This window comes from Microbacterium sp. 2FI (genome assembly GCF_005502885.1).
In the GTDB taxonomy this organism is placed as follows: domain Bacteria; phylum Actinomycetota; class Actinomycetes; order Actinomycetales; family Microbacteriaceae; genus Microbacterium.
The window spans coordinates 113,369-335,445 of record NZ_SCMR01000002.1; the positions used below are offsets into that span (position 1 = coordinate 113,369).

Annotated in this window: 197 protein-coding genes, 7 tRNA genes, 1 other RNA gene and 1 pseudogene (1 of these 206 cut by a window edge); 124 read left to right on the top strand and 82 right to left on the bottom strand. The window is 69.7% G+C overall.

Annotated features, from left to right (window positions below):
• Positions 1 to 1,489 carry the 5' portion of a DUF262 domain-containing protein gene (locus tag FFS15_RS02925; protein WP_137843510.1) on the bottom strand. Its footprint begins 515 nt before the window's first position, so the window shows 1,489 of its 2,004 coding nt (coding positions 1-1,489); its start codon is at positions 1,487 to 1,489; its stop codon lies off the left edge, out of view.
• Between the two features lie 158 nt (positions 1,490 to 1,647).
• Here FFS15_RS02925 and FFS15_RS02930 point away from each other — a divergent pair, with 158 nt between their 5' ends.
• Both FFS15_RS02930 and FFS15_RS02935 read left to right on the top strand, forming a co-directional pair.
• Positions 1,648 to 2,421 (top strand): hypothetical protein, encoded by a 774-nt coding sequence (locus tag FFS15_RS02930; RefSeq protein WP_137843511.1) that lies wholly within the window; start codon positions 1,648 to 1,650, stop codon positions 2,419 to 2,421.
• Positions 2,422 to 2,609: 188 nt separating this feature from the next.
• On the top strand, positions 2,610 to 3,113 hold the full coding sequence (locus FFS15_RS02935) for a DUF3145 domain-containing protein (RefSeq protein ID WP_137843512.1): 504 nt from the start codon (positions 2,610 to 2,612) through the stop codon (positions 3,111 to 3,113).
• A 154-nt stretch (positions 3,114 to 3,267) separates the two neighbouring features.
• Here FFS15_RS02935 and FFS15_RS02940 read toward each other — a convergent pair whose 3' ends face one another.
• The 6 genes from FFS15_RS02940 to aceE form a co-directional block, all read right to left on the bottom strand.
• The gene (locus FFS15_RS02940) at positions 3,268 to 4,506 is read right to left on the bottom strand and encodes a beta-ketoacyl-[acyl-carrier-protein] synthase II (protein WP_137843513.1); all 1,239 of its coding nucleotides are present in this window, start codon (positions 4,504 to 4,506) and stop codon (positions 3,268 to 3,270) included.
• A gap of 103 nt (positions 4,507 to 4,609) precedes the next feature.
• The gene (locus FFS15_RS02945) at positions 4,610 to 4,858 is read right to left on the bottom strand and encodes an acyl carrier protein (RefSeq protein ID WP_137843514.1); all 249 of its coding nucleotides are present in this window, start codon (positions 4,856 to 4,858) and stop codon (positions 4,610 to 4,612) included.
• A gap of 75 nt (positions 4,859 to 4,933) precedes the next feature.
• Positions 4,934 to 5,935, bottom strand: a complete 1,002-nt coding sequence (locus FFS15_RS02950; RefSeq protein ID WP_137843515.1) for a beta-ketoacyl-ACP synthase III — start codon at positions 5,933 to 5,935, stop codon at positions 4,934 to 4,936.
• Complete coding sequence (locus FFS15_RS02955; protein WP_137843516.1) at positions 5,932 to 6,870, bottom strand: ACP S-malonyltransferase; 939 nt, start codon at positions 6,868 to 6,870, stop codon at positions 5,932 to 5,934. The genes FFS15_RS02950 and FFS15_RS02955 overlap by 4 nt, the downstream gene beginning before the upstream one ends.
• An 84-nt stretch (positions 6,871 to 6,954) precedes the next feature.
• Positions 6,955 to 8,172: a helix-turn-helix domain-containing protein gene (locus tag FFS15_RS02960; protein WP_137843517.1), complete on the bottom strand. Its 1,218-nt coding sequence runs from the start codon at positions 8,170 to 8,172 to the stop codon at positions 6,955 to 6,957.
• 8 nt (positions 8,173 to 8,180) lie between these two features.
• A complete protein-coding gene (aceE, locus tag FFS15_RS02965; protein WP_137843518.1) occupies positions 8,181 to 10,910 on the bottom strand; it encodes a pyruvate dehydrogenase (acetyl-transferring), homodimeric type in 2,730 nt (909 codons plus the stop codon).
• 142 nt (positions 10,911 to 11,052) lie between these two features.
• Between aceE and FFS15_RS02970 the strand changes: the two genes are divergently transcribed.
• The 3 genes from FFS15_RS02970 (at position 11,053) to FFS15_RS02980 (ending at position 13,661) form a co-directional block, all read left to right on the top strand.
• Positions 11,053 to 11,129 (top strand) — tRNA-Val (locus tag FFS15_RS02970).
• A gap of 29 nt (positions 11,130 to 11,158) precedes the next feature.
• Positions 11,159 to 11,890: a C4-type zinc ribbon domain-containing protein gene (locus tag FFS15_RS02975; RefSeq protein ID WP_137843519.1), complete on the top strand. Its 732-nt coding sequence runs from the start codon at positions 11,159 to 11,161 to the stop codon at positions 11,888 to 11,890.
• Complete coding sequence (locus tag FFS15_RS02980; protein ID WP_171013062.1) at positions 11,871 to 13,661, top strand: bifunctional 3'-5' exonuclease/DNA polymerase; 1,791 nt, start codon at positions 11,871 to 11,873, stop codon at positions 13,659 to 13,661. Before FFS15_RS02975 ends, FFS15_RS02980 begins: the two co-directional genes overlap by 20 nt.
• Positions 13,662 to 13,668: 7 nt before the next feature.
• On the opposite strand, the gene FFS15_RS02985 is transcribed toward FFS15_RS02980, so the two are convergent.
• Positions 13,669 to 23,643, bottom strand: a complete 9,975-nt coding sequence (locus FFS15_RS02985) for a calcium-binding protein (protein WP_137843520.1) — start codon at positions 23,641 to 23,643, stop codon at positions 13,669 to 13,671.
• 178 nt (positions 23,644 to 23,821) lie between these two features.
• On the opposite strand from FFS15_RS02985, the gene rnpB reads away from it, so the two are divergent.
• An RNA gene (gene rnpB, locus FFS15_RS02990) (RNase P RNA component class A) lies at positions 23,822 to 24,191 on the top strand.
• 26 nt (positions 24,192 to 24,217) lie between these two features.
• Here the strand turns inward: rnpB and ppgK are convergent.
• Positions 24,218 to 24,979, bottom strand: coding sequence for a polyphosphate--glucose phosphotransferase (gene ppgK, locus FFS15_RS02995; protein ID WP_137843521.1), 762 nt, complete (start codon positions 24,977 to 24,979; stop codon positions 24,218 to 24,220).
• Positions 24,980 to 25,071: 92 nt separating this feature from the next.
• Between ppgK and FFS15_RS03000 the strand changes: the two genes are divergently transcribed.
• From FFS15_RS03000 to FFS15_RS03010, 3 genes are all read left to right on the top strand, one after another.
• Positions 25,072 to 25,257, top strand: a complete 186-nt coding sequence (locus FFS15_RS03000) for an SPOR domain-containing protein (RefSeq protein WP_137843522.1) — start codon at positions 25,072 to 25,074, stop codon at positions 25,255 to 25,257.
• A gap of 113 nt (positions 25,258 to 25,370) precedes the next feature.
• Positions 25,371 to 26,708 carry a glutamine synthetase family protein gene (locus FFS15_RS03005; RefSeq protein ID WP_137843523.1) on the top strand — a complete coding sequence of 446 codons (1,338 nt, stop codon included), beginning with the start codon at positions 25,371 to 25,373 and terminating at the stop codon, positions 26,706 to 26,708.
• Between the two features lie 16 nt (positions 26,709 to 26,724).
• Complete coding sequence (locus FFS15_RS03010; protein ID WP_137843524.1) at positions 26,725 to 29,727, top strand: bifunctional [glutamine synthetase] adenylyltransferase/[glutamine synthetase]-adenylyl-L-tyrosine phosphorylase; 3,003 nt, start codon at positions 26,725 to 26,727, stop codon at positions 29,725 to 29,727.
• Here FFS15_RS03010 and FFS15_RS03015 read toward each other — a convergent pair.
• Together FFS15_RS03015 and glnA are read right to left on the bottom strand one after the other, a co-directional pair.
• Positions 29,718 to 30,965 (bottom strand): hypothetical protein, encoded by a 1,248-nt coding sequence (locus FFS15_RS03015; RefSeq protein WP_137843525.1) that lies wholly within the window; start codon positions 30,963 to 30,965, stop codon positions 29,718 to 29,720. The genes FFS15_RS03010 and FFS15_RS03015 overlap by 10 nt on opposite strands.
• A gap of 79 nt (positions 30,966 to 31,044) precedes the next feature.
• A complete protein-coding gene (glnA, locus tag FFS15_RS03020; RefSeq protein ID WP_137843526.1) occupies positions 31,045 to 32,469 on the bottom strand; it encodes a type I glutamate--ammonia ligase in 1,425 nt (474 codons plus the stop codon).
• Between the two features lie 127 nt (positions 32,470 to 32,596).
• Here glnA and FFS15_RS03025 point away from each other — a divergent pair, with 127 nt between their 5' ends.
• Positions 32,597 to 32,998, top strand: coding sequence for an RDD family protein (locus tag FFS15_RS03025; protein WP_137843527.1), 402 nt, complete (start codon positions 32,597 to 32,599; stop codon positions 32,996 to 32,998).
• An 11-nt stretch (positions 32,999 to 33,009) separates the two neighbouring features.
• Here the strand turns inward: FFS15_RS03025 and FFS15_RS03030 are convergent, their stop codons facing one another.
• Positions 33,010 to 33,720 (bottom strand): DUF4191 domain-containing protein, encoded by a 711-nt coding sequence (locus tag FFS15_RS03030; protein ID WP_137843528.1) that lies wholly within the window; start codon positions 33,718 to 33,720, stop codon positions 33,010 to 33,012.
• Positions 33,721 to 33,841: 121 nt separating this feature from the next.
• On the opposite strand from FFS15_RS03030, the gene FFS15_RS03035 reads away from it, so the two are divergent.
• Positions 33,842 to 35,143: a hypothetical protein gene (locus FFS15_RS03035; protein ID WP_137843529.1), complete on the top strand. Its 1,302-nt coding sequence runs from the start codon at positions 33,842 to 33,844 to the stop codon at positions 35,141 to 35,143.
• 6 nt (positions 35,144 to 35,149) lie between these two features.
• Here the strand turns inward: FFS15_RS03035 and sucB are convergent, their stop codons facing one another.
• From sucB to FFS15_RS03050, 3 genes are all read right to left on the bottom strand, one after another.
• Positions 35,150 to 36,847, bottom strand: coding sequence for a 2-oxoglutarate dehydrogenase, E2 component, dihydrolipoamide succinyltransferase (gene sucB / locus FFS15_RS03040; protein WP_137843530.1), 1,698 nt, complete (start codon positions 36,845 to 36,847; stop codon positions 35,150 to 35,152).
• Positions 36,848 to 36,909: 62 nt separating this feature from the next.
• Complete coding sequence (lpdA, locus tag FFS15_RS03045; RefSeq protein ID WP_137843531.1) at positions 36,910 to 38,283, bottom strand: dihydrolipoyl dehydrogenase; 1,374 nt, start codon at positions 38,281 to 38,283, stop codon at positions 36,910 to 36,912.
• On the bottom strand, positions 38,280 to 39,758 hold the full coding sequence (locus tag FFS15_RS03050; protein WP_137843532.1) for a leucyl aminopeptidase: 1,479 nt from the start codon (positions 39,756 to 39,758) through the stop codon (positions 38,280 to 38,282). The genes lpdA and FFS15_RS03050 overlap by 4 nt, the downstream gene beginning before the upstream one ends.
• A gap of 86 nt (positions 39,759 to 39,844) precedes the next feature.
• Here FFS15_RS03050 and FFS15_RS03055 point away from each other — a divergent pair, with 86 nt between their 5' ends.
• The 3 genes from FFS15_RS03055 (at position 39,845) to FFS15_RS03065 (ending at position 43,069) form a co-directional block, all read left to right on the top strand.
• Entirely contained in the window at positions 39,845 to 40,768 is a 924-nt protein-coding gene (locus FFS15_RS03055; protein ID WP_137843533.1) for a PAC2 family protein, read from the top strand.
• 223 nt (positions 40,769 to 40,991) lie between these two features.
• Positions 40,992 to 42,377, top strand: coding sequence for an RNA polymerase sigma factor (locus FFS15_RS03060; protein WP_137843534.1), 1,386 nt, complete (start codon positions 40,992 to 40,994; stop codon positions 42,375 to 42,377).
• Positions 42,374 to 43,069: a coenzyme F420-0:L-glutamate ligase gene (locus FFS15_RS03065; RefSeq protein ID WP_137843535.1), complete on the top strand. Its 696-nt coding sequence runs from the start codon at positions 42,374 to 42,376 to the stop codon at positions 43,067 to 43,069. Before FFS15_RS03060 ends, FFS15_RS03065 begins: the two co-directional genes overlap by 4 nt.
• Here FFS15_RS03065 and FFS15_RS03070 read toward each other — a convergent pair whose 3' ends face one another.
• Positions 43,070 to 44,092 (bottom strand): sugar-transfer associated ATP-grasp domain-containing protein, encoded by a 1,023-nt coding sequence (locus tag FFS15_RS03070; protein WP_137843536.1) that lies wholly within the window; start codon positions 44,090 to 44,092, stop codon positions 43,070 to 43,072.
• A 45-nt stretch (positions 44,093 to 44,137) separates the two neighbouring features.
• On the opposite strand from FFS15_RS03070, the gene FFS15_RS03075 reads away from it, so the two are divergent.
• Positions 44,138 to 44,881, top strand: a complete 744-nt coding sequence (locus tag FFS15_RS03075) for an alanine racemase C-terminal domain-containing protein (protein WP_137843537.1) — start codon at positions 44,138 to 44,140, stop codon at positions 44,879 to 44,881.
• Positions 44,878 to 45,927, top strand: a complete 1,050-nt coding sequence (locus FFS15_RS03080; RefSeq protein ID WP_137843538.1) for an alanine racemase — start codon at positions 44,878 to 44,880, stop codon at positions 45,925 to 45,927. The genes FFS15_RS03075 and FFS15_RS03080 overlap by 4 nt, the downstream gene beginning before the upstream one ends.
• 9 nt (positions 45,928 to 45,936) lie before the next feature.
• On the opposite strand, the gene FFS15_RS03085 is transcribed toward FFS15_RS03080, so the two are convergent.
• Entirely contained in the window at positions 45,937 to 46,158 is a 222-nt protein-coding gene (locus FFS15_RS03085; RefSeq protein WP_137843539.1) for a hypothetical protein, read from the bottom strand.
• A gap of 165 nt (positions 46,159 to 46,323) precedes the next feature.
• Between FFS15_RS03085 and FFS15_RS03090 the strand changes: the two genes are divergently transcribed.
• The gene (locus FFS15_RS03090) at positions 46,324 to 48,396 is read left to right on the top strand and encodes a DNA topoisomerase IV subunit B (RefSeq protein ID WP_137843694.1); all 2,073 of its coding nucleotides are present in this window, start codon (positions 46,324 to 46,326) and stop codon (positions 48,394 to 48,396) included.
• Positions 48,397 to 48,420: 24 nt separating this feature from the next.
• Here FFS15_RS03090 and FFS15_RS03095 read toward each other — a convergent pair whose 3' ends face one another.
• Complete coding sequence (locus FFS15_RS03095; protein WP_137843540.1) at positions 48,421 to 50,883, bottom strand: DNA topoisomerase (ATP-hydrolyzing); 2,463 nt, start codon at positions 50,881 to 50,883, stop codon at positions 48,421 to 48,423.
• A gap of 63 nt (positions 50,884 to 50,946) precedes the next feature.
• On the opposite strand from FFS15_RS03095, the gene FFS15_RS03100 reads away from it, so the two are divergent.
• A complete protein-coding gene (locus FFS15_RS03100; RefSeq protein WP_137843541.1) occupies positions 50,947 to 52,062 on the top strand; it encodes a nucleotide pyrophosphatase/phosphodiesterase family protein in 1,116 nt (371 codons plus the stop codon).
• A 13-nt stretch (positions 52,063 to 52,075) separates the two neighbouring features.
• Here FFS15_RS03100 and sepH read toward each other — a convergent pair whose 3' ends face one another.
• Positions 52,076 to 53,116, bottom strand: coding sequence for a septation protein SepH (gene sepH, locus FFS15_RS03105; RefSeq protein WP_137843542.1), 1,041 nt, complete (start codon positions 53,114 to 53,116; stop codon positions 52,076 to 52,078).
• Between the two features lie 211 nt (positions 53,117 to 53,327).
• Here sepH and FFS15_RS03110 point away from each other — a divergent pair, with 211 nt between their 5' ends.
• Positions 53,328 to 53,621 carry a DUF4193 domain-containing protein gene (locus tag FFS15_RS03110; RefSeq protein WP_137843543.1) on the top strand — a complete coding sequence of 98 codons (294 nt, stop codon included), beginning with the start codon at positions 53,328 to 53,330 and terminating at the stop codon, positions 53,619 to 53,621.
• Here FFS15_RS03110 and FFS15_RS03115 read toward each other — a convergent pair.
• A complete protein-coding gene (locus tag FFS15_RS03115) occupies positions 53,596 to 54,084 on the bottom strand; it encodes a DUF3093 domain-containing protein (protein ID WP_137843544.1) in 489 nt (162 codons plus the stop codon). The genes FFS15_RS03110 and FFS15_RS03115 overlap by 26 nt on opposite strands.
• Positions 54,085 to 54,096: 12 nt before the next feature.
• Here FFS15_RS03115 and dut point away from each other — a divergent pair, with 12 nt between their 5' ends.
• From dut to dxs, 5 genes are all read left to right on the top strand, one after another.
• Positions 54,097 to 54,546 (top strand): dUTP diphosphatase, encoded by a 450-nt coding sequence (gene dut / locus FFS15_RS03120; RefSeq protein WP_171013064.1) that lies wholly within the window; start codon positions 54,097 to 54,099, stop codon positions 54,544 to 54,546.
• Positions 54,543 to 55,142: a DUF3710 domain-containing protein gene (locus tag FFS15_RS03125; protein ID WP_137843545.1), complete on the top strand. Its 600-nt coding sequence runs from the start codon at positions 54,543 to 54,545 to the stop codon at positions 55,140 to 55,142. The genes dut and FFS15_RS03125 overlap by 4 nt, the downstream gene beginning before the upstream one ends.
• A complete protein-coding gene (locus tag FFS15_RS03130; protein WP_137843546.1) occupies positions 55,139 to 55,900 on the top strand; it encodes a DUF3159 domain-containing protein in 762 nt (253 codons plus the stop codon). Before FFS15_RS03125 ends, FFS15_RS03130 begins: the two co-directional genes overlap by 4 nt.
• Before the next feature lie 139 nt (positions 55,901 to 56,039).
• Entirely contained in the window at positions 56,040 to 58,874 is a 2,835-nt protein-coding gene (locus FFS15_RS03135; RefSeq protein ID WP_137843547.1) for an aconitate hydratase, read from the top strand.
• A 94-nt stretch (positions 58,875 to 58,968) separates the two neighbouring features.
• Positions 58,969 to 60,927 carry a 1-deoxy-D-xylulose-5-phosphate synthase gene (dxs, locus tag FFS15_RS03140; RefSeq protein ID WP_137843548.1) on the top strand — a complete coding sequence of 653 codons (1,959 nt, stop codon included), beginning with the start codon at positions 58,969 to 58,971 and terminating at the stop codon, positions 60,925 to 60,927.
• 5 nt (positions 60,928 to 60,932) lie between these two features.
• On the opposite strand, the gene FFS15_RS03145 is transcribed toward dxs, so the two are convergent.
• From FFS15_RS03145 to FFS15_RS03165, 5 genes are all read right to left on the bottom strand, one after another.
• Positions 60,933 to 61,649: a hypothetical protein gene (locus FFS15_RS03145; protein ID WP_212743104.1), complete on the bottom strand. Its 717-nt coding sequence runs from the start codon at positions 61,647 to 61,649 to the stop codon at positions 60,933 to 60,935.
• A 204-nt stretch (positions 61,650 to 61,853) separates the two neighbouring features.
• Positions 61,854 to 63,998 carry a 3-hydroxyacyl-CoA dehydrogenase NAD-binding domain-containing protein gene (locus FFS15_RS03150; RefSeq protein ID WP_137843549.1) on the bottom strand — a complete coding sequence of 715 codons (2,145 nt, stop codon included), beginning with the start codon at positions 63,996 to 63,998 and terminating at the stop codon, positions 61,854 to 61,856.
• Positions 63,999 to 64,007: 9 nt separating this feature from the next.
• Positions 64,008 to 65,210: a thiolase family protein gene (locus FFS15_RS03155; protein WP_137843550.1), complete on the bottom strand. Its 1,203-nt coding sequence runs from the start codon at positions 65,208 to 65,210 to the stop codon at positions 64,008 to 64,010.
• A gap of 73 nt (positions 65,211 to 65,283) precedes the next feature.
• Positions 65,284 to 66,483, bottom strand: a complete 1,200-nt coding sequence (locus FFS15_RS03160; protein ID WP_137843551.1) for a ribonuclease D — start codon at positions 66,481 to 66,483, stop codon at positions 65,284 to 65,286.
• Positions 66,476 to 67,066: a DUF3000 domain-containing protein gene (locus tag FFS15_RS03165; protein ID WP_137843552.1), complete on the bottom strand. Its 591-nt coding sequence runs from the start codon at positions 67,064 to 67,066 to the stop codon at positions 66,476 to 66,478. Before FFS15_RS03165 ends, FFS15_RS03160 begins: the two co-directional genes overlap by 8 nt.
• Before the next feature lie 25 nt (positions 67,067 to 67,091).
• Here FFS15_RS03165 and FFS15_RS03170 point away from each other — a divergent pair, with 25 nt between their 5' ends.
• Entirely contained in the window at positions 67,092 to 68,303 is a 1,212-nt protein-coding gene (locus tag FFS15_RS03170) for an alpha/beta fold hydrolase (RefSeq protein ID WP_137843553.1), read from the top strand.
• 6 nt (positions 68,304 to 68,309) lie between these two features.
• Here FFS15_RS03170 and FFS15_RS03175 read toward each other — a convergent pair whose 3' ends face one another.
• On the bottom strand, positions 68,310 to 68,747 hold the full coding sequence (locus FFS15_RS03175; protein ID WP_137843554.1) for a SufE family protein: 438 nt from the start codon (positions 68,745 to 68,747) through the stop codon (positions 68,310 to 68,312).
• Between the two features lie 35 nt (positions 68,748 to 68,782).
• Positions 68,783 to 69,688 (bottom strand): sulfurtransferase, encoded by a 906-nt coding sequence (locus FFS15_RS03180; protein WP_137843555.1) that lies wholly within the window; start codon positions 69,686 to 69,688, stop codon positions 68,783 to 68,785.
• A gap of 120 nt (positions 69,689 to 69,808) precedes the next feature.
• On the opposite strand from FFS15_RS03180, the gene zapE reads away from it, so the two are divergent.
• The 3 genes from zapE (at position 69,809) to FFS15_RS03195 (ending at position 72,896) form a co-directional block, all read left to right on the top strand.
• Entirely contained in the window at positions 69,809 to 70,843 is a 1,035-nt protein-coding gene (gene zapE, locus FFS15_RS03185) for a cell division protein ZapE (RefSeq protein WP_137843556.1), read from the top strand.
• A gap of 213 nt (positions 70,844 to 71,056) precedes the next feature.
• Positions 71,057 to 72,280, top strand: coding sequence for an ammonium transporter (locus FFS15_RS03190; RefSeq protein WP_137843557.1), 1,224 nt, complete (start codon positions 71,057 to 71,059; stop codon positions 72,278 to 72,280).
• A gap of 79 nt (positions 72,281 to 72,359) precedes the next feature.
• The gene (locus FFS15_RS03195; protein WP_249353673.1) at positions 72,360 to 72,896 is read left to right on the top strand and encodes a type II toxin-antitoxin system PemK/MazF family toxin; all 537 of its coding nucleotides are present in this window, start codon (positions 72,360 to 72,362) and stop codon (positions 72,894 to 72,896) included.
• A 36-nt stretch (positions 72,897 to 72,932) separates the two neighbouring features.
• On the opposite strand, the gene FFS15_RS03200 is transcribed toward FFS15_RS03195, so the two are convergent.
• A tRNA-Val gene (locus tag FFS15_RS03200) sits at positions 72,933 to 73,008 on the bottom strand.
• Between the two features lie 156 nt (positions 73,009 to 73,164).
• Here FFS15_RS03200 and FFS15_RS03205 point away from each other — a divergent pair.
• The 4 genes from FFS15_RS03205 (at position 73,165) to FFS15_RS03220 (ending at position 74,030) form a co-directional block, all read left to right on the top strand.
• A tRNA-Gly gene (locus FFS15_RS03205) sits at positions 73,165 to 73,237 on the top strand.
• Positions 73,238 to 73,293: 56 nt separating this feature from the next.
• Positions 73,294 to 73,367, top strand: a tRNA-Cys gene (locus FFS15_RS03210).
• 25 nt (positions 73,368 to 73,392) lie between these two features.
• Positions 73,393 to 73,467, top strand: a tRNA-Val gene (locus tag FFS15_RS03215).
• Positions 73,468 to 73,520: 53 nt separating this feature from the next.
• Positions 73,521 to 74,030, top strand: coding sequence for an ACT domain-containing protein (locus FFS15_RS03220; protein WP_137843558.1), 510 nt, complete (start codon positions 73,521 to 73,523; stop codon positions 74,028 to 74,030).
• Positions 74,031 to 74,033: 3 nt separating this feature from the next.
• On the opposite strand, the gene FFS15_RS03225 is transcribed toward FFS15_RS03220, so the two are convergent.
• Positions 74,034 to 75,080 (bottom strand): alpha/beta fold hydrolase, encoded by a 1,047-nt coding sequence (locus FFS15_RS03225; RefSeq protein WP_137843559.1) that lies wholly within the window; start codon positions 75,078 to 75,080, stop codon positions 74,034 to 74,036.
• Positions 75,077 to 77,467: a GMC family oxidoreductase gene (locus tag FFS15_RS03230; protein ID WP_137843560.1), complete on the bottom strand. Its 2,391-nt coding sequence runs from the start codon at positions 77,465 to 77,467 to the stop codon at positions 75,077 to 75,079. The genes FFS15_RS03225 and FFS15_RS03230 overlap by 4 nt, the downstream gene beginning before the upstream one ends.
• A 256-nt stretch (positions 77,468 to 77,723) precedes the next feature.
• Between FFS15_RS03230 and FFS15_RS03235 the strand changes: the two genes are divergently transcribed.
• Genes FFS15_RS03235 through FFS15_RS03255 form a run of 5 tightly spaced genes read left to right on the top strand, consistent with a single transcriptional unit; the run spans position 77,724 to position 83,116 of the window.
• The gene (locus FFS15_RS03235) at positions 77,724 to 79,535 is read left to right on the top strand and encodes a peroxidase family protein (protein WP_212743105.1); all 1,812 of its coding nucleotides are present in this window, start codon (positions 77,724 to 77,726) and stop codon (positions 79,533 to 79,535) included.
• Positions 79,532 to 79,996 (top strand): nuclear transport factor 2 family protein, encoded by a 465-nt coding sequence (locus FFS15_RS03240; protein ID WP_137843562.1) that lies wholly within the window; start codon positions 79,532 to 79,534, stop codon positions 79,994 to 79,996. The genes FFS15_RS03235 and FFS15_RS03240 overlap by 4 nt, the downstream gene beginning before the upstream one ends.
• A 1-nt stretch (position 79,997) precedes the next feature.
• The gene (locus tag FFS15_RS03245) at positions 79,998 to 81,344 is read left to right on the top strand and encodes a cytochrome P450 (RefSeq protein ID WP_137843563.1); all 1,347 of its coding nucleotides are present in this window, start codon (positions 79,998 to 80,000) and stop codon (positions 81,342 to 81,344) included.
• 4 nt (positions 81,345 to 81,348) lie between these two features.
• Positions 81,349 to 82,236 carry an alpha/beta fold hydrolase gene (locus FFS15_RS03250; RefSeq protein ID WP_171013065.1) on the top strand — a complete coding sequence of 296 codons (888 nt, stop codon included), beginning with the start codon at positions 81,349 to 81,351 and terminating at the stop codon, positions 82,234 to 82,236.
• 13 nt (positions 82,237 to 82,249) lie between these two features.
• Positions 82,250 to 83,116 carry an alpha/beta fold hydrolase gene (locus tag FFS15_RS03255; protein WP_212743106.1) on the top strand — a complete coding sequence of 289 codons (867 nt, stop codon included), beginning with the start codon at positions 82,250 to 82,252 and terminating at the stop codon, positions 83,114 to 83,116.
• 13 nt (positions 83,117 to 83,129) lie between these two features.
• Here the strand turns inward: FFS15_RS03255 and FFS15_RS03260 are convergent, their stop codons facing one another.
• Together FFS15_RS03260 and FFS15_RS03265 are read right to left on the bottom strand one after the other, a co-directional pair.
• On the bottom strand, positions 83,130 to 84,563 hold the full coding sequence (locus FFS15_RS03260) for a hypothetical protein (RefSeq protein WP_137843565.1): 1,434 nt from the start codon (positions 84,561 to 84,563) through the stop codon (positions 83,130 to 83,132).
• Between the two features lie 28 nt (positions 84,564 to 84,591).
• A complete protein-coding gene (locus FFS15_RS03265) occupies positions 84,592 to 85,671 on the bottom strand; it encodes an alpha/beta fold hydrolase (RefSeq protein ID WP_137843566.1) in 1,080 nt (359 codons plus the stop codon).
• Between the two features lie 204 nt (positions 85,672 to 85,875).
• Between FFS15_RS03265 and thrS the strand changes: the two genes are divergently transcribed.
• Together thrS and FFS15_RS03275 are read left to right on the top strand one after the other, a co-directional pair.
• Positions 85,876 to 87,885 carry a threonine--tRNA ligase gene (gene thrS, locus FFS15_RS03270; protein WP_137843567.1) on the top strand — a complete coding sequence of 670 codons (2,010 nt, stop codon included), beginning with the start codon at positions 85,876 to 85,878 and terminating at the stop codon, positions 87,883 to 87,885.
• Entirely contained in the window at positions 87,882 to 88,430 is a 549-nt protein-coding gene (locus FFS15_RS03275; protein ID WP_137843568.1) for an HIT domain-containing protein, read from the top strand. Before thrS ends, FFS15_RS03275 begins: the two co-directional genes overlap by 4 nt.
• Before the next feature lie 7 nt (positions 88,431 to 88,437).
• On the opposite strand, the gene pdxY is transcribed toward FFS15_RS03275, so the two are convergent.
• Entirely contained in the window at positions 88,438 to 89,289 is an 852-nt protein-coding gene (gene pdxY, locus FFS15_RS03280) for a pyridoxal kinase PdxY (protein ID WP_137843569.1), read from the bottom strand.
• Complete coding sequence (locus FFS15_RS03285) at positions 89,286 to 90,632, bottom strand: aminotransferase class I/II-fold pyridoxal phosphate-dependent enzyme (RefSeq protein WP_137843698.1); 1,347 nt, start codon at positions 90,630 to 90,632, stop codon at positions 89,286 to 89,288. Before FFS15_RS03285 ends, pdxY begins: the two co-directional genes overlap by 4 nt.
• Positions 90,633 to 90,704: 72 nt before the next feature.
• Between FFS15_RS03285 and pdxS the strand changes: the two genes are divergently transcribed.
• The 11 genes from pdxS (at position 90,705) to FFS15_RS03340 (ending at position 101,510) form a co-directional block, all read left to right on the top strand.
• Positions 90,705 to 91,595 (top strand): pyridoxal 5'-phosphate synthase lyase subunit PdxS, encoded by an 891-nt coding sequence (gene pdxS / locus FFS15_RS03290; protein ID WP_137843570.1) that lies wholly within the window; start codon positions 90,705 to 90,707, stop codon positions 91,593 to 91,595.
• Entirely contained in the window at positions 91,546 to 92,229 is a 684-nt protein-coding gene (pdxT, locus tag FFS15_RS03295) for a pyridoxal 5'-phosphate synthase glutaminase subunit PdxT (protein WP_137843571.1), read from the top strand. The genes pdxS and pdxT overlap by 50 nt, the downstream gene beginning before the upstream one ends.
• Complete coding sequence (locus tag FFS15_RS03300; RefSeq protein ID WP_137843572.1) at positions 92,226 to 92,747, top strand: hypothetical protein; 522 nt, start codon at positions 92,226 to 92,228, stop codon at positions 92,745 to 92,747. The genes pdxT and FFS15_RS03300 overlap by 4 nt, the downstream gene beginning before the upstream one ends.
• 63 nt (positions 92,748 to 92,810) lie before the next feature.
• Positions 92,811 to 93,569: a YebC/PmpR family DNA-binding transcriptional regulator gene (locus FFS15_RS03305; RefSeq protein WP_137843573.1), complete on the top strand. Its 759-nt coding sequence runs from the start codon at positions 92,811 to 92,813 to the stop codon at positions 93,567 to 93,569.
• Between the two features lie 68 nt (positions 93,570 to 93,637).
• Positions 93,638 to 94,216: a crossover junction endodeoxyribonuclease RuvC gene (ruvC, locus tag FFS15_RS03310; RefSeq protein WP_137843574.1), complete on the top strand. Its 579-nt coding sequence runs from the start codon at positions 93,638 to 93,640 to the stop codon at positions 94,214 to 94,216.
• A gap of 46 nt (positions 94,217 to 94,262) precedes the next feature.
• Positions 94,263 to 94,883, top strand: a complete 621-nt coding sequence (gene ruvA / locus FFS15_RS03315) for a Holliday junction branch migration protein RuvA (protein WP_137843575.1) — start codon at positions 94,263 to 94,265, stop codon at positions 94,881 to 94,883.
• A gap of 22 nt (positions 94,884 to 94,905) precedes the next feature.
• Positions 94,906 to 95,904 (top strand): Holliday junction branch migration DNA helicase RuvB, encoded by a 999-nt coding sequence (gene ruvB / locus FFS15_RS03320; protein ID WP_137843699.1) that lies wholly within the window; start codon positions 94,906 to 94,908, stop codon positions 95,902 to 95,904.
• A 78-nt stretch (positions 95,905 to 95,982) separates the two neighbouring features.
• A complete protein-coding gene (locus tag FFS15_RS03325; RefSeq protein ID WP_137843576.1) occupies positions 95,983 to 96,441 on the top strand; it encodes a preprotein translocase subunit YajC in 459 nt (152 codons plus the stop codon).
• A gap of 39 nt (positions 96,442 to 96,480) precedes the next feature.
• On the top strand, positions 96,481 to 98,217 hold the full coding sequence (gene secD, locus FFS15_RS03330) for a protein translocase subunit SecD (protein WP_137843577.1): 1,737 nt from the start codon (positions 96,481 to 96,483) through the stop codon (positions 98,215 to 98,217).
• A complete protein-coding gene (secF, locus tag FFS15_RS03335; protein ID WP_137843578.1) occupies positions 98,217 to 99,206 on the top strand; it encodes a protein translocase subunit SecF in 990 nt (329 codons plus the stop codon). Before secD ends, secF begins: the two co-directional genes overlap by 1 nt.
• 54 nt (positions 99,207 to 99,260) lie before the next feature.
• Positions 99,261 to 101,510 carry a bifunctional (p)ppGpp synthetase/guanosine-3',5'-bis(diphosphate) 3'-pyrophosphohydrolase gene (locus tag FFS15_RS03340; RefSeq protein ID WP_137843579.1) on the top strand — a complete coding sequence of 750 codons (2,250 nt, stop codon included), beginning with the start codon at positions 99,261 to 99,263 and terminating at the stop codon, positions 101,508 to 101,510.
• On the opposite strand, the gene FFS15_RS03345 is transcribed toward FFS15_RS03340, so the two are convergent.
• From FFS15_RS03345 to FFS15_RS03355, 3 genes are all read right to left on the bottom strand, one after another.
• On the bottom strand, positions 101,497 to 102,063 hold the full coding sequence (locus tag FFS15_RS03345) for a type IV toxin-antitoxin system AbiEi family antitoxin (RefSeq protein ID WP_137843580.1): 567 nt from the start codon (positions 102,061 to 102,063) through the stop codon (positions 101,497 to 101,499). The two genes, FFS15_RS03340 and FFS15_RS03345, sit on opposite strands and share 14 nt — an antisense overlap.
• Before the next feature lie 67 nt (positions 102,064 to 102,130).
• Complete coding sequence (locus FFS15_RS03350) at positions 102,131 to 103,393, bottom strand: DUF349 domain-containing protein (protein WP_137843581.1); 1,263 nt, start codon at positions 103,391 to 103,393, stop codon at positions 102,131 to 102,133.
• Between the two features lie 99 nt (positions 103,394 to 103,492).
• The gene (locus FFS15_RS03355) at positions 103,493 to 103,798 is read right to left on the bottom strand and encodes a dioxygenase (protein WP_137843582.1); all 306 of its coding nucleotides are present in this window, start codon (positions 103,796 to 103,798) and stop codon (positions 103,493 to 103,495) included.
• A 113-nt stretch (positions 103,799 to 103,911) separates the two neighbouring features.
• On the opposite strand from FFS15_RS03355, the gene FFS15_RS03360 reads away from it, so the two are divergent.
• From FFS15_RS03360 to FFS15_RS03440, 17 genes are all read left to right on the top strand, one after another.
• A complete protein-coding gene (locus tag FFS15_RS03360; protein ID WP_249353675.1) occupies positions 103,912 to 105,255 on the top strand; it encodes a replication-associated recombination protein A in 1,344 nt (447 codons plus the stop codon).
• A gap of 118 nt (positions 105,256 to 105,373) precedes the next feature.
• Positions 105,374 to 106,267 carry a hypothetical protein gene (locus FFS15_RS03365; protein WP_137843583.1) on the top strand — a complete coding sequence of 298 codons (894 nt, stop codon included), beginning with the start codon at positions 105,374 to 105,376 and terminating at the stop codon, positions 106,265 to 106,267.
• Positions 106,268 to 106,372: 105 nt separating this feature from the next.
• The gene (locus FFS15_RS03370) at positions 106,373 to 107,302 is read left to right on the top strand and encodes a hypothetical protein (RefSeq protein ID WP_137843584.1); all 930 of its coding nucleotides are present in this window, start codon (positions 106,373 to 106,375) and stop codon (positions 107,300 to 107,302) included.
• Positions 107,303 to 107,498: 196 nt separating this feature from the next.
• Entirely contained in the window at positions 107,499 to 108,128 is a 630-nt protein-coding gene (gene rpsD / locus FFS15_RS03375; RefSeq protein WP_137843585.1) for a 30S ribosomal protein S4, read from the top strand.
• Between the two features lie 112 nt (positions 108,129 to 108,240).
• Entirely contained in the window at positions 108,241 to 108,525 is a 285-nt protein-coding gene (locus FFS15_RS03380; RefSeq protein WP_137843586.1) for an ATPase, read from the top strand.
• A 64-nt stretch (positions 108,526 to 108,589) separates the two neighbouring features.
• Positions 108,590 to 111,247 (top strand): alanine--tRNA ligase, encoded by a 2,658-nt coding sequence (alaS, locus tag FFS15_RS03385; protein ID WP_137843587.1) that lies wholly within the window; start codon positions 108,590 to 108,592, stop codon positions 111,245 to 111,247.
• Entirely contained in the window at positions 111,244 to 111,711 is a 468-nt protein-coding gene (gene ruvX / locus FFS15_RS03390) for a Holliday junction resolvase RuvX (RefSeq protein WP_137843588.1), read from the top strand. Before alaS ends, ruvX begins: the two co-directional genes overlap by 4 nt.
• A 1-nt stretch (position 111,712) precedes the next feature.
• Positions 111,713 to 113,320 (top strand): endolytic transglycosylase MltG, encoded by a 1,608-nt coding sequence (gene mltG / locus FFS15_RS03395; RefSeq protein WP_137843589.1) that lies wholly within the window; start codon positions 111,713 to 111,715, stop codon positions 113,318 to 113,320.
• Positions 113,287 to 114,162: a shikimate dehydrogenase gene (locus FFS15_RS03400; protein WP_137843701.1), complete on the top strand. Its 876-nt coding sequence runs from the start codon at positions 113,287 to 113,289 to the stop codon at positions 114,160 to 114,162. Before mltG ends, FFS15_RS03400 begins: the two co-directional genes overlap by 34 nt.
• A gap of 30 nt (positions 114,163 to 114,192) precedes the next feature.
• A complete protein-coding gene (gene aroC, locus FFS15_RS03405; RefSeq protein WP_137843590.1) occupies positions 114,193 to 115,407 on the top strand; it encodes a chorismate synthase in 1,215 nt (404 codons plus the stop codon).
• Positions 115,404 to 115,928: a shikimate kinase gene (locus FFS15_RS03410; RefSeq protein ID WP_137843591.1), complete on the top strand. Its 525-nt coding sequence runs from the start codon at positions 115,404 to 115,406 to the stop codon at positions 115,926 to 115,928. Before aroC ends, FFS15_RS03410 begins: the two co-directional genes overlap by 4 nt.
• On the top strand, positions 115,925 to 117,001 hold the full coding sequence (aroB, locus tag FFS15_RS03415) for a 3-dehydroquinate synthase (protein ID WP_137843592.1): 1,077 nt from the start codon (positions 115,925 to 115,927) through the stop codon (positions 116,999 to 117,001). The genes FFS15_RS03410 and aroB overlap by 4 nt, the downstream gene beginning before the upstream one ends.
• Before the next feature lie 10 nt (positions 117,002 to 117,011).
• Positions 117,012 to 117,470, top strand: a complete 459-nt coding sequence (locus tag FFS15_RS03420; protein ID WP_137843593.1) for a type II 3-dehydroquinate dehydratase — start codon at positions 117,012 to 117,014, stop codon at positions 117,468 to 117,470.
• A gap of 87 nt (positions 117,471 to 117,557) precedes the next feature.
• On the top strand, positions 117,558 to 118,118 hold the full coding sequence (efp, locus tag FFS15_RS03425) for an elongation factor P (protein WP_137843594.1): 561 nt from the start codon (positions 117,558 to 117,560) through the stop codon (positions 118,116 to 118,118).
• A gap of 4 nt (positions 118,119 to 118,122) precedes the next feature.
• The gene (gene nusB / locus FFS15_RS03430; protein WP_137843595.1) at positions 118,123 to 118,533 is read left to right on the top strand and encodes a transcription antitermination factor NusB; all 411 of its coding nucleotides are present in this window, start codon (positions 118,123 to 118,125) and stop codon (positions 118,531 to 118,533) included.
• Positions 118,534 to 118,550: 17 nt separating this feature from the next.
• Positions 118,551 to 121,502 carry a DEAD/DEAH box helicase gene (locus FFS15_RS03435; protein ID WP_249353676.1) on the top strand — a complete coding sequence of 984 codons (2,952 nt, stop codon included), beginning with the start codon at positions 118,551 to 118,553 and terminating at the stop codon, positions 121,500 to 121,502.
• Positions 121,503 to 121,583: 81 nt separating this feature from the next.
• Positions 121,584 to 123,158, top strand: coding sequence for a Rieske 2Fe-2S domain-containing protein (locus FFS15_RS03440; RefSeq protein WP_137843596.1), 1,575 nt, complete (start codon positions 121,584 to 121,586; stop codon positions 123,156 to 123,158).
• Between the two features lie 17 nt (positions 123,159 to 123,175).
• Here the strand turns inward: FFS15_RS03440 and FFS15_RS03445 are convergent, their stop codons facing one another.
• Complete coding sequence (locus tag FFS15_RS03445; RefSeq protein ID WP_137843597.1) at positions 123,176 to 124,183, bottom strand: radical SAM protein; 1,008 nt, start codon at positions 124,181 to 124,183, stop codon at positions 123,176 to 123,178.
• Positions 124,184 to 124,207: 24 nt separating this feature from the next.
• Entirely contained in the window at positions 124,208 to 124,531 is a 324-nt protein-coding gene (locus FFS15_RS03450; RefSeq protein WP_137843598.1) for a hypothetical protein, read from the bottom strand.
• A gap of 251 nt (positions 124,532 to 124,782) precedes the next feature.
• Between FFS15_RS03450 and FFS15_RS03455 the strand changes: the two genes are divergently transcribed.
• The 14 genes from FFS15_RS03455 (at position 124,783) to FFS15_RS03520 (ending at position 140,879) form a co-directional block, all read left to right on the top strand.
• Positions 124,783 to 125,319 carry a DoxX family protein gene (locus tag FFS15_RS03455; RefSeq protein ID WP_137843599.1) on the top strand — a complete coding sequence of 179 codons (537 nt, stop codon included), beginning with the start codon at positions 124,783 to 124,785 and terminating at the stop codon, positions 125,317 to 125,319.
• Positions 125,320 to 125,449: 130 nt separating this feature from the next.
• The gene (pyrR, locus tag FFS15_RS03460; RefSeq protein ID WP_137843600.1) at positions 125,450 to 125,980 is read left to right on the top strand and encodes a bifunctional pyr operon transcriptional regulator/uracil phosphoribosyltransferase PyrR; all 531 of its coding nucleotides are present in this window, start codon (positions 125,450 to 125,452) and stop codon (positions 125,978 to 125,980) included.
• The gene (locus FFS15_RS03465; protein ID WP_137843601.1) at positions 125,977 to 126,960 is read left to right on the top strand and encodes an aspartate carbamoyltransferase catalytic subunit; all 984 of its coding nucleotides are present in this window, start codon (positions 125,977 to 125,979) and stop codon (positions 126,958 to 126,960) included. Before pyrR ends, FFS15_RS03465 begins: the two co-directional genes overlap by 4 nt.
• The gene (locus FFS15_RS03470; protein WP_137843602.1) at positions 126,957 to 128,285 is read left to right on the top strand and encodes a dihydroorotase; all 1,329 of its coding nucleotides are present in this window, start codon (positions 126,957 to 126,959) and stop codon (positions 128,283 to 128,285) included. Before FFS15_RS03465 ends, FFS15_RS03470 begins: the two co-directional genes overlap by 4 nt.
• A complete protein-coding gene (locus FFS15_RS03475; protein ID WP_137843603.1) occupies positions 128,282 to 128,791 on the top strand; it encodes a hypothetical protein in 510 nt (169 codons plus the stop codon). Before FFS15_RS03470 ends, FFS15_RS03475 begins: the two co-directional genes overlap by 4 nt.
• Entirely contained in the window at positions 128,788 to 129,942 is a 1,155-nt protein-coding gene (gene carA, locus FFS15_RS03480) for a glutamine-hydrolyzing carbamoyl-phosphate synthase small subunit (protein ID WP_137843604.1), read from the top strand. Before FFS15_RS03475 ends, carA begins: the two co-directional genes overlap by 4 nt.
• Positions 129,935 to 133,222 carry a carbamoyl-phosphate synthase large subunit gene (gene carB / locus FFS15_RS03485; RefSeq protein ID WP_137843605.1) on the top strand — a complete coding sequence of 1,096 codons (3,288 nt, stop codon included), beginning with the start codon at positions 129,935 to 129,937 and terminating at the stop codon, positions 133,220 to 133,222. The genes carA and carB overlap by 8 nt, the downstream gene beginning before the upstream one ends.
• Positions 133,219 to 134,079, top strand: a complete 861-nt coding sequence (pyrF, locus tag FFS15_RS03490; protein WP_137843606.1) for an orotidine-5'-phosphate decarboxylase — start codon at positions 133,219 to 133,221, stop codon at positions 134,077 to 134,079. Before carB ends, pyrF begins: the two co-directional genes overlap by 4 nt.
• Positions 134,072 to 134,968, top strand: a complete 897-nt coding sequence (gene gmk, locus FFS15_RS03495) for a guanylate kinase (RefSeq protein ID WP_137843607.1) — start codon at positions 134,072 to 134,074, stop codon at positions 134,966 to 134,968. The genes pyrF and gmk overlap by 8 nt, the downstream gene beginning before the upstream one ends.
• A gap of 91 nt (positions 134,969 to 135,059) precedes the next feature.
• Complete coding sequence (gene rpoZ, locus FFS15_RS03500) at positions 135,060 to 135,314, top strand: DNA-directed RNA polymerase subunit omega (RefSeq protein ID WP_137843608.1); 255 nt, start codon at positions 135,060 to 135,062, stop codon at positions 135,312 to 135,314.
• Positions 135,315 to 135,399: 85 nt separating this feature from the next.
• Positions 135,400 to 136,593, top strand: a complete 1,194-nt coding sequence (metK, locus tag FFS15_RS03505; protein WP_137843609.1) for a methionine adenosyltransferase — start codon at positions 135,400 to 135,402, stop codon at positions 136,591 to 136,593.
• Between the two features lies 1 nt (position 136,594).
• Entirely contained in the window at positions 136,595 to 138,580 is a 1,986-nt protein-coding gene (locus tag FFS15_RS03510) for a primosomal protein N' (protein WP_137843610.1), read from the top strand.
• Positions 138,581 to 138,588: 8 nt separating this feature from the next.
• Positions 138,589 to 139,512, top strand: coding sequence for a methionyl-tRNA formyltransferase (gene fmt / locus FFS15_RS03515; protein ID WP_137843611.1), 924 nt, complete (start codon positions 138,589 to 138,591; stop codon positions 139,510 to 139,512).
• Complete coding sequence (locus FFS15_RS03520) at positions 139,509 to 140,879, top strand: transcription antitermination factor NusB (protein ID WP_137843612.1); 1,371 nt, start codon at positions 139,509 to 139,511, stop codon at positions 140,877 to 140,879. The genes fmt and FFS15_RS03520 overlap by 4 nt, the downstream gene beginning before the upstream one ends.
• Positions 140,880 to 140,897: 18 nt before the next feature.
• Here the strand turns inward: FFS15_RS03520 and glsA are convergent, their stop codons facing one another.
• Positions 140,898 to 142,070 carry a glutaminase A gene (gene glsA, locus FFS15_RS03525; RefSeq protein WP_137843613.1) on the bottom strand — a complete coding sequence of 391 codons (1,173 nt, stop codon included), beginning with the start codon at positions 142,068 to 142,070 and terminating at the stop codon, positions 140,898 to 140,900.
• A 20-nt stretch (positions 142,071 to 142,090) separates the two neighbouring features.
• Between glsA and rpe the strand changes: the two genes are divergently transcribed.
• From rpe to FFS15_RS03600, 15 genes are all read left to right on the top strand, one after another.
• Entirely contained in the window at positions 142,091 to 142,789 is a 699-nt protein-coding gene (rpe, locus tag FFS15_RS03530) for a ribulose-phosphate 3-epimerase (protein WP_283205745.1), read from the top strand.
• A 41-nt stretch (positions 142,790 to 142,830) separates the two neighbouring features.
• Positions 142,831 to 143,094, top strand: a complete 264-nt coding sequence (locus FFS15_RS03535) for a phosphoribosyl-ATP diphosphatase (protein WP_137843614.1) — start codon at positions 142,831 to 142,833, stop codon at positions 143,092 to 143,094.
• A 41-nt stretch (positions 143,095 to 143,135) separates the two neighbouring features.
• A complete protein-coding gene (gene hisG / locus FFS15_RS03540; protein ID WP_137843615.1) occupies positions 143,136 to 143,978 on the top strand; it encodes an ATP phosphoribosyltransferase in 843 nt (280 codons plus the stop codon).
• A complete protein-coding gene (gene hisF / locus FFS15_RS03545) occupies positions 143,978 to 144,784 on the top strand; it encodes an imidazole glycerol phosphate synthase subunit HisF (protein WP_137843616.1) in 807 nt (268 codons plus the stop codon). Before hisG ends, hisF begins: the two co-directional genes overlap by 1 nt.
• Positions 144,781 to 145,164, top strand: coding sequence for a phosphoribosyl-AMP cyclohydrolase (hisI, locus tag FFS15_RS03550; protein WP_249353678.1), 384 nt, complete (start codon positions 144,781 to 144,783; stop codon positions 145,162 to 145,164). The genes hisF and hisI overlap by 4 nt, the downstream gene beginning before the upstream one ends.
• On the top strand, positions 145,161 to 145,799 hold the full coding sequence (locus FFS15_RS03555; RefSeq protein ID WP_137843618.1) for a Trp biosynthesis-associated membrane protein: 639 nt from the start codon (positions 145,161 to 145,163) through the stop codon (positions 145,797 to 145,799). The genes hisI and FFS15_RS03555 overlap by 4 nt, the downstream gene beginning before the upstream one ends.
• 30 nt (positions 145,800 to 145,829) lie before the next feature.
• A complete protein-coding gene (locus tag FFS15_RS03560) occupies positions 145,830 to 146,060 on the top strand; it encodes a DUF6704 family protein (protein ID WP_137843619.1) in 231 nt (76 codons plus the stop codon).
• A gap of 1 nt (position 146,061) precedes the next feature.
• Positions 146,062 to 146,865, top strand: a complete 804-nt coding sequence (gene trpC, locus FFS15_RS03565) for an indole-3-glycerol phosphate synthase TrpC (RefSeq protein WP_137843620.1) — start codon at positions 146,062 to 146,064, stop codon at positions 146,863 to 146,865.
• A complete protein-coding gene (trpB, locus tag FFS15_RS03570; RefSeq protein WP_137843621.1) occupies positions 146,862 to 148,070 on the top strand; it encodes a tryptophan synthase subunit beta in 1,209 nt (402 codons plus the stop codon). Before trpC ends, trpB begins: the two co-directional genes overlap by 4 nt.
• On the top strand, positions 148,067 to 148,861 hold the full coding sequence (trpA, locus tag FFS15_RS03575; RefSeq protein WP_137843622.1) for a tryptophan synthase subunit alpha: 795 nt from the start codon (positions 148,067 to 148,069) through the stop codon (positions 148,859 to 148,861). The genes trpB and trpA overlap by 4 nt, the downstream gene beginning before the upstream one ends.
• Positions 148,862 to 148,915: 54 nt before the next feature.
• Positions 148,916 to 149,887 (top strand): prolipoprotein diacylglyceryl transferase, encoded by a 972-nt coding sequence (lgt, locus tag FFS15_RS03580; RefSeq protein ID WP_137843623.1) that lies wholly within the window; start codon positions 148,916 to 148,918, stop codon positions 149,885 to 149,887.
• Positions 149,888 to 149,972: 85 nt separating this feature from the next.
• Positions 149,973 to 154,553, top strand: a complete 4,581-nt coding sequence (gene gltB, locus FFS15_RS03585) for a glutamate synthase large subunit (protein WP_137843624.1) — start codon at positions 149,973 to 149,975, stop codon at positions 154,551 to 154,553.
• Positions 154,546 to 156,012 carry a glutamate synthase subunit beta gene (locus FFS15_RS03590; protein ID WP_137843625.1) on the top strand — a complete coding sequence of 489 codons (1,467 nt, stop codon included), beginning with the start codon at positions 154,546 to 154,548 and terminating at the stop codon, positions 156,010 to 156,012. The genes gltB and FFS15_RS03590 overlap by 8 nt, the downstream gene beginning before the upstream one ends.
• Before the next feature lie 47 nt (positions 156,013 to 156,059).
• Complete coding sequence (gene pyk, locus FFS15_RS03595) at positions 156,060 to 157,511, top strand: pyruvate kinase (protein WP_137843626.1); 1,452 nt, start codon at positions 156,060 to 156,062, stop codon at positions 157,509 to 157,511.
• A gap of 82 nt (positions 157,512 to 157,593) precedes the next feature.
• On the top strand, positions 157,594 to 157,980 hold the full coding sequence (locus FFS15_RS03600; protein WP_137843627.1) for an SHOCT domain-containing protein: 387 nt from the start codon (positions 157,594 to 157,596) through the stop codon (positions 157,978 to 157,980).
• Between the two features lie 65 nt (positions 157,981 to 158,045).
• Here the strand turns inward: FFS15_RS03600 and FFS15_RS03605 are convergent.
• Positions 158,046 to 158,128 (bottom strand) — tRNA-Leu (locus FFS15_RS03605).
• A gap of 49 nt (positions 158,129 to 158,177) precedes the next feature.
• On the opposite strand from FFS15_RS03605, the gene FFS15_RS03610 reads away from it, so the two are divergent.
• A complete protein-coding gene (locus FFS15_RS03610) occupies positions 158,178 to 158,798 on the top strand; it encodes a response regulator (protein ID WP_171013066.1) in 621 nt (206 codons plus the stop codon).
• 121 nt (positions 158,799 to 158,919) lie between these two features.
• Here FFS15_RS03610 and FFS15_RS03615 read toward each other — a convergent pair whose 3' ends face one another.
• Positions 158,920 to 159,345 (bottom strand): hotdog fold thioesterase, encoded by a 426-nt coding sequence (locus FFS15_RS03615; RefSeq protein WP_137843629.1) that lies wholly within the window; start codon positions 159,343 to 159,345, stop codon positions 158,920 to 158,922.
• 53 nt (positions 159,346 to 159,398) lie between these two features.
• On the opposite strand from FFS15_RS03615, the gene polA reads away from it, so the two are divergent.
• Positions 159,399 to 162,038: a DNA polymerase I gene (gene polA / locus FFS15_RS03620; protein WP_137843630.1), complete on the top strand. Its 2,640-nt coding sequence runs from the start codon at positions 159,399 to 159,401 to the stop codon at positions 162,036 to 162,038.
• Between the two features lie 45 nt (positions 162,039 to 162,083).
• The gene (locus FFS15_RS03625) at positions 162,084 to 163,781 is read left to right on the top strand and encodes a DUF885 domain-containing protein (protein WP_137843631.1); all 1,698 of its coding nucleotides are present in this window, start codon (positions 162,084 to 162,086) and stop codon (positions 163,779 to 163,781) included.
• A gap of 15 nt (positions 163,782 to 163,796) precedes the next feature.
• Here FFS15_RS03625 and FFS15_RS03630 read toward each other — a convergent pair whose 3' ends face one another.
• A complete protein-coding gene (locus FFS15_RS03630; RefSeq protein ID WP_137843632.1) occupies positions 163,797 to 164,423 on the bottom strand; it encodes a phosphoribosyltransferase family protein in 627 nt (208 codons plus the stop codon).
• A gap of 106 nt (positions 164,424 to 164,529) precedes the next feature.
• On the opposite strand from FFS15_RS03630, the gene FFS15_RS03635 reads away from it, so the two are divergent.
• The 3 genes from FFS15_RS03635 to FFS15_RS03645 are packed head-to-tail and all read left to right on the top strand — an operon-like array spanning position 164,530 to position 167,740.
• Positions 164,530 to 165,567, top strand: a complete 1,038-nt coding sequence (locus FFS15_RS03635) for an LLM class flavin-dependent oxidoreductase (protein ID WP_137843633.1) — start codon at positions 164,530 to 164,532, stop codon at positions 165,565 to 165,567.
• 36 nt (positions 165,568 to 165,603) lie between these two features.
• Positions 165,604 to 166,959: an MFS transporter gene (locus FFS15_RS03640; protein ID WP_137843634.1), complete on the top strand. Its 1,356-nt coding sequence runs from the start codon at positions 165,604 to 165,606 to the stop codon at positions 166,957 to 166,959.
• Positions 166,960 to 166,978: 19 nt separating this feature from the next.
• Positions 166,979 to 167,740: an SGNH/GDSL hydrolase family protein gene (locus tag FFS15_RS03645; protein WP_171013067.1), complete on the top strand. Its 762-nt coding sequence runs from the start codon at positions 166,979 to 166,981 to the stop codon at positions 167,738 to 167,740.
• 22 nt (positions 167,741 to 167,762) lie between these two features.
• On the opposite strand, the gene FFS15_RS03650 is transcribed toward FFS15_RS03645, so the two are convergent.
• Both FFS15_RS03650 and FFS15_RS03655 read right to left on the bottom strand, forming a co-directional pair.
• Positions 167,763 to 168,260, bottom strand: coding sequence for a DUF2087 domain-containing protein (locus FFS15_RS03650; RefSeq protein WP_249353680.1), 498 nt, complete (start codon positions 168,258 to 168,260; stop codon positions 167,763 to 167,765).
• Positions 168,257 to 168,817, bottom strand: coding sequence for a dihydrofolate reductase family protein (locus FFS15_RS03655; RefSeq protein WP_137843635.1), 561 nt, complete (start codon positions 168,815 to 168,817; stop codon positions 168,257 to 168,259). The genes FFS15_RS03650 and FFS15_RS03655 overlap by 4 nt, the downstream gene beginning before the upstream one ends.
• Before the next feature lie 93 nt (positions 168,818 to 168,910).
• Here FFS15_RS03655 and FFS15_RS03660 point away from each other — a divergent pair, with 93 nt between their 5' ends.
• Together FFS15_RS03660 and FFS15_RS03665 are read left to right on the top strand one after the other, a co-directional pair.
• Positions 168,911 to 169,291, top strand: a complete 381-nt coding sequence (locus FFS15_RS03660; RefSeq protein WP_137843636.1) for a metalloregulator ArsR/SmtB family transcription factor — start codon at positions 168,911 to 168,913, stop codon at positions 169,289 to 169,291.
• Entirely contained in the window at positions 169,284 to 169,730 is a 447-nt protein-coding gene (locus FFS15_RS03665) for an SRPBCC domain-containing protein (protein ID WP_137843637.1), read from the top strand. Before FFS15_RS03660 ends, FFS15_RS03665 begins: the two co-directional genes overlap by 8 nt.
• A gap of 16 nt (positions 169,731 to 169,746) precedes the next feature.
• Here the strand turns inward: FFS15_RS03665 and FFS15_RS03670 are convergent, their stop codons facing one another.
• On the bottom strand, positions 169,747 to 170,595 hold the full coding sequence (locus FFS15_RS03670) for a PfkB family carbohydrate kinase (protein ID WP_137843638.1): 849 nt from the start codon (positions 170,593 to 170,595) through the stop codon (positions 169,747 to 169,749).
• Positions 170,595 to 171,512 carry a pseudouridine-5'-phosphate glycosidase gene (locus FFS15_RS03675; RefSeq protein WP_349290446.1) on the bottom strand — a complete coding sequence of 306 codons (918 nt, stop codon included), beginning with the start codon at positions 171,510 to 171,512 and terminating at the stop codon, positions 170,595 to 170,597. Before FFS15_RS03675 ends, FFS15_RS03670 begins: the two co-directional genes overlap by 1 nt.
• 170 nt (positions 171,513 to 171,682) lie before the next feature.
• Between FFS15_RS03675 and FFS15_RS03680 the strand changes: the two genes are divergently transcribed.
• From FFS15_RS03680 to FFS15_RS18820, 3 genes are all read left to right on the top strand, one after another.
• A complete protein-coding gene (locus FFS15_RS03680) occupies positions 171,683 to 171,946 on the top strand; it encodes a DUF6458 family protein (RefSeq protein ID WP_137843639.1) in 264 nt (87 codons plus the stop codon).
• Between the two features lie 194 nt (positions 171,947 to 172,140).
• Positions 172,141 to 172,629, top strand: a complete 489-nt coding sequence (locus FFS15_RS18815) for an AEC family transporter (protein ID WP_249353682.1) — start codon at positions 172,141 to 172,143, stop codon at positions 172,627 to 172,629.
• 8 nt (positions 172,630 to 172,637) lie between these two features.
• Positions 172,638 to 173,063: an AEC family transporter gene (locus FFS15_RS18820; protein ID WP_249353684.1), complete on the top strand. Its 426-nt coding sequence runs from the start codon at positions 172,638 to 172,640 to the stop codon at positions 173,061 to 173,063.
• Here FFS15_RS18820 and FFS15_RS03690 read toward each other — a convergent pair.
• The 3 genes from FFS15_RS03690 to FFS15_RS03700 are packed head-to-tail and all read right to left on the bottom strand — an operon-like array spanning position 173,044 to position 174,652.
• Positions 173,044 to 173,340 carry a DUF6510 family protein gene (locus FFS15_RS03690; RefSeq protein ID WP_249353686.1) on the bottom strand — a complete coding sequence of 99 codons (297 nt, stop codon included), beginning with the start codon at positions 173,338 to 173,340 and terminating at the stop codon, positions 173,044 to 173,046. The genes FFS15_RS18820 and FFS15_RS03690 overlap by 20 nt on opposite strands.
• Complete coding sequence (locus tag FFS15_RS03695; protein WP_137843641.1) at positions 173,337 to 174,062, bottom strand: FAD-binding oxidoreductase; 726 nt, start codon at positions 174,060 to 174,062, stop codon at positions 173,337 to 173,339. Before FFS15_RS03695 ends, FFS15_RS03690 begins: the two co-directional genes overlap by 4 nt.
• A complete protein-coding gene (locus FFS15_RS03700) occupies positions 174,059 to 174,652 on the bottom strand; it encodes a sulfite oxidase-like oxidoreductase (protein ID WP_137843642.1) in 594 nt (197 codons plus the stop codon). Before FFS15_RS03700 ends, FFS15_RS03695 begins: the two co-directional genes overlap by 4 nt.
• A gap of 122 nt (positions 174,653 to 174,774) precedes the next feature.
• On the opposite strand from FFS15_RS03700, the gene FFS15_RS03705 reads away from it, so the two are divergent.
• Entirely contained in the window at positions 174,775 to 175,332 is a 558-nt protein-coding gene (locus tag FFS15_RS03705; protein ID WP_137843643.1) for a DUF308 domain-containing protein, read from the top strand.
• Between the two features lie 69 nt (positions 175,333 to 175,401).
• On the opposite strand, the gene FFS15_RS03710 is transcribed toward FFS15_RS03705, so the two are convergent.
• The gene (locus FFS15_RS03710) at positions 175,402 to 177,387 is read right to left on the bottom strand and encodes a S9 family peptidase (protein ID WP_137843644.1); all 1,986 of its coding nucleotides are present in this window, start codon (positions 177,385 to 177,387) and stop codon (positions 175,402 to 175,404) included.
• Between the two features lie 3 nt (positions 177,388 to 177,390).
• Complete coding sequence (locus tag FFS15_RS03715) at positions 177,391 to 178,155, bottom strand: SDR family oxidoreductase (RefSeq protein ID WP_137843645.1); 765 nt, start codon at positions 178,153 to 178,155, stop codon at positions 177,391 to 177,393.
• Positions 178,156 to 178,229: 74 nt separating this feature from the next.
• Here FFS15_RS03715 and FFS15_RS03720 point away from each other — a divergent pair, with 74 nt between their 5' ends.
• The 4 genes from FFS15_RS03720 (at position 178,230) to FFS15_RS03735 (ending at position 181,124) form a co-directional block, all read left to right on the top strand.
• The gene (locus FFS15_RS03720) at positions 178,230 to 178,733 is read left to right on the top strand and encodes an NfeD family protein (protein ID WP_137843646.1); all 504 of its coding nucleotides are present in this window, start codon (positions 178,230 to 178,232) and stop codon (positions 178,731 to 178,733) included.
• Positions 178,726 to 179,799, top strand: coding sequence for an SPFH domain-containing protein (locus tag FFS15_RS03725; protein WP_137843647.1), 1,074 nt, complete (start codon positions 178,726 to 178,728; stop codon positions 179,797 to 179,799). The genes FFS15_RS03720 and FFS15_RS03725 overlap by 8 nt, the downstream gene beginning before the upstream one ends.
• 32 nt (positions 179,800 to 179,831) lie before the next feature.
• Entirely contained in the window at positions 179,832 to 180,608 is a 777-nt protein-coding gene (locus tag FFS15_RS03730; protein ID WP_137843648.1) for a glycerophosphodiester phosphodiesterase family protein, read from the top strand.
• A gap of 132 nt (positions 180,609 to 180,740) precedes the next feature.
• Positions 180,741 to 181,124, top strand: a complete 384-nt coding sequence (locus FFS15_RS03735; RefSeq protein WP_137843649.1) for an RNA polymerase-binding protein RbpA — start codon at positions 180,741 to 180,743, stop codon at positions 181,122 to 181,124.
• Positions 181,125 to 181,133: 9 nt separating this feature from the next.
• On the opposite strand, the gene lnt is transcribed toward FFS15_RS03735, so the two are convergent.
• The 9 genes from lnt to FFS15_RS03780 all read right to left on the bottom strand — a co-directional run bounded on the left by lnt (position 181,134) and on the right by FFS15_RS03780 (position 191,119).
• Complete coding sequence (lnt, locus tag FFS15_RS03740; protein WP_137843650.1) at positions 181,134 to 182,711, bottom strand: apolipoprotein N-acyltransferase; 1,578 nt, start codon at positions 182,709 to 182,711, stop codon at positions 181,134 to 181,136.
• Positions 182,712 to 182,743: 32 nt separating this feature from the next.
• On the bottom strand, positions 182,744 to 185,242 hold the full coding sequence (locus FFS15_RS03745) for a DEAD/DEAH box helicase (RefSeq protein ID WP_137843651.1): 2,499 nt from the start codon (positions 185,240 to 185,242) through the stop codon (positions 182,744 to 182,746).
• Positions 185,239 to 186,000: a twin-arginine translocase subunit TatC gene (tatC, locus tag FFS15_RS03750; RefSeq protein ID WP_137843707.1), complete on the bottom strand. Its 762-nt coding sequence runs from the start codon at positions 185,998 to 186,000 to the stop codon at positions 185,239 to 185,241. The genes FFS15_RS03745 and tatC overlap by 4 nt, the downstream gene beginning before the upstream one ends.
• Positions 186,001 to 186,066: 66 nt before the next feature.
• On the bottom strand, positions 186,067 to 186,321 hold the full coding sequence (tatA, locus tag FFS15_RS03755) for a Sec-independent protein translocase subunit TatA (RefSeq protein ID WP_137843652.1): 255 nt from the start codon (positions 186,319 to 186,321) through the stop codon (positions 186,067 to 186,069).
• 88 nt (positions 186,322 to 186,409) lie between these two features.
• On the bottom strand, positions 186,410 to 187,372 hold the full coding sequence (locus FFS15_RS03760; RefSeq protein ID WP_137843653.1) for a WYL domain-containing protein: 963 nt from the start codon (positions 187,370 to 187,372) through the stop codon (positions 186,410 to 186,412).
• Positions 187,369 to 188,364 (bottom strand): WYL domain-containing protein, encoded by a 996-nt coding sequence (locus tag FFS15_RS03765; RefSeq protein ID WP_137843654.1) that lies wholly within the window; start codon positions 188,362 to 188,364, stop codon positions 187,369 to 187,371. The genes FFS15_RS03760 and FFS15_RS03765 overlap by 4 nt, the downstream gene beginning before the upstream one ends.
• 48 nt (positions 188,365 to 188,412) lie before the next feature.
• A complete protein-coding gene (locus tag FFS15_RS03770; RefSeq protein ID WP_137843655.1) occupies positions 188,413 to 189,375 on the bottom strand; it encodes an FKBP-type peptidyl-prolyl cis-trans isomerase in 963 nt (320 codons plus the stop codon).
• Positions 189,376 to 189,413: 38 nt separating this feature from the next.
• A complete protein-coding gene (locus tag FFS15_RS03775) occupies positions 189,414 to 190,421 on the bottom strand; it encodes a tRNA (adenine-N1)-methyltransferase (protein WP_137843656.1) in 1,008 nt (335 codons plus the stop codon).
• Positions 190,418 to 191,119 (bottom strand): HAD family hydrolase, encoded by a 702-nt coding sequence (locus FFS15_RS03780; protein WP_137843657.1) that lies wholly within the window; start codon positions 191,117 to 191,119, stop codon positions 190,418 to 190,420. Before FFS15_RS03780 ends, FFS15_RS03775 begins: the two co-directional genes overlap by 4 nt.
• 69 nt (positions 191,120 to 191,188) lie before the next feature.
• Here FFS15_RS03780 and FFS15_RS03785 point away from each other — a divergent pair, with 69 nt between their 5' ends.
• The gene (locus tag FFS15_RS03785; RefSeq protein ID WP_137843658.1) at positions 191,189 to 192,058 is read left to right on the top strand and encodes a PAC2 family protein; all 870 of its coding nucleotides are present in this window, start codon (positions 191,189 to 191,191) and stop codon (positions 192,056 to 192,058) included.
• Between the two features lie 29 nt (positions 192,059 to 192,087).
• Here the strand turns inward: FFS15_RS03785 and FFS15_RS03790 are convergent, their stop codons facing one another.
• The 6 genes from FFS15_RS03790 to FFS15_RS03815 all read right to left on the bottom strand — a co-directional run bounded on the left by FFS15_RS03790 (position 192,088) and on the right by FFS15_RS03815 (position 198,056).
• Positions 192,088 to 192,912 carry an undecaprenyl-diphosphate phosphatase gene (locus FFS15_RS03790; RefSeq protein ID WP_137843659.1) on the bottom strand — a complete coding sequence of 275 codons (825 nt, stop codon included), beginning with the start codon at positions 192,910 to 192,912 and terminating at the stop codon, positions 192,088 to 192,090.
• Between the two features lie 50 nt (positions 192,913 to 192,962).
• Complete coding sequence (locus FFS15_RS03795; RefSeq protein WP_137843660.1) at positions 192,963 to 194,264, bottom strand: M20/M25/M40 family metallo-hydrolase; 1,302 nt, start codon at positions 194,262 to 194,264, stop codon at positions 192,963 to 192,965.
• A 72-nt stretch (positions 194,265 to 194,336) separates the two neighbouring features.
• Positions 194,337 to 194,421 (bottom strand) — tRNA-Leu (locus FFS15_RS03800).
• 70 nt (positions 194,422 to 194,491) lie between these two features.
• A complete protein-coding gene (locus FFS15_RS03805; RefSeq protein ID WP_137843661.1) occupies positions 194,492 to 195,580 on the bottom strand; it encodes a VIT1/CCC1 family protein in 1,089 nt (362 codons plus the stop codon).
• Positions 195,581 to 195,687: 107 nt separating this feature from the next.
• On the bottom strand, positions 195,688 to 196,161 hold the full coding sequence (locus FFS15_RS03810) for a hypothetical protein (protein ID WP_137843662.1): 474 nt from the start codon (positions 196,159 to 196,161) through the stop codon (positions 195,688 to 195,690).
• A gap of 32 nt (positions 196,162 to 196,193) precedes the next feature.
• Positions 196,194 to 198,056 carry a DEAD/DEAH box helicase gene (locus FFS15_RS03815; RefSeq protein ID WP_137843663.1) on the bottom strand — a complete coding sequence of 621 codons (1,863 nt, stop codon included), beginning with the start codon at positions 198,054 to 198,056 and terminating at the stop codon, positions 196,194 to 196,196.
• A 111-nt stretch (positions 198,057 to 198,167) separates the two neighbouring features.
• Between FFS15_RS03815 and FFS15_RS03820 the strand changes: the two genes are divergently transcribed.
• Positions 198,168 to 199,061 carry an SGNH/GDSL hydrolase family protein gene (locus FFS15_RS03820; protein ID WP_137843664.1) on the top strand — a complete coding sequence of 298 codons (894 nt, stop codon included), beginning with the start codon at positions 198,168 to 198,170 and terminating at the stop codon, positions 199,059 to 199,061.
• On the opposite strand, the gene FFS15_RS03825 is transcribed toward FFS15_RS03820, so the two are convergent.
• Positions 199,058 to 199,864 carry an RNA methyltransferase gene (locus FFS15_RS03825; protein ID WP_137843665.1) on the bottom strand — a complete coding sequence of 269 codons (807 nt, stop codon included), beginning with the start codon at positions 199,862 to 199,864 and terminating at the stop codon, positions 199,058 to 199,060. The two genes, FFS15_RS03820 and FFS15_RS03825, sit on opposite strands and share 4 nt — an antisense overlap.
• A gap of 74 nt (positions 199,865 to 199,938) precedes the next feature.
• Here FFS15_RS03825 and FFS15_RS03830 point away from each other — a divergent pair, with 74 nt between their 5' ends.
• From FFS15_RS03830 to FFS15_RS03840, 3 genes are read left to right on the top strand one after another with little or no spacing between them, the layout of a single operon-like run.
• Positions 199,939 to 200,790, top strand: a complete 852-nt coding sequence (locus tag FFS15_RS03830; protein ID WP_137843666.1) for a Sir2 family NAD-dependent protein deacetylase — start codon at positions 199,939 to 199,941, stop codon at positions 200,788 to 200,790.
• A 17-nt stretch (positions 200,791 to 200,807) separates the two neighbouring features.
• A complete protein-coding gene (locus FFS15_RS03835) occupies positions 200,808 to 201,413 on the top strand; it encodes a histidine phosphatase family protein (RefSeq protein ID WP_137843667.1) in 606 nt (201 codons plus the stop codon).
• 9 nt (positions 201,414 to 201,422) lie between these two features.
• Entirely contained in the window at positions 201,423 to 201,800 is a 378-nt protein-coding gene (locus FFS15_RS03840) for a DUF1801 domain-containing protein (RefSeq protein ID WP_137843668.1), read from the top strand.
• Positions 201,801 to 201,827: 27 nt separating this feature from the next.
• Here the strand turns inward: FFS15_RS03840 and FFS15_RS03845 are convergent, their stop codons facing one another.
• Genes FFS15_RS03845 through FFS15_RS03865 form a run of 5 tightly spaced genes read right to left on the bottom strand, consistent with a single transcriptional unit; the run spans position 201,828 to position 207,900 of the window.
• Positions 201,828 to 202,640: a CoA ester lyase gene (locus FFS15_RS03845; RefSeq protein WP_171013068.1), complete on the bottom strand. Its 813-nt coding sequence runs from the start codon at positions 202,638 to 202,640 to the stop codon at positions 201,828 to 201,830.
• Positions 202,637 to 203,134: a MaoC family dehydratase gene (locus FFS15_RS03850; RefSeq protein ID WP_137843708.1), complete on the bottom strand. Its 498-nt coding sequence runs from the start codon at positions 203,132 to 203,134 to the stop codon at positions 202,637 to 202,639. The genes FFS15_RS03845 and FFS15_RS03850 overlap by 4 nt, the downstream gene beginning before the upstream one ends.
• A 25-nt stretch (positions 203,135 to 203,159) precedes the next feature.
• Positions 203,160 to 204,314 (bottom strand): acyl-CoA dehydrogenase family protein, encoded by a 1,155-nt coding sequence (locus FFS15_RS03855; protein ID WP_137843670.1) that lies wholly within the window; start codon positions 204,312 to 204,314, stop codon positions 203,160 to 203,162.
• A gap of 17 nt (positions 204,315 to 204,331) precedes the next feature.
• A complete protein-coding gene (locus FFS15_RS03860) occupies positions 204,332 to 206,290 on the bottom strand; it encodes a biotin carboxylase N-terminal domain-containing protein (RefSeq protein WP_137843671.1) in 1,959 nt (652 codons plus the stop codon).
• Positions 206,291 to 206,295: 5 nt separating this feature from the next.
• Positions 206,296 to 207,900 carry a carboxyl transferase domain-containing protein gene (locus tag FFS15_RS03865; protein ID WP_137843672.1) on the bottom strand — a complete coding sequence of 535 codons (1,605 nt, stop codon included), beginning with the start codon at positions 207,898 to 207,900 and terminating at the stop codon, positions 206,296 to 206,298.
• Between the two features lie 104 nt (positions 207,901 to 208,004).
• Here FFS15_RS03865 and FFS15_RS03870 point away from each other — a divergent pair, with 104 nt between their 5' ends.
• Entirely contained in the window at positions 208,005 to 208,601 is a 597-nt protein-coding gene (locus FFS15_RS03870; RefSeq protein ID WP_137843673.1) for a TetR/AcrR family transcriptional regulator, read from the top strand.
• 58 nt (positions 208,602 to 208,659) lie between these two features.
• On the opposite strand, the gene FFS15_RS03875 is transcribed toward FFS15_RS03870, so the two are convergent.
• The 3 genes from FFS15_RS03875 to pdhA are packed head-to-tail and all read right to left on the bottom strand — an operon-like array spanning position 208,660 to position 212,229.
• Positions 208,660 to 210,051 (bottom strand): dihydrolipoamide acetyltransferase family protein, encoded by a 1,392-nt coding sequence (locus tag FFS15_RS03875; RefSeq protein ID WP_137843674.1) that lies wholly within the window; start codon positions 210,049 to 210,051, stop codon positions 208,660 to 208,662.
• Positions 210,052 to 210,097: 46 nt separating this feature from the next.
• Positions 210,098 to 211,108 carry an alpha-ketoacid dehydrogenase subunit beta gene (locus FFS15_RS03880; RefSeq protein ID WP_137843675.1) on the bottom strand — a complete coding sequence of 337 codons (1,011 nt, stop codon included), beginning with the start codon at positions 211,106 to 211,108 and terminating at the stop codon, positions 210,098 to 210,100.
• Positions 211,105 to 212,229, bottom strand: coding sequence for a pyruvate dehydrogenase (acetyl-transferring) E1 component subunit alpha (pdhA, locus tag FFS15_RS03885; RefSeq protein ID WP_137843676.1), 1,125 nt, complete (start codon positions 212,227 to 212,229; stop codon positions 211,105 to 211,107). Before pdhA ends, FFS15_RS03880 begins: the two co-directional genes overlap by 4 nt.
• Positions 212,230 to 212,402: 173 nt before the next feature.
• Between pdhA and FFS15_RS03890 the strand changes: the two genes are divergently transcribed.
• On the top strand, positions 212,403 to 212,873 hold the full coding sequence (locus FFS15_RS03890) for an Lrp/AsnC family transcriptional regulator (protein ID WP_137843677.1): 471 nt from the start codon (positions 212,403 to 212,405) through the stop codon (positions 212,871 to 212,873).
• Here the strand turns inward: FFS15_RS03890 and FFS15_RS03895 are convergent.
• The gene (locus FFS15_RS03895) at positions 212,848 to 213,825 is read right to left on the bottom strand and encodes a DMT family transporter (protein WP_137843678.1); all 978 of its coding nucleotides are present in this window, start codon (positions 213,823 to 213,825) and stop codon (positions 212,848 to 212,850) included. The two genes, FFS15_RS03890 and FFS15_RS03895, sit on opposite strands and share 26 nt — an antisense overlap.
• A 74-nt stretch (positions 213,826 to 213,899) precedes the next feature.
• Here FFS15_RS03895 and FFS15_RS03900 point away from each other — a divergent pair, with 74 nt between their 5' ends.
• Complete coding sequence (locus tag FFS15_RS03900) at positions 213,900 to 214,454, top strand: CGNR zinc finger domain-containing protein (protein ID WP_137843679.1); 555 nt, start codon at positions 213,900 to 213,902, stop codon at positions 214,452 to 214,454.
• Here FFS15_RS03900 and FFS15_RS03905 read toward each other — a convergent pair.
• Entirely contained in the window at positions 214,414 to 215,313 is a 900-nt protein-coding gene (locus tag FFS15_RS03905) for an alpha/beta hydrolase (RefSeq protein WP_137843680.1), read from the bottom strand. The genes FFS15_RS03900 and FFS15_RS03905 overlap by 41 nt on opposite strands.
• A gap of 59 nt (positions 215,314 to 215,372) precedes the next feature.
• On the opposite strand from FFS15_RS03905, the pseudogene FFS15_RS03910 reads away from it, so the two are divergent.
• Positions 215,373 to 216,094: pseudogene (locus FFS15_RS03910) on the top strand (exonuclease domain-containing protein).
• Between the two features lie 66 nt (positions 216,095 to 216,160).
• On the opposite strand, the gene FFS15_RS03915 reads toward FFS15_RS03910, so the two are convergent.
• The 3 genes from FFS15_RS03915 to glgA all read right to left on the bottom strand — a co-directional run bounded on the left by FFS15_RS03915 (position 216,161) and on the right by glgA (position 218,484).
• A complete protein-coding gene (locus tag FFS15_RS03915; RefSeq protein WP_137843681.1) occupies positions 216,161 to 216,412 on the bottom strand; it encodes a type B 50S ribosomal protein L31 in 252 nt (83 codons plus the stop codon).
• A gap of 83 nt (positions 216,413 to 216,495) precedes the next feature.
• Positions 216,496 to 217,281, bottom strand: a complete 786-nt coding sequence (locus FFS15_RS03920; RefSeq protein WP_137843682.1) for an ABC transporter ATP-binding protein — start codon at positions 217,279 to 217,281, stop codon at positions 216,496 to 216,498.
• A gap of 9 nt (positions 217,282 to 217,290) precedes the next feature.
• On the bottom strand, positions 217,291 to 218,484 hold the full coding sequence (glgA, locus tag FFS15_RS03925) for a glycogen synthase (RefSeq protein ID WP_137843683.1): 1,194 nt from the start codon (positions 218,482 to 218,484) through the stop codon (positions 217,291 to 217,293).
• A gap of 45 nt (positions 218,485 to 218,529) precedes the next feature.
• On the opposite strand from glgA, the gene FFS15_RS03930 reads away from it, so the two are divergent.
• The 3 genes from FFS15_RS03930 to FFS15_RS03940 are packed head-to-tail and all read left to right on the top strand — an operon-like array spanning position 218,530 to position 221,203.
• Positions 218,530 to 219,774 carry a glucose-1-phosphate adenylyltransferase gene (locus FFS15_RS03930; RefSeq protein WP_137843684.1) on the top strand — a complete coding sequence of 415 codons (1,245 nt, stop codon included), beginning with the start codon at positions 218,530 to 218,532 and terminating at the stop codon, positions 219,772 to 219,774.
• A 43-nt stretch (positions 219,775 to 219,817) separates the two neighbouring features.
• Positions 219,818 to 220,456: a phosphoserine phosphatase SerB gene (gene serB, locus FFS15_RS03935; protein ID WP_137843685.1), complete on the top strand. Its 639-nt coding sequence runs from the start codon at positions 219,818 to 219,820 to the stop codon at positions 220,454 to 220,456.
• Between the two features lie 39 nt (positions 220,457 to 220,495).
• The gene (locus FFS15_RS03940; protein ID WP_137843686.1) at positions 220,496 to 221,203 is read left to right on the top strand and encodes an alpha/beta hydrolase; all 708 of its coding nucleotides are present in this window, start codon (positions 220,496 to 220,498) and stop codon (positions 221,201 to 221,203) included.
• Positions 221,204 to 221,220: 17 nt separating this feature from the next.
• On the opposite strand, the gene fabG is transcribed toward FFS15_RS03940, so the two are convergent.
• Complete coding sequence (gene fabG, locus FFS15_RS03945; RefSeq protein ID WP_137843687.1) at positions 221,221 to 221,931, bottom strand: 3-oxoacyl-ACP reductase FabG; 711 nt, start codon at positions 221,929 to 221,931, stop codon at positions 221,221 to 221,223.
• Positions 221,932 to 222,077 lie beyond the last annotated feature (146 nt).

A 222,077-nucleotide genomic window follows, 5' to 3' on the forward strand; every position in this document is an offset into this window, starting at 1 on the left:
CATACAGGGTGCGCTTGCCGGGGAACGATCGGTCGAATGCCTGCGACGCGAGATCGGATTCGAGCAGCGCGAGATTGCCGAGCGTCTGCGCCAGGGCACGGTGGCTGTTCTGCTCGTCCTCCGAGTAGTCGGCCCACGCCCGCACGCCGTCACCGCTCCACGCGTCGCCGGGAGCGAGGGGGAAGATGTGCTCGACGTCGAGGTCGGCCCCGTCCGCGTCCGCGAGACGCCCGAGGACGTAGCGCGCGTGGGGGAGAGGCGTGTACTTCAGAGCCACTCGCACACGCTTGTCCGACGGAGTGATGCGAGAGATCGCCAGCACGAGCGCGTCGATGCCGTCGTCGCGCGCGCGGCACAGCCGTGCGACAAGTCGTTCCGTGGGAACGCCGACGACGGTGCGGCGCACGAGAAGCGCCTGGACCTGCTCCAGGGTCTCGATGAGCTCGCCCTTTGTGATCAGAGCATCCTGGTACTCGCGATAGGCCCTCATCACGAGCGGATACAGCGCCGTTCCGAACGTGTTCACGTACCGCAGCTGACGCGCGATCTCGGGATCCGATTCGTGCGCGGGTTCCAACAGGATGCGGTAGATCTCGGAGAACTGCCGCCATGTCGCGGCGTGCTCGCGCAGGTCGTCGTACTCCAGACGCGGGAACACGTGACGGAACGCGTCATATACGCCGCGACCGTCCGCGAGGGTGACCTCGCGACCCGTGACCATCACGAGGTACTGACGCCAGAACGCCGCGATCGACGCGCCCGTGTTCCGCTCGATGGGCAGCCAGTATGCCTCTTCGACCGCGCTCTGCTCGGCGTGGCTGAGTCCCATGAGCACGTAGTTGTGGATCAGCTCGTGGTCGCGCAACGGCTCGCCGGTCGAGTTGAGGCTCTCGAAGATCTGCTGCGCGTTCGCTCCGGCGCCGATGGTGATGGCGACGTGCTCGAGCTTCTGCAGCCCCCGCCAGATGCGCGGCGCTTCGTCCGGGCTGATCTGACTGCGGAAGAAGGCGTAGTTGTCGTCGAAGCGGGAGTCCCGAACGGCCGTCGCCGAGTCGGCACGGTCGAGGACGACGCGTTCGAAGACGTCGGCCCATGCGCGGTGCGGGCGCAGCTTCGTCCGCACCGGATCGGTCGCCGCGACCAGAACGCGTTCGAGCTGCCGTGCGAGTTCCGGATCGACGTCTCGCACCGTGTGATGCAGCGCCGCGACCAGCAGCATGAGTGTCGTGATGCGCTGTTGACCGTCGATCAGCACGAGTTCCGGGGACGCGGCATCGTGGCTGACCGACGACAGGATCGACCCGATGAAGTGCATGTGCCGATCGCCGAGATCGGCGACGGCGCGGATGTCGGAGAGCAGCTGCTCGCAGCCGCCGATGTCCCAGCGATACTGACGCTGGTAGACGGGCACGACGATCGTCCAGTCGCCGGCGGCGAGCCAGCGGAGGGTGTTGACCGCGGTCGCGTCGACATTGGTGGCGTTGACCATAGCCTGTCGAGCCTACTCGACGGGTATCGGATGCCGAGGCCGCGGCATCCGATATTCACGGCGCCGGCGCCGGGGGCGGCACAGGGCACCGGGGTAGGCTTGCCTAAGTTGGGCTTGTTGAAACGTGCTGGCCCGCCTACCGAAAGGCATGATCCGTCATGGGTTACATCAAGTGCGCCGCTCTCGAAGAGACCGGCTACGTCGTCCTCGACCGATACAACCAGGAGCTCGACCCCCAGGAGTGGCTCGACATCGAGTACAACGACTGGAAGTCCTCGGGCGACACCCGCTTCGCGCCCCTTGCCAGCGCCTTCGGCGACATCGAGTGCAACGGCTTCTGGAACCACAAGCCGCCGCGCACCGACAAGGACGGCGTCTGGATCGAATCGCAGGTCCAGAAGGCTCCGAACCTCGCGCGGCGCGCGCAGGAGCCCGGCGCGAACGTCGGCCGCTGCCGCGTGATCGAACTGCAGCCGACGCCGTACGGCGACTGCCTCTACAACCTGCACCAGGACGACAACAATCGCCTCAACCCCGACGGCACCGGCTGGGTCGTGCGCGGATTCTTCAATCTGACGGACGACAAGGACAGCTTCTTCGTCCTTCGCGAGAACCGCACCGATCCCGAAGGCGAGACGCGGATCGCGCTTCCCGCCGGCGCGCAGCTGATCATCGACACGCAGCGCCTCTGGCACGCCGCGACCCACGTCGGCACCGAGCCGCGCTACAACCTCATCACGTCGTGGACCTCGGGCCCCGAGCTCGACGCCTACATCGAGAAGTACAACGGCGTGAACCGGGTCGACAGCTTCGAGGTCGATCAGGACATCCTCGACGCCGGCTACCTCGAGCAGGCGCGCAAGGACGCCGCGCGCGCGGCCTACTACGCAGCCAAGGGTCAGGCCGCCGTGAACGTCATGAGCGAGGCCTGAGCACGGCTTCCCTCAGCAGAGAGCCCCGGTCCTCGCGACCGGGGCTCTCTCATACGCCGCGACACGGTAATCACAGCCTTGTCATTTGCTCGTCGGGTGGGCGATAATGGCCCCAGCACAATCGAACAGAACGCCACGGATCCGTGTCAGGTCGTTGGGGAAGACGCACCTGATGAAACGGAGAGATGATGGCGACACCACAGGCGCGTGGAGTGATCTTCATTCACTCTGCGCCACGGGCATTGTGCCCCCACTTGGAGTGGGCGGTCGGTCGAGCCCTCGGGCGAGCCGTCAGCTTCGAATGGGCAGAGCAGCCGGTGCTCGCAGGCAGCCGGCGGGCTGAATTCTACTGGGACGGCACGGCCGGAACCGGCGCGGCTCTGGCCACGGCGATCCGCGGGTGGGAGCACCTGCGCTTCGAAGTCACCGAGGATCCGACGCCGCGCAGTGACGGCGGCCGCTGGCTGCACACTCCCGGGCTCGGCATCCACTATGCGCAGACCGATACCGCGGGCAATGTCGTGATCGGCGAAGACCGCATCCGGTACGCCCTGGAGGTGGCCGGCGGCGATGCGGCGGAACTCCACCGCGAGCTTCAGATCGCACTGGGTGCGGCGTGGGACGAGGAACTCGAGCCGTTCCGTCACGCGAGCGACGACGCCCGCGTGGTGTGGCTGCACAAGGTCGGCTGAACCACCCACAGACTCAGGCGGGCCGAGGCGTCACTACCGAGGCTCGGAGGCCCCATGATCCCGGGCCGCGGGAACGCGAATCACCGCCTGACACGATAGACGCCCCCGGCGCCTCGACGGATCGAGAGCGACCGAGGGCGTCTGTCGTATGCGCCTACACCGAGGCGAATGCCGCGACGGCGTTGTGGCCGCCGAACCCGAACGAGTTGCTGATCGCGAGCTGGTCACCCGCGTCGAGCGGTGTCGGCGAACCCGAGAGGCGGAAGGGGACCTCGGGATCCTGCGTCGTGAGGTTGATGGTGGGCGGCGCCTGACGATCGCGGATCGCGAGGATCGTGAAGATCGCCTCGAGTGCCCCGGTGCCGCCGAGAAGGTGGCCGGTCGAGGCCTTCGTAGCCGACACGGGGATGTCGTCGACACGCGTGCCGAAGACGGCCCGCAGCGCCTGGTACTCGTTGGGGTCGCCCACGGGCGTCGACGTCGCGTGCGCGTTGATGTGGGTCACGTCGTCGGGAGAGGCGCCCGCCATCTCCAGCGCCATGCGCACGGCACGGGCGGCGCCCAGACCCTCGGGGTCGTTGGCGGTGATGTGGTACGAGTCGGCGGTGACGCCGCCGCCCACGACGGCTGCGTAGATCTTGGCACCGCGCGCACGCGCGTGCTCCTCGGTCTCGAGGATCAGCACCCCAGCGCCCTCGCCCATGACGAAGCCGTCGCGGTCGATGCTGCCGGGTCGCGATGCGGTGGCGGGGTCGTCGTTGCGTCGCGAGAGCGCCTGCATCGACGCGAAGGCCGCGATCGTGACCGGATGGATCACCGCCTCGGTGCCGCCGGCGATCACCACGTCGGCGAGGCCGGCGCGCAGGTGCTCGACCGCGTTGACGATCGACTCGGTGCTCGACGCGCAGGCGCTGGCGACCGTGCGAGCGTACGCGCGGGCGTTGAAGTGCAGCGACAGATTGCCGGCTGCCGCATTCGGCATGAGCATCGGCACCGTCATCGGCATGACACGACGCGGTCCCTTCTCGCGGAGAGTGTCCGCTGCGTCCAGCAGCGTCCAGAGCCCGCCGATGCCGGTCGCGAAGTCGACGCCCAGTCGCTCGGGGTCGACATCGGGGCTGCCGGCGTCCGCCCACGCCTCCTTGGCAGCGACGAGCGCGAACTGCGCTGAGGGGTCGAGCCGCTTGGCGATCGGCCGCTCGAGAACCGTGTCGGGGCGCACCTTCGCCTGCGCGGCGAAAGTGACCGGGAGCTGATTCTGCTCCACCCAGTCGTACTCGAGCGTGGCGGCGCCCGAGACGCCGTCGAGCAGCGCCGACCAGCTCTCGGGGGCGGTGCCACCCAGGGGTGACGACGCGCCGATGCCGGTGACGACGATGCGGGAGTTGCTCATGCGGTGACGATCCTCGTGAAGTCTGCCGGTGGGGGCTCACAGCCCCCACCGGGGGTGGTGCACATCAGCACACCGGGGGTATGGGGCGGAGCCCCATCGATTGCTACGCCTGGTTCGACGTGATGAAGCTGACGGCGTCACCGACGGTCTTGAGGTTCTTGACCTCGTCGTCGGGAATGGTGACGCCGAACTTCTCCTCGGCGTTGACGACGATCGTCATCATCGAGATCGAGTCGATGTCGAGGTCGTCGGTGAACGACTTCTCGAGCGCGACCTCGTCGGCCGAGATGCCGGTCTCGTCGGTGATGAGCTCGGCGAGTCCGGCGAGGACCTCGTCGGTGGTGAATGCCATGGGTGTCTCCTGTTTCTTCGGGGTTCGCGGACCGGTTGCGGGCCGGGTCTCAGTCTAGGGTCGGGGCTTCGCCGCTCACGGGAGCACGACGACCTGGGCGCCGAACACCAGTCCGGCGCCGAAGCCGATCTGAAGGGCGAGCCCGCCACTGAGTTCGGGGTGCTCTTCCAGCAGTCGGTGGGTAGCGAGCGGGATGGATGCCGCGGAGGTGTTCCCGGTCGTCTCGATGTCCCGACCGACGATGACGGTGTCGGGAAGCCCGAGCTGCTTGGCGAACTCGTCGATGATGCGCATGTTCGCCTGGTGCGGCACGAAGGCGGCGAGATCGGCGGCTTCGATACCGGCCGCCTCGAGAGCCTGCCGCGCGACCTTCACCATCTCCCACACCGCCCACCGGAAGACCGTCGGGCCCTCCTGGCGCAGGGTCGGCCACGCCACCTTGCCGTCGCGGAAGTCGGTGAGCGTGCCGTTCATCCCGACGGCCTCTGCCTTGGACCCGTCGGATCCCCACACGGTCGGTCCGATGCCGGGGGTTTCGCTCGGCCCGATGACGACCGCACCCGCCCCGTCGCCGAGGAGGAACGAGATACTGCGGTCGGCGGGGTCGACGACGTCGCTGAGCTTCTCCGTGCCGATCACGAGAGCGTAGTGCGAGGCTCCGGCGCGGATGAGTGCGTCGGCCTGAGCGACGCCGTAGGCGAAGCCCGCGCACGCGGCGTTGAGATCGTAGGCTGCGGCGGGGTTCGCCCCGACGCGGTCGGCGACGATAGCCGACACCGAGGGCGTCTGCTTCGGGTTGCTGATCGTCGCGACGATGACAGCGTCGATCAGCTCCGGGTCGACGCCCGAACGCTCGATGGCCTCACGCGCCGCATCGGTGGCGAGGTCGATCGCGTCGGTTTCGGCGACCGCGCGCGTGCGCGTGACGATCCCGGTGCGCTGGCGGATCCACTCGTCGCTCGAGTCGATGGGCCCGACGAGGTCGTCGTTGGGGACGGCGATCTCACCGCGCGCGGCGCCGTACGCGTAGATGCGCGTATGGGCGACGCCGGTGGGCTGGATGAGGGTGCGGGTCATGCGGAGGCCTCCGGTCGGACGTCGGCGGCGCCGAGCAGCGCCGCGGCGGCCTCGAGGTCGTCGGGGGTCTTCACAGCCACCGCGGGGACGCCGCGCAGCGCGCGCTTGGCGAGCCCGACGAGCGTACCAGCGGGAGTGAGCTCGATGAGGGCGGAGACGTCGGCGCTCGCGAACGAGGTCATGCAGAGGTCCCAGCGAACGGGCGAGGCGACCTGGGCGACGAGCATCTCGACGAACACCTCACCCGACGAGACGGGCTCGCCGTCGCGGTTGCTCCAGATCATGAGCGCAGGATCGGATGCCGTCACTTCCGCGGCGGCACGGCGGAGTGTCTCGACGGCGGGAGCCATGTACCGGGTGTGGAAAGCACCCGCGACCTGCAGAGCGATCACGCGTGTGCCGGCTGGGGGCTCCGCCGCCAGCCCCTGCAGCGCCTCGAGCGAGCCTGCGGCGACGAGCTGACCTCCGCCGTTGTAGTTGGCGGGCGTCAGCCCGAGCTGCTCGAGGCGTGCCACGACCGCTGTCTGGTCACCGCCGATGACAGCGCTCATGCCGGTCTGCTCGACGGCTGCGGCATCCGCCATGGCCCGTCCGCGAATGCCGACGAGACGCATCGCATCCTCCTCGGACAGGATGCCTGCGGCTGCGGCTGCGGCGAACTCGCCGACCGAGTGACCCGCGACGCCGCCGATCTTCGTGCGAGCTTCGGCGTCGAGGGCGCCCCACGACAGCAGACTCGCGGCGACGATGAGGGGCTGGGCGACCTGCGTGTCGCGGATGCGATCGGCGTCCCACTCCGTGCCGGCGGCGACGAGGTCGACGCCCGACCATTCAGAGTATGCGGCGAGACGGTCGGAGGCGCCGTCGAGCGCGAGCCACGGAAGCAGGAACCCGGGGGACTGGGACCCCTGACCAGGGAAAACGGCGATCATCACCTCTCCATCCTGCCAAGGATCATGGCGCGCCCTCTGGCGATCCCGGCACAAGAATGCCGGAAGGCTTTGTGCGGGTCGTACAGCTCAGGGGCGCGTTCGCCGGGTCGACGGCGGCCGACGCCGGGTGGCGTCGGTTCCGATCGAGCCGAGGATCAGCGCAGTCTGGAGGATGAGCGCCTCGCGCGGACCGGTGGCATCCCACCCGATCACCTCGGAGACGCGCTTGAGCCGATAGCGCACTGTGTTCGGATGCACGAACAGCTCGCGCGCAGTCGCCTCGAGCGAGCGGCCGTTGTCGAGATAGCTCCACAGCGTCGCAACGAGATCCGCGCTGTGCGCCTGGAGGGGCCGGTAGATGCGATCGACCAGGGTGTGCTTGGCGAGGGGATCGCCGGCCAGCGCGCGCTCCGGGAGCAGGTCGTCGGCCTCGACCGGACGCGGCGCATGCCGCCAGGCGCGCGCGACGGCGAAACCGGCAAGCGCAGCACGGGCGCTCTGGCCGGCATCCACGAGCGCTGGCACCGTCGGTCCGAGCACGAGGTACCCGGTGCCGAATCCCGGCTCGAGGCGCTTCGCGATCTCGGTGAACGGCAGGGTCGGGGTCATCTCCTCGCTGCCGGCGGGAGGTTCGGCCCTGCCCACGACGAGCACGAGCCGCGAGCCCTGCACGCCGATGAGCACGTCGACGCCGAGCTTTCGAGCGGTGCGACGCAGCTGATCGATGTCGAACTGCGGCGGCGTCGTACCCACGAGCACCGCCACCTCGCCGTGACCGTGCCAGCCGAGCGCCGCGATGCGGCTGGGCAGCTCCTCATCGGCCTCGCCCGTGAGGATCGAGTCCACGACGAGCGCCTCCAGGCGCGCGTCCCACAGGCCCCGGGCCTCGGCGGCCCGCGCATACACATCGGCGGCGGCGAACGCGACCTCGCGCGAGTAGAGGAGGATTCCCTCCCGCAGATGCTCGCCCTTGCCGGCGACCCGCTCCTCGGTGACTTCGACGGTGACACGGATCAGCTGCAGCGTCTGCTGCAGGCTGACACTTCGCAGCAGCTCACGCGGAGCCGCTGCGAAGATGTCGGCCGCGATCCACGGCGTCGATGTGGGGTCCTCGTACCACTGGATGAACGCGGTGATGCCCGCCTGCGCGACCAGCCCGACCGCCGAGCGCCGCGCCGGCGGCATCTCGGCATACCAGGGGAGAGTGTCCTCCAGTCGCTTGATCGTCACCGTCGCGAGGTCGCCCGAGATCCGTCGCAGCCAGGCGAGGGTGTCGGACTTGTCCATCGAGGCGGGGCCGGACATCGGTCGTGTCAGCTCTCGCCGCCCGCGTTCCCGCTGGTGCCGGCCGAAACGTCGTGCAGACGGTACTTCTCGATCGCCTGAGCGGCGAGACCGCGATCCACGGTGCCGTCCTCGGCCAGCGCCTGAAGCGTGCGCACGACGACCGACGGTCCGTCGATCTTGAAGTAGCGCCGAGCAGCAGGACGCGTGTCGGAGAACCCGAACCCGTCTGCACCGAGGGTGACGAAGCGGTTCGGCACCCACGGGCGGATCTGGTCCTGCACTGCGTGCATGAAGTCGCTCACGGCGACCACGGGGCCTTCGGCAGCCCGCAGCTTCTCGCTGACGTAGGCCGTGCGGGGCTCAGCATCCGGGTGGAGGAAGTTGTGCTCGTCGGCGGCGAGGCCGTCACGGCGCAGCTCGTTCCACGAGGTCACCGACCACACGTCGGCCTGCACGCCCCAGTCGTCGCGCAGCAGCTGCTGCGCCTCGAGCGCCCACGGCACGCCCACGCCCGAAGCGAGGATCTGCGCGCGGGGTCCGTCGCCCTCGGGCGAGGAGATGCGGTGGATGCCGCGCACGATGCCGTCGACGTCGACACCCTCGGGCTCCACCGGCTGCACGTAGGGCTCGTTGTAGACCGTCATGTAGTACATGACGTTGGGGTCGGGGTGCTCGCCGCCGTACATGCGCTCGATGCCCGAGCGGACGATGTGCGCGATCTCGTACCCGTAGGCGGGGTCGTAGGCGACCGTGGCGGGGTTCGTGGACGCCAGCAGGTGCGAGTGTCCGTCGGCGTGCTGGAGCCCTTCGCCCGTGAGCGTCGTGCGTCCGGCGGTGGCGCCGATGATGAACCCGCGGGCCATCTGGTCGCCGGCTGCCCACTGCGCGTCGCCGGTGCGCTGGAATCCGAACATCGAGTAGAAGACGTAGACCGGGATGAGCGGCTCACCGTGCGTCGCGTACGACGTGCCCGTCGCGGTGAACGCGGCCAGGGCGCCCGCCTCGTTGATCCCGACGTGAAGGATCTGGCCCTGCGGGCTCTCCTTGTACGCCAGCAGCAGCTCACGGTCGACCGAGGTGTAGTTCTGGCCGTTCGGGTTGTAGATCTTCGCCGTCGGGAAGTACGCGTCCATGCCGAACGTGCGGGCCTCGTCGGGGATGATCGGCACGATGCGGTGGCCGAAGTCCTTCGCGCGCAGCAGGTCCTTCAGCAGTCGCACGAACGCCATCGTGGTGGCGATCTCCTGCGTGCCGGAGCCCTTCTTGGGAAGCGCGTAGGCCTGGTCGCCGGGCAGCTCGAGACCGACGTGGTGCGTGCGCCGCTCCGGCAGGAAGCCGCCGAGCTCGCGCCGGCGCTCGAGCATGTACTGGATCGTCTCGTCCTGCGCGCCGGGGTTGTAGTACGGCGGCAGATACGGATTCTCCTCGAGCTGCGCGTCGGAGATCGGGATGCGCATCGAGTCGCGGAAGTGCTTGAGGTCTTCCAGCGTCATCTTCTTCATCTGGTGGGTCGCGTTGCGGCCCTCGAAGTGGTGGCCGAGCCCGTAGCCCTTGATGGTCTTCGCGAGGATCACGGTGGGCTGGCCCTTGTGCTCGACGGCGGCCTTGTAGGCGCCGTAGACCTTGCGGTAGTCGAGCCCGCCGCGGCGGAGCTTGCCCCAGATATCCTCGTCGGACCAGTCCTTCACGAGCGCGGCCGTGCGCTCGTCGCGCCCGAAGAAGTGCTCGCGGATGAAGGCGCCGTCCTCAGCGCGGTAGGTCTGGAAGTCGCCGTCCGGCGTCGTGTTCATCAGGCGCACGAGGGCGCCGTCGGTGTCGTTGGCGAGCAGCTCGTCCCAGCCGCTGCCCCACACCACCTTGATGACATTCCAGCCGGCACCCCGGAAGAAGCTCTCCAGCTCCTGGATGATCTTGCCGTTGCCGCGCACCGGGCCGTCGAGTCGCTGAAGGTTGCAGTTGACGACGAATGTGAGGTTGTCCAGGCCCTCGTTCGCCGCGACCTGCAGCTGGCCGCGGCTTTCGACCTCGTCCATCTCGCCGTCGCCGAGGAACGCCCACACGTGCGAGTTCGAGAGGTCCTTTACGCCGCGGTTGGTGAGGTACTTGTTCGACATCGCCTGGTAGATGGCGTTGATGGGCCCGAGTCCCATCGACACCGTCGGGAACTGCCAGTAGTCCGGCATGAGGCGCGGGTGCGGGTACGAGGGGATGCCGTCGGCGCCCTTCGACTTCTCCTGGCGGAACCCGTCGAGCTGTTCCTGGGTGAGGCGTCCTTCGAGGAAGGATCGCGCGTAGATGCCGGGGGAGGCGTGCCCCTGGATGAAGACCTGGTCGCCGCCGGACGGATCGTCGAGGCCGTGGAAGAAGTGGTTGAACCCGACTTCGTAGAGCGAGGCCGACGACGCGTAGGTCGAGATGTGCCCGCCGACGCCGATGCCCGGTCGCTGCGCGCGATGCACGGTGACCGCGGCGTTCCAGCGGATCCAGCGGCGATAGCGGCGCTCGAGCTCTTCGTCGCCGGGGAAGTCCGGCTCGTTGTCGGGCGAGATGGTGTTGATGTAGTCGGTCGTCGGCACCTGCGGCACATTGAGCTGCAGGTCGTGCGAGGACTGGAGGAGGCTCAGCATGATCTCGCGTCCGCGCCCACGCCCCTTGGCCTGCACGAGCTGCTGGAGGGACTCCTGCCACTCGGCGGTCTCGTCGGGGTCGCTGTCGAGGGGGCCCTGGGAGTACGGATCCTGATCGTTGACAGTCACAGATGACCTTTCGTCGTCTGGCAGATCGTGCCAGGGAATCGCAACAGGAGCGCCGCATGCTTTGTCAGTCATGCACAACGCACCGAGTGTCAGCCTACCGAGTCGGAGAGCACCAGGAGCACCTCGTAGACTTGAGCGTCACGGGCCTATAGCTCAGTTGGTCAGAGCACCTCGCTTACACCGAGGGAGTCGGGAGTTCGAGTCTCTCTGGGCCCACCACTTCACGATCGGGCGACTAGGTTGGAGGCGTGAACTCCAGCCCTGCCGACCAGCGTCGCCTCGTCGAGGTCGCCGAGCTCGATGCCCGTATCCGCGCCGCCGACCACGCGCGCAAGAATCCGCCCCAGGCCGCGCGCGTCCAGGAGCTGCTGGCGCGCCGCCAGGAGCTCTCGCAGGAGCTGACCGCGCGCCTCGGAGCACGCGATGACCTCCGCACCGAATTGTCACGTATCGAGTCGGATGTCGCGGTCGTCGATGCGCGCAGCGCCCGCGACGCCGACCGGCTCGCGACGTCGACGAACCCGAAGCAGGCGCAGGGCTTCGAGAGCGAGCTCGCGGCCCTCGCACGGCGCAAGAGCGATCTCGAGGATGCCGAGCTCGAGGTCATGGAACGGCTCGAGCGGGCCGATGCAGCCGTCGCCGAGCAGGAGGCGCTCATCGCGCAGACCAACGCCGACGGCGCCGAGCTGAGCGCCGAGGGCAAGCGCGTCGTCGCCGAGGCATCCGCCGCCTTCGACGCTGCGACCCGTGACCGCGCCGCCGTCGCCGGCGGTGTGCCCGCAGACCTCCTCGCGCTCTACGACAAGGTCGCCCAGCGCAGCGCAGGCGCGGCCATGCTCGCGCAGCGTACCTGCGGCGGGTGTCGCATGGTGCTCGCGGGGACCGATCTGCAGGTGATCCGCCGGGCAGCCGACGACGACGTGGTGACCTGCCCCGAGTGCGGCTGCATCCTCGTGCGCGATGGAGAGAGCGGTCTCTGACGGCGAGACCCGCCGTGAGGCGGTGACCGCAGGCGGGGCGGTGGCTCAGCCGGCGTGGATCGTCATGGGGCGGGACAGCTCGGGGATCATTGCCGCGGATCTCGACGGCGATGGCCTCGAGGTCGCGCGGACCCGTGTTCCGGCCGGCGAGCTGGACGCCTGGGTTGCGGCTCGCGAGGCCGCGTCGGGTCCCCGCTGGGTGTGGCACGACACGCCGCAGTGGTACACGGCTCTGCTCGACGGCGGGGTCCGCGTCGCGCGGTGTCACGACCTGCGGCTGTGCCACGCGATCCTGCGCGGGTCGGCGCTGGTGACGCCTACCGCATCGGTACGTGACGCGGTGCGCTGGGATGCCGCGACTCCGATCGCAGCCGAGTCGTCGGGTGCCCCGGCGCCGACGCTGTTCGACCTCGACGGCGGCACCGCGAGCGCGGGTCCTCCCGACGACCTCGACGAGGCGCTGCGCGAGTTCTCACGTCAACGTGCCGCCATCGCGGGCTCCGAAGCCCCGTCCCGGCTGCGACTGCTCACCGCCGCAGAGTCGGCCGGCGCCCTCATCGCCGTCGAGCTGCGCTGCGCGGGGCTGCCGTGGGACGCGGCGGCCCACGACCGCATCCTGACCGACGCACTGGGGGAGCGCCCGGCAGGCGGTGGCCAGCCCGCCCGCCTCGCGGCCGCCGCGGCGCAGGTGCGAGCGGCACTCGGCGACCCGGCGGCGAGCCTCGACTCGCAGCCGAAGCTGCTGCGCTCGCTCCACCGCGTCGGCGTGCTGGTCGAGTCGACGAGCCGGTGGGAACTCGCCGAGCAGCGGCATCCGGTGGTCGAACCGCTCTTGGAGTACAAGAAGCTCTCGCGCCTGCTCTCGGCCAACGGCTGGGCATGGCTCGCGGAATGGGTGCACGACGGCCGCTTCCGGCCGGTCTACGTGCCCGCGGGCGTCGTCACCGGGCGGTGGGCATCATCGGGCGGGGGAGCACTGCAGCTGCCGCGCCAGCTGCGCGAGGCGGTGCGAGCGGACCCGGGATGGAAGCTCGTCGTCGCAGACGTCGCCCAGCTCGAGCCGCGCGTGCTCGCGGCGATGGCGAGCGATACCGCGCTCTCGGAGGCCGCGCGGGGTCGCGACCTCTATGCCGGGATCGTCGACACGGGTGCCGTGGCGACCCGCGCCGAAGCGAAGGTCGCGATCCTCGGCGCGATGTACGGGGCGACCACCGGCGAATCCGGGCGTCTCGTGCCGCGTCTGCGCCGCGCGTATCCCCGCGCGATGGGGCTGGTCGATGACGCCGCCCGCATCGGCGAGGACGGCGGGTCGGTCACCACCTGGCTCGGCCGCACATCGCCGCCTCCGTCCGGCGTGTGGGCGACGGCGCAATCGCAGGCGACCGAGGCCGAGGCGTCGGAGGCCGATCAGACCCGCGCACGCCGGTGGGCACGCGACAGAGGCCGATTCACCCGCAACTTCGTGGTCCAGGGCACCGCGGCGGAGTGGGCGCTGGCCTGGCTCGCCGACCTGCGGACGCGCCTCGCCGACATGCCGCCGGTGACGACCGCGGATGCCGCGCCACGATCGGGCCGCGTCTTCGCCACGCGTCCGCATCTCGCGCTCTTCCTCCACGACGAGGTCATCGTGCACACGCCAGCCGCCTACGCCGACGAGGCGGCGCAGGCGGTGGCGGATGCCGCAGCGAGCGCGGCCCGGCTGCTCTTCGGCGGGTTCCCGATCGACTTCCCCCTCGAGGTGCGTGTCGTCGACTCCGCCGCGAAGGCGTGATCTCCCCTCAGTCGCTCGTGCAGATGAAGTCCTGGAAGTGGCCCGGCGTGCCCGAGAAGGCCTTGCCGGTGTTGTTCTTGACGTCCTTCGTGTAGACGATGGCGACTTCGCGGTAGGCGGACCCGTTCGAGGCCTGCACGTCGGCGAGCGTCGGCGCACCGTCGAAGTCCGTCCGGGCACCCGTCACGTAGGCGAGCTTCTCGAGGCCCGCCAGGTTGTTCGGGTCGGGCTTGCGCACGTCGTTCCAGCCGCCGTACGCGGAGTTGCAGTGCGTGTACAGGTTGTAGGCACCGCTCCAGTCGAGCAGCTTGTCGCCGTCGTTCGGGCCATTCGCCGCCACGTCGCCCTGGAGCACGTCGCGGTCCCAGCCGCCGTAGATCCAGTCTGTGCCGTGGTGGTGCTGACGCGTCTCCGCTCCGGTGTTCTCCGGCGCTGTGTCTGCGTACGGTGAGACCAGGGTGAACCACGCCGGAGCGTCGATGCCGGCACGCGGCTGGTAGTCGAGGATGTCGGCCCCGGCCTCCGTCGCATTCAGTCCGCGACCACCGAAGAGGACGTCGATCCACTGGCCGTCGCTGCCCGGATCGTTGCGGCTCGGAAGATCCGGCACGGTGAGCGTGGGGTTGCCGCGGCCGCCCCACATCGCGTCAGCCCCGTCGTCGCCGTAAACATAGTCGCCGCCGGAGTCGCCGTTCATGAGGTCCGCGCCCTCCCCGCCGTGCAGGGAGTCATGCCCGGGTCCGCCGCGCATCCGGTCGGCGCCGCCGGCATCGTGCCCGTTGAGCGTGAGCACCGAGCCGTCGCGGTCATGGCTGAGGGACGTGCCGCGGTACAGCGGGTGCGCCTCGAACGGATGCAGCACGGCATCCTGGGCTCCACTGTCGGGGCCGCCGAGGTTGATCCCCGGAGGGCCCTGGCTGGTGTGCGTCACGATGTCGGGATCGCCCGCATCACTGCCGTCGATCTCCACGAAGCGCGTCTGCACGCCACCGCGGTCGCCGACCATCGCGTCCTCACCGTCGCCGCCCCACATCGTGTCGGCGCCGAGTTCGCCGTACTGGTCGTCGTCGCCGTCCTCCCCGAAGAGCCGATCGTCGCCGTCCTGGCCCCACTGGCTGTCGTCGCCGTCGCCCGCGTCCGCCGAGATCAGCGGGTTCGTGCCGTTGCCGCCGAAGATGAGGTCGGCGCCCCAGACCCCCGCTCCCGCGGACGCGCCGACGTCGTATCGGACCACCTCGCGCTCGATGACGCCGCTCCCGTCGGCGGGTGCTTCGTTGCCCGGGTAGCGCTCCTCGTAGACCGCGTACGCGCCGTCCTCGACGGTGCGGTTCAGCTCGCCGTTGTCGCCGAGCTGGAAGTCAGCCTCGCCGTCGCCGAAGAGCCAGTCGCCGGAATCACGGTGGCCTGCCAGGTTCGATCCGCCGAACTGGTCGTCCTGCCCGTCCGGCTGCGGCGTGCCGACCAGTTCGACCCCCATGCTCGGCACTCCGGGCAGCCCTGCCGGCAGCGTCGGCAGCGCCGGCAGCGTGCCGCCCACCTCGGGCGGCAGCAGGATGCCGGCGTAGTCGGTGTACGGCCGGTCGCCGACGACGACATCCGCGCCTCCGTTGCCGTGCTGGAAGTCCGCCCCGCTGTCGCCGAAGAGGAAGTCCGAAGCGTCCTGGCCGAACTCGGCGTCGACGGCGGAACCGCCGTTGAGCACGTCCATGCCGAATTCGCTCGAGACCGGTCCGTCGAGGTCGTGGTAGATCAGTCCACGCGGTGTCTGGACGCCCAGCTGACTCGTCACGTAGTGGAAGTCGCTCGGCGCCGGTGTGTCGAGCGCGGGGCACGACTCCGGCTCGAAATCGACGCCGGGGACGTCGCGCACGATGCACGCGTTGTCACCCGCCAGCACGTCGGCTCCGCCGCCACCCCAGAGCACATCGCCCGAGTCGCGCTGGTCCGGGAACGACGAGCCGCCGATGAGGTCGTCCTCGTTGCCGTTGCCCTCCAGCCAGTCGCCGCCCTGGTTGCCCTCGACGAGGTCGTCTCCCGCGTTGCCCTTCACGAGGTCGTTGCCGCCCTCGCCGAACATCCGGTCGGGATCGCCGTTGCCGACCATGAAGTCACCGCCCGAGACGAGTGCGAGCAGGACGTCGGCCTTCTCGGTGTCGAGCAGCGTCACCTCGCGGAGCACGCCGCCCGTCACCGGGTCGACCGCCCACTCGTCGCCATCCGCCACGCGCGTGAGCACGGCGTTGTCGCCGGTCATGACGTCGTCGTCGCCATTGCCCTGCATCTCGACCTCGCCGGCGTCGGGGGCGAGGTTCGCGCCGTCAGGGTTCGCGAGCGGATTCACCGGCGAGGATCCGCCGATGAGGTCGTCCGCGCCGTCGGTCGCGTTCGTCGAATCCTCGTCGAACCCGAAGATGCGGTCCTGGCCGGCGTTGCCCTCAAGGTGGTCGTCGTGTGCCCCACCGCGGAGCGTGTCGGTTCCCTGCCCGCCGAAGCCTCGGTCGTCGCCGCCGGCGGGCCACGGGGCATCCGCCGTATCGAAGTCGCCCCAGATCAGGTCTTCCCCGCCAAGCCCAGGCGCAACCAGCTGGATCACGGTGTCGGGGGAGCCCGCGGGCGTGCCGGGGAGCCAGCCGCCCGAGGGCGTGGCCACGACGCGAGCCGCCGGAGCGATCGTGCCCTGGTCGCCGACCAGGTCATCGGGTCCGGCGCCGCCGATGAGGCGGTCGTCCCCGAGCTCACCGAACACCTGGTCGTAGTCCTCGGCGCCGTAGAGGAGGTCGTCGCCGTCCTGTCCGTGCACCTCATCACGTCCGGTGCCGCCGTCGGCGACATCGTCGCCGTAGGTCGACACATCGTTCGACGGCTCGATCGAAACCGCATCGAGAGCGTCGAGCTGTCCGTTCAGGCCGATCGCGACCGTGACGTCGTCGCCGAACGCCCGGTCGTGGTCGGGACCGCCGTACATTTCGTCGCCGGTGTCGGCGCCGCTCGTCGACAGATTGCCGCCGACCACGAGGTCGATGCCCTCCTGGCCGTGAAGCACATCGTTCGCGGCGTTGCCCAGGACGACGTCGTCACCGGTGCCGCCGAACCCGAGGTCGGCATCCGCATCGCCCCACACCTCGTCGTCGCCGGTCTCGCCGTGCAGTTCGTCCGTACCGCCGTTGCCGTGCACGAGGTCGTCGCCACCGCCGCCGTAGGCGAAGTCGTCACCGCCCTCGCCGTAGATGCGGTCTGCACCCTCGCCGCCGCCGAGCGACGGGTCGCCGACGCCGTCGGTCTCGCTCGGCGCCGGGACCCGGGCCCCCGGTGAGCCTCCGATCGTGCCGTCATCGCCGAGGACGATGTCGTCGCCGCTGCCGCCGTCGGCGGTGTCGGCACCGGTGGTGCCCGCGCCGGCCGCGCCGTCGCCGTCGCCGATCAGCTCGTCAGCACCATCGTCGCCGAACAGCGCATCGGCGCCCCCGCCGCCCCACAGCTGATCGCTGCCGGGGCCGCCCCGCACCTCGGGGTCGTCACCGGATTGACCGTGGCCGTCGTCGTCGCCGTCATCGCCCCAGATCCTGTCGGCGTCCGGACCGCCCCAGAGATCGTCGTCGCCGCCGGAGCCGTACAGCCGGTCATTGCCGGTGTTGCCCTGCAGGTGGTCGGGCGAATCGTCGACGCCTGCGACCGCGAGTTTGAAGCCGCCGTGGATCTCGTCCTCGCCACCGCCGCCGAAGATCGTGTCGGAGCCGCCGGAGCCCTCGATCAGATCATTGGCGTCGCCGGCCGCGGCAGCCGGAGACTCGTCGGAGATCGCCGTGCCGTCGGCATACTGCTGGTCGCCGTAGATCCGATCGTCGCCGGACCCGCCGACGAGCGTGTCGAAGTCGGCGCCGCCGACGATCAGGTCGCCCACGTCGAGCCGGTTCGTGGCTGCGGCGTTGTCGGGCGCGTCCTCGCCGGCCGGGACCACGAGGTGGTCGTCTCCGCCGGACACCTTGTCGTTGCCGGCCTCGCCGAAGAGTTCGTCGGCACCGAGGCCGCCGTCGATCGTGTCGCCCGACGGGCCACCCCAGATCTTGTCGACGTCGTCACCGCCCGCGAGCGCGTCGATGCCGTCGCCGCCCCCGTCGCGCTGGTCGCCCCAGCCCTGGTTCGCGCCATCACCGAGGTTGATGACATCGGAGCCGCCGTCTCCGGCGACGAGGTCGTCCCCGCTGCCCGCGATGAGGGTGTCGTCACCCGTGCCGAGATTCGCGTCGATGGGCGCCGTGAACGGCCACGCGTTCCCGCCGTCGGTGCCACTTTGCATCTGAGCGCCGTCGCCGCCGCCGAGGAAGGCGAACGAGTCATCGTCGCCTGCAGCGTTCTCGATCACGATGCGCTTGCCGGTCTCCTCCTCGGTGTAGCCGAAGGCCGAGATGCTGAACCGATGGTTCCCGTCACCGTCTGGCACCGCGGTCAGCTGCCTGACCACGTAGGCCTCGGCGGTGATCTCGGTGAGACTGCCGCGGTGCACGGCTCGACTGCCGACGTTCAGCTTGACGGCATCGCCGTCCGGGGTTGCGAGGTCCGGCGGTGACGTGTCGCACGACGACGAGAACTCGAAGAGCGTGACTTCGGCGAGGCGCCACGTGTCGGAATAGCAGAACGGGCACACTCCGAACCGCGCCCACACCTCGAGGAAGGCGATGAGCTTGCCCTCGATGACAAAGAGGCAGATCGGCGTGTTGATCTTCGCGATGATCTCATCGATGTACATGCGCCCGTCCGCCTGCGGACGGTCGTCCAGGTTCAGCCCGAACGTGGCTGTGATGCCGCCGTCGACGCCGGCTGCGACGATCAGGGCATCGAACTTCGCGCCCGCCTTGATCGTGCCCGAGACGGTGAACTCCGGCACGTCCTTCTGCTCCCGATCGAGGTCGGTCAGGTACAGGCTCTGCACGAACAGTTTGCCGACCGATCCCGCGTCGAAGTCGCTGGTGCCGTCCTCGAGCAGCTGCTCGCCGAGCAGGCGGATGCCGCGCGTCGAGACGCCCGCACCGACCTGGGCCTTCGCGTCGAGCTCGCCGCCGATCGTGAGGTAGAGGACCCCGAAGAACGGCCCGAAGCTCATCGAGTACTCCATGTGCACGTTCAGCAGGTCCGGACGCCACTCGACGATCGCGCAGTCGTTGCCCAGGAGCACTTCGACCAGGCACCCGGGGTTCTCGAACACCGGGTAGGTGAAGTCGGAGGCGCCGTCACCGGCGGACCCCTCGCCGAGACCCTCCCAGGCCTCCGACGGCGAGTCACCGGCTGCCAGCGGCGCGGGTGCCGCCGCGTCGATCGCCTGGCCGACCTCGTCCATCAGGTCGAGGTTCGGATCGACCGGGTCGGTCCCTCCCCACAGCTCCGATACCTGGTCGGGCGTCTTCGGCGGGCCCTGTGCGGCAGCCGGATCGAAGAGGAGTTCGTCGACGAGCACGATCTCGCCCGTCGTCGAGAGGTCGCGCACGGTGTCGAGGAAGTCGAGGAGCGTGTCGAGGTCCTTCAGCAGCTCGACGTCGACGAAGCCCGCGAGCTTCGCGAGATCGACCATCGTCACCGGCGGACCGTCGAAGAACTCGGAGAGGTCGCTGATCACCGGGATCGGCGAGAAGAGGAACTCGCGCACCGGCTTGGTGGGCTCGAGTATCGGCGTGAGCTCGTCGAGCACCTTGCCGAACATGCGCTCGAAGATCTGCCCCGGCGCGACGCTGATGTCGCGGAGCGCGATGACCGGATCGCCGAAGCCGGCGTCGGTGAAGCCCCACGCGAACGAGAAGTCGGCGGTGAAGGTCGGAAGCGTCTTGTTCACCGCGCTGCCGGAAGCGATCCCGGTCGTGATGCCGACGCCGAGCGTGATATCGCCGGAGAGTCGCGGTGACGCGACGAACCGCGACGGGTCGCCCGTCAGCAGGTCGGTCAGCAGGATCCGGCTCGTGCAGTAGGTGCCGACGAGTCCGAGCGTGTAGGGATCGGCCATCGTGTCACAGGTGGCCGGCGCGTCGAGGCCGAGCTGCGCGATCAGGCGTGCACCGCTGGCGTTGCCGTTCGGCATCTGGTCGGTCGCCTCCATCGCGATGAACCCGATGTGGCCGCTGATCGGCTCGGTGCCCATCGACGCACCGACGTTGACCCGGATCTCCTCCGGGCCGTTGCCCGGCTCGGCGTCCGGCACGCCGGTGCCCGGCACCGGGTTGTCGAGCAGGTAGAAGCCGTCCTCGCGCGAGAGGCCGAAGCCGAGCTCGATGGTCCAGCCCGCCTGCGCGACGACATTTCCGTCGAGGCTGATCGGCAGGCCCGGAAGGCCGAGGTCGAACGGAATCTCCACTGTTCCCGGGCACTCGGTGCCCTCGCCCGCGGCGCAGGTGCCTGCGGCGCCGAGGCCTCGGGCGCCCTGGCCGAGCTCGAGCTCGACAGTGAGGTCGTCGAGGTCGGTGAGAAGCGCTCCCGCCGGGCAGACGACGCCGTTGCAGACCGCGACGATGCGGATGTCGGTGGCGTTCGGCGTCGTGTCGCCGGCGGGGTCGCCGCCCCACGTGCCGACCGCCGCGTAGTCGCTGTCGCGGAGGATGCCGATGCCTGACAGCTCGGCGGCGAGCTGGTCGCGCAGGCCGTTCGGGCCGAACACGGCCGAGTCGACCGTCGCCCCGGGCATGCCGTCGAGCGGCGGGTTCTCGAGGTACGCCTTGAACTGCTCGAGGCCGTCGGCGAGTTGAGCGAGGTCTTCGCCGATGAGCGGCAGATGGCCGCCCGCCGTCGAGGCGGCGATCGCCGCATCGAGGATCTGCGCGAGCGAGGAGAATCCGTCGGTGAGACCGTCGAACGCGAACTCCAGGCCCTGGATGATCGCGTCGAGGTTCGCCGGGGCCGTGATGTCGGGAGCTGCGAGGTCGTCGACCTTCACCTGAAGGTAGTCGCCCGCATCCGGCGTCGCGGGGTCGTTGCCGCCGATGGTCTTGAGCCCCGTGCCGAGGTCGGCGAGCACGGGCATCGCCGCGCAGCCGTAGGTCCCGACAACGGGGGCGAGGCCCGCGATCCCGGGGTCGCACGTGAACGATCCGCCGTCGGCCGACGAGCCGAGTGCGAGGTCGAGGCCGGTGTCGAAGTAGTCGGAGAGGGCGAGCGGCTCCTCGGCGTCGTCTCCGGGCGCGGGTGCGCCGGTGCGGCCGAGCCCGAGCTCGACGCCGAGCGCGATGCGCCCCGTGGCGTTGTCGGCGTCGCCGAGCTGAGCCGAGAACGGTCCGAGGTTGACGGCGAGCTCGGCGGCACCCGGGCTGGACTCCGCGATGCCGGCGCTGATCGCGATGCGGCTGGAGTCGAGGATCTGGGGGGCGACGTCCGCGTTGCCGGGCGCGAGCCCGACGAGGACGCCGAGGTCGAGCTGGGCGGCGAGGTCGGCGAGGATGCCGCCGCCGCTCGTGGAGATCGCCGGGATCGATGCATCGTCGAGCGCCAGCGGCACCTCGACGGATCGCTCCCTGCCACCGGAGAGACGAAGGATGAGCCCGCCCGCGACGTCGGGGCCGGCATCCGTGTCGACGAGCTCGAAGCGCACGTCGAACGTCGCGTCGGGTGTCTCGCCCGGGATCTGCGCGAAAGCCGCCTCAAGACCGGACTCGAGGCCCGCGAGGTCGACCGGCGTCGGTCCGCCGCGGAACTCGTCGTACCGCGCCTGCAGGTCGACGACGTCTTCCAGCAGGCGCTGCGCGCCCTTGTTGAGGAACGGCACGACGGGGTTGTCGAGGCCGGCGGCGGCGAGACCGCCGTCGAGCGCACCGATGCTGTCGGTGACCTCGCCCATCGAGTCGATGACCCGGCCGAGCAGGCGGGTCGGCTCCGACGTGTCGACGTCGAGCGCGCGCAACAGTTCGGCCTCGTCGTTGGTCGCACCCGCGGTAAAGGTCGACGGGTCGAATCCGGTGCCGTCGACGGCGAACGTGCCGGGCGAATCCGTGAGCGTTTCCGCGGGATCCACGCCGTGTCCGTCGACCTCGAGGTCGACGTCGACCACGGCGTGCCGGGCGGCCACGGCGACGGGATGCGTCGGGGGCTGACCCTCCTGCTCGTAGATGCCGCCCAGGAGGTCGGTGATCCGCGGCGTCGAGGTGGCTCCCGACGCCGGATCGACGTCGGCGGCCGTGGTCGGATCGGAGCCGTCCTGCAGCAGCTGGAAGTGTCCGCCGATCGACACCGGCACGATGCCGATCTGACCGGCCGCATCGACACCGGCGTCGACGAGGTGTGTCACCTCGAGCTCGGCGGCGTCGGTGAGCTCCGTGCGGAACCGCTCGAACACCATGGGCGCCTCGAACTCGATGACAGGCGTCGTGAGATCGTCGCTGGCGGGCACAGCCTCGGCGAGGTCGATCAGGACGGGCAGGTCGATGTCGTACGCGACGTCGACCTGCGGCTGCACCGGCGGCGTTCCGCCGGGCTTCGCCACCGAGCGGAGCCCTGTCTGATCGAGGAGCTGGTCGCCGAACGCGAGCTGAGCGACCTCCGAGCCGTCGCCGAGCACCGGTTCGATCGCGGCGAGTCCGTCGAGGCCGCGAGTGACCTCGAGGTCGAGCCGCACCTCCTGCGTGGCGGGGTTGTACACCGGTGTGATCGCGCCGACGCCCGTGATCTGGTCATCGAGCTTGTCGGCGAGGTCGCCGACGGTCGTGATGCCGACGACCACCACATCGGGCACGGTCTCATCCGTCGGGTCCGCGTCGGCGTCGATCTTCTCGATGGTGATGAGGCTGTCGGCGAGCGCGTTGAACTCGGAGCTGAGGTCGTACAGGTCCGAGAGCCGGCCACCCGTGAGCGGGAGCACCTCGTCGACGTTCGGGTGCTTCTGCAGCGACCGGAGCAGCGTTCCGTACTGCACGATGCCCGAGACGAGGTCGACCGGGGTGATGCGGGTGAACGCGGCGAGATCCTCGAGATCGTCTGCCGCGCCGGTGAGCTCTGCGACGAGATCGGGCGCCGTCGCGAGGTCGGCGTCGAGGGCGAGCGCCGGTGACGGAGAAGTACCGAGCCCGACGAGGGCGGAGCCGAATCGGACGTCGGCTACCGCGGAACCTGTCGGTACGAAGGCGGTCAGCTGGTCGGCGGGCATGGTGAGTTCGCCCGGGGTGTTTCCGCCGCCGCCGAGCACGGGCTCGACCATAGCCAGGCGTCCGTCGTCGTTCGTGTCGTCGACGACGCCGTTCCACGAGGCGTCGAGGTCGACGGTGCTTCCCGTGAGAACCTCGACATCGGCCACGCCGATGGCCGCGGTCCCGCTCGGGAACGTGAACGGTCCGCCGTGGTCGAGGGTGGCGGTGAGTCCGACTTCGGGTTCACCGGCCGTCGTGTCGAGCCAGAAGAGCGCACCGTCGGCGCTCGTGCGCAACGATGCGGTGAACGTGAAGGCGAGGTCGAACGGCGCGGTGGCGACGAGGCGGACGGGCACGCCGCCCGGCCCGCTGGGGTCTGTCACCGCGATCGCGCCGTCGAGCGTGCGCGAGACTTCGATCGCGAGGTCGAAGCCGCTCACGTCGTCGTCGGACACGATCGCCGTCGCCTCGACGGCGAGCTCGGAGTCGCCGACGGTTCCGTCGAGTTCGGTGTCGACCTGGGCGACGAACTCCTCGAGCGTCGCCGTCGTACCCTGCTGCGCGAGCAGTTTGTCGGTGATGCCGACCTTCAGCACTCCGGCCAGATCGAGCGCGTCGCCGGGCCGCAGCGGATCGGCCCCGGGGGAGGTGTCGCTCAGGGGGACGGGATCGGCGAGCGGGCCGACCTCCTCATACTCGCCCACGAACACCTCGGCCAGTGCGCCGAGATTCGCTCGCAGCGACACGACGTCGTTCGGCTCGTCCACGAGCGCCTGCGCGGCGGCGGGCGCGAGCGCGGTGCTGACCAGCAGCCACGCCGTGACCGCGCTGATGATCGCGGCGGTACGGCGCTTCGGGACATGGTTCTGAGTCGCTTCGGCACGCATGTGATCTCCCCTGTCGCGTCGCCTTGCCCTGGCGCCTACCCCTGACGCCGCACCTGCTCTTTTTACTCCTCCTGGGTGTTGCCTGACAAGAGGTGCTGCGATCTTGAGGTATGATGCCTCGCTCCGTTCGCACAGCGAGGAGTCGTCCCAGGGATCGGACTAGACTCACGAACGCGAATGGGTCGGCTGGACGGTCGCGTCGCTGGCGGTTCGCCGCACAGCGCCGAGGAACGTCCGGGCTCCACAGGGCAGGGCGGTGGGTAACACCCACCCGGAGTGATCCGCGAGACAGTGCCACAGAGAACAGACCGCCACGGCTTCGGCCGCGGTAAGGGTGAAACGGCGGTGTAAGAGACCACCGGGGTCGCGGTGACGCGACCTGCTAGGTAAACCTCGCCCGGAGCAAGGCCAGACAGAGGATGCTGACGCGGCTCGCCGAGTCCTCGGGTAGGCCGCTGGAGCGGCACGGCAACGTGTCGCCGAGAGAGATGACCGTCCACGGGGCTCGCGCCCCCGGACAGAACCCGGCGTACAGGCCGACCCATTCGCCCCCTCTCGCTACGCGCACACGGTTCTACGCGAGAGCGAGCGCCGCAGCCCCGATGATCCCCGCATTGTTCCGATGCACCGCGGGCACGATCGGCGTCTTGAGGTTCAGCAGCGGCAGGAACTGATCGGCGTGCTTCGACACGCCGCCGCCCACGATGAACAGGTCGGGGCTGAAGAGGAACTCGATGTGGCTGTAGTACCACTGCAACCGCTTCGCCCAGTCCGACCACGACAGCTGCTCCCGCTCCATCGCCGAGTACGCGGCGTAAGCCTCGGCATCGCGCTCGTGTTTGGCCCGCTGCACGTGACCGAGCTCGGAGTTGGGCACCAGCGCGCCCTCGTACAGGAGTGCGGACCCGATGCCGGTGCCGAGAGTGGTGAGGATCGTGAGCCCCGGCTGACCCTTGGCCGCGCCGTAGCGCAGTTCGGCGACGCCGGCGACATCGGCGTCGTTGGCGAAGTGGATGTCGCGGCCGAGTCCGTCCTCGAAGAACTTCTCGGCTTCGAATCCGATCCACTTGTCGGAGACGTTCGCGGCCGAGAGCGTCCGCCCGCGCTTGACGATCGCCGGGAAGGCGACGCCCAGCGGCACATCCGGATCGTCCACCCCGAGGACGGTCAGCACTTCGGTCACCGCTGCCAGCACGTCGGGCGGCTCAGCGCCCGACGGGGTGGCGACCTTGACGCGATCGCTGATGAGTCGGCCGGCCTCAAGGTCGACGATCCCTGCCTTGATGCCGGTTCCCCCGATATCGACGCCCACTGCCCGTGTCACCTCAGCTGCCATGCCCGCCAGCCTATCCAGCCCGCCCCGTGCGTGAGCGGCTTCAGTAGGATCGTGCCGAACGACCACGGACAGACCGAACGCGGAGGCCGGCGATGTCGAACGACAGCGAGAAGTACTGGTACAACCTCAAGACGGGCGCGGTCGAGAAGGGCTTCGAGTCGCCGTCGGTCGACCGCGCCGGCCCCTTCGACACGCCGGAAGAAGCCGCGAAGGCGCCCGACGTGCTGCGCGAGCGCTCGCGCGCCTGGGCCGAAGACGACGCGCGCAACGACGCGTAGGGCGGGTCGGGCGTGTCGGGGGAGTCGGGCGACGCCCACTAGTCTGGCTTCTGCCGCCCCGCGCGCAGACGCGTAGAGAGCACCGGAGCGGATCGGGCACCGGAGAGGATGCGATGGACAAGCAGCGGGACTTCGTTCTGAGGACGATCGAGGAGCGGGGCGTCAAGTTCGTCCGGCTGTGGTTCACGGATGTCATCGGGACGCTGAAGTCGGTGGCGATCGCCCCGGCCGAGGTCGAGGGCGCGTTCGCCGAAGGACTCGGGTTCGACGGCTCGGCCATCGAAGGCCTCACGCGATCCTACGAGTCCGACCTGCTGGCCCATCCGGATCCGACGACCTTCCAGACCCTGCCCTGGCGCGGCGAGATCGACCCGACCGCCCGCATGTTCTGCGACATCACGACCCCCGACGGCCAGCCTGCCGTCGCCGATCCCCGCCACGTGCTCAAGCGCGCGCTCGCCAAGGCCGCCGACGCCGGCTTCACCTTCTACACGCACCCCGAGATCGAGTTCTACCTGCTGAAGTCCTCGTCGTTCGGCGCCGACGGGCCGGAGCCCGTCGACTCGGCGGGCTACTTCGACAACGTCCCCGGCGGCACCGCCCACGACTTCCGCAGGCGCTCGGTGCGGATGCTGGAGGACCTCGGCATCTCGGTCGAGTTCAGCCACCACGAGGGTGGGCCGGGTCAGAACGAGATCGATCTGCGCTACGCCGACGCGCTCGCGACGGCCGACAACATCATGACGTTCCGCACCGTGATCAAAGAGGTCGCGATCGAGCAGGGCGTCTACGCGACGTTCATGCCGAAGCCCCTCAGCGGCAAGCCGGGCAGCGGCATGCACACGCACATGTCGCTGTTCGAAGGCGACGTCAATGCCTTCTACGAAGAGGGCGCGCAGTACCAGCTCTCCAAGATCGGTCGGCAGTTCATCGCCGGGCTTCTCCGCCATGCGAACGAGATCTCGGCCGTCACCAACCAGTTCGTGAACTCCTACAAGCGCCTGTGGGGCGGTGACGAGGCGCCGAGCTTCATCTGCTGGGGCCACAACAACCGGTCCGCGCTCGTGCGCGTGCCCCTCTACAAGCCCAGCAAAGGCCAGTCCTCGCGGGTCGAGTACCGCGCGCTGGATTCGGCGGCGAACCCCTACCTGTCGTACGCGCTCATGCTCGCGGCCGGACTGAAGGGCATCGAAGAGGAGTACGAACTCCCGCCCGAGGCCGAGGACAACGTGTGGTCGCTCACCGACGCCGAGCGACGCGCGCTCGGCTATGCACCGCTGCCGGCCAGCCTCGACCATGCGCTGGAGTACATGGAGGAGTCCGAGCTCGTCGCCGAGACCCTCGGCGAGCAGGTCTTCAACTACGTGCTGCTCAACAAGCGACGCGAGTGGCAGGAGTACCGGTCACAGGTCACGCAGTTCGAGCTGAAGAGCAACCTCGAGATGCTCTGAGCCGTCGGGACGTCGCATGTCAGCCAGCGAACGCTCCAGCTCGCTCACGCAGCTCGCGCGACTCGGCTTCAGCCGCCTGGGTGAGACCGACGCACTGCTCGATGAGATCGAGTCCGAGACCGGCGTCTCGCGTGCCGACCTCGCGGCCGGGGCAGCGAGCTCGGCCGACCCCGACGAGGCACTGGAAGCGCTGGCGCGCATCGCGCGGCGGGATGCCGGAGCGGTGGCAGCGCTTCGCGACGACGATCACGGCTGGCGGGCGCTGTGGGCGCTCCTGGGCGCATCGACGGGGTTCGCCGACTTCTTCCTGCGGCAGCCGTCGGAGCTGACCCATCTCGCCGGAGCAGGCGTCTCGCTGCCGTCGGGCGACGAGCTGCGGACCACGCTGCTCGAGGCCGTCGACGTCGACGGCGGGTTCGCCGCAGACGGCTCCGAATCGGCGTGGGTGGCTCTGCGGGTGCGCTATCGGCGCCAGCTCGCCCGGATCGCCGCGTATGACCTCCTGCATCCGTCGCCCGTCGATGTCGTGCCGCACGTGGCAGCACGGCTGGCCGATGCCGCGGGTGCGGCGCTGGAGGCATCCCTCGCCGTCGCGCGCACGCGCGTCTCAGGCGGAGCCGCCGGCGCCGGGCTCTTCCCCCGCGACCAGGTGGCCGCGGTCGGGCTCGCGATCATCGGGATGGGCAAGACGGGCGCGCGCGAGCTGAACTACGTCAGCGACGTCGACGTGATCTTCGTCGGAGGAGCCGACGACGACGCGCGCGAGTCGCTCGGTGACAGCCGCGTCATCGACATCGCGACCCGTCTCGCCGTCCAGACGATGCGGGGCATCTCGAGCATCGAGATCGAGCCTCCACTGTGGGAGGTCGATGCGAATCTGCGACCCGAGGGCAAGCAGGGTGCGCTCGTGCGCACGCTCGACTCGCACATGTCCTACTACGACCGATGGGCCAAGAGCTGGGAGTTCCAGGCCCTGCTGAAGGCCCGTCCGATCGCGGGCGACCCCGACCTCGGCGCCGCCTACGTCCGGGCCGTGCAGCCGAAGGTGTGGACGAGCGCAGCCCGCGAGAACTTCGTCGACAGCGTCCAGCGCATGCGCGAGCGCGTGACCGAGCACATCCCGCCGGCCGACGTCCCGTATCAGCTGAAGCTCGGGCCCGGCGGCATCCGCGACATCGAGTTCACGGTGCAGCTGCTGCAGCTGGTGCACGGTCTGTCGGACGACCGCATCCGCCAGCGGGGGACGCTCGAGGCCCTCGACGCGCTGGTCGCCGAGGGCTACATCGGTCGCACAGAGGCCGCCGCGTTCTCGCACGACTACAGGATCCTGCGCCTTCTCGAGCACCGCGCCCAGCTGCGCAACCTCCGTCGCACCCACCTCATGCCGGCGCGCCCCGAAGACCTGCGCGTGCTCGCGCGGGCGACCCGCCTCGCCGAGACGGGCGAGCAGGTATGGGCGCTGTGGGAGTCGGTCAAGCGCGAGGTGCGTGACATCCACGTGCGCCTGTTCTACCGCCCGCTGCTCTCCGCGGTCGCAGCGCTGCCTGCCGAGGAGCGTGCGCTCTCGACCGCGCAGGCGCACGACCGCCTCGCCGCGATCGGCTTCGCCGACCCCGCGGGCGCCTTGCGGCACATCGCGGCGCTGACGAGCGGCCTCAGTCGCAAATCCACCATCCAGCGACACCTCATGCCCGTGATGATCCGATGGTTCGCCGACGGGGTCGACCCGGACTACGGCCTCCTGGCCTTCCGACGCCTGAGCGAGCGCCTCGGCAACACGCATTGGTTCCTGCGGATGCTGCGCGACTCGTCCGGTGCCGCCGAGAGCCTCTCGCGAGTGCTCTCCGGGTCGCGCTACGTGGGCGAGCTCATGGAGTGGATTCCGGAGGCGGCGGCCTGGCTCGATGACCCCGAGCTGCTCCGACCGCGCGGGGGACTGGCGCTTCAGCAGGAGGCGCGCGCGATCCAGACGCGGCACGACAACGTCGCCGACGCGATGCGCGCAGTGCGGTCGCTGCGCCGGCGTGAGCTTCTGCGAACGGCGATGGGCGCGATGGTGGGCACCGTCACCATCGAGGAGGTGGCGCTGTCGCTCACCACCATCACCGAAGTGACGATCCAGGCGACACTGCGCGCCGTGCGTCGCGAGGTCGTGCCGCCCGACGACGAGGCACTCGACTTCTCGGTCATCGCGATGGGGAGGTTCGGGGGTGCGGAGCTCGGATTCGGATCGGATGCCGACGTGATGTACGTCTACCAGGCGAACGGCATCGATCCGCAACGTGCTCATGATCTCGCCGTCCGGCTCGTCGCCGAGCTTCGGCGCCACTCAGAAGACCACCGCGTTCCGCTCGATCTCGACGCGGACCTGCGGCCGGAGGGTCGCAACGGCCCGATCGCCCGATCGCTCGACGCCTACGCCGAGTACTACCGGCGCTGGTCGCTGTCCTGGGAGGCGCAGGCGCTGCTGCGGGCACGGGGCGTCGCGGGCAGCGTCAAGCTGATCCGGGCGTTCACCGCGCTGGCCGACGACGTCCGCTATCCGGCCGCGGCCGATCCGCAGGGACTCCGCGAGATCAAGCGCATCAAGGCCCGCGTCGAAAGCGAACGGCTTCCGCAGGGCGTCGACCCCAGCCGCCATCTGAAGCTCGGGCCCGGATCGCTCAGCGACGTCGAGTGGCTCGTGCAGCTCCTCCAGCTGCAGCACGCCCATGCGGTTCCGGGAATGCGGACGACCTCCACGCTCGGAGCGCTGCGCGCCGCGACAGCCGCCGGACTCGTGCCCTCGAGTGCCGCCGATCGGCTCACTGCTGCGTGGCGGCTGTCCAGCAGGCTCCGCTCTGCCAACACACTGCTCTCGGGTCAGACGAGCGACGTGCTGCCGACCGACCGTGCACGCCTCGACGGCATCGGGCGACTGCTCGAGTACCCCGCGCGTTCCGCGACCCAGGTCGAGGAGGACTACCTCGGCACCACCCGTCGCGCACGACGCGTGTTCGAGAAGCTCTTCTACGGCTGACGCTCGTCGGCGGAGACCGTGGGCACGAGCAGCGGATGGCTCTCGGCGAGCCATGTGCGCATGTCGTCGGAGAGTCGCGGCCAACGCCCGATGAGATCGTCGAGCGCGACTCGGGCAGCGGGTTGCTCGCGGTGACGGGCCAGGAGGTTCACGAGGTCGCTGCCGCGTGGCGGCGACGTCGCGATGCGCTGCCTCGCCCGGACCACCCGCGCGAGGTGGGCCGCCGCGTCGGGCAGATCCACCGTCGTCCCGTGCTCGCTGATGACTCGCTCGGCCATCCACCGCTCGGGCGTCGAGCGGGACCGCAGAGACTCACGCCACACCGGCCGCGCGTCATCGGTCCAGTGCCGCGCGAGCAGGGAGAGACCCGCAGCCCGGACATGCGAGTCATCGGAGGCGAGCGCCGCGTCGCAGGTCATGCGCACGGCGGCGGACGGAGATGCCCGGTGAAGGGCGGCCAGCGCGGCAGCTGCAGCCTCGCCGCCTCGCCGAGTCAGTTCCTGCAGGGCCGTACTCACATCGTCATCCAGCGGTCCGGGCAGGAGCGACGCCAGACGCGCGGCGCGTTCGGCGACATGGCCGCGACGTCGGAGCGCGGACACCAGACTCTCGACCGGAACCTCGATCGCCAGGCCCGCATAGCGCGCCAACTGGAGGCGATCGAAAGCGGCGGACACGAGATGGTCCGCGCGGCGGTCGTCCCCTCCGACGGCCTCGTCGAGGAGTCTCGCCTCGGCCCCGGGCGTATTGAAAGCGACGCACGCGACGGCGAATCGCCATGCGGCGGCGTCCTCGTCGCCGCTCCGCTCCGCCACGGCCGCCGCGGCGAGACAGCGGTCGAGGAGCGCGACTCCCGCCAGACGCTCGACGCGCCGTCGATGCGGCCCCGTGTTTCCACGGACAGCCCAGTCATGGACGACCGTCCGCAGCGCCGCGTCGCCGACGTCGGTGACCAAGCCGGCGATCTCGAGGTCGCCGACCGCGATCCCGACCTGATCGAGCATGTTCAGCGGGCGGAGGACGGCGGCTGAGCCCGGCTGGAAGGCGCTGGCCACCTGCAGCACGCCGCCGCTCTCCTGGACGTGGAGCTCGCCGCCCAGGCGTTCGACGAGCACGGTCCGCGCTCGATCCGCAACGGCCGAGTCGGCGAGGGTGATCGAGAAGACGAGCGGTGTCGCGTCGCCGATCTCCTCGAGACCGGGCGGAAGCGCTCGATCGCCTCGCCGGAAGAACCACATGCGGCGATGCTGCCAACGGCAGCATCCGGGCAGCGAAAAGGGCCCCGGTTTCCCGAGGCCCCCTTCGTGCTGGAACGAACTAGACGCCGAAGTACAGCTCGAACTCGAACGGGTGCGGACGTGCCGAGATCGGCTTGATCTCGTTCTCGATCTTGTACTCGATCCACGTCTCGATCAGCTCGGGCGTGAACACGTTGCCGGCGAGCAGGAACTCGTGGTCGGCGCGGAGCGCCTCGAGCGAGTCGAGGAGCGAGTTCGGAACCTGCGGAATGTTCTTGGCCTCCTCGGGGGGAAGCTCGTACAGGTCCTTGTCGACCGGCTCGTGCGGCTCGATGCGGTTCTTGATGCCGTCGAGGCCGGCCATGAGCTGCGCGGCGAACGCGAGATAGGGGTTGCCCGAGGCGTCGGGAGCGCGGAACTCGATGCGCTTCGCCTTGGGGTTGGAACCGGTGATCGGGATGCGGATGGCCGCCGAGCGGTTGCCGGCCGAGTAGACCAGGTTCACGGGAGCCTCGTAGCCCTTGACCAGACGCTTGTACGAGTTGATCGTCGGGTTCGTGAACGCAAGCACCGCGGGGGCGTGCGCGAGCAGGCCGCCGATGTACCAGCGGGCGATGTCGGACAGGCCGCCGTAGCCCTTCTCGTCGTAGAAGAGGGGCTTGCCGTCGAGCCACAGCGACTGGTGCGTGTGCATGCCGGAGCCGTTGTCGCCGAAGAGCGGCTTGGGCATGAAGGTCGCGACCTTGCCCCACTGCTCCGAGGTGTTCTTGACGATGTACTTGAACTTCAGGATGTCGTCCGCCGAGTGCACCATGGTGTCGAAGCGGTAGTTGATCTCCTGCTGTCCGCCGGTGCCCACCTCGTGGTGCGAGCGCTCGAGGACGAAGCCGGCCTCGATGAGCTTCAGGGTGATGTCGTCGCGCAGGTCGGCCGTCTTGTCGACGGGGCTGACCGGGAAGTAGCCGCCCTTGTACGGGGTCTTGTTGGCGAGGTTGCCGCCCTCTTCTTCGCGACCCGTGTTCCAGGCGCCCTCTTCGGAGTCGACCGAGTAGAAGCTGCCGTTCTGCTTCACCTCGTAGCGGACGTCGTCGAAGATGTAGAACTCGGCCTCGGGAGCGAAGAACGCAGTGTCGGCGATGCCGGTCGAGGCGAGGTACTTCTCGGCCTTCTTGGCGACCTGACGCGGGTCCTTCGAGTAGATCTCGCCGTTGCGCGGGTTGTAGATGTCGAAGATCATGACCAGGGTCTTCGCCTCGCGGAACTGGTCGAGGTACGCGGTGGAGACATCCGGGATGAGCTGCATGTCGGACTCATGGATGTTCGCGAATCCACGGATCGAGGAGCCGTCGAACAGCTGGCCGACGGTGAAGAACTCCTCATCGACGGTCGAGGCCGGGATGTTGAAGTGCTGCTGGACACCAGGGAGATCCGTGAAGCGGATGTCGAGGAACTTGACATCCTCGTCCTTGATGAACTTCAGCACCTCGGATGAATCTTTGAACATGAAGTCTCCAGAGGTAGGGCATCGGGCGCCCGCAGAGCGGGCTTGATGGCAACGTACCGGGGGGGCATTGCCCGGTAGTGACACCATTGTTTCCGGCATGTTACGCGGTGCTGGTTAGGGTTGACGGATGCCCGACTTCCTTCCCCCCGGAACATACCCCGGCGAACGCATCGGGCTGCCTGAAGAGGGGTCCGGCAGCCTCGCGAAACTGGGCCGGAGGATCGGCGCGATCATCATCGACTGGACCTGCGCCGTCGTGGTCTCGATCGGGTTCTTCGCGTACGACCCGATCGCGACGCTGGTGATCTTCATCGTCGTGCAGTCGGTCTTCATCCCGACCATCGGCGGGAGCCCGGGGCACCGGCTGCTCGGCCTCCGCGTGCAGCGCGTGGGCGGCGGCTGGCCGGGTCTCTGGCGACCGGCGCTGCGCAGCATCCTGCTCGCGCTCGTGATTCCCGCGGTGATCTGGGACGCCGACAACCGCGGCGTGCACGACAAGGCAGCCGGAACGGTCCTCGTCCGCGCCTGAGCCCCGTGGTTTCAGCGCGGTCGGGGCGCGCGCACCTTGGTGGGGTCGATTCCCTTGGGGATCGGCAGCGAAGCGAGCGACTGCGAGACCGAGTCGATGCGCTTGATGACCGCCGCCATCGTCGCGCGGTCGACCGTCTTGGGAAGGGCCTTGATGGTCGGGCCGAGCTTGGCGATCGTGACCTCGTCGGCGCCGTGGCCGACGTAGAGGACCGTGATCGGCACGCCCGAGGCGACGCGCTGCACCTTCGACCGCTCGTCGTTGACAAGGCGGGTGAGACGCCCACGCGCGCCTTCACCCACGATCACGACGCCACCGCGGCCGATGGCGCGGTAGACGGCTTCCTGCGTCTTGGGGTTCACGCCCACCGGCATCTCACTGGCCTGCCACTTGCGACCGAGCGACGTCGACAGCACGTGCCCGGTGGCACCGGGCATCCCGTCGATCTTGCGGTACATCGCGACCGTCGACAGGCGCGTCATCGTCATGAGCGACCCGAGGATGCCGAGCATCAGGCCGGTCACGCCCCACAGGATCACGCTCCAGATGGCGACGGGCGGGATCAGCAGACCCACAGCCACGCCGGCGGCGGTACCGAGCAGCAGTACGCCGATCAGAAGGAACGGCAGCCAGGGGAACGCCTTCTGCGTGAAGGTGTAGAGGGTGCGGAGCTGGGAGAAGAAGCCGGGACGCTTTTCAGGAGCGGTACTGCGGGCGGACATAGCGTCCAGCCTACCTTCCGGCGCCGCGTTCGGTTCCTCCCCAACGACGACGGATCGACCGTTCGTCCACAGATCCGTCCGGCGACGGGATCGGGATGCCGCGGCGGAGCACGCTGGCACGGTGACCGCACAGGAAGATCGCCTGCACAGCTCCTATCGAGCGGTGCGCCGCGTCAGCGCCCCGGCCGACGGTCCGTGGACCGGCATGCTGACGTGGCTGCCCACCGGCGAGGGGCGCGTGTTCGTCGACTCCCGAACCCTCGGCGCAGACTGGCGCGGATGGACGGCCGCCGCGGACGGGCACGTGCTCGGCGCAGCCGACGTCGTACGCCGAGCCGACGGCCACGACGCCGCGCTCCCGGTGTGCACCGAGCGCGTCGACAGCTTCCTCCGGCGTCGTGTCCGTGCCGACGTTGCGGTGACATCCGGCGAGGCGGTGACCCTCGGAGTCAGCCTCGTGCGCGCCCTCGCCGAGATCGGCGACGATTCGACCACGGGGGACTGGTGGCTGACCGAGGGCGGTCGACCGGTGCTGGCGACCGGGGTCGGCGACCAGTCGGCGTGTGATGCGACGGTCGCCCTGCTCGGCGCGCTTCGCACGAGCGCCGAAACGACGATCGCCGCACACGCCGTCTGGGATCGCCTCATCACGACGCTGTCGGGTCCTCGCGTCGCAGCCGCCGAGTTCGCCGCCGCCGAGTCCACGCTCTTCGCTCTTGCGGCACCCGAGCCCCTCGCCACCGTTCTGCCGGTGTCACGCCTCGCGCAGGAGGCCTCCGAACCGGCGCGCGGCGCGATGACTGTGCTGCGCGAACCCGAGCCCTCGACTCTCGGCGCGCTCGCGCGCTTCGTCGACGCAGACCTCGCCGACACGTTCTCGCGCGCGACGACGGCTGTCTGGCGGCGGCTGCGGACCCGCCCGGCGCCACGGCGCGCGCCGCTCCTGGTGGGCGGCGCTGTGGCCGTCGCCGTTCTGGGAGCGGGCGTGCTGTGGCCCGGAGCCGGAGGTCCGGCCACGGCCGGCTCCGACACTCCCGCAGCATCGGTGCCGGGCGCGGCCACTCCGACCGTCGTGGCGTCTCCCGAGGAAGCGATCGCGTCACCGACGAGTGATGCGGCTCCCGTGGCCGTCGCCGTCGATCCGACCGACGTGGTGCAGGACCTGCTCGACCGGCGCCTCGCGTGCGCCGACGAAGCGTGTCTCGCAGGCGTCCTACTGGATCCGGGCGCGGCCGTGCCTCCGGGTATCGTCGATCTGCCGAGCGCGGATCGCAGCATCACCGAGCTCGACGACCTGGGCGGCATGATCGTGCTGCGGGTGGATCACGTCGCCGGCGGGGGAGACCCTCAGCTTGTCGTCATCCAGCGCGTGGCAGACCGATGGCTGCTGCGCGACGTGCATGACGTCGGGCAGCAGCCATGAGTCCGATCAGATGCCGAGCTGGCCCTCGAACGCCGCCGACTCGAGGCGCGTCTTCACCGCTCCGAGGAAACGAGCCGCGTCGGCACCGTCGATGACGCGGTGGTCGTACGACAGCGCGAGGTACACGTAGGAGCGCACCGAGATCGCATCCTTGCCGTCGACCGAGACGATACCCGGACGCTTGACGACGACACCCGTGCCGAGGATCGCCGACTGCGGCAGGAACACCACGGGGGTGTCGAACAGCGCGCCGCGCGAGCCGGTGTTGGTCAGCGTGAACGTTCCGCCGGCGAGCTCGTCGGGCTTGAGCTTGTTGTCGCGGGTTCGCGCGGCGAGATCTGCGATCTCGTGCGCGATCTGCGCGAGGTTCTTCGCCGCCGCGTCGCGGAGCACCGGTGTGAGCAGTCCGCGCTCGGTGTCGACGGCGATCGAGAGGTTCTCGCTCGCCGGGTAGACGATGTCGGTGCCGTCGACGGTCGCGTTGATGACGGGGTACGCCTGCAGCGCCTCGGCCGCAGCAAGCGCGAAGAACGGCAGGAACGACAGCTTGTCGCCGGTCTTGGCGAGGAAGTCGTTCTTCACCTGGTCGCGGAAGTTCGCGAGCTTGGTGACATCGACCTCGACGACCGTGGTGAGCTGTGCCGTGGACTGCATCGAGGCCACCGCGCGCTCGGCGAGGACCTTGCGCAGACGCGACATCGGCTGGGTCGTGCCCCGCAGGGGCGACACTTCGAGTGGTGCCGGAGCGGCGGGTGCCGCCTTCTCTGTCGCCGGCGCGGGAGCGGATGCCGCGGCGGCTGCCTTCAGCACGTCCTCCTTACGGATGCGGCCTCCGACACCGGTGCCGGTGACAGTGCCGAGGTCGACACCCTGCTGCTGCGCGAGACGACGCACGAGCGGCGTGACATAGGCGGTCACGTCGTCGACGTCGGATGCTGCTGCGGGTGCGGCAGGCGCCGGCGCCTCGGCAGCCGGGGCGGGAGCCTGGGCGGCGGGAGCCGGAGCGGGAGCTTCGGCGGCGGGAGCCGGAGCTTCGGCGGGAGCCGGAGCAGGGGCGGGAGCCTCGGCGGCGGGAGCGCCGTCGCCGATGCGAGCGAGCGCGCTGCCGACGGCGATCGTCTCGTCCTCCTGGACGAGGATCTCCTGCAGGACGCCGGCGAAGGGCGAGGGGATCTCGGTGTCGACCTTGTCGGTCGAGATCTCGAGCAGCGGCTCATCGAGTGCGACGTCGTCGCCGACGCTCTTCAGCCAACGGGTGACCGTTCCCTCGGTCACACTCTCTCCGAGTTCGGGGAGGAGTACCTCCTTGCCCGCCGACGCCGCAGACGGCGCGGTGGCGGGCTCGGGGTGGGCTCCTTCAGCCGCGGGAGCCGGTTCGGGCGCGGCTTCAGCCGCCGGAGCGGGCTCGGGTGCCCCCTCGGCGGCGGGCGCGGCGTCCTCGGAGGCCGGTGCCGACGATGCACCCGAACCGTCGCCGATCTTCGCCAGAACGGCGCCGACCTCGACGGTTTCGTCCTCCTGGACGAGGATCTCCTCGATCACGCCACTCACCGGCGACGGAATCTCGGTGTCCACCTTGTCGGTGGAGATCTCGAGCAGACCTTCGTCGGCCTCGACGGTGTCGCCGACGTTCTTCAGCCAGCGGGTGACCGTTCCCTCGGTGACGCTCTCGCCGAGCGCGGGGAGGACCACGGAAGTGCTCATGGGATTTTCTCCTTCAGGATGCCTGATCGTTCTAGCTTAGTGATGCCGTCTGCCGCTCGGCGTCAGAGCGCGTGGAGCGGCTTGCCAGCGAGAGCGAGGAAGGCTTCGCCCAGGGCCTCGCTCTGCGTCGGGTGTGCGTGGAGATAGGGCGCGATGTCCTCGGGATGTGCTTCCCAGCCGACCACGAGCTGGCCCTCGGAGATGAGTTCCCCCACCCGGTCGCCGAGAAGGTGCACGCCGAGCACGGGGCCGTCCTTCGCCCGCACGACTTTGACGATTCCGGCGGTTCCCAGGATCTCGCTCTTGCCGTTGCCGGCGAGGTTGTACTCGTAGGCGACGACCGCGTCGGCGCCGTGCGCCGCCTGCGCCTGGACTTCGGTGAGCCCGACCGAGGCGACCTCGGGGCTGCAGTAGGTGACCTTCGGAATCTGCGCGTCGGGGATCACGACGGGATTGAGGCCCGCGATCTCCTCGGCCACGAAGATGCCCTGTTGGAAGCCGCGATGCGCGAGCTGGAGCCCGGGGACGATGTCTCCGACGGCCCAGATGCCGGCGGCGTCGGTGCGGAGGCGCTCATCTGTGACGACGAAGCCGCGATCCAGCGTGATCCCGGCCTCCTCGAAGCCCAGACCGGCCGTCAGAGGACCGCGGCCCACGGCGACGAGCAGGTAGTCCGCCTCGAACGTCTTGCCGTCCTCGAGCGTCACCGTGACGGCATCCGAGGTCTGGGAAGCGCTCTGGAAGCGGACACCGAGCGACGACGCGATGCCTCGCCGCCGGAACGCCCGCTCGAGCCCCTTCGACAGGGCGATGTCCTCGTTCGGGACGAGATGGTCCAGCGCCTCGACGATCGTGACGTCGACGCCGAACGATTTCCATACGCTCGCGAACTCGACGCCGATCACCCCACCGCCGAGGATGACGACGCGCGAGGGGATCTCGTCGAGCTCGAGCGCGTGCTCGCTGGTGAGGATGCGCCCTCCGATGTCGAGACCGGGGAGCGACCGGCTGTACGAGCCGGTCGCGAGAACCACGTCCGTGCCGCGGTACAGGTCGTCGCCGACACGGACGGCGGGCCCGGCTTCGAGGCGACCCTCCCCGGCGACGACGGTGATTCCGCGCGCCCGGACGAGCCCTTCGAGACCTTTGAACTTCTTGGCCACGATGCCCTCGCGATACGCGCGGACGCCCGCGGGATCGATCCCCTCGAAGGTCGCACGGATGCCGATGGCAGACGCATCCCGTGCGGTCTCGGCCACCTCGGCGGCATGCAACAGGGCCTTCGTCGGGATGCAGCCACGGTGGAGGCAGGTGCCGCCCACCTTGTCCTTCTCGACGAGTGCGACGGTCTTGCCGAGCTCGGCCGCTCGCAGCGCTGCGGCGTAGCCGCCGCTGCCGCCGCCGAGGACGACGAGGTCGAAGGTGTGCTCGGTCATCGTACTGCTCCTCCCGTGACGAAGCCGATGAGGCTCCGCACCGTAGCGGCGGTCGGTCCCTTGTCTGTGAAGCCGTAGCCGCCGCTCTTGTTCATGCCGACGCCCGCGATGTCGAGATGGACCCACGGGATCCGCGCCGCATCGGGCTCGTCGCCGACGCGCCCGACGAAGTGTCGCAGGAAAAGGCCCGCGAACAGCGATCCACCCGCCGGATCGCCGATCTTGGCGTTCTGGAGGTCGGCGATGGGGGAGTCGAGCTCATCGATCATGTGCGCCGGCAGTGGCAGGCGCCACGCGAGCTCGCCGGCCGCCTCCGCGGCCGCGAGGTACTCCGCAACAGCCTCGTCGTCGCCCATGACGCCGGCGTGCCGGTTGCCGAGCGCGACGGTGATGGCGCCGGTGAGAGTCGCGACGTCGACGATCACGTCCGGGTGCTCCCGGCTGGCGGCGACGAGACCGTCCGCGAGCACGAGTCGACCCTCGGCGTCGGTGTTGAGCACCTCGACCGTCGTGCCGTCGAGCATCCGCAGCACATCGCCCGGACGAGTCGCGCGGCCCGACGGCATGTTGTCGGCGACGCACAGCCACGCCGTCACCTTCACGGGGGCGCCGATCGTGGCGACCGCCCGAAGCACGGCCAGGGCGGTCGCCGCGCCGCACATGTCGTACTTCATGCCGACCATCGAGGCCGCGGGCTTGAGCGACAGCCCGCCCGTGTCGAACGTGATGCCCTTGCCCACGAGGGCGACATGACGAGCGGCTCCCGACGGTGCGTACTCCAGTCGGATGAGGCGGGGAGGTCGGTCCGATCCCTGGCCGACGCCGAGGATGCCGCCATAGCCGCCGTCGCGCAGCGCGGTCTCGTCGAGCACCTCGACGGTCACGTCGAGACCGGCGACCGCCGCGACCGCGGCGTCGGCGAGATCCGCGGGGCCGAGCCATTCGGCGGGCGTCGAGACGAGGTCCTTCACAAGCGCGACAGCCGACGCGGAGGCGACGACGCCGGCGAGCGCAGCCTCGTCGGGCGCCGATGTCCCGTGCACCACGACGCGCGCCGCGCGCGCCTTCGGCGCCTCCGTCTTGTACCCGTCGAAGCGGTATCCGCCGAGCCCTGCGCCCTCGGCGAGTACGCGCCAGCGCTCGGGGTCTGCCGTCGGCGCCGCGACGGCGATCGTCGGGAATCCCGTCAGGGTGCGAACGGCAGCTCCGACGGCGTCGCGCAGGGCTGCGGCATCCGCCCCCTTGCCCGTTCCCACGACGGCGAGCGGACGTGTGGTGCTCTCGGGCGCGTAGACCCGGGAGACGACGCCGTTCCCGCCCGTGAAGCCGATGGCCGAAAGCGCTTCGCGCAGGCCCGGCCACTCGGCAAGGTCAGCGGCGTCGGCGGCGTCCAGCGGCGGCAGCGCCAGCAGGATCAGGTCGGCTTCTGAATCTCGGATCGGGTCGGTGGTGTACGCGAGGTCGGGAAACGACATGACCCCCATCCTAGGTTCGCGAGACTGTTCGCTCTGAGCGCGACGACGACGACCTGTGCCCGATCGGCGACTCGTAGCATGGAGCCATGCCCCTGTCCGGTCCGCTTTTCGAGCGCGCGGCGTCCGCGCCACCGGTTCCGCGCGGACTGCCGCTCGTCATCGCCCTCACCGGCTTCACCGACGCCGGCAGCGCCGTGAGCCGCTTGGTCGACTACGTCCGCGATGACCTCGACCCGACGCCCCTCGCGGTCTTCTCCAACGACGTGCTCCTGGACTACCGCGCCCGCCGCCCGCTCGTCTCCTTCGAGCAGGATCACCTCACCGACTACCGACCGCCGCGGTTGGAGCTCTCGTTCGTCCACGATTCGCTCGGCCAGCCGTTCCTCGTCCTCACCGGCTACGAGCCGGACTTCGCGTGGGACGCCTTCGCAAGATCGGTCCTCGACCTCGCCGCTGCATACGGCGTCGCGACCGTCACGTGGGTGCACGCAATTCCGATGCCGGTCCCGCACACACGGCCCATCGGGACCACGGTGAGCGGCACCCGCTCCGAGCTGACCGAAGCACACTCCGTGTGGCAGCCCCACACCCAGGTCCCGTCGACGGCAGGGCATCTTCTCGAGTTCCGCTTCGCCGAGGCCGGCGCGCACGTGGCCGGGTTCGTGCTGCTCGTGCCCCACTACCTCGGCGACACCGAATACCCGGCGGCGGCGCTCGCGGCGCTGGACAGCCTGACGGTGGCCACCGGTCTCGTCTTCGCCGGTGACGAGCTCCGCGAGGAGAATCGCGAGTATCTCGCCAAGGTCGACGACCAGGTTGCAGGCAGCGATGAGCTCTCGCGCATGGTGCAGGGGCTCGAGGAGCGCTACGACGCGTACATGGCCGGTTCCACCCTCGCGACCCCGATGATCCACACGGGCGACCTGCCGAGCGCGGATGAACTGGCCGCCGAGCTCGAACGCTTCCTCGCCTCGAGGCCCACGGGCGACGAGGACAAGCGCGGCCTCTGACGGAATTCCCACGCGACGCGGGGCGTTGTCGGAAGAGGCTGTGCGGATCGGCCGGCAGGGATGCTGGCGCCGCACGGCAAGTATGAGACAATAGACACTCTGACCCGTTGTCACACTGCTCGGCTGGACTCCGTCCGGCTGAGCGGGGACTTGACAAGGGTCTTACTAGTGTCCGAAATCGACCGGGGGCGTGCGATTCGCGTTTTCCGGTGAAAGGCGAACCGTGACCCCAGGCACGAACACCAAGGCCCGCTCCGGCGCGGCGAAGGACACCGAGGCAGAAGAGACGACCGCCACCGTCAAGGCTCCCCGCACGACGGCGGCGAAGACCACCGCAGCGAAGGCGAAGCCCGCCGCGAAGGCACCGGCGAAGGCGAAGGCTGCACCCAAGACCGCGAAGAAGTCGGCATCCGACGCCTCCGACGATGTCGAGGAACTCGACGACGAGGTCGTGCTCGACGATGTCGAACTCGACGCCGACGACGCGGATGACGACGCTCCCGCACGTCCCGCCGCCCGCCGCGGCGCGAAGGCAGCGGTGGTCGAAGAGCCCGAGGCCGCTCCCGCCGATGACGAGGATGACGACGAGGAGAACACCAAGCCCGCGTTCAGCGAGCCGCTGCCGACTGGCGCGATCGTCATCTCGTCGAACGACGAGGATGACATCCCCGTCTACTCGACCCAGATCACCGGCGCCACCGCCGACCCGGTCAAGGACTACCTGAAGCAGATCGGCAAGGTTCCGCTGCTGAACGCGGCCGAAGAGGTCGAGCTCGCGATGCGTATCGAGGCGGGTCTGTTCGCCGAAGAGAAGCTGTCGCACATGTCGGCTGCCGAGAAGTCCTCCCAGCTGGGTCTGGACCTCCAGTGGGTCGCTCGAGACGGCCAGCGAGCCAAGAGCCACCTGCTCGGCGCGAACCTCCGTCTCGTGGTCTCGCTCGCCAAGCGCTACACCGGTCGCGGCATGCAGTTCCTGGACCTCATCCAGGAGGGCAATCTCGGTCTCATCCGCGCGGTGGAGAAGTTCGATTACACCAAGGGCTTCAAGTTCTCGACCTACGCGACGTGGTGGATCCGTCAGGCGATCACACGCGCCATGGCCGACCAGGCCCGCACCATCCGCATCCCCGTCCACATGGTCGAGGTCATCAACAAGCTCGCGCGCGTCCAGCGCCAGATGCTCCAGGATCTGGGACGCGAGCCCACGCCCGAAGAGCTCAGCCGCGAACTCGACATGACCCCCGAGAAGGTCATCGAGGTGCAGAAGTACGGCCGCGAGCCCATCTCGCTGCACACCCCGCTCGGCGAGGACGGCGACAGCGAGTTCGGCGACCTGATCGAAGACACTGAGGCGGTCGTCCCGGCCGACGCTGTGGGCTTCACCATGCTGCAGCGTCAGCTCGAGTCGCTCCTCGACTCGCTCTCCGAGCGTGAAGCAGGCGTCATCCGCATGCGCTTCGGCCTCGGCGACGGTCAGCCCAAGACGCTCGACCAGATCGGCGACACGTTCGGCGTCACGCGCGAGCGGATCCGCCAGATCGAGTCGAAGACGATGGCGAAGCTGCGGCATCCGTCCCGATCGCAGTCGCTGCGGGACTACCTCGAGTGAGCGAGGCGAACGCCGGCAAGGCGCTCACCGTCCAGATCGAAGGCTCGTCGTTCGCCCGCATCCCGATCCGCACGCGGGTCGTGATGCCGGGCGACGACCTCGACGCCTTCATCCGCGAAAACGCTGAGGCCGCGGTTCGGCCGGGTGACCTGCTGTTCGTGACCGAGAAGATCGTCGCGATCACGCAGGGCCGCTCGTATCTCGTCGAGGACATCACGCCGCGCCGACTCGCGCTGTTCCTGTCGAAGTACGTCACGCGCACGCCGTACGGCATCGGCCTCGGCATGCCCGAGACGATGGAGATGGCGCTGAGGGAGTGCGGCACCCCGCGGATACTTCTCGCGGCGGCCGTCGCGGCGGTCACCAAGGCGTTCGGCCGCAAGGGCGATTTCTACCGGATCGCCGGCGACAAGGCGCGCGCGATCGACGGACCGACCAGCGGCACGATCCCGCCCTACAACAAGGCGGTCGTGCTCGGCCCCGAGCGTCCGCGCGAGGTGGCGCGCCACCTCAGGGAGCTGCTGGGCAGCGTCCCCGAGGTCGCGGTCGTCGACATCAACGACCTCGGCGGCAACATCCTGGGGTCGACCCTCGACAAGGCCGCCGAGAAGCGGCTCGTCGCGATCCTGAAGGACAACCCGCTCGGCCAGGGGCACGAATCGACGCCGCTCGGCATCGTCCGCGCCCTGTAGTCAGAAGCCGATCGCGGCCCGGTAGCGCGGCTTGTGCCCCGTGCGGATGCCGGTGACGCTGGGCTTGTTCTCGTAGACCCCGGCCCCCCAGTTGCCCTCGACGAGCACCGGGCCGTCGGGAGTGACGACGATGTCCCACCCCACGTACTGCACCTGGGGCACGACGCGCGCGACCTGGTCGACGAACGCCTTCACCTCGTCGATCATCGGCAGCTGGAAGTCGGCGATCACGAAGTCGCTGTCGGGGTGGCGCTCGTGGACGTGGGCGTGCGAGTCGTAGCCGGGCCCGACGGCGTGCCCGTCCTCGTCCAGCATCGTGTAGAAGCCGCCGAAGGTCATCTGGTCGCTCACAGCGCCCCGCCCGAACTTCTGGGCCATCGCGAGGATGTGGGTCTTCTCGCCGTCGAAGAACGCCGTCACGCGCGTCGTGTTCACCGTGCCGGGACACACCGCGGCGAGGTCGGCGTGCTGGCGGATGACCTCTTCGATCAGCAGCTCGCCGCGCGAGAGCAGGCCTGCATGGAACTCGGCCCAGTCGGCGACGTCGGCGGCGTGGTAGCGGTGGACGCCCGTGCCCGCCTGACCCACCGGCTCCTTCGTGACGATCGTGCCGTGCTTCTCGGCGAATGCGCGGACATCGTCGGCGTTGGTGTCATCGACCACCATCCACTCGCGGCGCAGATGCTCGCTGAACACGCGGTCGAACGCGACTTTGTCCTGGAACAGATGCCGGAAGTCGGGGTGATCGTACTTCTGCGACAGCTGGTTCGAGACCGGATGCGTCATGTACGTCGCCCGCTCCGCCGTGGTGAGGATGGCGAAGTCGTAGTCGACGTAGTCCTGAAAACCCACCTGGCGGAATCCCGCCGACCACAGCATGTCGACCACGACCGCCGGCAGCCACTTGCCGTGCTGCGCAGACGTCTCCTTGGCGCGCTCGAGCACCGATCCGACATCGATGCGACGGGCGCGTCCGGCGAGATAGCGAAGGCGCGGCGCGAGGCCGAGACCCTGAGTAGGCATGCGTGCTCCGGGATCGGGAACGGGGGACCCGGATAGTCTAGAGCGGTGGATCCGGCGAACCCTGGGCGTGAGGCCTCCGTGCCGACCGCACAGCCGAACAGCGCGCCCGTTGCACGCGTGTCGGCATCGGCCCTCGAGCGCAACGCGCGGCTCGCCGCGAGCATTCTGCAGGCGGGAATCCCCGCGGTCGCAGACCTCCGTGCCGATGCGTGGGGCCATGGCGCGGATGCCGTGATCGCGGCCCTGACGGCCGCCGGCATCGATCGCTTCCGCGTCGACGAGGTGTTCGGCGCGGCAGCGCGCGCAGCCCTGCCCGGCGCGCGCCTCACCCACGACGAGCCGACGCTCGACCCCCTGACGGTGTTCGGGCTTCCCGGCGGAGCGCAGGACGCGGTACCGGTGATGCGGCTCTGCGGCACCGTGCTGAGCGTCAAGGCGCTGCGATCAGGGGAGGGGGTCTCGTACGGCTACGCGTATCGCGCCGCGTCAGACACACGCGTGGCCCTCGTGACGGGCGGCTATGCGCAGGGCATCGTCCGCGGGCTCGGCAACCGCGCCGAGGTCGGCATCCGCGGCATCCGGCACACGATCATCGGACGTGTCGCGATGGACGTGTGCGTCGTCGAGATCGCCGATGCCGACGTCGCACGCGGCGACGAGGCCGTCTACTTCGGCGATCCCGCCCAGGGCGATCCGTCGCTGGCCGCCTGGACCGGCCCGACGAACATGACGGCTGCGGAACTCGTCACGACTGTGGGCCTCCGCGCCACGCGGGAGCACGGCGGATGAGTGCGGTGCTGCACGTCGACCTCGACGCTCTCGCCGCGAACATCGCCCACATCCGTGCGACGGTCGGTGACGCGAAGGTCATGCTCGTCGTGAAGGACGACGCCTACGCTCACGGCCTCGAGGCCGTCGTCGCGCGTGCCTGGCGCGACGGCGTCACGTGGTTCGGCGCGTTCGATGTGCAGACCGGCATGCGCGTCCGCGCCGCACTCGGGGCCGACGCCCGGGTGTTCTCGTGGATCGCGGCGTCTCCCGTCGATGTCGCAGCCGCGGTGGCATACGACCTCGACCTCGGAGTCGGGGATGCCGATCTGCTCGAGGACGCCGCGGCCGCCGCCCGCTCGGCAGGTCGACCGGTGCGCGTGCATCTCAAGATCGACTCGGGGCTGCATCGCAACGGCGTGAGACCCGAAGACTGGCCCGCCTTCGTGGCTCGGGCCGCCACCCTCGTCGCCGAGGGGAGGATCGAGGTGGCGGGGGTCTGGAGCCACATCGCCGAAGCGTCGGATGCCGAAGACGACGCCGCTCGCGCGATCTTCGACGACGCCGTCGCCGTGGCCCGCTCGGCCGGTCTCCGACCGTCGGTTCGCCATCTCGCCGCCAGCGCGGCGTCGTTCGCGCGGCCCGAGTTCCGCTACGACCTCGTCCGCGTCGGGGCGTTCTGCTATGGCATCCGTCCCGCCGGCGGGCCCGGCGAACCAGCGCTCGGAATCCGCCCGATCGCCCGCCTCGAAGCCCGCGTCCTGCGCATCGAGGAGGACCGCGTGATCGTCGGCATCGGCCACCTCGACGGGTTGCCGTCGCCGCTGGCGGGTCGTGTGAGGGTGGGCACCCCCGCCGGTGCTCGCACGCTGCGGCGGATCGGCGCGGTGGAGTCGGAAGTCGGTGCCTGGGCGGATGCCGCACCCGGCGACGTGGTCGTGATCTACGGACCCGGCGCGAACGGAGAATCCTCGGCGACAGATCTCGCCGAGTCGATCGACACGATCGGCGAGGAAATCGCGGTACGGGTCTCTCCGCTGGTCACACGCTCGTACGCGGGCGCGTGACCCGCCGGGTCAGGACTCGATCAGACGAGCCGTCTCGTCGTGCCACGACGTCGCGATCGTGCGGAGCTTCTCTTCGTACTTGCGGCCGTGGTGTGCGCAGAACAGCAGCTCGCTGCCGTTGACTTCGGCCGCGATGTAGGCCTGTGCGCCGCAGGAATCGCAGCGGTCGGCCGCGGTGAGGCGGTGCTCAAGGACGGAACCCGGCTCGGCGTGGGGCGAAAGCGTGGTCATCTCGGTGCCTCCTCGTAGATGTAGAACTCCCGTGCTGTCCTGAAATACAACCACGGCGATGTTTCGAGAATGCCGCGAACCGGTGACATTTCGCTGAGCGCGTACCCCCGACGGCCTCGGAGCGTGTCGAGAGTGCGGTGTCGGGTGCCCCGCCTACGATGGGAGATTGTGACCGCCGAGTATTCCGCCCACCATCTGCAGGTGCTCGAAGGGCTCGAGGCGGTTCGCAAGCGGCCCGGCATGTACATCGGCTCGACCGACTCTCGCGGCCTCATGCACTGCCTGTGGGAGATCATCGACAATTCCGTCGACGAGGCCCTCGGGGGTCACGGATCCCGCATCGACATCGTCCTCCACGCCGACGGCAGCGTCGAGGTGCGCGACCGCGCGCGGGGCATTCCCGTGGACATCGAGCCGCGCACCGGGCTGTCGGGCGTCGAGGTCGTCTTCACGAAGCTCCACGCGGGCGGCAAGTTCGGCGGCGGATCCTACGCCGCCTCGGGTGGTCTCCACGGCGTGGGCGCCTCGGTCGTCAACGCCCTTTCGGAGCGGCTCGACGTCGAGGTCGACCGCGGCGGCAAGACCTGGGCGATGTCGTTCCATCGCGGCGAGCCGGGCAACTTCGCGAACGGCAGCCCGTCATCCGCGTTCACTCCGTTCGAGGAGCGCAGCGAGCTGCGCGTCGTCGGGAAGACCGCACGGGGCGTGACCGGCACGCGGATCCGCTACTGGGCAGATCAGCAGATCTTCACGAAGGACGCCGCGTTCAATCTGCAGGAGCTCGAGCAGCGCGCGCGTCAGACGGCGTTCCTCGTTCCAGGACTCGAGATCGTGGTGCGCGACGAGCGAACCGACGAGTCGCTCGAGACCAGCTACCGCTTCGACGGCGGCATCTCCGAGTTCGCCGAGTTCCTCGCGCCGGATGCCGCGATCACCGACACGTGGCGCCTCACCGGCAGCGGCACCTTCACCGAGACGGTTCCGGTCCTCCAGCCGACCGGCGCGATGATCCCGACCGAGGTCGAGCGCGAGTGCCACGTCGACGTCGCGGTCCGCTGGGGGACCGGCTACGAGACGACGAGCCGGTCGTTCGTGAACATCATCGCCACGCCCAAGGGCGGCACGCATCAAGCCGGCTTCGACCTCGGCCTCATGAAGGTGCTGCGCACGCAGGTCGAACAGAACGCCCGGCGCCTGAAGGTCGGCAACGACAAGCTCGAGAAGGACGACATCCTCGCCGGCCTCACGGCGGTGCTGACCGTGCGGATCCCCGAGCCGCAGTTCGAGGGCCAGACCAAGGAGGTGCTCGGGACGCCGGCGGTCCGCCAGATCGTCGCGAACGTCGTCACGCGCGAGCTCGCCGCACGGTTCTCCTCGCCCAAGCGCGACGACAAGGCGCAGACGAGCCTCCTGCTCGACAAGGTCGTCGCCGAGATGAAGGCGCGCATCTCCGCGCGCACCCACAAAGAAACCCAGCGCCGCAAGAACGCGCTCGAGTCGTCGTCACTCCCCGCGAAGCTCGCCGACTGCCGCACCAACGACGTCGAGGCCTCCGAACTGTTCATCGTCGAGGGCGATTCCGCGCTCGGCACGGCCAAGCTCGCCCGCAACAGCGAGTATCAGGCGCTGCTGCCTATCCGCGGCAAGATCCTCAACGTCCAGAAGGCGTCGATCAGCGACATGCTCTCGAACGCCGAGTGCGCGGCGATCATCCAGGTGATCGGCGCCGGGTCCGGTCGATCCTTCGATCTCGACACCGCACGCTACGGCAAGGTGATCCTCATGAGCGACGCCGACGTCGACGGCGCTCACATCCGGACGCTCCTGCTGACGCTGTTCTTCCGCTACATGCGCCCCCTCATCGACGACGGACGCGTCTACGCCGCCGTGCCTCCGCTGCACCGCGTGATCGTCATGAATCCGGGCTCCAAGCCGAACGAGACGATCTACACGTACTCCGAGCCCGAGCTCCACACGCTGCTGGCGAAGCTCACGAAGACCGGCAAGCGCTGGCAGGAGCCGGTGCAGCGCTACAAGGGTCTCGGCGAGATGGATGCCGACCAGCTGGCGACGACGACGATGGATCGCGCCGGTCGCACGCTCCGGCGCGTGCGGATGCAGGATGCCGAGGCCGCGGCATCCGTCTTCGAACTCCTCATGGGGAACGACGTCGCTCCGCGCAAGGAGTTCATCATCGAGTCGAGCGGACGCCTGGAGCGCGACCGCATCGACGCCTGACGTCCTTCGCGCAACCGGTCCGGCTCAGCCGATCGCGGTGCCGACGGCGGCGATCACGCCGTCGAGGGGCTGTCCGGAGGCATCCCGCTTCGCGCCGGTGGGCGGGAGGGCCCGTGTCGCACCGTCGGCGGCGACCGCGCGCGGCTCGTCGCCGACCCACGCGAGAGTCAGGGCGTCCTCGCCCTTGAGGAACCGCTGCGCCCGAACGCCGCCGGTGGCCCGGCCCTTCGGCGGGTACTCGGAGAAGTCGGAGACCTTCGCGGTGCCCGCGTCCGTGCCCGGGAGCGCCTGCGTGCTGCCCGCGATCGTGACGACGACGGGAGCGGATGCCGCGGCATCCACGATTCCGAAGAAGACGACACTCTCACCGGGGGTGAGACGGATGCCGGCCATGCCGCCCGCGGCGCGCCCCTGCGGTCGGACGGAGCCGGCCTCGAACCGCAGCAGCTGGGCGTCGGACGAGACGAAGACCATCTCGGCGTCGTCGGGCGCGGGCGCTGCGCCGACGACGCGGTCGCCGTCTTTCAGGGCGATGATCTCGATGTCGTGCTTGTTCGACAGTTCCGTCGCCACGACCCGCTTGACGACACCCTGCGCGGTACCCACCGCGATGGCGGGCGACGCGACGAGCGGCACCACCGCGACGACGTGCTCGCCGCTGCCGAGCGCCAGATACTGGTCCGCGCGCGTTCCGGCGGCCAGCTGAACCGAATTGCCCGGGACCGATGGGAGGTCGACCGGCGAGAAGCGGATGAGGCGGCCCGCGCTCGTGACGGCGCCGAGATCTCCGCGGGTGGTCGCGTCGACGCTCGAGAGCACGGCGTCGTGCTTGGCCCGTCGCGACGGTGGGACGATGCCGCCGCCGATCGCATCGGGAGCGAGTTCGGCACGCACCATGCGACCCGTCGACGAGAGGAAGACGCGGCACGGGGCGTCGGCGATCTGCAGATCGGCGGCCGCGGCCGCCGCGCGCGAGGAGCGTGCGGCGACGGGACCGCCGTTGAGCAGCAGCGTACGCCGCGGCGTGCCGTAGGTCTCCGCCGCAGCGTCGAGTTCACGCGCGACCTGCGCGCGCAGCAGGACCTCGCTGCCGAGCAGCTCTTCGAGCTGAGCGATCTCGGTCTTGAGCGTGTCGCGCTCCGTCTCGAGTTCGATGCGCGAGAACCGGGTGAGACGCCGCAGGCGAAGCTCGAGGATGTACTCGGCCTGGGGCTGCGACAGGTCGAAGACGTCCATCAGGCGCAGCCGCGCCTGTTCGCCGTCGTCGGAGGTGCGGATGACCTGGATGACCTCGTCGATGTCGACGATCGCGATGAGGAGACCCTCGACGAGGTGCAGGCGCTCCTTCTTGCGGGCGAGGCGGTACTGGCTGCGGCGGGTGACCACGCTGAGGCGGTGGTCGAGATACACGCGCAGGAGCTCCCGCAGCCCCAGCGTCTGCGGTTGGCCGGCCACGAGCGCGACGTTGTTGATGCTGAAGGAGTCCTCGAGCGGAGTCAGGCGGTAGAGCTGCTCCAGCACCGCCTGCGCGTCGAATCCGGTCTTGATGCCGATGACGAGCCGAAGCCCGTGGTGGCGGTCGGTGAGGTCGGTGACGTCGGCGATGCCCTGCAGCTTCTTCGCGGTGACGGCATCCTTGATCTTCTCGATGATGCGTTCCGGGCCGATGAGGTAGGGCAGCTCGGTGACGACGATGCCGGTGCGGCGCGGCCCCAGGGACTCGATCGACACCTTGGCCCGGGTCTTGAAGCTGCCGCGTCCGTTCGCGTAGGCGTCTTTGATGCCGTCGAGGCCGACGATGATCCCGCCCGAGGGCAGATCGGGACCGGGGACGAACTCCATGAGCTCGCTCGTGGTGGCCTCGGGATTGTCGAGCAGGTGGATCGCGGCGCCGACCACCTCGATCAGGTTGTGCGGCGCCATGTTGGTCGCCATGCCGACCGCGATGCCGGTCGTGCCGTTGACGAGGAGGTTCGGAAACGCCGCCGGCAGCACCTCGGGCTGCTGGAACTGGCCGTCGTAGTTCGGGATGAAGTCGACGACGTCCTCGTCGAGGTTCTCGGTGAGGGCGAGAGCCGGGGGAGCGAGCCGCGCCTCGGTGTAACGGGGCGCCGCCGGACCGTCGTCGAGCGAGCCGAAGTTGCCGTGCCCGTCGATGAGCGGCACGCGCAGCGAGAAGGGCTGGGCCAGGCGCACGAGAGCGTCGTAGATGGGCGCATCGCCGTGGGGATGGAGCTTTCCCATCACCTCGCCGACGACGCGGGCGCTCTTGACGTGACCGCGGTCGGGGCGCAGCCCCATGTCTGCCATCTGGAACAGGATGCGCCTCTGGACGGGCTTGAGCCCGTCCCGGGCGTCGGGGAGCGCGCGGGAGTAGATGACCGAGTACGCGTACTCGAGGAACGATCCCTGCATCTCGACGGAGACGTCGACGTCTTCGATGCGTCCGTGGTCGGCGGGAGCGGAATCGGTGCGGGAAGCAGGCATAGCGAAGGGCCTCGGGTGACGGCGGAGCGAAGGGGTCCACGCGGGTGTGCGAGACTGACCCCGATGTCCCTCAGCCTACCCGCGGACCCCTCGCACGCCCGGAGCCTCACCGGTGTCGTCCCGCAGATGATGGCGGCGCTCGATGCTCGCTCGGAGTGGTTCGCACCCGCGCGAAGCGCGATCGTGTTCGTGATCGACGGTCTCGGCATCGCGAACCTGCGCGCTCGCGCCGGCCACGCACGCTTCCTCACTCAGGCCGGAGGTCGGAAGGACGTCGCACGCACCGTCTTCCCCTCGACCACCGCGTCGGCGCTGACCAGCCTTCTCACCGGCACCCCGCCCGGCGAGCACGGGATCGTCGGCTACCGGGCGCGCATCCCCGGCACCGACGACGTCGTCAATCAGCTGCGCGGGTGGGACACCGACGGGCTCCCGCTCGCCTGGCAGCGCTCCGCGCCGCTCACGTCCACGTCAGGGCGGCCCTGCTTCGCCGTCACGAAGGGCGAGTACGCCGGCACCGGTTTCACCGCGGCCACGCTCGACGGCGCCGAGTTCCACGGCGAGAACGACCTCGCGGCGCGCGTGGCGCGCGCCGCCGACCTCGCGGCGCGGCATCCGGGGTCCTTCACGTATCTGTACGCCCCCGAACTCGACGGCATCGGCCACAAGCGCGGATGGCAGTCGGACGAGTGGGTGGCTTCGCTCGAACGCGTGGATGCCGCCGCTCGCGCCCTGGACACCGCCCTCGCACCCGGAACCGGGGTCATCGTCACCGCCGACCACGGGATGATCGACGTTCCCCGGCACCGCCATGTGCTGCTCGATGAGGCGAGCGAACTCCTCGACGGCGTGCGCCTCATCGGCGGCGAGCCGCGGATGCTGCACCTGTATGCCGAGGAAGGGCAAGCGCCCCGGGTGCTCTCGACCTGGCACGACGCGGAGTCTTCGCGGTCGTGGGTCCTTTCACGCGACGAGGCGTTCGCCGCCGGCTTGTTCGGGGAGGTCCACGCCGACGTGCGCGGTCGGATCGGCGACGTGATCGTCGCGCCGCGCGCGGGCATCGCCTACTACGACGATCGACTCGCAGACAAAGCGGCCCAGAAGATGGTGGGTCAGCACGGTTCACTCACCGACGACGAGCGCATCGTCCCGCTCGTCAGGCTCGGAGCCTTCGCGTGAGAGCGCTGACGCGTCAGTCTTCGGTGCGGGCGCCGAAGACGATCTCGTCCCACGACGGCATCGAGGTGCGCCCCTTGCGGCGCCCTGCCTCGGCGACCGCGGAAGGCTGGACCTCGTATTCCGGCCGCGCGTCGATGTCGTCGCCGTCTGCGGCCGACTCGTCGTAGCCGGGCTCGAGCGCGTCGAACAGCGCCACCGGGGCGTGGGAGCGCATCGTCGCGACCTCTTCGGCGCCGGGCAGCGGCTCGCGCTGGCCGCGGCGACGACGCAGCGCCTCGAGGAGGTCTGCCGTCTCTGCGGAGGTGACGAGCGTCTCGTTCGCCCGTTTCATCGCAGCCTCCTGAACCGCGGGGGCGGCCGGGGCCGGCAGGTCCGGCGACGCGGTCTCGGCATCCGGGATGCGACGGGGGCCGAATGCGCCGCTGTCGAACCGGGTGTCGTCCTTGGGAGGGGTGACCTCGAGCGCACGCAGCCGGGGGATGAGCCCCTCGGGCAGGGAACCCTGCCGCGAGAGCTGGATCGCGTCGGCGTTCTGCGGCGAGAGGATGCCGCGACGGGGGTCGAAGCCCCAGCGGGCGTCGTGATCGACATCGTTCGCGGTGAACTCGAGCTTCACGATCCACCCGGTGGGCTCTTTCCAGCTCGTCCACCGCTCGCGCGATGCACCCGCCTCAGCGAGCTTGCCCCGCACCGCCGAGCCGAAGGTGGGGTGGCCGTCGTTCTCGAAGTCGCCGCCGAGCAGCACCGGGATAGCCAGCGCCTGGCCGACCACATGTTCGCGCTCTGCGAGCACAGGCCCCTCGAAGCGGGCGACGTCCTCGACGCGGGCGCCGAGGAGATCGGCCACCTCTTGCGCGGAGAGCCCGGCGCGGATGTGGCCCTGGATCTCGCGCGGGCTCGGGCGCGTCGCAGGCGCCTCGGCGTCGCGTTCCCGCCGTGCCTTGCGGAGTTCGTAGCGCAGCACGTCGTCGACGGACAGCGAGAACCTGTCGCCCGACTCGGTCGCCAGGACGAGACGATCATCCTCGGTTCCGATCACCTTGAGCTGTTCCATGCGAACGCCCCTCCGATCCTGCGTGTGCGCCCCATGCTTACACAGGGGCGGCGGGGCTCCGGGAATATCGTGCGCGCGCCGCGAGTTTGATGCCCTCGCACGGTGCACCCGCCAGACACTGCATTTGCCAAATGCAGATCCGTCGTGCAAACTATCGCCGCCCGAGAGGGCTTGCGCACCCCGCGAATCCCGGAAGTTGAGACGTTCCCGCATGGCCACCGATTACGACGCCCCCCGCAAGACCGAGGACGACAGCGAGTCGATCGAAGCGCTGAAGGAGCGCGTTCCCGACAAGCTCTCGGGCGCCGTCGACGTGGAAGACGCCGACAACCCTTCAGGATTCGAGCTGCCGGGAGCGGACCTGTCCGATCTCGACCTCGATGTCGTCGTGCTTCCCGCGCAGGAGGACGAGTTCACCTGCATCAACTGCTTCCTCGTGAAGCACCGCTCGCAGCTGGACCACGAGACCTCCAGCGGCCCTATGTGCGTGGAGTGCTCCGCGTAGTCTGAGCCCGACGCAGACTCGCCGCGAGGCGGTCGGGCGTCCGCGACGACAGCACCCATGCCGGTGTCGGGTCGTCCGGGTCGATGACCTGGACGACCACCACACCGTCGATCCCGCCGCGCAGCACGTGCCACGACCTCGGGTCGAGGCCTGCTCCGCGCGCGTGGCGCGCCGGGTCGCCCGTGAGCGCGACCACGTCACCCAGGTGCTCGACGCCGATGTGCGCACGCCCGGCCCGGAGCGTCCCCGCCGAGATCTCCACGCGAGGCGCTGAGGCGACCAGGAGCCCCACGACGCCCACGCCGACCGCCGCTCCGATGACGAGCGCGATGGTGGTGTCGAGCGGCGCGAAGACCAGCGCAGCCATCGGTCCCGCCACGGCTGCGGCGACGAGCACCCACAGCGACGGACCGAGCCGTTCGCGATACGCGCCGGACTCGCTGCTGACTGCTGTCTTCTGCATTACCCTCGTTGGGTGACTGAAACGGTGGATGTCCCCATTATCGCGTCCGACATCCCGACCTATGCGCACCCGGGGGATGCCGGGGCCGATCTTGTGGCGGCGGAGGCCGTCCGCCTCGAGCCCGGGCAGCGCGCCCTCATCGGGACGGGCGTGCGGATCGCCCTGCCCGAGGGCTATGCCGCCTTCGTCGTCCCGCGCAGCGGGCTGGCGGCCAAGCACGGCATCACCGTGGTCAATGCGCCCGGCACCGTCGATGCCGGGTACCGCGGCGAGATCAAGGTCACACTCCTGAACACCGACGCCGCGTCGGCCTACGACATCGCCGTCGGCGACCGCGTCGCGCAGTTGATCGTCATGCCCGTGCCGCGGGCGCGGTTCATCCCGGTCGAGACCCTTCCCGAGAGCGTCCGCGGCGACGGCGGGTTCGGTTCGACCGGCTACGACAAGAACGGAATCTCATGACCGATCCCACACCCGCCGACGAGCCCCGCGAGTTCGCCGCGGGGGACCGCGCCACGTCGGGCCCGTTCGACGAGTCCGAGGCCAATCCCGTGCGCCCGTACATCGATCTCGGCGGCATCAAGATCCTCCCGCGCGAAGGCCTCAACCTGCGCCTCGAGGTCGAGGAGCAGACCAAGCGCATCGTCGCCGTCGGCCTCGACTACGCGGGCTCCACCCTGCAGGTGCAGCCGTTCGCGGCCCCACGCTCGGCCGGGCTCTGGGCCGAGACGCGCGATCAGATCCGCGCTCAGATCCGGCAGCAGGGCGGCCGCGTCGAAGAGCGCGAAGGCCCCCTCGGGCCCGAGCTTCTCGCCGAGGTGCCGGTCGCCGCCGGACCTGACGGCGCCGCGGGCAAGCGCCTCGCGCGATTCGTCGGTGTGGACGGCCCGCGGTGGTTCCTGCGCGGCGTGATCGGCGGCGCTGCGACGTCCGACGTCGAGGCCGCCGGACGCGTCGAGGACCTCTTCCGCTCGATCGTGGTCGTCCGCGGCGGCTCGCCGATGCCGCCGCGCGACCTCATTCCGCTGCGCATGCCCGCGACCCCGGGCGTCGCGTGAGCGACGACCCCCGCCCGCAAGAGCCCGACTCCGGGGCCTCGAGCCCGTCCACCGAGCCCCCGGCCGCATCGGAGGTCTTCGGCGCGGCGCTGGGCGAGGCTGCGCGGCGCGCGGGGCTGGACCCTGCCGAGAACGCGTCGACCGGCCGCGTCGTCTGGAAGGCCATGGGCGGATGGCGAGGCGTCCTCGAGTCCGTGCTCCCGGGTCTCGTCTTCATCGTCGTCTACACGATCACCATCGACCCGGCGACGGGCGACGGCGATCTCTGGCTCTCGCTCGGGCTCTCGGTGGGCATCGCCGCGATCTTCACGATCGCGCGCCTCATCGCCCGCCAGCCCATCACCGCGGCGGTCGGCGGTCTCGTCGCGGCGGGTGTGGCAGCCGCCTTCGCCGCGTTCACGGGCGAGGCGTCGAACAACTTCATCCCCGGATTCATCACCAACGCGCTGTACGGCACCGCGTTCCTCGTCTCGGCCCTCATCGGCTGGTCGCTCATCGGGCTGGCCGTCGGCTTCCTCATGGGTGAGGGCACCGCGTGGCGGGCCGACAAGCGCAAGCGCCGCGTGTTCTTCTGGCTCGCCATCGCGTGGGCATCGCTCTTCGCCGCGCGCCTGCTCGTGCAGCTCCCGCTCTACTTCGCCGACGACGTCACGGCCCTGGGCACCCTCAAACTCGTGATGGGCATCCCGCTGTTCGCCCCGATGGTTGCGGTCACATGGCTCGCCGTGCGCGCACTCTATCCACCGACGGCGAAGTGATACATTTATCTTGATATCAAGATAAATGCGCTCCGCGACCGGATTAGGTGATCCTCACTAGCCGACGAATCCGGAGCGGGGGATGATGGGGAGTGCCGGGCTTCGCGGCCCGTTCCCGCCGCCGACGAAGGAGACACGCGTGTCCACGGTTGACAGCTTCGGTGCCAAGAGCACCCTGACGGTCGGCAGCACCGACTACGAGATCTTCCGCATCGACACGGTCGCGGGCTACGAGAAGCTCCCGTTCAGTCTCAAGGTGCTGCTGGAGAACCTTCTGCGCACCGAGGACGGCGCCAACGTCACGAAGGCGCAGATCCAGGCACTCGGATCGTGGGATGCCGATGCGGAGCCCGACACCGAGATCCAGTTCACGCCGGCGCGCGTGGTGATGCAGGACTTCACGGGCGTCCCCTGCATCGTCGACCTCGCCACGATGCGCGAAGCCGTCACCGCTCTCGGCGGCGACGCCACCCGGATCAACCCGCTCTCTCCGGCTGAGATGGTCATCGACCACTCCGTCATCGCCGATCTGTTCGGCAGCGAGAACGCCCTCGAGCGCAACGTCGAGATCGAATACGAGCGCAACGGCGAGCGGTACCAGTTCCTGCGCTGGGGGCAGACCGCCTTCGACGATTTCAAGGTCGTGCCGCCCGGCACCGGCATCGTGCACCAGGTCAACATCGAGCACCTCGCGAAGGTCATCTACGACCGCACGGTCGACGGCGTCCTGCGTGCCTACCCCGACACGTGCGTCGGCACCGACTCGCACACCACGATGGTCAACGGCCTGGGCGTGCTCGGCTGGGGCGTCGGCGGCATCGAGGCCGAGGCGGCGATGCTCGGTCAGCCGGTGTCCATGCTCATCCCGCGCGTGGTCGGCTTCAAGCTGAGCGGCGAGATCCCCGCGGGCGTCACCGCGACCGATGTGGTCCTCACGATCACCGACCTGCTGCGAAAGCACGGCGTGGTCGGCAAGTTCGTCGAGTTCTACGGCGCCGGTGTGGGGTCCGTGCCGCTGGCGAACCGCGCGACCATCGGCAACATGAGCCCCGAGTTCGGCTCGACGGCCGCGATGTTCCCGATCGACGACGTCACGCTGGACTACCTGCGTCTGACCGGGCGTGACGAGCAGACGGTCGCGCTGGTCGAGGCGTACGCGAAGGAGCAGAAGCTCTGGCACGACCCGTCGGTCGAACCGACGTTCAGCGAATACATGGAACTCGACCTGTCGACGGTCGTCCCCTCGATCGCCGGTCCCAAGCGCCCGCAGGATCGCATCCTGCTGTCGGAGTCCAAGGCTCAGTTCGAGAAGGACATCCTCAGCTACGCCACCGCGAGCACGTCGGAGGACATCGTCGACCTCGAGTCGAAGCACTCGTTCCCCGCGTCCGACCCGGGCACCGTCCCGGGCGAGGAGGAGCCGACGACACGCGAGGTGCACATCAACAGCGGCAGCCCCGCCGAGTGGTCGCAGCCCGTCGATGTCACAACGCCCGAGGGCGAGTCGTACGTGCTCGACAACGGCGCGGTCACCCTCGCGGCGATCACCTCGTGCACCAACACGTCGAACCCGTCCGTGATGATCGCGGCCGGCCTGCTCGCCCGCAAGGCCGTCGAGAAGGGCCTCAAGCGCAAGCCGTGGGTCAAGACCACGCTCGGGCCCGGGTCGAAGGTCGTCACGGACTACTACGAGAAGTCGGGCCTCGACAAGGACCTCGAGGCCATCGGCTTCTTCACGGTGGGCTACGGCTGCACGATCTGCATCGGCAACTCCGGCCCGCTCATCGAAGAGGTCTCCGCGGCGATCAACGACCACGACCTCGCTGTGACGGCGGTCCTCTCGGGCAACCGCAACTTCGAAGGCCGCATCAGCCCCGATGTGAAGATGAACTATCTCGCCTCGCCGCCGCTGGTCGTCGCCTATGCGCTCGCCGGCTCGATGAACTTCGACTTCGAGACCGACCCGCTCGGCACGGACCACGCCGGCAACGACGTGTTCCTCAAGGACATCTGGCCGGCTCCCGGCGAGGTGCAGGAGATCGTCGACTCCTCGATCTCGCGTGAGCAGTTCATCAAGCAGTACGCCACCGTGTTCGACGGTGACGAGCGCTGGAAGAACCTGCCCACCCCGACGGGCCCGATCTTCGAGTGGGACGCCGACTCGACGTACGTGCGCAAGGCGCCGTACTTCGACGGCATGACCATGGAGCTGACGCCCGTGGCCGACATCACCGGCGCCCGCGTCATGGCGACGCTCGGCGATTCGGTCACGACCGACCACATCAGCCCCGCCGGCAACATCAAGGCAGGCACCCCGGCCGCGCAGTACCTCACCGAGCACGGCGTCACGCAGAAGGACTTCAACTCCTACGGCTCGCGTCGCGGCAACCACGAGATCATGATCCGCGGCACGTTCGCCAACATCCGGCTCAAGAACCTGCTGGTCAGCGCCGTCAACGACGGCGCTGTCGTCGAGGGCGGCTTCACGCGCGACTTCACGCAGGAAGGCGGCCCGCAGTCCTTCATCTACGACGCCAGCCAGAACTACCAGGCTGCCGGCGTCCCGCTCGTGATCTTCGGCGGCAAGGAATACGGGTCGGGGTCGTCGCGCGACTGGGCGGCCAAGGGCACGAGCCTGCTCGGCGTCAAGGCGGTCATCACCGAGAGCTTCGAGCGCATCCACCGCTCGAACCTCATCGGCATGGGCGTCGTGCCGCTGCAGTTCCCGGCGGGCAAGAGCTGGGCCGACCTCGGCCTCGACGGCACCGAGATCGTCTCGATCGAGGGGCTCGAGCAGCTGAACGAGGGCGTGACGCCCAAGACGGTTCGCGTCACGGCCGCGCCGAGCGAGTTCTCGGCACCCGGCAAGGAGATCGTCGAGTTCGACGCGATCGTGCGCATCGACACCCCTGGTGAAGCCGATTACTACCGCAACGGCGGCATCCTGCAGTACGTGCTGCGCTCGCTCGTCTGACGCATCCATCGCGAGGGGCCGGGGCTGTCCCCGGCCCCTCCGCTGTGTCACGGGTAGACTGATCGGGGCTGCCGAGCCCCCGAAAGGAGCGCGGATGTCGCTGTTGTCGTCCATCGCCGGACCCCGCGATCTCGACGCGCTGAGCGTCGAGCAGCTGGGTGAGCTGGCGGCCGACGTCCGGACGTTCCTCGTCGAGAACGTGTCGCGCACCGGCGGGCATCTGGGCCCGAATCTCGGTGTCGTGGAGCTCACGATCGCGCTTCACCGCGTCTTCGACTCGCCGAATGACCCGTTCATCTTCGACACCGGGCATCAGTCGTACGTCCACAAGCTGCTCACGGGGCGCCAGGACTTCTCGAGCCTGCGTCAGCGCGGCGGTCTCGCCGGCTACCCGCAGCGCTCCGAGAGCCCGCACGACGTCGTCGAATCGTCGCACGCCTCGAGCTCGCTGAGCTGGGCCGACGGCGTCTCACGGGCGCTCACCCGTACCGGGCGCCGAGACCGGCACGTGATCGCCGTCGTGGGAGACGGCTCGCTCACCGGCGGCATGACATGGGAGGCGCTCAACAACATCTCCGACGACAACGACCGCAACCTCATCATCGTGGTCAACGACAACGGCCGATCGTATGCGCCGACGATCGGCGGTATGGCGCGCTACCTCAACCGCGTCCGAACGGCCGACTCGTACCGCACGCTGCACCGGAGCTCCGACCAGGTCTTCCGGAAGCTCGGACCGGCCGCGCGCGCGGTGTACCGCGGCGTCCGCGGCGGCACGCACGGCTTCCTCTCACGGTTCACGAACAACGCCGCGCTGTACTCGAACCTCGACATCAAGTACCTGGGTCCCGTCGACGGGCACGATCTCGGCGCGCTCCTGGAGACACTCGAGCTGGCCAAGAGCTACGGCGCGCCGGTCATCGTGCACGCGATCACGGAGAAGGGCCGCGGCTTCCAGCCGGCGCTCGACGACGAGGCCGACGCGTTCCACGCAGTCGGCAAGATCGATCCGATCACCGGCGAGGGGATCGGCGCGCCCGGCGGCGCACCCGCGTGGACCGACGTGTTCGCGGAAGAGCTGGTGGAGGTGGGGGCCGAGCGCGACGACGTGATCGCGATGACGGCCGCGATGCTGCGCCCGACCGGCCTGCTGCCGTTCGCACAGCGCTTCCCCGACCGTGTGTACGACGTCGGCATCGCCGAGCAGCACGCCGTCGCTTCGGCAGCAGGCCTCGCGTTCGGCGGGCTGCATCCCGTGGTCGCGATCTACGCCACGTTCATGAACCGCGCGTTCGACCAGGTGCTGATGGACGTCGCGCTCCACCGTGCCGGCGTCACCTTCGTCCTCGACCGAGCGGGCGTCACGGGCCCGGACGGTCCGAGCCACCACGGCATCTGGGACCTCGCGATGCTGCAGCTGGTTCCGCACATCCGCATCGCCGCCCCGCGCGACGCCGTGCGCCTGCGCGAGCAGCTGCACGAGGCCGTCGCCGTCGACGACGCGCCGACGGTCATCCGCTTCCCGAAGGGCGCCGTGAGCCCCGAGCTCCCGGCGATCGAGCGCCTCGAGGACGGCGTCGACGTGCTCCTGCGCTCGGATGCCGAGGACGTGCTCATCGTCGGCATCGGCCCGATGGCCCACACCGCGATGGACGTCGCCGAGCGCCTGCGCGCGCAGGGCATCGGGGCGACCGTCGTCGACCCGCGCTGGGCGATCCCGGTACAGCCGTCGATCGTGCGTCTCGCGGCATCCCATCGCCTCGTCATCACGATCGAGGACGGGATCCGGGTCGGCGGGATCGGAACCCGCGTGCGGCAGGTGCTGCGCGAAGCCGGCGTCGATACGGCGGTCGACGAGCTCGGCGTTCCCGACGCGTTCATCGATCACGCGAGCCGCGAGCAGATCCTCGAGGATGCCGGCCTCACGCCCGCGAAGATCGCACAGGATGTCGTCGCCCAGGTGCTCGGTACCCGCATCCCCGTCGCTCGCCCGGCAACGACCGAGATCCCGACGGTGGCCGACTGGGTCCGCTCGTCCTCGCGCGAGGGCTGAGCGGGTCACCCGACCGAGGTCAGACGGTTCGCGAAGACCGCGGATGCCGCGTCCCAGCCTTCGCGAGGAGGATCCGCGCGAGGAGCTGCGATGGCCTGCGAGAGCAGGTAGCCGTCGGTGAGCGCGTCGCCCGTGACGAGCACCGCCAGCAGCTCGACTCCACACGCGATGCGGACCTGGTCTGCGCATGCGGCGACCAGACGCGCCGAGAGCGCTTCGTTCGGCGGCAGGACGGCGCCGTCGAGTCCGTGCACGATGTCACGGAGAGCAGCGCCGACGATGTTGCCCGCGCGCTCACGCACATCCACGACGTCGAGCTCGAGGACACGCAGGTCGTGACCCGATGAGATCGGCCGCCAGTCGAACGAAGCGTGCACCAGGTGCTGATGACCCGCAGCGCCTGTGAGACTCCGGGCCGGAAGATCGGTCGAGCGGGCGCGCACATCGACCATGCGATACCAGTAGAGGATCGGGAACGCGCCGTGCGTTCCCGGCTGCAGCACCACCACCTCGCCGCGGACATCGTCGCCGCGGCGGGTGCCGCGCCGGATGATCGGCCGGCCGTTGCGCGTGCGGATCGCTGCGGAACCCTCGTCGATCGTCACGAGGAACAGCTTCATGAGTGCCGGCACCACGAACAGCAGCGTCAGCGCCGCACCGCTCGTCTTCACCAGCACGCTCAGCGCGTTGCCGCTGAACATTCCCGAGATGACATCCACCATTCCGGCCTCCCGTGCGTTTGTCCGACGTTCACAGGATGCCTCGATCGACACCCGGTTCCGATGCAGAAAGGGCGCTGGGGGATGAGTGTTCACCCGGTGGATGCGCGACGTTCCCGCGCGACACCCGAAGGCGCCACCGACGCCGCACGCCCCGAGCCGAAGCTCGGGGCGTGCGGACCGTGACGGTGTCGGGATCGCTTGCGCTCAGCCGCCGATGCCGCGGATCACGGGGTGGTGGAACGTGTCGCCGAAGACCCGCTCGGACGACCCCTCACGGTCGAGGTAGGGCGATGCGCCGCCGTCGATGAACGGCCAGCCGGCGCCCAGGATCAGGCACAGGTCGATGTCCTCGACCTCGGGGACGACGCCCTCGTCCAGCATGATGCGGATCTCCTGCGCCAGCCCGTCCTGCACGCGACGGAGGATCTCCGCCTCGCTCGACGGCGACGAGCCGACCGCGCCCTTGAGGACCGCGGCCGCCGCCTTCGTCCAGCCTGTCACGCGACCGCCCTTGTCCTTCTCGACGACCTCGGCGAGCTCGGCGAGCTGGTGGAAGTTCTCGGACGCGTAGAAGCGCTCCGGGAAGGCGTGTGCCATCGTGTCCTGGACGTGGGCGGCGACCTTCCAGCCGACGAGGTCGATGAGCTGGAACGGCGTCATCGGCAGGCCGAGCGGCGCGAACGCCTTCTCGACCGTCAGCAGGGAAGTGCCCTCATAGACGGCGCGCGCGGCCTCGCCCATGACCTTCGCAAGCAGGCGGTTCACCACGAACCCCGGCGCGTCGGCGGTGAGCACGGCGTTCTTGCCGAGGGTGCGTGCCACCACGAAGGCGGTCGAGAGCGCGGCATCCGAGGTCTGCGGCGTCTTCACGATCTCGATGAGCGGCATCACCGCGACCGGGTTGAAGAAGTGGAAGCCGACGAGACGCTCGGGGTGGGCGAGCTTCGCGCCGATCTCCTCGACCGACAGCGACGAGGTGTTCGTCGCGAGGATCGCATCCTCGGCGATGAACTGCTCGATCTCGCCGAACACGGCCTGCTTGACACCGACCTCTTCGAACACGGCCTCGATGACGAAGTCGCAGTCCGCGTAGAGGCTCTTGTCGGTCGTGCCGGTGATGAGCGCACGCAGACGGTTGGCGGCGTCGGCATCCAGGCGGCCCTTGGCTTCGAGCTTGCCGATCTCTTCGTGAATGTACGCCACGCCCTTGTCTACGCGCGCCTGATCGAGGTCGGTGATGAGGACGGGCACCTGCAGCCGGCGGACGAACAGCAGCGCGAACTGGCTGGCCATGAGGCCGGCGCCGATGATGCCGACCTTCGTGACCTTCTTCGCGAGCTCTTTGTCAGGTGCGCCGACGGGACGCTTGGCGCGCTTCTGGACGAGGTCGAACGCGTACATGGATGCCGCGAATTGATCGCCGACGACGAGATCGGCGAGCGCCTCGTCCTCGCGCGCGAAGCCGTCGGCCTTCGTGCCGCTCTTGGCCTTGTCGAGGAGGTCCAGTGCGACATACGGCGAGCGCGGGACCGTGCCGATCTTCGACTCGAGCATGCCGCGGGCCATCTTGACCGCGATAGGCCACTTGGTCAGCCGCTCGATCTTGCCCGGCTCGTTCTTGCGATCGACCTTGACCTTGTCCGCGAGGACGCCGTCCGCCCACGCGAGCGAGCTCTCGAGGTAGTTCGCCGCCGGGAAGATCGCGTCGACGATCCCGTAGTCGAACGCCTGCTGGGGCTTGAGCATCCGGTTCTGCTTGAGCGGATTCGAGATGACCACCTCGAGCGCGTTCTCGATGCCGATGAGGTTCGGCAGCAGGTACGCGCCGCCCCACCCGGGGATGATGCCGAGGAACACTTCGGGCAGTGCGATCGCTGCGGCCGACGCATCGACCGTGCGGTAGGTCGAGTTCAGCGCGATCTCGAGTCCGCCGCCGAGCGCGAGCCCGTTGACGAACGCGAACGACGGCACCCCGAGGTCGCCGAGCTTGCCGAGCACGTGGTGGCCGAGCTGTGCGATCAGTCGCGCGTTGTCCTTCGAGCCGACCTTCGAGATGTCGGAGAGGTCGGCCCCGGCGGCCAGGATGTACTGCTTGCCGGTCACGGCGACAGCCTGGATCTCGCCGGCGGCCGCGCGGGCCTTCAGTGCATCCAGCGTCGCGCCGAGCTCGGTCAGCGTCGCGGGCCCCAGCGTGTTCGGCCGGTTGTGGTCGCGTCCGTTGTCGAGCGTGATCAGGGCGAGCACCTTGCCCGAGGCCAGACGGATGTCGCGCACAGGAGAGTGCGTGATCACCTCACCCTCGGTGAGCGCCTGGATGGGGGAGAAGTCGATCTTGTCGTAGTCAGTCATCGGTGAGCCCTACTTCTTCTTGCCGTCGTAGTTCGGGTTCTCCCAGATGACCGAGCCACCCTGGCCCAGGCCCACGCACATCGCGGTGAGGCCGTAGCGGACGTCGGGTCGCTCGGCGAACTGGGCCGCAAGCTGGATCATGAGACGCACGCCGGACGCTGCGAGCGGGTGGCCGAGCGCGATCGCGCCGCCCCACTGGTTCACGCGCGGGTCGTCGTCGGCGATGCCGAAGTGGTCGAGCAGCGAGATCACCTGGATGGCGAAGGCCTCGTTGAGCTCGAACAATCCGATGTCGCCGATCGTAAGACCCGCTTTGCGCAGGGCCTTCTCGGTCGAGGGAATCGGACCGATGCCCATGATCTCGGGCTGCACGCCGGCGAACGCGAACGAGACGAGCTTCATCTTCGGCGCGAGGCCCAGTTCCTTCACCGCGCCGCCGCCGGCCAGCAGCGACATCGTCGCGCCGTCGGTGAGGGGCGAGGAGGTGCCGGCCGAGACGCGGCCGTGCGGGCGGAACGGCGTCTTGAGGGCAGCGAGGTCTTCCATGGTCGTCTGCGGGCGACGGCCTTCGTCCTCGGTCGCAAGGCCCCAGGCGCCATCAGCGCCCTTCGTGGCCACCGACACCAGGTCGGGCTGGAACCTGCCTGCCTCGTAGGCGGCCTGCGCCTTGTGCTGCGAGAGCATGCCGTAGCGGTCGGAGCGCTCCTTCGTCAGGTGCGGGAACCGGTCGAAGATGCGCTCGGCCGTGACCCCCATGTTGAGTGCCCCCGGATCGACCATCTTCTCCGCGACGAAGCGCGGGTTCGGGTCGGCATTGCCGCCGATCGGGTGGTGGCCCATGTGCTCGACGCCTCCGGCGAGGGCGACGTCGTACATGCCCATGCCGATCGAGCCAGCCATCGTCGTGACGCTCGTCATCGCGCCCGCGCACATGCGGTCGATCGCGAAGCCGGGCACGCTCTGCGGCAGACCCGCGAGGATCGCGACGCTGCGGCCGAGAGTGAGACCCTGATCGCCCGTCTGCGAGGTCGCGGCGATCGCGACGTCGTCGATGCGGTCCTTCGGAACGAGCGGGTTGCGTTCCATGAGCCCGATGGTCGCCTTGACGGCGAGGTCATCGGATCGGGTGTTCCAGTACATGCCTTTTTCGCCGGCGCGACCGAAGGGGGTGCGCATGCCGTCAACGAAGAAGACGTCCGAAATCTCGGCCACTCTGCCTCCAATAATAGGGATGACGCCAGCCTACGGACGGGCCCGGCGACGCGGAGAACGCGGTGGCGGAAACCTACGAACCGGCTTCCGGGAGGCTCGACGCCTCTTGCACGGATCCCACAAAGGCATCGGCGATCAGCTGTGCAGTCTGCTCAATCTGCCACGACCGCGCACCGAGCGCGGCGAGGGATTCCGAGACGGATGCCGCCGTGGCGGCCTCCGGCGGAGTCCACGCCACGCGCCGCAGCAGCTCGGGCGTGAGGAGGTTCTCGGTCGGCATCCGCAGTTCCTCGGCGCGCTTCTCGACGACCGGTCGAGCAGCCTTCAGACGCGCGTCCGCCTCGGGGTTGCGGTCGACCCAGGCGCGGGGAGGAGGCAGCGTGTCGCCGCCGGTCGCGCGCTCCAGCGGGAGCTCGGTGCTCGCCCTGCCGGCTTCGATGGCCGCCCACCAGCGGTCGAGCTGCGATCTGCTCGCGCGGCCGTTGAACTCCTTGACCGCAGCGAGTTCCGCCTTGGTCTTCGGGTCTGCCAAGACCGCGGCGACGAGCGCGCGGTCGGGCACGAGGCGTCCGGGTGCGACATCCTGGTCACGCGCGAAGTCTTCTCGCACCGTCCAGAGCTCGCGGGCCACCGCGAGGAGCTTCCGGCCGCGCACCGTGTGCAGGCCGCTCAGGCGGCGCCACGGCTCCTCGCGCGGCGGCTTGGGCTCGCGCTCGAGCACGGCTCGGAACTCCTCGGCGGCGAAGCCGGTCTTCTCCTGCTCGACGAGCTCGGCGTACAGGGCGTCACGCACGTCGACGAGGTGCTCGACATCGAGTGCGGCGTATTCGATCCACGAGGCCGGCAGCGGCCGGGTCGACCAGTCCGCCGCCGAGTGCGCCTTCGCGAGCGTGATTCCGAGGGTGTCCTCGACCACGGCGCCGAGTCCGACGCGGTCGTGGCCGAGCAGGCGCGCGGCCAGTTCGGTGTCGAACATCACGCGCGGCTCGAGTCCGAGCTCCCGCAGCGACGGAAGGTCCTGACTCGCGGCGTGCAGCACCCACTCCTCGTCGCCGATCGCGGCCTGCAGCGCCGAGAAGTCACCGATGGGCGGCGGGTCGAAGAGGAACACACCGGCGCCCCGGCGGTACACCTGGATCAGGTACGCCCGCTGCGAGTACCGGAACCCCGAGGCGCGCTCCACATCGACGGCGACCGGGCCCGTGCCCGCGGCCAGGGACTCTGCGGCCTCGACCTCCGTCGCGAGATCATCGATGACGACGTAATCAGTCACGCGCGGCCCTGTGCGATCCGAGCATCGCTATCCCTTCCGATCCGGGCGGCAGCCCTGCGAGCATGCACACCAACTCCGCCCATGCTTCCACGTGCGGACCGATCGCGCCGCCGGGCGACCACGACGCGCGCAGCTCGATCTGCGCGCCATCGCCTTCGATCGCGAGCGACCCGAAGCCCTTCGAGAGGGTCTTCGTCGCCGTCCCCGAGGCGGAATGGAACGCCGCGCGCCGCGAGGCGAGAGCATCGGTCAGCCACGACCACGCGACATCGGCCAGAAGCGGATCCACGCCGATGTCGGGTTCGAGCGGCGCCTGGGCGAAGCACACGATCCGCCACGCCCCCTCCCACGCCGACGACGCTGCCGGGTCGTGGAGAAGGATGAAGCGCCCGGTGCCGTAGAGCGAGTCCTCGCCCTCGCTTTCGGGGCGAACATCTCCCGCGAGAGCGATCGAGTCGGGCGCGAGCCCCGTCGGCGCGGGTATCTCGCGGACCGACAGGTCGGCACGGAACGCGGTCGCACGCACCTGCTCGGCGGCGTCCGCGAACGATGCGGGCGACGCGGGAGCACCATGGTCGGCCACGCGGACAGACTAGAGTGAGGCCTCGATGGTCGCCTCCAGGCGCGCCGCACAGCGCGGCGCATCCCCCTCCCTCCTCACTGCCGTGAGGGCCGCGCTCACCGTGATCGGCGTGGCGCTGGTCGGCGTGCTCGCCGCTCTCGGCGTCGCCTCGGCCCATATGGCGCGTCGCGTCGTGACCCCCGCCAACCGGGTGCCCGACACCCGCATCCTCACGCTCGACACCGCGGCTCAGACGATCACGCTGCAGCGCACTCCCGATACCGAGCTGCCCGGTCGCTACGGCCTGTTCACCACCGGCACCGAGAGCTACGTCAAGCTCGGGTCGGTGCTGTCGGAGGACGCCGCCAGCGTCACGCGGAAGCTCCTCACCCACATCGGCCAGAACTCGGTGCTCGCGCCCGATGCCGCCTTCAGCGGCTGGTACTTCTCCAGCCCCGGCGAGCTGCACCTGCCGCACTCGCCCGAGCTCATCGGCTCGGCCGTCGGCCCCTGCCCCGCGTGGCTCTTCCCGGCCGGCGACGGCGACGTGTGGGTCATCCAGATCCACGGGCGCGGGACGAACCGCGCCGAGGGCCTGCGGGCCGTGCCGGTGTTCCACGCGCTCGGGATCACATCCCTCCTGGTGTCGTATCGCAATGACGGTGAGGCGCCCCGCAGTCGCGCAGGCACCTACGCCCTCGGGGCGACCGAATGGCGCGATGTCGACGCGGCCGTCGGGTTCGCCCGTCGGCGCGGCGCTCGTCGGGTCATCCTGATGGGGTGGTCGATGGGCGGGGCGATCGCCCTCCAAGTGTCGCTGAACTCGGCGCACCGCGACCTGATCGCGGGCCTGGTGCTGGACTCGCCGGTCGTGGATTGGCGCATCGTGCTCGAGTACCAGGCGCGCGCACTCAACGTGCCCGCCGCGGTGAGCGGTCTCGCGATCGAGGCGCTGGGCTCCGAGTGGGCCACGCCGATCACCGGTGCCGGAGCCGCCATCCCGTTCGACCGCCTGGACGGCGTCACGCGGGCGCCGGAGCTGCGGCATCCGATCCTCATCCTCCACAGCGACGACGACGGGTTCGTGCCCTCCGATGCGTCGCACGACCTCGTCGTGGCGCGCCCCGACCTCGTCGAGCTGCAGGTGTTCGAGGTGGCCCGCCACACCAAGCTGTGGAACTACGACCAGGAGCGGTGGACGAACAGCATCGGTGACTGGCTCACCCGCCAGGGGCTCGTCGGCACCTCCGCCGACTGAGGAGCGTCAGACCGCGGTCTTCGCCCGCACCTGCCGCTTGACGCGCAGCAGCATCCCCGTCATCCCGGCGATCCGCAGCGGCGAGACGGCCCGCGTGAGCCCGATGCTCTGCGGGAAGTCGTCAGGGATCGCGAGCACCTCGGCAGCGGTGAGGCCAGAGATGCCCTGCGCGAGGATGCTGGCGAACCCGCGCGTCGTCGGCGCCTCGGGCGGGGCCGTGGCGTGCATCGCCACGATCCCCTGATCGACCTCGACGATGATGTACACCGGCGACTGGCATTCCGCAACGCGCTCCGCGAGCTCGGGGTGACCCTCGAGGCGCGCGGGAAGCGCCGGAAGATCCTGCGAGTACTCCAGCAGCAGCTGAAGCCGGTCGGGTTCTGCGAGCTCGAGGAACTCGTCGCGGATCTCGGCGAGGGCGTCGGGGAGTGCGGCGTCGGTCATTGCGGCAATCCTCCCACGCGAGCGGATGCCGCGCCTCAGCGCGCGGCCGGCACCTCGCCGGGCGCCGCCCCGGTGACGATCGGCACGCGCACCGAACTGCCCCATTCGGTCCACGAGCCGTCGTAGTTCCGCACATTCTCGAACCCGAGCAGGTGCTTCAGCACGAACCACGTGTGGCTCGACCGCTCGCCGATGCGGCAGTACGCGACGATCTCGTCGCCGTCCTGCAGGCCTGCGCCCTCGCGGTAGATGGCGTCCAGCTCGGCACGCGACTTGAATCCGCCGTCCTCTGCGACCGCGCGCGCCCAGGGCACGCTCTGGGCCGACGGGATGTGGCCGGCGCGGAGCGCGCCCTCTTCGGGATACGCCGGCGCGGAGGTGCGTGAGCCGTCGTACTCCTCGGGGGAGCGCACATCGATGAGGGGATTGCCGAGGTGGGCGAGGACGTCGTCCTTATAGGCGCGGATGACGGTGTCGTCGCGCTCGACGACGGGGTACTCGGTCGGGGCGAGGGCTGCGGCATCCGTCGTGATCGGGCGTCCCTCGGCGATCCACTTGTCGCGACCGCCGTCGAGAAGCCGCACGTCCTCGTGACCGAAGAGCGAGAAGACCCACAGCGCGTACGCCGCCCACCAGTTGCTCTTGTCGCCGTAGATCACAACGGTGTCCTCGCGCGAGATGCCCTTGCGGCTCAGCAGCGCAGCGAACCCCGCGCCGTCGACGTAGTCGCGTACGACGGGGTCGTTGAGTTCGGTGTGCCAGTCGACCTTCACCGCGCCGGGGATGTGCCCGGTCTCGTAGAGCAGCACATCCTCGTCGGATTCGACCACGACGAGCCCGGGGGCTCCGAGGTGCTCCTCGAGCCAGGAGCCGGTGACGAGCCGCCCCGGCTCCGCGTACTCGGCGAACGCGGGGGAGGAGGTGTCGGGATCGATGGCCATGGGTTGCTCCTCGGGTCGGGGCGTGAGGGTGCGACGGATAGGGTGGAACCCGTCTCTCACACCCTAGATTCCCGGGTGGGGGTGAGCCCCGCAACCGTAAGACGCCGACACAGGATCCGCATGACAGCCACCGCCGCCCGCACGGGCATCGTCCACCTCACGGACCGTGCCCCCCAGCTGACGGGCGCGGAGATGGTCGCCGCTCTCGTGCCGCCGCCGCAGTTCGCCGACGCGACGTTCGGCACGTACCGCGCGGACCCCGCGTTCCCGTCACAGCAGGAGTCGAAGGACCTTCTCGTCGCGTTCGCCGGCGGCGGGGGACCGACCAAGGGCGGCGGGCTGTTCCGCCGTGCGAAGAAGGGCCCTGAGATCAAGCCGGGCGTCTACCTCGACGGCGGCTTCGGCGTCGGCAAGACCCACCTGCTGGCGTCGATCTACCACGCGATGCCCGCACGCCGGAAGTACTTCGGATCCTTCATCGAGTACACCGCCCTCGTCGGGGCGCTCGGCTACCAGAACACGGTCGAGCTGTTCCGCGGCTCCGATCTGCTGTGCATCGACGAGTTCGAGCTCGACGACCCGGGCGACACGATGGTCATGACTCGGCTCCTCGGCGAGCTGGTGTCCAGCGGCACACGGCTGGCCGCCACGTCGAACACACCGCCCAACGCCCTCGGCGAAGGCCGATTCGCGGCCCAGGATTTCCTGCGCGAGATCCACGCGATGGCGGCGAGCTTCCAGACCATCCGCATCGACGGCACCGACTTCCGGCATCGAACCCTCGACGGCCACGCTGCGGTGCTGACCGCAGCCCAGTACGAGACCGAGATCGCCGCCGCGGCTGGCTCGGGCGTCGTCTCCGACGACGACTTCGACACGCTCGTCGCGCACTTGTCCCGCGTGCACCCGTCGCGCTACATCCGGCTCATCGAGGGCCTGAGCGCCGTGGGCCTGCGCGACGTCGCCCCGTTCTCCGATCAGTCGGCCGCCCTGCGCTTCGTCGCGTTCATCGACCGCGTCTACGACGCCGAACTGCCGATCCGCGCGACCGGCACCTCGCTCGACCTCGTCTTCCCCGACGAGATGCTCGCCGGCGGGTACCGGAAGAAGTACCTGCGCGCCGTCTCACGTCTGGTCGCCTCTACCCTCGCCTGAGCGCGCGACGTACCCGTCGATCCTCATTCGCGGCGCGCTCCCGCCGCCCCGAAACGTGATGTTTACCTGTCGGCACCTCGCGTAACCATTGCGAAACACGACACGCACGCCGCTGGAAATCCTCGCTAGCGAGACTGACAGGGCCCGGACGGCCGCACCCGAATGCGGTGGCCTCGGCACCTCGAGTAACACGACACATGGATGAGGAATCTCATGGATAGCGGAAATTTCGCGTGGTCGATCACAGCAACCGCGTTGGTTCTGTTCATGACCCCGGGCGTGGCCTTCTTCTACGGCGGACTGGTCAAGGCGAAGAGCGTCGTCAGCATGATGATGATGAGCTTCGGCGCACTGGGTCTGATCAGCGTGCTGTGGATCCTGTACGGGTTCAACATGAGCCTGGGCGGCGGCACCTTCGCCTTCGCCGGCAACCCGTTCGCTGACTTCGGTCTCGCGTCGGCGGACAGCGCCACACTCGTCGGAGCAACCTTCGGCGCCACCTTCGCGATCATCACGGTCGCCCTGATCTCGGGCTCGATCGCCGATCGCGCCAAGTTCGGCTCGTGGATGCTGTTCGCGGGCCTGTTCGCGACCATCGTCTACTTCCCGGTCGCCGCGTGGGTCTGGGGCGACGGCTGGATCTTCAACTGGGGCGAGAACACCGGCCTCCCGGCCGTCATCGACTACGCCGGCGGCACCGCGGTCCACATCAACGCCGGTGCTGCGGCGCTCGCGCTGGCGCTCGTCCTCGGCAAGCGCATCGGCTTCCAGAAGGGCATCCAGAAGCCCCACAACGTTCCCCTCACCCTTCTCGGCGCGGCGATCCTGTGGTTCGGCTGGTTCGGCTTCAACGCAGGCGCTGAGGGCACCTTCGGCCTGCTCGGCCCCGAGAACACCGGTGCCGGCCTCATCGTCGTCAACACCCTCGGCGCGACCGCCGCGGCCATCCTCGGCTGGCTGATCGTGGAGAAGCTCAAGGACGGCAAGGCCACGTCGGTCGGTGCCGCTTCGGGTGCCGTCGCGGGTCTGGTCGCCATCACCCCGGCATGCGCCAACCTGGCACCGGGCTGGGCGCTCCTGCTCGGCATCCTCGCCGGTGCGGTCTGCGCCCTGGCGGTCGAGCTCAAGTGGAAGCTCGGCTACGACGACTCGCTCGACGTGGTGGGCATCCACCTCGTCGGCGGCCTCATCGGAACGCTGTACCTCGGCTTCTTCGCCACCGGCACCGGCCTCTTCCTCGGCGGCGGCGCCGGCCAGCTGCTCTCGCAGACGGTCGCTGCCCTCGGTGTCCTGATCTACTCGTTCGTCGTCGCCTTCGTCATCGGCATCGCGATCGAGAAGACCCTCGGCTTCCGCATCAAGAACGAGGACGAACTCGCCGGTGTCGACACCGTCGTGCACGGCGAAGAGGGCTACCTCCTCGACGAGCGCGTCTGAGTCCGTTCTTCACAGCACCGGAAGGGGCGTCGCGACTTCGGTCGCGGCGCCCCTTCCGCGTGCCCGCTATCGTGACGGTGTGACCACGCGCAAGGGCGTCATCGGAGCCTTGATGGGCCTGTTCCGTCCCGGGGCGGGCGCGGCTCGAACGGTGCCGCCGCACACCGATGCCGCCTCCCGTGACGAGCCGGGGAGGGCAGGCAGCTCCGCCACGATCGAAGTGGAGCCGCCGGGACGCGGCGAACTGCGGATCACGTACGCGCCGGCCCACGACGGCGACCCGGATGCCGGCGAGATCGTATGGACGTGGGTGCCGTATGCCGAGCGCGACGGCCGCGGCAAGGATCGGCCGGTGCTGGTGATCGCGCGGCAGGACGAGCAGCGCGTGTATGCGGTCAAGCTCACCTCGCGCTCGCATGACGGCGATCGCGACTTCCTCGCTCTCGGGGAAGGCCCGTGGGACGCGCAGGGGAGACCCTCGTGGGTCGACATCGACCAGGTCTACAGCGTCCACGCAGCAGGCATGAGGCGCGAAGCCGCGGCGCTGGATCTCGATCGCTTCGTCCGCGTCGCCGACGCGCTGCATCGCCGCTACGGGTGGGCCGTCGGCCGGTGAGAAAAGACGAAGCCCCGCACACGGCGGAGCTTGTGGTGGTGGGCGATACCGGACTCGAACCGATGACCTCTTCCGTGTGAAGGAAGCGCGCTACCAACTGCGCCAATCGCCCATGGCCCTGCGGGGCCGGTTCTCGATCCTACCGGATGCCGACCCACGCCACGAACCCGGACGGCGAGACACGCGCGGGGCGTGGCTGGTTTTGCATGACGCGATCGATCGGCTAAAGTCATTCAAGTGCCCGGGGCGGAAGCCGCGGGAACGAAATGCGGATGTAGCGCAGTTGGTAGCGCACAACCTTGCCAAGGTTGGGGTCGCGAGTTCGAGTCTCGTCATCCGCTCGAGTGCAGGGGTCTCTCTTCGGAGCGGCCACGGCACGTGGGGTCAAACCACACGCGGTGGCGTGGCCGAGCGGCTAGGCACCGGCCTGCAAAGCCGTTTACACGGGTTCGAATCCCGTCGCCACCTCCACTCATCAACTGAAGAGCCCATACGGGCGCGATTGGCGCAGCGGTAGCGCGCTTCCCTGACACGGAAGAGGTCACTGGTTCGATCCCAGTATCGCGCACCACCTGAAACCCCCGGCCCGCCGGGGGTTTCGTCGTCTCCGCTACGCTCGTGGGCATGTCGAAGCTCGTCCTCACCGTCGTCGGCGACGATCGCGCCGGTCTCGTTCAAGCCCTCGCCGATATCGTGGCCGCGCACGGCGGCAACTGGGAGCGGAGCGAACTGGCAGAGCTTGCCGGCGCCTTCGCCGGGATCGTCCTCGTCTCGATCCCGGACGAGCGCGCGGCGGAGCTCACCGGCGCCCTCCAGGGCCTCGACGGGCTACTGCAGATCACCCCCCACGCACCATCGGCGACGGATGCCGACACCGAAGCCGACCGATTCACCTTCACCGTGCTCGGCAACGATCGCCCCGGGATCGTGCGCGATGTCACGGCCGCTCTCGTGCGGCACGGTCTGAGCATCGACCGATTCACGAGCGAGACCCGCGATGCTCCGATGGCCGGCGGAACGCTGTTCGAGGCGACCGTCGTCGCCCGCGTTTCCCCCGACGCCGATGTCGATGCCGCGACCGCCGACCTCGAGCGCCTCGCCGGCGAGATCCAGGTGGATCTCACCGTCGGCTGAACCTCAGGCGTTCAGCGCGCGGAGGATGCGCGGGAACACGTCGACGTGCGCGCCCCGCCCGAGGAAGACGTCGGCATGACCGTATCCGGGGATCACCTCGAGCGAGTGCCTTCCCGGCTGGTGCCGCTCGAGGAACGCCATGGTCGCCTGCTGACTCGCCGGCAGGAACGCGTGGTTGTGCGCCCCCGTGATCAGCGTGAAGCGCGCGTCGGTCTTCGGCGGTGCGGCGGCGTAGCGCGCGGGACGACCTGCTCCGGGCCGGACCGAGACGTACTGCCCGGCTCGGTCGGATGCCGTCAGCTGCGCGTAGTAGCTCAGCGGCACCTTGCCGAACTCCGTCTGCACCCACTCGTGCGTCGCCTTGTCGAGGTTCGAGTGCAGCCACAGAGCGGGGTGCCCCGACCCGAGCGCGAAGCTCGCCATGTTGCAGCCGGGGGCGCGGCACTCGGTGTGCCAGAGCCGTACGGCGTTGCGGGTGACCCGGCGGATCCCCTTCTCGGGTCCGTCCCCCCATGCGATGTCGACGTAGGACTGCTGCGTCGAGAGGATCGGGCGGATCACCCGCAGCTTCACGCGCGCGAAGGGCCGCACGACGGGATGCAGCGACACGCCGTTCGCGACGATCGCGTCCACCTCGGGCAGAAGACCCGTGACCGCCGCCATGCTCGTGACCGCCGCGCCCTGGCAGTGCGCCACCACTTTGATCGGCGAGGACCCCGTCTCGGTCACGATGTGGCGCACGCCGGCGGGGATGTCGAACTGCGCGACGTCGTCGAGCACCCACGGAACCGCGTCGAGGTCCGTCGACCCGCGCCAGTTCAGCATCCACACGTCCCACCCGTCGAGAAGCAGCGCCTCGACGATCGTGTCGCGGTGGGGCGGACGGAACGACTCGGCGCGCATGCCGACGCCGTGGACGAGCATCACCGCACCTTTGGTCGGCTCCGCGTCCTCGCGGCAGACGTGGATGAGCGTGAGCGGCGTGCCGTCGCCCGCGGCGAGGAAATGCACCTCGTCGCGGCGCCGAGCGCGCATGCCGACGGCGGTCATGACCCCGCCTTGCGCGCCGGCACGGGCGAAAGGTACACGTCCTTCATCGACTTCATGAAGAACGTGCCGAACCGGGCGATCGAGGTGAGGGGGCCGCCACCCGAGCCACGGAACGTCATCATCTGGCGCGCGAAGTCGAGGGGGAGGATGCGGAGCATCCCCGCCCCGATCACGTCGGCCCCGGCATCCTGCCCGCCGTTCTCGCCGGGGGGCACATGACCGCGCATAAGGGTGATGTAGAGCGTCGAGGTGTCGGTCCACACGTCGAGTCCGGCGTCGTCGCGCACCACCTTGAAGCCGTACATCGTCATCGGCGATCCCGACAGGTCGCTGAACCACAGCCGATAGCGCATCTCCTTGGTGAGCGCGTCGTCGGTGGCGACGAACAGGTTCGCCCAGCCACGCTGGACCGGGAGGCTCCCGCCGAGCAGATCGCAGTCGACGTAGCCCTCTGCGACCGCAGTGTGATCGCCGAGAGCGGTGAAGCGCTCGACGTCGGGGGCGGTGATGGTCAGCTGGAACATGAACCGCTGGGTCAGGTGCCGTCCGACCGTCCACCCCGTGATCGGATCCGTCTCGCCGAGCGCGATGTACCCCTTCATCTGCTCGGTGAACTCCATGCCGCGGCCCGGCGCCGGATCCAGCGGCGCGTCCTGCAGAGCCTCGGCGACAGCAGCCGTCCGCGACCGCGCACTCCGCTTCGGTCGCGGCTTCTCGAGCAGGTGCTCCACGGCACGGTTCGCCATCGCCGCGATCGTGAGCGACGGATTCGGGCCCACGGGCCCCGGGACGGCTGCGCCGTCGACGACGAAGAGCCCCGGGTGCCCGAACGACTCGCCCCAGGTGTCGACGACGCCCTCGTGCACATGGCGCCCCATCGGCGCTCCGCCGAGCGGATGCACGGTGACGACGCGCTTGGTCCACCACAGCGGGTTGTCGCGGAAGCGCGCGCCGAGCGAATCCGAGATCCCGCGCATCGTCTCGCGCATGGCCGAGAAGTACTCCTCGCTGGTGGCGGTCGTCCATTCGACGTCGAGCTCGCCGTCGGCGAGGGTGATCCGCCCGTCGGGGGTGTCGCGCCCCATGCCCAGCAGTGGCAGTGAGCTCGACGTCAGGCGACCCTGGCCGACGAGCTTGGCAATCTCTGCGGAGATCGTCGACTCGTTGCGCTCCTTCATGCGGTACGCGATCAGCTGCTTGACGACGCTCGCCGCACGATGGACGGATGCCGTGATCTGAGCCGTCTCGATGAGCCAGCTCGTGAACTCGGGGAAGCCCGCCTCCTGCACGTAGAACCCGCGACCGGCCCCCTCCTGGTCGACGCCGTCGGGCTGACGGATGGCGGTGGTGATCACGGGGCCGTAGGCCGGGTCGATGAGGCGTACCTGGCCGGACTCGGTACGGGCCTCGGCGCCGAGGCAGAACGTCATCAGGTCGCCGTTGCCGCTGAAGCGCGACCCCACGGCGCGCCCGAGCGCCGGAAGCCCAATGCGATTGCGCAGCAGCAGCGACGTGGTGCCGAAGGTGCCGGCCCCCAGGAAGACCTGGTCGCACGTGATGCGATGCCGCGTCCGGGCGTGGACGCCCTCGGCATCCGCATCGCCGTAGACGGTGTAGCGCACCTCGTAGCCGCCGCCGTCGAGCGGTGTCACCCCGTACACGTCGGCGAGCGTGCGGATGTCGGCGCCGTGGTGGGCCGCCGCCGACAGGTAGTTGTGGTCGAGGGTGTTCTTCGAGCCCTCGTTGCAGCCGATGTCGCACTCTCCGCACAGCCGGCACGTCAGCCGCGTGGCGCCGTGGATGTTGCCGTACTCCGGCGTCTCGACGATCTGCTTCGCGAGTGCCTCGCCGCCGGGTCGCGAGGCGAATGCGATCGCGAGCGGGGGAGCGAAGGAGGGGAGCCCGAGGCTCACCGCAGCCTCTTGCAGCGCCTTCGCCTTGGGAAGATCGGGGTACGGGTTGGGCGTCGGCGTCATCATCGCCTCGACCGCGTCGTAGTGACGGTCGAGGTCGCCGCGGCCGATCGGCCAGTTCTCATAGCCGCCGCCCGGGAGCGGCGAATCGTGGACGAACCAGCGCTCGTCCTTGCGCAGCAGCACATTGGCGTAGATGAGCGAACCGCCGCCGAGACCGGACGCGACGATCGCCTCGAGCTTGCGGAACGAGCGGATGTCGAACAGACCCAGCAGCTCGTCCTTCGGCTCCCAGAACGCCCGGCTCATCTCATACGGATTGCGGGCGAAGCTGCCCGGCGGATAGGCCTTGCCGCGCTCCAGCACGACGACGGAGCGTCCTGCCTCGGCCAGACGGTAGGCGGAGACCGAACCGCCGAAGCCCGAGCCGACGACGACGGCGTCGACGTGCTCCACGTGGTGCGAGCGGTTCATAGGCGATCCCTCTCCTCGGGACTCGGCGACACACTCGAAAGAGCCACGGAGGATGCCGGAGATACATGGCCCCCCAGAACCACCCGTCGTGGCTCTCAAACTAGCCAGACTCCGGCCGCACCCGCAATGAGTTTGCGCGGAAGATCGCCGAACGGGATGTACGAATCATGGCCGCCCGGCACTCTGTTCACTAGGATGCGGGCAGATCCACTTGCCCTGCCCTCCTGAGAACCCCCGCCGTGTGAGGAGACCCAAGGTGTTGAGACGCTTCTACGCACGGGTCAATCGGACGAGGCCGTGGCACCGGCTGCCGTTCCTGTTGGGCCTGTTCAATCTCATCGCGCTGCGCGAGGAGCTTCGCGAGGACAACCTGGTCGACACCCGCACGCCGGGCGGTGTGCGGACGCCCGGAGTCACGCTCGCCGCCGCCGACGAGGGACAGCGGCGATTCCGCACCCCGGACGGCTCGTACAACGACCTGAGCGATCCCGACATGGGTCGCGCCGGCACCCGCTTCGCCCGCAACGTCGACCTCGCGCACGCGCGACCGGGAACCGCGGAAGAGCTCCTCGAGCCCAATCCGCGCGAGATCAGCCGCACCCTCATGCGTCGGGACGCGTTCACCCCGGCCACCTCGTTGAACCTGCTCGCCGCGGCCTGGATCCAGTTCCAGACCCACGACTGGTTCGCCCACGGCCGTGAGCCCCAGGACGTGCTCGAGGTGCCGGTCGCCACGGAAGACGACTGGTTCGAGAATCCGATGCGCATCCCGCAGACCCTGCGCGACGGCACGCGAAGCGCAGCCGATGACGCACTGCCGCCGACCTACATCAACAGCCAGTCGCACTGGTGGGACGCATCGGCCATCTACGGGATCACACCCGAGCGGCGCGACGCGGTGCGCAGCCACGTCGACGGGAAGCTCGTCGTCAGGGACGGCCACCTGCCGCTGGATCCCCAGACGGGCGTCGCGCTCACCGGCTTCAGCGAGAACTGGTGGGTCGGGCTCGGCCTCCTCCACACCCTGTTCACCCTCGAGCACAACGCCGTGTGCGACGCACTGAAGAAGCAGTACCCCGAGATGAGCGACGACGAGCTGTTCGGAACCGCGCAGCTGGTCGTCTCGGCGCTCATCGCCAAGATCCACACCGTCGAGTGGACGCCGGCGATCATCGCCCACCCGGTGCTGAAGGTCGCCATGCGCGCGAACTGGTGGGGACTCGCGGGGGAGAAGCTGCACCGGAGATTCGGCCGCATCAGCTCGAGCGAGGTGATCAGCGGCATCCCCGGGTCGACCGTCGACCACCACGGAGCGCCCTACCAGCTCACCGAGGAGTTCGCCGCGGTTTACCGGCTGCATCCGCTCCTGCCCGACACGCTCGAGGTGCGCTCGCTCGACGACGACGCGCTCATCGACAGCATGGACTTCGCCGAGATCATCCTGCTCAACGCCCACCGGGTGCTCACGCAGAGCCCTCGTGTCGCCGACCTCTGGTACTCCTTCGGCGTGCAGCATCCGGGAGCGGTGCAGCTGCACAACTTCCCGCGGTGGATGCAGGATCTCACGCTCCCGGACGGCGTGCGCCTCGACCTCGCCGCCCTCGACATCCTCCGCGATCGCGAGCGTGGTGTGCCGCGGTACAACGAGTTCCGCCGGCAGCTGCATCTCAAGCCCGCGGAGACCTTCGACGAGCTCACCGACAACCCGGTGTGGGCACGGGAGCTCGAGGAGATGTACGGCGACGTCGAGAAGGTGGATCTGCAGGTCGGGATGCACGCCGAGACGCCGCCGAAGGGATTCGGCTTCAGCGACACCGCGTTCCGCGTGTTCATCCTGATGGCGTCGCGGCGCCTGAAGAGCGATCGGTTCATCACCGACTGCTACACCGAGGAGTACTACACGAAGACGGGCCTGGACTGGGTCGCCGACAACGACATGGGCTCGGTGCTGCTGCGTCACTACCCGCAGCTCGCACCGTCGCTCGCCGGCGTCGAGAACGCCTTCGCCCCCTGGAAGGTCGCCGGTGCGGCGGCCGGACCGACACGTCACTCGAAGGAGGAGCGATGACGAACAGCATCGATGACATCGAAACCCGGAAATCCGTCATCCGCGAGTACTGGGCCGCGCTCATGGCGAGCGACATGCCCCGGTTCCGCAAGCTGTTAGCCCCCGATGCCGTGATCCACTACCCGGGCCAGCACTATCTCTCGGGCGACTATCGCACCAACGACGACATCGTGGGGCTCTACACGCGACTGACGAAGTTCATCAGCGACGGTGTGTTCGTCGGCGAAGTCCTCGACATCACGACCGGCGACATCTACACGTCTGTCGTCATCCGATACGAGATCCGGATGCCGATCAAGACCCTCAAGGGGCGTGCGATCGGGCTCTTCATCCTCGAGGACGGGAAGATCAAGGAGTACTGGCTCCACGAGTGGAACCAGCACATGATCAATTGGGTCTTCCGCTCCTCGCGCTGGTTCGGCTGGCTGATGCCGATCTTCTCGCGAAAGAAGCGGGCCTGACGTGGCACAGCGCACGCAGAAGCCGCTCCCACCGGGGCGATTCGGGATGCCATGGCTCGGCGAGACCCTCGCGCTGGTCAAGAGCAACCACGGGTTCTACCAGGAGCGCCTCGCGAAGTACGGGCCGATCTTCAAGACGAGGCTCTTCGGCAACGACTTCGTGATCTTCTCCGGCCACGAGGCGTTCCACGTGTTCGCGACCGATCCGCGGATCGTCCGCGGCGACGCCGATCCGATCTCGGCGGAGCAGATCTTCGTCGACTCCCTCGCGCTGATCGACGGAGCGGAGCATCGCAGCCGCAAGTCCGTGATGCTTCGGGCCGTGGGATTCCGTTCGGCGATCGCGTCGTATCTGCCCACGATGCAGGCTCTTCTCCAGCGCTCGATCGACCCCTGGCTGGAGAGCGGCCGATGCGACGACATGCGCGCCGATCTGCAGCGCTTCGCGGCGCGGCTGACCGGAGCCCTGTACACCGGGGATCTCACCGAGGAGCACGCGGCCGAGATGGACCATCACCTCGCCCACATGCGCGATGCGTTCATGACTCTCCCGTTCCCGATCCCCGGAACGAAATTCGGCAAGGCGATCGCGGGACGCCGGCGCATGGAGCAGATCGTGGAGGAGGCGCTGGACCGTCACCTCACCGGCGACTATGACGACGTCGTATCGCGCATGATCGCCGCCGCGGCCGACGCGGACGTTCCCGTCACCGACCTGCGCGGTGACATCCGCCACCTGATCTTCGCCGGCCAGGGCGGCTACTTCGTTCCGCTGACGCTGACCACCCTGGCGCTGGGGCAGCACCCCGAGATCATGGAACGGGCGCGCGCGGAGGTCATGGCCATCGCCCCCGCCGGCCCGATCACGATGGAGCAGATCGAGCGCATGGAGTACCTCGAGCAGATCTCCAAAGAGGTGCGACGCTTCTTCGCGATGAACTCCGCGACGTTCTTCGGCCGCACGACGGAAGACATCGAGGTCGGCGGTTACCGCATCCCGAAGGGGTGGGGCGCGATGGGCGGCATCCACATCAACATGCGCAATCCCGACGTCTTCCCCGACCCCGACCGCTTCGATCCCGACCGTTTCGAGCCGCAACGCGAAGCCGCACTGCCCGCGGGAAGCTACGTGCCGCACGGCGACGGGCAGGCGACGCACCACCGCTGCCCGGGCGAGAACATCGTGACCGTTGCCGTGAAGGTGTACCTGACCCTGCTGCTGCGAGGCGCCGAGTGGTCGATCCCGAGCGACCAGGACCTCACCCTGACGAACGAGCTCTTCCCGTTGCCCGCAAGCGGGCTGCGCGTCGAGTTCCGCCCGCATGTGGCCGCATCGGTCGGAAGCTGACGTCATGCCGACGACCGAACGGGGTCTGCCCAAGCTCATCCACCTCACGAGGCTCATGCTCTACGGCGACCGCCAGCCGATGGAGAGAAGCCCCGCCGACGTCGGGCTGGCGTTCGAGGAGGTGTCGTTCTCGTCGACCGACGACATCGCGCTGCGCGGATGGTTCATCCCCGCGGGGACCGACGTCGGCCCCGTCGTGATGTTCGTCCACGGGTGGCTGTGGACCCGGCTGGGCAACACCGCCGATCGCGTTCCCTTCCACGACGCCGAAGTCGACTTCCTGCCCGCGACCCGGGCGCTGCACGACGCCGGATTCCACGTGCTGCTGTTCGACCTGTCCAATCACGGCGAGAGCGGGACGCGGCATCCGCTCACCTACGGCCGCTGGGAGGCGCGCGACGTCATCGGGGCGATCGACTACCTCCGCGGACGACGCGACGTCGACCCGGCGCGCATCAGCGCGGTCGGGACCTCGGCGGGCGCGAACACCGTGATGTACGCGATCCCCGATGCCCCACCGGTCAAGGCGTTCCTGGCCGTGCAGCCGACCCGACTCCCGGTGTTCAACCGCCGATTCGCCCGCGAGGTGCTCGGCCCGCTCGGGCCGATGGAGGCCGGGAGCATGGACCTGCTCTACGTGTTCGCGCGGGCCCCGCTGCCGAGCCGCCACGACCCGGCCGTGCCCGCACGCCACCTCGGCGACACGGTCGTGCAGTACGTGCAGGGGACGGGCGACCCCTGGGGCGAGATGGCGATCGTGGAGGAGTTCTCGGCCCTGACCCCGCACTCTCTCGGCGTGACCAGATTCCCCTCCACGGGTCGATACGAGGGATACCAGTACGTGAGCGCTCGGGTCGACGAGATCGTCGACTTCTTCATCGCCCACGGCTGAGCAAAGGACAGCCATGCCCTCTCCGCTCCGCTTCGCCCGCGTGATGGTGACCGGTCTCCGCCAGAGCGTCGCGCGGACCCCCGCCGAAGTCGGACTCGCATACGAAGATGTCGGCTTCACCGCCACCGACGGCGTGGACCTGCGCGGCTGGTTCATTCCGGCCGGCACCGAACCCGCGCCGGCCGTCGTGTGGGTGCACGGGTGGCCGTGGAACCGGCTGGGCAACGTCGCCGGCGGCGTGCCGTGGCCCGACCGCGGGGTCGACCACCTGCCCGCGACGAAGGCCCTTCATGACGCGGGCTTCCATGTACTCATGTTCGACCTCGCCAACCACGGCGAGAGCGGGCGACGGCTGCCGTTGACCTTCGGCGTGCGCGAGGCGCGCGACTACGCCGGCGCGGTGGCGTATCTGCGATCACGGCCCGAGGTGGAACCGGACCGCATCGGCGCGATCGGGATGTCGGCGGGCGGGAGCACGATCCTCTACGGCACCGCCGCCTGCCAGCCGATCCGAGCCATGATCGCGATCCAGCCCACGACCGTATCCGTGTTCACCGGCAATATGGCCCGGTCTGCGTTCGGTCGCATCGGTCCGTTCCTCGCCCGGAGCATGTCGGCCGTGTACTGGCTCATGCGCGCTCCGGACCCCAGAGCCCATGATCCCGCGGCACCCGCACATGGCCTGGGCGACACGGTCGTCCAGTTCGTGCAGGGGACGGGCGACCAGTGGGGCGAGATGCCAGACGTCGAGCGCATGTCCGCGGCGACGCCTCACTCACTCGGCGTCATCGCGTACCCGTCCGAGGAGCGCTACGGGGGCTACCAGTACATCGACACCCACAAGGACGACATCGTCGGCTTCTTCCGCGCGCACCTGTGAGGGGCGCCGGCGCTCAGCCGTGCCACAGCCCGTCGTGGGCGCGCTGGCGGGTGTACTGCGCCGGGTCGAACATGCGGTCGTAGTACTCCATCTCGAGATGCGAGAACTGCAGCCACATGCCGGGGGTGTAGAACGCATCGACGTGCGCCGGGAACCGGCCGTAGGTGTCCCAGATGTAGTTGCAGATCTCCTTCGTGTAGGCGATCTCGTCGGCACCGAATCGCGTCCCCTTCTCGAGGAACGCCCGAGCGTCGTCCCGGTTGCGGTACGAGCGAGCGAAGACGTCCTCGTTGCCGTAGGCGGCTCCGTCGGCGCTGTACTTCGACTCCACGACGCGATCGACCGCCTCGTCCATCGACGAGACGTACGGGGGCGTCAGCCCTTCGAGGATGCCGTCGATGCCCACCGGGTTGGCCTGGGATGCCGGGATGGGCGGCCAGTTGCGGTGCTTCTTCGGCTCCTGCAGGCGGAAGCCGAGACCGTGCCACCCCTTCGCGTCGTCCTGCTGCCAGATGTACGGGGGGAACACCGAGCCGTGGATCCACCCGCCGAGGCCCATCGACTGACCGAGCAGCATGAGGTTCTGGAAGTAGAAGAACGCCTCGTAGTCGGTGCGCATCGCAGCCGCGAAGGCCAGCGGCACCTGGCTCTTGGGGCTCACGTAGCCGCTGCGCACGCGGGAGAGACCGCCGATCGGGTGGTAGGGGATCTTCGGCGAGATCCCCAGCGAGCTGCCGAACTTCGCGAGCCATTCGACGACGTTCTGGGGGTGGAAGCTGCGCCAGTCGTCGAGGAAGAGCGGCCGCATTCCGCCGGGCTCGGTGAGCAGGATCAGGATCGCGTTGATGTACTGCCACGTGCAGTCCACGACCGGGAAGAACAGTGTCGTGCCCGGGGCGTTGGAGGCCTGGTTGTTCCAACCCAGGTAGTACGGCCACTCGCGCGGGAAGTCGAGGCGCCGGTCGGACACCCGCACGATGCACTCGTCGGCCGCGCCGATCCAGTCGGCCTCCGACCAGTCGCCCCACTTCGGCGGCAGATCGCGCAGGAGTTCCAGCGCCCGCGTGCCGCTGGGCGCGCGCAGCAGGAAGATGCCGTCGTCGTTGATCATGAAGAAGTGCGTCGCCTGCGCGTTGTCGGCGCTGCTGCCCGTCCTCGCCATGATGTTGAGGAACGGCGTGCCCAGTTCGTTCATGCCGTTCGTCTCGACCAGGGGGCCGTCGTGGGTCGTGACGCCCGTGATGCCGGTGACGCACGTGACGAGGATCGCCTCCTCGAGCTTGCTCAGCGGCGCCGGAGCATTGTGGCTCTCGTGGCTGAGCGGGCCGGCATTGACCGAGAACCCCCGTGGGATGCGGCGCGTGCGCCGCTCGGTGAGGGCGGAGAGGAACGGATAGCCGGCGAGATCGGCGAGCGCGGGGTGCGGGCCGGGATCAGCATTCGTCATTCATCGCTCCTGGTTTCTCGGTGTGCGGTCAGTTGTAGAGGTCGAGCTGGGCCGTGACGACGGGGTAGACGTCGCGCGCGGCATCCATCCCGATGAAGCAGTCCATGTGGGAGTAGCCGGGGATCACGTGGCGCGAGTACAGCTCAGGACCGTTCGCCTCACGGAGGAATTCATACGTCAGAGCGCTGCCCTCCGGCAGGAACAGGCGGTTGTTCTCGCCGTGGAGGAACGCGATCGGCACGCGAAGCCCGTCGGTCCCGTCGAGGTAGTCGTGCTCGCCGTCCATGCTCACCGCGTGGTTCTCGCGCAGCATCTTCGTGATCTGGCGCAGCGTCGTCATGTTCGCGACGCCGAACGCCTCTTCGATGTGCTCGTGGGTGGCGTCGTTGAGGCGATCGTGGTCGTACACCTCGCCGTACATGAACATCACGCGTCGGCAGAAGGGGCTCTCGCAGGGCTCATCGCCCGACGGATAGATCGCGAGCGCCTGGTCGTAGAGCGACTCGAACCAGGAGGGGTCTTCGTCGATCTCGGTCGTGAGCGTGTCGATGCCGAGCGCCTGGATGATGTTGCCCGCATAGATGCCGGCGCGCAGCTCGTTGAGGGTGCCGGCACGCGGGTGCAGCGTGAGCTGCGATGCCACCGCCGACCGCACGCCCGACAGCCCGAGGCTCAGCGCCATGAGCATCGTGAGCGAGCCGACGCAGTGCGCCATGATCTGCACGGAATCGGCTCCGGTCTCGGCGCGGACCTTGTCGACGGCGGCCGGATAGTCGTAGCGGGCGATGTCGTCGAGCGTGAACTGCGTGCTGCCGGAAGGGAGCGCCGGCGAGGCCCGGTAGTCGAGGACCCACACGTCGTAGCCGTGCTCGTAGAGATACTCCGGATAGTTCGTCTCGGTCGTGTCGATCGTGTACGCGAGCGCCGACGTTCCGAAGCCGGGGGAGAGGATCACGGGGCCTTTCGCTCCGCCCTCGAAGCGCGTGAGCCGCAGCGTCACGCCGTCGGCCGTCGGAAACTCGTAGATCGTCGGATCACCGCATCGGAGCGGCCGACGCTCGCGTTCCGGCGCGTCCGCCGTCGCCGTCGTGGTCTCGTCATCGCTCATCTCGACCCCCAGAGGTGGATGCCGTGCAGACTTCGTCGTGACGGGCGGGCCGCGTAGCTCGCGGGCGACGACGAGGTCAGCATATTGCCCGCGCGCTCGTTCGTCACGGAATTCTCGAGCGTGAAGTGGACCCCCTGATACGTGCGGCCGGGGGGTGAGCCGGAGGGTAGCCTGGATCCGAGCCCCTTCCTGGAGAGTTTTCCTGTGACCGACGTCGCCCTGCCGCCTGCCGTTTCGTTCCCCGCCGACGGCTTCGCCCTCTATCCCGACCGCTCCGTCGTCGCGCTGCGCGTGAACGGCGAGCTGAAGGACCTCGCCACCGTCGTGACGGAGTCCGATGCCGTCGAGCCGGTCACCGTCGACAGCCCCGACGGGCTCGGCATCCTCCGCCACTCCACGGCGCATGTGCTGGCGCAGGCCGTCCAGCGGATCAATCCGCAGGCGAACCTGGGGATCGGCCCGCCGATCACCGACGGGTTCTACTACGACTTCGGCGTCGCCGAGCCCTTCACCCCCGAGGACCTCAAGGCGATCAAGAAGGAGATGGAGCGCATCGTCCGCGAGGGCCAGCGCTTCGTCCGCCGCGTGGTGACCGACGACGAGGCTCGCGCCGAGCTCGTCGACGAGCCGTTCAAGCTCGAGCTCATCGGTCTCAAGGGCGTGGGAGCGGATGCCGCCGAGGGCGCCTCCGTCGAGGTCGGCGCCGGCGAGCTGACGATCTACGACAACGTCGCGCGCGACGGCCAGACGGTGTGGAAGGACCTGTGCCGCGGCCCCCACGTGCCGAGCACGCGCATGGTCGGCAACGGCTGGGATCTCACCCGCATCGCCGCCGCCTACTGGCGGGGGAGCGAGAAGAACCCGCAGCTGCAGCGCATCTACGGCACCGCATGGCCCACGAAGGACGAGCTGCGCGCCTACCAGGAACGCCTCGCCGAGGCCGCGCGCCGCGACCACCGCAAGCTGGGCGTCGAGCTCGACCTGTTCTCGTTCCCCGACGAGATCGGTCCGGGGCTCTCGGTCTTCCACCCCAAGGGCGGGATCATCCGCTACGAGATCGAGCGCTACATGCGCGAGCAGCTCCTGGCGAACGGGTACGACGTCGTCAACACCCCCCACATCACCAAGGGCGACCTGTTCATGACGAGCGGGCATCTGCAGTGGTACGCCGACGGCATGTATCCGCCGATGCACCTCGACGCGATCACGGATGCCGAAGGCAACGTCACCCGTCAGGGCCAGGACTATTACCTGAAGCCGATGAACTGCCCCTTCCACAACCTGATCTTCCGCTCGCGCGGGCGCAGCTACCGCGAGCTGCCGCTGCGGCTCAGCGAGTTCGGATCGGTGTACCGGTACGAGAAGAGCGGCACCCTGTCGGGTCTGACCCGCGTGCGGGGCATGACGCAGGACGACACGCACATCTACGTCACGCCCGACCAGGTCAAGGGCGAGCTCACCCACAGCCTCGAGTTCGTGCTGAAGGTGCTGCGCGACTACGGCCTGAACGACTTCTACCTGGAGCTGTCGACGAAGGAGCACGGAAACCCCAAGTTCCTCGGCTCCGACGAACTGTGGGATCGCGCCACCGAGACGCTGCGCGAGGTCGCCGAGGCATCTGGTCTCGAGCTCGTGCCCGATCCGGGCGGAGCGGCCTTCTACGGGCCGAAGATCTCTGTGCAGGCGCGCGACGCGATCGGCCGCACGTGGCAGATGTCGACGATCCAGCTCGACTTCAACCAGCCCGAGCGCTTCGAGCTCGAGTACACCGGCCCCGACGGCGAGAAGCACCGGCCCGTCATGATCCACCGCGCGCTCTTCGGGTCGATCGAGCGCTTCTTCGCGATCCTGCTCGAGCACTACGCCGGCGCGTTCCCGGTGTGGCTCGCGCCCGTGCAGGTCGTCGGCATCCCCGTCGCCGACGACTACGCCGACTACCTGGGCGAGGTCATCATGCAGCTGCGGGCGGCGGGAGTGCGAGCCGAGCTCGACGTGAGCGACGACCGCATGCAGAAGAAGATCCGCACGCACACGACGCAGAAGGTGCCGCTTCAGCTGATCGCGGGCGAGCAGGACCGCGCCGGCGGCACGGTGTCGTTCCGCTTCCGCGACGGCTCGCAGCAGAACGGCGTCCCCGTCGCCGACGCGGTGCGCCGCATCCGCGACGCGATCGCCGGTCGGGCGCTGGTGAACACCGCCGAGGACTTCGTATGACGCAGGACCCCGATCCGGAGCTCGTCGACGCGGCGACGCTTCCCGGGGTTCCGGACGGCTTCCAGCGGCTGTGGACGCCGCACCGGATGGCCTACATCCAGGCGGGTCCCCAGCCGCTGCGCGACGAGTGCCCGTTCTGCGCGGCTCCCGAGAAGTCCGACGCGGATGGCCTCATCGTCGCGCGCGGCCGCACGGCGTATGCGCTCCTGAACCTCTTCCCCTACAACTCGGGGCACCTGCTGGTGTGTCCGTACCGCCACATCGCGACCTACGATCAGGCCACCGACGAGGAGGTGGCCGAGATCGGCGCCCTCACACAGCAGGCGATGCGGGTCCTCCGCACCGTGTCACGCTGCGACGGCTTCAACATCGGCATGAACCAGGGTGCGGTCGCCGGCGCGGGCGTCGACGAGCACCTTCATCAGCACGTCGTACCGCGGTGGTCCTCCGACGCGAACTTCTTCCCGATCATCGCCCGCACGAAGGCGCTGCCGCAGCTGCTCGGCGACGTGCGCGAGGCCGTCGCCGGCGCGTGGGGCGCCTGAGAGCGCCTCAGCGCACCTGCGTGACGGTGAACTGCATGCGGGGGTAGGCGTAGGCCTCCTGTGACTCGACCAGCTGCAGCTCGCGCTGCCCCGAGTCGTAGGTGTTCTGGAGGAGGTCGAAAACGCTCGAGGTGGTGCGGGCGAGCGCATCGGCGGCATCGCCGGTCGCCCGGTAGTGGGCGGTGAACAGCGCAGCCGTGACGTCGCCCGAGCCGTTGGCCTTCATCGGGATGCGGGGCGTCCGCACGATCCAGGCGCCCGCGTCGTCGACGGCGAGCATCTCGATGGTGCCCTTCGGAGCGTCGGGGCGCTCGACACTCGTCACGAGCACCGTCCGCGGGCCCATCTCGCGCACGCGGTCGACCGACGCCAGTGTCGATTCCAGGTCGGCGGGCTCGGTTCCGGTGAGGAAGCCCAGTTCGAACTGGTTCGGCGTCACGATGTCTGCGTGCGGCACGACCCGCTCGCGCAGCAGCACCGGGATCGCCGGCGCGACGAAGCACCCCGACTTCGCGTTTCCCATGACCGGGTCGCACGCGTAGACGGCACCCGGGTTGGCCGCTTTGACTCGAGCGACGGCATCCAGGATCACTTCTCCGATGCCCTCGCCGCCCTGGTAGCCCGACAGCACGACGTCGATCTCGCCGAGCACGCCGCGCTCCTCGATTCCCGTGATCACCTCACGCACGTCGTCGGGGGCGATCAGAGGCCCACGCCACGCGCCGTAGCCGGTGTGATTGGAGAAGTTCACCGTGTACACCGGCAGCACCTCGACGCCGATGCGCTGGAGGGGGAAGACGGCGGCCGAGTTGCCCACGTGCCCGTACGCGACGGCGGACTGGATCGAGAGGATCTTCACCGCTCGATCATGCCACGCGCGGCACGAGCGGCTTCGACGGCGGCCGCCACATCGGCCGCCAGCCGCTCGGCCTCGTCGTCGTCGAGATCGTGCACGGTCATGCGCAGGTGCCGCGCGGCGACGTCATCGGCCAGGACGAACTCGTCGCCCGGCCGTGCGAGCCAGCCGCGCCTCATGAGGTGCGGCATCACGGCACGCGCGGAGACCGGGAGGGGCACCCAGATGCTCAGGCCGTCGCCGGCATCCGTCTCGAGGCCCTTCGCCGTGAGGCGCCCCGCGAAGGCGGCGTTGCGCTCGGCGTAATGGGATGCCGCAGCCCGGATCCCGGCGGTCACCTCGGCGTCGGCCACGAGCGCGTACGTGAGCCGCTGCAGCAGGTGGCTCACCCAGGTCGTGCCGGGGCTCAGCCTCATCGCCAGTCGCTCCGCCGTCGCCGGATCCGATGCGGTGAGCGCGAGGCACATGTCGGGCCCGAGGAACTTCGACACCGATCGCACGAGGGCCCAGCGGCGGTGTGCGGGTCCGATGACCGAGTGGTGGGGGCGCGACGAGAGCATCGAGAAATGGTCGTCCTCGATGACGAGCACATACGGATGCTGCGCCAGCACCTCTCGGAGCGCGAGAGCGCGCTCGGCGCTGAGGCTCGCCCCGGTCGGGTTCTGCGCGCGGGGTGTGCAGACCACCGCGCGGACGCCGGCCTCGAGAGCCGTCCGCAGCCCGGCCACCGTCATTCCCTCGGCGTCGACGGGCACCGGCACCGTGCGATAGCCGCCGAGCCGCACGATGTTCATGCTCGAGAGGAAGCAGGGGTCTTCGAGGGCAACGGCGTCGTCACGCGTGAGCGCCTGCGCAAGAAGCCTCTCGATGGCGTCGGACGCGCCGCTGGTCACCGTCAGTCGCAGATCCAGTGCCGGATCCACCGCATCGCGCATCCAGTCGCCCGCCCAGCGCTCGAGATCGCGGTCGATCACGGGCTCGCCGTACAGCACCGGTCGACCCACCATGGCGGTGAGCGCGGCCGACGGATCGGGGATGAGGTCGGGGTCGGGATTGCCCGTTCCGACGTCGCGCAGCACCGTGTCGGGGGAGTAACCCTCTTGCGCGATCGGATCAGGATCGGCGATCCGCGTGCCGCCGCGCCCGTTGGAGCTGACGAAACCCGCCTGGGCGAGGTGTCGGTACGCAGCCATGACGGTGTTGCGATTTACCCCGAGGCGCTCGGCGAGCGTGCGCACTGGGGGGAGCGCCTCGCCGGGCAGGAGCATGCCGCGGTCGCGCAGCTCACGCACGCTCTCGGCGATCTCGGCGGCCGTGGCCCCCGCGATCTCGGTGTGCAGCGTCATCATCGCCTCCCGGCGCGAGTCTACGTGGTGGTACATGCTACGGTTTGACCTAGGTCAAAAAAGGAGTCACGCATGTCCACGTCCACCACCGGTTCCTCGCGCGTCAAGCGCGGCCTTGCAGAGATGCTCAAGGGCGGCGTCATCATGGACGTCGTCACCGTCGAGCAGGCCAAGATCGCCGAAGACGCCGGCGCTGTCGCCGTCATGGCGCTCGAGCGGGTGCCCGCCGACATCCGGGCCCAGGGCGGCGTGTCGCGCATGAGCGACCCCGACATGATCGACGGCATCATCGCCGCCGTCTCCATCCCCGTCATGGCGAAGGCGCGTATCGGCCACTTCGTCGAGGCGCAGGTGCTGCAGGAGCTCGGCGTCGACTACATCGACGAGTCCGAGGTGCTCTCGCCGGCGGACTACGTCAACCACATCGACAAGTGGGGCTACACCGTGCCGTTCGTGTGCGGTGCCACGAACCTCGGCGAGGCCCTCCGTCGCATCAACGAGGGCGCCGCGATGATCCGCTCGAAGGGCGAGGCCGGCACCGGAGACGTCTCCGAGGCCACCAAGCACATCCGCAAGATCACCAGCGAGATCAACGTGCTGCGGTCGATGACCAAGGACGAGCTCTATGTCGCCGCGAAGGAGTTGCAGGCGCCCTACGAGCTCGTCGCCGAGATCGCGGAGACCGGCAAGCTTCCCGTCGTGCTCTTCGTCGCCGGCGGTGTGGCGACCCCCGCCGACGCCGCGATGATGATGCAGCTCGGTGCCGACGGCGTCTTCGTCGGCTCGGGCATCTTCAAGTCGGGCAACCCCGCCGAGCGCGCCGCCGCCATCGTCAAGGCCACGACGTTCTACGACGACGCGAAGGTGATCGCCGACGTGTCGCGGGGCCTCGGCGAAGCCATGGTCGGCATCAATGTGTCCGACCTCCCGGCCCCGCACCGCCTCGCCGAGCGCGGCTGGTAGCAGCGTGTCGACTCGTCCTCGAGTCGGCGTCCTCGCCCTCCAAGGAGACGTCCGCGAGCACGTGCGCGTGCTCGCGGACCTCGGCGCCGAGGTCGCCCTCGTCCGCCGCCCTGACGAACTCGCCGCCGTCGACGGCCTCGTGATCCCCGGCGGCGAGTCGAGCGTCATCGACAAGCTCGCGCGCGCGTTCGGCATGCGCGAGCCGGTCCGCGCCGCGATCGGCGCCGGCTTGCCGGTCTACGGCACGTGTGCCGGGCTCATTCTCCTGGCAGACCGGATCACCGACGGCATCCGGGGTCAGCAGACCTTCGGCGGGCTCGACGTGACGGTTCGCCGCAACGCCTTCGGCAGCCAGGTGGACTCGTTCGAGGTCGACCTCGCCGTGCCCGCGTTGGGCGACCCTCCGGTGCACGCGGTGTTCATCCGGGCGCCGCTGGTCGAATCAACCGGCCCGGCGGTCGAGCATCTGGCAGCACTCGATGACGGCCGGATCGTGGCGGTGCGGCAGGGGCCGATCCTCGGCACGGCGTTCCACCCCGAGGTCACGGGCGAGCATCGATTCCACCGGCTCTTCCTCGACTCCGTGCGTTCGGCCAGAAGTGCGCGCCCGGAGAGGTTAGATTTTCCCCTATGACGATCAACGACTGGTGGCGTGACCGGCCTGAGGAGCGGTACTGGATGATCGCGCCGTCTCGGGGGATCGTCGGCGACGCGCTCTCGGCGCCGAAGGCCCGTGACGACAGTCGCTTCGAGTGGTCTCACGAACTGGTGGGCTTCACCGAGCCCGGCGACACGCTGTTCGTGTGGGACCGCACACTGCCCGTCCCCGGCGTGGGAGCGTGGGGGCGCGTCCTCGGGCCGCTGGGCGAGGAGCAGCGCGCGCGGCGCGGCGAGGTGCTGACCCATTGGCGGATGCCGGTGAGCGACACGCTGCGCCTGGCCGCGCCGATCACGCTGCCGAGCCTGCGCCGCATCGGCGGCGAGATCGTGGCCGTTCGCGACGAGATCGAGGCGTCGACGGACGGCCCCGTGTACTTCCCGTTCATCGGCGCGCCCGAGCACCTCGCCCCGGCGCCGGCGTACCTCACCAAGATCCCGCGTGATCTCGTGGCCCTGCTGTCTTCGCGCTTCGGGTTCGAGTTCGTCCTCTGATCGGGCGCGACAACCGACGCCGCCTCGTTCGCACCGCTCGACCGCGCCCTTAGACTGGAGCGCATGTCCGGCCACTCCAAGTGGGCGACGACCAAGCACAAGAAGGCGATCATCGATTCGCGCCGTGCCAAGTCGTTCGCCAAGCTCATCAAGAACATCGAAGTCGCTGCCAAGATCGGCGGCGCCGACCTGTCAGGAAACCCCACCCTTCAGGATGCCGTCCAGAAGGCCAAGAAGACCTCGGTCCCCAACGACAACATCGACCGCGCGATCAAGCGCGGCGCGGGGCTCACCGGCGAGTCCGTCGAGTACTCGACGATCATCTACGAGGGCTACGGACCGAACGGCGTGGCGCTCATGATCGAGTGTCTGACCGACAACAAGAACCGCGCCGCCGCCGAGGTTCGCACGGCGCTGAGCCGCAACGGCGGCAACCTCGCCGACCCGGGCTCGGTCGCCTACAACTTCACGCGCAAGGGCGTCATCGTCGTCTCGAGCGAAGGCACCACCGAAGACGACGTGATGCTCGCAGTCCTCGAGGCCGGCGCCGAAGAGGTCGAGCCGCATGCTCAGGGCTTCGAGATCGTCACCGAGGCGTCCGACCTCGTGTCCGTGCGCTCGGCGCTGCAGGACGCCGGCATCGACTACGAGTCGGCCGACGTCGAGTTCGTGCCGAACCTCAAGGTCGAGGTCGACGCCGACACCGCGCGCAAGGTGTTCCGGCTGATCGACGCGCTGGAGGACAGCGACGACGTGCAGAACGTGTTCAGCAACTTCGACCTCAGCCCCGAGGTCCAGGTCGAGCTCGAGGCCGACGAGTAGTCGCCGCGGGCGCGACGGTGCGGGCGCGCCTCGAAGCGCACCAGCACCGTCGCGCTTAGCCTGAACAGGTGGCAGCACCCCTCAAGCGCGGCACCCTTCGAGTGATCGGCATCGATCCCGGGCTCACCCGGTGCGGCGTCGGTGTCGTGGATGTCGCTCCCGACCGATCGGCGACGCTGGTCTACGTCGGCGTGGTGCGCTCGGCCACGTCCGACCCCATCGAACGCCGCCTCGCGACGATCGCCGCCGGGATCCGCGCCGTCATCGACGAGCACCGCCCCGACGTGGTCGCCGTCGAGCGCGTCTTCGCCCAGCACAACCGGCACTCCGTCATGGGAACGGCGCAGGCGAGCGGAATCGCGCTCCTCGTCGCGGGGGAGCGCGGCCTCCCTGCCGCGACGCACACGCCGAGCGAGGTCAAGGCGGCCGTCACGGGCTACGGCTCGGCCGACAAGCTCCAGGTGCAGACCATGGTCGCGCGCGTGCTGCGCCTCGACGACCTGCCGCAGCCGGCGGACGCCGCCGATGCCCTTGCGCTCGCGCTCTGCCACGCATGGCGCGGCGGCGCCCCGCAGACCGCGGCATCCGGGGCCCTCACGCCCGCACAGCGCGCGTGGGCCGACGCCGAGCGTCTCGCCCGCCGGTGAGCGTGTCGCTCGAACAAATCTCCGAACCCGCCCGTAGGCTCTCCCCATGATCTCTTCGCTCCGGGGCACTGCCGTGCACGTGGATGCCGACTCCGTCGTCGTCGAGGTGGGCGGCGTCGGGCTCGCGGTGGCGGTGACGCCGCAGATCGCCGCCGGCACACACGTCGGCGCCGCCCTGACGCTGCATACGACCCTCATCGTCCGCGAAGACGCGCTGTCTCTCTTCGGCTTCGAATCGCGCGAGGAGCTCGCGGTGTTCACCCATCTGCTGAGCGTGACCGGCGTCGGCCCCAAGTCGGCCCTCGGCGTGATGGCCACGCTGACGGTGCCCCAGATCGCCGACGCCGTCGCGAACGACGACGACGCGCCGTTCCGCCGCGTGTCGGGCATCGGCCCCAAGACCGCGAAGCTCATCGTCGTCCAGCTCGCCGGCAAGATCGCGCGGCCGGCCGCCGGTGCGGGCACTGCACGCACGACGGCGACCGCGATCCCCGCACAGGTCGTGCAGGCGCTCGTCGGCCTCGGCTGGTCGGAGCGCACCGCGGCCGAGACGGTGGATGCCGTCGCGCAGACCGTGGGAGACGCCGACCGCGCTTCGGTTCCGGCTCTCCTCCGTGCGACCCTCGCGGTGCTCGGCCCTGCGCGAAGGGAGACCGTCGGTGGATGACGTGCACGACGCCGGCGAACCGATGGACGAGGCCGAGCTCGCGATCGAGGGTGCGCTGCGCCCGACCTCGCTCGCCGAATTCGTCGGTCAGCAGAAGGTGCGCGGTCAGATGCAGCTGCTGCTGGACGCCGCGCGCATCCAGCAGCGCCCGCCCGACCACATCCTGCTGTCGGGCCCGCCGGGCCTCGGCAAGACGACGCTCGCGATGATCGTGGCGCACGAGAGCCGCAGGCCGCTGCGGCTGTCGAGCGGCCCCGCGATCCAGCACGCGGGCGATCTCGCGGCACTGCTGTCGAGCCTCACCCCGGGCGAGGTGCTCTTCATCGACGAGATCCATCGCATGGCGCGCTCCGCGGAAGAGATGCTGTACCTCGCCATGGAGGACTTCCGCATCGACATCATGGTCGGAAAGGGTGCCGGGGCCACCAGCATCCCTCTCGATCTCGCCCCGTTCACCCTCGTCGGCGCGACGACCCGCTCGGGCCTCCTGCCGAACCCGCTGCGCGACCGCTTCGGGTTCACGGCGCACCTCGAGTACTACGAGCCCGAGGAGCTCGAGCGCGTGACCGAGCGCTCAGCGGCGATGCTCGGAGTCGGCCTCCCTTCGATCGCACGATCCGAGATCGCACGCCGCTCGCGCGGCACGCCCCGCATCGCGAACAGGCTCCTGCGCCGCGTCCGCGACTATCTCGTCGTCTACGGCGACGGCGTGCAGGCCGACATCGCGACGGTGGATGCCGCCCTCGACCTGTACGACGTCGACGCGATCGGCCTCGATCGCCTCGACCGGGCGGTGCTCGACGCCCTGGTGCGACGATTCCGCGGGGGACCCGTGGGCCTCAGCACCCTCGCCGTCGCGGTCGGCGAGGAACCCGAGACCATCGAGTCGGTCGTCGAGCCGTACCTCGTGCGCATCGGCTTCATGGGCCGAACGCCGCGCGGACGCATCGCGATGCCCGAGGCCTACGCGCACATGGGTGCGGCTCCGGCCGGATCGGTGCTCGGATTCGATGACCTATAATCGCTGAAGGCTTCCACCACCCCCTCTTCAGGCACCGCCGCCTCGGCGCGCGCCTCACCCGAAAGGTGCCCCCGGCGCATGGACTTCTCCACGTTCTTCCAGCAGTACGGTCTGATCGTCGTTCTGATCGGTCTGCTCGCGTTCATGTTCTGGAGCTCGCGCCGCCGGATGCAGAAGCAGAAGGTCGAGCAGGAGGCCAAGGCCCGTCAGACCGTTCCCGGCGCCGAGGTGCTGCTGCAGGGCGGCCTCTACGGCACGATCGTGTCGTACGACCCCGACAACCTCGACCAGCCCGCGATCGTCGAGCTCGCCCCGGGCGTCGAGATCAAGGTGCACAGCCAGGCGATCCTGCGTGTCGTGACCTCCGACGAGGGGACGGTCACCGAGGACGAGTTCCTCGCCGCCGAGGAGAGCCACGCCGAATATGCCGAGGGCGTCGCCCACGGTGAGATCTCGTCGATCAGCGACGACCGCCGCGCGGCTGCGACCGAGCCCGTCGACCCCGAGGCCGAGCCCGGCTCGAAGCCCCAGGCCTGACCGTCCGCCCGTTCGGGCACCCCTCAGAAAGCTGAATCCGTGGCGACTTCCACCCCTGTGCGGCATGCCTGGCGCGCACTCATCGGCCTGCTCACGATCACCGCAGTCCTGTTCGGCATCAACGCCCTGGGCGTCTATGTCTTCCAGGAGAGCTCGTGGACGCCGGCGCTCGCGCTCGACCTCCAGGGCGGCACGCAGATCGTGCTCGAGGCTCAGACCGAAGACGGCGCAGAGCCGTCGGCCGAGCAGATGAACCAGGCTGTGACCATCATCCGCCAGCGCGTCGACGCCTCGGGTGTCGGCGAGGCCGAGGTCACCACGCAGGGCGGCAACCAGATCGTCGTGCAGATCCCGGGTCAGGCTGACGAAGAGACGCGCGAGCGCATCGAGGCCGCCGCCCAGCTGCAGCTGCGCCCGGTGCTCTACACGGGTTCCCCGGTGACGAGCTTCGTCGGCGACGACGGCAAGGAGACGCCGTTCCCCACGCCCGACCCGACGCTGCAGGCGACGCCGACGGCAGAGCCGACCGATGCGAGCGACCTCGCGTGGATCACGCCGGCCCTGGAGGCCGAGTTCCTCGCGTACGACTGCGCCGACGAGTCGAACGATCCCTCCAGTGCCCCGGCCGACGAGCCGATGATCACATGCGACGTCGACGGAACCTACAAGTACATCCTCGGACCGGTCGAGCTCGACGGCTCGTCGATCGACGACGCGTCGTTCGGCCTCCAGCAGAACAACGGCCTCTGGGCGGTCAACCTCCGCTTCGACGACGAGGGCACCCGGATCTTCGGTGAGATCAGTCAGCGGCTCTACCCCGCCGACCCGCCACTGAACCAGTTCGCGTTCGTGCTCGACGGCTATGTGCTCTCGGCACCCTCGATGAACGCGATCATCCTCGGCGGCGACCCCAGCATCACCGGCAACTTCACCCAGGAGAGCTCGAAGGTGCTCGCCGACCAGCTGAAGTACGGCGCGCTGCCGCTCAGCTTCACCGTCGAGAGCGCCAACACGATCTCCGCGACGCTCGGATCGCAGCAGCTCCAGATCGGCCTCATCGCGGGTCTCATCGGTCTGCTGCTCGTCGCCCTCTACTCGCTCATCGTCTATCGCGCGCTCGGGTTCATCATCATCGCCTCGCTCGTGGTCATGGGTGTGCTCACCTACGTCACCCTCTGCATCCTGGCGTGGCGCATGGGCTTCCGCCTGTCGCTCGCCGGCGTCGCGGGCCTCATCGTCACGATCGGCTTCACCGCCGACTCGTTCATCGTGTACTTCGAGCGCATCCGAGACGAGCTGCGCGACGGCAAGTCGATCACCAGCGCCGTCGAAGACGGCTGGGGTCGCGCGAAGCGCACGATCTACATCTCGAAGTCGATCAACATCCTCGCCGCCGTCGTGCTGTACATCCTGGCCGACTCGACGGTGAAGGGCTTCGCCTTCACGCTGGGTCTCACCACGGCGATCGACGTCTTGATCTTCATCATGTTCACCCACCCGGTGCTGCAGCTGCTCGCCCGCACGAAGTTCTTCGGATCGGGGCACCCGCTGTCGGGCCTGGATCCCACCGCCCTCGGCGCCGTGTACCGCGGACGCGCTCAGTTCCGCGCGCCTGTGCCCGTCGACGCGACCACCGCGGCCGGCCGCCGTGCGGGCAAGTCCCGGAGTGAAGCCGTGCGTCGCCAGACGATCGCGGAGCGCAAGCAGGCGGAACTGGCGACGACACCCGCCGACAGCTCGAAACCCGGCACGACCGCCAAGGAGGGGGACGTCTGATGCGCTCCATGAGTCAGCTCGGCAACGACCTCTACACCGGCAAGACCTCGTTCCCGTTCATCGGGCGCCGGCGCCTGTGGTTCCTCATCGCGGCGATCCTGGTGATCGGCTCGGCGCTCGTTCCGCTGTTCCGGCCGATCTCGTTCTCGATCGAGTTCACCGGTGGTTCGCAGTTCACGGTCAACAACGTCGCCGACCCCGATCAGCAGCTGGCGACCGAGGCCGTCCAGTCCGTCGTGCCCGAGGCGACCACGAAGGTCGTCACGATCGGTGACGACGCCGTGCGCGTCCAGACCGACCAGATGACGGATGCCGAGAGCCGCGAGGTCTCCGCCGCGCTCGCCGAGGCGTATGGCGTGCCCGAGAGCGAGGTCAGCTACTCGTTCATCGGCCCCAGCTGGGGAGCGGACGTCACGCGCACGTCGCTGTGGGGTCTCGCGATCTTCCTCGCGCTCACCTTCCTCATCCTCGCGCTCTACTTCCGCACGGTGAAGATGTCGATCGCCGCGATCATCGGCCTCGTCGACGTGCTCGTGATCACCATCGGCGTGTACGCGCTGTTCGGGTTCGAGATCTCACCTGCGGCGGTGATCGGCTTCCTCACGATCCTCTCGTACGCCCTGTACGACACGACAGTGGTGTTCGACAAGATCCGCGAGAACACGAGCGAAGACGGTGAAGTCTCGGGCCGCACCTTCGGGGAGTCGGTCAACCTCGCCGTGAACCAGACCCTGGTGCGCTCGATCAACACCACCGTCGTCGCGATCCTGCCGACCGGCGCGATCCTCTTCATCGGAATGGTGTGGCAGGGCGCTCAGACGCTGACCGACCTGTCGCTGTCGATCTTCGTCGGAACGATCGTGGCCGCGTACTCGACGATCTTCGTCGCCGCCCCGCTGTACTCGCTCCTGCGCGAGAACGAGGCCCCCATCAAGGCGCGCGACGAGCGCGTGCTCGCCGCACGCGAGCTGGCGGGCACGCCCGTCTGAACGGATGCCGCGCGGGCGTAGGATTGTGAGCTCCAGCGGAGGGGAGGGGATCGGATGACCGAGACCGTCCCTCCCGCGCAGTCCTCGTCGCTGCGGCGTCTCGTTCCACGCATCTTCTCGCGATCGGCGCGTCGCGACGACGTCGAGCAGCTGCTGCGGACGGTGCGCACGCACCACCCCAAGGGCGACCTGTCGATCATCGAGCGCGCCTACGACGTCGCCTTCCGCGCCCACGCCGGGCAGGTCCGCCAGAGCGGTGAGCCGTACATCACCCACCCGCTCGCCGTCGCCCAGATCCTGGCGGACCTCGGTCTCGGGCCGCGCGCGATCGCCGCGGCGCTGCTGCACGACACGGTCGAAGACACGGGGTACGCGCTCGACACCCTCACCGCCGAATTCGGCGACGAGGTCGCGATGCTGGTGGACGGGGTCACCAAGCTCGACAAGGTCAAGTACGGCGAGAGCGCGCAGGCCGAGACGGTGCGCAAGATGATCGTCGCGATGTCGCGCGACATCCGCGTGCTCCTGATCAAGCTCGCCGACCGGCTCCACAACGCCCGAACATGGGGTTTCGTGCCGCCCGAGAAGGCGCGCAAGAAGGCCACCGAGACGCTCGAGATCTACGCGCCGCTGGCGCATCGCCTCGGCATCCAGACGATCAAATCCGAGCTCGAGGACCTGTCGTTCGCGGTCCTGCATCCGAAGCTCTACGCCGAGATCGAGAGTCTCGTCAAGCAGCGCACTCCCCAGCGCGAGCAGTACGTCCAGAACGTGATCGACGCCGTCGACACGGACCTTCGCGAACTCCGCATCCGCGGGCGGGTGATGGGCCGGCCCAAGCAGCTGTACTCCGTCTACCAGAAGATGGTCGTGCGCGGTCGCGAGTTCGACGACATCTACGACCTCATCGGCATCCGGATCCTCGTGGGGAGTGTCCGCGACTGCTATGCCGTCCTCGGGGCCATCCACGCGCGGTGGACGCCGCTGCCTGGCCGCTTCAAGGACTACGTCGCGACCCCCAAGTTCAATCTCTACCAGTCGCTCCACACGACGGTCATCGGACCCGGCGGTCGCACGGTCGAGATCCAGATCCGCACGAACGAGATGCACCAGCAGGCCGAGTTCGGCGTCGCCGCGCACTGGAAGTACAAGGAGCGGCAGGCCGGCGGCAAGCCGGACGCGAAGGCCATGGACACCGACATGGCCTGGCTCGCCCACATCTCGGACTGGCAGGCCGAGACCGCCGACCCGGGGGAGTTCCTCGATTCGCTGCGCTTCGAGATCGGCGCGAAGGAGGTCTACGTCTTCACGCCCAAGGGCCGTGTCGTGGGCCTGCCGACCGGTGCCACGCCGGTCGACTTCGCCTACGCCGTGCACACCGAGGTCGGCCACCGCACGATGGGCGCCAAGGTCAACGGCCGTCTCGTGCCGTTGGAGTCCGAGCTCCACAGCGGCGACGTCGTCGAGGTCTTCACGTCGAAGAATCCCGACGCCGGACCGAGCCAGGACTGGCTCGGCTTCGTCAAGAGCACGCGCGCCCGCAGCAAGATCCGCGGCTGGTTCACCAAGGAGCGTCGCGAAGAGGCGATCGAGCAGGGCAAGGAGGCGATCGCCCGCGCCATGCGGCGGCAGAACCTGCCGCTGCAGCGCCTGATGAGCCAGGACTCGTTCAGCGAGGTCGCCCACCAGCTGCGGTACGAAGACGTCTCGGCCCTGTACGCCGCCGTCGGCGAAGGCCACGTCTCGACGCAGTCGGTGATCGAGAAGGTGACGGCGCTCGTGAGCGCCAACGACACCTCCACGGGCCCGATCGAGCTGCCCGCCGTCGGACGCGCGCGCCAGCCGCGCGGCGGCGATTCGGGCATCCTGGTGCGCGGCGCGCCAGACATCCTCGTCAAGCTCGCGAAGTGCTGCACCCCGGTGCCGGGCGACCAGATCGTCGGTTTCGTGACGCGGGGGAGCGGCGTCTCGGTGCATCGTGCCGACTGCACGAACGTGAAGTCGCTGATGGATGACGCCGAGCGTCTCATCGAGGTCGAGTGGGCACCCACGACCAAGAGCATCTTCCTCGTGCAGATCCAGATCGAAGCGCTCGATCGATCCGGGCTTCTGAGCGACGTCACACGCGTGCTGAGCGAGCACCACGTCAACATCCTGTCCGCGACGGTGTCGACCACGAACGACCGCCTGGCGCTCAGCCGGTTCGTGTTCGAGATGGGCGACATCGTCCATCTCGAGCGGGTGCTCAACGCCGTCCGCCGCATCGACGCCGTCTACGACGTGTACCGCGTCACATCGTCATAGGGGCCGTCGCCTCGGCGTCCGGGCCGGTGCAGCTCTTCAACAGCGCGATCGCCGCGCGCTTGTAGGGCAGCGCGCCGCGTTCGAGGCGCGTGAGGGCCTCGTCGACGAGATCCGGGCGCCCCTGCGCAAGCAGCCGGGCCGCACGCGTATGGTCGGCGTCGCCGACACGGGCGAGATCCACCAGCGTCCGCACGGGGGTGGTCACCCATACCGAGCCGATCCGCTGCAGATCTCCCGGATCGACGGCGAGGTCGCGGTAGACGATCCGGTGGGACGGGATGTGATGGATGCGGCGCGCGACGGCGCGCTGGACCGTGTGCCTTGCCGGTGGCTCAGGGAGCGCTCCGTGGATCCACGCGGCGCTGACGTGGGTAGCGGCGAGGAGCTCACCGAGCAGGCCGAGCAGCGAGCCGGCCCGCAGGGCCGCCGTTTCGACGGCATCGGCCGGTATGTACGCGTCGCCGAGCTCGACGACATCGCCGTCGAGCCGGGCGGCGCTGAGCTCGGCGAGCGACAGACGGTCGTCGGCGTAGTACAGGAACGGCGATGCCATACCGGCATCGTGCCCTAGTGCGAGGTCGGTCCCCGGCCGGCTGTGGACAACCGGAGCCCGTCAGCCGCTATCCGCCGAGCGCCTTCAGCCACGCACGGCGCGCGTCGAGCGCATCGCTCGCGTCAGCGATCGCCCGCTTGTCGCCCGACTTCTTGGCGACGGCGAGTTCGTCCTCGAGCTTCTGGATCGCATCGGTGAGCTGGCGCGTCATGTCGTTCGCGCGCGCCTTGGTCTCCGGGTCGTTGCGCTTCCAGTCGGCGTCTTCGCGCGTGCGCAGCGCGTTCTCGATCTTGCGCAGCTCGTCGTCGAGGGTCCGTTCGGCGTCGCGCGGGAAGATCCGCCCGATCTCGTCCCACTGGCGCTGGACGGCTGTGAGCCGGGCGCGCGCCTTGGCGATGTCGGACTCGTCGGCGACGGTGCGCGCCTCCACGAGCAGCTCGCGCTTGGCGGCGATCTTCTCGCGCGAGGCCTCGGCATCCGCCGTCTCGCGCTCGCTGCGCGCCGAGTAGAGGGCGTCGCCGGCTGCCTTGAAGCGCGCCCACAGGGCATCGTCGACCTTCTTGCCCGCACGGCCCGCGTTCTTCCACTGGTCGAGCAGCTCGCGGTAGGCGACGATGCCGTCCTCGCCCTTGGGAGCGAGCGCTTCAGCCTTCTCGACGAGGCGCGTCTTGCTGTCGCGCACCGTCTTGTGAGATTCGTCGAGCTCGGCGTAGAACTCGCGGCGGTGCTTGTCGACGGTCGCACGAGCGTCGCGGAACCTCTTCCACAGCTGCTGCGCGGTCGCCTTCGGCAGGCGTGGCCCGTGCTGCTGTTGAGACTGCCACTGGTCGAACAGGCCCGTGAGCTCCGCAGACGCCTGCTTCCACTGCACGGAGCGGGGGTCGCGCGCTGCGAGCGCCTCGGCCTTCTCCACGAGTTCGGTGCGCTGCTTGACGGCCTCGTCGACGGCTTCGCGGGCAGCGACCGCCTCGGTCTCGGATGCCGCTGCGAGTGCCTCGGTGAGAATGGCCACCCGCGCCTCGAGGTGAGCCAGGTCGCCGACAGCGGCAGCGCCGTCGAGCTTCGCGCTCACGGCGCGTGCGGCCGCGCGCAGGTCGGATGCCGAAGCGCCGCCCCGGCGGTGGCGAACCTCGAGGAGTCCCACCTCGCCGGCGAGATCGGCGAACTTGCGCTCGAAGTAGGCGAGTGCCTCTTCGGGCGAGCCGTCGGGGAACTGCCCGACCACGCGCCAGCCTTCGGCTTCGCGCACCGAAACGGTGCCGTCGTCGTCGACGCGGCCCCAGGGTTCGGCGACCGGGTTGTCGGGAGTGGAATCTGCTGCGGCAGTCACGGAATGCACCTCATCGCGGCTCTCGCCGTCTGCGGGGGATGGACGGCTCCCCAGCCTAGTACGGCCGCCCGCGCGCCGAGGCTTCCGCCGCGGCCTCGATCAGGGAGTCGGGGTAGGGGTCGGTGTGGTCGAAGGCGTCGGGGTCGGCGATGCGGAGGGCGAGGGGTCCATGCTCGGGGCCGGGGTCGACGACGGCGTCGGCGCTGGCGCACCTGGGCCGACGGTCACATAGGCGGCCTGCGCGCCGAAGAGACCGAGGATCAACACCCCACCGGCGATCCCCACGATGAGGTTGTCGCGTGTGCGGCGACGGGACTGCCCGGCGTTGAACTGCTGTCGCGCCTGATACAGACGTGCGCGCTCGCGCGCCTCGCGCGCTTCGCGATCTTTGCCTCCGGCAGCCAACGGGACCTCCCTCGCTCCGGGTCGAGCCCGGGCCGGGATGATCCTACGGGTCGCGCGCACCGGCGGCCAAACGCGCCACCCTCGGCGTCCGACCCGGCGACTAGCCTGGAGCGGTGACCAGTCCGACCGCGCTCTTCCAGGGGCAGACGCCTCTCGCGGTGCGGATGCGGCCCTCGTCGCTCGACGAGGTCGCCGGGCAGGGTCATCTGCTCAAGCCCGGTTCGCCGCTCGTGAAGCTCGCCGATCCCGACGCATCGGCGAGCGTCGCGTCTTCCGTGATCCTGTGGGGCCCACCCGGCACCGGCAAGACGACCCTCGCGCAGGCGATCGCGCGGTCGTCGGGGCGGCGCTTCGTCGAACTCTCAGCCGTGACGGCAGGCGTGCGGGATGTGCGCGAGGTCATGCAAGAGGCGCTGACGCAGCGCGACCTGTACGGGCAGTCCACGATCCTCTTCCTCGACGAGATCCACCGCTTCACGAAGGCTCAGCAGGACGCACTGCTGCCCGGAGTCGAGAACGGGTGGGTGGTGCTGATCGCCGCGACCACGGAGAACCCGTCGTTCTCGGTCATCTCACCGCTGCTCTCACGCTCGCTGCTGCTGACACTCCGCCCGCTCACCGACGAAGACCTCCGCACGCTGATCGACCGCGCGGTCGAGGATCCGCGGGGTCTCGCCGGCGCCGTCGCGCTCCACGACGAGGCTCGAGACGCGCTCGTGCGACTGTCGTCGGGTGACGCGCGACGCGCCCTCACGGCACTCGAGGCGGCGGCATCCCTCGCTGAGCCGGTGACCGGCGACGACGGCGCCGCCGTGCCCGAGGTCGCCGCCGACCACGTCGCGCAGGCGGTCGACCGTGCGCTCCTGCGCTACGACCGGCAGGGCGACGAGCACTACGACGTCATCAGTGCGTTCATCAAGTCGATCCGCGGATCGGACGTGGATGCCGCGATGCACTATCTGGCCCGCATGATCGAGGCCGGTGAGGACCCGCGCTTCATCGCGAGACGGCTCATCATCTCGGCGGCCGAAGACATCGGGCTCGCCGACCCGCACGCACTGCCGCTCGCGGTGGCCGCAGCCGACGCGGTGCAGCTGATCGGGATGCCCGAAGGGCGCATCCCGCTCGCCGAGGCCACCGCGTACCTCGCGACGACGGCGAAGTCGAACGCGGCCTATCTCGCGATCGACGCCGCGATCGCCGACGTGCGGGCGGGCGGGTTCGGCCGCGTGCCGATCCATCTGCGCGATGCGCACTACGCCGGCGCGAAGCGGCTCGGACACGGCAAGGGCTACGTGTATCCGCACGACTCCGACATCGGCGTCGTCTCCCAGCAGCACCTGCCCGACGAACTGCGCGGACGCCGCTACTACGAGCCCAAGGCGATGGGCGCCGAGCGCGACGTCCAGGCCCGGCTCCAGAAGATCCGCCGCATCCTCGACGGCAACAGCGCCTGAACCGATTGAGGCAATGCAGCAGGTGTGAGACGATCTCGCCACGCAGACACTCACAGGGTGAACGGCGACCACGATCGGATGCGAGGCAACGGTGCTCGACCGCGGGATGGCGAGACGCATGGCGACGACGTCTGCGGTGATCACCGCCGTCCTGTGTGTCGCCGGCTGCGCGACGCCCGTGGAAACGCCCGCCGTGGCCGGACAGGACATGACAGCGGGACTCATCGTGACGACGGTATATCCGATGACGGTGCTCGACTCAGGGAACGGTGCTCAGTTATGCGCCGCGGTGATGCAGTCCTACCCGCCCCAATGCAGCGGGACGTCGCTCGTTGGATGGGACTGGGGCCAGGTGCTCGGCCATTTCGAAGAGGCGACAGGCGTGCGATGGGGCGACTTCGTCGTCACGGGGACCTATGACGTGGCATCGGCCTCGTTCGCGCCCACCGAAGTCATCCCGGGAGACGGGTTCGCGCGGCCCGAGGCCACCGCACCCGTTATCGAGTCACCGTGCCGTGAACCCACGGAGGGCTGGAGAGTGCTCGACGAGGCGCGCACCACGGAAGCGACGATGAATTCGGCATTCGCCCTCGCATCGCGCTTGGAGGGCTTCGCCGCCGGCTGGGTAGATCAGTCGCAGAATCCCGCGACGGATCCGGATGTCCCCGCGGCGTTGACCGCCGAAGAGCAGATGTGGGCGCTCAACGATCCGCTGCGTCTCATCGTGAACGTCGCCGTCACCCATGACCTCGAGGCCGCGGAGAGCGCGCTGCGGGAGGTGTGGGGCGGGATGCTGTGCGTCTCAAGCGCCGAGCGCAGCGAGGCAGAGCTTCGACAGATCGCGGAGGAGATCTCACGCGGCGACCACGGCCTGATTGCGAACGTCGATGCAGTGGCGGGCGAGGTCGTCGTCGGAGTGACGTTCGACGACGGGACTCTTCAGCACCGATTCGACGAAGAGTACGGCCCGGGGCTCGTGACCGTGGCGAGCGTATTGCAGCCGGTGAGCTGACGCTGGATCCACCGGATCCTCGATGGCACACCGACTGAGACGATGCAGCCGCGCTCGACACCGTTCGGATGTGGGCTGTGTCACGTTCTTCCGAGAGGGGTGAAGATGGCCGCACGCAGAGTGATCGGCGGCGCAGCCGTCATCGTCCTCGCGACCCTGTTCGCATCATGCGCGACGCCGCCCCGGGCCGATCCGCTGTCTGCGTCTTCCCCCTCCGTCGTCGGCGACGAAGTGGTAGACCTCCTGACGACGGAATTCCCGGTCACCGTGCTCGACGATGGCGACGGCGCCGAACTGTGCCTCGGCGGTGTTCTCGAATCGCTTCCGCCGCAATGCGGTGGTCCGCTCCTGGTGGGATGGGACTGGTCCGACGTCGAAGGCGCCTACGAAGAGGAGTCAGGCACGCGCTGGGGCAGCTTCGTGGTCACCGGCACCTATGACTCGGCTGCGGACGAGTTCACTCCGACTGATGTCGTTCGCCGAGACGACTGGGATGGTCCGAACCTCGGACGTACGAACTTCACCACGCCCTGCGCCGAACCCGAGGGCGGCTGGAAGCCACTCGATGCATCCCGCACCACGACAGCGGCCATGGAGGCCGTGCTCGCGGCGGCTGCTGCGATGGACGGCTACGTGACCTCGTGGATGGATCAGTCCCGCAATCCCGCGTCGGATCCCGAGGTCCTGGCGACCCTGACGCCGGAGGAGGAGATGTCGCTGATGAACGACCCGCAGTACGTCATCGTCAATGTCCGGGTCACCGGAGACACTGCTGCTGCGACCGCCGAGCTTCGGCGCCACTGGGGCGGAATGCTGTGCGTGACGAAGGGCGTGCGGACGGACGCTGAACTGCGGGACGTCCAGGACGAGATCACCTCGTCCTTCGACGGGCTGCTGAGCGTGGGAGTCGACGGCATCGCCGAAGTCGTCGAGGTCACCGTCGTGTACGACGACGGCGACCTGCAGGCCCGTTTCGACGAGGAGTTCGGCACGGAGATGGTCGAGGTCAGCGGAGTGCTCGTCCCGGCGGGGTAGCGGTCCACCGGACACGGAACGTGCACGAGTGCCGCTCTGGTAGACTTGACCGGCTCGAAACACAGTTTTCGGGCATCCCCTCTCTTCTTGACCGACCTTCCGGCATGCCCCGGCGTGCAGTCCGGACAGGGCGAGGAGGGGGAGATACGCCCGTGAGCCGCGACCTTCGCGGCCACGTCATCGGAAGGAATCCTTCGTGCCCACGAAGTCCCAGGACCGCCGCAAGGTCCGCCTGTCCCGCGCCCTCGGCGTCGCCCTGACGCCCAAGGCCGCCAAGTACCTCGAGAAGCGCCCCTACGCTCCTGGCGAGCACGGCCGCACCAAGCGCAAGCAGGACAGCGACTACGCCGTCCGCCTCCGCGAGAAGCAGCGTCTGCGCGAGCAGTACGGCATCCGCGAGAAGCAGATGCGCAACACGTTCAACGAGGCCCGCCGCACCCAGGGCCTGACGGGTGAGAACCTCGTCGAGCTCCTCGAGATGCGTCTGGATGCCCTCGTGCTCCGCTCGGGCTTCGCCCGCACCACGGCGCAGGCTCGCCAGCTCGTCGTGCACCGCCACATCCTCGTCGACGGCCAGCTCGTCGACCGCCCGTCGTTCCGCGTGAAGCCGGGTCAGCTCATCCACGTCAAGGCCAAGAGCGAGGGCACCGAGCCCTTCCAGGTCGCAGCCGCCGGCGGTCACGCCGACGTCCTGCCCCCGGTTCCGGCCTACCTCGAGGTCGAGCTCGACAAGCTGCAGTCGCGTCTCGTGCGTCGCCCCAAGCGCGCCGAGGTTCCGGTCGTCGGCGACGTCCAGCTCGTGGTGGAGTACTACGCCGCCCGCTAAGGCCGCGACGCTGTCGTACACGAAGGGCGCCGGGGAGACCCGGCGCCCTTCGTCGTTTCCGCCTACGATGGTGGGATGCCGCGACAGGGCGGCTCGGCAAGGAAGTGATGACATGAAGACTGTGCTGTGGTTCCTGATCGGCATCGCCGGCGGGTTCGTCCTCGCGCATCTGGTCAACAAGGATCCCCGGGGTCACGAGCTCCTCGCCGAGGTCGACGCCCGCATCACGGAGTTCACCGACCGCATGGGCGACGCGTATCGCGAGCAGGAGTCGCGCTTCTCAGGAATCGTCGACGACGTGAGGGATGCCGCGGCCGACGCCGCCGGCGCCGCGCGCGCCGCAGCATCCGATGCCGTCGACGCCGCGACCGACGCCGCCAAGAAGCTCACCGACTGAACCAGCGAGCCACGTTCCCCCGATTGCCGGGGGAGTGGTCCGCGCCCCCGTGCGAGGAATCCTGATGAAGACCGCCGAGATCGCCCAGCGCTACCTCGACTACTTCGAGAAGAACGGCCACACGATCGTCCCGTCGGCCTCTCTCGTCACCGACGACCCGGCGCTGCTGTTCACGGTCGCCGGCATGGTGCCGTTCATCCCGTACCTGAGCGGTGATGTCCCGGCGCCGTACCCACGCGCCGCCGACAACCAGAAGTGCATCCGCACCAACGACATCGAAGAGGTCGGCAAGACGCCGCGCCACGGCACGTTCTTCCAGATGCTCGGCAACTGGTCGTTCGGCGACTACTTCAAAGAGGGCGCGATCCGCTACGCGTGGGAGCTGCTGACCTCGCCTGAGGCCGACGGCGGCCTCGCGTTCGATCCGAAGGACCTCTGGGTCACCGTCTACGAGGACGACGACGAGGCGTTCGGCCTGTGGCAGCAGATCGCCGGACTCCCGGTCGAGCGCATCCAGCGACTCGGCAAGGACACGAACTACTGGAGCACCGGCCTTCCGGGTCCTGCGGGCCCGTGCTCCGAGATCTTCTTCGACCGCGGACCCGCGTACGGCATCGACGGCGGCCCCGCGACGGACGACGACCGCTACGTCGAGATCTGGAATCTCGTGTTCATGCAGTACGAGATCACCAACGTTCAGTCGAAGTACGACTTCGACATCGTCGGCGAGCTGCCGGCCAAGAACATCGACACCGGCATGGGCCTGGAGCGCATCGCGTTCATCAAGCAGGGCGTCGACAACATGTACGAGACCGACCAGGTGCGTCCGGTCCTCGACCGCGCGGTGGCGCTCTCGGGTCGCACCTACGGCGCCAACCATGACGACGACGTGCGATTCCGCGTCGTCGCCGACCACGTGCGCTCGTCGCTCATGCTGCTCGCCGACGGCGTCACGCCCGCCAACGACGGCCGCGGCTACATCCTCCGCCGCCTCATGCGCCGCGCGATCCGCTCGATGCGCCTGCTCGGCGTGGACGGCCCGACGTTCGCCGACCTGTTCGCGGCGTCGCGCGACGCCATGAAGGACGCGTACCCCGAGGTCGAGGCCGACTACGCCCGCATCGAGCGGTACGCCCTTGCCGAAGAGGAGACGTTCCTGCGCACGCTCGCGTCGGGCTCCAGCATCCTCGACGAATCCGTCGCCCAGACCAAGCGCTCCGGCGGCACCGCTCTCGCCGGCGCCGAGGCGTTCCTGCTGCACGACACGTACGGCTTCCCGATCGACCTCACCCTCGAGATCGCCGAGGAGGCGGGACTCAGCGTCGACCGTGTGGCGTTCGACACCCTGATGCAGGAGCAGCGCTCGCGCGCCAAGGCCGACGCGCGCTCGCGCAAGCGGCAGCTCGCCGACACGAGCGTCTACCGCGACCTGCGCGCCCAGGGCGAGACGGTCTTCACCGGCTACACCGACCTCGAGACGTCGACGCGCGTGCTCGGCATCCTGGTGGACGGCGTCTCGGTCGACCGCGCGACCGTCGGCCAGATCGCCGAGGTGATCCTCGCCGAGACCGCGCTGTACGCCGAGTCGGGCGGTCAGGTCGCCGACAAGGGCGTCATCATAGGCTCGGGATTCGAACTCGAAGTTCTCGACGTGCAGAAGCCCGTCGCGGGTCTCATCAGCCACACGGTCGAGGTCACCACCGGTGAGGTGGGCGTGGATCAGCCGGCGACGACGGTGGTGGATGCCGCGAACCGGCGTGCTGCTCGTCAGGCGCATTCCGCGACGCACCTCGTGCACGCCGCCCTGCGCGACACCCTCGGCAAGACCGCGACACAGGCCGGATCGCTCAACCGCGCGGGCTACATGCGCTTCGACTTCGCGTGGGGGCAGTCGCTGTCGGACGCCACCAAGACCGAGATCGAGGAGATCGCCAACAACGCGGTCCACGACAACCTCGAGGTGTCCACGCGGGTCCTCGCCCTCGACGAGGCGAAGGCGCTCGGCGCGATGGCGCTGTTCGGCGAGAAGTACGGCGACCGCGTCCGCATGGTCGACATCGGCGGACCGTGGTCGCGCGAGCTCTGCGCCGGGACGCATGTCTCCACGAGCGCCGAGGTCGGGCTCATCAGCCTCGTGGGCGAGTCGTCCGTCGGCGCGTCGAACCGCCGCGTCGAAGCACTCGTCGGGCTGGACGCCTTCCGATCGATGGCCGCCGAGCGTGCGCTGGTGTCGCAGCTCACCTCGACGCTGAAGACGCCGCGCGAGCAGCTGCCGACGCGCATCGCCGAGCTGACGGCGAGCCTCAAGGCCGCCGAGAAGAAGATCGCGGCGTTCGAGTCCAAGGCGCTCGGCGACCGGCTGCCGGCGCTCGCCGCGCAGGCGACGACCGTCGGCCCGCACCTCGTGGTCGCGGAGTCGCTCGGAACCGCCGCGTCCGCCGACGACGTGCGCTCGCTCGCGCTGCAGGTGCGCGAGCGCCTCGGCGCCTCGTCAGCCGTCGTCGCGCTCGGCGCCGACGTGAACGGTCGGCCCGTCGTGATCGTGGCGACCAACGACGCCGCACGCACCGCGGGCGCGAAGGCCGGCGTGCTCGCGAAGGCCGCGGCCGCCGCACTCGGCGGCGGCGGCGGCGGACGCGACGACGTCGCCCAGGGCGGCGGTACCGACGCCTCGGCGCTTCCGGCCGCGCTGGCTGCCGTGAAGGACGCTCTCAGCGCGTGAGCGGATTTCGCCGCGGGGTGCGGCTCGGCATCGACGTGGGTCGGGCTCGAGTCGGGGTCGCCCGATGCGATCCGGACGGGTTGCTGGCGACGCCGGTCGAGACCGTGACCCGCGACGACGGTGCGGCAGCTCGAGTGTGCGCGCTCGCGGACGAGTACTCGGCAGTCGAGATCCTCGTCGGTCTTCCGCTGAACATGAGGGGCGAGGACACCGCCTCGACGACCGACGCTCGCGAGTTCGCGGCGGCGATCGCCGCCGCATCCGATCTGCCCGTTCGCCTCGTCGACGAGCGGCTGTCGACCGTCTCGGCGCACGCCGCTCTGCGCGATTCGGGCAGATCTCAGCGTTCGTCTCGTAGCATTGTTGACCAGGTCGCGGCCGTGGTTCTGCTGCAGCAAGCACTCGACGTCGAGAAGAGCACCGGCCGCCCGCCCGGAACCCCCGTCTCCCAGGAGCCCGCCTGACATGCCCGACTCTGCGCACGACGATCCCTTCGCGGATCTGTTCGGACAGCTTCCCGACCCTCGGTCGCGGGACATGCGTGCCGGCGGCGAAGATGCCGCGGCAGGCAGCAGCACCCCGCCGGCCGCCGCCGTCCCCGCGACGATGAGCGACACCGGAGCCCCGCTGTCTCGCCGCGCTGCACGCGAGGCGGCATCCCGACAGGGAGTGGGTACGCCCACACCGGCGAACACAGCTGCACCCGCGGCCCCCGCAACAGCCGCCGCGACTTCGGCACCGTCGACCGATCCGGGCACGGCACCGGCACCCGAGCCGTGGATCTTCGGCGCAGCGGAGTCAGCCTCGCAGTCTCCGTACAGTCGCGGCCGCTCGGCCGCACCGACGGTCGTCCAGGCGACGCCGGTCATCGATCGGGCGGCACCGGAGCGCGCGCCGGTGACGGCCTCTACCGCGACGCTCGAAGACCTCTTCAGCGGAACCAGCACCACCGACGACCTCGGCGCGCCGCCGCCCCCGCCCGACAAGCGCAAGCGCCGTATCGGCGGCTGGATCGCGCTCGGCATCGTGCTGCTGTTCCTCGGCGGAGTCGCAGCCGGCGGGTGGTACGTCTGGACGACCTACGAGGACAAGATCCGCGAGGTGATGGGCTGGGAAGAGCCCAAGGACTACGAGGCGGGTCTCGCCAACGGCGAGGCATTCGTCACCGTCGCCTCCGGCGACACCGGAGCGCCCATCTCGCAGAGCCTGTTCGATGCCGGCGTGACCAAGACCCCCGATGCGTTCTACGACTACCTCATCGAGACCGGGCAGAACCCGCCGTTCGTGCCGGGAGTCTTCCAGCTGCAGCAGCAGATGACCTCCGAGGCGGCGCTGGCGGCACTGCTGGATCCTGCGAACAAGATGGAGAACACGGCACAGTTGCGCGAAGGGCTCACCGTCGAGCAGTCGCTGCCGCTCCTCGCGGAGGGCACCGGCCTTCCGATCGAGGACTTCCAGGCCGCGGTCGCCGATCCGTCCGCATACGGTGTGAGCGCGGACTCGCTCGAGGGCTGGCTGTTCCCCGCGACCTACACGTTCAACCCCGACGTCACCGCTCCGCAGGTCGTGCAGACACTCGTCGACCGCACGATCCAGTCGCTCGACGCCGCCGGGGTTCCCGTCGAGGAGCGCCAGCGCATCCTCAACATCGCCTCGATCATCCAGCGCGAAGCGCGCTACGAGGCAGACATGCAGAAGGTGTCGACGGTGATCGTCAACCGCCTCGACCCGGACAACCAAGAGACCTTCGGCCTTCTCCAGATGGACTCCACGGCGCAGTACGGCTACGGCGAGATGCACGACGGCACGGTGAGTTCGTCCGCCGAGGCCCTCGCCGACGACAACCCGTGGAACACCTATGTGCACACGGGGCTGCCCATCGGCCCGATCTCGAATCCTGGGGACGTCGCGATCGATGCGGCGATGCATCCGGCCGAGGGCGACTGGATGTACTTCGTCACCGTCAACCTCGACACCGGCGAGACCGTCTTCACAACCAACCTCGCCGACCACAATCGGGCCGTCGCGCAGTGGCAGGCATGGTGCTCGGAGAACCCGGACTCCGGGTGCTGAGCGAGGCCGCGACGCGCCTCGAGGTGTGGGGTGACCCCATCGCCCACAGCCGTTCGCCGCAGCTGCACGCCGCCGCGTACAGCGTGCTCGACCTCGACTGGAGCTATGGGCGACGTCAGGTCGCCGAGGCGCAGTTCGCCGCGGAGTACGGCTCGCTCGACGAGCGCTGGCGGGGGCTCTCGCTGACGATGCCGCTCAAAGGCGCAGGATTCGCCGCAACGGCGATCCGTGATCGCCGTGCCGAGCTCACTGGCGCCGTCAACACACTGGTGCGCGATCCGTCCGGCGCGCGGGGCTTCAACACCGACGTGGGCGGCATCGTCCGCGCCCTCGCCGACAGCGGCGTCCGTGACGTCGCGGCCGGGCGCATCGTCGGCGCAGGGGCGACGGCGACCTCGGCCCTCGTCGCGCTGGCCGAGCTCGGCGCCCGACGCGTAGAGGTCGTCGCCCGACGCCCAGAGGCGGTCCTGCGCCTTCGCGCGCTCGGCGATGAGCTCGGTCTCGCGATGACGCACGAGACGTTCGACGCAGCATCCTTCACCCCGGCCGATGTGACGATCGCGACTCTCCCAGGCGGCGCACGGCCCTCGGATGCTGCGACTGCAGCACTCGCCGAGGCGGGCGGATTCCTCCTCGACGTCGTCTACGGACAGGGGCCGACGACGCTCGGCGCGGCGTGGGCTCGGGCGGGAGCGCGATCGACCTCGGGACTCGGGATGCTGCTGCACCAGGCTCTTCTCCAGGTGCGCGCCTTCACGACCGGCGATGTCGACACCGCCCTCGACGACGAGCCCGCCGTCCTCGCCGCGATGCTCGGAGCGCTCGAGGCGGACGCGACGTAACGGTGCCCCGGCCCGTGGGAGACTAGACCAATGCTCCGCGTGCTCACGGCCGGCGAATCTCACGGCCCCGAACTCGTCGCCGTCATGGAGGGTCTGCCGTCAGGCGTCCCGATCTCACGTGCCGCGATCCAGGCCGACCTCGCCCGACGCAAGCTGGGCTACGGCCGCGGCTCGCGCATGAAGTTCGAGGAGGACGAGCTCACCGTCTCGTCGGGCGTCGTTCACGGCACCAGCCTCGGCAGCCCGATCGCGCTGCGCATCGGCAACACCGAGTGGCCGAAGTGGGTCGAGGTGATGAGCCCGGATCCCGTGGATCTCACCGACAAGTCCCGCGGACGCGGTGCCGCGCTCACTCGCCCCCGGCCCGGCCATGCCGACCTCGTCGGCATGCAGAAGTACGACTTCGACGAGGCACGCCCGATCCTCGAACGCGCGAGCGCGCGCGAGACCGCGGCCCGCGTCGCCCTCGGTGCGATCGCACGGGCGTTCCTGGGTGAGCTCGGCATCCGCCTCGTCAGCCACACCCTCTCGATAGGGCCCGTCGCCGCGCCCGAAGGTGCCGCTCTGCCGACCCCCGACGACGTCGATGCGCTCGACGCCGATCCGCTGCGGTGCTTCGACGCCGAAACGAGCGCCCGCATGGTCGCCGAGGTCGACGACGCCCGCAAGGACGGCGACACGCTCGGCGGCATCGTCGAGGTGCTCGCCTACGGACTCCCGCCCGGACTCGGGTCGCACGTGCACTGGGACCGACGCCTCGACGGCAAGCTCGCCCAGGCGCTCATGAGCATCCAGGCGATCAAGGGCGTCGAGGTCGGCGACGGCTTCGAGACGACCCGCCGCCGTGGCTCGAAGGCCCACGACGAGCTCTTCGCGACCGGCGACGGCATCACGCGCTCGAGCGACAAGGCCGGTGGCACAGAAGGTGGCATGTCGACCGGTACGGTGCTGCGCGTCCGCGCGGGAATGAAGCCGATCGCCACCGTGCCACATGCCCTCCGCACGATCGACGTCGCCACCGGCGACACCGCCTCGGCCCACCACCAGCGCTCCGACGTGTGCGCGGTGCCGGCGGCCGGCGTCGTCGCCGAGGCGATGGTGGCGATCGTGCTGGCCGAGGTCGTTCTCGAGAAGTTCGGCGGCGACAGCGTGCGCGAGACCCGGCGCAACCTCGACGGGTACCTCGCCGCGATTCCCGAGTCGCTGCGCACCACGACCGCCAGCGACGCCTCGCTCGGCGAATGACGGCAGGCGCGATCGTCCTCATCGGGCCGATGGGGGCGGGGAAGACGAGCATCGGCCGCCGTGTCGCGAAGGCGCTGGAGGTGCCCTTCTTCGATACCGACGCCGCCGTGACCGGAGCGCACGGCGCGATCGAGACGATCTTCGCCGAGCACGGCGAGGCCAGGTTCCGCGCCCTCGAGCGCGCCGCGGTCGTCGACGGTCTCGCCACCGACGGCGTCGTCTCGCTCGGCGGCGGAGCCGTGCTCGACCCGCAGACGCAGCGCGACCTCGCATCGCACCGCGTTGTGCTGCTCACGGTCGCGCCGCGCGTGGTCGCCCACCGCGTCAACGGATCGAAGCGGCCGCTGCTGCAGGGCGGCGACGACGCGATGGCGCGCTGGAGCGAGATCTTCGCCGAGCGGCGGCCCGTGTACGACGCCCTCGCCGATGTCACCTTCGACACCTCCAGCGGACCGCTCCAGCAGGTCGTCGACGCGATCGTCGCGTGGGCGCGGAACCCACCGACGCAGGGAGAAGCATGACCGACGCGACGACCATCACGGTCACCGGCGACGCGAGCTACGACATCACCGTCGGCCGCGGCATCCTGCCGTCCCTCGGCGAGGCGCTGCCGCCCGCCGCGCGCAAGGTGCTGGTGATCCATCCGCCGACGCTGGCGGCCCAGGCCGAAGCCCTGCGTGCGTCGCTCGTCGGCGATCGCGAAGTGCTGCTGGCCGAAGTCCCCGATGCCGAGGCGGGCAAGCGCATCGAGGTCGCGGCGTTCTGCTGGCAGGTGATGGGCAAGGCCGACTTCACCCGCACCGATGTGGTCGTCGGCTTCGGCGGGGGAGCGGTGACCGATCTCGCGGGCTTCGTCGCGGCGACGTGGCTGCGCGGCGTCGAGGTGGTGCAGGTGCCGACCACAGTGCTCGCGATGGTCGACGCGGCCGTCGGCGGCAAGACCGGCGTCAACACCGCCGAGGGCAAGAACCTCGTCGGAGCGTTCTGGGCGCCGCGCACCGTCATCTGCGACCTCGACCTGCTCGACTCGCTCTCGCGCAACGAGCGCGTGGCCGGCTATGCCGAGGTCGTGAAGGCCGGGTTCATCTGGGCTCCCGAGATCCTCGACCTCGTCGAAGCCGATCCCGAGACGGCGACCGACCCCCGAAGCGAGGCATTCCGCCGCACGATCGAGCTCGCGATCGGCATGAAGGCGCAGGTCGTCGGGCAGGACCTCCGCGAAGCGGGGCTGCGGGAGATCCTCAACTACGGTCATACGCTCGGGCACGCCATCGAGCACGCCGAGCGCTATCGCTGGCGCCACGGTGCGGCGATCTCGGTGGGCATGGTCTTCGCCGCCGAGCTGTCGCGGCTCGCGGGGCGCCTTCCGGATGCCGCCGCCCAGCGTCACCGCGACATCCTCAACGCGCTGGGCCTGCCGACGACCTACGGTGCCGGACGCTGGCCGACGCTGCTCGCGACGATGCAGCGCGACAAGAAGAGCCGTGGCGGGATGCTGCGCTTCATCGTGCTCGACGACATCGCCAAGCCCACGGTGCTGCAGGCGCCCGACGAGTCGCTGCTGTTCGCGGCTTACCAGGAAGTCACGGGCTAGCGTGGCTGACGTGACGCCTCCCCGCCGCCTGCTGCTCGTCAACGGCCCGAACCTCAACCTGCTCGGCTTCCGCGACCCCGCGATGTACGGGTCGCAGACCCTCGCGGACGTCGAGTCCCTCGCCGCCCGGACGGCGGGTGCCCACGGCTTCGAGGTGCGGGCGGTGCAGAGCAATCACGAGGGCGTGCTGCTGGATGCGATCCACGACGCGCGCACCGACTGCGCAGGCATCGTGATCAACCCGGGTGGGCTCACGCACACCTCCGTGGTGCTGCGCGACGCGCTGTCTGCGGTCCGGCTGCCGGTCGCCGAGGTCCACATCTCCGACATCCTCGCGCGCGAGCCCTTCCGCCAGCTCTCCTACGTCGCCGACGTAGCGGTCGTCCACGTGATCGGCGAGGGCGTGGCCGGATACGCGACGGCGATCGACCGGCTCATCGCGGTGATCACCGGCCAGGCGGGCGCCTGAGCCGGACGCGCGCCACAGCATCCCGTAGAATCGAGCGTCGGTCGCGTCTTCGACCGGCATACAGACACGAAACGGACTCTTCCAGACATGGCATCCACCGCAGACATCAAGAACGGCGTCGTCCTGAGCATCGACGGACAGCTGTGGAACGTCATCGAGTTCCAGCACGTGAAGCCCGGCAAGGGCGGTGCGTTCGTCCGCACCAAGCTCAAGAACGTGGTCTCGGGCAAGGTCGTCGACCGCACCTACAACGCGGGCGCCAAGATCGACATCGAGAACGTCGACCGCCGGGACTTCACGTACCTCTACAACGACGGCGACAACTTCGTCTTCATGGACGTCGCTGACTACGACCAGATCACCGTGGCCGCTGCGACCGTCGGCGATGCCTCGAACTTCCTGCTCGAGAACCAGCAGGTGCAGATCGCGCTCAACAACGGCAACCCGCTGTACGTCGAGCTTCCGGCATCCGTGATCCTCGAGATCACCTACACCGAGCCGGGCCTCCAGGGCGATCGCTCGTCGGCCGGCACCAAGCCCGCCACGGTCGAGACCGGGTACGAGATCCAGGTTCCGCTCTTCGTCGAGGCCGGCACCAAGGTCAAGGTCGACACGCGCACCGGGGACTACCTCGGCCGCGTGAGCTGAGCGCGTGAGCGCCCGGTCCAAGGCGCGAAAGCGCGCCCTCGACATCCTCTTCCAGGCAGACGTCCGCGGCGAGGACCTGCCCTCGATGCTCGCCGTCGAAGCCAAACGCGCGGCGAGCGAACCCGCTCGCGAGGCATCGTGGCTCTACGCCCGTGACATCGTCGACGGCGTCATCGACAATCGCGACGCCATCGACGAGCAGATCACGACGTTCGCGAAGGACTGGACGCTCGCGCGCATGCCCGCCGTCGACCGTGCCGTGCTGCGCATCGGCGTGTGGGAGATCCTCTACAACGACGAGGTGCCGGTCGCCGTCGCGATCGACGAGGCAGTGGAACTCGCGAAGGAGTTCTCGACCGACGACTCCGGCGCGTTCGTCCACGGCGTCCTGGCACGCATCGCCCGCGCCTCCTGACGGCGGGTCCCGCCGGCGTGGCTGCTCCGACCTGGCGTTCTCTCGTCCCCGACGCCGGACACAGCGACGACGATGCCGTGCCGCTCGCCCTCGGGTTCGAGCTGCGTCAGCGAGCGACGCGGAGCGCGTCGCAGTGGGCGCCGCAGCGCGCCGAGGCGGCATCCCCCCGGTCCCTCGCGAGCCGCCGTGACGGCCTGCAGGTCGGTGTGCGCCCTTTCATGCGCAGCCGGCGCACCGGCGCGTGGGTGAAGGGTGATGTGTCGTGGGATGCCGTCCGCCGCCCGGGTGGCCCCTTCGTCGCAGAGCACGCGCGGTGGTTCGCCGAGCTCCACGCGCTCACGCGCGACGTGCGCACGCTCACGGCGCTCACCGACTCGTCCGAGTGGATCGTGCTCGACACCGTCGATTCGGCCCTGCTGTGGCCGCATCTCGTGCGAGCCGTCGACATCGGCGTGGAGTTCATCGGCACGCGTGCCGCGCACCCCGTGTCACTGGCGCGCGAGGCCGCAGTCGCAGTGACCGTCGAACCCGCACCGGCTGACGCGTGGAGCCTCGCTCTGCGCGTCCGCATCGACGACGAACCCGTCGATGCGGCCTCGGTCCGGCCGATCGGGCGGACGGGAATCTACGCCTTCGGGGTCGAAGGCGGCGGCATCCGTCTCACGCTCGCACCCATCACCCTCGGCGACGCCGCCCACGCGCTTCTCACCGCGGGGGCACCGCTCGCCGTCCCGGCGGCCGACCGCGGCGAGTTCCTGCGCGAGTACTATCCGCGAATCGCGCGCGAGCTGCCTCTCGAGCCGGCGGCCGGAGTGAGTCTGCCCGCTCCGACTGCGCCGGCGCTCGTGCTCTCGGTCGCCCATCGGCCGTCGCACCAGCTCGACTTCGCCTTCGCGTGGCACTATCCGGGGCTCGGGCGATTCACCCTCGCCGAACCGGTCCATCCCGACCGAGATGACGCGTTCGAGCGCGCACTGCTCGCCGACGTCGAGCAGGTGTGGGCAGAGCACACCGGCGCCGCATTCGCGGGTGCCGGGACCCTCCGAAACACCGACGCGGCCGAGTTCGCCGTTCACGTCCTCACCGCGCTCGCGACGCTCGAGGGCGTCCGCGTCGAGACGACCGGGGATCGGCCTCGCTACCACGAGCTCACCGGAATCCCCGAGATCACGGTCTCGACCGTCGAGAGCACGGATGCCGACTGGTTCGACCTCGGGGTGATCGTCACGATCGACGGGCGCAGCATCCCGTTCACGCCGCTGTTCACAGCGCTCACCCTCCAGCGCAAGAAGATGCTGCTCGCAGACGGCGCGTACTTCTCGCTCGCCCATCCTGCCCTCCAGCGCCTGCGCGACCTGATCGACGAAGCTGCCGAGGTGGCCGAGTGGGAGACCGGCCCACGCATCAGCCGCGCTCAGACCGCGCTGTGGGCCGACTTCGAGGACCTCGCCGACGTGGCCGAGCCCGCGGTGGCGTGGCGCGCACTCGCGCAGGGACTGCGCAACGCCGATTCGGTTCCCGAGACCGTGCCGCCGGCGGGCCTGGACGCCGACCTGCGGCCGTATCAGCGTGCCGGACTCGACTGGCTCGCGTTCCTGTGGCGCCACCGGCTCGGCGGGATCCTCGCCGACGACATGGGCCTCGGCAAGACGCTGCAGCTGCTCGCGCTCATCCAGCACACGCGCGAAGCGGGGGAGACGCGGCCGTTCCTCGTCGTCGCGCCCACGTCGGTGGTCTCGACGTGGCGGAGCGAGAGCGCGCGATTCACCCCCGGCCTGCGGGTGCGCTCGCTCACCGCGACGCGGGCGCGGCGCGCCGAGACGGTGGCGGCTGCGGCGAGCGCCGCCGACATCGTCGTGACGTCGTACGCCGTGCTTCGCCTGGATGCCGTGGAGTTCACGGCGCAGGAGTGGGCGGGTGTCGTGCTCGATGAGGCGCAGTTCGTGAAGAACCCGCAGACGAAGCTGCACCGGTCCGTGAAAGACCTCCGCGCCGACGTGACCTTCGCGGTGACCGGCACGCCGCTCGAGAACAGCCTGACCGAGCTCTGGGCTCTTCTCTCGCTCAGTGCGCCCGGCTTGTTCCCCTCGGCCCGCCGCTTCCGCGAGGAGTACGTGGGGCCGATCGAACAGGGCAAGGTTCCCGAGAACCAGGAGGGCGGTCCCTACCGCGCCGCGCGCCTCGAACGCCTCCGCCGCCGCATCCGTCCCCTCGTGCTGCGCCGAACGAAGGAGCTCGTCGCGCCCGAGCTGCCGCCCACGCAGGAGCAGCTGCTGCACATCGAGCTCGCTCCCGCCCACCGCGCGATCTACGACACGGTGCTCCAGCGCGAACGCCAGAAGGTGCTCGGGCTCCTCGAAGACCTCGATCGCCATCGCTTCATCGTCTTCCGCTCACTCACCCTGCTGCGGATGCTGAGCCTCGCGCCCGAGCTCGTCGACCCCGCCCACACCCAAGTCGCCTCGTCGAAACTCGACGCCCTCGTCGAGCACCTTGCCGAGATCGTCGCCGAGGGCCACCGCGCGCTCGTGTTCAGCCAGTTCACGTCGTACCTCGACATCGTGCAGTCCCGGCTCGATGCCGCCGACATCGCCGTCACGCGCCTGGACGGTTCGACGCGCCGTCGCGATGACGTGATCGCGGCTTTCCGCGAGGGCCACGCGCCGGTCTTCCTCATCAGCCTCAAGGCCGGCGGATTCGGCCTGACGCTCACCGAGGCCGACTACGTCTTCCTCCTCGACCCGTGGTGGAACCCCGCCGCCGAGTCGCAGGCGGTGGACCGCGCCCACCGCATCGGACAGGACCGGACGGTGATGGTCTACCGCATGATCGCCGCCGGAACGATCGAGGAGAAGGTCGTCGCGCTGCAGGAGCGCAAGGCGCGCCTGTTCCAGGCCGTCATGGACGACGAGGCCCTGTTCGGGCAGTCGCTCACCGCCGACGACATCCGGGGTCTCCTCGAAGACTGAGGTTATTCACGTCCGGAGCGGCGGCGACCCGCGCGTGCCCCCGCGTAGACTCGTGGGCTGAAGTCACACGGGAGGACGCGCATGCGCATCACCGGCCTCGGCCACGCGGGAATGTTCATCGAGACGGCGGGCGGCAGCATCCTCTGCGACCCGTGGGTGAAGCCGGCGTTCTTCGGCTCGTGGTTCCCATTCCCCGACAATCGGGCGCTCGACTGGGCCACCTACGGCAACGCCGACTTCCTCTACATCTCGCACCGCCACCGCGACCACTTCGATCCGTGGCTGCTCGAGACCTACGTGCCCAAGACGATCGAGGTGCTGCTTCCCGAGTACCCGACCGACGACCTGGAGCAGGATCTGCGCGCCCTCGGGTACGACAACATCACCTACACGCACGCCGGTGAAGTGATCGAGCGCGGCGCGCTGCGCATGATGATCACGCCGCTGCGCGCCCCGTCGGACGGGCCGATCGGCGACTCGTCGCTCTCGATCGACGACGGCACGGCGTCGATCCTCAACCAGAACGACTCGCACCCGCTGGACCTCGACAAGCTCCTGTCGTTCTCGAAGCCCGAGGCGTACTTCACGCAGTTCTCGGGCGCGATCTGGTGGCCGATGATCTACGACCTGCCCCACGACGCCAAGCAGAACTTCGCGCACCTCAAGCGCGAGGCGCAGCACAAGCGGGCGATGTACTACATCGAGAAGGTCGATGCCCCGCACGTCTTCCCCATGGCCGGCCCGCCGATGTTCCTGCGCGACGAGCTTTTCCGCTTCAACGGCCACGGCGCCGAAAACGACTCGATCTTCACCGACCAGGCCGAGTTCATCCGACGCCTCGAGGTCGAGACGCCGCAGTACGCGGGCCACGTCTTCATCCCCGGCACCGTGGTCACGATCGAGAACGGCGCCCAGACGATCGAGCAGACGCTGTACGCGGATGCCGAGATCGAGGCGATGTTCGCCGACAAGTGGGGGTACCTCGAGCAGCAGCGCGCCACGCGCCAGGCCGAGATCGCGGCCGAGGAGGCGTCGCGCGCCGCGGTGCTCCCGCCCGCCGAGATGCTCGCCGCGATCAAGGAGTGGTGGGAGCCCCTGCTGCGGCGCGGCCGCATCTTCCGCGAGGGCGTCGGCGGCCCCGTCCGCTACACGATCGGCGACCTCGACATGGTGGTCGACTTCCCCAAGGCCAAGGTGCGCGAGTATGCGGGGGAGGAGACGTCGTACTGGTTCACCATCCCGGCCGATCTCGTCTCGACCAACATCGCCGACCATGAGATCGACTGGTCGAACTCGATCTTCCTGTCGATGCAGTTCGCCGCCGGGCGCGTGGGCAAGTTCAACGAGTTCATCTACACCTTCATGAAGTGCCTCTCGCGCGATCGCATCGAGTACGTCGAGAACTGGTACGCCGAGCAGTCCGATGTCTCCGAAGACGTGCAGCTGGGAGAGTGGGTGGTGCAGCGCCGTTGCCCGCACCTGCGTGCCGACCTCTCCAAGACCGCGAAGATCGAAGACGGCGTGCTCACCTGCAGCCTGCACGACTGGAAGTGGGACCTCGCGTCCGGCAAGTGCCTGTCGACGCAGGGGCATCCGATCCGGGCGAGCCAGGTCGAGGACGATCTGCACCGTGAGGCGGCGGCGCCCGCGGCGTGAGGCAGTGAGTCCTCGGCTCAGCCGGCGACGCGGAGCGGGAGCTGCTGCGCTCCTCCGGCCCGCACCGCGGCATGCCGGACCTCTTCGTACCAGTTGAAAAACGCCCGGCCGTCGTCGAGTAGCGTGGCGCGAACGCGCGCGCACAGTTCGACGAACGGCTGCTCGTCCCAGTCGGCAGCGAGATCGCAGAGCGCGGCGCTCTCGAGCGAACCCAGGGCGAATCGGCGCGCGAACCCGTAGGTCATCGGCACGACCAGACCGTCGGTCTCGATCACCAGCGGCGAAAGCCAGTCACCGAGCCGCGGCGCCGTCCCCGGGTCCGGGAGGTCGATGCCCTCGATCTCAGCGGGTCGCGCGACATCGACGTGCACGACGACACCCCGATGTGCGGCGCTCTGCATGATCCCCTCGAACATCGCGAATCCGAGTTCTTGTCCGTCAGGCACCGCGTCGCGCAGGTTCTGCGACGCGGCACCGACGGGCTCGAGGGGGTGGACCTGCACGAGCGCCGCCCCGAATCGCTCCGCGAGGAGCACGACGTCCTCGATCTCGTCGACATTGCGCTGCGTGAGGGTGGTGATGAATCCGAACGGGATGCCCGAGCGGGCGACGCCGGCGAGGCGACCGTGCAGCTTCGCGAACGCACCGGGGCTGTTGCGCATCACGTCATGCGTTTCGGGCCTGCCGTCGACCGAGATCGCGAGCACGTCCACGAGACCGGCCAGTTCGCCCAGCCTTCGCTCGCTCAGCAGCAGTCCGTTCGTGGTCACCGTCGTCCGCATTCCGAGCGATCTCGCATGACGGAGGAGCTCGAGCAGCGGACGGTAGAGCAGCGGTTCGCCGCCCGACACGCTGAGCACGCTGTAGCCGAGGGGGACGGCGTCGTCGAGGGCACCCGTCAGCAGCTCGACGGGAGTCGTCGCATCGACCCGGGGGCCGGACGACGAGTAGCAGTGCAGACACGTCAGATTGCACCGCCGTGTGGGGTGCACCTGGACGATGCCCCGATCAGCCGTGAGTCGCATGGCGGGCCCCTCGCGCGCCGTCGATCAGCCCTTGCCGATCGTCACTTCGACGTTGAAGACCTCCGGCCACGGGATCCCCTTCGGGAACAGCCGGATCTCCGCGAGCGGAATGTCCTTGACCAGGTCGAGCACATTCTGGATGACCTTCGCGGCGTGGTCGCCGCCCGACACCGAGAACCCCGCCCGCAGCAGGTCGGGGTGCGGCGTGCCCTTGATGAGCACGTCGTGGATGTCGAACTCATCGAGCGAATCCGACAGGCGCGTCACGAGCGCCTCGTCGATCTCGACCCCTCGATTCCTGTAGGCGTCGATCAGCCGAGCCGATCCGCGCTTGTCCGAGATTTCCATGTCTCCGCCTTTCCTCATCGGGCCGAGTGTCGGCCCGATGACGAAGAGCGCTCACCGGAGAGCCCTGATACCCGCCGACGCGGCGGCGAGCCCCCGATCTTGTAGCTTCCACACAAAGCCCGCGCCGCTCAGCCGGCGCTGCTCTGTGCAGCATCCGACAATCTCGTTGGCCGCGTATCAGCCGAGCCCGCTTCGGATCCTGATCACCGTGCCCGCCGTCGCGGGTCGATCAGTTTCGAAGGAGTCGAGCCATGACCACCATTCCCGTCAGCCACGGCGTTCCCGGCGTCGTCATTCCCACGCGCCGCCCGCAACCGATCCGCGCCGCACTCGCCTTCGTGGCGCGTCTCGAAGCAGGACTCAAGGCGTTCCTCGAACGCTGGAGCGTCCCCGCTCTCCGCGTCGCGCTGGGTGCCGTCTTCGCGGTGTTCGGCGCTCTCAAGCTCATCCCCGGCGCCAGCCCCGTCGAGGGGCTCGTGATGCAGACCTGGGAGAAGCTCACGTTCGGCCTCGTGGGGGGCCAGACCGCGATGATCGCGACCGCCGTCATCGAGATCGCGGCGGGCGCGCTCCTCATCGCCGGTCGCGGCTTCGCCCGTATCGGGCTCGTCGTCCTCGCGTTCGCGTATGTCGGCATCCTCTCGCCGCTGGTCCTCCTCCCCGCCGAGGTCTGGACGACGGCAGGCCCGACGCTCACCGGGCAGTACATCCTCAAGAACGCGGTGCTCATCGCCGCAGCCCTCGTGGTGGCCTCGCAGGTTCTGCGCGGGCCCACGACGAGGCGCTGAGCACACCGCGCCGCCCACCACCGCCGACGAGGCCGATCCCGATTCGGGGTCGGCCTCTTCGCTGTCCTACACTGGGTCGAAAGCAAGCAACCTTTAACACCGTCCTGTGAGGCGGAGAAGGGAGCGGTGGATGAGCGCACGCACTGTGCTGCACGAGGCCGACATCGTCCGGGCACTGACTCGGATCTCACATGAGATCCTCGAGTCGAACAAGGGCCCCGAGAATCTGGTCCTCCTCGGAATCCCCACTCGCGGCGTCACCCTGGCGCATCGCATCGCCGCGCTGATCGCCGACTTCGGCGGATCTCCGGTGGCCGTCGGAGCGCTCGATGTGACCATGTACCGCGACGATCTCCACCGCAATCCGACGCGCGCGCCGAGTCCGACCGCGATCCCCGCCGGCGGGATCGACGGCAAGGTCGTCGTGCTCGTCGACGACGTGCTGTTCTCGGGTCGCAGCATCCGCGCCGCCCTCGATGCGCTTCAGGACATCGGACGCCCCGCCGCCGTTCGCCTGGCGACCCTCGTCGATCGCGGACACCGCGAACTCCCCATTCGCCCCGACTTCGTCGGGAAGAACCTGCCGAGCGCGCGCGACGAACGTGTCAACGTGAGGCTTCGCGAGATCGACGGCGACGACGAGGTGACGATCGGATCATGAGGCACCTTCTCGATACCCGATCCCTCTCACGCGAGGACGCCCTCCGCATCCTCGACGTCGCCGAAGACATGGCCGATACCCAGCAGCGTGAGGTGAAGAAGCTTCCGACGCTCCGGGGCAAGACCGTGGTCAACCTCTTCTTCGAGGACTCGACCCGCACACGTATCTCGTTCGAGGCCGCGGCGAAGCGCCTGTCGGCCGACGTCATCAACTTCTCCGCGAAGGGCTCGAGCGTCTCGAAAGGCGAGTCGCTTCAGGACACCGCCCAGACGCTGCAGGCCATGGGAGCCGACGCGGTCGTCATCCGCCACGGCGCCTCCGGCGCGCCGCGCACGCTCGCCACGAGCGGCTGGATCTCGGCCGGTGTCGTCAACGCCGGAGACGGCACGCACGAGCACCCGACCCAAGCCCTTCTCGACGCCTTCACGATCCGCAAGCGCCGGTTCGGCGCAGACAGCCGCGGCCGCGACCTCGCCGGGGTGAAGGTCACGATCGTCGGCGATATCCTCCACTCCCGCGTCGCACGCTCGAACGTGTGGCTCCTCGACACCCTCGGCGCCGAGGTGACGCTCGTCGCCCCGCCGACCCTCGTCCCCAACGACGTGTCGTCGTGGCCCGTGCGCATCTCGTACGACCTCGACGAGGCGATCGCGGGAGGCCCGGACGCGCTCATGATGCTGCGCATTCAGCTGGAGCGGATGAACGCGGCCTATTTCCCCACTGAACGGGAGTATTCCCGCCGCTGGGGCCTCGACGCCGGGCGTCTCGCGGCACTCGGAGCCGATAGCATCGTCATGCACCCGGGTCCGATGAACCGGGGGCTCGAGATCTCCGCAGAGGCCGCGGACTCGCCCCGCTCGACCGTGCTCGAGCAGGTCGCCAACGGCGTCTCGGTGCGCATGGCCGCGCTGTACCTGCTCTTGGCGGGCGCGGAGAACAGCACTGAGACGACGACCGACTCCGGGAAGGGAACACGATGACCGGCGGGGATTCCACAACCGAGACCTTCGTCTTCCGCGGGGCGCGGATCGAAGGATCCGGCGCCGCAGACGTCATCGTCGCGGACGGCAGGATCGCCGAGGTCGGCAGCCGCCTCAGCCGCGCCGGCGCGACGGTCGTCGACGTCGACGGGCTGATCCTGCTGCCGGGGCTCGTCGACCTCCACACCCACCTCCGCGAGCCCGGGTACGAGGCGTCCGAGACGATCCTCACGGGGTCGCGGGCGGCAGCCGCCGGCGGGTACTCCGCCGTCTTCGCCATGCCGAACACCTCGCCCGTCGCCGACACCGCCGGCGTCGTCGAGCAGGAGCTCGCGCTCGGCGAGGCCGCCGGCTTCGTCACCGTGCAGCCCATCGGCGCCGTCACCGTCGGCCAGAAGGGCGAGCGGCTCGCCGAACTCGGTGCGATGGCCGACTCCCGCGCCCGCGTGCGCGTCTTCAGCGACGACGGCTTCTGCGTGTGGGATCCGCTGATCATGCGCCGCGCGCTGGAGTACGTGAAGGCGTTCGACGGCGTCATCGCACAGCACGCCCAGGACCCCCGCCTCACCGAAGGCGCGCAGATGAACGAGGGCGCGGTGTCGGCCGAACTCGGCCTCGCCGGGTGGCCCGCGGTCGCAGAAGAGTCGATCATCGCCCGCGACGTGCTCCTGGCCGAGCACGTCGGCTCGCGCCTGCACGTCTGCCATCTGTCCACCGCAGGCTCGGTCGAGATCATCCGGTGGGCCAAGCGCCGCGGGGTGAACGTCACCGCCGAGGTGACACCCCACCACCTGCTGCTGACCGACGAACTCGTCCGCGACTACGACGCGCGCTTCAAGGTCAACCCGCCGCTGCGACGCGAGGAGGACGTGCTCGCGGTCCGCGAGGGCCTGGCCGACGGCACGATCGACATCGTCGCGACCGACCACGCACCTCACCCGACGGAGGCGAAGGCGTGCGAATGGCATGCCGCCGCCAACGGCATGGTGGGCCTGGAGAGCGCGCTGCGCGTCGTGCAGCAGGCGATGGTCGACACCGGGCTCATCACGTGGGCCGACGTCGCACGGGTCATGTCACGCGAGCCCGCGCGCATCGGTCGGCTCGCAGGGCACGGCACGCCGCTGACGTCCGGGCACCCGGCATCCCTCACCTTCTACGACGCGAAGCCGATCCGCCCGTTCACCGCGGGCGATCTGCGCGGCCGCAGCACGAACTCGCCGTACATCGGGCGCGAGCTGCCGGGCGAGGTCCGCTGGACCCTGCACCACGGCACCGCCACCGTCGTCGACGGCGCTGTGCTCGACGCACCGGGGGTGCGCGCATGACCCGCACCGGCGCGCTGCTGGTCGTCGTCGCCGTCGCCGTCATCGCACTCGGCCTGATCTCGTGGGCGTGGTGGCGGCGGAGCCGCCGCGACGCCGCGATGAAAGCACCGGTCGGCGAAGCACCCGCCGACGCGATCACCCGCGCCGTCTTCGCCGCGCTCTACGTGGCGACGACCCGCCACGACGAGCCGCTCGAGCGCCTCGCAATCGCTGGCCTCGGCTTCCGCTCGCGCGCAGACGTCACCGTCACCGATCGGGGCGTGGCACTGGACCTCACGGGGCAGCCGCGCATCTTCCTCGACGCGGCGCGCATCATCGACGTCGCCCAGGCGACCGTCGCGATCGACCGCGTCGTCGAGCCCGGCGGCCTCACGCGCCTCTCCTGGCGCCTCGACGACGGCACCGTCGTCGACTCGTATCTCCGCCCGCAGGATGCCTCGGCTCGCGCCCTCGCAGACGCCGTGGCCGGCATCCTCCTCTCCACCCAGACGGGAACCGACGCATGACCTCCCTGTTCCGCTCCGATCCGGCCGTCCTCGTCCTCGAGGACGGCACCCGCCACATCGGCCGCGCCTACGGCGCCACGGGCACCTCGCTCGGCGAGGTCGTCTTCGCCACCGGCATGACCGGCTATCAGGAGACCCTGACCGACCCCTCGTACGCCGGCCAGATCGTGCTCCAGACGGCGCCGCACATCGGCAACACCGGCATGAACGACGAAGACCCCGAGTCGCGCCGCATCTGGGTGTCGGGCTACATCGTCCGCGACCCCTCGCGGGTCGTGTCGAACTGGCGCGCCGACGAGTCGCTCGACGACGCGCTTGTCGGCGACGGCGTCGTCGGCATCAGCGGCATCGACACACGTGCCGTGACGCGCCACATCCGCTCGGCCGGCAGCATGCGCGGCGGGATCTTCTCGGGCGAGGCCGCGGGACTGGATGCCGAGGAGCAGCTGCGGGTCGTGCGCGAAGCGCCGCAGATGGCCGGGCAGAACCTGTCGGCAGCCGTGTCGGTCGCGTCGGCCGAGGTGACGCCGGCGACCGGCGAGCGCATCGGCAACCTCGCGGTGCTCGATCTCGGCGTCAAGCAGGCGACGATCGACAACCTCGCAGCCCGCGGGTTCGACGTCCACGTGCTGCCGCAGGACGTCACGATCGAGGGCATCCGCGCGATCGATCCGGTCGCGGTCTTCTACTCCAACGGACCCGGCGACCCGGCGGCATCCGGTGACCACGTCGCGCTGCTGCGCAGCGTGCTCGACGAGGGACTGCCCTTCTTCGGCATCTGCTTCGGCAACCAGCTGCTCGGCCGCGCTCTCGGGCTCGGCACGTACAAGCTGCCGTTCGGCCACCGCGGCATCAACCAGCCGGTGATGGACAAGGTGACCGGCCGCGTCGAGATCACCGCGCACAATCACGGCTTCGCGGTGGACGCGCCCCTCGAGGGCTCGTTCGACAGCCCGAACGGCTACGGACGCGTCGAGGTCAGCCACGTCGGCCTCAACGACAACGTCGTCGAGGGCCTGCGCGCCCTCGACATCCCGGCCTTCTCGGTGCAGTACCACCCCGAAGCGGCCGCGGGACCCCACGACGCGAACTACCTGTTCGACCGATTCCGCGACCTGGTCATCGCGACCCAGAAGGACAAGAATGCCTAAGCGCGACGACATCAACTCCGTCCTCGTCATCGGCTCCGGCCCGATCGTGATCGGTCAGGCGTGCGAGTTCGACTACTCCGGCACGCAGGCCTGCCGGGTCCTCCGCGAAGAGGGCGTGCGCGTCATCCTCGTGAACTCCAACCCGGCGACGATCATGACCGATCCCGACTTCGCCGACGCGACCTACATCGAGCCGATCAACTGGCGGGTGATCGAGACGATCATCGCGAAGGAGAAGCCCGACGCGATCCTGCCGACCCTCGGCGGTCAGACCGCCCTCAACGCCGCGATCGACCTGCACAACCACGGGATTCTCGAGAAGTACGACGTCGAGCTCATCGGCGCGAACTTCGAGGCGATCAACAAGGGCGAGGATCGCCAGATCTTCAAGCAGCTCGTGCTGGATGCCGGCGCCGACGTAGCCCGCAGCCACATCGCGCACACGATGGACGAGGTGCTCACCGCGGCCGCCGACCTCGGCTACCCGCTTGTAGTCCGTCCCTCGTTCACGATGGGCGGCCTCGGCTCGGGCTTCGCGTACGACGAGAACGACCTCCGCCGCATCGCCGGCGCGGGCCTGCGCGACTCGCCGACGACCGAGGTGCTCCTCGAGGAGTCGATCCTCGGGTGGAAGGAGTACGAGCTCGAGCTCATGCGCGACACCGCCGACAACACGGTCGTGGTCTGCTCGATCGAGAACGTCGACCCGGTCGGGGTACACACCGGCGACTCGATCACGGTCGCCCCGGCGCTCACCCTCACCGACCGCGAGTACCAGAAGCTGCGCGACATCGGCATCGACATCATCCGCGCCGTCGGCGTCGACACCGGCGGCTGCAACATCCAGTTCGCCGTGGATCCCGCCAACGGCCGCATCATCGTGATCGAGATGAACCCGCGCGTCTCGCGCTCGTCGGCCCTGGCGTCGAAGGCCACCGGCTTCCCGATCGCGAAGATCGCCGCCAAGCTCGCGATCGGCTACCGCCTCGACGAGATCCCCAACGACATCACCAAGGTCACCCCGGCGAGCTTCGAGCCGACGCTCGACTACGTCGTGGTGAAGGTGCCGCGGTTCAACTTCGAGAAGTTCCCCGCAGCCGACACCACGCTCACCACGACCATGAAGTCGGTCGGCGAGGCGATGGCGATCGGCCGCAACTACGCCACGGCCCTCCAGAAGGCGCTCCGCTCGCTCGAGAAGCGCGGCTCGAGCTTCCACTGGGGCCCCGAAGACCGCACCGCAGACGAGCTGCTCGAGATCGCGAAGAAGCCCACCGACGGCCGCATCGTGGTGCTCCAGCAGGCGCTTCGCAAGGGCGCGACGCTCGAGCAGGCGTTCGAGGCGACCAAGATCGACCCGTGGTTCCTCGACCAGATCGTCCTCATCAACGAGGTCGCCGACTTCGTCGCGAGCGCCGGTGAGCTGGATGCCGCCACCCTCCGCGTCGCGAAGGAGCACGGCTTCAGCGACGCCCAGATCGCGGAGCTGCGCGACGTCGCCGAGGCCGAGGTGCGCGGCATCCGTCATGGTCTCGGGCTCCGCCCCGTCTACAAGACGGTCGACACGTGCGCAGGGGAGTTCCCGGCGCTCACGCCTTACCACTACTCGAGCTACGACGCCGAGACCGAGGTGACGGCATCCGACCGCACCAAGGTGGTCATCATCGGGTCAGGCCCCAACCGCATCGGCCAGGGCGTGGAGTTCGACTACTCGTGCGTGCACGCCTCGTTCGCCCTGTCGGACGCCGGCTACGAGACCGTCATGGTCAACTGCAACCCCGAGACCGTCTCGACCGACTACGACACCAGCGACCGCCTGTACTTCGAGCCGCTCACGCTCGAAGATGTGCTCGAGGTCCTTCACGCCGAAGCCCAGTCGGGCAAGATCCTGGGCGTCATCTGCCAGCTCGGCGGCCAGACGCCGCTGGGCCTCGCGAAGGGCATCGAGCAGGCCGGCTACACGATCCTCGGCACGAGCCCCGCCGCGATCGACCTCGCCGAGGAGCGGCAGCTCTTCAGCGAGATCCTGGATGCTGCGGGCCTGATCGCACCGCGCCACGGCACCGCGACCGACGTCGAGGGCGCCGTCGCGATCGCCGAGGACATCGGATACCCGGTCCTCGTCCGACCGAGCTTCGTGCTCGGCGGCCGCGGCATGGAGATCGTCTACGACACCGCGGCACTGCGCGACTACTTCCTCCGCACGGCCGGCGAGGTGATCGTCGAGCCCGGCAAGCCGCTGCTGGTCGACCGCTTCCTCGATGACGCCGTCGAGATCGACGTCGACGCGCTCTACGACGGCGACGAGCTGTACATCGGCGGCGTCATGGAGCACCTCGAAGAGGCCGGCATCCACTCGGGCGATTCGGCGTGCACGCTGCCGCCGGTCTCGCTCGGGCGGTCCGAGATCGACCGCGTGCGCATCGCGACCCAGGCGATCGCCGAGGGCGTTGGAGTGCGGGGCCTCCTCAACGTGCAGTTCGCGATCTCGGCGGGCGTCCTCTACGTCATCGAGGCGAACCCCCGCGCGAGCCGCACCGTGCCCTTCGTCTCGAAGGCGCTCGGCATCCCGCTCGCGAAGGCGGCGAGCCGGATCATGGCGGGATCGACCATCGCCGAGCTCAAGGCCGAGGGCATGCTGCCCGCGCAGGACGGATCGCGCGTGCCGCTGGACGCCCCCGTCGCCGTCAAGGAGGCCGTGCTGCCGTTCAAGCGCTTCCGCACCGCCGACGGCCAGACGGTCGACTCGGTGCTCGGGCCCGAGATGCGCTCGACCGGCGAGGTCATGGGCATCGACCGCGACTTCCCGACGGCGTTCGCGAAGTCGCAAGAGGCTGCCTACGGCGGCCTGCCTCTCGAAGGGACCGTGTTCATCTCGGTCGCCGACAGCGACAAGCGCGCGGTAATCCTGCCCGCCCACCGCCTGCAGGAGCTCGGCTTCACGCTCGTCGCGACCGAGGGCACCGCCGAGATCCTCGCCCGCAACGGCATCGAGGTCACCGTCGTCAACAAGTTCTCGGCGACGCAGGAGTCGGGCGAGACGAACATCGTCGACCTGATCAACGCCGGCGAGATCGACATCATCGTGAACACGCCCTCGGGTGGCAGCGCACGTGCCGACGGCTACGAGATCCGCGCGGCGGCGGTCGCCGGCGACAAGGCGCTGTTCACCACGATGGCGGTGCTGGGTGCCGCGGTGAGTGCCTTGCCGGTGCTCCGCGAAGGCTTCCGCGTGCGGAGCCTGCAGGAGTACGCGGCAGACCGGGCGGTGGGCAGGTGATCGGGTTCGGCCAACGCCTGCTCTCGGCGCTCGACGCGTACGGGCCGCTGTGCGTCGGCATCGATCCGCACGTGCACCTGCTCGCGGAGTGGGGATTGGATGCCGATGCGGCCGGTGTCCGCGAGTTCGGGCTGCGGGTCGTGGACGCCGCGGCGGGACGCGTGGGCGTCGTCAAGCCCCAGGTCGCCTTCTTCGAGGCGTACGGGTCGCGAGGCTTCGCGGCGCTCGAAGAGGTGATGGCCGCGGCCCGCGCCGCAGGCCTCCTCGTCATCGCCGACGCCAAGCGCGGAGACATCGGCACCACGATGGACGGCTACGCGGCGGCGTGGCTCACCGCCGGCGCACCGCTCGAGGCGGATGCGCTGACGCTCAGCCCCTACCTCGGCGCCGACTCGCTGCGCGCGACCCTCACGACCGCGGTGAGAAACGGCAAGGGCGCGTTCGTGCTCGCCGCCACCAGCAACCCCGAGGCGTACGCGGTGCAGAGCGCGCGCACAGTCGACGTGGCCGCGACCGACGACCAGTCCGTGGCCGAGCGCGTCGCGCGCGACGTGGCCTGGATCAACGGCTCGGTGGCCTTCGACGGCGGCCTCGGCCCGATCGGGCTCGTGGTCGGCGCGACCGTGGACCGCACCGTCATCGGCCTCCCCGACGACGCCCTCCGCGGCGCACCGCTGCTGGCCCCCGGCTTCGGGGCACAGGGCGCTCGACCGGTGGACCTGCCGGCGCTCTTCGGACCGCTCTCGCCGAACGTCGTCGCGAGCGAGAGCCGCAGCATCCTCTCCGCCGGTCCCGCAGCCCTCGCCGGCCGCATCGCCGAGCACGCCGCCCAGTATCGGGAGCACGCCCATGACTGATCCCCGCAGGCCCCCCGAGGTCGACCGGGCCGCCGCTTCCCGGCGCGCCGTCGCCGCGCGCCGCGAGCGCGCGAACCTCAAGAAGGACGTCGCGATGCGGGTCATCACGCCGCAGGAGCTGCTGCGGCGTGCGCTGTCCGACCCCGCCTCGCCCGCCGGCGCGATGCGGATCACCGAGTTCCTCACCAGCATCCCCGCCATCGGCGAGGGCAAGCGCGACAGCATCCTCTCCGAACTCGCGATCTCGCCCGTGAAGCGCCTCGGCGGTCTGGGCGCGCGCCAGCGGGTGGACCTGCGCGCGTACCTCGACATGCGCTGGCCCGAATCGCAGCCGCGCGGCGGTCGCAGCCGCCTGGTCGTCTTGGCGGGGCCCACCGCCGTCGGCAAGGGGACCGTAGCCGCCCACATCAAGGAGCACCACCCCGAGATCCACCTCTCGGTGTCGGCGACGACGCGTCCGCCGCGGCCCGGCGAAGTCGACGGCGAGCACTACTACTTCGTCGACGACGCGGAGTTCGACCGGCTCATCGCCGAGGGTGAGCTGCTCGAACACGCCACCGTGCACAACGCGCATCGCTACGGCACGCCCCGCGGCCCGATCGAGCGCGTCCTCGCGGACGGCCGTACGGCGCTGCTCGAGATCGACCTGCAGGGCGCGCGCCAGGTCCGGGCGGCCGAGCCCTCGGCGACGCTCGTGTTCCTGCTGCCGCCCAGCTGGGACGAACTGGTCCAGCGCCTGGTCGGCCGCGGCACCGAAGGCGACGAAGAACGGGCGCGACGTCTGCGCACTGCGAAGACCGAACTGGCCTCGCAGGCCGAGTTCGATTTCCGCGTCGTCAACGACGACGTTGCCCGCGCCGCCGACGAAGTCGCCCGGCTTGCGCACTGACCGGCCCCGACTCGCGTAGAATGAGGGGATTGCCTCGGCTCGGCCGCGGCGTCTCACGCTTCCCACCGTCATCCGATCCAGGAGGATTCCCATGGCCGGAACGAACCAGGGCATCATCGAGCCCCCCATCGACAGCCTTCTCGAGAAGGTGGACTCCAAGTACCAGCTCGTGATCTTCGCGTCCAAGCGCGCGCGCCAGATCAACGACTACTACTCGGACCTCCACGAAGGCAACCTCTTCGACAACGTCGGGCCGCTCGTCGACTCCACCGTCGAGGACAAGCCGCTCACGATCGCGATGCACGAGATCCACGAGGACAAGCTGCGTCTGCGCCACGTCGAGTAGACATTACTCAGTGATGCCCTCGGCTGCGGAGATGTCCGCCACCGGGGGCATACTGGTGCCCGCACACTTCCGACCTGGAGCATCGATGACCGACCTGCGTCTGTTCACGTCCGAATCCGTCACCGAGGGGCACCCCGACAAGATCTGCGATCAGATCTCGGACGCCATCCTCGACGCGATCATCGCCGAGGATCCGCGCGGTCGCGTGGCCGTCGAGACGCTGGTCACGACCGGTCTCGTGCACGTCGCCGGCGAGGTGTCGACCTCTGCCTACGTCGAGATCCCCGCGATCGTGCGCTCGGTCGTCAACCGCATCGGCTACACCTCGAGCGAGACCGGCTTCGACGGCGGATCGTGCGGCGTGAGCGTCTCGATCGGCGCGCAGTCGTCCGACATCGCCGCCGGTGTCGACAAGGCCTTCGAGCGCCGCGAAGACGGCTCGGAAGACCCGCACGATCTGCAGGGCGCCGGCGACCAGGGCATCATGTTCGGCTACGCGACGACAGAGACCCCGCAGCTCATGCCGATGGCGGCGTGGACCGCGCACCGCATGGCCGAGCGGCTCGCCGAGGTTCGCCGCTCGGGCGAACTGCCGTTCCTGCGTCCCGACGGCAAGACCCAGGTCACGCTCGGCTACGACGGCCAGACGCCCCGCACCGTCGACTCGATCGTGCTGTCGACCCAGCACAATCCCGACATCTCGCAGAAGGCGCTGCGCGCCGCAGTGCGCGCCGAGGTCATCGACCCCGTGCTCGAGGCCACCGGGCTCGACGCGCGTGACGTGAACTACTACATCAACCCGGCCGGTCCCTTCGTGATCGGCGGACCCAAGGGCGACGCCGGCCTCACCGGCCGCAAGATCATCATCGACACCTACGGCGGCGCGTCTCGCCACGGCGGCGGGGCGTTCAGCGGCAAGGATCCGTCGAAGGTCGACCGCTCGGCCGCGTACGCGATGCGCTGGGTCGCCAAGAACGCGGTCGCCGCGGGTCTCGCAGACCGCCTCGAGGTGCAGGTCGCCTACGCGATCGGCAAGGCGAAGCCCGTCGGCCTCTACGTCGAGTCCTTCGGCACGGGGCACGTCTCCGACGAGACGATCACCCGCGCGATCCTCGATGTCTTCGACCTGCGGCCGAAGGCCATCATCGACCAGCTCGATCTGCTGCGGCCGATCTACGCGCAGACCGCGGCGTACGGCCACTTCGGCCGCGAGCTGCCCGACTTCACGTGGGAGCGCACCGACCGGGTCGACGACCTGCGCGTGGCCGCCGGTCTCTGACATGGCGCGGCCTGCGCCGCAGCGGGTCGCCCGCGTGCTGATCGACTCGCCGCTGCCGCAGCTCGACCGGCTGTTCGACTATGCGGTGCCCGCACCGCTCGCCGACGAGGTCGCTGCCGGCGTGAGGGTGCGGGTGCCGCTGCGCTCGGCCGGCCGCATGGTCGACGGCTTCGTCGTCGAGGTCGGCGAGCCCGACGCCTCCGATCGACCGCTGTCCGAGCTCGACGGGGTGGTCTCGCCGGTTCCGGTCCTCACGCCGGGGCTGTACTCCCTCGTGCGGCGCGCCGCGGATCGCGCAGCCGGGTCGGCGAGCGACATCCTGCGCCTGGCGATCCCGAAGCGCATGGTGCGCGCCGAGAAGGCGTGGCTTGCTGCCGAACCGCCGACCGCTCCGGTCGTCGAACCGGCCGCGCAGGCGTGGGCGGAGCACGCGCTGTCGGGCTTCCCCGGCCTCGGTGACGCTCTGCGAGACGGCCTGCGCATCGCGGTGGACGCGCCGCCGCGCCCGTTGCGACTCGAGAGCGGTGCCGATGTGGGGGAGTGGGCGGCGCTGCTGGCCGCGGCGGCCGTCGTCACTCTCGCGCGGGGGAAGAGCGCCATCGTCGTCGTCCCCGACCATCGCGACCGCGCCGAGCTCGAGGCTGCGCTCGACGGCCGCCTGCCCGACGGCGCGCTCGTACGCGACGACGCGAAGCAGTCGGGTCCGGCGCGCTACGCGGCGTTCCTCCGCACCCTCGCCGACGCCCCCTGCGTCGTGATCGGCAACCGCTCGGCCGTCTACGCACCGGTGATCGACCTGGGCCTCGTGGCCCTGTGGGATGACGGCGACCCGCTGTTGGCCGAGCAGCTCAGCCCCGGCGTCCACGCGCGCGACGCGGCGCTCCTGCGTCAGGAGCTCGACGGCGGAGCCCTCATCTTCGCCGGCCACACGCGCACGACGGACGTCGAGCGCCTCGTCGCTGTCGGGTGGGTGACCGACATCCCCGCGGCACGTCGGATCAGCCCTCGGGTCGTGCTCAGCGCTACGCGCGAAGGCGAATCCCGCGGGGCGCGGGTGCCCTCGGCGGCCTACGCCGCGGCCGCCGAAGCGCTCGCCCACGGTCCCGTCCTCGTCCAGGTCGCGCGGCCCGGCTACGCCCCCGTGCTCGTGTGCGCGCAGTGTCGGCATCCGTCGCGCTGCAAGCACTGTGCCGGCCCCCTGCACGCGGCACGCCAGGGCGCTGCGCCGACGTGCTCGTGGTGCGGCCGCACGGCGCTCGGCTGGGCGTGCCCGGAATGCTCGTCGACCCGCGTGCGCATGGCCTCGTCGGGCACCGAGCGCACCGCCGACGAACTCGGCCGCGCGTTTCCGGGCGTGCGGGTGATCGTCGCCGACGGCGACCACCCCGTCTCGCACGTCGACGCACGCCCGGCGCTGGTGATCGCCACGCGCGGAGCCGAGCCGATCGCGGCGGGCGGCTATCGCGCGGTGCTGCTTCTCGACGGCGATCGGATGCTGCTGGCCGACGATCTGCGCATCGGCGAATCGTGCCTGCGCTGGTGGTCCAATGCCGCGGCGCTCGCGGCGCCGGGCGCCCCCGTGCATCTCGTCGGGGTCGCCGGCCCCGTCGCCCGTGCGCTCGCGACCTGGACGCAGGCCGCATACGCACGAGGCGAGCTCGCCGATCGCGCGCCGCTGCGGATGCCCCCCACGGTGCGCGTCGCCGCCCTCGACGGCTCGCGCGCCGCGGTCGAGGCGGCCCTCGGCGCGCTGGGCACAGCCGTGCCCGAGCTCGACGCCACCGCGATCCTGGGTCCCGTGGCGCACGACGACTCGGTGCGAGCCCTCGTCCGCTTCGATTACGCCCTCGGCATGCGGGTGGCCGACAGCCTCCGCGCGTCGGTCGTGAGCGCCGCCGTGAAGGCCCGGCGCCCCGCGAAGGGGCGAGCCGGTACCGTCCGCCCTACACTCAGAGTGCGGGTCGACGTACCCGATCTCGACCTGTGAGGAACCACATGCGCCTCGTGTTCGCCGGCACACCCGAGCCGGCGGTGCCGTCGCTGCGGCGCCTTGCGGCATCGGATCACGACATCGCCGCCGTGGTCACGCGCCGCGATGCACCGCTCGGCCGGAAGCGCCTGCTGACGCCGTCGCCGGTCGCGACTGCGGCCGAGGATCTGGGGTTGGAGGTCATCCGCACCGATCGTCTGGATGCCGAGGCCACTGCGTCGATCGCGGCCCTCGAACCCGACCTGGGCGTGATCGTCGCCTACGGCGGCCTCGTCCGCGAGCCGCTGCTGTCGGCGCCCCGCTACGGGTGGATCAACCTGCACTTCTCGCTGCTGCCGCGGTGGCGGGGTGCGGCACCCGTTCAGCACGCGCTCATGGCCGGAGACACGCACACCGGGGCGAGCGTGTTCCAGCTCGTGGCCGCACTCGACGCCGGAGATGTCTTCGCCGAGAGCACGCACGAGATCGCGACCGACGCGACCGCAGGCGACCTGCTCGCGATCCTCGCCGACGAGGGGGCGACTCTGCTCGCCGACGTCGTCGACGGGATCGCCGCGGGCACCGCAGTCGCGCGTCCGCAGCAGGGCGAGCCGACCTACGCGAGCAAGCTCGGCGACGCCGATGGCCTCGTGCGGTGGGATGCGCCCGCGGCAGCTGTGCTCGGCCGCATCCGCGGTGTGACCCCCGAACCCGGAGCCCATACGACCGTCGACGGCACACGGCTTAAGGTCCTCACGGTGGATGCCGCGCCCGCCGATGCGCCCGCGCTGGCACCCGGCGCGATCGCGCTGCACGACCGCGACGTGATCGTCGGAACCGGCACTGCTCCGGTGCGTCTTCACACCGTCCAGCCCGCGGGCAAGGGCGCGATGCGCGCCGCCGACTGGTGGCGTGGGCTCCGCTCGACCGACCCGGTGGCCGGGTCATGAGCCGCACCGCCGCATCGCGCACGGTCGCGTACGAGACCATCCGCGCCGTCCACGAGTCGGACGCCTACGCCAACCTGCTGCTGCCCACGTCGATCGAGCGCGCCGGGCTTGCGGCACCCGATGCGGCTCTCGCGACCGAGCTCACCTACGGAACGCTCCGCCGGCAAGGCACCTACGACGCCGTCATCGCGATCGCGGCGGATCGGGGCATCTCCGAGATCGATCCCGCCGTTCTCGACGCGCTGCGCCTGGGCGTGCACCAGCTGCTCTCGACGCGGGTCGCCTCGCACGCGGCGGTGAATGAGTCGGTCGAACTCGCTCGCGCGGCCGGCGGCCGCGGTGCCGCCGGGTTCGCGAACGCGGTGCTGCGGCGCGTCTCGCGCGATACGCCGGGGGAGTGGATGACGCGCATCGCGCAGACCGCCCGCTCGGACGACGAGCAGCTCGGACTCCTGTTCTCGCATCCCGTGTGGGTCGTGCGGGCGCTGCGGCGAGCGCTGGCGGCCGAGCATCGAGCCGACGAGCTCGAGGCGCTGTTGACCGCGGACAACGCCGCGCCGCGGGTCACGATGATTGCTCTCCCGGGGCTCGCGGAGGTTCCGGCCGACGCCCGTCGCACGCCGTTCTCGCCCTACGGGTTCCGCCTCGCCGGCGGCGACCCCGAGTCGATCATCCGGGAGTCCGGTGGCCTCATCCGCGTGCAGGACGAGGGTTCGCAGCTCGCCGCCCTCGCCCTCACCCACGCGCTGCCCGTGACGGCGGGCGAGCGCTGGCTCGATCTGTGCGCCGGGCCGGGCGGCAAGACCGCGGTGCTCGCCGCCGAGGCCCTCGCGCACGGCGCGCGGCTCGAGGCGAACGAGATCTCGCCCGCACGCGCGGGTCTCGTGCGGCGCGCGATCGAGGGCGTGCCGCTCGAGGTTCCCGTCAGCGAGCAGGACGGCCGCGTCCGTGCCGAGGAGTCGCCCGAGACCTACGACCGCATCCTCGTCGACGCGCCGTGCACCGGTCTGGGCGCCCTCCGGCGGCGACCCGAAGCGCGCTGGCGCAAGGCACCTTCGGATGTGCCCGAGCTCACCCAGCTGCAGCGCGAGCTGCTCAACGCCGCGGTCGGAGCCCTGAAGCCGGGCGGGGTCGTGGCGTACGTCACGTGCTCGCCGCACCTCGGCGAGACCGCGGGCGTCGTCGCCGATGTGCGCCGCGAGTGGGGTGCCGCGCTCGAAGAGCTGTCGGCGCGCGACGTGATCGCCTCAGTCTCGGAGTCCGACCCCGCACTCCCGGCGCAGACCGACGGCACCGGACGTGCTCAGCTCTGGCCGCACCGCCATAACACCGACGCGATGTCGATCACGCTGCTCCGCCGGGTCTGACCCGCGCGCCCGTCCAGATCACTCGCGCAGGCGGAACCCACCGGGCATCGACTCGAGCGCTCCGCGCAGCGCCGCGAGGGCAGCCGGATGCACTCTGCCGAGCTCGCGTGCATCGAGCGTCACGATGGCGTCGACGGGAAGCTCCGTAGCGAGCCCGCGCAGCACCGAGACGACGCGCTCCGCGCCCGCCAGCCCGAGCTCGCCGCCCAGGCGCACGACGCGGCCTTCGGCGTCGCGGTCGACGGTGACCGCCGGCGTCGCGAGGGTCTCGTGCGATTCGAGCAGGTGCATGCCGAAGCGCTCCGACAGCGTCTCGACGGCGGCGATGGCGCGAACGCTGTTGCCGTGCTCATCGAGCCGCGGGCTGAACGCCGCGATGCCGAACTGCGAGGGCGCGACGGCGAGCACGCCGCCGCTGACACCGCTCTTGGCCGGAAGGCCCACGCGCAGCATCCATTCACCCGAGAAGTCGTACATGCCGCAGCTCGCCATGATCGAGAGCACGTCGCGGGCGACGTCTTCGTCGACCACGCGCTCGCGGGTGACCGGGTTCATGCCGCCGAACGCGAGCGTCGATGCCATGACGGCGAGATCGCGCACGGTCACCAGCAGCGAGCACTGCCGGAAGTACGTCTCGACCGCGATCTCGACCGATCCTTCGAGGATGCCGTGCGAACGAAGCAGATGCCCGAGCGCGCGGTTGCGGTCGCCCGTGGCCGACTCCGACGCGTATACCTCTTCGTCGACCCACAGAGACCGTCCCGCGAAGGCCGAGAGCAGGTCCACGACACTCGCGGTGCGCTCGTCGACGTCGTCGCCGCGCACGAGGGCGGTGGTCGCGATCGCGCCCGCGTTGACCATCGGGTTGACGGGCCTCCCGGTGATGTCCTCGAGGCTGATCGCGTTGAACGGCTCGCCGCTCGGCTCGACGCCGACCTTCGCCAGCACCTCGTCGCGCCCGCGCTCCTGGAGGGCGAGGGCGAGCACGAAAGGCTTCGAGATCGACTGGATCGTGAACTCCGCGCTGTCGTCGCCCACAGCGCGCACGCGGCCGAAGGGTCCGACCGCTGCGAGAGCGAGCCGTTCGGGGTCGGCGGCGGCGAGTTCGGGGATGTACTGCGCCGTCGCTCCGGCGTCGTCGGGTCGGACGTCGTCGAGCACTTCCTGGAACAGCGCCGTGATGGGATCCACGGCTCGACCATAATGGACGAGTGCCCCCCGAAGACGACGGTGCCCGCGAGGGCGGCCCCCGCATCAACCCCAGCATCCTCGCCGCCGACTTCGTGAACATGCAGCGCGACCTCGCGCGCATCGCGACCGCCGACTTCGTGCACGTCGACGTGATGGACAACCATTTCGTGCCGAATCTGACGTTCGGACCGCAGATGGTCGAGCGCATCCAGGCGACGAGCCCGATCCCGCTCGACGTGCACCTCATGATCACCGAGCCCGAGCGCTGGGCCCCGGCCTACGCTGAGCTGGGCGCGGCGTCTGTCACGTTCCACCTCGAGGCCGCCGCCGAGCCGGTGACCCTCGCGCGGCGCCTGCGCGAGATCGGCGCGCGTGCCGGAGTCGCCGTGAAGCCCGCGACCCCGGTGGAGTCGCTGTTCGACGTGCTCGACGAGTTCGACCAGATCCTCGTGATGACCGTCGAGCCGGGGTTCGGCGGGCAGTCGTTCATGCCCGAGACGATGCCCAAGCTCGCCCTCCTCGCCGATGAGGCGCGGCGCCGCGGGTCGGCGGTGTGGCTGCAGGTCGACGGCGGGATCGGCGAAGCGACGATCGCGCAGGCTGCTGAAGCGGGGGCCGATACGTTCGTCGCGGGGAGCGCCGTGTTCGGCGCGGCCGACCCCGATGCCGCGATCGCGGGCCTGCGCGCGTCGGCCGACCAGCACCGTCACACGCACTGAACCGGCGGATCCGCCCTGTCGAAGGGCGCTAACCTGGCTGGGTGAAGACGTTCGAATCGCTGTTCGCCGAGCTCGCCGCCAAAGCGGCCGAGCGCCCCGAGGGATCGGGAACCGTCGCACAGCTCGATGCGGGCGTCCACGCCATCGGCAAGAAGATCGTCGAAGAGGCCGCCGAGGTCTGGATGGCGGCCGAATACGAGTCGAACGACGCCGCGGCCGAGGAGATCTCACAGCTGCTGTACCACTTGCAGGTGCTGATGCTGGCGAAGGGGCTGTCCCTCCAGGATGTGTACCGACATCTCTGAGCGGTTCCCCTCCTCCCGCTGCGACTGAAGAAAGCCGAACCATGCTGCGCATCGCCGTGCCGAACAAGGGCTCGCTCGCCGACACCGCCTCCGAGATGCTCCGCGAGGCCGGGTACTCCGGCCGCCGCGACCCGAAAGACCTCCACGTCGTCGACACCCACAACGAGGTCGAGTTCTTCTACCTCCGCCCGAAGGACATCGCGACCTACGTCGGCTCGGGCGCGCTCGACGTCGGCATCACCGGTCGCGACCTGCTGCGCGATGCCCGGATGCCGGGGGCGCGCGAGATCGAGGCGCTCGGGTTCGGGCGCTCGACGTTCCGCTTCGCGGCTCCTCCGGGACGCTTCACCGAGCTCACCGACCTCGAGGGCGTGCGCATCGCGACGTCGTATCCGGGGCTCGTCGACGGCTTCCTCGACAGCCACGGCGTGGCCGTCGACCTCGTCCCGCTCGACGGGGCGGTCGAGTCGGCCGTGCGGCTCGGCGTCGCCGACGCGGTGGCCGACGTCGTCGAGACCGGCACCACGCTCCGCCAGGCAGGCCTCGACGTGTTCGGCCCGCCGCTGCTCGAGTCCGAGGCTGTGCTGATCGCCGGTCCGACCGATGCCGACGGCACCGAGACGCTGCTGCGGCGCCTGCGCGGCGTCATGGTCGCCCGCCGCTATGTGATGGTCGACTACGACCTTCCGTCAGCCCTCGTCGACGAGGCCGTGAAGATCGCGGGCGGCATCGAGTCGCCGACCATCTCGCCGCTGCGCGACCCGGAGTGGGTGGCCGTCCGCGTCATGGTCGCCCGCGCAGGGGTCAACAAGGTGATGGACGAGCTCTACGCCATCGGCGCGCGGGCGATCCTGGTCACCGCGATTCACAACGCGAGGCTCTGATGAGCCTCGTCTGCCGCGTCATCCCGTGCCTCGACGTCGCCGCGGGCCGGGTCGTCAAGGGCGTGAACTTCGAGAACCTCCGCGATATGGGCGACCCCGTCGAGCTCGCGAGCCTGTACTACGAGCAGGGCGCCGACGAGATCACGTTCCTCGACGTCACCGCGACGGTCGACGAGCGCTCGACCACGTACGACGTCGTCCGTCGCACCGCCGAGCAGGTCTTCATCCCGCTCACCGTCGGCGGGGGAGTCCGCACCACCGACGACGTCGCGCGCCTGCTGTCTGTCGGCGCCGACAAGATCGGCGTCAACTCCGCCGCGATCGCCCGGCCCGAGCTGATCGACGAGATCGCCGACCGCTTCGGCGCGCAGGTGCTCGTTCTCTCGCTCGACGTCAAGCGCTCCCCGAACACCGAGTCGGGTTTCGTGGTGACGACCCACGGCGGGCGCACCGAGACGACCCTCGACGCCCTCGCATGGGCGCGTGAGGCGATCGAGCGCGGCGCCGGCGAGCTGCTGGTCAACTCCATCGACGCCGACGGCACGAAGGCCGGCTTCGACCTCGAACTCGTCCACCTCATGCGCGAGATCTCGAGCGTGCCCGTTATCGCCTCGGGCGGCGCCGGCAAGGCGGCCGACTTCGGCCCCGCGATCGAGGCGGGCGCGAACGCCGTGCTGGCGGCATCCGTCTTCCACTCCGGCCAATTGACCGTGGGCGATGTCAAGGCGGCGATGCGAGCGGACGGCATCGCGGTGCGAGAGGTGGCGGCATGCGATGCACTGAGCGAGCGGAGCGAGACGAAGTGACCGAGACGATCGACGAGCGCATCGCGCGCGTGAGCTTCACCCCCGACGGGCTCGTCGCGGCGATCGTGCAGCAGTGGGACACGCGCGAGGTGCTGATGCTCGGGTGGATGGATGCCGAGGCCCTCCGCCGAACGCTCACCGAAGGTCGCGTCACCTTCTGGTCGCGGTCGCGCCAGGAGTACTGGCGCAAGGGCGACACCTCCGGTCACATCCAGCTCGTCCGCGGCGCACGTCTGGACTGCGACGGCGATGCGATCCTCGTCGAGGTCGATCAGGTCGGCGTCGCATGCCACACCGGCACACGCACGTGCTTCGACGCCGACGATCTCGACCCGGCCCGTGGTCCCGAGCTCCCGGCATCCGCGGAGGAGAGCGCATGATGCGTCGTGCCCGCCTCATCGCCGTCGTTGCGACCCTCGCCGCCGGCGCGCTCGGCGTGATCTCGTCGACCCAGACGTGGCTCACGGTGATCCTCGCCGACGGCGCCGCCACCGTGATCGCCGTCCCCGGCGCATCCGCGGTCGCCGTCCTGGCACCGCTCAGCCTCGCGGTGCTCGCCCTCGGTGGAGCGCTGTCGATCGTCGGCCGTGTTCTGCGCTACGTCTTCGGCGGCCTGAGCGTGCTCATCGCCGGCATTCTGGCGTGGCTGACCGCGCCCGTCGTGATCGAAGCGCCGACCTCCGCATACGCCGCCGCCGTCACCGAGTCCACCGGCATCGCGGGCGAATCCGCCGTGACGCTGCTCGTCGCGGGCGTGACGACGACCCCGTGGCCGGCGATCACACTGGTGGCGTGGGGAGTGCTGTTCGCCGCCGGCGTGCTCACACTCATCACGGCTCGCCGGTGGCGGGGGAGCGACCGCCGCTACCGCACGACGGCGACCGTCGACGCCGGCGCAGCGGGTGCCGGAGCCGCCGAAGGCGGCCGCCCGCACGACGCCGCGAAGGACCGCGCGATCGACTCGTGGGACGACCTCTCGCGTGGCGAGGATCCGACCGCCCGCCCGCTAGACTGACCACACCCCCGTGCCTATCAGGAGGAGAACATGAGCAACCCCATCGGCGACCCCGGCCACGGACACTCGCCCGCCGCCTGGACGGCCGTCGTGATCATGCTCGTCGCGGTCACCCTCGGCACGGTGTTCTACTGGTTCGACCTGCCCGTGCTCGTGTGGGCATCTGCCGGTCTCCTCGTCGTCGGGCTCCTCGTGGGCTGGGGCATGGCCAAGGCCGGCTACGGCGTCAACGGTTCGAAGTACACCGCGAAAGAGCACTGACGTGCTCGCCGACCTCACGGCCGGCGCGGTGGAGGATGCCGAGGCCCGCGCATCAGAGCGGCCCCTCGCGGTCGTCGAGGCCGCCGCTCTCGCGCAGCCTGCCGCCCGCGACGCGCTCGCAGCCCTCGCTCCCGCCGATCGCGTCAAGATCATCGCCGAGGTGAAGCGCGCGAGCCCCTCGCGCGGCGACCTCGCCGCGATCCCCGACCCCGCCCTGCAGGCCCGTCGCTATCAAGAGGGCGGCGCCTCGGCGATCTCGGTCCTCACCGAAGGACGGCGCTTCAAGGGAAGCCTCGCCGACCTCGAGGCGGTCCACTCGGCGATCGACCTGCCGGTGCTGCGCAAGGACTTCATCGCCAACGAGTACCAGGTGCTCGAGGCCCGAGCAGCCGGCGCCGACCTCGTGCTGCTGATCGTCGCGGCCCTCGACCAGGACGTGCTCGAGCGGCTCCACGCCTTCACGCTGGCGCTCGGCATGACTCCGCTCGTCGAGACCCACTCCGCCGACGAGGTCGATCGCGCCGCCGACATCGGCGCCCGGCTCATCGGCGTGAACGCGCGCGACCTCTCGACGTTCGCGCTCGATCGCGACCTGTTCGGCCGGCTCGCCGACCGCATTCCCGCAGATGCGATCAAGATCGCAGAGTCGGCGGTGCTGCAGCCCGCCGACGTCGCGCACTATCGCGCCGCCGGCGCCGACGTCGTGCTGGTCGGAGAGGCTCTCGTGACGAACGACCCCGTGTCCACCCTCCAGGCGTTCCTGGCGGCCGGCGATACGCCGATCGAGGGGAAGGTGTCGCAATGAGTCTTCGCGACGAACACGGCCCGTTCTTCGGCGAGTTCGGCGGGCGGTTCATGCCCGAGTCCCTCATCGCGGCGATCGACGAGCTCACCGCCGAATACGAGGCCGCGAAGGCCGACCCGGCATTCCAGGCCGAGTTCGTGCGGCTGCTGCACACCTATGCGGGCCGCCCCTCGGCCATCACCGAGGTGGCCCGTTTCGCCGAGCACGCCGGCGGCGCGCGGATCTTCCTCAAGCGCGAAGACCTCAACCACACCGGCTCGCACAAGATCAACAACGTGCTGGGCCAGGCCCTGCTGACCCAGCGGCTGGGCAAGACCCGCGTGATCGCCGAGACCGGCGCCGGCCAGCACGGTGTGGCGACCGCCACGGCGGCGGCACTCTTTGGCTTCGAGTGCACGATCTACATGGGCGAGGTCGACACCGAGCGCCAGGCGCTCAACGTCGCCCGCATGCGGCTGCTGGGTGCCGAGGTCGTGCCGGTGAAGACCGGGTCGCGCACCCTCAAGGACGCGATCAACGACGCCTACCGCGACTGGGTCGCCAGCGTCGAGAACACCAACTACATCTTCGGCACCGCGGCCGGCCCCCACCCGTTCCCGGCGATGGTGCGCGACTTCCAGAAGGTCATCAGCGAAGAAGCTCGCGCCCAGCTGCTGGACGAGACCGGCCGGCTCCCCGACGCCGTCATCGCGTGCGTCGGCGGCGGGTCGAACGCGATCGGCATGTTCGACGCGTTCCTCGACGACGAGGGCGTGAAGCTCTTCGGCGTCGAGGCGGCCGGTGACGGCGTCGACACCGACCGGCACGCGGCATCCATCGAGCGGGGCCGCCCAGGCGTGCTCCACGGCGCGAAGACCTTCGTGCTGCAGGACGAGGACGGCCAGACCATCGAGTCGCACTCGATCTCGGCCGGCCTCGATTACCCCGGCGTCGGACCCGAGCACTCATGGCTGGCGTCGATCGGCCGTGCGGAGTACATCCCGGCGACCGACGACGAGGCCATGCAGGCGCTGCGTCTGCTGTCGCAGACCGAGGGCATCATCCCCGCGATCGAGTCGGCGCACGCGCTGGCAGGGGCACTGCGGCTCGGGCGCGAACTCGGACCCGACGCGATCCTGGCCGTGTGCCTCTCGGGCCGCGGCGACAAGGACATGGACACCGCGGCACGCTACTTCGACCTCTACGACAAGGGAGCCGCCGAGTGACCTCGCGCGTCGCCGCGGCGATCGACGCCGCCCACGCCGAAGGCCGCGGCGCATTCGTCGGCTACCTGCCGCTCGGATTCCCCGATCTGCAGACGAGCATCGACGCGGCGGTCACCCTCGCCGAGAGCGGCGCCGACGTGCTCGAGCTCGGCCCGCCGTACTCCGACCCGGTGATGGACGGCACGGTCATCCAGGAGGCCACGCAGACGGCGCTCGCTGCCGGCTTCCGCTTGCGCGACACCTTCACGGCGGTGCGCGAGATCACGCGCCGCGTCGACGTCCCTGTGCTCGTGATGACCTACTGGAACCCGGTGCTCCAGTACGGCGTCGACCGCTACGCCGACGACCTCGCCGCGGCCGGGGGAGCGGGCCTCATCACGCCCGACATCACGCCCGAATCGGCATCCGAGTGGATCGCCGCGAGCCAGCGAACGGGCCTGGATCGCGTCTTCCTCGCCGCTCCCACCTCGACCGACGAGCGTCTCGACCTCATCGTCGAGAACTCGACGGGCTTCGTCTACACCGTCTCGACCATGGGCATCACCGGCGAGCGAGCGGAATTGGATGCCGCGGCACGCACGCTCGTGGCCCGCCTCCGCGACCGCGGGGCGGCCCACGCGTGCGTCGGCATCGGCATCTCGAACGCCGCGCAGGTCGCGAGCGTGCTCGAATACGCCGACGGTGCGATCGTCGGCACGGCACTCGTCCGGGCGCTCCGCGACGGGGGCCTCGACGGCCTCGCCGCGACCGCACGGGCCCTCGCCGACGGCACGGCGCGCTCAGCGTCCTAAACTCTTCTCGTCGGCCCACAGCCGGCGCCCCCGACACCTAGGACCAGATCACCCATGATCAACGTCGCGGCATCCGTCGTCGCCAGCATCCCGAGCCCGTCCGTCAGCTACATCGACCTCGGGCCCCTGCGCATCCACTTCTACGCGCTGTGCATCATCGCGGGCATCATCGCCGCGGTGTTCCTGACGAACCACCGCCTCACCAAGCGCGGCGCGGAGCCCTGGGTGGTCGTGGACATCTCTCTCATCGCGGTGCCGCTCGCCATCATCGCGGCGCGGATCTACCACGTGCTCACCCACTTCGACTTCTACTTCGGCGAAGGCGCGAACCCGCTCTCGGCGCTTTACATCTGGGAGGGCGGCATCGCGATCTACGGCGCCCTCATCGGCGGCGCGATCGGCGCTTGGCTCGGATGCCGCTGGACCGGCATCCGCTTCTGGACGTTCGCCGACGCCCTCGCACCGGGACTCCTGCTCGCCCAGGCGATGGGACGCTTCGGCAACTGGTTCAACCAGGAGCTCTTCGGCCTGCCGACCGACCTTCCCTGGGGCCTGGAGATCGACCCCGACAACGGAGCCTTCCCGCCGGGACTCGCCCCCGACACGCTGTTCCACCCCACCTTCCTTTACGAGGTGATCTGGAACAGCCTGGGCGTGCTCGTGCTGCTGTGGCTCAGCCGGAAGTTCGTCCTGCAATGGGGGCGCCTGTTCGGCATCTACCTCGTCTGGTACAGCGCCGGCCGCATCGTGTGGGAGTCGATCCGCATCGATCCGAGCGAGATCTTCCTCGGCCTCCGCACCAACGTGTGGGCGGCGATCATCGGCGTGGTCATCGGCATCACCATCTTCTTCGTGCAGAAGCGGCGCCACCCCGGCCTCGAGCCGTCGCCGTATGTGCCGGGCCGTGAGTGGAAGCCCGACGGGGCTGTACAATCGCAGAACACCGACGACTTCGTCGACGTCAGCGAACCCCCGACGTCCGAGACTGTCGAGGGCAGCGCCACAAGCACATCCGCCACGAAATAGCATGCTGTTCCCTTCCGCATCACGCGGAAGGACAGCACCGGGCCGACGTCGTCCCATCTTGAGCATCAACGTGAGGACGGTAGGTATGGCATCGAGCCCCCGCACCACAGGGTCGGTTTCGTCGGGCTTCCCGCAGAAGCAGGGCATGTACAACCCTGCTTTCGAGAAGGACGCGTGCGGCCTCGCGATGGTCGCGACGCTGCGCGGTGAAGCCGGTCACGACATCATCGACCTCGCGCTGACGGCTCTGCGCAACCTCGAGCACCGAGGCGCGATCGGCTCGGATGCCGGCACCGGCGACGGCGCGGGCATCCTCACGCAGATGCCCGACGAGTTCCTCCGCGCCGTCGTCGACTTCGACCTGCCGCCGGTGGGGGAGTATGCCGCCGGAATGATCTTCCTGCCCCGCGACGATGAGGCCCGGGCCGCCCAGAAGGACGGCATCGAGCAGCTCGCAGCATCCGAGAATCTCGTCGTCCTCGGCTGGCGCGACGTGCCCACCGCCGACGACAACCTCGGCAAGCTCGCGTTCGCGGCGCGCCCCGTCTTCGAGCAGCTCTTCGTGTCGCGCCCCGCCGTGGGCGACGCCGCGGCGCTGTCGGGAATCGACCTCGACCGCCGCACCTTCCGGCTGCGCAAACGCGCCCGCACCGAGCTGGACGCGTACTTCGTGTCGCTGTCGGCACGCACCCTCGGCTACAAGGGCATGGTCACGACCCTGCAGCTCGAGCCGTTCTACCCCGACCTGCAGGACGAGCGCTTCGCCTCGGAGCTCGCCGTCGTGCACTCGCGCTACTCGACGAACACGTTCCCCTCGTGGCCGCTCGCTCAGCCGCTGCGCATGCTCGCGCACAACGGCGAGATCAACACCGTCAACGGCAACCGCAACTGGATGCGCGCGCGTCAGTCGCAGTTGGAATCCGAGCTGCTGGGCGACATCCGTCCGCTCCTGCCGATCTGCACCGAGGGCGCGAGCGACTCGGCCTCGTTCGACGAGGTGCTCGAGCTGCTGACCCTCACCGGCCGCAGCCTGCCGCACGCCATCATGATGATGGTTCCCGAGGCGTACGAGAAGCAGGCCGACATCGATGCCGACCTGCGTGCCTTCTACGACTTCCACTCGATGCAGATGGAGCCGTGGGACGGACCGGCCGCACTGATCTTCACCGACGGCACCCTCGTCGGCGCGACCCTCGACCGCAACGGCCTCCGCCCCGGCCGCTGGACCGAGACCACCGACGGCCTCGTCGTGATCGGCAGCGAGACGGGCGTGCTCGACTTCGAGCCCGAGCGCATCAAGCGTCGCGGGCGCCTGCGCCCCGGCCGCATGTTCCTCGTCGACACCGCGCAGGGCCGCATCATCGAGGACGACGAGATCAAGCGCGACCTCGCCGAGCTCGAGCCGTGGCAGGAATGGCTCGACGCCGGACGCGTGCGCCTGGCCGACCTTCCCGAGCGCGAGCACATCGTGCACCCCATCGCCTCGATCACGCGCCGTCAGCGCACCTTCGGCTATACCGAGGAAGAGGTGCGGATCCTCCTGACCCCGATGGGTCAGAACGGCGCCGAGCCGCTCGGCGCGATGGGAAGCGACACGCCGGTCGCAGTGCTCAGCGAGCGGCCGCGGCTGCTTTTCGACTACTTCACGCAGCAGTTCGCGCAGGTGACCAACCCGCCGCTGGACTCGATCCGCGAAGAGGTCGTCACCTCCCTCGCCCTGGGCCTCGGCCCCGAGCGAAACCTGCTGGACTGGGGCGCCGACCACACCCGAGTCGTGACCCTGGACTTCCCGGTGATCGACAACGACGAGCTCGCCAAGATCCAGCACATCAACACCGCTCTTCCCGGCCGCACGTCGGTGACGATCCGCGGCCTCTACCGCGTCGAAGCGGGCCACAAGGGCATGCAGAAGCGCCTCGCGCAGATGTGCGCCGAGGTCGACCAGGCGATCGAAGACGGCGCGGAGTTCATCGTGCTCAGCGACCGCGACTCGAACAAGGACCTGGCGCCCATCCCGTCGCTGCTCATGCTCGCGGCCGTGCACCACCACCTCATCCGCAACGAGACCCGCATGAAGTGCGGACTCGTGGTCGAGGCGGGCGACGTGCGAGAGGTGCACCACGTCGCAACCCTCATCGGGTACGGCGCATCCGCGGTGAACCCCTACCTCGCGATGGAGACGGTCGAATACCTCGTCCGAGCGGGATACATCACCGGCATCGCCCCGGCCAAGGCCGTCAAGAACCTGATCTACGCGCTCGGCAAGGGCGTGCTGAAGATCATGTCGAAGATGGGCATCTCGACGGTGTCGTCGTACGCCGGCGCCCAGGTCTTCGAGGCCGTGGGCCTGGCCGAGGACTTCGTCGCGAAGTACTTCACCGGCACCGAGTCCAAGCTCGGCGGCGTCGGCCTCGACGTGATCGCGAACGAGAACGCGGCGCGCCACCGCTACGCCTACCCCGAGGATGCCGCGGTGCGCGCGCACGAACGGCTGTGGACCGGCGGCGAATACCAGTGGCGCCGCGACGGCTCGCCGCACCTGTTCAACCCCGACACCGTCTTCCGGCTGCAGCACTCGACCCGCACGCGCCGGTACGACATCTTCCGCGAGTACACCAAGCTCGTCGACGACCAGGCGAACGAGCTCAACACGCTCCGCGGCCTCTTCAGCCTGAAGTCCGCCGGCCGGACGCCGGTGCCGATCGATGAGGTCGAGTCGGTGTCGTCGATCGTGAAGCGCTTCTCGACCGGGGCGATGAGCTACGGCTCGATCTCGCAGGAAGCCCACGAAACGCTCGCGATCGCGATGAACAGCATCGGCGCCAAGTCCAACACCGGCGAGGGCGGCGAAGACGTCGACCGGCTCCTCGACCCCGAGCGCCGCTCGGCGATCAAGCAGGTCGCCTCGGGCCGCTTCGGTGTCACGAGCCTCTACCTCTCGCAGGCCGAGGACATCCAGATCAAGCTCGCCCAGGGCGCCAAGCCCGGCGAGGGCGGACAGCTGCCGCCGACGAAGGTGTACCCGTGGGTCGCACGCACGCGTCACGCGACGGCCGGCGTCGGGCTCATCTCGCCGCCGCCGCACCACGACATCTATTCGATCGAAGACCTCAAGCAGCTCATCTTCGACCTGAAGCGGGCGAACCCCGAGGCGCGCGTGCACGTGAAGCTCGTGAGCCAGTCGGGGATCGGCGCGGTCGCCGCAGGCACCGCGAAGGCCCTGGCCGACGTGATCCTGGTCTCGGGCCACGACGGCGGCACCGGCGCGAGCCCGCTGAACTCGCTCAAGCACGCCGGCACGCCGTGGGAGCTCGGCCTCGCCGAGACCCAGCAGACACTCATGCTCAACGGCATGCGCGACCGCGTCGTCGTGCAGGTCGACGGGCAGCTCAAGACCGGCCGTGACGTCATCATCGGCGCGCTGCTCGGGGCCGAGGAGTTCGGCTTCGCGACGGCACCGCTGGTGGTGTCGGGCTGCATCATGATGCGGGTCTGCCACCTCGACACGTGCCCGGTCGGCGTCGCGACCCAGAACCCGGTGCTGCGCCAGCGCTTCAACGGAAAGCCGGAGTTCGTCGTCAACTTCATGGAGTTCATCGCCGAAGAGGTGCGCGAGTACCTGGCGGCTCTCGGACTCCGCTCGCTCGACGAGGCGATCGGTCGCAGCGACCTGCTCGATGTCAACGGTGCCGTGGAGCACTGGAAGGCGAGCGGTCTCGACCTCGCGCCGATCCTCGACGGCCCCACGTTCGCCGAGGACGAGTCCCGCCGGAACACCCGCGGCCAGGAGCACGAGCTCGAGGCACACTTCGACGTCGGCCTCATCGAACGCGCGCAGGACGTCATCGCCCACGGCGGCGAGATCGTCATCGACCTCCCGATCCGCAACACCGAGCGCGCCGTCGGCACGCTCCTCGGGCACCACGTGACGCGCGCGCACGGCGAGAACGGACTGCCGTCCGGCAGCATCGTCGTGAACCTCACCGGCTCCGCCGGACAGTCGTTCGGCGCCTTCATGCCCGCCGGCATCACACTGCGCCTCGAAGGCGACTCCAACGACTACGTCGGCAAGGGTCTCTCGGGCGGCCAGATCGTCGTGCGGCCCCCGCGCCGGGCGACCTTCGACGCCTCGAAGAACGTCATCGCGGGCAACGTCATCGGCTACGGCGCAACGCAGGGCACGATGTTCCTGCGCGGCGTCGTGGGGGAGCGGTTCTTCGTGCGCAACTCCGGCGCGACGGCGGTCGTCGAGGGTGTGGGCGACCACGCTCTGGAGTACATGACGGGCGGACTCGCGGTGATCCTCGGCGAGACCGGCCGCAACCTCGGCGCCGGCATGTCGGGCGGAACCGCGTACATCTACCGCCTCGACGAGAAGCTCGTCAACCGCGAGGCGCTCGCCACCGGCGAGCTCCAGCTCGGCGAGCTGGGCTCCGGCGACGCCGAGATCCTCCGCGACCTGCTGATGCAGCACGTCGTGGAGACCGAATCCACGCTCGCGCAGACCCTGCTCGACGATTTCGAGAACGAGCTGGCGAACTTCGTCCGGGTGATGCCGCGCGACTACGCGGCCGTCCTGCAGACCCGCCAGGAGGCGGTCACCGAGGGGCTTGACCCCGACGGCGACGTCGTCTGGCACCGCATCCTGGAGGTGACGGGTGGCTGACCCGAAAGGCTTTCTGAAGGTCACCGAGCGTGAGCTGCCCCCGCGGCGGCCCGTGCCGGTGCGGATCATGGACTGGAAAGAGGTCTATGAGCCGGGGGACTCCGCGGTGCTGCGCCGGCAGGCCGGTCGCTGCATGGACTGCGGCGTGCCGTTCTGCCACAAGGGCTGCCCGCTCGGCAACCTGATCCCCGAGTGGAACGACCTGACGTGGCGCGGCGAGGGCCGCTCGGCGATCGAGCGTCTCCACGCGACGAACAACTTCCCGGAGTTCACCGGGCGACTGTGCCCCGCACCCTGCGAGAGCTCGTGCGTGCTCGGCATCAACCAGCCGGCCGTCACGATCAAGCAGATCGAGGTCTCGATCATCGACGAGGCGTTCTCGCACGGCTGGGTCGAGGCCGAGCCGCCCGGGCGCCTGACCGGCAAGACCGTCGCCGTCGTCGGCTCGGGGCCTGCGGGTCTCGCCGCCGCACAGCAGCTCACGCGCGCCGGCCACACGGTCGCCGTCTTCGAGCGCGACGACCGCATCGGCGGACTCCTCCGCTACGGCATCCCCGATTTCAAGATGGAGAAGAAGCACCTCGAGGCGCGTCTTCGCCAGATGCAGGATGAGGGCACCCGCTTCCGCGCCGGCGTCGAGATCGGCAAGGACATCTCGTGGAGCGACCTGCGAGCGCGGTATGACGCGGTCGTCGTGACGACGGGCGCCACGGTTCCGCGCGAGCTTCCGATCCCCGGCCGCGACCTCGCCGGCGTGCACTTCGCCATGGAGTACCTGGTCGAATCGAACAAGGCCGTCGCCGGTGACGCGGTGCCGCACCAGATCTCGGCCGAAGGCAAGCACGTCATCGTCATCGGCGGCGGCGACACCGGCGCCGACTGCATCGGCACCGCGCACCGCCACGGAGCCCTCAGCGTCACCAACCTCGCGATCGGCAAGCAGCCGCCGGGGGAGCGGCCCGAGCACCAGCCGTGGCCGATGAGCCCCACCCTGTTCGAGGTGTCGTCTGCGCACGAAGAGGGCGGCGAGCGGTCGTACCTCGCCTCGACCGTGGAGTTCCTCGGCAACAGCGCGGGCGAGGTGCGCGCGCTGCGCGTCGCCGAGACCGAGTTCGTCGACGGACGCCGCGTCCCCAAGAGCGGCACCGAGCGCGAGATCCCTGCCGACCTCGTGCTGATCGCGATGGGCTTCACCGGCCCCGAGCGGGCGCTGCTCGAGGACCAGCTGGGTGCGCAGTTCACCGACCGCGGCAACGTCGGACGCGACGCCGACTACCAGACCACCGCTCCGGGCGTGTTCGTGGCCGGCGATGCCGGTCGCGGTCAGTCCCTGATCGTCTGGGCGATCGCCGAAGGCCGCGCCGCGGCCGCGGAGGTCGACCGCTATCTCATGGGCGAGACCGAGCTTCCGGTTCCCGTCCGCCCCCACGATGTCGCCATCGGCCTGCAGCCCGCGTAGGCTGGCCGAGGCATTCGCCACCACTGAACCCCCCGGAGAAACCACGGATGAGACGCGCCAAGATCGTCGCCACACTGGGCCCCGCCACCTCGACCTATGAGAGCGTTCGCGCGATCATCGAGGCCGGTGTCGACGTCGCCCGCTTCAACCTGAGCCACGGCGACTATTCGGTCCACGACAACAACTTCGCCAACGTGCGCAAGGCCGCCGACGACGCCGGGCGACCGGTGGCCGTCCTCGTCGACCTGCAGGGCCCCAAGATCCGCCTCGGCAAGTTCGAGAACGGCCCGCACGACCTCGCCGTCGGCGACATCTTCAAGATCACGACCGAAGACATCCTCGGCACGAAGGAGATCGTGTCGACGACCTTCAAGGGCCTGCCCGCCGACGTCAACCCCGGCGACTTCCTGCTGATCGACGACGGCAAGGTGCGCGTCGAGGTCATCGAAGTCGAGGGTGCCGTCGTCACGACGAAGGTCATCGTCGCCGGCGCCGTCTCCAACAACAAGGGCATCAATCTGCCCGGCGTCGCGGTGAACGTCCCCGCGCTCAGCGAGAAGGACGAGGCCGACCTCCGCTGGGGTCTTCGCGCCGGTGCCGACCTCATCGCGCTGTCGTTCGTGCGCAGCGCGAAGGACGTCCAGCGCGTCCACGTGATCATGGCCGAGGAAGGCCGCCACATCCCGGTCATCGCGAAGATCGAGAAGCCGCAGGCCGTCGACAACCTCGAAGAGATCATCGACGCGTTCGACGGCATCATGGTCGCCCGCGGCGACCTGGGCGTCGAGCTGCCGCTGGAGGCGGTGCCGATCGTGCAGAAGCGTGCGGTCGAGCTCTGCCGTCGCATGGCCAAGCCCGTCATCGTCGCGACGCAGATGCTCGAGTCGATGATCGACAACCCGGTGCCCACGCGCGCCGAGACGAGCGACGTCGCCAACGCCGTCCTCGACGGCGCCGACGCGGTCATGCTCTCGGGCGAGACGAGCGTCGGGAAGTACCCGGTCGTGGTCGTCGAGACGATGGCCCGCATCGTCGACTCGACCGAGGAGCACGGTCTCGAGCGCATCCAGCCCCTCACGACCAAGCCCCGCACCCAGGGCGGCGCGATCACGCTCGCAGCCCTCGAGGTGGCCGAGTTCGTCGACGCGAAGTACCTCTGCATCTTCACCGAGTCGGGCGACACCGCTCGTCGCATGTCGCGCCTGCGTCCGCGCATCCCCATGCTCGGCTTCACGCCCGAGCCGGCGATCCGCCGTCGCATGGCGCTCACATGGGGTGTGCAGTCGACCCTCGTCGAGCACGTCACGCACACCGACCGCATGTTCATCCAGGTCGACGACTACCTCCTCACCCACGACCTCGCAGAGGTCGGCGACAAGGTGGTCGTGATCTCGGGATCCCCTCCCGGAATCATCGGCTCGACCAACGACATCCGCATCCACAAGGTGGGCGACGCGGTGCACGGCAAGGCTCCGATCTACAAGTCCGGCGAGTTGTAGACACGCAACGGATCAAACGGGGGTCGCGCTCAGTATGCTGAGCGCGACCCCCGTCGTCTTACCCCTGAGAGGTGATCGTCCTATGTTCTGGGACTTCTTCTGGTTCCTGCTGTGGAGCTTCTACTTCATCGCCTACCTCTACGTGGTGATCCTGATCATCACCGACCTCTTCCGCGACCACGCCCTGAGCGGCTGGCTCAAGGCGCTGTGGATCATCGCCCTGGTCTTCCTCCCGTTCCTCACCGCGCTCATCTACGTGATCGCGCGCGGCGGAGGCATGGCCGAACGCGCATACGCGAACCGCGGCGGGGCCGTGCCCGAGAGCGACGACTACCGGCCGGCCGCATCGGCGAGCCCGGCAGCCGACATCGCCAAAGCCAAGGAGCTGCTCGACGCCGGCACGATCTCGCAGGGCGAGTTCGATGCACTCAAGAGCAAGGCGCTCGGCAACCAGTACTTCGGCGCGTAGCGCCGCTCGTGCGAACGAAGGGAGATCGGATGCCGCGTCTGCGGCATCCGATCTCCCTCTTGTCGTACCGGTGGTGGGAGTCGAACCCACACGCCCTTGCGGGCAACCGAGTTTGAGTCGGTCGCGTCTGCCATTCCGCCACACCGGCAGGGGCCTGTCGGGCCCGTCCGCGAACGACCATACCGTAGGATTCAATGGTGACTGAGCAGGAGCAGACCCCCGGTTCGCCGGCAACCACCCCCCGTCGCGTCGTCGTTGCGGAGGATGAGTCGCTCATCCGGCTCGACATCGTGGAGATCTTGCGCGACAACGGCTTCGATGTCGTCGGCGAAGCCGGCGACGGCGAAGCCGCCGTGCAGCTGGCCACCGAGCTTCGTCCCGATCTCGTGATCATGGACGTGAAGATGCCTCTTCTGGACGGCATCTCGGCCGCCGAGAAGCTCAGCAAGAACCACATCGCCCCCGTGGTGCTGCTGACGGCGTTCAGCCAGAAGGAGCTCGTCGAGCGTGCGAGCGAGGCCGGCGCACTCGCGTACGTCGTGAAGCCCTTCACGCCGAACGACCTGCTGCCGGCGATCGAGATCGCACTCGCCCGCTACGAGCAGATCATCACGCTCGAGGCCGAGGTCGCCGACATGGTCGAGCGCTTCGAGACCCGCAAGCTCGTCGACCGCGCGAAGGGCCTCCTCAACGAGAAGATGGGCCTGTCCGAGCCCGAGGCGTTCCGCTGGATCCAGAAGGCGTCGATGGACCGTCGCCTGACGATGCAGGACGTCGCCAAGGCCATCATCGAGCAGCTCGCGCCCAAGAAGGGCTGAGCAGCCGTCGGCCCTTCGTCTCGCTGCGCTCGCTCAGGGACCTTCGGGTCGCTGAGCGAGGAGCGAAGCGACGAGACGAAGCGCGCCGCGCCTGCTGCTCGGCCCGCCGCGAGCCGCGACCCTACGACAGGGTCTTGATGTGGTTCGTGATGCGGATCGTCGAGCATCGGCGCCCCTGATCGTCGGTGACGACGATCTCGTGAACGGTGATGCTGCGCCCGAGGTGAACGGGCGTGCAGACGCCGGTGACGACCCCGCTGGTCGCAGACCGCGTGTGGGTCGCGCTGATGTCGACGCCGACGGCCAGTCGGTCGGGGCCGGCGTGCAGATTCGCCGCCATCGAGCCGAGCGACTCGCCGAGGACCACGTAAGCGCCGCCGTGCAGCAGCCCCACCGGCTGCGTGTTGCCCTCGACGGGCATCGTGGCGACCGCGCGCTCGATCGAGAACTCGGCGAAGCGGATCCCCATCTTCTCGGCGAGTGCCCCCATGCCGCGATTCGCCGCCCAGGCGAGGCCGTTCACGTCTGCGGTGGGTGCTTCGGTCATCGCTCGCCTTCGGGCCGGAATCGGGTGTCTCCGCCCCTGACTAGTCTGGTCTGGTGACGGACTCCGCAAAGCCTACCCTCCTCGTCGTCGACGGCCATTCGCTGGCATATCGGGCCTTCTTCGCCCTTCCCGTCGACAATTTCACGACGAAGGACGGGCAGCACACGAACGGGATCTACGGGTTCCTCGCGATGCTGATCAACCTCATCAAGGCCGAGAAGCCGACGCATCTGGCGGTCGCCTTCGACACCTCACGGCAGTCGTTCCGCACCGAGGTCTACACCGAGTACAAGGCGAACCGATCCGAGACGCCGTCCGAGTTCAAGGGGCAGATCCCGCTCCTGCAGGACTGCCTCGCCGCGATGAGCATCACGGTGCTCCAGAAGGAGAACATCGAGGCCGACGACATCCTCGCGACCCTCGCGACGCAGGGCGCCGAGGCGGGCTTCGACGTGCTGGTGTGCTCGGGCGACCGCGACACCATCCAGCTCGTGAACGACGACATCACCCTGCTGTACCCGAACGTGCAGGGCGTCTCGCAGCTCAAGCGCTACGACATCGACGCCGTCATCGAGCGCTACGGCGTGCGCCCCGAGCAGTATCCCGACATCGCGGCGCTCGTCGGCGAGACGAGTGACAACCTTCCGGGCGTGCCGAAGGTGGGCGAGAAGACGGCCGTCAAGTGGCTGACGCAATTCGGGACGCTCGACGACCTGCTCGAGAACGCCGACAAGGTCACCGGCGTCGTCGGCGGCAATCTGCGCGAGCACCTCGACGATGTGCGCCGCAACCGATCGCTCAACCGGCTGCTGCGCGACGTCGAGCTTCCGGTCACCGTGCACGACCTCGACGTACGCCCGATGGACGCCCAGGCCGTCCGCGACATCTTCGCGCGCCTCGAGTTCAAGACCCTCATCCCGCGCGTGGCCGAACTCGCCGGCATCGAGCAGCAGATGGCGGCGGTCACGTCGGCGGCGGCCATGCTCGCCCCCGTGCCGGCCGAGCTCTCCGCCGCAGAGCTCGTCGCGTGGCTCGAGAAGGCCACGGGCGAGGTGGGCGTCACGATCGCGATCGCGGGCGGCCTGCCGTCCCGCGTCGGGTTCGCGACGATGGATGCCGCAGCGGAGGCGTCGTGGTCGACCGAGGTCGCGGCATCCGTCGGCCCGTGGCTCGCCTCGAGCGCTCCCAAGGTGCTCTCCGACGCCAAGTCGCAGGTGAAGGCGCTTCGGCGCGCCGACGTCGTCCTCGGCGGACTCGCGTTCGACACGATCGTGGCCGGATGGCTCCTGCGGCCGAGCTTTCCCGACAAGGCCCTCGCCGACCTCGTCGACCGGTACCTCGACGAGAAGCTGCCCGAGGCCGACCCGACGCAACTCGTTCCCGAGACCGAGGGTGCGACTCCCGGTCAGCTGTCGTGGTATTCGCTGCGTGTGGCCGAAGCGCTCCGCGGCGAGCTCGCCCCCAGCGTGACCACGGTGCTGACCGACATCGAGCTCCCGACGCTCACGACCCTCGCCGACATGGAGCTGGCCGGCGTCGCGGTGTCGCACGAGAAGCTCTCCGCGTTCTCGGCCGAGCTCGGCGCGCGCGCCGACGCGATCGCCCAGGAGGCCTTCGCAGCGATCGGGCACGAGGTGAACCTCGGGTCGCCGAAGCAGCTGCAGGAGGTGCTGTTCGAAGAGCTGCAGCTGCCCAAGACCCGCAAGACGAAGACCGGCTACTCGACGGATGCCGCCGTGCTCGCCGACCTGCAGGAGAGCAATCCGCACCCGTTCCTCGATCTGCTCCTGCAGCACCGCGAAGCCACCAAGCTCCGCCAGATCATCGAGTCGCTCGACGCCGCGATCGCCGCCGACGGCCGCATCCGCACCACCTACGTGCAGACCGGCAGCCAGACCGGCCGCCTGTCGAGCACCGACCCGAACCTGCAGAACATCCCGGTCCGCACCCAGGAGAGCCTGCGCATCCGCGCCGCATTCGAGGTCGGCGACGGGTACGAGACGCTGCTGACCGCCGACTACTCGCAGATCGAGATGCGCATCATGGCGCACCTGTCGGAAGACCCCGGACTCGTCGAAGCCTTCAACTCGGGTGAAGACCTGCACCGGTTCGTCGGCGCCCGCGTCTTCGGCGTCGAGCCGTCCGAGGTCACCCCCGCGATGCGCACGAAGGTCAAGGCGATGTCGTACGGCCTCGTGTACGGCCTGTCGGCGTTCGGGCTCTCCAAGCAGCTGCGCATCGAGCAGTCCGAGGCGAAGCAGCTCATGATGGAGTACTTCGCCCGCTTCGGCGCCGTGCGCGACTACCTGCGCTCGTCGGTCGAGCAGGCGCGCATCGACGGGTACACCGAGACGATCTTCGGCCGACGACGCCCGTTCCCCGACCTCGCGAGCCCCAACCGCGTGCTCCGCGAGAACGCCGAGCGCGCAGCGCTCAACGCTCCGATCCAGGGCAGCGCCGCCGACATCATGAAGATCGCGCTCTTCCACATCCATGACGAGTTCGCCGCAGAAGGGCTCCGCTCGCGCGTGCTGATGCAGATCCACGACGAGCTCGTCGTCGAGGTGGCACCGGGGGAGTGGGATGCCGCGGAGCGGATCGTGCGCGACCGCATGGGCGACGCCGCGAGTCTCACGGTGCCGCTCGACGTGCAGATCGGGCGCGGCGGCGACTGGAACCAGGCCGGGCACTGAGGGCCTCGTTTGTCGACACCGCGTCTCGTGCCTAGGCTCGGTTCCATGACTGACGCAACACGCACGCCTACGCCGATCGACACGATCGCCGACGCGTGGGTCGACACCCTCGCCGAGCTCGAGCCGACGCTGGCGACCTACATCGGCCGTTCCGAATACAACGACCGCTTCGGCGACTACAGCCCCGAAGGCCAGGCCCGCCTGGCCGAAGCCGGCCGTGCCACACTCGCCGCACTCCAGGCCGCCACCCCGGTCGACGACATCGACGCCGTCACCCAGGATGACCTGTCGCGCGAGATCCAGGTCGGCCTCGACCTCCACGAGACGCGATGGCACCTGCGCGATCTGAATGTCATCGCCTCGCCGGCGCAGGACATCCGCTCGGTGTTCGACCTGATGCCCACCGACACCACCGACGACTGGTCGGTGGTCTCGACGCGTCTCGCGGCGGTTCCCGGCGCCGTCGACGGCTACATCGAGACGCTGCGCACCGGCATGGCGGAGGGCATCGTCCCCGCGCGTCGCCAGGTGCTCGAGGTGGCGACGCAGATCGCGCGCTACACCGCCGACACCGGCTTCTTCGCGACCTTCGCCGGCGACGCCGCCCCCGCCGAAGGCCAGCTGCCGGCATCGCTCGCGCGCGACCTCGCCGACAACGCGAACGCCGCGCGGGTGGCCTACGACGCCCTCGCCGAGTTCCTCGGCGGCGAGCTCGCGCCGGTCGCGAACGAGAGCGATGCGGTGGGCCGCGAGCACTACGCGCTTCACTCGCGCCGGTTCCTCGGCGCGACGATCGACCTCGACGAGACCTACGAGTGGGGTGTCGAGGAGCTCGCCCGCATGGTCGCCGAGCAGGAGTCGATCGCGAACGAGATCCTCCCGGGGGCCTCGGTCGAAGAGGCCGTCGCCTTCCTCGAGAAGGACGCGAGCCGCAAGCTCGTCGGCACCGACGCACTGCAGAAGTGGATGCAGGAGACGAGCGACCGCGCGGTCGCCGAGCTCGGCAAGAGCCATTTCGACATCGCCGAGCCCATCCGCAAGCTCGAGTGCATGATCGCGCCCACGAAGGAAGGCGGGATCTACTACACCGGTCCCACCGACGACTTCTCGCGCCCGGGCCGCATGTGGTGGTCTGTACCCGAGGGCGTCGAGGAGTTCGACACCTGGCGCGAGCTCACCACCGTGTATCACGAGGGCGTTCCCGGCCACCATCTGCAGATCGCGCAGGCCGTCTACAACCGCGCGCAGCTGAACTCCTACCGCCGTCTTCTCGGTGGCACCTCGGGTCACGCCGAGGGCTGGGCGCTATACGCCGAGCGGCTCATGCAGCAGCTCGGCTACCTCGACGACCCGGCCGACCGTCTCGGCATGCTCGACGGCCAGCGCATGCGCGCCGCGCGCGTGGTGCTCGACATCGGCGTGCACCTGGGCAAGCCCCGCCTCGACGCTTCGTCCGGGCTCAGCGCGAGCGGCGAGGGCACATGGGATGCCGCCTACGCGCTGGAGTTCATGCGCGGGAACGTCAACATGCCCGACGAGTTCGTGTCGTTCGAGGTGAACCGCTACCTCGGCTGGCCGGGCCAGGCCCCGTCGTACAAGGTGGGCCAGCGTATCTGGGAGCAGCTGCGCGACGAGGTCGCCGAGCGCGAGGGCGACGCCTTCTCGATCAAGCAGTTCCACAAGCGCGCGCTCGACATCGGCGGTGTCGGACTCGACACCCTCCGCGCAGCGCTGTCGCGCTGACCCGCTCGACGAGAATCAGCCGCGGAGGTCGTGGGACAGCAGCTCCACGACCTCCGCGTCGCTCGTCTGCGTGAAATCGTCGTAGAACGGGCCGACCGCCCAGAAGTCGTGCTCGCGGTGCGGGCAGACGAACACGTCGGCGGCGTCGGCATCCGGCAGCCAGGTGGCCGGCGCAACCGGAACCGCGAGCACTATCGACTCCGCCTCGCGAGCCCGCAGCGACCGGCATGCCGCGGTCGCGGTCGCCCCGGTGGCCACGCCGTCGTCGATGACGATCGCGATCCGGCCCGCGATGTCTTCGGCGGCGGCGAACAGTGCCGTCCGCCGGCGCAGCTCGATGCGTTCGCGATCTTCGACGTCCGAGAGCTGCGCCGGCGTGATGCGTCCCGCGCACAGAGCGTCGTCGTCTATGACGCGCACGTCCTCGGCGATGGCGCCGATCGCGAACTCCTCGTGTGCGGGAGCGCCGAGCTTGCGGACGACCGCCGCGCGCAGCGGCAGGCCCAGTCCGTGCGCGACGACGGCGGCCACGACGATCCCCCCGCGCGGGATGCCGAAGACCACGGCATCCGATCCGCGCCACGCATCCAGATCACGGGCGAGCTGGTGCCCCGCGTCGCGGCGATCGGCGAAGATGGCCATGCGTTCACGTTACGCCGACACGTCCGGCATGTGTCTCCGGGAATGCGGCGCGCGTCCCCGCGGTTCATTCACACGCATACACAATCGCGCAGAAGGCAGCCACGTCATGACCGATCCCTCCACCGTCGAACTCGGACTCGACACCTTCGGCGACATCACCCGCGACGAGGCCGGCGAACTCGTCAGCGGCGCGCAGACCATTCGCGACGTCGTCGAGCAGGCCGTCCTCGCCGATCAGTCCGGCCTCGCGTTCTTCGGCGTGGGGGAGCATCACCGTCGCGAGTTCGCGATCTCGAGCCCCGAGATCGTGCTGGCGGCAGCGGCCGCGAGCACCGAACGCATCCACCTCGGCACCGCGGTCACCGTGCTCTCGAGCGACGATCCGGTGCGCGTGTACGAGCGCTTCGCGACGCTCGACGCGGTCTCCAACGGGCGCGCCGAGGTGATCCTCGGCCGCGGTTCGTTCATCGAGTCGTTCCCGCTCTTCGGCTACGACCTGCGCGACTACGAGACGCTCTTCGACGAGAAGCTCGACCTCTTCTCGCGCCTGCTCGACGAGACCCCCGTGACGTGGGAGGGGACGCTGCGCGCGCCGCTCTCCGAAGCCGATGTGTACCCCAAGACGGAGAACGGACTGAAGGCCTGGGTGGGGGTCGGCGGCACGCCCGAATCGGTGGTCCGCGCCGCGCGCCACGGCTACGGCCTCATGCTCGCGATCATCGGCGGACCGTCCGCGCGGTTCCGCCCGTTCGCCGACCTCTACCACCGGTCGCTCGAGTCGTTCGGCCGTGACCGGCTGCCGATCGGGGTCCACTCACCCGGCCACATCGCCGCCACCGACCAGCAGGCCTGGGACGAGGCGTACGCCGGATTCGAGGCGATGAACAACACCATCGGGCGCGAACGCGGATGGCCGCCGTACAGCAGGATGCGGTTCCAGCACGACGTCGGCCCCGAGGGCGCGCTCTACGTCGGCTCGCCCGAGACCGTCGCCCGCAAGATCGCGACGACCGTGCAGACCCTCGGCGCGTCACGCTTCGACATGAAGTTCTCGACGGGCACTCTCTCGCACGCGAAGATGATGCGGTCGATCGAGCTCTACGGCACCCAGGTGGCCCCGCTCGTGCGCGACATGCTGTCGTAGCAGTACGTGAGGCCTCGGCATCCGTACGATGACGCTATGACGGATGCCGACACCCGCGCTTCGGCGACGCTCTCGGAGCGCCTCGATCGGCTGCCCTTCACCCGCCGGCATCTGCGGGTGCTCACCGGTTCGGGGCTCGGGTGGGCGCTGGATGCGATGGACGTGGGGCTCATCTCGTTCGTGCTGGCCGCTCTCGCCGCACAATGGAGCCTCGCGCCGCACGAGACCGCGTGGATCGCGTCGATCGGGTTCGTCGGCATGGCGATCGGTGCCAGCGTCGGCGGGCTGCTGGCGGATCGGTTCGGACGGCGCCAGGTCTTCGCCGTCACGCTCCTCGTCTATGGCCTCGCGACCGGGGCGAGTGCCCTCGTCGGGGGACTCGTGGCGCTGCTGATTCTGCGGTTCCTCGTGGGACTCGGGCTCGGTGCGGAGCTGCCGGTCGCTTCGACGTACGTCAGCGAGTTCGCGCCGGCGCGCATGCGGGGCCGGCTCATCGTGATCCTCGAGGCCTTCTGGGCGGTCGGTTGGACGGCAGCCGCCCTCATCGGCTTCTTCGTCATCCCGGCATCCGAGAACGGATGGCGATGGGCGTTCGCGCTGGGTGCCATCCCGGCGGCATATGCACTGGTCGTGCGGTGGGGGCTCCCCGAGTCGGCGCGCTGGCTCGAGCGGCGCGGACGCCACGTAGATGCCGAGGCCGTGGTGCGCGAGTTCGAAGACGCCGCCGGGGCGAGCCCCGATGCCGTCGCCCCTGCCGGAGCGGACATTCCACCGGCGGTGGCGCCTTCGCTGGGCGCGCGACTGGCCGCCCTCTGGTCTCGGGAATTCCGACTGCGCACGACGAGCCTCTGGCTCGTGTGGTTCTGCGTCAATTTCTCGTACTACGGCGCGTTCATCTGGATTCCGTCGATCCTCGTCTCGCAGGGCTACGACCTGGTGCGCTCGTTCGGCTTCACCCTCATCATCACGCTCGCGCAGCTGCCGGGCTACGCGGTCGCGGCGTGGCTCATCGAGGTGTGGGGCCGCCGCGCAACGCTCTCGGTGTTCCTCGTCGGCTCGGCGGTCTCGGCGGTGTTCTTCGGCACGGCGACGTCGGCCGGGGGAGTGATCGCAGCGGGAATGGCGCTGTCGTTCTTCAACCTGGGGGCCTGGGGCGCTCTGTACGCCGTCACCCCCGAGATGTACCCGACGTCACTGCGAGCGACAGGGTCAGGGTGGGCAGCCGGCGTCGGCCGCATCGCGTCGATCGTCGCGCCGCTCGCGGTGCCGGTTCTGCTCGTCACGGGCGGTGCGCCGCTGCTGTTCGTGGTCTTCGCGGCGTTCTTCGCCGTCGCTGCCGTTGCGGCGTGGGGGCTGGTCGATCGTCGCGGGCGCGCGCTCGACGACCGCTGACCCGGCATAGGCTGGGCAGGTGGCAACCGTGCGTTTCGTGGCGATCGGCGACTCGTTCACCGAGGGCGTCGGTGACGAGCTGCCCGACGGGCGTGTGCGCGGATGGGCCGACCTCGTCGCCCACGGCTGGGCGGATGCCGTGGGCGAGCCGATCGAGTACGCGAACTTCGCGATCCGCGGCAAGCTCGTCCAGCCGATCGTCGAGCAGCAGCTTGAACCCGCTCTCGCGCTGAAGCCGACCCACCTGTCGTTCAACGGCGGCGGCAACGACATGCTGCGGCCGCGCACGAGCGTGTCGCGCGTCGTCGCTGCGTTCGAACTGGTGCTGCGCCGGTGCGACGAAGAGGGCGTGAAGCTCATCCTGCTCTCGGGCGCGAATCCCTCCGGACACCTGCCGCTCAGCCGCGTGATCCAGCGGCGAGGCGACCTGCTCTCGGCAGCGGTGTCGGCGCGATTCGCCGACCGTGATGACATCGTGCGCGCCTTCAACTGGCCCGACCGCGAACTTTCGAGTGCGCCGTACTGGTCCGAGGACCGACTGCACATGAACCCTCGGGGCCACCACCGAGTGGCCGCCCGCGTCCTGACGGCGCTCGGGCACGAGCCGCCCGTCGGCTGGTGGTCGCTTCCGCCGCTGCCGAACGCCGCGGCGCGCGGCATGGCGTACTACCGCGACCATGTGGGTCCGTGGGTGCAGCGGCGCCTCACGGGCACGAGTTCGGGCGACGGGCGCGAGCCGAAGTTCGCGTCCTGGACCACGTTCGAGCCCGGCACCGCCTGAAGACGCCGCGGAGACCTCGTCTTCAGGCTCGCTCGATGACCGGCGCGTACTCGGTTCCCGACCGCGTACGTTCGAGAAGTCCGGCGTCGACCAGGTAGCGGCGCAGCGCCGCGACGTCGTCGGTGAACTGCGCGAGTCGCTCGTTGACGGCGCGCTCGGTGAGCACGTCTTCGGGGCGGAAGGCGCGCGCGGCGATCCACGCGAGGAGCTCACGACGATCCGCGTCGCGCACCGGATACCGATCGATGCGTCCGTCCGCGTCGAGGTACCGAGCGGGACCCGTCGGCTTCGCGATCGGCGCCTCATCGAGCACGCGCCGGATCCCACCCTCATCGAAGCGCACGGCACCCGCGTCGTCGATGCGGACGAGTCCGAGGTCGGCCAGCCGTCCGGCGGCGCGTGCGCGTCGCGCGGCGGGGAGTACCGCGGCAGCATCCGTCGCCGTCATCGCCTCGGCGAGAACCTGGCGCAGGTCGGGATTGAGAAGCGCCGCCATCACGCCCCGCCAGCGCTCACTCACGATGCGGTCCGCACCGAGTAGACGAGCTCGGCGAACTGGCCGGCCTGCGCGACCTTCTCGAGGCGCAGCCGGTCGGATTCGAGCCTGCGGGGGAGAAGAGGGCGCCCCGAGCCGAGCGTGGTCGGCGCGATCGACACGCGGATCTCGTCGAGCAGCGCGGCGTCGGCGAACTGACCGACCAGATCTCCGCCGCCGACGATCCACACGTCGCGATCGCCCGCGGCTGCGGCGAGTTCGTCCCATACCGCCGTCACGTCCCCCGAGCGGAAGCGCAGATCGGCTCCGGGAACAGCCGGAAGGTCGCGCGTGCTCATCACGAAGGCGGGTTTGCCGGTGTAGTACCACTTCTCGGGATGTTCGAGCAGCTTCTCGTGGGCGAGCAGCCACTCGTAGGTCGTCGAGCCCATGATGAGGGCGCCGATGCCCTCGAGGAAGCCGCCGAAGGCGTTCTCGGCGTCGTCGGCGCCGGGGACGACGAACAGCCACGACAGCGAATCGTCGTCATCGGCGAGGAAGCCGTCGAGGGTGGTCGCGGTGTTGAAGATGACGCGTGGCATGACCACACGGTATCGCGCCCTCCCGACGGGTTTGACGCTATATTTAACCATGTAGTACTGTACCGATCAGTTGAATACGAAGGGAGCGAAAAGATGTCGACCGACGAACTCAGTCGCACGTTCGCAGCCCTCGCCGATCCCACGCGCCGCGCCATCCTGGCGCGACTCGCCGGGGGAGAGGCGACGGTGGGCGAGATCGCCGCACCGTTCGCGATGACCTTCGCCGCGGTCTCGAAGCATCTGCGCGTGCTCGAGGGAGCGGGCCTGGTCACTCGCGGGCGCGACGCCCAGTTCCGTCCCGCTCGCCTCGACGCCCGGCCGCTCGCCGGCGCATCGGCATGGATCGGCGGCTACGCGCAGTTCTGGGAAGACAGCATCGGCGCCCTCGACCAGTACCTCAACGCCCTCCAGCAGCTCACCACAGACAGCACCACCCCCGACGCCATCACCGACAAGGAGAACCCCCATGGCTGACTACTTCACGATCACCCGCACGCTCAGCGCCCCGCGCGAGCTCGTCTTCGAGGCGATCACCCAGCCCGAGCACTTCGCCGTGTGGTTCGGCACCGCCGCGGTCGAGGTTCCGCAGGAATCCCTCACGATGGATGTGCGCCCCGGCGGCGCCTTCCGCGCCGTGATGCTCCTGCCCGACGGCAACCGCATCGACTGGGCAGGGGAGTACAAGGTCGTCGAGCCGCCATCGCACCTCGCGATGACCCTCACCGATCAGCCGGGCGACGATGAGGGGCTCCCCGTGCTGTTCGACCTCGAAGAGGTCGACGGCGGCACGAAGCTCACCATCAGCCAGGACCGCTCGGACTTCAGCGACGAGCAGGTGGCGGCGACGATCGCCGGCTACAACGCGTTCATCGACGACATCGAGGACGTGCTCGCGGGGCTCCAGTCGGTCTGACCGACCGGAGCGGCGGTCACAGGGCGCCCGCGCGGCGCAGCGCGCTCATCGCGAGCACGCTGCCCGCGCGGGCGCTCGTCTGCGGATCGGCGCCATCGAGGGCGGCGGTGATGAACCCGGCCGCGAAAGCGTCACCGGCACCCGTCGAATCGAGCACGTCGTCGACTCGCTCGACCGGCACCTCGGAGCGGCCGCCGCTCGCCTCGACGATCACCGGATCCGGGCCGCGCTTGATGACGTAAACACCGTCCGTGGCCGGGGAGAGGCCGAGCTCGGCGGCAGTCCGGGCTTCGTCCTCGTTCGCGAAGACGACGTCGGGGCGCACGCGCTCGAGGACTTCGGCGAGCACGCCGGCCCCGAGCGTGCGGAGCGTCTGAACGCTGGAGAGGTCGAGGCTCACCCGGATGCCGCGCGCCGACGCATCTGCCACGGCATCCTCCAACGCCGCCCGCGATCGCGACTGGGCGAATCCGTAGAGCGGCAGGTGGACCCACCGGGCGCCCGTCAGCCACGTCGGGTCGATCGCGTCGAGTTCGGCGGCGGCACCGCGGTCGGTGATCATGGTGCGCTCGCCGACGGCGTCGACGAGCACGACGATGGCGCCGGTGCGTCCGGCTTGCTGGACGCACACGTCGACGCCCGCCGCCTCCAGCTCGCTCACGAGCGCCCCGGCGAGGGTGTCGTCGCCGACCCGGCCGATGAAGCGCACCGGATGCCGCGCTGCCGCGGCCGCAGCAGCGGCCACGTTCGCGGCGCTGCCGCCCCGCGTGAGGCGCACCTCGGCCGGATTGTCGGTGCCGCGCTCGAGCGACGCGCCGCCCAGCACGATGAGATCGGCGACGAGATCGCCGATGACGACGAGCATCAGCGCCCGCCTGCGAGCGCGAGCGCGATCTCGGCGCCGAGGGCGACGTTGCCGCGGTAGACGTCGACGTTCACGTCGAGGCTGCGTCCGCCGGTCTCGCGCTGCATGAAGTCCAGCAGGAACGGCGTGGTGTCGTGGCCTGCGATGCCGCGCGACTCGGCCTCGGCGAGAGCCCGGGCGAGCACCTCGTCGTGGAGCTCCGGCGGCAGCTCACGGTCTGCCGGTACCGGGTTCGCGACAAGCAGCGTTGAGCGGATCCCAAGAGCGTCGCGGCTCTCGGCGATGCGGGCGATCTCGTTTGGGGAGTCGACCGCGTACTCGATGTCGTGACCGGAGTCGGCGATGTAGAAGCCGGGGTAGTCGGTGGTCCGGTAGCCCACGACCGCGAGGCCGAGGGTCTCGAGGCGCTCGAGGGTGAGGGGGATGTCGAGGATGGACTTGACTCCCGCGCTCACGACGACGAGGGGCAGTGTGGCGAGGGTCGCCAGGTCGGCCGACTCGTCGAAGGTCTGCTGCGCACCGCGGTGCACGCCGCCGAGGCCGCCTGTGCTGAACACGCGCACGCCGGCACGGTCGGCGAGATAAGCGGTGGCGGCGACCGTCGTCCCGGCGCTGAGCCCCTGAGCGACGGCGATCGGAAGATCGCGGAGGCTGGCCTTGATGACGCCGTCGGTCGTCGGCAGACGCTCGATCTCGTCGGTCGACAGCCCCACCGTCGCCCGACCGTCGATCACGCCGATCGTGGCCGGCGTCACTCCCAGCGCCCGCACGCGCTCCTCGGCTTCGATTGCGACCTCGAGGTTGCGGGGGCGGGGGAGTCCGTGCGTGAAGATGGTCGATTCGAGAGCGAGCACCGGGATGCCGGCATCGACGGCCGCCTGGACGTGGGGGGCGATCACGAGGGCGCGAGAATTCACCGGGATCCTTCCTGTTGCAGACACGTGCCACGGTAGCGCCGATCTGACGGAGAGCGCGTTTGTCAACCCCCTGTGCGCTGTCGACCTGGTGCGGGAAGGTGTTGTCAGGGACGAACGCGTCCCGCACACAGGGGAGGGCTGATCGCCGCGCCCCGAGAAAGGAACCTCGCATGAGCATCGGAGCAGGCATTGCGCTGTTCGCCATCGGAGCCATCCTCGCGTTCGCGGTGAACGTCGAGGTCGAGTGGGTCAATCTCGACATGATCGGCTACATCCTGATGGCCGCCGGCGCCGTCATCTTCATCATCGGCATCGTCCTCATGGCACGGCGCCGTCGCACCGAGTCGGTGACGCACACCGCCGTCGACCCCGCATCGAACGAGCGCGTGACGCGCCAGTCCACGAGCGCCCCCGACAACACCGCCGGCCTCTGACAGCAGACCGGATGAGACGGGGCGGGGCCTTCGGGCTCCGCCCCGTTTCGCGTGTGCGGAGGCGGGGCCGTTCCCGCGTAACCTGACATAATGTGCATTATCGGCTAATGTGGAATTGCCAGACTGTTCCGCCTATCGGCACGGTGATCATGGTGGATTCGGGCCGCACGGCGCGAAATCTCTAGGCTCGGAACATGTTGGAGTCGCTCACCGGATTCGTCGTGGTGGGTGTCGCGATCGTCGTGGGCTGGGTCATCGGGCGCATCGACCTGCTCGGCGATCACGCGCGACCGGTGCTCGCGCGGCTGACGTTCTTCGTCCTGTCGCCGTTCCTGCTGTTCGTCGTGCTCTCGCAGGCCGACGTCCGCACGCTCTTCTCGGCGCTTCTCCCGGTATCGGCGATCGCCGCGATCGTCATCCTCCTCATCTACACGCTCGTCGCCCGGCTCGCGTGGAAGCGCTCGGTCGGCGAGACGGTCATCGGAGCCCTCAGCGCCGGCCAGGTGAACTCGAACAACATCGGCATTCCACTCTCGCTGTACCTGCTCGGCAGCGCCGCTTATCCGGCTCCGGTCATCCTGCTGCAGCTGCTGGTGTTCACGCCGATCACGATGGCGATCCTGGATGCCGCGACCTCGGCCGGAGGTCGACGCTCGGCCGATCGATCAGTCGTACGCTGCTGAACCCCATCGTGCTCGGGTCGGTGCTCGGCACGCTCGTGTCGGTGTCGGGACTCGACCTGCCGCCGGTCGTCATGGAGCCCGCGATGCTCATCGCGAATGCGTGCGTGCCGATCATGCTGATCTCGTACGGCATCTCGCTGCACGGCCAGCGGGTGCTCGGCGCCTCCGGACGCCGCCGCGACATCGTGCTGGCGAGCACGCTCAAGCTCATCGCGATGCCGCTCATCGCATGGGCGGTCGCCGAATTCGTGTTCGGGCTCAGCGCGCACGACGTGCTCATCGTCACGGTGCTCGCTGCTCTCCCGACCGCGCAGAACGTCTTCAACTACTCGCAGCGCTACGACGTGGGCGAGACGATCTCGCGCGACACCGTGTTCCTCACCACGATCGGCTGCGTCCCGGTCCTGCTCCTCGTCACGCTCCTGCTCGGCTGACCCCGACCGGCGCCGTGAACGCCTGCAGCGCCGCGACCACGAAGCGCACGCCCTCCGGCGACCGCAGCACCGTCGCGAGCGTGTGCCGACAGTATCTGCACCGCACGATCGCCCCGACGTCGTCGAGTTCGACGACCGCCTCGGCAAGCGGCGCCGACGACCCGCAGCCGCCGCACAGCCCGACGTATTGCGTGACATCGCCGGCGAACACGTCTGCCAGCAGGCCGGCGAGCGCATTGCCGTCGACGACGGACGCCGCATTCTCAGCACGCATCATGCCCCTCCGAATCTCTCGGTCCTGATCCGGGCGGCTGGATGACCGAGTCGCACGAGCGTGTCGGCGACGTGCTCGACGAACCCCGTCGGCCCGCACACGAAGACGTTCGGCATCCGCTCCGGCTCCCACACGGCCGCGCGCACCGCCTGATCATCGAGGCGGCCCACCGAGCCACCCCAGCCCGCCGGCGCCCTTCGCGTGTATGCCCAGGTCACGGCCACTCCCCTGGGTTCGACCTGATTCCGGATCTCATCGCGATATATCGCGTCTTCGACGGAGCGCACCGAATAGAGCAGGCGAACGGATGCCGCCGCGGCAGCATCCGTCGCGGCGCGAGCCATCGCGACCAACGGCACGATGCCCGAGCCACCCGCGATCAGCTGCACGGGCGCCTCACCCCCGGGCTCCCACACGAAGTAGCCGCCGAGAGGCCCCTTGACCTCGAGTTCGTCGCCGGGCAGCACGTCCTGCACGAGATACGGGGAGACCTCGCCGTCGGGAACCTCGTCGACGGCCAGCTCAAGCACGTGACCGGCGCCATACGAGGCGAGCGAATACGACCGCACCGCGTGATAGCCGTCCTCCGCGGTGAGCCGGATGTCGATGTGCTGGCCCGCGAGATTCCCGGGCCAGCCGTCGACCTCGAGGCGCAGCACACGCGCGTTCGTCGTCGCCGGCGCGACCTCGACGACGCGCGCGGGGCGCCAGCCGCCGACGATCACCAGTACCGCTCCTCCGTCCAGGGATCGCCGTGCATGTTGTACCCGTTCTGCTCCCAGAATCCGGGCTGCTCGTCGGAAGTCAGGGTCAGGCCGCGTACCCACTTCGCGCTCTTCCAGAAGTACAGGTGCGGAACGAGGAGGCGTGCCGGACCACCGTGCTCGGCATCCAGCGGCTCGCCCTCGAACTCGAACGCGACCCACGCCTTGCCGTCGGTGAGATCTTCGAGGGCGATGTTCGTCGTGTAGCCGCCGTAGGAATGGGCCATCGCGAACTCAGCCTCGGTGTCGACCTCGGCCAACAGCGTGTCGAGTGACACGCCGCGCCACGACGTGCCGAGCTTCGACCAGCGCGTGACGCAGTGAATGTCGGTGGCGATGTCATCGATCGGGAGAGAGCGGAACTGCTCCCAGTCCCACGAGGCGATGTGACCGCTCTCGCTGCGGATCGAGAACTCCCACTCCCCCGTGGCTACGCGCGGCGTCGGGCCGGCCGAGAGCACGGGGAAGTCTTCGGTCAGATACTGCCCGGGTGGAAGCCGCGGGTCGCTTTCACGCCGCCGCGCACCGAATCCCCGCGAGAACACCGCCATGAAGCACCTCCGAGTCACGGATGCCGACACGCTCACCGTAGCGCGTCGTGTCCGGAGAGGTTGAAGAACGGGTCTAAGATTGGCCCGCACCTTTACAGGGAACTCTCAGAAAGGACACTCACATGTCCACCGAATCCGCAGCCGAGAAGTCGGCAGTCAACGGTATCCGCACGGCACTCGGCGTGGGCGGCGTCCTCGCCGTCATCGTCGGTATCCTCATCCTCGTCTGGCCCGGCAAGACCGCCATGGTCGTCGCCGCCATCATCGCGATCTACGCCATCGCCGCAGGTCTCGTCTACGCGGGCCTCGGCATCTTCTCCAAGACCAAGGGCGGCTGGGCCCGCGTCGGGCACATCGCGCTCGGCGTGCTTTTCATCATCGCCGGCGTCATCGCGATGTTCAACCTCGGCGCCGCCACCGCGTGGCTCGCCGTGTTCATCGGCATCCTCGTCGGAATCATGTGGATCGTCGAAGGAATCGTGTCGCTCTCGACGCTGGGCGACGCGAGCTCGAAGGGCTGGACGATCTTCTTCGCCATCCTGAGCATCATCGCCGGCATCCTGGTGCTCTTCTCCCCCGTGTGGGGCGTCGTGGTGCTGTGGTGGATCCTCGGCATCTCGCTCATCGTGCTCGGCATCATCAACGTCATTCGCGCCTTCACCTTCAAGGGCGACATCTGACACACGCATCACACAGGAAACGCCCCGGAGAGATCCGGGGCGTTTCCCATTGGCTCGAAGGCGTCGGCGTCAGCTGACGGGGAGCTTGCGCTCCCACCAGTCGAGCACCGCGGCGAAGCGCTCGACGCGGTGACGCGGCTGGCCCGAGCGGGTGAGCTCGTGGTTCTCGCCCGGGAAGACCAGCATCTCGGCATCCGTCCCCTGGCGTTTGAGCGCCGAGTAGTACCGTGTCGCCTGCTCCAGCGGGCACCGATAGTCGAGCTCGGAGTGCAGCACCAGCGTGGGGGTCGTGACCTGATCAACCACCGCCATCGGGCTCTGACGCGCGATGTCGGCCTCGGTCACCCCGACGTACTCGTCACCGAAGAACGACCCGATGTCGCTGGTGCCCTGGAAGGACTGCGGCTCGAGGAACCCGCGCTCGACGATCGCGCCGGCGAAGCGGTGGTCGTGCGCGATGACCCACGCGGTGAGGTAGCCGCCGTACGAGCCGCCCATGACGCCGACCCGGTCGCCGTCGAGACGCCCGTCCGCCGCGACCGCCCCGTCGAGGAAATCGATGACGTCGGCGAAGTCGAGGGTTCCCATCGCCTGGCGGATGCTGCGCCCGTGGGCGCGGCCGTAGCCGGCCGATCCGCGGGGATTGCAGTACACCACGGCGTAGCCCGCGTCGACGAGCACTTGCGTCTCATCGAAGAGGTGGATGCCGTATGAGGCGTAGGGTCCGCCGTGGATCTGGAGGATCACCGGGAAGGGACCTTCGCCCTCGGGCGCCGCGACCCAGCCGTGGACCGGATAGCCGTCGCGGCCGGCAACGGTGAGTTCGCTCGGCGTCGCGATGACGGATGCCGCGGCCCGCGCTCCGAACGCGGTCACCGTGCGGGCGGTGCCCTCGTCGATCAGCACGAGCTCGCCGAACGAATCGGGAGTCGCGACCGCGGCGACGATGCGCTCGCCCGCCGTGGCGTGTCCGGCGACCTCGACGTCGCCGCCGAGGACCTCGTCGATCTCCCCCGTGCGCGAGACGCGCAGCAGGTGCACGCGGCCGCGCGCGCGGTGCTGGACGAGGAAGTCGTCGCCCGCGGCCGAGAGGTGGCTGCCCACCTCGCCGAGATCGATGGTCTCGGCGTCGGTGAGCGCGCGCGGACCGTCGGGCTCGACCAGCCACACGCCGACGCCCGGCGCGATGAAGTCGACGCCCGCGCCGACCTCGTGCGCGAGGACGGCGATCGTGCCCTCCTCGGCCACCGCGATGTCGACGAGCGAGAGCCCGGCATCCGCTCCGAGCACGTCGCGCGAACCCGAGCCGTCGACGGCGACCGCGATGATGCGGTTGCGAAGGTCGCGCCGCAGCGGCTCGATCTCGTCGGGGACCGTGAGCACCTCGGAGCCGTCGGCCGTGAAGACGACGCCGCCGTGCGATGTCGATCCTGTCGTGAGCGCCGTCGCGGTCGCCGCGACCACGGGGCGCACGGGGGCGGTCTCGGCCTCGGCGCGCACCGCCGGGGCCGCGTCGTAGAACGGTTCGGCATCGGTGGCCGGGACCGCGATCACGAAGACGTGGGCGGGGCGGTCGGCGAGGTAGCCGAGGCCGTTGGCGTGCCAGCGGATTCCCGTGACGCGCCGGGGCGCCTCGGCCGCGGCATCCAATCCCTCGACCGAGCCGTAGCGGCCCGGCTCCGGGACGCGCGCCAGGAAGGCGAGGGTCCTGCCGTCCGGCGACCAGGCGAACCCCTCGACGCCGATCGGCGCATCGGTGGCCTGCATGGGTTCCCCACCGGTCGCATCGACGACGAAGATCTGCGGCCGCTTCTTGGCGTCGCCGCGGAGGAACGCGATGCGCGCACCGTCGGGCGACAGGCGCGGCGCGGCATCCGCTGTTCCCCGCGTCAGCCGACGCGGCGTGCCATCGGGCAGGTCGACGCGCCACACCTGGCCGACCGCGCGGTTGGCGACGAGATCCGGGCGCGACGTCGCGAAGACGGCGAACGAGGCGTCAGGGGCGATGTCGGGGCGTCCGACCGAGACGAGGGTGTCGATGTCGCCGGCGCGCATCGCTCACTCCCCCGCGAACGAGCCGGTCTCGCCGACGAGGCGGGTGTTCTCGGCCGGGATGTCGTCGACCGCTGCGCGGGCGACTTCGGCAGCGAACTCCGACACGTTGTAGAGCTTTCCGGCATCCTCACGGCGCGCGGCGATCGCTCCCGGGTTCGCGCGCTCGAGGAGCGTCGCGGTGATCGTGCCCTCGATCATGTCGCCCGAGACCACGACGAAGCCGATGCCGCGCTCGACGAGGGCCGGGATCCGCTCGCGCAGGGCGTCCTCGCCCGCCCGCTTGGACAGGGCGACCGGCTCGTACTCGGGCATGGTGGGTGTGGTGCGGATGAAGTGGGCCTGGTGGCTGGTGACGAACACGACCCGAGAGCCTTCGCCGAGCAGCGGGACCGCGGTCTCGAGGACGTTCACCTGGGCGTCGCGATTGAGCTTGAGCGCATAGTCCGCGGCCATGCCGGCTTCCATGCCGCCCGAGGCATTGAGCACGAGGATGTCGAGGCGCCCGAACGTGCGCTCAACCTCGGCGAACATGGCCTTGACCGACTCCGGGTCGGTGAGGTCGGCGCCGACGACGAGCGCCTCGACGCCGAGCTGGCGCAGTTCCACCGCGAGCTTCTCGGCGCGCGGAGCCTTGTTGCGGAAGTTGATGACGACGTTCGCGCCGGCCTCGGCGAGATAGCGGACAGTGTCGGCGCCGATGCCGCGCGACGAGCCGGTCACGAGGGCGGTCTTGCCGCTGAGCGAGCCGTGTTCGAGGGTCTGAGACATGCTCTCGACCCTATCAACCGGGCTTCTGCGACCCAGTGTAGGGTTCCATCAAAGGACCGGCCGAAAGGATGGCGATGCTGCCTGATCTCACTCAGTACATGTGGATCGCCTGGCTCGTGCTCGCATTGCTCTTCGTCATCATCGAGCTGCTCACGCTTGAGTTCACCTTCCTCATGCTCGCCGCCGGCGCCCTCATCGGCGGACTCGGCGTGAACCTCCTGGGCGGACCGTGGTGGCTGCAGATCGCCACCGCGGCGGTGCTGTCGGCCCTGCTGCTGTTCACCATCCGGCCGCTGCTGCTGAGGGCGCTCCACAAGGGCGATGAGCCCGCGCGAACGAACGTCGATGCGCTGTACGGCATGGGCGCGCGGGCGCTCGCTCCGTTCGTCGACGGATTCGGCTCGGTCAAGCTCGACAACGGCGAGACGTGGACCGCCAAGCTCACCGCTGACGCCGAGCCGCTCGGCGACAGCCTCGACGTCGGCGCGCGCATGACCGTGGTCACCGTGCTCGGCGCGACCGTCGAAGTCTCGCCCGTCCAGGCCCCCACCCCCGGAAAGGACCCCCTCGATGGTTGACGTCGGAGCCTTCATCGGCCAGATCTTCGTGATCATCCTGCTGATCGTCATAGCGATCTTCGTGATCGTGGTGATCTTCCGCTCGATCCGCATCATCCCGCAGGCGTACGCCGGCGTCGTGGAGCGCCTCGGCCGCTACCAGCGCACGCTGCAGCCGGGACTCAATCTGCTGGTGCCGTTCATCGACCGGCTCCGCCCCCTCGTCGACCTGCGCGAGACCGTCGTGTCGTTCCCGCCGCAGCCGGTCATCACCGAAGACAACCTCGTCGTCTCGATCGACACCGTCGTGTACTTCCAGGTCACCGACGCCCGGGCCGCGACCTACGAGATCGCCAACTATCTCGGCGCGGTCGAGCAGCTCACCACCACGACACTCCGCAACGTCGTCGGCGGCCTCAACCTCGAAGAGGCTCTGACCAGCCGCGACGAGATCAACGGCCAGTTGCGCATCGTGCTCGACGAAGCGACCGGCAAGTGGGGAATCCGCGTCAACCGCGTCGAGCTGAAGGCCATCGATCCGCCGCTCTCCATTCAGGACTCGATGGAGAAGCAGATGCGCGCCGAGCGCGACCGGCGTGCGGTGATCCTGACCTCTGAGGGGTCGAAGCAGTCGCAGATCCTCGAGGCCGAAGGCCGCCGTCAGGCCGACATCCTGCGGGCCGAAGGTGACAAGCAAGCTGCGATCCTGCGCGCGCAGGGCGAGTCCGAGGCGATCGAGATGGTGTTCTCCGCCATCCACAACGGCGACCCCGACCAGAAGCTGCTGGCCTACCAGTATCTCCAGACCCTTCCGAAGATCGCCGAGAGCGCGTCGAGCAAGCTGTGGATCATCCCGAGTGAACTCACCGAGGCGCTCAAGGGCATCGGCGATGCCTTCGGCGGACGCGCGGAGCCCTCCGCGCCGCGTCCGCCGTCGGATCGCCCCCGGACCGAATCCGAGCGCTCCTCCTCCGCCGCCGAGGCCGTCGCCGCCGCGCGCGAGGCAGCGGCCGCCGCCGACGACATCGCATCGCAGGCCCGGGCGTCGACAGCCGGAGGGTCCGGCGAGCCCGCTCCGCGCCCCTGAGCTCCGACCTCGGCGTCGAGAGGGCGCAGGCCATGCATCCCTGGTTCATCGTCGGCGCGACGCCGCGCGTGCTCGCGCATCGGGGTCTCGTGACGACGACGGATGCCGCCCACGGCGTCGTCGAGAACTCCTTCGCCGCGGTCGCCGCAGCGCACGGCGCCGGGGCGACGTACGTCGAGTCGGACTGCCACCTCACCGCCGACGGCACTGTCGTCCTCTTCCACGACGACGACCTGTCACGCGTGACCGGCGACCCGAGGCCGGTGTCGGATGTGCCGATCGCACAGCTTGAGCGGCTCATGGCGCCGCTCGGCGGCCTGCTGACGCTCGAGCAGGCGCTCGGGGCTTTCCCCGACACCCGATTCAACCTGGATGTGAAGGCCGAGGACGCTGCGGTCCCCGTCGGCCGTCTCGTCGCCCGGCACGGCGAGCGGGTGCTGCTGACGAGCTTCTCCGACGATCGTCGCCGCATTGCGCTCGGCGCAGCAGAGGCCGAGGGCCGCGGCATCCGTCCCGCGACTTCCGCAGGAACCGCCACGATCCTGCGGCTTCTCGCCGGGGTGTCGACGCGGTCCGAACGGCTCGTCAGGCAGGCGCTCGCGGGCGTCGACGCCGTACAGGTGCCCGAGCGACGGCGGGGCCTGCGCATCGTTTCACCGCGGCTCGTCGAGGCCGTGCACCGCCACGGCGTGGAGGTGCACGTGTGGACCGTGAACGATCCTGGGGACATGCGACGCCTCATCGGCATCGGCGTCGACGGGGTGGTCACCGACCGCGCCGATCTCGCCCTCGAGACCCTCGCGGACTGACAATCGTCGCCCCACGGCGGCCCCGCTGTGCATCGACTGTGAATGTACGCGAATGCCGACCGAATCGTGCCCGTTCGGATGATCCGCACAGGTGACTTCGTTATACCTGAACAGCGACGAGAGGACCACACAATGGCAGACCGCAGTCTGCGCGGCATCCGACTCGGCGCCCAGAGCCTACAGAGCGAAGAGGGCGTCGTGTTCCATGAACGCGCACAGCACATCTATTCCTGCACGTCCTGCGGACGTGACACCACACTGACTTTCGCAGCCGACGCCGAGGTTCCCGAGGCGTGGGAGTGCCGCACGTGCGGCGCCGAGGCGCTGCTGCGCATCGGCGACGGCCACGCGACCGTCGACCACTCGGGCGACAAGGTCCCACGCAGCCACTGGGACATGCTGCTCGAGCGCCGCACGCTTCCCGAGCTCGAAGAGCTCCTGGAAGAGCGCCTCGCCTACGTCCGCGCCCGCCGCGGCGCCGGTGAAGACGTCGCGGTCGAGAAGATCAGCGCCTGATCCCACCGATCAGTCGATCTGCGTGACGCCGGCCCCTTCGGGGGTCGGCGTCTTCGCGTTCCGGCGGCGCATCACGGCCACGCCGATCCCGAGCGCGATGAGGGCCACGGCGCTCCCCCACCCGAGCACCGCCTTCACCGCCGGTCCGATCACGACAGCCGGCGTCAGCCCCGTGCGCAGGGGCACCTCGGTCAGCATGTGGCCGGCCACATCGGCCGGGAGACCGTCGAGAGTCGTGCCGTCGGGCGCCATCACCTGACTCGTGCCGACGGTCGACAGGTTCACCACCGATCGCCCCGTCTCGATCCCGCGCATCCGGGCGAAGGCGAGCTGCTGAAGATTCTCGTCGGTGTCGCGGAAGTCGGCGTTGTTCGTCTGGAACATGTAGACCTGGGCGCCGGCTTCGGCACCCTCCCAGATCACGTCGTCGTAGATGACGTCGAAGCAGATCGCGAGGCCGACTCCGACGCCGTCGACGTCGAAGAACGGCGGGTTGGTGCCCGGGGTGTACTCCCGCTGGATGAGGCCGATCAGATCGGGCACGATCGCCTCGAAGAACCACCGGTCGGGCACGTACTCCCCCATCGGCACGGGGTTCGCCTTGTCGTGCAGCTGCACGGCGCCCTCGCCGGCCACCCACAGCATCGACGTGTTGAAGGTGTCGTCCCCGCGCGTCGTCGCGGCGTTGACGATCAGCGGAGCGTCCGCTCGCGTCGAGAGCTCGTCGAGCACCGCTGCCGTGCCCTCGTTCTCGAGCGGATCCGAGTCGATCCCGCCCTCGGGCCACAGCAGCACGTCCATCTCTTCACCGAGGAGCGGAGCGGATGCCGCCAGCTGGGCGTTCAGCACGGCGTTGCGCGTCCGCTCGTCGAAGTAGCCCGAGGGCCCGTTGCCCTGCGCGCTGCCGACGCGCATCGTGCCGGCCGGCGTGGTCGGGAAGGCGGGGACGACGAGCAGGAGGGCCGCGAGACCGACGGCCGGCAGAGCGGTGCGCACATCCCGCCAGCGGGCGAGGCGCAGCCATTCGATGACGGCGGCAGTGAAAGCGACCATGAGGAAGGTGAGCCCGGCGACGCCGACCCACGACGCGAGGTGCGCCAGCGGGCTCTCGGACTGGCTCATCCCGAGGCGGCCCCACGGGAAGCCCGTGTACGGCCACGAGCCCATGAAGAGCTCACGGGCCGTCCAGAGCCCAGCGACCAGCAGCGGCAGCACGGTCAGCTGCACCCAGCGCGACGGGAGCACCTGCGGCATCCATCGATACGCCAGGGCGATGGGGATGGAGCCGACCGCCATGAAGACGGTCTCGAGGCCGGCGAGGGCGAACCACGGGACGACACCGAGGTAGCGGGTGATCCACATGATGTGGATCAGGTGGAACGAGGCGCCGAAGGCGAACCCGACGAGGACGGCACCCCACACCGAGCGACCGATCAGCGACACCAGCGCGAAAGCGACTCCGACGAAGGCGAGGGGCCACCAGCCGACGGAGGGGAAGGCGAGATCGAGCACCGCTCCGCCGACGACGGCCCCGACGACGGCGAGCCACAGTGGGACGAGAGGGCGCGGGCGCGCGGCGAGGGGCACGGAATCCACCCTAAGCGAGCGGCACCGGGCGGCTACACGCTCGAGTAGGCGACGATGCCGCGGCGCACCGCATCGAGCGAGGCGCGGGCGGTGGTCGCGACCGGAGCATCGGCGACGATCGAGAGCTGATCGAGCAGGTCGATCGTCTGCTTCGCCCAGCGCACGAAGTCGCCCGCGGCCATGTCGGCCTCGATGAGAACACGGTCCAGCATCCCGCCCCGCGCCCACGTGTGCATCGCGTGCGCAAGGCCGGCAGAGATCGGCTCGGAGCCGGGCAGCCGGTGATCCCGCTCGAGGTCGTCGAGGCGCTGCCAGAGGTCCTGCGTCTCGCTGAGCGCGATGCGGAACGCGCCCCGCGGCAGCCCGTGCTCGCCGACGCCGCCGTCATCGCGTCGCGGCTCGTAGACGATGCAGCATGCGAGAGCAGCAAGCGAGGCGGCATCCAGGTTCTTCCAGAGGCCCCGCCGCAGCGATTCGGCGACGAGCAGGTCGCGCTCGCCGTAGATGCGCCGCATCGTGCGCCCGGCGGCCGTCAGCGTCGTCGCGCCGTCGTCGTCGACGCTGACGTAGTCGAGTTCGCCCAGCACATCGACGACCCGATCGAAGATGCGGGCGACCGTTCCCGTGCGGGTCTGGATCTGCTGGCGCATCTTGTCGATCGTGCGGCTGAGCTTCCAGTAGCGCTCGGCCCAGCGGGCATGGTGCTCGCGGTCGGGGCATTGATGGCACGGATGCCGCTGCATGCGCCGCCGCAGCCCGCCGATCTCGCGCTGTCGCTGATCGCGCGTGGCACGCGACGCGTTCGCGTCCTTGCGGTTGAGCTTCTCGAGGTCGCTGAGGTCGCGGCGGATCGCGGAGTACTCGGCGAAGTCGCCGCGGTCGCACGTCATCGCCTTCTCGTAGCCGGCGAGCGACTCTTCGTTCTCGCGCACCTGGCGTGCGAGGCCCACGACCGAGCGGTCCGCCTGGAACTGCGCGAACGACGACTCGAGAATCTCGCGCGCCCGAGCCCTGCCGAACTGGTCGATGAGGTTCACGGCCATGTTGTAGGTCGGCCGGAAGCTCGAATTCAGCGGATACGTGCGACGTGAGGCGAGGGCTGCGACCGCCTGCGGGTCGAGGCCCTCGGTCCACTGGATGACCGCGTGACCCTCGACGTCGATGCCGCGCCGCCCCGCACGTCCGGTGAGTTGCGTGTACTCCCCCGACGTGATCGCGACACGGGCTTCGCCGTTGAATTTCTCGAGTTTCTCGAGCACGACCGTGCGGGCGGGCATGTTGATGCCGAGGGCGAGCGTCTCGGTCGCGAAGACGACCTTGACGAGCTTGCGCTTGAAGAGGTCTTCGACGACCTCCTTGAATGCCGGGAGGAGCCCGGCGTGATGCGCGGCGACGCCGCGCTCGAGGTTCTCGAGCCACTCCCAGTACCCGAGAACGGCGAGATCCTCGTCGCGGAGCGTCCGCGTGCGCTCCTCGACGATCGCGCGGATCTCGCGGCGCTCCTCCGGAGAGGTGAGCCGCACCCCCGAGCGCCGCACCTGCTGCACGGCGGCATCGCACCCGACCCGGCTGAAGATGAAGAAGATCGCGGGGAGCAGGTTCGCGCGCCCGAGCAGCTGCACGACATCCGGGCGGTCGAGGCGCTCGATGCGCTGCACGTTGGCCGAGCGCACGGGACGATGCCCGCCCTTCTGCGGGCGCCGCCGCGGGGCCTCGTAGCCGGCGTTGCGCGCGCTGCTCTGCGACTGCGCGCGGCGGTTGTTCTCGAAGTTCTGCCCCTTGAAGGAGCGGATGCGCATGAGCTCCTGATTCACCTGCGCGGTCGCGATCCCCGCGCGGTCGTCGAAGAGCGGCAGCAGGTCGCCGCGCACGAGCACGTGCTGCTCGAGCGGGACGGGCCGGATCTCGGAGACGATCACCTCGGTGTCGCCGCGCACGGTGTCGAGCCAGTCGCCGAACTCCTCGGCGTTGGACACCGTGGCGCTGAGCGAGACGAGTCGCACGCTCTGCGGCAGGTGGATGATGATCTCTTCCCACACCGCCCCCCGGAAGCGGTCGGCGAGATAGTGCACCTCGTCCATCACGACGAACCGCAGGCCCCGCAGCGCGGGTGAATCGGCGTACAGCATGTTGCGCAGCACCTCGGTCGTCATGACGACGATCCGCGCGTTGCCGTTGATGTTGGTGTCGCCGGTGAGGAGTCCGACCTCGTCGGCGCCGTAGACCTCTTGGAGCTCGCGGAACTTCTGGTTCGACAGCGCCTTGATCGGCGTCGTGTAGAACGCCTTGTCGCCGGGCTCCGCCATCGCGAGGTGGATCGCGAACTCGCCGACGATGGTCTTGCCCGCTCCCGTCGGCGCCGCGACGAGCACACTGCGTCCATCCTCCAGCGCACGGCATCCGGCGATCTGGAAATCGTCGAGCGTGAATCGCTGGGATGCCGCGAACGCGGTGGTCAGCGGGTGGCTGCGGTCCTGCTGCGCGGCGTCTCGGGCCCGCGCGTACCGCTCAGCGGGACCGGCGTCGGTCATGCGCCTGCTTCAGGAGGGAGGAGCCGCGCGGCGCGTTTCGCCTTCCGCCGATCGAACAGCACCGAGAGCCCGGCCGCTGCGAAGAACAGCACGATCAGGATGCCCGCGAGCATGAGCATGCTGATGACATCCGCAGCGGGTGTCGCCAGGCCGGCGAACACTGTCGCGACGAGCACGGCGACGCGCCAGCCCTTCAGGATGCCGATTCCCGAGATGACGCCCGCGATGTTCAACGCGACGAGGAAGACCGGCAGGACGAACGCGATCCCGATCACGATCATCAGCTTGAAGACGAAGTCATAGTAGTAGCCGGCCTCGAAGAACGAGGCACCGCCCTCCGGCACGAAGGACGCCATGATCTCGACCACGTGGGGCATGACGATCAACCCGACGTAGGTACCCGCGAAGAAGAGCGGAATCGCTGCACCGAGAAAGCCGAACGTGTACCGGACCTCCTTGCGGGTCAACCCCGGCATGATGAACGCCCAGATCTGCCACAGCCAGATCGGCGCCGAGATCAGCAGGCCGATCGCGAACGACATGCGGATCCTCAGATCGAATGCCGACGTCACCGTGCTGAACATCAGCTCGACCTTGGCGAGCTCGCCTTCGGTCTCGGCGATCACGCGCAACGGCTCGGTGATCATCCAGATGACCCAGTCCGTGATGAAGAAGGCCACCACCATTCCGACCACCAGTGCGGCGGCAGCGATCATCAGACGTCTGCGCAACTCGACCAGATGCTGGCCGAGCGACATGCGCTTCTCTCGCCGCGGGCGGTCGGTCTCTCCCGTCAGCGGCGGATCAGTCGTCACCACGACGTACTACGGCTTCGGGTCGGACGCCCCGCCCGATCCCGCGGACGGATCCGACGGGGTCACGACGTCGGCCGGGGCAGCGGACTGCTGCACCGTGCGCTCGGTCGGCTTGTCCTCATCCTTCATGGCCTTCATCTCGCCCTTGAACACGCGGGCAGACTGCCCCATGCTCTTCGCCAGCGCAGGCAGCTTCGCCGCGCCGAACAGCAGCAGGATGACGGCGAGGATGATGAGCAGGTGCCATCCCTGTAGGTTCCCCATAACAAAATCTCCTCGTCGTTCGGGTCCGGTCCCATACTAACCCTGGACAGCAGCGAGGGAGCATCCTGGGGAAGACCCGATTCGCGTGTCAGCGGTACTGCGCGAGACCCGCCTCGGCCCACTCCGCAGCGGCTCGGCGGGCTCCTGCCGGCTCGAGGATCTCGACGGCTCCGCCGCGCCGGGCGACGAGGCGCCGGAGGCTCGACTCGTCGGCCACGCGCATCGTCGCCATCGTGACGCCGTCGACGGTCTCGAGTACCGCACGATCGAGGTAGTCGCCGAGAAGGGGGGCGACGTCGGCGGCGAATCGGATGCGGACGACGACGTCGCCGGAGCCCGGTTCGAACCAGCCGGGAACGGGATCGTGTCCGTGCGCGATCGGGATGTCGGTCAGTTCGAGGTCGCTGACGCGGTCGAGGTGGAACGTCCGCATCGCCTCACGGAGGTGGCACCACCCCTGCAGGTACCACTGCCCGGTGGCGATGTGGACCTTGACGGGATCGACCGTGCGGATCGTGGGTGCGGCATCCGGAGCCTTGTAGGTGAACGACACCGCGACGCGCTCGCGCAGCGCCGTCGCCACCGTCTCGCGCACCGCGTCAACGGGTCCCGGCGCGACGATCACGTCGGCGGGCGTGCTCGAGGCGCCGCGCGCGAGCTTGGCGAGGAGGCCCGTGAACAGGTCGGAATCGCCCACGCCCGGAATGGCGCGCGCGAGCTGGAGTCCTGCCAGCAGCGCCGCCGCCTCGCGCGCCGTGAGCTTCGGCGCGCGCTCGAGACCGACCGTGTTCGTGATCACGATGCGGTCCTGCTGGTCGAGGAGGTCCCAGTCGATGTCGAACAGGTCGTTCGACATCTGCCAGAAGCCGCGTTCGCCGGGCAGACCGATGACCGTCAGCTTCTCGACCATCGCGCGCATCTGCTCGGGCTCGACATCGAATTCGCGCGCGGCCTCGTCGATCGAGACCTCGCCCTGACCGATCAGGTACGGCACGAGCTGCAACAGGAGCGCCGCACGGTCGGTCGCGACCGGCGTCCGCCGCGCGGTCATGCAGCGCCTCCATGTGCGTCGCGCGCAGCACGCAGCCGCTCGATCACCTGATCGCGGAGAGCGTCCGGCTCGACCACGCGCACCTCGGGTCCGTAGGACGCCAGTTCATCGGCGAAGATATGGACGTCTACGAAGGGCACATGGATCCCCTGCTCGGCAGGCGTCGATCGCCGGGAGAGCCGGAGATCGGCCTCGGTTCCGGGGTCGACTTCGAGCAGCGCCGTGCTTCGCGCTGCGAGTTCCTCGAGTCCGGCCAGCGCTCGCTCGCCGGCCCCCTCGCGCAGCGCCGCGTCGAAAGAGGCGCGCGTGGTGTCGACCTCGCCGACGATCCGCGCGAGGAGGAAGGTCCGCTCGGCGCCCACGCCGAGATCGATGCCGAAGACATGCCAGCGGGCCTCGTACTCGACGAGCGCGAGCGGCTGCACGCGGCGCAGGCGCGGCAGCGGCTCGCCCGGCTTGAGATACGGAAAGGAGACCACCCGGCTCTGCTCGATCGCGCGCTGCAGCGGGAGGAAGGCGGGGTCTCGGAGGCTGATGCGCGGCGAATACCCGATGATCGGCTCGTCGACGGAGAATCCCTGGGCCCGGAGCTTGCGCAGGCCCCCGCGGGCATCCTCCGACATCGATCCCTCGCTCCACACGCCGCCGGCGAGGTTGAGGAGTGCGAGCTCGGCCGGGGTGAAGGTGATGTCGTCCGGGAGCGCGTACTCCCCCTGCGGGACGCGATATCGCGCCTCGCGGAGGTCATCGGGGTCGGCTCGGTCGCCGATCGTGTCGATCGGGATGCCGAGCCCGCGCAGGCTCTCCTTGTCGCGCTCGAACATCTTCTCGAGCGCGTCCTTGCCGGAGCCCGCCTCGAAGTGCTCGCGGTAGCCGGCGACCGACGAAAGGATCGTGTCCTTCGTCAGCCCCTGCTCGGTCGCCATGAGGGCGACGACGAGGTTGACCAGCCGCTCCTCGGGAGCGTTCTTCACGGGCGGGTTGGCAGGCACTCCCTCATCCTAGAGTCGCCTGTCGCCGCCGATGCGGCGCGCGGCCCGCTACGGCGCTGCGTCGAGACCGAGGATGTCGATGACGAACACCAGCGTCGAGCCGGCGGGGATCGCGCCCTGGTCGACATCTCCGTAGCCCTGATCGGGCGGGATGACGACCATGACCTGCGAGCCGACCGTCTGACCCTCCAGCGCCGCCGCGAAGCCGGGGACGACCGCGTCGAGCGTCATGGATGCCGGCTGCGAGTCCCACGTGGTGTCGAAGACCTCGCGCTCGGCCCACGTGAGCCCGGTGTAGTGCACGCGCGCCGGAACCTCGCCGGTGACGACCGGGCCGTCGCCCTTCTTGATGGTCTGCACGACGAGGTCGCTCGGCGCCGCCCCTTCGGGGACGATGATGCCGGGGCGTCCGTCGGGTGCGCGGACGACCGTGGGGAGGCCGTGGCCGCTGTTGAACTGGTTGCGTCCGTTCGCCTGGGAGAGGTAGACCTTGCGCACGTCGATCACGGCGATCGAGGAGTCGTCCTCGGCGAGCCCGACGCTCGCGGCCGTCTCGGCCTCGACGTCGCCGGGGGCGAGTGCGATGACGACACGCGAGCCCTCGGTCGCGCAGTGGAGCGCCTCCTCGATGGTGGGGAAGGTCTGCTCCCACTGGGTGAGCGGGAAGACCCGCGTCTGCTCGCCGTCGTAGGTCGCCGCGACGACGTCACCGGTCGTGCCGCTCACGAGCGTCACGTCGATCATCACGAGCTGCTGAGCCGTCGTGATGGGCGTGCCCTCCCCCGTCTGAGCGTCGGCGAAGACGGTCTCATCGGTGTGGAACGGCGTGTAGACCTCGACGTCGGGAACACCGTCGAACGAGCCGTCCACGGTGACCAGGTCGACGGTGGTCGCGTCGGGGGCCGTGCGGGTGCAGTCCGAGGAGCCTGTCAACGAGCCGGGCAGGGAGCATCCGGCCAGACCGACGGTCGCGAGGGTCAGGACGGCGAGGGCAGCGGGGATCTTGCGCACCGCAACAGTCTAGGCGGCACGGCGCCGCCCTCTCGGCGCTACTGCGAGCCCTGCTCCGGCTCGGAACCCTGGGCAGCCTGACGGGCACCCTCGGCGGCGCGCTGTGCCTCGCGCACACGCTTGCGCAGGTTCTTGTCGGTGATCTGCCGGTCGCCGACCGCTCCGGGCGTCCACAGCTCGACGTCCTCATCGCCGTAGCTCGACTTCGACGCACGGCGCTTGACCTCGGGCAGCACGGCGCCCGGCGCGAGCCGGCGCGCCCAAAGGAGGAACCCGGTGTGCGCGACCATGCGGTGGTCGGGGCGTACGGCGAGACCCTCGACGTGCCAGCCGCGCACCATCGTCTCGTTGGCCTCGGGCTCGGTGTACAGGCCGGTGGCGCGGATGTACTCCGCGACCCGGCTCAGCTGGGTCGCCGTGGCGACGTAGCAGAGGACGACGCCGCCGGGGGTGAGAGCGTCGGCGACGACGTCGATGCACTCCCACGGCGCCAGCATGTCGAGCACCACGCGATCGACGGTGCCCGGGTCGACGGCCGCCGGAAGCGATTCGACGAGGTCTCCGACCACGACGTCCCAGTTCACGGGGACGCCGCCGAGGAAGGTCTCGACGTTCGCCTGCGCGACCTCGGCGAAGTCCGAACGCCGCTCGAACGACACCAGGCGCCCCTCGCCGCCGATCGCACGCAGCAGCCACAGCGACAGCGCGCCCGAGCCGACGCCGGCCTCGACCACGGTGGCGCCGGGGAACACGTCCGCCTGAGCGAGGATCTGCGCGGCATCCTTCGGATAGACGATCGCAGCGCCGCGCGGCATCGACATGACGAAATCGCGCAGGAGCGGTCGCAGCGCCAGGTATTCGTGGCCCGAGCTGTTCTCGACCACCGACCCGTCGGGCTGCCCGATGAGCGACGTGTGCCGCAGCACGCCGTGGTGCGTGTGCAGCTCGCCGTCCTCTCGGAGCGTGATCGTGTGGAGGCGTCCCTTGGGTCCGGTCAGCTGGACCCGGTCGCCGATGCGGAAGGGCCCGCTCGGTCGCTCGGTCATGGGCGGGTCTCCTCGGTGGTGGTGTGGCGGTTTGCGTGGTGCGCTGCATGGAACGACGCGACGTCTTCGGCCGTGCGCCCCTCGAGCGTCGACCACACCGCATGTGCGCCGGCGCCGGCGATCGACACCATGAGCGGCACGCCGATGACCGCGGCCCCCGACGCCACCGCCGAGCGCAGGCCGTTGGGAGAGTCCTCGATCGCGACCGTCTCGTCGGGGCTCACGCCGAGCGCCTCGCAGGCCTGCAGATAGGGATCGGGGAAGGGTTTGGGCCGCGTCGACTCGTCGCCGGCGATGACGACGTCGAACGCCTCGAAGTCGATGAGGTCGACGACCGTGTCGGCCATGCGCCGCATCGACATCGTGACGAGCCCCGTCTTGATGCCGGCGGCGCGGAGACTGGCCAGCAGCTCCCGCGCGCCGGGGCGGAACGGCACGCCCTTGTCGGTGAGCTGGCCCATGACGTCGTCGGTGAGGTGGTCGATGATGTCGCGGACGCCCATGCGCACACCGGCATCCTGGAAGATGCGTGCCGAGTCCTCGAGACCGAGGCCGACGAGGCCGAGCGCCTGCTCGTGCGACCAGGTGCCGCCGAACCGCTCGACGAGCGGTGTCTCGGCGGCCATCCAGTACGGCTCGGTATCGACGAGGGTTCCGTCCATGTCCCACAGGACGGCGGAAAGACGAGGCGCACTCACCGGGCAATCCTACCGAGGCGCCGAACCGGGCATATCCTGGGGGAAGCCCGGAAGGGCGGAGGAGGTCGTGTGGACGGACTGGGTCGCCGGGTGCTCGTCGCAGCGTTCGACGGATGGAACGACGCCGGCGAGGCCGCGTCATCCGCCATCACGCAGCTGCGCGAGGGCGGGACGTACGAGCCGGTCTTCTCCGTGGACCCCGAGCTCTACTTCGACTACCAGTACACGCGACCCCAGATCGCGACCGACGCAGAGGGCAGACGCACGCTGACGTGGCCCGAGGCGACGCTGCTGCGACCGGCACGAGCCACCCGCGGCGGAACGCAGCTGTGGCTGCTCACCGGCGTCGAGCCCGCGCGCGCGTGGCAGGCCTTCGCGACGGAGTTCATCGACATCGCCCTGCGCGAAGACATCACCGGGTTCGTCGCGATGGGCTCGATGATGTCCGACGTCCCCCACACCCGTCCGATCTCGGTGTTCGCGGGCAGCGACAGCGAGCACCTGCGCACCTCGCTCGATCTCGAGAAGAGCACGTACGAAGGACCCGTGGGGATCCTCAGCGTTCTCGGTCATATGGCGGATGCCGCCGGCATTCCCGCGGCGAGCCTGTGGGCCAGCGTCCCGCACTATGTCGCCGGCCACACGCCGTCGCCCAAGGCGACCCTGGCTCTCCTCGACCGGCTCGAAGACCTGACCGGCGCCCCCGTCCCGCGCGGCGAACTCGCGACCGAAGCGGCCGCCTGGGAGGCGTCGATCGATGCCGCGGCAGCCGACGACGAGGAGATGACGGAGTACATCCGCCAGCTCGAGCGAACGCGCGACACGTGGGACTCCCCCGAGGCATCGGGCGACGCGATCGCGCAGGAGTTCGAGCGGTACCTCCGCCGCGGCGGAGACGGCGGCCCCACCAAGCCCGGTCGCGACGAGCCCCGCCGATAGCGCGAGTCCCGTCGGCGACGCGCGCGAGCTCAGTAGGCCGAGATCGCCCCCGTGCTCAGCAGCACGAGGATCAGCGTGCCGAGCGCGACGCGGTAGATCACGAACGGCAGGAAGCTGTGCTTGGAGATCCAGTTCATGAAGAACGCGATCACCCCGAGGGCCACCAGGAACGCCACGCCCGTCGCGACGGCCGTCTCGCCGAGCGTGAACACGCCGGGCTCGTTCCAGCTCTTGAACAGCTGGTAGAAGCCGCTGCCGAAGACGGCGGGGATCGCGAGCAGGAACGCGTAGCGCGCGGCCGCTGCCCGCTCGTAGCCCATGAAGAGCCCGGCGGTGATGGTTCCGCCCGACCGTGACACGCCGGGGATGAGCGCGAGTGCCTGCGCGAACCCGTAGATCACGCCGTGGCCGACGGTGATGTCCTGCAGCTTGCGCTTCTTCGCGCCGACGTGGTCGGCGATGCCCAACAGCACGCCGAAGAAGATCAGCATGCCGGCGATCAGCCAGAGCGAGCGGAAGACCGTCTCGATCTGGTCCTGGAAGAGCAGCCCCAGCACGACGATCGGGATGCTGCCGACGATGATCAGCCAGCCCATCTTCGCGTCGGGGTCGTTGCGCGGGATGCGACCCGCGAGCGAGCGAAACCAGCTGCCGATGATCCGTACGATGTCTCGCCAGAAGAACAGCACGACAGCAGCCTCGGTGCCGATCTGCGTGATGGCGGTGAACGCCGCGCCCGGGTCCTGAGCGCCGGGCAGGAACTCGCCGAGGATGCGCAGGTGCGCGCTGGAGGAGACCGGCAGGAACTCGGTGAGTCCCTGCACGAAGCCGAGGATGATCGCCTCGAGGAGCATGGGGCGCCTTTCGTGCTTTCGTGCGGGATGCCGTCTCGCGGCATCCGTCGTCAGTAGGTGCGAAGAAGGTCGGTGAGAACGGTCTGGCCGAAGACGAGGGCGTCGATCGGGACGCGCTCGTCGACGCCGTGGAACATCCCGGTGAAGTCGAGGTCGGCGGGAAGCCGCAGCGGCGCGAAGCCGTAGCCGGTGATGCCGAGGGCCGCCAGCGCTTTGTTGTCGGTGCCGCCGCCCAGCAGGTATGGGATCACCGGCGTGCCCGGATCGTGGCGGCCGAGCGCGCCGACCATCGCGTCGACGAGGTCGCCCGCGAACGGAACCTCGAGCCCGATGTCCTGGTGGACGATCTCGACCTCGACGCCGTCGCCGACGATGCGACGAATGTCGGCGAGGGCCGCTGCCTCGGTACCCGGGAGCACGCGCACGTCGATCAGCGCCTCGGCGCGGTCGGGGATGACGTTGTGCTTGTACCCGGCGGTGAGCCCGGTGGGGTTCGCAGTGGTCCGCAGCGAGGAGCGGAGGAACCCGGATGCCGCACCCGCAGCCTCGGCGAGGACGTCGGGGTCCGAGGCCGAGGCGCCGGTGATCTGCGACAGCGCATCGGTCATCGCGCGCGTGGTGTCGGTCATCGCGATCGGCCACTCGGTGCGTCCGAGTGCTGCGACGGCATCGGCGAGTTTGGTGACGGCGTTGTCGCCGTGGAAGCTCGAGCCGTGCGCCGCGCGGCCGCGCGCGACGAGCCGGATCCAGATGAGCGCCTTTTCTCCCACCTGCAGCAGGTACGCGCGACGATCGCCCACGGCGATCGAGTAGCCGCCGACCTCGCTGATCGCCTCGGTGGCGCCGGCGAACCACTCCGGGTGGTCCTGCACGACGAGCGCCGATCCCTCGACGCCGCCGTTCTCCTCGTCGGCGAAGAAGGTGAGGATCAGGTCGCGCTCAGGCTGGTCGCCGGAGCGCAGGATGTCGGCGACGGAGGTCAGGATCATGGCGTCCATGTCCTTCATGTCGACGGCGCCGCGACCCCACAGCATCCCGTCCTGCACGACGCCCCCGAACGGGTCGACGCTCCAGTCCTCCGCGATCGCGGGAACCACGTCGAGGTGACCGTGCAGCACGAGCGCGGGCCGGGAGCGGTCGCGTCCCGGCACGCGGGCCATCACGTTGGTCCGTCTCGGGATCGGCTCGTAGTACTCGGGGGCGAGCCCGAGCGCCTCGAGGTAGGCGCCCACGTACTCGGCGGCTTCGCGCTCGCCGGCAGCCCGCCCCCCGCCGTGGTTCGTGGTGTCGAACCGGATGAGGTCGCGGGCCACCGCGGCGACTTCGGGCAGCTCGGGATCGGGAGACGGCATGCCGACAAACCTACCTTCCGGTGTGGAGGGACAAACGAAGAAGGCCCCCTTTCGGGAGCCTTCTTCGTTCTGTGCGCGAGGGGGGACTTGAACCCCCACGCCCTATACGGGCACTAGCACCTCAAGCTAGCGCGTCTACCTATTCCGCCACCCGCGCAAGGTGGTTTCGGTTTCGCAACCGAGGAACGACATTACCATGTTCCGGCGCCGTCGAAGAACCGAGGCCGTCACGCCACCGAGACGCCGAACGCGAGGCCGAGCGCGTAGGTGATGAGCGCCGCCGCATACCCGATCCCGAGCTGTCGCAGCGCCCGTCGCAGCGGGGGGCCACCCGAGAGCAGTCCGACGGCGGCACCGGTGCCGAGCAGCGCGATGCCGACGAGTACGAGCGCGATGATCACGGCGGTCATCCCCGACAGCCCGAAGATCCACGGCAGCACCGGGATGATCGCGCCCGAGGCGAAGAACAGGAAGCTCGACAGCGCGGCGCCCCACGCGGCACCGACGACCTCGTGGTCGTCGACGGCTTCGTCGGGCAGCCGGTAGGGCTCTGAGCGATCGGCGGCCTGTGCCGTGGCGACGACGCGGCGCGCGCGCTCGAGCGCGTCGGCGGCAGGCATCCCTCGCGTGCGGTACACCAGGGCGAGCTCGTTCGCGTCGAGATCGAGGTCGGGGAGCACGTGGTCGGCGTAGTTGCCCGGCTGCGTGGACTCGAGCAGCTCCCGCTGCGAGCGCACCGAGACGAACTCCCCGGCGCCCATCGAGAGCGCGCCGGCCAGGAGCCCCGCGATGCCGCTGAAGAGCACGAACTGCGGTGCGACGCCGGTCGCCCCGACCCCCATCACGAGGGCGAGGTTCGAGACGAGACCGTCGTTGGCGCCGAACACCGCCGCGCGGAAGGTGCCCGACAGCCGCCGCCGCCCGCGCGCCGCGAGGCCGCGGACGACCTCGTGATGGATCTTCTCGTCGGCCGCCATCGCCGACGTGGCGAACGGCTCGTCGTCGTACGGCGAGCGGGCCTCGGCGTTCTGAGCGAGGGCGAGCACGAAGATCGAACCGAAGCGCTTGGCCATCGAGCCCAGCAGCACCGTGCCGGCGTCGGGTCGCGGCAGCCGTGACGGCTCGCCGCCGAGGAGCTCAAGCCAGTGCGCTTCATGCCGACCCTCGGCGTCGGCGAGGGCAAGCAGGATCTCGCGCTCCTCGCCGTCGCGTCGCCCCGCGAGCTCGCGGTAGACGCGCGCCTCGGCGCGCTCGTTGACGAGATACTGCGCCCACCGGCGGCGGTCGCGGGCGGTCGGTGCGGTGGGCGCGCTCAATCAGGCCTCCGAAGGCTGCGGTGCGGGGAACCCTTCCACGCTAGTGAGCGACAGGATGCCGCACCCCGCGAATCCGCGGATTGACAGCATTTCGGCCCTCCGAACCGTCAGCCCTGGCCCTGTTCCAGCTCGGCCCGGAGGCCGCGCTCGCCGGCGCGCATGACGTGCGCGTGCGCCCGCTCGAACGCGGGCCGCAGCGCCCACGCGGTGGCGTTCATCCAGCGGCGCTCGGTGGCGACGTCCCACCGGAACGTCACGATCGACGATTCGGGCCCGGCCGCGGCCACCTCGACCCTCCCGCTCCCCCGCAGATCGCCGGTGCTCGCCGCCGACAGTGCGCGCCCGGGGTCGACGTGGACGAGTTCGAGGCGCACGCGCAGCCGATAGCCGAGGGGGCTCCGCACCGCGAGCACGAGGTGCTCCCCCGCGGCGAGGCGCGAAGGCGGCGTCACGAGCTCGACCCCCGGCCACCACGTCGGCGCGGCGGCGTCGGCGCGCAGCATCCGCTCGATCTCTTCCCAGCACCGGCGCGCCGGCACATCGAGGCTCCACCGCGAGAGGAACGAGTAGGCGGCACCCATGCCCGGAGTCTAGGCGCGCGCGGCCGCGCGGCTCATGAGTGCACGCGCCGCCGCAGCACATCGATGCGGGCCTGCAGCTGCACGACCGTCGCGTGCGAGACAGCGGGCCCGCCGCAGATGCGCCGGAGCTCGGCATGCACCGTGCCGTGCGGTTCGCCCGACTGCCGGGCGTACAGGCCGACCAGGCTGTTGAGCAGCTGGCGCTGCTCCTTGAGCGTGCGGTGGAGCGCCTGCGGCGGCGCCGGCTCGTGCGCGCCGCCGGTGACCTCGCTGCCCTCGCTCCCCTCCCGCGCCTCGCGGGCGCGACGATGGCGGCCCTGGCGCGCCTGGCGCTGCATGAGCAGCTCGTGCACGTGCTCTGGCTCGAGCAAGCCCGGCAGCCCGAGGAACTCCTCCTCTTCGGGGGTTCCCGGGACCGCGAGCTGCCCGAACTCGCGGCCGTCGAAGAGCACGCGGTCGAAGTGGGCGAGCGAGCCGAGCGCCTGGTAGGTGAACTCCTCGGTGAGCGCGTCCGAGGCCTTGTCCTCGCGCTCGGCGGCATCCATCAGGTCTTCTTCGGCGTTCCAGTCGTCCTCGCCGTCGCTGTCGCGATCGAGGGCGTGATCGCGCTGGCGTTCGAGCTCGTTCGCAAGCGCGAGCAGCTGCGGCACGTTCGGGAGGAACACGCTCGCCGTCTCGCCCCGCCGCCGCGCACGCACGAATCGCCCGATCGCCTGCGCGAAGAACAGCGGCGTGGATGCCGACGTCGCGTACACGCCGACCGCGAGCCGGGGCACATCCACACCCTCCGACACCATGCGCACCGCGACCATCCACCGACTGCCGTCGCCGGAGAACGTCTCGATCCGCGACGAGGCCTCGGCCTCGTCGGAGAGGACGACGGTCGGCGCCTCGCCGGTGATCTCACGGAGGATGTCGGCGTACGCGCGGGCCGCGGTCTGATCGGTCGCGATGACGAGACCGCCGGCGTCGGGCACCTGCTCGCGCACCTCGCTGAGCCGGCGGTCGGCCGACCGCAGCACCGCCGGGATCCACTCCCCTGCCGGGTCGAGGGCGGTGCGCCAGGCCTGCGACGTGATGTCCTTCGTGTTGTCCTGCCCGAGCTGGGCCTCCATCTCGTCGCCGGTCTTGGTGCGCCACTTCATCTGCCCCGCGTAGACGAGGAAGATGACGGGGCGCACGACGCCGTCTTCGAGGGCGCGGCGGTAGCCGTAGGCGTAGTCGGTGCGCGAGAGGCGGATGCCCTTCTCGTCGGGGTGGTACTCGACGAACGGGATCGGCGCGGTGTCGCTGCGGAACGGCGTCCCCGACAGCAGCAGCCGTCGGGTGGCGCGCGCGTACGCCTCGCGCAGGGCATCGCCCCAGCTGAGCGCGTCGCCGCCGTGGTGCACTTCGTCGAGCACCACGAGCGTTCGCGCATCCATCGTGAGGCGCTGATGCACCGACGCCTTCACCGCGACCTGGGCGTACGTCACCGCGACGCCGTGGTACTGCCGCGCCGGGATGGCGTGGCGGTTGCTGAAGGCGGGGTCGAGGCGGATGCCGACGCGCGCCGCAGCATCCGCCCACTGCGTCTTCAGGTGTTCGGTCGGCGCGACGACGACGATGCGATCGACGACGCGACGGCGCAGCAGCTCACTGGCGAGGCGCAGGGCGAAGGTCGTCTTGCCGGCGCCCGGCGTCGCGGCGGCGAGGAAGTCGCGCGGACCCGACCCCGGTCCGTCGGGACCGTCGAGCGAGAAGTAGAGATCGAGAGCCTCGGCCTGCCAAGCGCGCAGGCGCTGGGCGGTTCCCCACGGCGCGCGCTGGGGATAGGTCGGGGAAAGATGCTCAGCGGCGAAGCTGCCGATGTGGGCCTCGGAAGCGCGTTCCTCGAGGAGGGCGTCGTCGTCCAATCGCACCTCCCCCCGCCGGAAACAACGAGTCACCACGATAGACGAGGCAGCCGACACCGGCGGTGCACCCAGCCGCGATATCCTGTCGACGGTCACGAACCGAGGAAGTGCATGCCTGCTTACGACGATCACCGCACCCCCTACGTCCCGAACACCGAGCCGCACCCCTGGCGCCGCTACGTCGCGATCGGCGACTCGTTCACCGAGGGCATCGGCGATCCCGATCCCGACGCTCCCGGTCGCCACCGCGGGTGGGCCGACCGCGTCGCCGCGGTGCTGGCGGCGCAGGTCGACGACTTCGCGTACGCGAACCTCGCCATTCGCGGGCGCCTGATCGGCCGGATCGTCGACGAGCAGGTCGAGCCCGCGATCGCGCTTCGTCCCGACCTCGTGACGTTCTCAGCGGGCGGCAACGACGTCATCCGGCCCGGCTCCGACCCCGACGCGGTGGCGCAGCTGTTCGAGGACGCCGTCGTGCGCCTGTCGAGCACCGGCGCGACGGTGGTGGTGTTCACCGGCATCGACACCAACTTCACCCCCGTGTTCCGGGGCCTCCGCGGCAAGGTCGCGATCTACAACGAGAACATCCGGGCGATCGCCGACGCGAACGACTGCATCGTGGCCGACCAGTGGGCGCTCAAGGAGGTGCAGGACATGCGGTTCTTCGACGACGATCGCCTGCACATGAACCGCCTCGGGCACCACGAGGTCGCCCGCATGGTGCTGCGGGCGCTCAACGTGCCCAACGACCTGCAGCCGATGCAGCCCGAGACGCTCCCTTCCCGCACATGGCGCGAGGCACGCGCGGTGGATTTCGTGTGGGCGCGCGAGCACCTGGTGCCCTGGGTGCTGCGGCGGCTCCGCCACCAGTCCTCGGGCGACCTGGTCACCGCGAAGCGGCCCGACGCCATGCCGATGACCCCGTTCGCGGCAACGCCGGAGGGCGCGGCAGCTGCGGCTGCGGCATCCGACTCCGACGAAGCCGGCGACGACGAGAAGTCCTAACGTCTGCGCAGCTCCCACAGGGCAACGGCGCTGGCCGCGGCGACGTTGAGACTGTCGACGCCGCCCGCCATCGGGATCGTGACGACCGTGTCGGCTGCCGCGAGCGCGGCCCGGCTGAGCCCATCGCCCTCAGCGCCGAGCATCAGCGCCACGCGCTCATGCCCCTGCGCGCGGAAGACGTCGAGCGCGACGGCGTCGTCGGCGAGGGCGAGGGCGGCGAGCTGGAACGACGAGGCATGAAGGATGCCGCGGGCGACCTGCCATTCCGGCAGCCGCGTCCACGGCACCTGGAAGACAGTCCCCATGCTCACGCGGACGCTGCGGCGGTATAGCGGGTCGGCGCACCGCGGGCTGATGAGCACCGCGTCGGCTCCGAGGCCGGCCGCGGCGCGGAAGATCGCCCCCACGTTGGTGTGGTCGACGATGTCCTCCAGCACGACGACCAGGTGCGCGCCGGCGAGCACCTCTTCGATCGGGGGCAGCTCGGGCCGATGCATCGACGCCAGCGCCCCGCGATGGACGGCGTATCCGGTGAGGCGCTCCGCGACCTCGGGCTCGACGACGAAGATCGGGGTCTCGGGATGCGCGTGCGCGACGGCCTCGAGGTCGGGGAGCCATTTCTCCTGCACGAGCACCGAGCGTGGCCGGTGCCCGGCGTCGAGCGCCCGGGCGATCACCTTGGCCGATTCGGCGATGTAGAGACCGCCCGCGGGCTCACTCACGCGCCGGAGCGCGACATCGGTGAGATCCCGGTAGTCGCCGAGCCGCTCGTCGTCGGCCGAAGAGATCCGCTCGATGCGCACGGCTCCACTCTGGCAGAGTGCGTAACATCCCGGTAAACCGCCCGGCCTACACTCGGACCCGGAAAGGGGGGCGCGTGACGACGGTCTCCGCACTCGACGCCGCAGCCGGCGAAGCGGTCGCGCAGGCGATCGCCGCGCTCGCCGGACGCCGTGTCGCGGTGCTCACCGGCGCCGGCGTCTCCACCGACTCCGGCATCCCCGACTATCGCGGCAAAGGGGCGCCGGTGCGCACGCCCATGACCGTGGATCAGTTCCTCGCGAGCGAGACGGCACGCCGTCGCTACTGGGTGGGCAGCCACCTCGGCTGGCGCGCGTTCGCCGCGGCGACGCCGAATCCGGGGCATCTCGCGCTCGCCGACCTCGAGTCGCGAGGGCTGGCGACCGGGGTCATCACGCAGAACGTCGACGGCCTGCACGTGCGCGCCGGCAGCCGGCGCGTGGTCGAGCTCCACGGCACCATGCGGCGCGTGTTCTGCACCCACTGCGGCCAGGTGTTCGACCGCCGCGACCTGTCGGTGCGCGTCGAGACCGACAACCCCTGGATCAGCATCCCCGAGAACGTCGCCCTGGGTCCCGACGGCGATGTGCTCCCCGAGAGCACCGAGGGGTTCCTCGTGCCCGCGTGCAGCGTGTGCGGCGGCATGCTCAAGCCCGACGTCGTGTTCTTCGGCGAGTTCATCCCCGCCGAGAAGTTCCGCGAGGCCGAGCAGCTGGTGCACGCGAGCGAGGCGCTCGTGATCGCGGGGTCGTCGCTGGTCGTGAACTCCGGCATCCGTCTTCTCGAGCGCGCACGACGCCGCCGGCTTCCCGTCGTGATCGTCAACCGCGGCACGACGCGCGCAGACGCGCGCGCGACCGTCAAGGTCGACGCCGGCACGAGCGAGGTGCTGCGGGCCCTTGCCGACGGTCTCCCCGCCATCGACTGAGCACGTAGGCTCGAACGGTGACCGCGATCATCCTCATCCGCCACGGCGAGACCGACTGGAACCGCGATCGGCGCATCCAGGGATCCACCGACATCCCCCTCAACGACACCGGCCGCCGACAGGCGAAGGATGCCGCGGCCGCACTGCGCGACCGGCTCGACCTGACCGTCACCCCCACGATCGTCTCGAGCGACCTGTCGCGCGCGCGGGAGACCGCCGCCATCATCGCCGACGACCTGCAGCTCGCCGCCGCGCGGGTGTACCCAGGGCTCCGTGAGCGCTCGTACGGCGAGGCCGAGGGCATCGATGCCGACGAGTTCTTCCGCCGCTGGGGCGACTGGCACGCAGCAGCCGTTCCCGGCGCCGAGCCGCGGCCGCAGCTGCTCGCGCGGGGCATCGCCGCACTCAAGGAGGCGGTCCGGGCCCATCGCCGCGAAACGGCGCCGTCATCGGCATCCCTCATCGTCGTCACCCACGGCGCGATGATCCGCGAGATCCTCGGCCACGCATCAGGCGGCGAACTGCCGGCACCGGGCGAGAAGCTCGCGAACGGCTCCGCACACGAGCTGCTCTTCGAGCGGGATCGCCTGCGCATGGTGTCGTACGAGAGCGCCCTCGCCTAGGCTCGCGCCATGCCCGCACCCGCCACCGTCGACGACTACATCGCGGGGTTTCCGCCCGATGTCGCCGAGCGCCTTCGCCGGATCCGCGCCGAGATCGTCGGCGCGGTCGCCTCGGCCTCCGGTCACGAGGCCCCTGAGCAGAAGATGCGCTACGGCATCGCCGCTGTCATGCTCGGCGGACGCTACGCGCTGCACTTCGCGGGCTGGAAGAAGCACATCGGGCTCTACCCGGTTCCGACGCTCCCCGCTCCCCTCGAGTCCGAGATCGCGCCCTACCGCGCCGAGAAGGACTCGGTCGTCTTCCCGCACGCGCACGAGGTGCCGTACGAGCTGATCGGTCGGGTCGCCGCCGAGATCGCCGCGCAGCGCGTCTCCCCTGACGGCTGATCGGGAACGGCGGGTACGGGTCGAGGGCTAAGCGCCCGCCCGCTTCAGCACCGCCCGCGCATGGCGCAGCACCGGCTCGTCGACCATGCGACCGTCGAACGTGAAGACGCCCCGCTCCCCGTCAGCGGCGGCGAGCACGTCACGCGCCCACGTGAGCGAACGCGCATCGGGTCGATAGGCGTCACGGATGACCGCAACCTGGCCCGGGTGGATGCAGGCGGTCGCGGCGAACCCGGATGCCGCAGCGTCGGCAGCCTCGATCGCGAGGCGCTTGACGTCGTCGATGTCGAGGTGAACGGCATCGATCGCGGCCTTGTGCCGAGACCCCGCTGCCAACAGCACGCGCGCACGGGCGTACCGGGCGATGTCGCGGTAGCGGCCGTTCGGCTTGCGGCTCGACGTGCCGCCGAGGCTCGCGACCAGGTCCTCGGCACCCCACATGAGGGCTTCGACGTTGTCGAGGGCGGCGATGCGGTCAGCCTGCGCGACACCCTTCGCCGTCTCGCAGAGGGCGACGACAGCGAACCTGCGATCGATCTTGCCGAGTCGCTTCGGCGACTCGCTCTTGGCGACCATGATCCGCCGGTAGTCCGTCTGCGACAGCGTCGCGAGGTCGGCCGCGAAGTCGTCGGTGCCGGGAGGATTGACCCGCACGATGACCCGCGCCGGGTCGAGCTCCGACTCGATGAGCGCGCCGCGTGCGGCCGCCTTGGACGCGGGCGCGACGGCGTCCTCGAGGTCGAGGATGACGGCATCCGCCCGCTCGAAGGCTTTGCCGAAGCGTTCGGGCCGGTCGGCCGGGCAGAAGAGCAGCGCGGGTCCGAGCGCGAACGAAGTCACGACGACGCGCCGTTCCACGCCTCGGAGCACCACACCAGCGCGACGCGCGTAGCGGTCGCCACCTCGACGCCGTGCTGGTTGCGCCCGGTGTGCTGCATCGTCACCAGGCCCTGTCCGGCGCGCGACGCCGAAAGGCGCTTCGAGACGATCAGCGTCTCGGTGTACAGCGTGTCGCCCGCGAAGAGCGGGTGCGTGAACTCGATGCCCGATAAGCCGAGCTGGGCGACGAGGGTGCCGAGGGTGAGCTGGCTCACCGATGAGCCGACCATGACGGCGAGCGTCCACATCGAGTTCATGAGGCGCTGGCCGAACGGCTGCTCGGCCGAGAACGCGGCGTCCAGGTGCAGCGGCTGCGCGTTCATCGTGAGCGTCGAGAAGAGCACGTTGTCAGCCTCGGTGGCGGTACGGCCGGGCTGATGCCGGTAGCGCACGCCCACCTCGAACTCCTCGAAGAACAGCCCCCGCTGCACGATCTCCCGTGTGGTCCCCGCCATCGCGTCGTCGCTCACGGTGCTCACGCTACCCGTCGAGGCCGAGCGCGCGCGAGATCACCAGCAGCTGCACCTCGGTGGTGCCCTCGCCGATCTCGAGGATCTTCGAATCGCGGAAGTGGCGGGCAACCGGGTACTCGTTCATGAACCCGTTGCCGCCGAAGATCTGCGTCGCATCGCGGGCGTTGTCCATCGCGGCGTCGCTGGCGGTCAGCTTCGCGATCGCCGCCTCGGTCTTGAAGGGCTTGCCGGCATCGCGCAGGCGCGCGGCATGGTGCCATGCGAGCCGCGCGTTGTGCACGCGCAGCTGCATGCGGGCGAGCATGAACTGGATGCCCTGGCGCCGCGCCAGCGCCTCGCCGAACACGGTGCGCTTCTTCGCGTAGTCCACGGCTGCCTCGAGGCACCCCTCCGCCGCGCCCGTGGACAGCGCCGCGATCGCGATGCGGCCCTCGTCGAGGATGTGGAGGAAGTTCGCGAACCCGCGGCCGCGCTCGCCGAGGAGATTCGCCTCGGGCACACGGGCGTCTTGGAACGTCAGCGGGTGCGTGTCGGACGCGTGCCAGCCGACCTTGTCGTACGCGGGCTCGACGGTGAATCCCGGGGTGCCGTTCGGCACGATGATCGTCGAGATCTCCTTGCGTCCGCCGTTGTCGCCGGTCACCGCCGTGACCGTGACGAAGCGAGTGATCGGCGTGCCCGAGTTCGTGATGAACTGCTTCGAGCCGTTGACGACCCACTCGCCGCCGTCGAGGCGCGCGGTGGTGCGGGTGGCGCCGGCATCCGATCCCGCCTCGGGCTCCGTCAGACCGAAGCCCGCAAGAGCGCGGCCGGCGAGGAGATCGGGGAGCAGCTCCTGCTTCTGCGCCTCGGTGCCGAAGCGGAACACCGGCATCGCGCCGAGGCTCACCCCGGCCTCGAGCGTGATCGCCAGCGACTGGTCGACGCGGCCGAGCGCCTCGATCGCGAGGCACAGCGCGAAGTAGTCGCCACCCTGTCCGCCGTACTCCTCGGGGAAGGGCAGTCCGAAGAGGCCGAGTTCGCCCATCTGGGCGACGACGTCCATCGGCAGGGTGTGGGTGCGATCGGCTTCGTACGACGCCGGCGCGACGACCTCTTCGGCGAACTGGCGGACGAGTCCGGCGAGCTCGCGCTCGTCATCGGTCAGATTCAGGTGGTCCATGGTGCTCCTCGGGGTGGTCAGGAGGGGGTTTCGGATGCCTCGTGGGCGGTGACGTGGGCGAGAACCTCGTCGCGGCGCACCTGGGCGCCGACAGCGACTTCGACGCGCACGATGCCGGCGTGCGCCGCGACGACGGGGTGCTCCATCTTCATCGCCTCGATCGTGACGATGCGGTCGCCCGCTTCGACGCGCGCGCCGTCTGCGGCGTGCACCGCGACGACGGCACCGGGCATGGGCGCACGAAGCACAGGATCGGTGGCGGCAGCATCCGTCGCCCGAGCCGCGAGCCGGCGCTCCATCGCCTCACGACGGCCGAGGGGCCGCAGGCGATGGGTCGCGCCGTCCGCGTGCACCCAGACCGCGCCGTCCGCCTGAGCGATGGAAGTGTGCGAAGTGGTCGCTTCGGCGCTCGCGAGGCGACCACTTCGCACACCGTCTGTCTCAAGAGCGACGTGGTGCAGCACATCGGCGTCGTCCAGCACGCGCGCCGTGGCGGGTGAGGCGGACGCGGCCGAGCGCCAACCGTTGCGGGCGAGCCACAGGTCGGAGGCGTGAGCGCGCCCGGGCGCTTCCGCCTGCGCGACCGCGGCTGCCGCGGCACGCAGCGCGGCCTCGGACGGGGCAGCCTGTTCGAACGGCGGCATCCGGTCGATGAGCCCCGTGTCGAGCGCGCCAGCCCGCACGGCGGGATCGGCGAGCAGCGCGCGCAGGAAGCCGATGTTCGTGTCGATGCCGAGCACCACCGTGTCCGCGAGCGCCGCGTCGAGCCGCTCGAGCGCCTGCGCGCGATCGGCGCCGTGCGCGATGACCTTCGCGATCATGGGGTCGTAGTCGGCCGATACGGTCGAGCCGGACTCGACGGCGGAATCGGTCCTCACGCCCTCGGCCGCCCGCCACGCCAGCACTGCGCCGGCGGCGGGCAGGAAGCCGCGCGCCGGGCTCTCGGCGTACACGCGCGCCTCGATCGCGTGGCCCTCCAGCCGCACATCCGTCTGCGCGATCCCGAGAGGCATCCCGGCGGCGATCCGCAGCTGCTGCTCGACGAGATCGATCCCGGTGACGAGCTCCGTCACAGGGTGTTCGACCTGCAGGCGCGTGTTCATCTCGATGAAGAAGAACTCGTCGGGGCGGTCCCCCGCGACGAGGAACTCCACCGTGCCGGCGCCGCGATAGTCGACGGATGCCGCGGCCGCACAGGCCGCCGCGCCCAAGCGAGCGCGGGTGGCGTCGTCCACGACCGGCGACGGCGCCTCCTCGATGACCTTCTGGTGACGGCGCTGCAGAGTGCACTCGCGCTCGCCGAGGTGGATCACCGTGCCGTGCACGTCGCCGAGCACCTGCACCTCGATGTGGCGCGGGCGCTCGATCAGTCGCTCGAGCAGCAGCGTGTCGTCGCCGAACGACGCCGACGCGATGCGCCGCGCGGTTGCGAGGGCCTCGGGCAGCTCGCCCGCCGACCGCACGATCTGCATGCCCTTGCCGCCGCCGCCTGCGGAGGGCTTCACCAGGAGCGGATACCCCGTGCCTTCCGCGGCCGACGCGATGTCGGCATCCGTCATCCCCGCCGCGCTGAAGCCGGGCACCGTCGGAACGCCGTGCGCCTCGACGTGGGCCTTCGAGCGGATCTTGTCGCCCATGACGTCGAGCGCGCGCTCGCCGGGGCCGATGAACGTGATTCCGGCAGCCACGCAGGCGCGCGCGAACGCGACGTTCTCGGACAGGAACCCGTAGCCCGGGTGCACCGCCTGCGCGCCGCTCTTGACCGCGGCTGCGACGACCGCATCGATGTTCAGATACGACGCGGATGCCGCGGCCGGACCGATCCGCACCGCGACGTCGGCCTCGCGCACGTGAGGCGCGTCTGCGTCGGCGTCGCTGTACACGGCGACGGAGCGGATGCCGAGGGCGCGCAGCGTCCTGATCACGCGCCGGGCGATCTCACCACGGTTGGCGACGAGGACGGTGTCGAAGGTCATGGCACTCACATCCGGAAGACGCCGAAGCGCGGTTCGGGCAGGGGTGTGCGTGCGACGACGTCGAGGGCCAGGCCCAAGAGGTCGCGCGTGTCGAGCGGGTCGATGACGCCGTCGTCCCAGAGGCGCGCGGTGGCGTAGTACGGGCTGCCCTGATCTTCGTACTGCGCGCGGATCGGCGCCTCGAAGTCGGCCTGGTCGCCTGTCGACCACTCCTCGCCACGGGCTTCGAGCTGGTCGCGCTTGACGGTGGAGAGGACGGATGCCGCCTGCGGGCCGCCCATGACCGAGATGCGGCTCGCGGGCCACGTCCACAGGAACCGCGGCGAGTATGCGCGCCCGCACATCGAGTAGTTGCCGGCGCCGAACGAGCCGCCGATGACGACGGTGAGCTTGGGCACGCGGGTGGTCGCCACGGCGGTCACCATCTTGGCGCCGTCCTTCGCGATGCCGCCGGCCTCGGCATCCCGCCCCACCATGAACCCCGAGATGTTCTGCAGGAACAGCAGCGGGATGCCGCGCTGGTCGCACAGCTCGATGAAGTGCGCGCCCTTCTGGGCCGATTCGCTGAAGAGCACGCCGTTGTTGGCGACGATCCCGATCGGGTGGCCGTGCAGGCGGGCGAAGCCGGTGACGAGCGTCTCGCCGTAGTTCCGCTTGAACTCGTGGAAGGCGCTCCCGTCGACGAGGCGCGCGATGACCTCGCGCACGTCGTAGGGCTGGTTGACGTCGACGGGGACGACACCGTAGAGGTCGGTCGGGTCGACGGCCGGCGGCGTGGATGCGATGACGTCCCACGCCGGCTCGGCCGGCTGGGGCAGGGTCGCGACGATGTCGCGCACGATCTCGAGGGCATGCTCGTCGTCTTCGGCGAGGTGGTCGACGACGCCCGAGCGGCGGGCGTGCAGGTCTCCCCCGCCGAGCTCCTCCGCCGTGACGACCTCGCCGATGGCGGCCTTCACCAGCGGCGGCCCGCCGAGGAAGATCGTGCCCTGGTTGCGCACGATGACCGTCTCGTCGCTCATCGCGGGCACGTACGCGCCGCCCGCGGTGCACGAGCCCAGCACGGCCGCGATCTGCGGGATGCCGGCCGCCGACAGCCGCGCCTGGTTGAAGAAGATACGGCCGAAGTGATCCCGGTCGGGGAAGACCTCGTCCTGCATCGGCAGGAACGCGCCGCCCGAGTCGACGAGGTAGATGCACGGGAGGCGGTTCTCGAGGGCGACCTCCTGCGCGCGGAGGTGCTTCTTGACCGTGAGCGGGTAGTACGTGCCGCCCTTGACGGTGGCGTCGTTGCAGACGACCATCACGTGGCGGCCGTGGACGAGGCCGATGCCCGCGATGACGCCGGCAGCCGGGGCATCGCCGTCGTAGATCCCGTCAGCCGCGAGCGGTGAGAGCTCGACGAACGGGCTCCCCTCGTCGAGAAGCCGCGCGACGCGGTCGCGCGGCAGCAGCTTGCCGCGGGAGACGTGCCGCTCGCGCGATGCCGCCGGCCCGCCGACGGCCGCGGCGGCGATCCGTGCGTGCAGCTGCACGGCGAGTTCGCGCTGCGCATCGCCCGTGCGCGAGAACGTCTCGTCGCGCAGGACTGCAGACTCCAGGACGCTCATGTCATCTCCGTCGACGTCACGATCGGGTCACGTCGGTTGTCCCGACGAAACCACATTGGTTAGTGTTCACTAACCGGAACTCAGGTTAGCGAGGATTAACTGAAATGACAAGCGACGTCACGGAGCGCGGCCGCGCGAAGGCGGATCGGCACGCGGCGATCCTCTCCGAGGCGGCACGGCTGTTCGCCGCGCGCGGGTTCGCGGGAGTCAGCCTCGAAGACCTCGGCTCCGCGGTCGGCGTGAGCGGCCCGGCGCTGTACCGTCACTTCGCGAACAAGCAGGCGCTGCTGGGCGCCATCCTCGTCGGCGTGAGCGAGCGCCTGCTCGCGGGTGGCCAGGCCGTGATCACCGCCGGCGGCTCCCCCGACCGACAGCTGCGCGCGCTCATCGCGTTCCACGTCGACTTCGCGCTCGACGACGCCGACGTCATCCGCGTGCAGGACCGCGATCTCGCCGCACTGAGCGACGACGACCGTCACACCGTTCGGCGGCTGCAGCGCGAGTACGTCGAGCTCTGGATCGGCATCCTCTCGACCCTTCACCCCGACCGCGGCGCTGACGATCTCCGCGTGCGCGCGCACGCGTGCTTCGGCCTCATCAACTCCACGCCGCACAGCGTGCGGGCGCTCCGAGCGCGACCGGGCGACGACGCCGTGCGCGGCATCCTCGAGTCGATGGCGCACGCGTCGCTCGTGGCCTGACCCTCCCGATGACGCGAAGGGGTCGCGCCGGCAACCGACGCGGCCCCTTCGCCCCTGCTCAGCGCAGCAGCATCGCCCGCCCGGGCTCGCGCAGCACGTCCGCCACATCCACGAGGAACCGCGAGCCCTGCTCGCCGTCGACGAGCCGGTGGTCGAACGACAGCGCGAGCGTCATGACGTCGCGGAGCGCGATCTCACCCCGGTGCTCCCACGGCTGACGCCGAACGGCGCCGAGCGCGAGGATCCCGGCTTCGCCGGGATTGATGATCGGAGTGCCCGCATCGACGCCGAAGACGCCGACATTGGTGATCGAGAACGTGCCGCCCATCATCTCGGCCGGAGCCGTCTTGCCGGCCCGTGCGGTCTCGGCAAGCCCCCGGATGGCGTCGGCGAGCTCGATCAGGGTGAGCTCCTGCGCATCGCGGATGTTCGGCACGACGAGTCCGCGACCAGTCGCTGCGGCGATACCGAGGTTGACGTAGTGGTGCTCGACGATCTCGCCGGCCGCGTCATCCCAGCGGGAGTTGAGTCCGGGGTGACGCGACAGCGCAAGGCAGACGGCCTTCGCCGCGACCGCCATCACACCGATCCGATGCTCCTGCAGCGCGCGATCGGCCTTGAGCGACGCGATCAGCTCGCTCGTGGCGGTGACATCGACGGTGAGGAAAGTCGTCACGTGCGGCGCGGTGAAGGCGCTCCGCACCATCGCCTCGGCGGTGTGCTTGCGCACGCCGCGGATCGGCGTGCGCGAGGTGCGCTCCCCCGGCGTGGCCGGCACGCGGATGGCGGCCTGCGACGCGACGGGGACCGCGGCGGGGACGGATGCCGCGCCCACGCGCTCGGCGTAGGCCTCGACGTCTCCGCGCGTGATGAGGCCGGTCTGACCGGTCCCCTCGACGAGGGCGAGGTCGACACCGAGCTGCTTGGCGAGGGCTCGCACGGGCGGTGTCGAGCGCGGACGCTCGACGGGCGCGTCGACGACGTCGGCGTGGATCGCGTCGTGCGGGGCCGCTTCGAGGACGGCGGTGTCGGATGCAGCCGGCCGCCCGCTCGCCGAGCGCGCGCGCCGCTGCGGACGCGCCGATCCGCGGGGTGCCGCGCCGTAGCCGACGAGGTTGGGCTCAGCCTTCGGCTCGGCCTCCGCCTCGGCCGCGGTCTTGGTCTCGGCCTGGACCCCGGTCGCCGGTGCGGCGGGTGCGGCATCCGCTCCCCCGACGTCGAAGGAGATCAGGACCGATCCGACAGCGACGACCTCGCCCGCTCCGGCATGGAGCGTGGTCACCGTGCCGGCGTAGGGCGAGGGCAGCTCGACAACGGCCTTCGCCGTCTCGACCTCGGCGATCGTCTGATTGAGTGTGACCGTGTCGCCTTCCGCGACGAGCCACTGCACGAGCTCGGCCTCGGGAAGTCCTTCACCGAGGTCGGGGAGCTTGAAGTCCTGGACGCTCACAGCGCTGCTCCTGTCCAGGCCGCTCCGCGGCCGTCGAGATCACTTCTCACAGCTCGACTCCCGTCAGCGAGTTCGGCCGATCCAGCACGCGGTCCACCGCGTCGAGGATCCGGTCGAGATCGGGCAGGTGATGCTTCTCGAGCTTGGCGGGCGGATACGGGATGTCGTGCCCGGTGACCCGCACCGGCGCGGCCTCGAGGTGGTTGAAGCAGCGCTCGGTGACGCTCGCGATGAGCTCGGCACCGACGCCCGCTTCGCGCGCGGCCTCGTGGGTGACGACGACCCGGCCGGTCTTGCGCACCGAGGCGGTCACCGTGCGGTAGTCCACCGGCGAGATCGAGCGGAGGTCGATGACCTCGATCGAGACCCCTTCGTCTTCGGCTGCGGTCGCGGCATCCAGCGCCGTCGTCACCTGCGCACCATAGGTGAGCAGCGTGACGTCGCTGCCTTCGCGCGCGACCCGCGCGAGCCCCATCGGCGGTGCATCGGCGAGATCGGCGTCGAGATCGACCTCTCCCTTGGAGTGGTACAGCCGCTTCGGCTCGAAGTACACGACGGGGTCGTTCGAGGCGATCGCCTGCCGCAGCATGACGTACGCGTCCTGCGGGTTCGACACCGCGACGACGCGCAGCCCCGACGTGTGCACGAAGTAGGCCTCGGGTGATTCGGAGTGGTGCTCGGCGGCGCCGACGCCGCCTGCCCAGGGGATGCGGATCGTGATCGGCATCGTGACGTTGCCGCGCGTGCGGTAGTGGAGCTTGGCGACCTGGCACACGATCTGGTCGAACGCGGGGTAGACGAAGCCGTCGAACTGGATCTCGACCACCGGACGGTACCCGCGGAAGGCGAGGCCCACGGCCGTGCCCATGATGCCGGCCTCGGCGAGCGGGGTGTCGATCACGCGCTGGGCGCCGAACTGGTCGAGGAGCCCGTCGGTGATGCGGAACACGCCCCCGAGCTTTCCGATGTCCTCGCCCATGAGGAGCACCTTGGGGTCGTCTGCCATCGCGCGGCGGAGACCCTCGTTGATCGCCTTCGCCATGGTGAGCTGCGTCATCGCGCGACCTCCTCGGTCGAGAAGCCCTCGAGGTATGCGCCGAACCAGCCGCGCTGCTCTTCGAGACCCGAGTGAGGCTCGGCGTACACGTGGTCGAAGACGCCGATCGGCGCACGGCTCGTCGCCTCGAGCGCTGCGGCACGGACGCCGGCGCCGAGCGCGTCGGCCGCTGCGGCGACATCGGACTGGAAGCCCTCGTCGAAAGCCCCTTCGGCACGCAGGAGCGCCTCGATGCGGGCGATCGGGTCACGACGGCGCCAGCGCTCGACCTCGTCCTTGTCGCGGTAGCGCGTCGGATCGTCCGACGTCGTGTGCGGGCCCATGCGATACGTGACGGCCTCGATGAAGGCCGGGCCGTTCCCCCGGCGTGCGTTGTCGAGCGCCCAGCGCATCGCCGCGAGGCAGGCGAGCGCGTCGTTGCCGTCGACACGCATGCTCGGGATGCCGAACCCCGGCGCCCGGCCGGCGATGGGGAACTTGGCCTGCACCGTCACCGGCTCGGAGATCGCCCACTGGTTGTTCGTGCACACGAACACCACCGGCGAGCGGAACGAGGATGCGAACACCATCGCCTCGTTGACATCGCCCTGGCTCGATGCGCCGTCGCCGAAGTAGGCGGCGGCGACCTGGTCGGTGCCGTCGCGCTGGATGCCCATCGCATAGCCGACCGCGTGAAGGGCCTGTGCGCCGATGATGATCTGGGGCGTCGCGGTGTTGATGTCGTAGGGGTTGTAGGTCGAGTGCTCCTCACCACGCCACGCGAGGACGAAGTCGGCGGGCTTGGCGCCGCGCACGAAGTTCACGCCGATCTCGCGATAGCTGGGGAACACGAAGTCGTCGCTGCGGAAGGCACGAGCGGTGCCCACCTGCGCGGCCTCCTGACCCTGGCACGGCGCCCAGAGTCCGAGTTGGCCCTGGCGCTGCAGGGCGACGCCCTCGGTGTCGACGCGGCGCACGAGCACCATGTCGCGATACAGGCTCTGAAGAAGTGACGTGTCGGCGTCCTCGACCCAACGATCGAGGTCGGGATCGGAGATCCGCTCCCCCTCGGGTGTCACGAGCCGTGCCACGTCGTCGATATCGGTCGCCACGTCGGCTGTCGGGGTCTGGGTGTGCGCCATCGTCACTCCTCCTCGGTGCGGACCGCCCTCGTGAGGCCGCCGTCTCTGGATCGCCGGCGTCGTCGCCGGCACGGTCGACACTACGTCGCCATCGCACCTCGCTCAAGCATCAGACATCTGCTTGAGCATGTTGCCAACCAGAAGCACTCAGGACCGTGCTAACGTTTCGCACTATGAGTGCCCTCGATCACGTCGATCTCGAGCTCCTCGCGGCCCTGTCCACGGACCCGCGCGCGACCGTCGTCGCCCTTGCCGACAAGCTCGGCCTGTCACGCAACACCGTTCAGGCGCGCATGGCACGCCTCGAGCGCTCGGGGGTATTCCTGTCGTACGAGCGCGCGATCTCGTCGTCGGCACTCGGGTACCCCATCGAGGCGTTCATCAGCGTCATCGTCCGCCAGGCCGATCTGCCGCGGATCGCGGTCGATCTCGCGCGTGTGCCCGAGATCGTGCAGGCCCACGGTCTCTCCGGTCAGGTGGATCTGCTCGTGCGCGTGGCGTGCCGCGACACGCAGCACCTGTTCGACACCGACGCCCGCATCCTCGCGATCGAGGGCGTCGAGCGCACCGAGACCTCGCTCGTGATGGGTGAGGTCATCCCCCACCGCGTCGCGCCGCTCATGGAGCTGGCGCGGCGCGAGTAGCATCCGCTCGCACCAGCACGACCCCGACGAGGATGAGCGCACCGCCGACGAACTGGATGGGCGCGGGCACCTCGTCGAGGAAGAGCCACGCGAACCCGAGCGCGAACAGCACTTCCGACAGACCCACGAACGACGCCACGCGCGATCCGATGCGCGGCACCGCCATGACCCCGAAGGCGTAGCCCAGGGTCGTCGCGATCGCAGCGACCCAAATCAGCGGGACGAACCACGGCACCTCGGCACCCGCGAGGACGACGGTCACGGCGGGCGCCTCGAACGGCATGATGCCGGTGAGGCAGAGCGCACCCATGATCGCGGCGCCCGTCAGCAGCCCTCCGGCCGCCAGAGCGAGGGGCGGCAGGTCATCGCCCGCGCGCTCCGAGATCACGAAGTAGGCGCACACGCACACCGCCGCGGCGAGGGCGAGCAGCGTGCCGATCAGGTCGAACGAGGCACCGGCGATGTTCACGACCAGCACGAGGCCCGTGATCGCGACCACCGAACCCCACAGCACGAGAGCCGGAGGCGCCTTCCGCGTGCGCAGCCACACGAACCCGACGAGCATCACGGGAGCGAGGTACTGGATGAGGAGCGCGACGGCGACCGGCATCCGCTGCATCGCCGAGAAGAAGAAGAGCTGGCAGCCGAGCACCGGCATCAGGCCGAACCCGAGAATGAGCCGCCAGTGGCGGCCGAGGAACCCGCGCTGCCTCCGGATCGCGAGGAAGAGCGCGGGCGAGAGGATGAGTCCCGCGACGCCCATCCGCACCAGGAGGGCCGCCCCCAGCGACCATCCCGCCTCGAGCAGCGGCTTGATGAACGGGCCGCTCGACGAGAACGCGAGGGCGGAGGCGATGGCCATCAGAAGCCCTGTGGTGCGCAGGCGAGCGGATGCCGCCGCAGAGGCGACCGCTACGGATGGGATCACGGCGAGCGGCGCGGTGGCAGTCATGGGCGGCATCCGTCTGTCATGGGTGAAGCGTGCGTACACTGGTGACAGTATCGAACGGCATGTCAGGAGTCAACATGGTTTTCATCCATGACACGAAGCGCACGCTAATGATGGTCGTGGACTTGGTGAACACACTCCCCGGCCATGACGGCGAGGACACCCTGCAGACCCCCCGCGACCTCGACGCGTTCCTCGTCGTGAACCCCTACACGGGCATCGTGCGTCGGGACGCTGCCGAGGTCGAAGCCGTCCGTGCCCTCCGTGGGCGTCTACGGGAGCTGTGGGAGGTCGACCGGGTCGGCGCCGTGCCTCTCGTGAACCGCATGCTCGCCGACGGCGAGGCGCTCCCGCGCCTTGTGATCCACGACGAGTACGACTGGCACATCCACGCGACCTCGGACGACTCGCCGCTGGCGACCCGCATGATGGTCGAGGCCGCGATGGCCTTCATCGACGTGATCCGATCCGACGAGTACGACCGCATCCGCGTGTGCGCCGCCGACGACTGCGACGCCGTCTACATCGACTACTCCAAGAACGGATCGAAGCGGTACTGCGACACCGGAAACTGCGGCAACCGCATGAACGTCAACGCGTACCGGCGTCGGAAGGCGCGAGAAAGCGCGTGATCGCCGCGGCGGCGGGCGCCGGCGTCTCGTAGTGGATCAGGTGGCCGACGTCGTCGATCTCCACCAGTTCGGCGTCGGGGAAGAGCGTCGCGAGGCGTCGCTCGGCCTCGATCGGCGTGATGTCGTCACGCACGGCCGCGACGAGCAGCGTCGGCTGCGTGATGAGCGGCGCGAATGCCCGCACGTCGTTGGAGACGGAAGCCACGAACGCATCGTGCAGCACATCGCGGTCGGCGAAGCGCGAGAAGTAGGTGTCGTGCTGATCGTGGATGAACCGGCGGAGTTCCGGGTCCCGGGTCTTGGCCATCGACTCGCTCATCACGCGCACGATGAGTCCGTTGCGCAGCAGCGCCTCGCCGATGCCCTGCGGAAGCCGGGCTCCCGCCCAGTAGTAGAGCACCGCGAGGCGCGTCAGGAGCCCGCGCGGGCCCTGGAGCGCCGGCGCCCCGATCGGATTGACGAGGATCACCTGGGGCGTCTCGAGCCCACCGGCGACCGCTGCGGCCACCACGATCGAGCCGAACGAGTGTCCGAGGATCACCGCCCCCGGCGCGACCGCCGAGGCGAACTCCCGCAGCCACTGGGCGTAGGTGTCGAGGTCGTGAGTGCGTTCCGGAAGCGGCGCGGTCTCGCCGAATCCGGGCAGATCGGGTGAGATGATCCGCACGCCCGGAAGATGCGCGACGACCGGTTCGAGGCCGTGGTGCTCGCCGCGGAACCCGTGTACGGCGATGACGGTCGTCGCGGCGTCGGCAGCGCCGTAGACCCAGTACGCCGTGCGCCCGCCGAGCACAGACACCTCGAGGCGCTCGACCGGGATCTGATCGAGCAGCGCCGCGTACGGATTCGGTGAAGGCACCCGTCGAGTCTACGAGGGACAGGGCGCCGATGTCGGAGGCGTCGCATACCGTCATCGGCATGGATCACCGGCCCACCGACACCCCCGAATCACTCCCTGGCTGGGTGCGCGTCGTGGGGGTGTTCGACCTCGAGACGACAGGCGTCGACGTCACGAGCGATCGCGTCGTGACGGCCCATGTCGGGCTGCTCGACGCCGCGGGATCGGTGATCCTCGCGCGTGACTGGATCGCCGATCCCGGAATCGGGATTCCGGAGGGTGCGACCGCCGTCCACGGCATCACGACCGAGCGCGCTCGCAGCGAGGGGCGCCCGGCGGTCGAGGTCGTGGGTGAGATCGTCGGAGCGCTGCGGGCCCTCCTCGATGCCGGCATCCCGGTGGTCGCCTACAACGCGTCGTACGACTTCTGCTCAGGAACGAGGCCGTGCGCCACGGTGTCGCGCCGCTCGTCGACCCCGCACCGGTCATCGACCCGCTCGTCATCGACAAGGCGTACGACCGGTGGCGGCGCGGCAAGCGGACGCTCGAGGTCGTCGCCGCGCACTACGCCGTCCGCCTCGATGGCGCGCACGACGCCTCGGCCGATGCGGTAGCGGCGGGCCGGGTCGCCCAAGCCCTCGCGGAGCGATTCGCCCCGTGGCTCCCGCCCACCGCGAACGAGCTCCACACCCGGCAGATCGCGTGGGCACGGGCGCAGGCGGCGAGCCTGACGGACTACTTCATACAGATCGGCCGTCTCGATCGCGCCGAGCGCCTCGACGGCAGCTGGCCGGTGCGCTGAGACCGTCGGCCCGCCATGGCAGAAGCCCCGCCCATCCGAGGATGAGCGGGGCTTCTGTGCGGCTGCTTACTTGGAGCCGAAGTTCTTGAAGCGCTGGTTGAACTTCTCGACGCGGCCGGCCGAGTCCATGATGCGCTGCTTTCCCGTGTAGAACGGGTGCGAAGCCGACGAGATCTCGACGTCGATGACGGGGTACTCGACGCCGTCGAGCTCGATCGTCTTGTCGCTGCTCACCGTGGAACGGGTGAGGAAGGTCTCGCCGGAGCCCAGGTCGCGGAAAACGATGGCCCGGTACTCGGGGTGGATGTCAGTCTTCATGAGAAGTCCTTTGAGGAGTGGAGTCCTGGATTTTGCCAGGACGGTCAAAGTCTGCGGTGCGAGCGCACCAAAGAACGATTCTATCAGAGCGCCGCGCGTGCGGCGTACCGCCCACCGTCTTCGGTCAGGCGGATGGGGGCGCCGAAGGTCTCGGTCAGCGCGTCCGCCGTGAGCGTCTCCGCGATCGGCCCCGAGGCCACCACTCGCCCCTCGGCGAGAAGGAGCACGTGGGTGAAGCCGACCGGGATCTCCTCCACATGGTGTGTGACCATGATCATCGCCGGCGTCGTCGGCGCCTGGGCGTAGCCGCCGAGGAGCGCGAGCAGCTCTTCGCGGGCCCCGAGGTCGAGACTCGCCGAGGGCTCGTCCAGCAGCAGCAGCTCGGGGTCGGTCATGATCGCGCGGGCGATCTGGACACGTTTCTGCTCGCCGTCGCTGAGGGTGCCGAACAGGCGATCGGCGAGGTGATCGAGCTTCCACTCGGCGAGCACCCGCAGGGCGCGGCGCTCGTCGAGGTCTTCGTAGTCCTCGTTCCACCGCCCGAGCACCGAGTACGCCGCGGTGAGCACGACATTGAGCACGGTCTCGTCCGGCGGGACCCGGCGCGCCATCGCGGACGACGCGAACCCGATCCGGGGACGCAGGTCGAAGACGTCGGTGCGGCCCAGCCGCTCCCCCAGGATCGTCACCGATCCGGAGGTCGGGTGCAGCAGTGTGTCGGCGAGCTGCAGCAGCGTCGTCTTGCCTGCGCCGTTGGGTCCGAGGATCACCCACCGCTGGTCGTCGTCGACCGACCAGTCGAGGTGATCGACGATGTTGCGGGCTGTTCGGCGGACGACGACGTCGGAGAACTCGAGCACCTGCGGCATGCCGTAAGCCTATCTGCCGTCGGCGGCGACCTCCGCGTACAGCGCGGCCGTCTGCTCTGCGATGCTGGCCCAGCTGAAGTCGTCTCGGGCCCGCTCACGACCGGCCTCACCGTAGGCACGGGCCCGCTCGGGGTCGCCCACGACTTCGGTGAGCACCCGCGCGAGGTCCTCGACGAAGCGCTCCGGATCGGTCGGGGTGCCGGTGCCGTCCTGCATCTGCTCGATGGGCACGAGCCGGCCGGTGACGCCGTCGACGACGACCTCGGGGATCCCCCCGGTCGCGGTGCCGACGACCGCCGCACCGCACGCCATCGCCTCAAGGTTCACGATCCCGAGCGGCTCGTACACCGACGGACAGACGAAGGTCGTCGCCGCGCTCAGCACCGTGCACAGCTCGTGACGCGACAGCATCCGATCGATCCACACGACGCCGTCGCGCGTGGTCTGGAGGCCGCGGACGAGACCCTCCACCTCGGCCATGATCTGCGGCGTGTCGGGGGCGCCGGCGCACAGGATCACCTGCACGTCAGCGGGCAGCCGCTCGGCCGCGCGCAGGAAGTAGGGAAGCCCCTTCTGGCGCGTGATGCGGCCGACGAACACCACCGACGGGCGCGCCGGGTCGATGCCGAGGTCGGCCAGGAGCGCGGCATCCTCCACGGGGTGCCACGCCTCGACGTCGATGCCGTTGTATATCACGCGCACCTTTGCGGGATCCAGCGCGGGATAGCTGCGCAGGATGTCGGTTCGCATCCCGTCACTCACGGCGACGATCGCGGCAGCGCCCTCGTACGCCGACTTCTCGATCCAGCTCGACACCGCGTAGCCGCCGCCGAGCTGTTCGGCCTTCCACGGCCGGAGGGGTTCGAGACTGTGCGCGGTGACGATGTGCGGGATGCCGTGCAGAAGCGATGCGAGATGGCCGGCGAAATTCGCGTACCAGGTGTGGCTGTGCACGACGTCTGCGCCGGCCACATCGGTCACGATCTCGAGGTCGGTCCCGAGGGTCTGCACCGCGGCGTTGGCAGCCGACAGCTCGGTCGGGACGCCGTAGGACGTCGTGCCGGGTTCGTCGCGCTCGACACCGAACGCGCGCACCCGCACATCGAGGGTCGTGCGCAGCGCTGTGACGAGTTCGGTGACGTGGACGCCCGCTCCGCCGTAGATCTCGGGCGGGTATTCCTTCGTGACGATGTCGACGCGCATGTGTCGAAACTAGTCCAGCAGCGGTGTGGGTCATAGTGTGGTGCCATGCCTGCAGCGCCGAAGGTCTTCGGAATCATCCTCGCCGGTGGCGAGGGAAAGCGCCTGATGCCCCTGACGGCGGATCGGGCGAAGCCCGCTGTGCCGTTCGGCGGCCAGTACCGCCTCATCGACTTCGCGATATCGAATCTCATAAATTCGGGGTTGCGGCAGATCGTTGTGCTGACGCAGTACAAATCGCACAGCCTCGACCGCCACATCTCGCAGACGTGGCGCATGTCGGCGCTGCTGGACTCGTATGTCGCGTCGGTGCCCGCACAGCAGCGGCTCGGCAAGCGCTGGTTCTCGGGTTCGGCCGACGCCATCCTGCAGAGCCTCAACCTCGTCAACGACGAGAAGCCCGACATCGTCGTGGTCATCGGCGCCGACCACGTCTATCGCATGGACTTCCGCCAGATGCTCGCCGCGCACATCGAGTCGGGCGCCCGTGCGACCGTCGCCGGCATCCGCCAGCCGATCGCCCTCGCCAATCAGTTCGGCGTCATCGACGTCGACAAGGACGACCCGGGCAAGATCAACGAGTTCCTCGAGAAGCCGCAGAACCCGACCGGCCTCGCCGACGCCCCGCACGAGGTGCTGGCGTCGATGGGCAACTACATCTTCGACGCCGACGCCCTGATCGAAGCCGTCGAATCCGACGGCGAACTGCCCACCTCGAACCACGACATGGGCGGCGACATCGTGCCGTACTTCGTCGGTCGCGGCGAGGCGGGCGTGTACGACATGAAGCGCAACGACGTGCCCGGGTCGACCGATCGCGATCGCGACTACTGGCGCGACGTCGGGACGATCGACTCGTTCTTCGACGCACACCGGGATCTCATCTCGACGCTGCCCGTCTTCAACCTCTACAACATGGACTGGCCGATCCACTCCCAGGCGGTCAATTCGCCCCCCGCGAAGTTCGTGCGCGACTCGGTGGGGCGCATCGGCAACTCGATCGACTCGATCGTCTCGCTCGGCTCGGTGCTCTCGGGCACGCATCTCGAGCGCAGCGTCGTGGGCCCCTGGACACTCGCCGGCGGCGGGTCGACGATCACCGATTCGGTGCTCTTCGACCACGTGCACGTCGGCGCGGGTGCCCGCATCCATCGCGCGATCCTCGACAAGAACGTGGTTCTCGCCGACGGTGCGACCGTGGGCGTCGACCGCGAGAAGGATCTCGCACGCGGCTTCACGATCACCGATTCGGGCATCACCGTCGTCGGCAAGGGCTTCCACGTCGCACGGTGACACAGGGCGCTGCGGGCGCGTGGCGGCCCGCTAGCGTTGTGGGATGCCCGCTCCCGCACGCTTCCTCGTCGTTCTCGACGCCGATTCGACGCTGATCCGCAACGAGGTCATCGAGCTCATCGCCGACGAGGCCGGCCGCGGGCCCGAGGTGGCCGCGGCCACCGAGTCGGCGATGCGCGGCGAGGTCGACTTCGCCACGAGCCTGCGTTCGCGCGTGGAAGCGCTCGCGGGGGTCCCCGTCTCGGCGTTCGCCCGCGTCCTCGAGCGGATCGAGCCCACGCCCGGCGTGCGTGAGCTCGTCGCGGCCGTGCACGAGCGCGGCGGCGCCGTCGGGGTCGTCTCGGGCGGGTTCCACGAGATCCTCGACACGGTGGCCCCGGACCTCGGCGTCGACGTGTGGCGCGCCAATCGCCTCGCGACGGCAGGCGGCGAGCTGAGCGGCCGGGTCGACGGCGAGATCGTGGATGCCGAGGCGAAGGCGTCGGCGCTTCGGGAGTGGGCGGCCGAGCGCGGGGTGCCGCTGCACCGCACGATCGCGATCGGCGACGGCGCCAACGATCTGCGCATGATGGCGGCGGCAGGGCTCGGCATCGCCTTCAACGCGAAGCCTGCCGTGCGAGCGCAGGCCCACGTCGTGGTCGGCCCCGTGGATCTCGCCGAGGTCATCGCCCTCCTTCCCTGATCGTCGCGGATGTCGGACCGCCCGAGTAGCGTTCGGGGCATGGACATCATCCTGGTTCCCGGACTCTGGCTCGACGCGTCGACATGGGGCGAGGTGACACCGGCGCTCGAAGCCGCCGGGCACGCGACCCGTCCCCTCACGATGCCCGGCGTCGGCGAACCCGCCGCCGACTCCGCCGAGATCGGCATCGCGGACTGGGTTTCGGCCACGGTCGCCGAGATCGACCGGATCGACGGGCCGGTCGTGCTCGTCGGCCACAGCGGCGGCGGCAATGTCGCCTACGGCGCCCTGGATGCACGCCCTGACCGCGTTGCGCACATCGTGCTGCTCGACACGTTCCCGCCGTCCGACGGCGGATCGATCTGGGAGTTCCCGGTGGTCGACGGTGTGATCCCGTTCCCGGGGTGGGACTCGTTCGACGACGAGGAGATCGCCGACCTCGACGAGCAGACACGGGCCTCAGCCGCGTCTCGCGCGAAGTCGGTGCCCGAACGCGTCCCGACCGACACCCTGCGGTTGGGCGACGAGCGGCGGCGCACGGTCCCGATGACGATGATCACCGGCACGGTGCCCGAAGCCGGCATCCGCGACATCATCCGTCAGGCGCCGGACTGGGCTGCCGAACTCGTCGCGATCGACGACCTGCGGATCATCCAGCTGAACGCCGAGGGCGAGAAGACCGGCCACTGGCCGCAGCTGTCGCAGCCGCAGAAGGTCGCCGAGGCGATCCTCTCAGCGCTCGCCTGACGCGGGCCGGCGCGGGGTCAGTGCCCCATGCCGAGACCGCCGTCGACGGGGATCACGGCACCCGAGATGTACGCGGCGTCATCCGACGCGATCCAGGTCACCACACCGGCGACCTCGTCCGCCGTCGCGAAGCGGCCCGCAGGAATGCTCTTGCGATAGTCGGCCTGGGTCTCGTCGCTGAGCTCCGCCGTCATATCGGTCTCGATGAAGCCCGGCGCGACCACGTTCGCCGTGATTCCACGAGCGCCCAGCTCACGCGTGAGCGAGCGGGCGAAGCCGACGAGGGCGCTCTTGGACGCGGCGTAGTTGATCTGGCCGGCCGAGCCGTAGAGGCCCACGACGCTCGAGATGAGGATGACGCGACCCCACCGGGCCCGCAGCATCCCCTTGGACGCACGCTTGACGACGCGGAAGGCGCCGCCGAGGTTCGTCGCCACGACGCTGTCGAAGTCGTCCTCGGTCATGCGCAGCAGGAGCGTGTCCTTCGTGATCCCGGCGTTGGCCACCACGATCGCGATCGGGCCGAGGGCGGCCTCGACCTCGGTGAACGCCGCATCGACGGCGGCTGCATCCGTCACATCCGCACGCACCGTGAGGGTTCCCGCGGGTCCCTCACCCGAGCGAGCCGTCACGGCGACCTTGTACCCCTCCGCCACGAAGCGCTCGGCGATGGCGCGGCCGATGCCGCGGTTTCCGCCGGTGACGAGGACGACGCGATCGCTGGACATGAGAGTGCTCCCGACGGTGTGTGACAGATCCGCACCAGCCTACCGGCGCGCCGTTTGACACTCCGCGACGCACGCTGGAACGCTGGGGGGAAGCATCCGACGAAAGGCCCTCCCGTGAGCGACAGCACCCCCGACGCCCCGAACCC

What these genes read in the sequence shown, in the direction of transcription:
- FFS15_RS02930 (WP_137843511.1), top strand. Translation starts at nt 1,648, where the DNA reads ATGGGTTACATCAAGTGCGCCGCTCTCGAAGAGACCGGCTACGTCGTC.
- FFS15_RS02935 (WP_137843512.1), top strand. Translation starts at nt 2,610, where the DNA reads ATGGCGACACCACAGGCGCGTGGAGTGATCTTCATTCACTCTGCGCCA.
- FFS15_RS02940 (WP_137843513.1), bottom strand. Translation starts at nt 4,506, where the DNA reads ATGAGCAACTCCCGCATCGTCGTCACCGGCATCGGCGCGTCGTCACCC.
- FFS15_RS02945 (WP_137843514.1), bottom strand. Translation starts at nt 4,858, where the DNA reads ATGGCATTCACCACCGACGAGGTCCTCGCCGGACTCGCCGAGCTCATC.
- FFS15_RS02950 (WP_137843515.1), bottom strand. Translation starts at nt 5,935, where the DNA reads ATGACCCGCACCCTCATCCAGCCCACCGGCGTCGCCCATACGCGCATC.
- FFS15_RS02960 (WP_137843517.1), bottom strand. Translation starts at nt 8,172, where the DNA reads ATGTCCGGCCCCGCCTCGATGGACAAGTCCGACACCCTCGCCTGGCTG.
- FFS15_RS02980 (WP_171013062.1), top strand. Translation starts at nt 11,871, where the DNA reads ATGGAGAGAGCGGTCTCTGACGGCGAGACCCGCCGTGAGGCGGTGACC.
- FFS15_RS02985 (WP_137843520.1), bottom strand. Translation starts at nt 23,643, where the DNA reads ATGCGTGCCGAAGCGACTCAGAACCATGTCCCGAAGCGCCGTACCGCC.
- ppgK (WP_137843521.1), bottom strand. Translation starts at nt 24,979, where the DNA reads ATGGCAGCTGAGGTGACACGGGCAGTGGGCGTCGATATCGGGGGAACC.
- FFS15_RS03000 (WP_137843522.1), top strand. Translation starts at nt 25,072, where the DNA reads ATGTCGAACGACAGCGAGAAGTACTGGTACAACCTCAAGACGGGCGCG.
- FFS15_RS03005 (WP_137843523.1), top strand. Translation starts at nt 25,371, where the DNA reads ATGGACAAGCAGCGGGACTTCGTTCTGAGGACGATCGAGGAGCGGGGC.
- FFS15_RS03010 (WP_137843524.1), top strand. Translation starts at nt 26,725, where the DNA reads ATGTCAGCCAGCGAACGCTCCAGCTCGCTCACGCAGCTCGCGCGACTC.
- FFS15_RS03015 (WP_137843525.1), bottom strand. Translation starts at nt 30,965, where the DNA reads ATGTGGTTCTTCCGGCGAGGCGATCGAGCGCTTCCGCCCGGTCTCGAG.
- glnA (WP_137843526.1), bottom strand. Translation starts at nt 32,469, where the DNA reads ATGTTCAAAGATTCATCCGAGGTGCTGAAGTTCATCAAGGACGAGGAT.
- FFS15_RS03025 (WP_137843527.1), top strand. Translation starts at nt 32,597, where the DNA reads ATGCCCGACTTCCTTCCCCCCGGAACATACCCCGGCGAACGCATCGGG.
- FFS15_RS03030 (WP_137843528.1), bottom strand. Translation starts at nt 33,720, where the DNA reads ATGTCCGCCCGCAGTACCGCTCCTGAAAAGCGTCCCGGCTTCTTCTCC.
- sucB (WP_137843530.1), bottom strand. Translation starts at nt 36,847, where the DNA reads ATGAGCACTTCCGTGGTCCTCCCCGCGCTCGGCGAGAGCGTCACCGAG.
- lpdA (WP_137843531.1), bottom strand. Translation starts at nt 38,283, where the DNA reads ATGACCGAGCACACCTTCGACCTCGTCGTCCTCGGCGGCGGCAGCGGC.
- FFS15_RS03050 (WP_137843532.1), bottom strand. Translation starts at nt 39,758, where the DNA reads ATGTCGTTTCCCGACCTCGCGTACACCACCGACCCGATCCGAGATTCA.
- FFS15_RS03055 (WP_137843533.1), top strand. Translation starts at nt 39,845, where the DNA reads ATGCCCCTGTCCGGTCCGCTTTTCGAGCGCGCGGCGTCCGCGCCACCG.
- FFS15_RS03070 (WP_137843536.1), bottom strand. Translation starts at nt 44,092, where the DNA reads ATGCCTACTCAGGGTCTCGGCCTCGCGCCGCGCCTTCGCTATCTCGCC.
- FFS15_RS03080 (WP_137843538.1), top strand. Translation starts at nt 44,878, where the DNA reads ATGAGTGCGGTGCTGCACGTCGACCTCGACGCTCTCGCCGCGAACATC.
- FFS15_RS03085 (WP_137843539.1), bottom strand. Translation starts at nt 46,158, where the DNA reads ATGACCACGCTTTCGCCCCACGCCGAGCCGGGTTCCGTCCTTGAGCAC.
- FFS15_RS03095 (WP_137843540.1), bottom strand. Translation starts at nt 50,883, where the DNA reads ATGCCTGCTTCCCGCACCGATTCCGCTCCCGCCGACCACGGACGCATC.
- FFS15_RS03100 (WP_137843541.1), top strand. Translation starts at nt 50,947, where the DNA reads ATGTCCCTCAGCCTACCCGCGGACCCCTCGCACGCCCGGAGCCTCACC.
- sepH (WP_137843542.1), bottom strand. Translation starts at nt 53,116, where the DNA reads ATGGAACAGCTCAAGGTGATCGGAACCGAGGATGATCGTCTCGTCCTG.
- FFS15_RS03110 (WP_137843543.1), top strand. Translation starts at nt 53,328, where the DNA reads ATGGCCACCGATTACGACGCCCCCCGCAAGACCGAGGACGACAGCGAG.
- FFS15_RS03115 (WP_137843544.1), bottom strand. Translation starts at nt 54,084, where the DNA reads ATGCAGAAGACAGCAGTCAGCAGCGAGTCCGGCGCGTATCGCGAACGG.
- FFS15_RS03125 (WP_137843545.1), top strand. Translation starts at nt 54,543, where the DNA reads ATGACCGATCCCACACCCGCCGACGAGCCCCGCGAGTTCGCCGCGGGG.
- dxs (WP_137843548.1), top strand. Translation starts at nt 58,969, where the DNA reads ATGTCGCTGTTGTCGTCCATCGCCGGACCCCGCGATCTCGACGCGCTG.
- FFS15_RS03145 (WP_212743104.1), bottom strand. Translation starts at nt 61,649, where the DNA reads ATGGTGGATGTCATCTCGGGAATGTTCAGCGGCAACGCGCTGAGCGTG.
- FFS15_RS03150 (WP_137843549.1), bottom strand. Translation starts at nt 63,998, where the DNA reads ATGACTGACTACGACAAGATCGACTTCTCCCCCATCCAGGCGCTCACC.
- FFS15_RS03170 (WP_137843553.1), top strand. Translation starts at nt 67,092, where the DNA reads ATGGTCGCCTCCAGGCGCGCCGCACAGCGCGGCGCATCCCCCTCCCTC.
- FFS15_RS03175 (WP_137843554.1), bottom strand. Translation starts at nt 68,747, where the DNA reads ATGACCGACGCCGCACTCCCCGACGCCCTCGCCGAGATCCGCGACGAG.
- FFS15_RS03180 (WP_137843555.1), bottom strand. Translation starts at nt 69,688, where the DNA reads ATGGCCATCGATCCCGACACCTCCTCCCCCGCGTTCGCCGAGTACGCG.
- zapE (WP_137843556.1), top strand. Translation starts at nt 69,809, where the DNA reads ATGACAGCCACCGCCGCCCGCACGGGCATCGTCCACCTCACGGACCGT.
- FFS15_RS03190 (WP_137843557.1), top strand. Translation starts at nt 71,057, where the DNA reads ATGGATAGCGGAAATTTCGCGTGGTCGATCACAGCAACCGCGTTGGTT.
- FFS15_RS03220 (WP_137843558.1), top strand. Translation starts at nt 73,521, where the DNA reads ATGTCGAAGCTCGTCCTCACCGTCGTCGGCGACGATCGCGCCGGTCTC.
- FFS15_RS03225 (WP_137843559.1), bottom strand. Translation starts at nt 75,080, where the DNA reads ATGACCGCCGTCGGCATGCGCGCTCGGCGCCGCGACGAGGTGCATTTC.
- FFS15_RS03230 (WP_137843560.1), bottom strand. Translation starts at nt 77,467, where the DNA reads ATGAACCGCTCGCACCACGTGGAGCACGTCGACGCCGTCGTCGTCGGC.
- FFS15_RS03240 (WP_137843562.1), top strand. Translation starts at nt 79,532, where the DNA reads ATGACGAACAGCATCGATGACATCGAAACCCGGAAATCCGTCATCCGC.
- FFS15_RS03250 (WP_171013065.1), top strand. Translation starts at nt 81,349, where the DNA reads ATGCCGACGACCGAACGGGGTCTGCCCAAGCTCATCCACCTCACGAGG.
- FFS15_RS03255 (WP_212743106.1), top strand. Translation starts at nt 82,250, where the DNA reads ATGCCCTCTCCGCTCCGCTTCGCCCGCGTGATGGTGACCGGTCTCCGC.
- FFS15_RS03260 (WP_137843565.1), bottom strand. Translation starts at nt 84,563, where the DNA reads ATGACGAATGCTGATCCCGGCCCGCACCCCGCGCTCGCCGATCTCGCC.
- FFS15_RS03265 (WP_137843566.1), bottom strand. Translation starts at nt 85,671, where the DNA reads ATGAGCGATGACGAGACCACGACGGCGACGGCGGACGCGCCGGAACGC.
- FFS15_RS03275 (WP_137843568.1), top strand. Translation starts at nt 87,882, where the DNA reads ATGACGCAGGACCCCGATCCGGAGCTCGTCGACGCGGCGACGCTTCCC.
- FFS15_RS03285 (WP_137843698.1), bottom strand. Translation starts at nt 90,632, where the DNA reads ATGACGCTGCACACCGAGATCGCGGGGGCCACGGCCGCCGAGATCGCC.
- pdxS (WP_137843570.1), top strand. Translation starts at nt 90,705, where the DNA reads ATGTCCACGTCCACCACCGGTTCCTCGCGCGTCAAGCGCGGCCTTGCA.
- pdxT (WP_137843571.1), top strand. Translation starts at nt 91,546, where the DNA reads ATGTGTCCGACCTCCCGGCCCCGCACCGCCTCGCCGAGCGCGGCTGGT.
- FFS15_RS03300 (WP_137843572.1), top strand. Translation starts at nt 92,226, where the DNA reads ATGACGATCAACGACTGGTGGCGTGACCGGCCTGAGGAGCGGTACTGG.
- FFS15_RS03305 (WP_137843573.1), top strand. Translation starts at nt 92,811, where the DNA reads ATGTCCGGCCACTCCAAGTGGGCGACGACCAAGCACAAGAAGGCGATC.
- ruvA (WP_137843575.1), top strand. Translation starts at nt 94,263, where the DNA reads ATGATCTCTTCGCTCCGGGGCACTGCCGTGCACGTGGATGCCGACTCC.
- ruvB (WP_137843699.1), top strand. Translation starts at nt 94,906, where the DNA reads ATGGACGAGGCCGAGCTCGCGATCGAGGGTGCGCTGCGCCCGACCTCG.
- FFS15_RS03325 (WP_137843576.1), top strand. Translation starts at nt 95,983, where the DNA reads ATGGACTTCTCCACGTTCTTCCAGCAGTACGGTCTGATCGTCGTTCTG.
- secF (WP_137843578.1), top strand. Translation starts at nt 98,217, where the DNA reads ATGCGCTCCATGAGTCAGCTCGGCAACGACCTCTACACCGGCAAGACC.
- FFS15_RS03340 (WP_137843579.1), top strand. Translation starts at nt 99,261, where the DNA reads ATGACCGAGACCGTCCCTCCCGCGCAGTCCTCGTCGCTGCGGCGTCTC.
- FFS15_RS03345 (WP_137843580.1), bottom strand. Translation starts at nt 102,063, where the DNA reads ATGGCATCGCCGTTCCTGTACTACGCCGACGACCGTCTGTCGCTCGCC.
- FFS15_RS03365 (WP_137843583.1), top strand. Translation starts at nt 105,374, where the DNA reads ATGGCGACGACGTCTGCGGTGATCACCGCCGTCCTGTGTGTCGCCGGC.
- FFS15_RS03370 (WP_137843584.1), top strand. Translation starts at nt 106,373, where the DNA reads ATGGCCGCACGCAGAGTGATCGGCGGCGCAGCCGTCATCGTCCTCGCG.
- FFS15_RS03380 (WP_137843586.1), top strand. Translation starts at nt 108,241, where the DNA reads ATGAAGACTGTGCTGTGGTTCCTGATCGGCATCGCCGGCGGGTTCGTC.
- alaS (WP_137843587.1), top strand. Translation starts at nt 108,590, where the DNA reads ATGAAGACCGCCGAGATCGCCCAGCGCTACCTCGACTACTTCGAGAAG.
- mltG (WP_137843589.1), top strand. Translation starts at nt 111,713, where the DNA reads ATGCCCGACTCTGCGCACGACGATCCCTTCGCGGATCTGTTCGGACAG.
- FFS15_RS03400 (WP_137843701.1), top strand. Translation starts at nt 113,287, where the DNA reads ATGGTGCTCGGAGAACCCGGACTCCGGGTGCTGAGCGAGGCCGCGACG.
- aroC (WP_137843590.1), top strand. Translation starts at nt 114,193, where the DNA reads ATGCTCCGCGTGCTCACGGCCGGCGAATCTCACGGCCCCGAACTCGTC.
- FFS15_RS03410 (WP_137843591.1), top strand. Translation starts at nt 115,404, where the DNA reads ATGACGGCAGGCGCGATCGTCCTCATCGGGCCGATGGGGGCGGGGAAG.
- aroB (WP_137843592.1), top strand. Translation starts at nt 115,925, where the DNA reads ATGACCGACGCGACGACCATCACGGTCACCGGCGACGCGAGCTACGAC.
- efp (WP_137843594.1), top strand. Translation starts at nt 117,558, where the DNA reads ATGGCATCCACCGCAGACATCAAGAACGGCGTCGTCCTGAGCATCGAC.
- FFS15_RS03440 (WP_137843596.1), top strand. Translation starts at nt 121,584, where the DNA reads ATGCGCATCACCGGCCTCGGCCACGCGGGAATGTTCATCGAGACGGCG.
- FFS15_RS03445 (WP_137843597.1), bottom strand. Translation starts at nt 124,183, where the DNA reads ATGCGACTCACGGCTGATCGGGGCATCGTCCAGGTGCACCCCACACGG.
- FFS15_RS03450 (WP_137843598.1), bottom strand. Translation starts at nt 124,531, where the DNA reads ATGGAAATCTCGGACAAGCGCGGATCGGCTCGGCTGATCGACGCCTAC.
- FFS15_RS03455 (WP_137843599.1), top strand. Translation starts at nt 124,783, where the DNA reads ATGACCACCATTCCCGTCAGCCACGGCGTTCCCGGCGTCGTCATTCCC.
- pyrR (WP_137843600.1), top strand. Translation starts at nt 125,450, where the DNA reads ATGAGCGCACGCACTGTGCTGCACGAGGCCGACATCGTCCGGGCACTG.
- FFS15_RS03465 (WP_137843601.1), top strand. Translation starts at nt 125,977, where the DNA reads ATGAGGCACCTTCTCGATACCCGATCCCTCTCACGCGAGGACGCCCTC.
- FFS15_RS03470 (WP_137843602.1), top strand. Translation starts at nt 126,957, where the DNA reads ATGACCGGCGGGGATTCCACAACCGAGACCTTCGTCTTCCGCGGGGCG.
- FFS15_RS03475 (WP_137843603.1), top strand. Translation starts at nt 128,282, where the DNA reads ATGACCCGCACCGGCGCGCTGCTGGTCGTCGTCGCCGTCGCCGTCATC.
- carA (WP_137843604.1), top strand. Translation starts at nt 128,788, where the DNA reads ATGACCTCCCTGTTCCGCTCCGATCCGGCCGTCCTCGTCCTCGAGGAC.
- carB (WP_137843605.1), top strand. Translation starts at nt 129,935, where the DNA reads ATGCCTAAGCGCGACGACATCAACTCCGTCCTCGTCATCGGCTCCGGC.
- gmk (WP_137843607.1), top strand. Translation starts at nt 134,072, where the DNA reads ATGACTGATCCCCGCAGGCCCCCCGAGGTCGACCGGGCCGCCGCTTCC.
- rpoZ (WP_137843608.1), top strand. Translation starts at nt 135,060, where the DNA reads ATGGCCGGAACGAACCAGGGCATCATCGAGCCCCCCATCGACAGCCTT.
- metK (WP_137843609.1), top strand. Translation starts at nt 135,400, where the DNA reads ATGACCGACCTGCGTCTGTTCACGTCCGAATCCGTCACCGAGGGGCAC.
- FFS15_RS03510 (WP_137843610.1), top strand. Translation starts at nt 136,595, where the DNA reads ATGGCGCGGCCTGCGCCGCAGCGGGTCGCCCGCGTGCTGATCGACTCG.
- fmt (WP_137843611.1), top strand. Translation starts at nt 138,589, where the DNA reads ATGCGCCTCGTGTTCGCCGGCACACCCGAGCCGGCGGTGCCGTCGCTG.
- FFS15_RS03520 (WP_137843612.1), top strand. Translation starts at nt 139,509, where the DNA reads ATGAGCCGCACCGCCGCATCGCGCACGGTCGCGTACGAGACCATCCGC.
- hisG (WP_137843615.1), top strand. Translation starts at nt 143,136, where the DNA reads ATGCTGCGCATCGCCGTGCCGAACAAGGGCTCGCTCGCCGACACCGCC.
- hisF (WP_137843616.1), top strand. Translation starts at nt 143,978, where the DNA reads ATGAGCCTCGTCTGCCGCGTCATCCCGTGCCTCGACGTCGCCGCGGGC.
- FFS15_RS03555 (WP_137843618.1), top strand. Translation starts at nt 145,161, where the DNA reads ATGATGCGTCGTGCCCGCCTCATCGCCGTCGTTGCGACCCTCGCCGCC.
- FFS15_RS03560 (WP_137843619.1), top strand. Translation starts at nt 145,830, where the DNA reads ATGAGCAACCCCATCGGCGACCCCGGCCACGGACACTCGCCCGCCGCC.
- trpB (WP_137843621.1), top strand. Translation starts at nt 146,862, where the DNA reads ATGAGTCTTCGCGACGAACACGGCCCGTTCTTCGGCGAGTTCGGCGGG.
- lgt (WP_137843623.1), top strand. Translation starts at nt 148,916, where the DNA reads ATGATCAACGTCGCGGCATCCGTCGTCGCCAGCATCCCGAGCCCGTCC.
- gltB (WP_137843624.1), top strand. Translation starts at nt 149,973, where the DNA reads ATGGCATCGAGCCCCCGCACCACAGGGTCGGTTTCGTCGGGCTTCCCG.
- pyk (WP_137843626.1), top strand. Translation starts at nt 156,060, where the DNA reads ATGAGACGCGCCAAGATCGTCGCCACACTGGGCCCCGCCACCTCGACC.
- FFS15_RS03600 (WP_137843627.1), top strand. Translation starts at nt 157,594, where the DNA reads ATGTTCTGGGACTTCTTCTGGTTCCTGCTGTGGAGCTTCTACTTCATC.
- FFS15_RS03615 (WP_137843629.1), bottom strand. Translation starts at nt 159,345, where the DNA reads ATGACCGAAGCACCCACCGCAGACGTGAACGGCCTCGCCTGGGCGGCG.
- FFS15_RS03625 (WP_137843631.1), top strand. Translation starts at nt 162,084, where the DNA reads ATGACTGACGCAACACGCACGCCTACGCCGATCGACACGATCGCCGAC.
- FFS15_RS03630 (WP_137843632.1), bottom strand. Translation starts at nt 164,423, where the DNA reads ATGGCCATCTTCGCCGATCGCCGCGACGCGGGGCACCAGCTCGCCCGT.
- FFS15_RS03635 (WP_137843633.1), top strand. Translation starts at nt 164,530, where the DNA reads ATGACCGATCCCTCCACCGTCGAACTCGGACTCGACACCTTCGGCGAC.
- FFS15_RS03640 (WP_137843634.1), top strand. Translation starts at nt 165,604, where the DNA reads ATGACGGATGCCGACACCCGCGCTTCGGCGACGCTCTCGGAGCGCCTC.
- FFS15_RS03655 (WP_137843635.1), bottom strand. Translation starts at nt 168,817, where the DNA reads ATGCCACGCGTCATCTTCAACACCGCGACCACCCTCGACGGCTTCCTC.
- FFS15_RS03660 (WP_137843636.1), top strand. Translation starts at nt 168,911, where the DNA reads ATGTCGACCGACGAACTCAGTCGCACGTTCGCAGCCCTCGCCGATCCC.
- FFS15_RS03665 (WP_137843637.1), top strand. Translation starts at nt 169,284, where the DNA reads ATGGCTGACTACTTCACGATCACCCGCACGCTCAGCGCCCCGCGCGAG.
- FFS15_RS03670 (WP_137843638.1), bottom strand. Translation starts at nt 170,595, where the DNA reads ATGCTCGTCGTCATCGGCGATCTCGTCGCCGATCTCATCGTGCTGGGC.
- FFS15_RS03680 (WP_137843639.1), top strand. Translation starts at nt 171,683, where the DNA reads ATGAGCATCGGAGCAGGCATTGCGCTGTTCGCCATCGGAGCCATCCTC.
- FFS15_RS18815 (WP_249353682.1), top strand. Translation starts at nt 172,141, where the DNA reads ATGTTGGAGTCGCTCACCGGATTCGTCGTGGTGGGTGTCGCGATCGTC.
- FFS15_RS03690 (WP_249353686.1), bottom strand. Translation starts at nt 173,340, where the DNA reads ATGATGCGTGCTGAGAATGCGGCGTCCGTCGTCGACGGCAATGCGCTC.
- FFS15_RS03700 (WP_137843642.1), bottom strand. Translation starts at nt 174,652, where the DNA reads ATGGCGGTGTTCTCGCGGGGATTCGGTGCGCGGCGGCGTGAAAGCGAC.
- FFS15_RS03705 (WP_137843643.1), top strand. Translation starts at nt 174,775, where the DNA reads ATGTCCACCGAATCCGCAGCCGAGAAGTCGGCAGTCAACGGTATCCGC.
- FFS15_RS03710 (WP_137843644.1), bottom strand. Translation starts at nt 177,387, where the DNA reads ATGCGCGCCGGCGACATCGACACCCTCGTCTCGGTCGGACGCCCCGAC.
- FFS15_RS03715 (WP_137843645.1), bottom strand. Translation starts at nt 178,155, where the DNA reads ATGTCTCAGACCCTCGAACACGGCTCGCTCAGCGGCAAGACCGCCCTC.
- FFS15_RS03720 (WP_137843646.1), top strand. Translation starts at nt 178,230, where the DNA reads ATGCTGCCTGATCTCACTCAGTACATGTGGATCGCCTGGCTCGTGCTC.
- FFS15_RS03725 (WP_137843647.1), top strand. Translation starts at nt 178,726, where the DNA reads ATGGTTGACGTCGGAGCCTTCATCGGCCAGATCTTCGTGATCATCCTG.
- FFS15_RS03730 (WP_137843648.1), top strand. Translation starts at nt 179,832, where the DNA reads ATGCATCCCTGGTTCATCGTCGGCGCGACGCCGCGCGTGCTCGCGCAT.
- FFS15_RS03735 (WP_137843649.1), top strand. Translation starts at nt 180,741, where the DNA reads ATGGCAGACCGCAGTCTGCGCGGCATCCGACTCGGCGCCCAGAGCCTA.
- FFS15_RS03745 (WP_137843651.1), bottom strand. Translation starts at nt 185,242, where the DNA reads ATGACCGACGCCGGTCCCGCTGAGCGGTACGCGCGGGCCCGAGACGCC.
- tatC (WP_137843707.1), bottom strand. Translation starts at nt 186,000, where the DNA reads ATGTCGCTCGGCCAGCATCTGGTCGAGTTGCGCAGACGTCTGATGATC.
- tatA (WP_137843652.1), bottom strand. Translation starts at nt 186,321, where the DNA reads ATGGGGAACCTACAGGGATGGCACCTGCTCATCATCCTCGCCGTCATC.
- FFS15_RS03760 (WP_137843653.1), bottom strand. Translation starts at nt 187,372, where the DNA reads ATGACCGCGCGGCGGACGCCGGTCGCGACCGACCGTGCGGCGCTCCTG.
- FFS15_RS03775 (WP_137843656.1), bottom strand. Translation starts at nt 190,421, where the DNA reads ATGACCGAGCGACCGAGCGGGCCCTTCCGCATCGGCGACCGGGTCCAG.
- FFS15_RS03790 (WP_137843659.1), bottom strand. Translation starts at nt 192,912, where the DNA reads ATGCTCCTCGAGGCGATCATCCTCGGCTTCGTGCAGGGACTCACCGAG.
- FFS15_RS03795 (WP_137843660.1), bottom strand. Translation starts at nt 194,264, where the DNA reads ATGCCGTCTCCCGATCCCGAGCTGCCCGAAGTCGCCGCGGTGGCCCGC.
- FFS15_RS03810 (WP_137843662.1), bottom strand. Translation starts at nt 196,161, where the DNA reads ATGGGTGCCGCCTACTCGTTCCTCTCGCGGTGGAGCCTCGATGTGCCG.
- FFS15_RS03820 (WP_137843664.1), top strand. Translation starts at nt 198,168, where the DNA reads ATGCCTGCTTACGACGATCACCGCACCCCCTACGTCCCGAACACCGAG.
- FFS15_RS03840 (WP_137843668.1), top strand. Translation starts at nt 201,423, where the DNA reads ATGCCCGCACCCGCCACCGTCGACGACTACATCGCGGGGTTTCCGCCC.
- FFS15_RS03850 (WP_137843708.1), bottom strand. Translation starts at nt 203,134, where the DNA reads ATGGCGGGGACCACACGGGAGATCGTGCAGCGGGGGCTGTTCTTCGAG.
- FFS15_RS03855 (WP_137843670.1), bottom strand. Translation starts at nt 204,314, where the DNA reads ATGGACCACCTGAATCTGACCGATGACGAGCGCGAGCTCGCCGGACTC.
- FFS15_RS03860 (WP_137843671.1), bottom strand. Translation starts at nt 206,290, where the DNA reads ATGACCTTCGACACCGTCCTCGTCGCCAACCGTGGTGAGATCGCCCGG.
- FFS15_RS03865 (WP_137843672.1), bottom strand. Translation starts at nt 207,900, where the DNA reads ATGAGCGTCCTGGAGTCTGCAGTCCTGCGCGACGAGACGTTCTCGCGC.
- FFS15_RS03870 (WP_137843673.1), top strand. Translation starts at nt 208,005, where the DNA reads ATGACAAGCGACGTCACGGAGCGCGGCCGCGCGAAGGCGGATCGGCAC.
- FFS15_RS03880 (WP_137843675.1), bottom strand. Translation starts at nt 211,108, where the DNA reads ATGACGCAGCTCACCATGGCGAAGGCGATCAACGAGGGTCTCCGCCGC.
- pdhA (WP_137843676.1), bottom strand. Translation starts at nt 212,229, where the DNA reads ATGGCGCACACCCAGACCCCGACAGCCGACGTGGCGACCGATATCGAC.
- FFS15_RS03890 (WP_137843677.1), top strand. Translation starts at nt 212,403, where the DNA reads ATGAGTGCCCTCGATCACGTCGATCTCGAGCTCCTCGCGGCCCTGTCC.
- FFS15_RS03895 (WP_137843678.1), bottom strand. Translation starts at nt 213,825, where the DNA reads ATGACTGCCACCGCGCCGCTCGCCGTGATCCCATCCGTAGCGGTCGCC.
- FFS15_RS03900 (WP_137843679.1), top strand. Translation starts at nt 213,900, where the DNA reads ATGGTTTTCATCCATGACACGAAGCGCACGCTAATGATGGTCGTGGAC.
- FFS15_RS03915 (WP_137843681.1), bottom strand. Translation starts at nt 216,412, where the DNA reads ATGAAGACTGACATCCACCCCGAGTACCGGGCCATCGTTTTCCGCGAC.
- FFS15_RS03920 (WP_137843682.1), bottom strand. Translation starts at nt 217,281, where the DNA reads ATGCCGCAGGTGCTCGAGTTCTCCGACGTCGTCGTCCGCCGAACAGCC.
- glgA (WP_137843683.1), bottom strand. Translation starts at nt 218,484, where the DNA reads ATGCGCGTCGACATCGTCACGAAGGAATACCCGCCCGAGATCTACGGC.
- FFS15_RS03930 (WP_137843684.1), top strand. Translation starts at nt 218,530, where the DNA reads ATGCCTGCAGCGCCGAAGGTCTTCGGAATCATCCTCGCCGGTGGCGAG.
- serB (WP_137843685.1), top strand. Translation starts at nt 219,818, where the DNA reads ATGCCCGCTCCCGCACGCTTCCTCGTCGTTCTCGACGCCGATTCGACG.
- FFS15_RS03940 (WP_137843686.1), top strand. Translation starts at nt 220,496, where the DNA reads ATGGACATCATCCTGGTTCCCGGACTCTGGCTCGACGCGTCGACATGG.
- fabG (WP_137843687.1), bottom strand. Translation starts at nt 221,931, where the DNA reads ATGTCCAGCGATCGCGTCGTCCTCGTCACCGGCGGAAACCGCGGCATC.